This is a genomic window from Wenzhouxiangella sp. AB-CW3 (assembly GCF_014725735.1).
Taxonomy (GTDB): domain Bacteria; phylum Pseudomonadota; class Gammaproteobacteria; order Xanthomonadales; family Wenzhouxiangellaceae; genus Wenzhouxiangella.
This window is the reverse complement of sequence record NZ_CP061368.1, coordinates 1,526,808-1,757,493: the sequence shown is the minus strand read 5'-3', so window position 1 is coordinate 1,757,493 and position 230,686 is coordinate 1,526,808. Positions and strand designations below refer to the sequence as shown.

General features: G+C 61.9%; 185 protein-coding genes, 11 tRNA genes, 1 other RNA gene and 3 pseudogenes (2 of these 200 only partly in view). 97 read left to right on the top strand and 103 right to left on the bottom strand.

The features are described from left to right. The 10 genes from IC757_RS07620 to IC757_RS07575 all read right to left on the bottom strand — a co-directional run. Nucleotides 1-34: transfer RNA gene (locus IC757_RS07620), tRNA-Pro, on the bottom strand; it reaches 43 nt to the left of the window's first position. Nucleotides 35-149: 115 nt separating this feature from the next. Continuing rightward, entirely contained in the window at nucleotides 150-506 is a 357-nt protein-coding gene (locus tag IC757_RS07615) for a MerR family transcriptional regulator (protein ID WP_190976727.1), read from the bottom strand. After that, on the bottom strand, nucleotides 487-786 hold the full coding sequence (locus tag IC757_RS07610) for an integration host factor subunit alpha (protein ID WP_190976726.1): 300 nt from the start codon (nucleotides 784-786) through the stop codon (nucleotides 487-489). The genes IC757_RS07615 and IC757_RS07610 overlap by 20 nt, the downstream gene beginning before the upstream one ends. A 6-nt stretch (nucleotides 787-792) precedes the next feature. After that, complete coding sequence (gene pheT / locus IC757_RS07605) at nucleotides 793-3,171, bottom strand: phenylalanine--tRNA ligase subunit beta (RefSeq protein ID WP_190976725.1); 2,379 nt, start codon at nucleotides 3,169-3,171, stop codon at nucleotides 793-795. A gap of 24 nt (nucleotides 3,172-3,195) precedes the next feature. Next, nucleotides 3,196-4,200, bottom strand: a complete 1,005-nt coding sequence (pheS, locus tag IC757_RS07600) for a phenylalanine--tRNA ligase subunit alpha (protein ID WP_190976724.1) — start codon at nucleotides 4,198-4,200, stop codon at nucleotides 3,196-3,198. Between the two features lie 2 nt (nucleotides 4,201-4,202). Then, nucleotides 4,203-4,559 carry a 50S ribosomal protein L20 gene (rplT, locus tag IC757_RS07595; protein ID WP_190976723.1) on the bottom strand — a complete coding sequence of 119 codons (357 nt, stop codon included), beginning with the start codon at nucleotides 4,557-4,559 and terminating at the stop codon, nucleotides 4,203-4,205. A gap of 12 nt (nucleotides 4,560-4,571) precedes the next feature. Beyond that, nucleotides 4,572-4,769, bottom strand: coding sequence for a 50S ribosomal protein L35 (gene rpmI / locus IC757_RS07590; protein WP_190976722.1), 198 nt, complete (start codon nucleotides 4,767-4,769; stop codon nucleotides 4,572-4,574). Nucleotides 4,770-4,880: 111 nt separating this feature from the next. After that, nucleotides 4,881-5,399, bottom strand: coding sequence for a translation initiation factor IF-3 (gene infC, locus IC757_RS07585; protein WP_190976980.1), 519 nt, complete (start codon nucleotides 5,397-5,399; stop codon nucleotides 4,881-4,883). Between the two features lie 36 nt (nucleotides 5,400-5,435). Then, nucleotides 5,436-7,358: a threonine--tRNA ligase gene (gene thrS / locus IC757_RS07580; protein ID WP_190976721.1), complete on the bottom strand. Its 1,923-nt coding sequence runs from the start codon at nucleotides 7,356-7,358 to the stop codon at nucleotides 5,436-5,438. A 721-nt stretch (nucleotides 7,359-8,079) separates the two neighbouring features. Then, nucleotides 8,080-8,156 (bottom strand) — tRNA-Val (locus IC757_RS07575). Nucleotides 8,157-8,279: 123 nt separating this feature from the next. Between IC757_RS07575 and mfd the strand changes: the two genes are divergently transcribed. Further along, nucleotides 8,280-11,702, top strand: coding sequence for a transcription-repair coupling factor (gene mfd, locus IC757_RS07570; RefSeq protein WP_190976720.1), 3,423 nt, complete (start codon nucleotides 8,280-8,282; stop codon nucleotides 11,700-11,702). Between the two features lie 295 nt (nucleotides 11,703-11,997). On the opposite strand, the gene IC757_RS07565 is transcribed toward mfd, so the two are convergent. Together IC757_RS07565 and IC757_RS07560 are read right to left on the bottom strand one after the other, a co-directional pair. Then, complete coding sequence (locus IC757_RS07565; RefSeq protein ID WP_190976719.1) at nucleotides 11,998-12,969, bottom strand: DUF3080 family protein; 972 nt, start codon at nucleotides 12,967-12,969, stop codon at nucleotides 11,998-12,000. Nucleotides 12,970-13,165: 196 nt separating this feature from the next. Then, complete coding sequence (locus IC757_RS07560; protein WP_190976718.1) at nucleotides 13,166-13,894, bottom strand: DUF3108 domain-containing protein; 729 nt, start codon at nucleotides 13,892-13,894, stop codon at nucleotides 13,166-13,168. Between the two features lie 212 nt (nucleotides 13,895-14,106). Here IC757_RS07560 and katG point away from each other — a divergent pair, with 212 nt between their 5' ends. Further along, nucleotides 14,107-16,302 carry a catalase/peroxidase HPI gene (katG, locus tag IC757_RS07555; protein ID WP_190976717.1) on the top strand — a complete coding sequence of 732 codons (2,196 nt, stop codon included), beginning with the start codon at nucleotides 14,107-14,109 and terminating at the stop codon, nucleotides 16,300-16,302. Between the two features lie 140 nt (nucleotides 16,303-16,442). Then, nucleotides 16,443-16,871, top strand: a complete 429-nt coding sequence (locus tag IC757_RS07550) for an OsmC family protein (RefSeq protein WP_190976716.1) — start codon at nucleotides 16,443-16,445, stop codon at nucleotides 16,869-16,871. Here the strand turns inward: IC757_RS07550 and IC757_RS07545 are convergent. Beyond that, nucleotides 16,861-18,225, bottom strand: a complete 1,365-nt coding sequence (locus IC757_RS07545) for an FAD-binding oxidoreductase (protein WP_190976715.1) — start codon at nucleotides 18,223-18,225, stop codon at nucleotides 16,861-16,863. The genes IC757_RS07550 and IC757_RS07545 overlap by 11 nt on opposite strands. Nucleotides 18,226-18,307: 82 nt before the next feature. On the opposite strand from IC757_RS07545, the gene serA reads away from it, so the two are divergent. Together serA and IC757_RS07535 are read left to right on the top strand one after the other, a co-directional pair. Next, nucleotides 18,308-19,543 carry a phosphoglycerate dehydrogenase gene (gene serA / locus IC757_RS07540; protein ID WP_190976714.1) on the top strand — a complete coding sequence of 412 codons (1,236 nt, stop codon included), beginning with the start codon at nucleotides 18,308-18,310 and terminating at the stop codon, nucleotides 19,541-19,543. 215 nt (nucleotides 19,544-19,758) lie between these two features. Then, entirely contained in the window at nucleotides 19,759-20,037 is a 279-nt protein-coding gene (locus tag IC757_RS07535; RefSeq protein WP_190976713.1) for a GNAT family N-acetyltransferase, read from the top strand. Nucleotides 20,038-20,202: 165 nt separating this feature from the next. Here the strand turns inward: IC757_RS07535 and IC757_RS07530 are convergent, their stop codons facing one another. Both IC757_RS07530 and IC757_RS07525 read right to left on the bottom strand, forming a co-directional pair. Continuing rightward, nucleotides 20,203-21,330, bottom strand: coding sequence for an ATP-binding protein (locus IC757_RS07530; RefSeq protein ID WP_223846302.1), 1,128 nt, complete (start codon nucleotides 21,328-21,330; stop codon nucleotides 20,203-20,205). Then, nucleotides 21,327-23,549, bottom strand: a complete 2,223-nt coding sequence (locus IC757_RS07525) for an ATPase, T2SS/T4P/T4SS family (RefSeq protein ID WP_223846301.1) — start codon at nucleotides 23,547-23,549, stop codon at nucleotides 21,327-21,329. The genes IC757_RS07530 and IC757_RS07525 overlap by 4 nt, the downstream gene beginning before the upstream one ends. Nucleotides 23,550-23,732: 183 nt before the next feature. On the opposite strand from IC757_RS07525, the gene IC757_RS07520 reads away from it, so the two are divergent. Continuing rightward, on the top strand, nucleotides 23,733-24,269 hold the full coding sequence (locus tag IC757_RS07520) for a superoxide dismutase family protein (protein WP_190976712.1): 537 nt from the start codon (nucleotides 23,733-23,735) through the stop codon (nucleotides 24,267-24,269). A gap of 224 nt (nucleotides 24,270-24,493) precedes the next feature. Here IC757_RS07520 and IC757_RS07515 read toward each other — a convergent pair whose 3' ends face one another. Beyond that, nucleotides 24,494-24,658: a hypothetical protein gene (locus IC757_RS07515; RefSeq protein WP_190976711.1), complete on the bottom strand. Its 165-nt coding sequence runs from the start codon at nucleotides 24,656-24,658 to the stop codon at nucleotides 24,494-24,496. A gap of 222 nt (nucleotides 24,659-24,880) precedes the next feature. Here IC757_RS07515 and IC757_RS07510 point away from each other — a divergent pair, with 222 nt between their 5' ends. The 8 genes from IC757_RS07510 to IC757_RS07475 all read left to right on the top strand — a co-directional run bounded on the left by IC757_RS07510 (nucleotide 24,881) and on the right by IC757_RS07475 (nucleotide 35,793). Further along, a complete protein-coding gene (locus IC757_RS07510) occupies nucleotides 24,881-26,143 on the top strand; it encodes a TolC family protein (protein WP_190976710.1) in 1,263 nt (420 codons plus the stop codon). Beyond that, a complete protein-coding gene (locus IC757_RS07505; protein WP_190976709.1) occupies nucleotides 26,140-27,480 on the top strand; it encodes an efflux RND transporter periplasmic adaptor subunit in 1,341 nt (446 codons plus the stop codon). Before IC757_RS07510 ends, IC757_RS07505 begins: the two co-directional genes overlap by 4 nt. Before the next feature lie 131 nt (nucleotides 27,481-27,611). Continuing rightward, nucleotides 27,612-30,767: an efflux RND transporter permease subunit gene (locus tag IC757_RS07500; RefSeq protein ID WP_190976708.1), complete on the top strand. Its 3,156-nt coding sequence runs from the start codon at nucleotides 27,612-27,614 to the stop codon at nucleotides 30,765-30,767. Between the two features lie 215 nt (nucleotides 30,768-30,982). After that, nucleotides 30,983-31,762, top strand: a complete 780-nt coding sequence (locus IC757_RS16860) for a c-type cytochrome (RefSeq protein ID WP_190976707.1) — start codon at nucleotides 30,983-30,985, stop codon at nucleotides 31,760-31,762. An 11-nt stretch (nucleotides 31,763-31,773) separates the two neighbouring features. Beyond that, complete coding sequence (locus tag IC757_RS07490) at nucleotides 31,774-32,301, top strand: DUF411 domain-containing protein (RefSeq protein WP_223846339.1); 528 nt, start codon at nucleotides 31,774-31,776, stop codon at nucleotides 32,299-32,301. Nucleotides 32,302-32,346: 45 nt separating this feature from the next. Further along, complete coding sequence (locus IC757_RS07485; RefSeq protein ID WP_223846300.1) at nucleotides 32,347-32,769, top strand: MerR family transcriptional regulator; 423 nt, start codon at nucleotides 32,347-32,349, stop codon at nucleotides 32,767-32,769. Next, on the top strand, nucleotides 32,766-35,054 hold the full coding sequence (locus IC757_RS07480) for a heavy metal translocating P-type ATPase (protein WP_190976706.1): 2,289 nt from the start codon (nucleotides 32,766-32,768) through the stop codon (nucleotides 35,052-35,054). Before IC757_RS07485 ends, IC757_RS07480 begins: the two co-directional genes overlap by 4 nt. Nucleotides 35,055-35,205: 151 nt before the next feature. Beyond that, nucleotides 35,206-35,793, top strand: coding sequence for a class I SAM-dependent methyltransferase (locus tag IC757_RS07475; protein WP_190976705.1), 588 nt, complete (start codon nucleotides 35,206-35,208; stop codon nucleotides 35,791-35,793). A 68-nt stretch (nucleotides 35,794-35,861) separates the two neighbouring features. Here IC757_RS07475 and IC757_RS07470 read toward each other — a convergent pair whose 3' ends face one another. The 4 genes from IC757_RS07470 to IC757_RS07455 form a co-directional block, all read right to left on the bottom strand. Continuing rightward, entirely contained in the window at nucleotides 35,862-36,608 is a 747-nt protein-coding gene (locus IC757_RS07470) for a hypothetical protein (RefSeq protein WP_190976704.1), read from the bottom strand. 12 nt (nucleotides 36,609-36,620) lie between these two features. Further along, nucleotides 36,621-37,421 carry a M48 family metalloprotease gene (locus IC757_RS07465; protein ID WP_190976703.1) on the bottom strand — a complete coding sequence of 267 codons (801 nt, stop codon included), beginning with the start codon at nucleotides 37,419-37,421 and terminating at the stop codon, nucleotides 36,621-36,623. 148 nt (nucleotides 37,422-37,569) lie between these two features. Continuing rightward, the gene (locus IC757_RS07460; RefSeq protein ID WP_190976702.1) at nucleotides 37,570-40,689 is read right to left on the bottom strand and encodes a serine/threonine-protein kinase; all 3,120 of its coding nucleotides are present in this window, start codon (nucleotides 40,687-40,689) and stop codon (nucleotides 37,570-37,572) included. Continuing rightward, entirely contained in the window at nucleotides 40,686-41,234 is a 549-nt protein-coding gene (locus tag IC757_RS07455; protein WP_190976701.1) for an ECF-type sigma factor, read from the bottom strand. Before IC757_RS07455 ends, IC757_RS07460 begins: the two co-directional genes overlap by 4 nt. Nucleotides 41,235-41,266: 32 nt before the next feature. Here IC757_RS07455 and IC757_RS07450 point away from each other — a divergent pair, with 32 nt between their 5' ends. Next, the gene (locus IC757_RS07450) at nucleotides 41,267-41,746 is read left to right on the top strand and encodes a CBS domain-containing protein (RefSeq protein ID WP_223846299.1); all 480 of its coding nucleotides are present in this window, start codon (nucleotides 41,267-41,269) and stop codon (nucleotides 41,744-41,746) included. A 5-nt stretch (nucleotides 41,747-41,751) separates the two neighbouring features. Here IC757_RS07450 and nadC read toward each other — a convergent pair whose 3' ends face one another. Both nadC and nadA read right to left on the bottom strand, forming a co-directional pair. Beyond that, a complete protein-coding gene (nadC, locus tag IC757_RS07445; protein ID WP_190976700.1) occupies nucleotides 41,752-42,597 on the bottom strand; it encodes a carboxylating nicotinate-nucleotide diphosphorylase in 846 nt (281 codons plus the stop codon). Nucleotides 42,598-42,629: 32 nt separating this feature from the next. Continuing rightward, nucleotides 42,630-43,763, bottom strand: a complete 1,134-nt coding sequence (gene nadA, locus IC757_RS07440) for a quinolinate synthase NadA (RefSeq protein ID WP_223846298.1) — start codon at nucleotides 43,761-43,763, stop codon at nucleotides 42,630-42,632. 211 nt (nucleotides 43,764-43,974) lie between these two features. Here nadA and IC757_RS07435 point away from each other — a divergent pair, with 211 nt between their 5' ends. The 5 genes from IC757_RS07435 to IC757_RS07415 all read left to right on the top strand — a co-directional run bounded on the left by IC757_RS07435 (nucleotide 43,975) and on the right by IC757_RS07415 (nucleotide 49,127). Further along, nucleotides 43,975-45,447, top strand: coding sequence for an SLC13 family permease (locus IC757_RS07435; RefSeq protein WP_190976699.1), 1,473 nt, complete (start codon nucleotides 43,975-43,977; stop codon nucleotides 45,445-45,447). A gap of 81 nt (nucleotides 45,448-45,528) precedes the next feature. Then, on the top strand, nucleotides 45,529-46,128 hold the full coding sequence (locus IC757_RS07430; RefSeq protein ID WP_190976698.1) for a hypothetical protein: 600 nt from the start codon (nucleotides 45,529-45,531) through the stop codon (nucleotides 46,126-46,128). 147 nt (nucleotides 46,129-46,275) lie between these two features. After that, on the top strand, nucleotides 46,276-47,637 hold the full coding sequence (locus IC757_RS07425) for an NAD(P)/FAD-dependent oxidoreductase (protein WP_223846297.1): 1,362 nt from the start codon (nucleotides 46,276-46,278) through the stop codon (nucleotides 47,635-47,637). Between the two features lie 50 nt (nucleotides 47,638-47,687). After that, nucleotides 47,688-48,035 (top strand): DUF5368 family protein, encoded by a 348-nt coding sequence (locus IC757_RS07420; protein WP_190976697.1) that lies wholly within the window; start codon nucleotides 47,688-47,690, stop codon nucleotides 48,033-48,035. A 45-nt stretch (nucleotides 48,036-48,080) separates the two neighbouring features. Continuing rightward, nucleotides 48,081-49,127, top strand: coding sequence for a porin (locus IC757_RS07415; RefSeq protein ID WP_190976696.1), 1,047 nt, complete (start codon nucleotides 48,081-48,083; stop codon nucleotides 49,125-49,127). 27 nt (nucleotides 49,128-49,154) lie between these two features. On the opposite strand, the gene IC757_RS07410 is transcribed toward IC757_RS07415, so the two are convergent. Next, nucleotides 49,155-50,837, bottom strand: coding sequence for an ABC1 kinase family protein (locus tag IC757_RS07410; protein ID WP_190976695.1), 1,683 nt, complete (start codon nucleotides 50,835-50,837; stop codon nucleotides 49,155-49,157). Nucleotides 50,838-50,967: 130 nt separating this feature from the next. On the opposite strand from IC757_RS07410, the gene IC757_RS07405 reads away from it, so the two are divergent. Next, complete coding sequence (locus tag IC757_RS07405; RefSeq protein WP_190976694.1) at nucleotides 50,968-51,606, top strand: hypothetical protein; 639 nt, start codon at nucleotides 50,968-50,970, stop codon at nucleotides 51,604-51,606. Here IC757_RS07405 and IC757_RS07400 read toward each other — a convergent pair. Then, nucleotides 51,582-52,058, bottom strand: a complete 477-nt coding sequence (locus IC757_RS07400) for a hypothetical protein (RefSeq protein ID WP_190976693.1) — start codon at nucleotides 52,056-52,058, stop codon at nucleotides 51,582-51,584. The genes IC757_RS07405 and IC757_RS07400 overlap by 25 nt on opposite strands. A gap of 79 nt (nucleotides 52,059-52,137) precedes the next feature. Here IC757_RS07400 and IC757_RS07395 point away from each other — a divergent pair, with 79 nt between their 5' ends. Further along, on the top strand, nucleotides 52,138-53,262 hold the full coding sequence (locus tag IC757_RS07395) for a PQQ-dependent sugar dehydrogenase (protein WP_223846296.1): 1,125 nt from the start codon (nucleotides 52,138-52,140) through the stop codon (nucleotides 53,260-53,262). Between the two features lie 301 nt (nucleotides 53,263-53,563). Here the strand turns inward: IC757_RS07395 and IC757_RS07390 are convergent, their stop codons facing one another. From IC757_RS07390 to IC757_RS07380, 3 genes are read right to left on the bottom strand one after another with little or no spacing between them, the layout of a single operon-like run. After that, complete coding sequence (locus IC757_RS07390) at nucleotides 53,564-54,817, bottom strand: amidohydrolase family protein (RefSeq protein WP_190976692.1); 1,254 nt, start codon at nucleotides 54,815-54,817, stop codon at nucleotides 53,564-53,566. Between the two features lies 1 nt (nucleotide 54,818). Beyond that, complete coding sequence (locus IC757_RS07385; protein ID WP_190976691.1) at nucleotides 54,819-56,261, bottom strand: amidohydrolase family protein; 1,443 nt, start codon at nucleotides 56,259-56,261, stop codon at nucleotides 54,819-54,821. Then, a complete protein-coding gene (locus IC757_RS07380; RefSeq protein ID WP_190976690.1) occupies nucleotides 56,258-57,904 on the bottom strand; it encodes an amidohydrolase family protein in 1,647 nt (548 codons plus the stop codon). Before IC757_RS07380 ends, IC757_RS07385 begins: the two co-directional genes overlap by 4 nt. Nucleotides 57,905-58,070: 166 nt before the next feature. On the opposite strand from IC757_RS07380, the gene IC757_RS07375 reads away from it, so the two are divergent. The 4 genes from IC757_RS07375 to IC757_RS07360 all read left to right on the top strand — a co-directional run bounded on the left by IC757_RS07375 (nucleotide 58,071) and on the right by IC757_RS07360 (nucleotide 63,120). After that, nucleotides 58,071-59,381, top strand: coding sequence for a ferric reductase-like transmembrane domain-containing protein (locus tag IC757_RS07375; protein ID WP_190976689.1), 1,311 nt, complete (start codon nucleotides 58,071-58,073; stop codon nucleotides 59,379-59,381). Next, complete coding sequence (locus IC757_RS07370; RefSeq protein ID WP_190976688.1) at nucleotides 59,378-59,740, top strand: cytochrome b5 domain-containing protein; 363 nt, start codon at nucleotides 59,378-59,380, stop codon at nucleotides 59,738-59,740. Before IC757_RS07375 ends, IC757_RS07370 begins: the two co-directional genes overlap by 4 nt. Nucleotides 59,741-59,932: 192 nt before the next feature. After that, nucleotides 59,933-60,865 carry a DmsE family decaheme c-type cytochrome gene (locus IC757_RS07365; RefSeq protein WP_190976687.1) on the top strand — a complete coding sequence of 311 codons (933 nt, stop codon included), beginning with the start codon at nucleotides 59,933-59,935 and terminating at the stop codon, nucleotides 60,863-60,865. Between the two features lie 11 nt (nucleotides 60,866-60,876). Next, nucleotides 60,877-63,120 (top strand): MtrB/PioB family decaheme-associated outer membrane protein, encoded by a 2,244-nt coding sequence (locus IC757_RS07360; RefSeq protein ID WP_190976686.1) that lies wholly within the window; start codon nucleotides 60,877-60,879, stop codon nucleotides 63,118-63,120. Nucleotides 63,121-63,260: 140 nt separating this feature from the next. Here the strand turns inward: IC757_RS07360 and IC757_RS07355 are convergent. The 4 genes and pseudogenes from IC757_RS07355 to IC757_RS07340 form a co-directional block, all read right to left on the bottom strand. Further along, nucleotides 63,261-63,794, bottom strand: a pseudogene (locus tag IC757_RS07355) (IS4 family transposase); the annotation flags it as partial. Between the two features lie 62 nt (nucleotides 63,795-63,856). Further along, nucleotides 63,857-64,597: an IS21-like element helper ATPase IstB gene (gene istB, locus IC757_RS07350; RefSeq protein WP_190974040.1), complete on the bottom strand. Its 741-nt coding sequence runs from the start codon at nucleotides 64,595-64,597 to the stop codon at nucleotides 63,857-63,859. After that, nucleotides 64,584-66,110, bottom strand: coding sequence for an IS21 family transposase (istA, locus tag IC757_RS07345; protein WP_190976685.1), 1,527 nt, complete (start codon nucleotides 66,108-66,110; stop codon nucleotides 64,584-64,586). The genes istB and istA overlap by 14 nt, the downstream gene beginning before the upstream one ends. A 121-nt stretch (nucleotides 66,111-66,231) precedes the next feature. Further along, nucleotides 66,232-66,882 (bottom strand): annotated as a pseudogene (locus IC757_RS07340) (IS4 family transposase); the annotation flags it as partial. Nucleotides 66,883-67,097: 215 nt separating this feature from the next. Here IC757_RS07340 and IC757_RS07335 point away from each other — a divergent pair. From IC757_RS07335 to IC757_RS07320, 4 genes are all read left to right on the top strand, one after another. Then, the gene (locus tag IC757_RS07335; protein ID WP_190976684.1) at nucleotides 67,098-67,469 is read left to right on the top strand and encodes a hypothetical protein; all 372 of its coding nucleotides are present in this window, start codon (nucleotides 67,098-67,100) and stop codon (nucleotides 67,467-67,469) included. A 329-nt stretch (nucleotides 67,470-67,798) separates the two neighbouring features. After that, nucleotides 67,799-68,197 carry a type II toxin-antitoxin system RelE/ParE family toxin gene (locus IC757_RS16925; protein ID WP_317977107.1) on the top strand — a complete coding sequence of 133 codons (399 nt, stop codon included), beginning with the start codon at nucleotides 67,799-67,801 and terminating at the stop codon, nucleotides 68,195-68,197. Then, on the top strand, nucleotides 68,197-68,490 hold the full coding sequence (locus tag IC757_RS07325; protein WP_190976682.1) for a HigA family addiction module antitoxin: 294 nt from the start codon (nucleotides 68,197-68,199) through the stop codon (nucleotides 68,488-68,490). The genes IC757_RS16925 and IC757_RS07325 overlap by 1 nt, the downstream gene beginning before the upstream one ends. A 178-nt stretch (nucleotides 68,491-68,668) precedes the next feature. Beyond that, entirely contained in the window at nucleotides 68,669-69,142 is a 474-nt protein-coding gene (locus IC757_RS07320; protein ID WP_223846295.1) for a GNAT family N-acetyltransferase, read from the top strand. Nucleotides 69,143-69,325: 183 nt separating this feature from the next. Here IC757_RS07320 and IC757_RS07315 read toward each other — a convergent pair whose 3' ends face one another. From IC757_RS07315 to IC757_RS07300, 4 genes are all read right to left on the bottom strand, one after another. After that, entirely contained in the window at nucleotides 69,326-69,922 is a 597-nt protein-coding gene (locus tag IC757_RS07315) for an ECF-type sigma factor (RefSeq protein ID WP_190976681.1), read from the bottom strand. Nucleotides 69,923-69,961: 39 nt separating this feature from the next. Beyond that, nucleotides 69,962-72,646, bottom strand: a complete 2,685-nt coding sequence (locus IC757_RS07310; protein WP_190976680.1) for a serine/threonine-protein kinase — start codon at nucleotides 72,644-72,646, stop codon at nucleotides 69,962-69,964. Nucleotides 72,647-72,715: 69 nt separating this feature from the next. Beyond that, a complete protein-coding gene (locus tag IC757_RS07305; protein WP_190976679.1) occupies nucleotides 72,716-73,147 on the bottom strand; it encodes a hypothetical protein in 432 nt (143 codons plus the stop codon). 56 nt (nucleotides 73,148-73,203) lie between these two features. Next, nucleotides 73,204-75,564 (bottom strand): right-handed parallel beta-helix repeat-containing protein, encoded by a 2,361-nt coding sequence (locus IC757_RS07300; RefSeq protein ID WP_190976678.1) that lies wholly within the window; start codon nucleotides 75,562-75,564, stop codon nucleotides 73,204-73,206. A gap of 366 nt (nucleotides 75,565-75,930) precedes the next feature. Here IC757_RS07300 and IC757_RS07295 point away from each other — a divergent pair, with 366 nt between their 5' ends. Next, the gene (locus tag IC757_RS07295; RefSeq protein WP_190976677.1) at nucleotides 75,931-76,641 is read left to right on the top strand and encodes a DJ-1/PfpI family protein; all 711 of its coding nucleotides are present in this window, start codon (nucleotides 75,931-75,933) and stop codon (nucleotides 76,639-76,641) included. A gap of 68 nt (nucleotides 76,642-76,709) precedes the next feature. Here the strand turns inward: IC757_RS07295 and IC757_RS07290 are convergent, their stop codons facing one another. Then, complete coding sequence (locus IC757_RS07290; protein ID WP_190976676.1) at nucleotides 76,710-82,181, bottom strand: SdrD B-like domain-containing protein; 5,472 nt, start codon at nucleotides 82,179-82,181, stop codon at nucleotides 76,710-76,712. A gap of 206 nt (nucleotides 82,182-82,387) precedes the next feature. On the opposite strand from IC757_RS07290, the gene IC757_RS07285 reads away from it, so the two are divergent. The 3 genes from IC757_RS07285 (at nucleotide 82,388) to IC757_RS07275 (ending at nucleotide 87,547) form a co-directional block, all read left to right on the top strand. Next, nucleotides 82,388-86,329 (top strand): response regulator, encoded by a 3,942-nt coding sequence (locus tag IC757_RS07285; RefSeq protein WP_190976675.1) that lies wholly within the window; start codon nucleotides 82,388-82,390, stop codon nucleotides 86,327-86,329. Between the two features lie 74 nt (nucleotides 86,330-86,403). Next, nucleotides 86,404-86,808 carry a hypothetical protein gene (locus tag IC757_RS07280; RefSeq protein ID WP_190976674.1) on the top strand — a complete coding sequence of 135 codons (405 nt, stop codon included), beginning with the start codon at nucleotides 86,404-86,406 and terminating at the stop codon, nucleotides 86,806-86,808. Between the two features lie 40 nt (nucleotides 86,809-86,848). Continuing rightward, nucleotides 86,849-87,547, top strand: coding sequence for a hypothetical protein (locus IC757_RS07275; protein ID WP_190976673.1), 699 nt, complete (start codon nucleotides 86,849-86,851; stop codon nucleotides 87,545-87,547). Between the two features lie 27 nt (nucleotides 87,548-87,574). On the opposite strand, the gene IC757_RS07270 is transcribed toward IC757_RS07275, so the two are convergent. Together IC757_RS07270 and IC757_RS07265 are read right to left on the bottom strand one after the other, a co-directional pair. Next, nucleotides 87,575-90,010 carry a heavy metal translocating P-type ATPase gene (locus IC757_RS07270; protein WP_223846294.1) on the bottom strand — a complete coding sequence of 812 codons (2,436 nt, stop codon included), beginning with the start codon at nucleotides 90,008-90,010 and terminating at the stop codon, nucleotides 87,575-87,577. Nucleotides 90,011-90,175: 165 nt separating this feature from the next. Beyond that, nucleotides 90,176-91,420 carry an arginine deiminase family protein gene (locus tag IC757_RS07265; protein ID WP_190976672.1) on the bottom strand — a complete coding sequence of 415 codons (1,245 nt, stop codon included), beginning with the start codon at nucleotides 91,418-91,420 and terminating at the stop codon, nucleotides 90,176-90,178. Between the two features lie 152 nt (nucleotides 91,421-91,572). On the opposite strand from IC757_RS07265, the gene IC757_RS07260 reads away from it, so the two are divergent. Then, nucleotides 91,573-92,691: an AI-2E family transporter gene (locus tag IC757_RS07260; protein ID WP_223846293.1), complete on the top strand. Its 1,119-nt coding sequence runs from the start codon at nucleotides 91,573-91,575 to the stop codon at nucleotides 92,689-92,691. Nucleotides 92,692-92,762: 71 nt separating this feature from the next. Beyond that, complete coding sequence (locus tag IC757_RS07255) at nucleotides 92,763-93,059, top strand: hypothetical protein (protein WP_190976671.1); 297 nt, start codon at nucleotides 92,763-92,765, stop codon at nucleotides 93,057-93,059. 81 nt (nucleotides 93,060-93,140) lie between these two features. Here the strand turns inward: IC757_RS07255 and IC757_RS07250 are convergent. The 3 genes from IC757_RS07250 to IC757_RS07240 all read right to left on the bottom strand — a co-directional run bounded on the left by IC757_RS07250 (nucleotide 93,141) and on the right by IC757_RS07240 (nucleotide 93,586). Beyond that, nucleotides 93,141-93,227, bottom strand: a tRNA-Leu gene (locus IC757_RS07250). Between the two features lie 77 nt (nucleotides 93,228-93,304). After that, nucleotides 93,305-93,378: transfer RNA gene (locus tag IC757_RS07245), tRNA-Cys, on the bottom strand. A gap of 132 nt (nucleotides 93,379-93,510) precedes the next feature. Continuing rightward, a tRNA-Gly gene (locus tag IC757_RS07240) sits at nucleotides 93,511-93,586 on the bottom strand. 241 nt (nucleotides 93,587-93,827) lie between these two features. Here IC757_RS07240 and infA point away from each other — a divergent pair. After that, nucleotides 93,828-94,046, top strand: coding sequence for a translation initiation factor IF-1 (gene infA, locus IC757_RS07235; protein ID WP_190976670.1), 219 nt, complete (start codon nucleotides 93,828-93,830; stop codon nucleotides 94,044-94,046). Nucleotides 94,047-94,067: 21 nt separating this feature from the next. On the opposite strand, the gene clpA is transcribed toward infA, so the two are convergent. The 4 genes from clpA to aceB all read right to left on the bottom strand — a co-directional run bounded on the left by clpA (nucleotide 94,068) and on the right by aceB (nucleotide 99,796). Next, nucleotides 94,068-96,344 carry an ATP-dependent Clp protease ATP-binding subunit ClpA gene (clpA, locus tag IC757_RS07230; protein ID WP_190976669.1) on the bottom strand — a complete coding sequence of 759 codons (2,277 nt, stop codon included), beginning with the start codon at nucleotides 96,342-96,344 and terminating at the stop codon, nucleotides 94,068-94,070. 103 nt (nucleotides 96,345-96,447) lie between these two features. Continuing rightward, nucleotides 96,448-96,795 carry an ATP-dependent Clp protease adapter ClpS gene (gene clpS, locus IC757_RS07225; RefSeq protein WP_223846292.1) on the bottom strand — a complete coding sequence of 116 codons (348 nt, stop codon included), beginning with the start codon at nucleotides 96,793-96,795 and terminating at the stop codon, nucleotides 96,448-96,450. A gap of 55 nt (nucleotides 96,796-96,850) precedes the next feature. Next, entirely contained in the window at nucleotides 96,851-98,146 is a 1,296-nt protein-coding gene (gene aceA, locus IC757_RS07220) for an isocitrate lyase (protein ID WP_190976668.1), read from the bottom strand. Between the two features lie 21 nt (nucleotides 98,147-98,167). Next, nucleotides 98,168-99,796, bottom strand: coding sequence for a malate synthase A (gene aceB / locus IC757_RS07215; protein WP_190976667.1), 1,629 nt, complete (start codon nucleotides 99,794-99,796; stop codon nucleotides 98,168-98,170). Nucleotides 99,797-100,094: 298 nt separating this feature from the next. Between aceB and IC757_RS07210 the strand changes: the two genes are divergently transcribed. From IC757_RS07210 to acnA, 4 genes are all read left to right on the top strand, one after another. After that, nucleotides 100,095-100,997 (top strand): LysR family transcriptional regulator, encoded by a 903-nt coding sequence (locus IC757_RS07210; RefSeq protein ID WP_190976666.1) that lies wholly within the window; start codon nucleotides 100,095-100,097, stop codon nucleotides 100,995-100,997. Between the two features lie 67 nt (nucleotides 100,998-101,064). Then, nucleotides 101,065-102,201, top strand: coding sequence for a tRNA 2-thiouridine(34) synthase MnmA (mnmA, locus tag IC757_RS07205; RefSeq protein ID WP_190976665.1), 1,137 nt, complete (start codon nucleotides 101,065-101,067; stop codon nucleotides 102,199-102,201). Continuing rightward, nucleotides 102,198-102,809 carry a high frequency lysogenization protein HflD gene (hflD, locus tag IC757_RS07200; protein ID WP_190976664.1) on the top strand — a complete coding sequence of 204 codons (612 nt, stop codon included), beginning with the start codon at nucleotides 102,198-102,200 and terminating at the stop codon, nucleotides 102,807-102,809. Before mnmA ends, hflD begins: the two co-directional genes overlap by 4 nt. 116 nt (nucleotides 102,810-102,925) lie before the next feature. After that, nucleotides 102,926-105,694, top strand: coding sequence for an aconitate hydratase AcnA (gene acnA, locus IC757_RS07195; RefSeq protein ID WP_190976663.1), 2,769 nt, complete (start codon nucleotides 102,926-102,928; stop codon nucleotides 105,692-105,694). 332 nt (nucleotides 105,695-106,026) lie between these two features. Here acnA and IC757_RS07190 read toward each other — a convergent pair whose 3' ends face one another. Beyond that, complete coding sequence (locus IC757_RS07190; RefSeq protein WP_190976662.1) at nucleotides 106,027-106,167, bottom strand: hypothetical protein; 141 nt, start codon at nucleotides 106,165-106,167, stop codon at nucleotides 106,027-106,029. A 72-nt stretch (nucleotides 106,168-106,239) separates the two neighbouring features. Between IC757_RS07190 and IC757_RS07185 the strand changes: the two genes are divergently transcribed. Beyond that, complete coding sequence (locus IC757_RS07185) at nucleotides 106,240-106,488, top strand: ribbon-helix-helix domain-containing protein (protein WP_190976661.1); 249 nt, start codon at nucleotides 106,240-106,242, stop codon at nucleotides 106,486-106,488. Continuing rightward, nucleotides 106,485-106,907, top strand: coding sequence for a type II toxin-antitoxin system VapC family toxin (locus IC757_RS07180; protein ID WP_190976660.1), 423 nt, complete (start codon nucleotides 106,485-106,487; stop codon nucleotides 106,905-106,907). Before IC757_RS07185 ends, IC757_RS07180 begins: the two co-directional genes overlap by 4 nt. 149 nt (nucleotides 106,908-107,056) lie before the next feature. Here the strand turns inward: IC757_RS07180 and IC757_RS07175 are convergent, their stop codons facing one another. Further along, entirely contained in the window at nucleotides 107,057-107,545 is a 489-nt protein-coding gene (locus IC757_RS07175; protein ID WP_190976659.1) for an Lrp/AsnC family transcriptional regulator, read from the bottom strand. 87 nt (nucleotides 107,546-107,632) lie between these two features. On the opposite strand from IC757_RS07175, the gene IC757_RS07170 reads away from it, so the two are divergent. Then, a complete protein-coding gene (locus IC757_RS07170; protein WP_190976658.1) occupies nucleotides 107,633-108,826 on the top strand; it encodes a trans-sulfuration enzyme family protein in 1,194 nt (397 codons plus the stop codon). Nucleotides 108,827-108,856: 30 nt separating this feature from the next. Here the strand turns inward: IC757_RS07170 and IC757_RS07165 are convergent, their stop codons facing one another. Then, nucleotides 108,857-109,330: a Crp/Fnr family transcriptional regulator gene (locus IC757_RS07165; protein ID WP_190976657.1), complete on the bottom strand. Its 474-nt coding sequence runs from the start codon at nucleotides 109,328-109,330 to the stop codon at nucleotides 108,857-108,859. A 717-nt stretch (nucleotides 109,331-110,047) separates the two neighbouring features. Further along, nucleotides 110,048-111,463, bottom strand: coding sequence for a S8 family peptidase (locus IC757_RS07160; RefSeq protein WP_190976656.1), 1,416 nt, complete (start codon nucleotides 111,461-111,463; stop codon nucleotides 110,048-110,050). Between the two features lie 840 nt (nucleotides 111,464-112,303). Between IC757_RS07160 and IC757_RS07155 the strand changes: the two genes are divergently transcribed. Both IC757_RS07155 and IC757_RS07150 read left to right on the top strand, forming a co-directional pair. Next, complete coding sequence (locus tag IC757_RS07155; RefSeq protein WP_190976655.1) at nucleotides 112,304-114,091, top strand: acyl-CoA dehydrogenase C-terminal domain-containing protein; 1,788 nt, start codon at nucleotides 112,304-112,306, stop codon at nucleotides 114,089-114,091. A 120-nt stretch (nucleotides 114,092-114,211) separates the two neighbouring features. Further along, nucleotides 114,212-115,594, top strand: a complete 1,383-nt coding sequence (locus IC757_RS07150) for a YfcC family protein (protein WP_190976654.1) — start codon at nucleotides 114,212-114,214, stop codon at nucleotides 115,592-115,594. 207 nt (nucleotides 115,595-115,801) lie between these two features. On the opposite strand, the gene IC757_RS07145 is transcribed toward IC757_RS07150, so the two are convergent. The 4 genes from IC757_RS07145 to IC757_RS07130 form a co-directional block, all read right to left on the bottom strand. Further along, nucleotides 115,802-116,737, bottom strand: coding sequence for a ribose-phosphate diphosphokinase (locus IC757_RS07145; protein ID WP_190976967.1), 936 nt, complete (start codon nucleotides 116,735-116,737; stop codon nucleotides 115,802-115,804). 54 nt (nucleotides 116,738-116,791) lie between these two features. After that, nucleotides 116,792-116,868 (bottom strand) — tRNA-Gln (locus IC757_RS07140). Nucleotides 116,869-116,950: 82 nt separating this feature from the next. Next, nucleotides 116,951-117,595 (bottom strand): lipoprotein insertase outer membrane protein LolB, encoded by a 645-nt coding sequence (gene lolB / locus IC757_RS07135; RefSeq protein WP_190976653.1) that lies wholly within the window; start codon nucleotides 117,593-117,595, stop codon nucleotides 116,951-116,953. Further along, complete coding sequence (locus IC757_RS07130) at nucleotides 117,592-119,184, bottom strand: tetratricopeptide repeat protein (protein ID WP_190976652.1); 1,593 nt, start codon at nucleotides 119,182-119,184, stop codon at nucleotides 117,592-117,594. Before IC757_RS07130 ends, lolB begins: the two co-directional genes overlap by 4 nt. 181 nt (nucleotides 119,185-119,365) lie before the next feature. Here IC757_RS07130 and hemA point away from each other — a divergent pair, with 181 nt between their 5' ends. The 7 genes from hemA (at nucleotide 119,366) to cydC (ending at nucleotide 128,041) form a co-directional block, all read left to right on the top strand. Next, a complete protein-coding gene (gene hemA, locus IC757_RS07125) occupies nucleotides 119,366-120,622 on the top strand; it encodes a glutamyl-tRNA reductase (RefSeq protein WP_190976651.1) in 1,257 nt (418 codons plus the stop codon). Next, the gene (prfA, locus tag IC757_RS07120; protein ID WP_190976650.1) at nucleotides 120,619-121,710 is read left to right on the top strand and encodes a peptide chain release factor 1; all 1,092 of its coding nucleotides are present in this window, start codon (nucleotides 120,619-120,621) and stop codon (nucleotides 121,708-121,710) included. Before hemA ends, prfA begins: the two co-directional genes overlap by 4 nt. After that, complete coding sequence (locus IC757_RS07115; RefSeq protein ID WP_190976649.1) at nucleotides 121,710-122,120, top strand: secondary thiamine-phosphate synthase enzyme YjbQ; 411 nt, start codon at nucleotides 121,710-121,712, stop codon at nucleotides 122,118-122,120. The genes prfA and IC757_RS07115 overlap by 1 nt, the downstream gene beginning before the upstream one ends. Nucleotides 122,121-122,216: 96 nt before the next feature. Next, the gene (locus IC757_RS07110) at nucleotides 122,217-123,626 is read left to right on the top strand and encodes a cytochrome ubiquinol oxidase subunit I (protein ID WP_190976648.1); all 1,410 of its coding nucleotides are present in this window, start codon (nucleotides 122,217-122,219) and stop codon (nucleotides 123,624-123,626) included. Nucleotides 123,627-123,631: 5 nt separating this feature from the next. Continuing rightward, nucleotides 123,632-124,642 (top strand): cytochrome d ubiquinol oxidase subunit II, encoded by a 1,011-nt coding sequence (cydB, locus tag IC757_RS07105; protein WP_190976647.1) that lies wholly within the window; start codon nucleotides 123,632-123,634, stop codon nucleotides 124,640-124,642. A 31-nt stretch (nucleotides 124,643-124,673) separates the two neighbouring features. After that, nucleotides 124,674-126,395 carry a thiol reductant ABC exporter subunit CydD gene (gene cydD, locus IC757_RS07100; protein WP_190976646.1) on the top strand — a complete coding sequence of 574 codons (1,722 nt, stop codon included), beginning with the start codon at nucleotides 124,674-124,676 and terminating at the stop codon, nucleotides 126,393-126,395. After that, nucleotides 126,392-128,041 carry a thiol reductant ABC exporter subunit CydC gene (gene cydC, locus IC757_RS07095; RefSeq protein WP_190976645.1) on the top strand — a complete coding sequence of 550 codons (1,650 nt, stop codon included), beginning with the start codon at nucleotides 126,392-126,394 and terminating at the stop codon, nucleotides 128,039-128,041. Before cydD ends, cydC begins: the two co-directional genes overlap by 4 nt. Nucleotides 128,042-128,062: 21 nt before the next feature. Here the strand turns inward: cydC and IC757_RS07090 are convergent, their stop codons facing one another. Next, on the bottom strand, nucleotides 128,063-129,232 hold the full coding sequence (locus tag IC757_RS07090; RefSeq protein WP_190976644.1) for a DUF4105 domain-containing protein: 1,170 nt from the start codon (nucleotides 129,230-129,232) through the stop codon (nucleotides 128,063-128,065). Between the two features lie 93 nt (nucleotides 129,233-129,325). Here IC757_RS07090 and IC757_RS07085 point away from each other — a divergent pair, with 93 nt between their 5' ends. Beyond that, nucleotides 129,326-130,099 carry an alpha/beta hydrolase family protein gene (locus tag IC757_RS07085; RefSeq protein WP_190976643.1) on the top strand — a complete coding sequence of 258 codons (774 nt, stop codon included), beginning with the start codon at nucleotides 129,326-129,328 and terminating at the stop codon, nucleotides 130,097-130,099. On the opposite strand, the gene IC757_RS07080 is transcribed toward IC757_RS07085, so the two are convergent. The 9 genes from IC757_RS07080 to rpsF form a co-directional block, all read right to left on the bottom strand. After that, entirely contained in the window at nucleotides 130,087-130,926 is an 840-nt protein-coding gene (locus tag IC757_RS07080; protein WP_190976642.1) for an HlyC/CorC family transporter, read from the bottom strand. The genes IC757_RS07085 and IC757_RS07080 overlap by 13 nt on opposite strands. A 36-nt stretch (nucleotides 130,927-130,962) precedes the next feature. Continuing rightward, nucleotides 130,963-131,442 carry an rRNA maturation RNase YbeY gene (ybeY, locus tag IC757_RS07075; RefSeq protein WP_190976641.1) on the bottom strand — a complete coding sequence of 160 codons (480 nt, stop codon included), beginning with the start codon at nucleotides 131,440-131,442 and terminating at the stop codon, nucleotides 130,963-130,965. Continuing rightward, nucleotides 131,426-132,391 carry a PhoH family protein gene (locus tag IC757_RS07070; RefSeq protein WP_190976640.1) on the bottom strand — a complete coding sequence of 322 codons (966 nt, stop codon included), beginning with the start codon at nucleotides 132,389-132,391 and terminating at the stop codon, nucleotides 131,426-131,428. Before IC757_RS07070 ends, ybeY begins: the two co-directional genes overlap by 17 nt. Beyond that, a complete protein-coding gene (gene miaB, locus IC757_RS07065) occupies nucleotides 132,392-133,732 on the bottom strand; it encodes a tRNA (N6-isopentenyl adenosine(37)-C2)-methylthiotransferase MiaB (RefSeq protein ID WP_190976639.1) in 1,341 nt (446 codons plus the stop codon). A gap of 30 nt (nucleotides 133,733-133,762) precedes the next feature. Further along, a complete protein-coding gene (gene alr, locus IC757_RS07060; RefSeq protein ID WP_190976638.1) occupies nucleotides 133,763-134,860 on the bottom strand; it encodes an alanine racemase in 1,098 nt (365 codons plus the stop codon). A gap of 28 nt (nucleotides 134,861-134,888) precedes the next feature. Continuing rightward, a complete protein-coding gene (dnaB, locus tag IC757_RS07055) occupies nucleotides 134,889-136,262 on the bottom strand; it encodes a replicative DNA helicase (protein ID WP_190976637.1) in 1,374 nt (457 codons plus the stop codon). A 176-nt stretch (nucleotides 136,263-136,438) separates the two neighbouring features. Beyond that, entirely contained in the window at nucleotides 136,439-136,894 is a 456-nt protein-coding gene (gene rplI, locus IC757_RS07050; protein ID WP_190976636.1) for a 50S ribosomal protein L9, read from the bottom strand. A gap of 16 nt (nucleotides 136,895-136,910) precedes the next feature. Beyond that, nucleotides 136,911-137,135 (bottom strand): 30S ribosomal protein S18, encoded by a 225-nt coding sequence (gene rpsR / locus IC757_RS07045; protein ID WP_190976635.1) that lies wholly within the window; start codon nucleotides 137,133-137,135, stop codon nucleotides 136,911-136,913. A 4-nt stretch (nucleotides 137,136-137,139) separates the two neighbouring features. Then, nucleotides 137,140-137,619, bottom strand: coding sequence for a 30S ribosomal protein S6 (rpsF, locus tag IC757_RS07040; protein WP_190976634.1), 480 nt, complete (start codon nucleotides 137,617-137,619; stop codon nucleotides 137,140-137,142). A 494-nt stretch (nucleotides 137,620-138,113) separates the two neighbouring features. On the opposite strand from rpsF, the gene IC757_RS07035 reads away from it, so the two are divergent. Continuing rightward, nucleotides 138,114-138,794 (top strand): hypothetical protein, encoded by a 681-nt coding sequence (locus IC757_RS07035; protein WP_190976633.1) that lies wholly within the window; start codon nucleotides 138,114-138,116, stop codon nucleotides 138,792-138,794. Between the two features lie 128 nt (nucleotides 138,795-138,922). Continuing rightward, a complete protein-coding gene (mgtE, locus tag IC757_RS07030; protein ID WP_190976632.1) occupies nucleotides 138,923-140,284 on the top strand; it encodes a magnesium transporter in 1,362 nt (453 codons plus the stop codon). Between the two features lie 113 nt (nucleotides 140,285-140,397). Here the strand turns inward: mgtE and IC757_RS07025 are convergent, their stop codons facing one another. Further along, a complete protein-coding gene (locus tag IC757_RS07025) occupies nucleotides 140,398-140,988 on the bottom strand; it encodes a class I SAM-dependent methyltransferase (protein WP_190976631.1) in 591 nt (196 codons plus the stop codon). A 438-nt stretch (nucleotides 140,989-141,426) separates the two neighbouring features. On the opposite strand from IC757_RS07025, the gene IC757_RS07020 reads away from it, so the two are divergent. The 6 genes from IC757_RS07020 (at nucleotide 141,427) to IC757_RS06995 (ending at nucleotide 147,384) form a co-directional block, all read left to right on the top strand. Continuing rightward, nucleotides 141,427-141,509: transfer RNA gene (locus IC757_RS07020), tRNA-Ala, on the top strand. Nucleotides 141,510-141,663: 154 nt separating this feature from the next. Further along, a tRNA-Ser gene (locus IC757_RS07015) sits at nucleotides 141,664-141,756 on the top strand. A 305-nt stretch (nucleotides 141,757-142,061) separates the two neighbouring features. Continuing rightward, on the top strand, nucleotides 142,062-143,870 hold the full coding sequence (locus IC757_RS07010) for an FAD-dependent oxidoreductase (protein ID WP_190976630.1): 1,809 nt from the start codon (nucleotides 142,062-142,064) through the stop codon (nucleotides 143,868-143,870). Between the two features lie 57 nt (nucleotides 143,871-143,927). After that, entirely contained in the window at nucleotides 143,928-145,754 is a 1,827-nt protein-coding gene (locus IC757_RS07005; RefSeq protein ID WP_190976629.1) for a 2-oxoacid:acceptor oxidoreductase subunit alpha, read from the top strand. Further along, entirely contained in the window at nucleotides 145,751-146,806 is a 1,056-nt protein-coding gene (locus tag IC757_RS07000; RefSeq protein ID WP_190976628.1) for a 2-oxoacid:ferredoxin oxidoreductase subunit beta, read from the top strand. Before IC757_RS07005 ends, IC757_RS07000 begins: the two co-directional genes overlap by 4 nt. 8 nt (nucleotides 146,807-146,814) lie before the next feature. Further along, nucleotides 146,815-147,384, top strand: coding sequence for a GNAT family N-acetyltransferase (locus IC757_RS06995; protein ID WP_190976627.1), 570 nt, complete (start codon nucleotides 146,815-146,817; stop codon nucleotides 147,382-147,384). On the opposite strand, the gene IC757_RS06990 is transcribed toward IC757_RS06995, so the two are convergent. The 4 genes from IC757_RS06990 to IC757_RS06975 form a co-directional block, all read right to left on the bottom strand. Further along, complete coding sequence (locus IC757_RS06990; protein ID WP_190976626.1) at nucleotides 147,376-147,882, bottom strand: DUF2799 domain-containing protein; 507 nt, start codon at nucleotides 147,880-147,882, stop codon at nucleotides 147,376-147,378. The two genes, IC757_RS06995 and IC757_RS06990, sit on opposite strands and share 9 nt — an antisense overlap. 89 nt (nucleotides 147,883-147,971) lie before the next feature. After that, a complete protein-coding gene (locus tag IC757_RS06985) occupies nucleotides 147,972-150,134 on the bottom strand; it encodes a S9 family peptidase (RefSeq protein WP_190976625.1) in 2,163 nt (720 codons plus the stop codon). 141 nt (nucleotides 150,135-150,275) lie between these two features. Beyond that, entirely contained in the window at nucleotides 150,276-151,280 is a 1,005-nt protein-coding gene (gene lipA / locus IC757_RS06980) for a lipoyl synthase (protein ID WP_223846291.1), read from the bottom strand. Nucleotides 151,281-151,457: 177 nt separating this feature from the next. Beyond that, nucleotides 151,458-151,763, bottom strand: coding sequence for a hypothetical protein (locus IC757_RS06975; RefSeq protein ID WP_190976623.1), 306 nt, complete (start codon nucleotides 151,761-151,763; stop codon nucleotides 151,458-151,460). Nucleotides 151,764-151,908: 145 nt separating this feature from the next. Between IC757_RS06975 and pdsR the strand changes: the two genes are divergently transcribed. Continuing rightward, the gene (gene pdsR, locus IC757_RS06970; protein WP_190976622.1) at nucleotides 151,909-152,601 is read left to right on the top strand and encodes a proteobacterial dedicated sortase system response regulator; all 693 of its coding nucleotides are present in this window, start codon (nucleotides 151,909-151,911) and stop codon (nucleotides 152,599-152,601) included. Continuing rightward, complete coding sequence (locus IC757_RS06965) at nucleotides 152,598-154,565, top strand: ATP-binding protein (RefSeq protein WP_190976621.1); 1,968 nt, start codon at nucleotides 152,598-152,600, stop codon at nucleotides 154,563-154,565. Before pdsR ends, IC757_RS06965 begins: the two co-directional genes overlap by 4 nt. A gap of 17 nt (nucleotides 154,566-154,582) precedes the next feature. Here IC757_RS06965 and IC757_RS06960 read toward each other — a convergent pair whose 3' ends face one another. The 3 genes from IC757_RS06960 to IC757_RS06950 all read right to left on the bottom strand — a co-directional run bounded on the left by IC757_RS06960 (nucleotide 154,583) and on the right by IC757_RS06950 (nucleotide 156,693). Then, nucleotides 154,583-155,146, bottom strand: coding sequence for a lytic transglycosylase domain-containing protein (locus IC757_RS06960; protein WP_190976620.1), 564 nt, complete (start codon nucleotides 155,144-155,146; stop codon nucleotides 154,583-154,585). Nucleotides 155,147-155,207: 61 nt separating this feature from the next. Further along, complete coding sequence (locus IC757_RS06955) at nucleotides 155,208-155,966, bottom strand: SDR family NAD(P)-dependent oxidoreductase (RefSeq protein ID WP_223846290.1); 759 nt, start codon at nucleotides 155,964-155,966, stop codon at nucleotides 155,208-155,210. Nucleotides 155,967-155,997: 31 nt separating this feature from the next. Continuing rightward, nucleotides 155,998-156,693, bottom strand: coding sequence for a histidine phosphatase family protein (locus IC757_RS06950; RefSeq protein WP_190976619.1), 696 nt, complete (start codon nucleotides 156,691-156,693; stop codon nucleotides 155,998-156,000). 45 nt (nucleotides 156,694-156,738) lie between these two features. On the opposite strand from IC757_RS06950, the gene IC757_RS06945 reads away from it, so the two are divergent. Further along, entirely contained in the window at nucleotides 156,739-156,993 is a 255-nt protein-coding gene (locus tag IC757_RS06945; protein ID WP_190976618.1) for a GlsB/YeaQ/YmgE family stress response membrane protein, read from the top strand. Nucleotides 156,994-157,010: 17 nt separating this feature from the next. Here the strand turns inward: IC757_RS06945 and msrA are convergent, their stop codons facing one another. Beyond that, complete coding sequence (gene msrA / locus IC757_RS06940) at nucleotides 157,011-157,481, bottom strand: peptide-methionine (S)-S-oxide reductase MsrA (RefSeq protein WP_190976617.1); 471 nt, start codon at nucleotides 157,479-157,481, stop codon at nucleotides 157,011-157,013. A 100-nt stretch (nucleotides 157,482-157,581) separates the two neighbouring features. On the opposite strand from msrA, the gene sbcB reads away from it, so the two are divergent. After that, a complete protein-coding gene (sbcB, locus tag IC757_RS06935) occupies nucleotides 157,582-159,015 on the top strand; it encodes an exodeoxyribonuclease I (protein WP_190976616.1) in 1,434 nt (477 codons plus the stop codon). A 293-nt stretch (nucleotides 159,016-159,308) separates the two neighbouring features. Here the strand turns inward: sbcB and IC757_RS06930 are convergent, their stop codons facing one another. Next, entirely contained in the window at nucleotides 159,309-159,575 is a 267-nt protein-coding gene (locus IC757_RS06930) for a hypothetical protein (RefSeq protein ID WP_190976615.1), read from the bottom strand. 231 nt (nucleotides 159,576-159,806) lie between these two features. On the opposite strand from IC757_RS06930, the gene IC757_RS06925 reads away from it, so the two are divergent. Then, a complete protein-coding gene (locus tag IC757_RS06925) occupies nucleotides 159,807-160,097 on the top strand; it encodes a ComEA family DNA-binding protein (RefSeq protein WP_190976614.1) in 291 nt (96 codons plus the stop codon). Between the two features lie 56 nt (nucleotides 160,098-160,153). Here the strand turns inward: IC757_RS06925 and recR are convergent, their stop codons facing one another. From recR to dnaX, 3 genes are read right to left on the bottom strand one after another with little or no spacing between them, the layout of a single operon-like run. Next, nucleotides 160,154-160,753 (bottom strand): recombination mediator RecR, encoded by a 600-nt coding sequence (gene recR / locus IC757_RS06920; protein WP_190976613.1) that lies wholly within the window; start codon nucleotides 160,751-160,753, stop codon nucleotides 160,154-160,156. A gap of 15 nt (nucleotides 160,754-160,768) precedes the next feature. Continuing rightward, on the bottom strand, nucleotides 160,769-161,089 hold the full coding sequence (locus IC757_RS06915; protein ID WP_190976612.1) for a YbaB/EbfC family nucleoid-associated protein: 321 nt from the start codon (nucleotides 161,087-161,089) through the stop codon (nucleotides 160,769-160,771). 10 nt (nucleotides 161,090-161,099) lie between these two features. Beyond that, a complete protein-coding gene (dnaX, locus tag IC757_RS06910) occupies nucleotides 161,100-162,740 on the bottom strand; it encodes a DNA polymerase III subunit gamma/tau (protein ID WP_190976611.1) in 1,641 nt (546 codons plus the stop codon). Nucleotides 162,741-164,469: 1,729 nt separating this feature from the next. Between dnaX and IC757_RS06905 the strand changes: the two genes are divergently transcribed. Together IC757_RS06905 and IC757_RS06900 are read left to right on the top strand one after the other, a co-directional pair. Continuing rightward, nucleotides 164,470-164,560, top strand: a tRNA-Ser gene (locus IC757_RS06905). Between the two features lie 392 nt (nucleotides 164,561-164,952). Next, a tRNA-Ser gene (locus IC757_RS06900) sits at nucleotides 164,953-165,042 on the top strand. Nucleotides 165,043-165,125: 83 nt separating this feature from the next. Here the strand turns inward: IC757_RS06900 and ffs are convergent. Continuing rightward, an RNA gene (gene ffs, locus IC757_RS06895) (signal recognition particle sRNA small type) lies at nucleotides 165,126-165,222 on the bottom strand. A 464-nt stretch (nucleotides 165,223-165,686) separates the two neighbouring features. Here ffs and imuA point away from each other — a divergent pair. The 21 genes from imuA (at nucleotide 165,687) to IC757_RS06790 (ending at nucleotide 186,830) form a co-directional block, all read left to right on the top strand. Then, the gene (gene imuA, locus IC757_RS06890; protein ID WP_190976610.1) at nucleotides 165,687-166,334 is read left to right on the top strand and encodes a translesion DNA synthesis-associated protein ImuA; all 648 of its coding nucleotides are present in this window, start codon (nucleotides 165,687-165,689) and stop codon (nucleotides 166,332-166,334) included. Further along, nucleotides 166,331-167,752: a Y-family DNA polymerase gene (locus IC757_RS06885; RefSeq protein WP_190976609.1), complete on the top strand. Its 1,422-nt coding sequence runs from the start codon at nucleotides 166,331-166,333 to the stop codon at nucleotides 167,750-167,752. The genes imuA and IC757_RS06885 overlap by 4 nt, the downstream gene beginning before the upstream one ends. Before the next feature lie 277 nt (nucleotides 167,753-168,029). Continuing rightward, the gene (pilM, locus tag IC757_RS06880) at nucleotides 168,030-168,932 is read left to right on the top strand and encodes a pilus assembly protein PilM (RefSeq protein ID WP_190976608.1); all 903 of its coding nucleotides are present in this window, start codon (nucleotides 168,030-168,032) and stop codon (nucleotides 168,930-168,932) included. Beyond that, nucleotides 168,929-169,534, top strand: coding sequence for a PilN domain-containing protein (locus IC757_RS06875; RefSeq protein WP_190976607.1), 606 nt, complete (start codon nucleotides 168,929-168,931; stop codon nucleotides 169,532-169,534). The genes pilM and IC757_RS06875 overlap by 4 nt, the downstream gene beginning before the upstream one ends. Next, entirely contained in the window at nucleotides 169,531-170,181 is a 651-nt protein-coding gene (gene gspM / locus IC757_RS06870) for a type II secretion system protein GspM (protein WP_190976606.1), read from the top strand. The genes IC757_RS06875 and gspM overlap by 4 nt, the downstream gene beginning before the upstream one ends. Nucleotides 170,182-170,183: 2 nt before the next feature. Next, nucleotides 170,184-170,531: a hypothetical protein gene (locus IC757_RS06865; RefSeq protein WP_190976605.1), complete on the top strand. Its 348-nt coding sequence runs from the start codon at nucleotides 170,184-170,186 to the stop codon at nucleotides 170,529-170,531. A 5-nt stretch (nucleotides 170,532-170,536) separates the two neighbouring features. Beyond that, nucleotides 170,537-172,234, top strand: a complete 1,698-nt coding sequence (mshL, locus tag IC757_RS06860) for a pilus (MSHA type) biogenesis protein MshL (RefSeq protein ID WP_223846289.1) — start codon at nucleotides 170,537-170,539, stop codon at nucleotides 172,232-172,234. Between the two features lie 31 nt (nucleotides 172,235-172,265). Further along, on the top strand, nucleotides 172,266-173,183 hold the full coding sequence (locus tag IC757_RS06855; protein WP_190976604.1) for an ExeA family protein: 918 nt from the start codon (nucleotides 172,266-172,268) through the stop codon (nucleotides 173,181-173,183). Continuing rightward, nucleotides 173,180-174,358: a tetratricopeptide repeat protein gene (locus tag IC757_RS06850; protein WP_190976603.1), complete on the top strand. Its 1,179-nt coding sequence runs from the start codon at nucleotides 173,180-173,182 to the stop codon at nucleotides 174,356-174,358. The genes IC757_RS06855 and IC757_RS06850 overlap by 4 nt, the downstream gene beginning before the upstream one ends. A gap of 3 nt (nucleotides 174,359-174,361) precedes the next feature. Continuing rightward, complete coding sequence (locus tag IC757_RS06845) at nucleotides 174,362-176,128, top strand: GspE/PulE family protein (RefSeq protein ID WP_190976602.1); 1,767 nt, start codon at nucleotides 174,362-174,364, stop codon at nucleotides 176,126-176,128. Next, nucleotides 176,128-177,354 carry a type II secretion system F family protein gene (locus IC757_RS06840; RefSeq protein ID WP_190976601.1) on the top strand — a complete coding sequence of 409 codons (1,227 nt, stop codon included), beginning with the start codon at nucleotides 176,128-176,130 and terminating at the stop codon, nucleotides 177,352-177,354. Before IC757_RS06845 ends, IC757_RS06840 begins: the two co-directional genes overlap by 1 nt. Beyond that, entirely contained in the window at nucleotides 177,338-177,910 is a 573-nt protein-coding gene (locus tag IC757_RS06835) for a prepilin-type N-terminal cleavage/methylation domain-containing protein (protein ID WP_190976600.1), read from the top strand. The genes IC757_RS06840 and IC757_RS06835 overlap by 17 nt, the downstream gene beginning before the upstream one ends. Before the next feature lie 58 nt (nucleotides 177,911-177,968). After that, nucleotides 177,969-179,102, top strand: a complete 1,134-nt coding sequence (locus IC757_RS06830) for a GGDEF domain-containing protein (RefSeq protein ID WP_190976599.1) — start codon at nucleotides 177,969-177,971, stop codon at nucleotides 179,100-179,102. Continuing rightward, nucleotides 179,099-179,632 carry a hypothetical protein gene (locus IC757_RS06825; RefSeq protein WP_190976598.1) on the top strand — a complete coding sequence of 178 codons (534 nt, stop codon included), beginning with the start codon at nucleotides 179,099-179,101 and terminating at the stop codon, nucleotides 179,630-179,632. Before IC757_RS06830 ends, IC757_RS06825 begins: the two co-directional genes overlap by 4 nt. Nucleotides 179,633-179,887: 255 nt before the next feature. Further along, entirely contained in the window at nucleotides 179,888-180,286 is a 399-nt protein-coding gene (locus IC757_RS16920) for a type II secretion system protein (protein WP_317977077.1), read from the top strand. A gap of 168 nt (nucleotides 180,287-180,454) precedes the next feature. Next, nucleotides 180,455-180,880 carry a prepilin-type N-terminal cleavage/methylation domain-containing protein gene (locus IC757_RS06815; RefSeq protein WP_190976597.1) on the top strand — a complete coding sequence of 142 codons (426 nt, stop codon included), beginning with the start codon at nucleotides 180,455-180,457 and terminating at the stop codon, nucleotides 180,878-180,880. Between the two features lies 1 nt (nucleotide 180,881). Next, a complete protein-coding gene (locus IC757_RS06810; RefSeq protein ID WP_190976596.1) occupies nucleotides 180,882-181,313 on the top strand; it encodes a Tfp pilus assembly protein FimT/FimU in 432 nt (143 codons plus the stop codon). Then, entirely contained in the window at nucleotides 181,300-182,142 is an 843-nt protein-coding gene (locus IC757_RS06805) for a type II secretion system protein (protein ID WP_190976595.1), read from the top strand. Before IC757_RS06810 ends, IC757_RS06805 begins: the two co-directional genes overlap by 14 nt. Then, entirely contained in the window at nucleotides 182,139-182,534 is a 396-nt protein-coding gene (locus IC757_RS06800) for a hypothetical protein (protein ID WP_190976594.1), read from the top strand. The genes IC757_RS06805 and IC757_RS06800 overlap by 4 nt, the downstream gene beginning before the upstream one ends. A gap of 1 nt (nucleotide 182,535) precedes the next feature. After that, complete coding sequence (locus tag IC757_RS06795) at nucleotides 182,536-186,153, top strand: LamG domain-containing protein (RefSeq protein ID WP_190976593.1); 3,618 nt, start codon at nucleotides 182,536-182,538, stop codon at nucleotides 186,151-186,153. 2 nt (nucleotides 186,154-186,155) lie between these two features. Next, complete coding sequence (locus IC757_RS06790) at nucleotides 186,156-186,830, top strand: HAD family hydrolase (protein ID WP_190976592.1); 675 nt, start codon at nucleotides 186,156-186,158, stop codon at nucleotides 186,828-186,830. A gap of 1,835 nt (nucleotides 186,831-188,665) precedes the next feature. On the opposite strand, the gene IC757_RS06785 is transcribed toward IC757_RS06790, so the two are convergent. Then, complete coding sequence (locus IC757_RS06785; protein WP_190976591.1) at nucleotides 188,666-188,962, bottom strand: HigA family addiction module antitoxin; 297 nt, start codon at nucleotides 188,960-188,962, stop codon at nucleotides 188,666-188,668. A 54-nt stretch (nucleotides 188,963-189,016) separates the two neighbouring features. Beyond that, entirely contained in the window at nucleotides 189,017-189,298 is a 282-nt protein-coding gene (locus IC757_RS06780) for a type II toxin-antitoxin system RelE/ParE family toxin (protein WP_190976590.1), read from the bottom strand. A 1,029-nt stretch (nucleotides 189,299-190,327) separates the two neighbouring features. Here IC757_RS06780 and IC757_RS06775 point away from each other — a divergent pair. Beyond that, on the top strand, nucleotides 190,328-190,651 hold the full coding sequence (locus IC757_RS06775) for a GIY-YIG nuclease family protein (protein ID WP_190976589.1): 324 nt from the start codon (nucleotides 190,328-190,330) through the stop codon (nucleotides 190,649-190,651). 458 nt (nucleotides 190,652-191,109) lie between these two features. Here IC757_RS06775 and IC757_RS06770 read toward each other — a convergent pair whose 3' ends face one another. Further along, a complete protein-coding gene (locus tag IC757_RS06770) occupies nucleotides 191,110-191,853 on the bottom strand; it encodes an FFLEELY motif protein (protein ID WP_190976588.1) in 744 nt (247 codons plus the stop codon). After that, complete coding sequence (locus IC757_RS06765) at nucleotides 191,850-192,299, bottom strand: peroxiredoxin (protein ID WP_190976587.1); 450 nt, start codon at nucleotides 192,297-192,299, stop codon at nucleotides 191,850-191,852. Before IC757_RS06765 ends, IC757_RS06770 begins: the two co-directional genes overlap by 4 nt. Nucleotides 192,300-192,354: 55 nt before the next feature. On the opposite strand from IC757_RS06765, the gene IC757_RS06760 reads away from it, so the two are divergent. The 3 genes from IC757_RS06760 (at nucleotide 192,355) to IC757_RS06750 (ending at nucleotide 195,488) form a co-directional block, all read left to right on the top strand. Further along, nucleotides 192,355-193,584 (top strand): patatin-like phospholipase family protein, encoded by a 1,230-nt coding sequence (locus IC757_RS06760; protein WP_190976586.1) that lies wholly within the window; start codon nucleotides 192,355-192,357, stop codon nucleotides 193,582-193,584. Beyond that, the gene (gene rimO / locus IC757_RS06755; protein ID WP_190976585.1) at nucleotides 193,581-194,924 is read left to right on the top strand and encodes a 30S ribosomal protein S12 methylthiotransferase RimO; all 1,344 of its coding nucleotides are present in this window, start codon (nucleotides 193,581-193,583) and stop codon (nucleotides 194,922-194,924) included. The genes IC757_RS06760 and rimO overlap by 4 nt, the downstream gene beginning before the upstream one ends. 75 nt (nucleotides 194,925-194,999) lie before the next feature. Continuing rightward, nucleotides 195,000-195,488: a hypothetical protein gene (locus IC757_RS06750; protein WP_190976584.1), complete on the top strand. Its 489-nt coding sequence runs from the start codon at nucleotides 195,000-195,002 to the stop codon at nucleotides 195,486-195,488. A gap of 92 nt (nucleotides 195,489-195,580) precedes the next feature. On the opposite strand, the gene IC757_RS06745 is transcribed toward IC757_RS06750, so the two are convergent. The 4 genes from IC757_RS06745 to IC757_RS06730 are packed head-to-tail and all read right to left on the bottom strand — an operon-like array spanning nucleotide 195,581 to nucleotide 205,893. Then, nucleotides 195,581-198,886, bottom strand: a complete 3,306-nt coding sequence (locus IC757_RS06745) for an amidohydrolase family protein (RefSeq protein WP_190976583.1) — start codon at nucleotides 198,884-198,886, stop codon at nucleotides 195,581-195,583. A 56-nt stretch (nucleotides 198,887-198,942) separates the two neighbouring features. Beyond that, nucleotides 198,943-199,713, bottom strand: coding sequence for an NAD kinase (locus tag IC757_RS06740; protein WP_190976582.1), 771 nt, complete (start codon nucleotides 199,711-199,713; stop codon nucleotides 198,943-198,945). A gap of 4 nt (nucleotides 199,714-199,717) precedes the next feature. Continuing rightward, nucleotides 199,718-204,670 (bottom strand): NAD-glutamate dehydrogenase, encoded by a 4,953-nt coding sequence (locus tag IC757_RS06735; protein WP_190976581.1) that lies wholly within the window; start codon nucleotides 204,668-204,670, stop codon nucleotides 199,718-199,720. A gap of 59 nt (nucleotides 204,671-204,729) precedes the next feature. After that, nucleotides 204,730-205,893 carry an acyl-CoA dehydrogenase family protein gene (locus IC757_RS06730; RefSeq protein WP_190976580.1) on the bottom strand — a complete coding sequence of 388 codons (1,164 nt, stop codon included), beginning with the start codon at nucleotides 205,891-205,893 and terminating at the stop codon, nucleotides 204,730-204,732. 371 nt (nucleotides 205,894-206,264) lie between these two features. On the opposite strand from IC757_RS06730, the gene IC757_RS06725 reads away from it, so the two are divergent. After that, a tRNA-Leu gene (locus IC757_RS06725) sits at nucleotides 206,265-206,351 on the top strand. A 33-nt stretch (nucleotides 206,352-206,384) separates the two neighbouring features. On the opposite strand, the gene IC757_RS06720 is transcribed toward IC757_RS06725, so the two are convergent. From IC757_RS06720 to cysD, 6 genes are all read right to left on the bottom strand, one after another. Next, on the bottom strand, nucleotides 206,385-207,989 hold the full coding sequence (locus tag IC757_RS06720) for a hypothetical protein (RefSeq protein WP_190976579.1): 1,605 nt from the start codon (nucleotides 207,987-207,989) through the stop codon (nucleotides 206,385-206,387). Then, on the bottom strand, nucleotides 207,986-209,380 hold the full coding sequence (locus IC757_RS06715; RefSeq protein WP_190976578.1) for a hypothetical protein: 1,395 nt from the start codon (nucleotides 209,378-209,380) through the stop codon (nucleotides 207,986-207,988). Before IC757_RS06715 ends, IC757_RS06720 begins: the two co-directional genes overlap by 4 nt. A gap of 26 nt (nucleotides 209,381-209,406) precedes the next feature. Continuing rightward, nucleotides 209,407-210,492, bottom strand: a complete 1,086-nt coding sequence (locus tag IC757_RS06710; protein ID WP_190976577.1) for an MraY family glycosyltransferase — start codon at nucleotides 210,490-210,492, stop codon at nucleotides 209,407-209,409. Nucleotides 210,493-210,825: 333 nt separating this feature from the next. Next, nucleotides 210,826-212,700, bottom strand: coding sequence for a sulfate adenylyltransferase subunit CysN (gene cysN, locus IC757_RS06705; RefSeq protein ID WP_190976576.1), 1,875 nt, complete (start codon nucleotides 212,698-212,700; stop codon nucleotides 210,826-210,828). Next, entirely contained in the window at nucleotides 212,700-213,116 is a 417-nt protein-coding gene (locus tag IC757_RS06700; RefSeq protein ID WP_190976575.1) for a four helix bundle protein, read from the bottom strand. Before IC757_RS06700 ends, cysN begins: the two co-directional genes overlap by 1 nt. Nucleotides 213,117-213,230: 114 nt before the next feature. Beyond that, on the bottom strand, nucleotides 213,231-214,130 hold the full coding sequence (gene cysD, locus IC757_RS06695) for a sulfate adenylyltransferase subunit CysD (protein WP_223846288.1): 900 nt from the start codon (nucleotides 214,128-214,130) through the stop codon (nucleotides 213,231-213,233). A 772-nt stretch (nucleotides 214,131-214,902) separates the two neighbouring features. Between cysD and IC757_RS06690 the strand changes: the two genes are divergently transcribed. Together IC757_RS06690 and IC757_RS06685 are read left to right on the top strand one after the other, a co-directional pair. After that, complete coding sequence (locus IC757_RS06690) at nucleotides 214,903-215,145, top strand: hypothetical protein (protein WP_190976574.1); 243 nt, start codon at nucleotides 214,903-214,905, stop codon at nucleotides 215,143-215,145. Next, nucleotides 215,123-215,569 carry a PIN domain-containing protein gene (locus IC757_RS06685; protein WP_190976573.1) on the top strand — a complete coding sequence of 149 codons (447 nt, stop codon included), beginning with the start codon at nucleotides 215,123-215,125 and terminating at the stop codon, nucleotides 215,567-215,569. The genes IC757_RS06690 and IC757_RS06685 overlap by 23 nt, the downstream gene beginning before the upstream one ends. A gap of 500 nt (nucleotides 215,570-216,069) precedes the next feature. On the opposite strand, the gene IC757_RS06680 is transcribed toward IC757_RS06685, so the two are convergent. The 12 genes and pseudogenes from IC757_RS06680 to IC757_RS06625 form a co-directional block, all read right to left on the bottom strand. Then, nucleotides 216,070-216,852, bottom strand: coding sequence for a glycosyltransferase family 2 protein (locus IC757_RS06680; protein WP_190976572.1), 783 nt, complete (start codon nucleotides 216,850-216,852; stop codon nucleotides 216,070-216,072). Beyond that, the gene (locus IC757_RS06675; RefSeq protein WP_190976571.1) at nucleotides 216,852-217,910 is read right to left on the bottom strand and encodes a hypothetical protein; all 1,059 of its coding nucleotides are present in this window, start codon (nucleotides 217,908-217,910) and stop codon (nucleotides 216,852-216,854) included. Before IC757_RS06675 ends, IC757_RS06680 begins: the two co-directional genes overlap by 1 nt. Further along, complete coding sequence (locus tag IC757_RS06670; protein WP_190976570.1) at nucleotides 217,911-219,659, bottom strand: hypothetical protein; 1,749 nt, start codon at nucleotides 219,657-219,659, stop codon at nucleotides 217,911-217,913. Next, nucleotides 219,660-220,487: a sulfotransferase domain-containing protein gene (locus tag IC757_RS06665; protein WP_190976569.1), complete on the bottom strand. Its 828-nt coding sequence runs from the start codon at nucleotides 220,485-220,487 to the stop codon at nucleotides 219,660-219,662. It abuts the gene before it with no gap. Next, nucleotides 220,484-221,410: a glycosyltransferase gene (locus IC757_RS06660; RefSeq protein WP_190976568.1), complete on the bottom strand. Its 927-nt coding sequence runs from the start codon at nucleotides 221,408-221,410 to the stop codon at nucleotides 220,484-220,486. Before IC757_RS06660 ends, IC757_RS06665 begins: the two co-directional genes overlap by 4 nt. Nucleotides 221,411-221,479: 69 nt before the next feature. Continuing rightward, complete coding sequence (locus tag IC757_RS06655; RefSeq protein WP_190976567.1) at nucleotides 221,480-223,423, bottom strand: choice-of-anchor Q domain-containing protein; 1,944 nt, start codon at nucleotides 223,421-223,423, stop codon at nucleotides 221,480-221,482. Nucleotides 223,424-223,435: 12 nt separating this feature from the next. Further along, nucleotides 223,436-228,607 (bottom strand): glycosyltransferase, encoded by a 5,172-nt coding sequence (locus tag IC757_RS06650; protein WP_190976566.1) that lies wholly within the window; start codon nucleotides 228,605-228,607, stop codon nucleotides 223,436-223,438. Nucleotides 228,608-228,749: 142 nt separating this feature from the next. Further along, nucleotides 228,750-229,076: an addiction module antidote protein gene (locus IC757_RS06645; RefSeq protein ID WP_190976565.1), complete on the bottom strand. Its 327-nt coding sequence runs from the start codon at nucleotides 229,074-229,076 to the stop codon at nucleotides 228,750-228,752. A gap of 11 nt (nucleotides 229,077-229,087) precedes the next feature. After that, nucleotides 229,088-229,372: pseudogene (locus IC757_RS06640) on the bottom strand (type II toxin-antitoxin system RelE/ParE family toxin); the annotation flags it as partial. Nucleotides 229,373-229,393: 21 nt separating this feature from the next. Then, nucleotides 229,394-229,846, bottom strand: a complete 453-nt coding sequence (locus IC757_RS06635; protein WP_190976564.1) for a type II toxin-antitoxin system YhaV family toxin — start codon at nucleotides 229,844-229,846, stop codon at nucleotides 229,394-229,396. Next, nucleotides 229,846-230,166, bottom strand: coding sequence for a type II toxin-antitoxin system PrlF family antitoxin (locus IC757_RS06630; protein ID WP_190976563.1), 321 nt, complete (start codon nucleotides 230,164-230,166; stop codon nucleotides 229,846-229,848). The genes IC757_RS06635 and IC757_RS06630 overlap by 1 nt, the downstream gene beginning before the upstream one ends. 129 nt (nucleotides 230,167-230,295) lie before the next feature. Then, nucleotides 230,296-230,686 (bottom strand): IS3 family transposase gene (locus IC757_RS06625; RefSeq protein ID WP_411913475.1); it runs 1,162 nt beyond the window's last position. Within the gene, nucleotides 230,296-230,686 belong to an annotated coding region that runs on past the window's edge; the region does not span the whole gene.

The window sequence follows — 230,686 nt, the reverse complement described above, 5'->3', positions numbered from 1 at the left end:
ATTGTGGTGCGCTACCAGGCTGCGCTACGCTCCGACCGAAAAACTTGTGCGTGGGGTAAAAACGGTATTTTACAGCGAAATCGATCCGCGGGGTGGTTCGCTTCGTGCTCTGTGTCTCTGTGGTTCATTATCTTTATGGAGTATGCCACTCACCGGCGCAGGACCTGCAAAACCTCCTCGAGCTCAATGCGCATCTGGCGCACCAGTTGCTGGCTCATGGACACGTCGTTCTGGGCCTTGTCGCCCTCGAGGCGTTGCCGGGCTCCCTGAATGGTAAACCCCTGCTCATGCAGCAGACTGCGGATCTGTCGCACCATCAACACATCGTGGCGCTGGTAGTACCGGCGGTTACCTCGACGCTTGACCGGCTTGAGCTGCGGAAACTCCTGTTCCCAGTAGCGCAAGACGTGAGGCTTGACGGCACAAAGCTCGCTGACTTCACCGATGGTGAAGTATCGCTTGGCAGGAATCGGTGGCAGTTCCTGATTATTCCCTGGATCCAGCATACGCCTCTACTCGTGCTCGCAGTTTCTGCCCCGGCTTGAAAGTCACGACGCGACGAGCAGAAATGGGTATCTCCTCACCGGTCTTGGGATTACGTCCAGGCCGCTGGTTCTTGTCGCGCAACTGGAAATTGCCGAACCCCGACAGCTTCACGTTGTCCCCGTCTTCAAGCGCCTCACGAATGCACTCGAACCAGGCATCAACAAACTCTTTTGCTTCCCGCTTGTTGAGCCCGACCTCGTCAAACAACGAGGCCGCCAGATCGGCTTTTGTCAATGACATCCCCTATCATCCTCTCAATTTGGCAGCAAGGTGCTCTTCCAGACGAGCGACCACCCGCGAAATGACGCTGTCGATTTCGCGATCCTCAAGGGTGCGCGAAACATCGCGGAAAATCAAGCCAATAGCCAAGCTTCTGGAACCGCTTTCGATTCCCTCACCCCGATATTGATCGAAAATGACTGCCTTTTCAAGCCATTTGTCAGCTTCTTTCTTGATTATCGCCAGCACTTCGGCGGCCGAATGACGGTCCGGAACCACCAGAGCGAGGTCGCGGCGAACCGCGGGAAATCGACCGGTATCCTGGTGAAGCGGCAATTCGCGCTGCGAAATGGCCAGCAGATCCAGTTCAGCCACGAACGGTGGCTGACCGAGCTCAAGGTCGTCGAGCAGCGCCGGGTGCAGTTGCCCCATCCAGCCCGCCGACTGGCCGTTGAGCAGTACTTCGGCGGCCTGCCCCGGGTGCAGCCACGGCAGGCTGACCGGACGAAATTCGATCGTGGCTGCAACCGAGTTACGCTCCAAAAGGTGCTCTATCTCGCCCTTGAGGTCGTAAAAGTCGACTTCGCGACCACGTCCACTGAAATGCTCGCCCCGCTGGGCACCGAGCATCAGCAGCCCGAGCCGTTCACGCTCGACAAACGTGTCATTTTCCACGCGAAAGCAAGCACCGCATTCAAACAGCCGAAAATGATGGTGTTGCCGGCGCATGTTTCGGCCCGCCACATCGAGCATGCCGGGCAGCAGGCTGGTCCGCAGCACACCCATGTCACGACTCAAGGGGTTGGCCAGGGGCTGGGCACCTGCGGCCATTCCCAACGCATCCAGGGCATCCAGGCTCACGAAACTCCAGCTCATGATCTGCTGAAAGCCGCGAGCGGCCAGCTGCTCGCGCATCTGCCGCTCGGGCAACCGCGATTCAGGCGACATCCGCAGTGTCAGGCGCCCGCCGGGCCGTCGCACCGGCAGTTGGTCGTAGCCGTAAATCCGCGCCACCTCTTCGATCAGGTCGGCCTCGATTTCGATGTCGCGCCGGGCACTGGACGCCTGCACGTGGAATTCTTCGCCCTCCTGCCTGACCGCCATGCCCAGACGACCGAGAATGCTGCCGACTTCATCAGCCCTGAGCTCGGTTCCCAGCAGGCGATTGACCCGCTCAAGTCGCAGCCTGACCGCTGTATTGACCGGCACCCGCTCTTCCACGCATTCCTCGACCACCGGCCCTGGCGATCCGCCGGCTATGTCCAGGATCAGCGAGGTGGCCCGCTCAATCGCCCTGCGCTGCAAGGCCGGATCCACCCCGCGTTCAAAGCGGTGCGCCGATTCGGTGGACAACCCCATGCGCCGGGCACGACCACTGATCACGGCCGGATTGAACCAGGCCGACTCCAGCAGGATATCGCGGGTCGTATCCGAAACCGCCGAGTCCAGCCCACCCATGATGCCGCCGATGGCCAGGGGGCGGTCGTCATGGTCGGCAATCAGCAGCATGTCTTCGTCCGGACTGACCTCCTGCCCGTCCAGCAGGGTAATCTGATCGCCCGACCGGGCACGACGGACGCGGATGCCACCAGAAACCTGATCCAGGTCGAAGGCATGCATGGGCTGCCCCAGCTCCAGCAGCACGAAATTGGTGACATCGACTACCGGCCCCAGGCTGCGAATACCCGCCCGCCGCAGCTTCTCCCGAATCCACAGTGGGGTTTCAGCCGTCGGATCAATACCCTCGATCACACGACCGACATAGCAGGGACAGTCGGCTGGCGCTTGCAAGTCGATCGCGATGCGGCTCTGCGTTTCAGGCGAAACCTCGGGGATCTCGGGTTCGTTCAGCGGGCAATCAGCGATTGCGGCCAGCTCACGCGCCAGCCCCCGGACCGACAGACAATCGGCCCGGTTGGGAGTCAGGTCGATCTCGAACACAACGTCGTCCAGCTCGAGAAATTCCGACAACGCGGTGCCCACCGGAGCATCGGCAGGCAACTCCATCAGGCCACCGGCCTCCTCGCCCAGTCCCAGTTCCGGCTCCGAGCACAGCATTCCGGACGAGGCCACTCCGCGCAGCTTGGCAGGCTTGATCTTCATTCCACCCGGCAGGGTCGTACCCAGCGTGGCCAGGGGAGCCTTGAGACCCACCCGGGCATTGGGCGCCCCGCACACGATGGTGCGCTCCTCGGTATCGCCACGTACCCGGCACACGCTCAGACGGTCGGCGTCGGGATGTGCCTCGACCGCGGCAATCTCACCCACCACCACGCCGTCAAGGGAGGCAGCAGCCGGCTCGACCGAATCGACTTCCAGCCCGGCCAGGGTGAAACGTTCAGCCACCTCCTCGGCGGCCAGATCGGTGTCGACCCACTCGGTGAGCCAGCGATAACTGATCTTCAAGCCTTGCTCCTTGGTGTTGCCGGCTTAACGAAATTGACGCAGAAAACGCAGGTCGTTGTCGAAAAACAGCCTCAGGTCGTCGACCCGGTAACGCAGCATCGCAAAACGCTCCACGCCCAGCCCAAAGGCATATCCGGAATAGACTTCGGGGTCGACACCACAATTGCTCAGGACGTTGGGATGCACCATGCCGCAGCCCAGCACCTCGAGCCAGTCCCCGGGGCTGCCATCGGCGTTGCGCCAACGAACATCAACTTCTGCCGAAGGTTCGGTAAACGGAAAATACGACGGGCGCAACCGGACTTCAAGATCGTCTTCAAAAAAGGCGTTGACGAAGTCTGACAACAGCCCCTTGAGGTCGGCGAAGCTGACATCGCGATCAACCAGCAGACCCTCAACCTGGTGAAACTGGGGAGTATGGGTCTGATCGGAATCCGAGCGGAACACCCGGCCCGGCGCCACGATGCGAACCGGCGGCGACTGCTCCTTCATGACCCGGATCTGGACCGGCGAGGTGTGCGTCCTCAGCAGGTGCCCATCGGGCAGGTAAAAGGTATCGTGCATCGCCCGGGCCGGGTGATGCGGCGGGAAATTCAGGGCTTCGAAGTTGTGGTAGTCGTCCTCGACTTCAGGACCCGTGGCGACCTCGAACCCAAGCTGCCGGAATATGTCCAACAGGCGGTCAAGCGCCCTGCTGACCGGGTGCATTCCACCGGCTTCGTGGCGGCGTCCCGGCAGGGTCACATCCACGGACTCGGCTTCAAGTCGACGCTTCAGTTGTTCGCCGGCCAGGGCTTCGGCCCGGTCCTGGATGGCCTGTTCCAGTTGGCGCTTGGCCTGATTGACGGCCTGTCCGGCTTCACGCCGCTGCTCAGGCGGCAGCTTTCCGAGCTCCTTGAGCTGAGCCGTCAGCGCACCCTTTTTCCCGAGAAAGCGGACCCGGACATCGTCCAGGGTCCGCTCGTCAGGCGCCTCGGCCACGCGGCCGAGCGCTTCATCCAGCAAAGACTCAGCAGTTGCCTGGCTCATGCTCAGCCCAGGCTGGACTGAGCTTTCTCGGCCAGCGCCTTGAAGGCGGCCTTGTCGTTGACGGCCAGGTCGGCGAGCACCTTGCGGTCGATCTCGACCTCGGCACGCTTGAGACCGTTGATGAACCGGCTGTAGGACAGGCCGTGTTCACGGGCAGCCGCATTGATGCGCTGAATCCACAGGCTGCGGAAATCGCGCTTGCGCTGGCGGCGGTCACGATAGCTGTACTGACCCGCCTTGATGACGGCCTGCTTGGCTACGCGAAAGACCTTGCGACGGGCACCGTAGTAACCCTTGGCCCGGCTGAGCACCTTACGGTGACGGCGACGGGCGACTACTCCACGCTTGACTCTTGCCATGATCGCTCTCCCTTACAGCTTCGGCAGCATCTGGCGGACGGCTTTTTCGTCCGACTTCGACACCAGGACAGTCGAACGCAGGCGACGCTTGCGCTTGGTGTCCTTCTTGGTGAGGATATGGCTGTGAAAGGCGCGCTTGCGCTTGATGCGCCCGCTACCGGTGGCCCGGAAACGCTTGGCAGCGCCCCGGTTGCTCTTCATCTTCGGCATTGTAATGCTCCTTTGTTTTACCTTCGTGCAGCGTTCTCCGGCACATCCGGAGAAACTTTCAGTCGGCTGCATTCCAGCGAATTGTCATCCGAGCACACGGCCCGGGTTGGTTCACGTCTTCTTCGGTGACAACATCATCACCATCTGGCGGCCTTCCATACGCGGTCGCTGTTCAACGACCACATCTTCGACCATATCGTCTTCTACCCGCTTGAGCAGGTCGCGACCCAGATCCTGGTGGGCCATTTCCCGGCCCCGGAAGCGCAGGGTCACCTTGACCTTGTTGCCTTCCTCGATAAATCTTCGCAGATTGCGCATCTTGACATCGTAGTCATGTGCGTCGGTATTCGGTCGGAATTTGACTTCCTTGACCTGAATCTGCTTCTGCTTCTTGCGCGCCGCCTGCGATTTCTTGGACTCTTCGAAGCGAAACTTGCCCCAATCCATGATGCGACAGACCGGCGGATCGGCCTGCGGCGCGATCTCGACCAGATCGAGGCCCTCTGCCTCGGCCTGCGTCAATGCATCCCTGATCCCCATAATCCCGACTTGTTCGCCATCCGAACCCACCACGCGCACTTTGGGTGCATTGATGTCTTCGTTGCGACGGGTCTGTTTATCCGTTGCGATGTGTGCTGCTCCTTATCTGATATTCAAGCCGAATCGTCAATTATCCGCGATTGGGCCTCGCTGCGCCACCTCTTTCGACATTCGCTCGACCAGCGCGTCAATGCTCATCGCGCCAAGATCGGTGCCGTCTCTGAGGCGCACGGCGATTTCGCGGTTCTCGACCTCACGATCACCAACCACCAGAAGATAAGGGATCTTCTCGAGCGTGCGGGCGCGGATTTTATAGCCGATCTTCTCGTTACGCAAGTCCTTCTCGACCCTAAACCCATGATTCTCAAGCTCACCGGCCACCTCGCGCACGTAATCGGCCTGGGCGTCGGTGATATTCATCACCACCGCCTGAACCGGCGTGAGCCACAGCGGCAGGTTGCCCTCATAGTGCTCGAGCAGCACGCCGATGAAGCGTTCGATCGAGCCGAGAATGGCACGGTGCAGCATAACGGGCACGCGCTTCTCGCCATCTTCATCAATATAGGCCGCACCGAGACGCCCGGGCATGGAGAAATCCACCTGCATGGTGCCGCACTGCCAGACCCGACCAATGCAGTCGGTCAGCGAGAATTCGATCTTGGGACCGTAAAACGCGCCCTCGCCCGGCTGCAGCTCATATTCGATACCGGCCGTTTCGAGCGCCTCGGCCAGGGCGGCCTCGGCCTTGTCCCAGACTTCGTCTGAACCGACCCGCTTCTCCGGCCGGGTCGAAAGCTTGACCAGGATGTCGGTGAAGCCGAAGTCGTTGTAGACGTCGAACACCAGTTCGTTGAACGCGAGCACCTCGTCGCGGATCTGGTCCTCGGTACAGAAGATATGGGCATCATCCTGAACGAAGTTCCGCACTCGCATCAGTCCGTGCAGGGCTCCTGAAGGCTCGTTGCGGTGGCAGGAACCGAACTCGGCCATGCGCAGCGGCAGATCGCGGTAACTCTTCAGACCCTGGTTGAACACCTGCACATGGCAGGGGCAGTTCATCGGCTTGATCGCGTAGACGCGGTCTTCCGACGAGGTAACGAACATGTCATCACCGAAGTTTTCCCAGTGGCCGGACTTCTCCCACAAGCTGCGGTCGACGATCGAGGGGGTGTGAATCTCCTCGTAACCGGCCTTGCGCAGTCGTTCGCGAACATACTCCTGCACTGCCAGGTAGATGCGCCAGCCCTTGTCATGCCAGAACACCATGCCCGGTGCCTCGGCCTGGGTATGGAACAGGTTCAGGCGCGCGCCGAGCTTGCGGTGATCACGCTTCTCGGCCTCTTCCAGGCGCTTGAGATGCTGCTTGAGCTGCTTCTTGTCCGGCCAGGCCGTGCCATAGATGCGCTGCAGCATTTCGTTGTCGGAATCGCCACGCCAGTAGGCACCGGCCAACTTGGTCAGCTTGAAAGCGCCCAGCTTGCCGGTCGAGGGAATGTGCGGGCCGCGACACAGGTCGATGAAATCGCCCTGCCGGTACAGCGAAATGGTTTCGCCGGCAGGAATATCGGCAATGATCTTCGCCTTGTACTCCTCACCCTGCTTGCGGAAGAACTCGACGGCTTCGTCACGATCCATGACCTCGCGCTCGACAGCAATGTCCTCGGCCACGATCTTCGCCATTTCCTGCTCGATCTTCTCGAGGTCCTCAGGGCGAAATGCCTCGTCGCGGGCAAAGTCATAGTAGAAGCCGTACTCGACCGTCGGCCCGATAGTGACCTGGGTTTCGGGAAACAGCCGCTTGACCGCCTGCGCCATCAGGTGCGCGGTCGAGTGGCGGATAATCTCCACCCCCTCCTCGTCACGCCCGGTAATAATGCGCAAATCGGCGTCGCCATCAATGCGAAAACTGGTGTCCACCAACCGACCATCGACCTCACCGGCCAGCGCGGCTTTCGCCAACCCCGGCCCGATCGACTCGGCCACCTCATGAACCGTCACCGGAGCCTCAAACTCCTTGCGGCTACCGTCTGGAAGGGTAATCTGAACCATAACGGCCTATTTTAGCGTCACCAGACGTTGAGGGGGCGATTAAATGTGGGTTCCGGGAAAAGGTTTCAGCGTTCAGGTTTCAGGATGGACAAGGCGTTAGTCAGTGCCGCTGAGGGCGCTGATTTCGGTGACGGACGCAGCAGGGAATGCGGACTCGAATTTTTCCCAGCGCTTTCCGAGTGCGTCGATTTCGGTGGCGGACGCTGCGCAGGAACCAGAGCGCAGGCGAGAGCGATGGGGCGGCTTGCCCGCCCGCAGGGCAAGAAGCCCCTGAGCGAAGCCGTCGCGCGTGTACCTTAATGGTACATGAGGATTTCGAGCACGCGTTTAACGGCACTCCGGCCCGGCTTCTTTCCTACGGAAAACCGCCAAGCCTCCACGCCTACACGCGCAACGGCTCCATGCAAGCGCTTTTTTCGCTCCGCGAAAACCGCACTCGCCTTCCGCCTGCGCTACCCGGCGCTAGCCTTCGCTACTGGCGTGCCGCTTTTGTGAGGATAAGAGATGCGGAGTCGAATTTTTCCCAGCGCTTTCCGAGTGCGTCGATTTCGGGGACGCCCCATTCAGACATTGGGCCTGAATTTCTCCCAGTGCTGCTGAGAGTCTCCGGATCGGTGACGGACGGAGCGCAGGAACCGGAGTGTACTCAGATGTACATGAGGATTCCGAGCACCGCCCGGCGCCGATCCGGAGGCTCTCAGTAGTGCTGGGGGAATTCAGGTGGTGGGCGATGCTGGATTTGAACCAGCGACCTCTGCCATGTCAAGACAGCGCTCTAACCAACTGAGCTAATCGCCCTTCCGAATCAAGGCGCGAAAGATTACCAGAACATCCACCATCAGGCAACTGAAAATATTCGCGCAAACGCCGCTCTCTGCGGCGGGTTGGTAGAATGCCGCCCCACTCATAGCAGCCGTGCCCATGTCCACGCCATTCTCCGTCCTCAATCCGCCACGCTCCGCCAGTGAAACGGTCGACTGGCCCCTGCTCGACGGACTGGCGCTTGCCCTGGCCCTGTCCACCCATGCCGCGCGCAAGGGTGGTCCATTGCTGGTGGCGGCCCCCGACGGCTATGCCGCGCGCCGGCTGCGCGACGATCTCAACCAGTTCGGCGGCCCGAAAGCCGAGCTGTTCCCGGACTGGGAAATCCTGCCCTACGACCTGTATTCGCCGCACCCCGATCTGGTCTCGCGCCGGCTGGACCTGCTCGCGCGCCTGCCCGGCATGACAGACGGCATCGTCATCGCACCGATGACCGCGCTCATGCAGCGCCTGCCGCCGGTGGCCTGGGTGCAGGGCCAGAGCCTGAATCTCGCAGTAGGCGAACGCATCGACATGGCCTCTTTCCGCGATACCCTGCACGCGGCCGGCTATGCACCTTCCGAGCAGGTCTGGCAACCCGGGCAATTCGCCGTGCGCGGGGCGGTGCTCGACCTGTGGCCCATGGGCCGGCCCGATCCCTACCGGCTGGAATTGTTCGACGACGAGATCGAATCCATCCGCATCTTCGATGCCGAGAGCCAGCGCTCGACCGAGAAGCTGGAACGCATCGACATGCTGCCGGCACGCGAGTACCCGTTCGACGAGGACAGCCGCCAGGCCTTCCGGCGCGCCTTCCGCATGCGTTTCGATGTCGACCTCCGGCGGGCCCTGCCCTATATCGAGGTGGGCGAAGGACACCACAGCCAGGGGCTGGAACAGTACCTGCCGCTGTTTTTCGAACACACTGCCTCCCTGCCCGATTACCTGCCGGCCGAGCACCGTCTGGTCATGCTGGCCGGCGTCGAGGAATCGGCCAACGATTACGCCACCCGCATCCACCAGCGTCATGAACAGCGCCGCGGCGACCTCGAGCGCCCCTGCCTGAATCCCGACGAGCTGTTTCTGCCCGCCGCAGAACTGATGGGGGTGATGAAGGCCGATGCCGACGTGCGCATCATCCGCCGCCAGGCGGCGAAGGCCGCGATCGAGACTCCACCGACCGTGGACCTCGACCACGAGGCCGACCAGGCCGCGAAGAAACTCGCTGAACTGCCCGGACGCGTCCTGGTGGCCGCCGATACCGCCGGCCGCCGCGAGCTGATCCACGACAACCTGAAATCAGCCGGACTCAAACCGAAGCTGCTCGACTCCTGGTCGGCCTTTCTGAGTGGCGAAGACAGGTTGGCACTGACGGTCATGCCGGTATCCGGGGGTGTCAGCCTGCCCGACCGCGGCATCACCGTGCTGACCGAGGCCGAACTGTTTCCCGGCCACACCCGCACCATCCGGCGCGAACGACGCAGCGGCCAGGACCCGGAAAGCATGGTCAAGAGCCTGGCCGATCTCCAGCCCGGCGCCCTGGTGGTGCACCTGGAACATGGCATCGGCTGCTACCTCGGCCTGGAAGTGCTCGATTCGGGCGACACCACCGCCGAGTATCTGTGCCTGGAATATGCCGACGAGGACAAGCTCTACGTGCCGGTCACCGATCTGCACCTGGTCAGCCGCTACACCGGCGCCGATCCGGAGATGGTCGACCTGCACCGCCTGGGCTCGGAAAAGTGGCAGCGCACCCGCCGCAAGGCGGCCGAGAAAGTCCGCGACGCCGCCGCCGAACTGCTCAACCTGCAGGCCCGGCGCGCCGCCCGCCGGGGTCATGCCTTTCCCGTCGATCGCGGCCTGTATGCCCGCTTCGCCGCCGGCTTCGAATACGAGGAAACCGAGGACCAGCTCGACGCCATCGAGGCAGTCATCGCCGACCTGGCTTCCGAGGAACCCATGGACCGGGTCATCTGCGGCGATGTCGGCTTCGGCAAGACCGAGGTCGCCCTGCGCGCGGCCTTCGTTGTCGCCGAATCGGGCCGGCAGGTGGCCATGCTCGCCCCCACCACCCTGCTGGCCGAACAGCACTACCGCAACTTCGCCGACCGCTTCGCCGACTGGCCGGTGAATGTCAGACTGCTCTCGCGCACCGGCAAGCAGACCGCCAACATCGTTACCGGACTGACCGACGGCACGGTCGACATTGTCATTGGCACCCACAAGCTGTTGCAGAAGGACATCAAGTTCAGGGATCTGGGCCTGGTCATCGTCGACGAGGAACAGCGCTTCGGCGTGCGCCAGAAGGAACGACTCAAGGCGCTTCGGGCCGAGGTCGATTTGCTCACGCTTACCGCCACGCCCATTCCGCGCACACTCAACATGTCCATGGCCGGGCTGCGCGAGCTGTCCATCATCGCCACGCCGCCGGCCCGGCGCCTGGCCGTACGTACCTTTGTGTCGGAATGGGACAGCGGCACCATCCGCGATGCCGTCAGCCGCGAGTTCCAGCGCGGCGGCCAGGTCTACTACCTCCACAACGAAGTGCGCAGCATGGCTCGCCAGGTCGCCGACCTGCAGGAGATGTTCCCCGAGGCGCGCATCGGCATGGCCCACGGCCAGCTGCCACCGGGCGAAATGGAAAAGACCATGCGCGATTTCTACTCGCGCCGCATCAACCTGCTGGTGTGCTCGACCATCATCGAAAACGGCATCGACGTGCCCACCGCCAACACCATCATCATCAACCGCGCCGACAAGTTCGGCCTGGCGCAGCTCCACCAGCTCCGCGGCCGGGTCGGTCGCTCGCATCACCTGGCCTATGCCTACCTGGTCACCCCGCCGTGGAAAGTCATCACGCGCGATGCCCAGAAGCGCCTGGAAGCCATCCAGTCACTGGAAGAACTGGGCGCGGGTTTCACCCTGGCCAACCACGACCTGGAAATCCGCGGTGCCGGCGAACTGCTGGGCGAGGAACAGTCCGGGCAGATCGAGGCGATCGGCTTCTCGCTCTACTCCGACCTGCTCAACCGCGCCGTCGAAGCACTGAAGAACGGCGAGGAGCCCGACCTGGACGAACCGATGTCGATCACCAGCGAGGTCGATTTGCACCTGACCGCCATGATTCCGGACAGCTACCTGCCCGACGTGCACCAGCGCCTGGTGCTCTACAAGCGCATCACCCAGGCCGACAGCGACAAGAAGCTGCATGACCTGCAAGTCGAAATGATCGACCGCTTCGGCCTGCTGCCGCCCGAGGTCAAGAACCTCTTCGCCACCGCCGAGCTCAGGCTCCGGGCCAGGAAACTGGGCATGAAGCGCCTGGAAGTCGGACCGGCCGGCGGCCGCGTCGAGTTCCAGTCCAAGCCCGACATCGACATGGGCGAGCTGTTGAAAATGATCCAGAAGGAATCCCACACCTTCGAACTGCCCGACAACGACAAGCTGCGCGTCAAGGGCGAGTTCGAATCGCCCGAGGACCGCTTCCACATGGCCGAGGAGCTGCTGGAGCGACTGACGCCGGGGGAGCGGGCAGTGGCCTGAATGGTGGTCCATCCCGATCAGCTTCGCCTACGACTATTGAGGTCAGGCGCCCGAATTCCCTGCGTTGCCCCGCTTACTAATGCGGTCACTGATCAGCAGACACACAGAGCTTCGGAGCCGGTCACCGGCAAGGCGCGCGAGCGCAGGCATAGTGGACCTATGTCAAGCGAGCGGAACACGCGCAGCCGGCCCCGTGCCGAGTGCTTTTTGCCTTCGGCAAACCGCAATCGGCACGGGGCCTGCGCTGCGGGTGACCGGCTCCGAAGCTCTGTGTGTCTGCTGATCAGTGACCGCATTAGTAACCCCCAAGTCGCATGCCGCATTGATCGAGCAGGTCCTGCCACGCGCTGGTATGTCTTGCGATGGCCTGATCAAAAGCCTGCCAGTAGCCATGCTCGCTGCTATCGTCCAATACCGTCGCTACGTATTGTTCGAAGCTGTCACCGGGACTCCTGTTTTCCAGAGTGGCCAGCGCCAGAAGCGGTGGCAGCAGTTCGCGGCGTACCCGCTGCACATCGGCGAGGTAAGGCTGGACTTCGGCGGCATAGACCGTGGAAAACATGTTCTGCATGATCTCGGCCTCACGGTTGGGGCGACCGGACGGGCAAAGGGGTCGGTCTCCCAGGCGTTGTTCAATGAGATCGCTGGCGTCATTCAGTCGGGTCGTAACCAGAATGGCGCTGCGCAGTGCCTGGCCGGCTGACGGATCATTGCGCCAGCGTTGATAGACTCGATCAAGCGCTGGGATATCCTCCTCGAGATTGCCATCAAGCAGGGAATGGATACTTCGCTCTACCCGGCCTGCATTCTCGGCACTCCTTCCGAGTTGCTGAAGATCGGGCCGGACAGGCAGCGGACCACGCGAACGGGCGAAGTGGTTCTCGATCTCGCGACTGCCCCAGACGGCGTTCCAGGCGCTATCGGCAAGTGACTGTCGTTTCAGCGTGGCGGCTTCGACTAGTTGCTCACCCAATGCTTTGCGCTCGATGGTCTCTGCACACTCCTCGGCGGCGACGATGAAGCGACGATCGTAATCCAGCACAGTAAGCGGGTGGGCCACCCGGCCAAGCGTGGAATTGCGCTCGCCCACCACGTACTGCACCTCGCAGCCATACAGCCCGAGGAAATCAAGCATGCTGATGCTGATCGAATCGATATCGAGCACGCGCTCACGAGCCGAAGGCAACCTCGGTGCACTTGGCACCGGGGAGAGTTCCGAGTCGACATCGAGCACCCGGGAGAGGCGCTCGTTATACTCGTCAAGCATCGACTCGGGCTGCGAAAAGGGGTTGCAGCTCGCAAGCAGGATCGCAACGAAAACAAGGGCTAACGCACGCATGGCTGCCTCGCAGAACGTGACCGATACTCCAGGCCACCATACTGCCACGACCGCAAGCCCCGCGGCGTAAACGTCCGGACGGGGTTGTGCCAAGGGTGGTCCCGCATCACCCCCTGCCGATGAATCAATTGCCGATGCTGATCAATTCCGTGGTCAGTGATCCATCACCCAGATCGGCGGGCACCGGGGCCATGGCCTGAACAAAGATACGGGGGCTGTCATCGCTGATCCAGATGGTCTGCTCGTCTCGGTATTTATCCGTGGACTTCAAGTGTACCGGCCAGGCATCGAACCGGCCGGCGGGCACCTCGACGGACTCCAGATCTCCAACACGAATCCGGAACGTACGCACAACCGTCTCGACATCGATTTCAATAATGCGAAGCTTGTATTCCTCTCCACCCGACAGCGGCATGGCCGTCAGCAGGGCTTCCAGCCCGGATTCGCCGGCATAGGCCGGTTCGTCCAGCGCCAGGTCAACAGCGACTATCTGACCGGCGGCCTGAATGGTGCCGGTGACCTGATCCGGGCGGTAGTTGACCTGCATCCGCCCACCCTCCTGGCGCACCTTGCGTTCGATGGGCATCATGGTTTCGAAATCGAGTTCCAATCGGTCTTCGGTGGACCCCATTTCGGTCCGCGTCACCGTCCTGATCTTGAGTATCTGTGGTGAGGCGGCCCTGGCAACCCGGATATGACGAACCGAGTCGATATCCATGCGGGTGTCCCCAACTTTCAGGATGGTTCGATAGTCGAACTGCCCCGTGGCCACCACGGAGCTGTCCGGTTGCAGGTCGGCGGCTTGTCCGGCACCGCTCAGCAGCAGCCCCAAAATGATGATCAATCTGTTCATGGGTGCAAATACTACAGGATCCGTTTGCATCTCTGAGACCGTCGGCCACCCAAACCACCATAGCTCCGCCCTATTGCCGCCATGCAAACAATTCATTTTGCGGATTGCGCTGCAGTTCTTATAATCAGATGCACAGTGTTAGTGTGATGCATCGAACCGCACACTGGCGGGCTTGGCCCTGCCGGTTTTTCGCTTGACGGAGGAGTAGATCAATGGACGCAAAAACTCAATGCCCTTATGCACCGGCAAAGTACCGCCATACGGCTGCCGGAGGTCTGTCCAATTCGGACTGGTGGCCCAGCCAGCTCAAGCTGCAGATTCTCAATCAGAATTCACCGCTGGTCGATCCTCTGGGCGAGGATTTCAACTATGCTGAGGAGTTCGAGAAGCTCGACTATCAGGCCCTGAAGAAGGACCTGGAAGGCCTAATGACCGAGTCGCAGGAATGGTGGCCAGCCGACTACGGCCACTACGGCGGCCTGTTCATCCGCATGGCCTGGCACGCGGCCGGCACCTACCGTCTGCTTGACGGCCGTGGCGGTGCCGGCGCCGGCACGCTGCGCTTCGCGCCGCTCAACAGCTGGCCAGACAACGGCAACCTCGACAAGGCCGTGCGCTTGCTGTGGCCGATCAAGCAGAAGTACGGCAACCAGATTTCCTGGGCCGACCTGATCGTGCTGACCGGCAACGTCGCCCTGGAGTCCATGGGCTTCAAGACCTTTGGCTTCGCTGCCGGAAGAGAGGACGCCTGGGAGCCCGAAGGCGACATCTTCTGGGGTCCGGAATCGGAATGGCTGGGCAATGAGCGCCACGAATCCGACGGCACGCTCAAGGGGCCGCTGGCCGCCGACCACATGGGTCTGATCTACGTCAACCCGGAAGGTCCCGACGGCAACCCGGACCCGGCCGAAGCGGCGAAGTTCATTCGCCAGACCTTCAAGCGCATGGCGATGAACGACGAAGAGACGGTGGCGCTGATTGCCGGTGGTCATACCTTCGGCAAGGCCCACGGCGCGGTGCCCGACTCTGAACTGGAAGCGGAGCCCGAAGGCGCCCCGATCGAGCAGCAGGGTCTGGGCTGGAAGAACCCGCACGGCACCGGCAAGGGCCCCGATGCCACGACCAGTGGCCTGGAAGGCGCCTGGACCCAGGAGCCGACTCAGTGGGACAACAGCTTTTTCGACAACCTGTTCGGCTACGAGTGGGAACTGCACAAGGGGCCTGGCGGCAAGTCACAGTGGAAGCCCAAGGGCGAGCCGGCCGATGCCACCGTGCGCGATGCCCACGATGACTCGAAAAAGCATCCGCTGATGATGCTGACCACCGACCTTTCGCTGAAGGTCGACCCGGAATACCGCAAGATCTCCGAGCGTTTTCACAAGAACCCGGACGAGTTTGCCGACGCGTTTGCACGGGCCTGGTTCAAGCTCATCCATCGCGACCTCGGACCCAAGTCCCGCTACATCGGCCCCGAAGTGCCGGACGAGGACCTGATCTGGCAGGATCCGGTGCCGCCAGTCGATCATGAACTGATCGATGGCTCTGATATTGCCGAACTCAAGCGCAAGCTACTGGATTCCGGCCTGTCGCTGCGCGAGCTCGTGCTGACTGCCTGGGCATCGGCATCCACCTTCCGCAACACCGACAAGCGCGGAGGCGCCAACGGTGCTCGCATCCGCCTGGCTCCGCAGAACGAGTGGCCGGCCAACGAGCCCGAGCAGCTTGCCCGCGCCCTCAAGGTGTTCGAAGGCATTCAAAGCGACTTCAATGCCAGCGCGTCGGGCAACAAGAAGGTCTCGCTGGCCGATCTGATCGTGCTCGGCGGCACTGCCGCGGTCGAGAAAGCGGCCAAGGACGCCGGCCACGACATCGAGGTACCGTTCTCGCCAGGACGTACCGATGCTACTGCCGAGCAGACCGACGCCGAATCCTTCGAGTACCTCGAGCCGGTGGCAGATGGTTTCCGCAATTACATCGGCGAGGGCAAGGATCGTCCGCTCGAGGAGGTGCTGCTCGACCGCGCCCACATGCTCAGCCTCACTCCGCCGGAGATGACCGTACTGGTGGGCGGCATGAGAGCCCTGGGCGCCACGCACGGCGACAGCGGTCACGGTGTGCTGACCGGTCAACCTGGCAAGCTGACCAACGACTTCTTCGTCAACCTGCTCGACATGAGCACGGAGTGGAAGCCAATCGGCGACGACGCCGAGGTCTTCGAAGGCCAGGACCGTTCCAGCGGTGACAAGAAATGGACCGCCACGCGTGCCGATCTGATCTTCGGCGCCAACTCGCAACTGCGGGCGCTGGCCGAGGTCTATGCCACCGATGGCGCCCAGTCGAAGTTCGTCAACGACTTCGTGGCCGCCTGGACCAAGGTCATGAACGCGGATCGCTTCGATCTGGACTGATCGCAGACCTGAAACCGAGAAGAAGCACGAACCGGCGCCCCCTGGGCGCCGGTTTTCGTCTGACCCATGGTTTTACGTTTCTTTTGCGATCGATTGCGTAGGCTATCGGACTTGGCCAACAACTAAAAAGGATTGATGCAATGAGTGCCAGAAAATCAAGCGCACAGTGGCAGGGAGACCTCAAATCGGGCAAGGGCACCATGACCTTGGGGGATGGCGCCTGGAAAGGCCAGTACTCCTTCAGCTCCCGATTCGAGGAAGGCCAGGGCACCAACCCCGAAGAACTGATTGCCGCAGCGCATGCCGGCTGCTTTTCCATGGCATTGTCGAACATTCTGGCAGGCGCCGGCCATACCCCGGATTCCGTGCAAACCGAGGCGACGGTACACCTGGAAAAGGGTGACGAAGGGCCTTCCATCACGCGCATCGAGCTGGACTGCGAGGCCGTCGTGCCGGGAATCGGAGAAGACGAATTCAACCAGCATGCCGAAGCAGCAAGCAAGGGATGTCCGGTCTCCAGGGTGCTCGCCGGTGCCAGTATCAGCCTGAAGGCAAGACTCAAGTCCTGAACATCTTGCCCGGATTGAGAATGCCGTCCGGGTCGAAGTGCTGCTTGATCCAACGCATCAGTCCGATCTCGGCATCCGTGCGGCTGTAGTGCAGGTCATCACGCTTGAGCAGGCCCACGCCGTGCTCGGCCGACACGCTGCCTTCGAACTGACGCACCAGGTCGAACACCTTCGGGCTCAGCCGGCGAAGCGCATCATGAAAGTCTTCCACTGACCAATCGTGGGGCTTGAGTACATTCATGTGCAGGTTGCCATCGCCGATGTGCCCGAACCAGACCACCTCGAAGTCCGGATAGTGCCGGCCAAGCAGCCCGTCCAGGGCCTCCAGGAATGCAGGTACCCGCGAGACGCGAACGGACAGATCGTTCTTGTAGGGTGTGCATTCGCTGATCGATTCACTGATGGCCTCACGCCAGTGCCACAGTTCGCTGGCCTGTGCGCCTGACTGGCTGATCGTGCCATCGGCCACATGGCCGGCATCGAGCAGCTGTTCAAACAACGCCAGGGCCTGCTCCTGGCTGCCCTGCCCCGGGTCGTCGAACTCCACCACAGCATAGAAAGGGCAGCTCTCGTCGAGTGGAAAACGCTGCCCCGTGCGATCGGCCACATGGTCGACCGAACGCTGATCGAAGAACTCGAAAGCCGACAGATTCAGACCCGCGCGCAGATCAGCGAAAGCGCTCATGATCGCCTTCAGTCCGGTAAAGCCCAACAGCAGTACGGACTGTTCCGGGGGCGGACTGGTCAGGCCGACGGTCGCTTCGGTAATGATGCCCAGCACCCCTTCCGAGCCGATCATCAAGTGACGCAGATCCAGCCCCGTATTGTTCTTGACCAGGCCACGATTGAGCTCCAGCACTTCGCCCGACCCGGTCACCACCGTGACGCCGCGCACCCAGTCCCGGGTCATGCCATAGCGCAGCACACGAATGCCGCCGGCATTGGTGGCGATCGATCCACCGAGATGACTGGAACCGGCCGCGGCCCAGTCAACCGGGTAGCATAGCCCCTGCTCCGCGGCCAGCCGCTGCACCTCGCCCACCGGCATCCCGGCCTGGGCGCTAAGACTGGCATCGACCGTATCGATTTCGATCAACGCCCGCATTTTTTCAAGCGAGACCACCACCTCGCCATAGGGCGCGACCGCCCCTCCAGACAGCCCTGTACGACCGCCACTGGGGACCAGTCGACGCCCGGTCCGGCGCGCCCACTTGACCAGCTCGACCACGTCCGCGGTCGATTTCGGAAACGCAATCGCCTCGGGCCGTGGAGGCCAGAAACGGGTCCAGTCTCGCCCGAAATGGTCCAGGTTGTCCGGGTCGGTCAGTATTTCGATGCCATCAATCGCGTTCATGACTGGATTATCGCTTGATTGATTCGCAGATTGTGACCAAACTTGCAGACTTTACCAATGACCAGAGGACCGCGCTCGGACAATGAGCGAAAAGCCCTACTCCCTACCCAAGGACAAGATCAACTTTCTGCTGCTCGAAGGCATACACGAGCGTGCCGTGGACAGCCTGCGGCGGGCCGGATACAGCAATCTGCGGGTGGAATCCACCGCCCTGCCCCCCGACGAGCTGAAGGAGGCCCTGGCCGGCGTTCACTTTCTCGGCATTCGTTCACGCAGCCAGATCGATGCTGCCGCGCTTGAGCAGGCCGATCGGCTCACAGCCATCGGCTGCTTCTGCATCGGCACCGACCAGGTCGACCTGTCTGCTGCCTGTCGGAAAGGCATTCCCGTCTTCAACGCCCCCTATGCCAACACCCGCTCAGTGGCCGAGTTGGTGCTGGCCGAGATCATCATGCTGATGCGCGGCATTCCGGCCAAGAACGCCGCCGCCCACCGCGGGCAATGGCTGAAGACAGCAAAGGGCTCGCACGAAGTGCGCGGCAAGACGTTGGGCATTGTCGGTTTCGGTCATATCGGTTCGCAACTCGGCATCCTGGCCGAAGGGCTGGGCATGAACGTGATTTTTCACGACATTGCCGACAAGCTCACCCTGGGCAATGCCACACCGGTAGGCAGCCTGGTCGAGTTGCTGCACCAGGCAGACATTGTCAGCCTGCACGTCCCCGACACCGAGCTGACCCGGGGCATGATCGGGCGTACTCAACTGGCAGCCATGAAACCGGGCAGCCACCTGATTAACGCTTCGCGCGGCAAGGTCGTGGATATCCCCGCCCTGGTCGAGGCCATGCAATCCGGCCACCTCGGCGGTGCGGCCATCGACGTGTTCCCGGTCGAGCCTTCCGGGGGCGATGAAGAGTTCGTCAGCGAGTTGCGCGGGCTGGACAACGTGCTGCTGACCCCGCATATCGGCGGTTCAACGCGCGAAGCCCAGGAGAACATCGCCCTTGACGTCGCCACCAAGATGGTGCGCTACTCCGACAACGGCTCGACCATGGGTGCAGTCAACTTTCCGGAAGTCAGCCTGCCCGACCATGCCACCGCCCGTCGCATCCTGCATATCCACCACAACGAGCCGGGTGTGCTGCAGGCCATCAACACGGTGTTCTCCGAGGCCGAGATCAACATCGCCGCCCAGTACCTGCAGACCACACCCGATGTCGGCTACGTGGTCATGGACGTGGAAACGGATGACGCCACATCACTGGTGCGCGGCCTGGAAAAAATCCCCGCTACCATCCGCACCCGCTTCCTGCTCTGATGGAATGCCTGGAAGGTGGCCTGGAAATCATTTGGGAACCGCAGATGAACGCAGATAAACGCAGATTATGAAAGGCCTGATCCAGGCCTACCAGGCTTATGCCTGCGTAGTGCCAGACTTGTTTCGCTAGTAAATTGAAGGTGTACTCATCTGCGTTAATCCGCGTTCATCTGCGGTTAGCCAATATCAACAGACACGCTCAATACAGATACCCCATGAATCAACCCGACATTGAACTCAACATCGACAAGAACCGTTTCCAGACCATCGTTGACGGCCATCCATGCGAACTGGGTTTCGAACTGACCGATGGCGTGATCCACATCAACCATGTCCGGGTGCCAAAAGCCGTCGGCGGCCGCGGCATTGCCGGCGAACTCACCCGCCACGCCCTGGACCATGCCCGCGCCCAAGGCTGGAAAGTCGTGCCCAACTGCCCCTACGTGAAGACCTGGATCGATCGCCACCGAGAATATGCGGAACTTGTGGCGTGATACTTGTGTTGGAGTGGTAAAAGACTGAACACGAAGTCCACGAAGCAGGGCACGAAGTTCACGAAGAAAAATCCATATCTTCCATCCTTCGTGACCTTCGTGCCCTGCTTCGTGTTCTTCGTGTTATTAACGCGACAATCAAATAGTTTGCCGGGTTAATCTCGATCAAATGAGATGCCTCTGCGCATAAGCCTCGCGCCAGTAGGCGCCTTTCTTCTGCGCCACTTCGGTATCGAAGTAATGTCGAAAACGGCGGCGATCATCGGGCTGGTCTTTCAGGGCTGAACCGATGATGAAATGAATCAGGTGATCGACACGCAGCTCACCCGCACTGTAATACCAGGCATGGATACACAGGGCATGGGCCACACTGACCGCCTCGGCCGTCGACATGGTGGCGCCGGCCAATCGGTCGGTGGACCGACCGCTCAGGGACTGACCGTTTCTGAGCTCATGGAAGATGGTGACCAGCACTTCGATGACCTGCTCGTCAAGGTCAATATCAATACCTGAACCATGGTTCAGCCGCACGACCTCGCGCATAACGACCTCCAGCTCGTCATCGACTCTTCGAATAGGCGGTATGTTCTCGAAGTTCATACGCCGTTTGAGCGCCGCGCTCATGCGGTTCACGCCCTCGTCGATGCTGTTGGATGTGGCAATCACGTTGAATCCGGCACGTGAATACAGCACACTTTCTTCGTCGCTGAACTCCGGGATGGTAATCATGCGATCCGACAGAATGGACAACAGCGCATCCTGCAGCGGCTGGGGGCATCGTGCCACTTCCTCGAAGCGTACGATCTTACCATCGCGCATGCCACGGTAGATCGGACTGGGCACCAGCGCCTCCGGAGTGGGCCCGCCATGCTGCAGCAAAGCCTCGTTCCAGGTGTAGAGCAACTGGTCCACCTGGCTGACCGCACCACCCTGAATGGTCAGGGATGAGTCGCCGGAGATTGCAGCAGCCAGCAACTCCGACAACCATGACTTTGCCGTCCCTGGCTCCCCCACGAGCAAACAGCCACGGTCCGTGCACAACGCAATGACAATACGCGTGACCACACCGGGGTCAACCACGATTTTCGGCACAATGCCGACTTCTTCGTCCCCGAGCACGAACTTCTCGACTGCAATGGGCGACATCGCCCAGCCCGGCGGGACCGGATGGCTATCCCATTTCCTCAGTCGGGCAATTTCATCGGCATGGGCCTGCTCGGCGGGCAGCCGCTGCAGCTTCACCTTGCTGTCATCAACCGCCGGCTTCTTCGATGCTTTCTTCTTGGGACTCACGGGCTCCTCCGTCCGCCGCGAACTTCCGGCGCCATGCGTTCCTGCGGCAGAATACGTGGCAGTTCACTGAGTGGAATGACGCCGTTGATGACATGATCCAGCGCACTGTCTCGCATGGTGATCAGCCCGGAATCCAGTGCCCGCCAGCGCAGCTCACCCACCGGCGGCTGCAGGGAAATGGCCTGACGAATGTCATCGTTGATCTGCATGTATTCAACAACTGCCACCCTTCCGCGTGTGCCACGACCTCCACACTGCTTGCAGCCTGCTCCTTCAAAGCACTGAAATCCGTCTGGCACCTGGTCGGGAAACAGTTCGCGCAGGATGGCCGGATCGGCCTCGGCCGCCTGGCGGCAGTGATTGCAGATGCGCTTGGCCAGTCGCTGCGCGACGACCGCCAGCAGTTCGCCAGCGATCGAGTTGGGCATGACGTCCAGGTCATACAGACGCTGCAGGGCGTCGACAGCATCGTTGCTGTGCAGCGTGGACAGTACCAGGTGACCGGTCTGCGACGCGCGCATGGCCTCCAGCGCAGTCTCGGCATCACGAATTTCACCGACCAGAATGACGTCGGGATCCTGGCGTACAAACGAGCGCATCGCGTCGGCAAAGTTGAAACCGATCTCGGGACGAGCCCGGGTCTGCTGGATGTTGTCGATGGAGTACTCGATAGGATCCTCCACCGTGATGACCTTGCGACGACCATCATCAGCAAGTTCCTGCAGCGCTGCGTACAGCGTGGTTGACTTGCCCGAACCCGTCGGACCGACCACCAGGACCAGGCCGGCCGGATTGTCCAGAAGGCGCTGATAGAACCGTGCAACACGGTCGGACATGCCAAGCTCTTCAAGACCCAGTACGCGACCGGTCTGGGACAACAATCGAATGACAGCATGTTCACCATGGAGTGATGGCTGGATCTGCACACGAAGGTCATAGGTGGTCGAGCCAACCTTCATGTGTGACCGACCGCCCTGCGGCAGTCGCCGCTCTGCGATATTGATCTCGGCACGCACCTTGATGACGTTGATCAGACCGGCATGATCGCGCGGAGTCAGCTTGTAGTGGCTGAGATCCCGCATCTCGCCGTCGGCCCGAACGCGAATGCGAATCCGCTCGTGGTATCGCTCGACATGAACATCGGAAGCGTTGACACTGACCGCATCAAGCAGAATGGCTTCATATATGGAGACCAGATAGTGGCTGAGCTCCCGACTGGATGCGTCCAGCAGATCCTCACTGGCAGCCGGATCAACGTGTGTTTCATCCCAGCTCAGCAATGTATTGCTGCGACTGCTCAGGTCAATAGCCGACCAGATACGCCTGAAGTCGGTGGGCGTGACCAGGATCTTCTTGACCGCCTCATAATCATGCATGCGCAGCAAGTCATCGGTCTGCACATCCGGGTTGTCGGTGGCAGCCACCAGGGTCCGACCATCCTGGCGAATGGGCAGCAGTCGCTGGTTGTCGAGAAAAGTCTTGGGAAACTGCCTGAACAAGTCATGATCCAGCTGCTTGAGCAGATCTTCAGCTTCTCCCAGTTGAAGACCGTGCTGTTCTGCCAACGATTGATACAGGTCGGAGTCGGCTACCCTCATGTTCTTCCGGGCCACCGTGAGCACCGGCTTGCCTTCATGAATCGCCTGCGCCCGCGCCTCGGAGAGACTGGCCTCGTCGATGTAGCCCAGATCGATCAGGACCTCACCGCTATCCCTTGTGAAGTTCACCGTGCCCAGTGGGATCCGCTTGAGATCGGACCCGTCGACCTGCACACAGACCAGCTCAGGCATGAGCGAATCGCTGCCTTCCATGCAGATCAGGCTGCCGCCTGAAGCGAGCTGTTTGACAAGATGCTCCCTGTTTTCCAGAAAGCAGCTGCAGAAGATCAGGTCGAACGGCGAGTGATCCTGCGCACCAAGCTCACCATCCCCGAGAATGATCTCCACGTCATGGATGTCCGCGCGCTTGAGGTTCTGCCGTGCTATGTCGGCCAGGATACTGCTGCGCTCCACGACCACCACTGACCCGGCAAGTCGCGAAAACACTGCCGCCAGGTAACCGGCACCCACGCCAATCTGCAACACCCGCATCCCGGCATCAATCCTGGGCAAGCGCTGGAGAATCTGGCGTATGGCCGAACGGGTTGGAATGCTGCGACCAGAGATGACATCGTGCAGGTCTGGCGATGCAATGAACAGAGATCTCGAAAGCCCCTGCAAGGCCTCGTCAAAGCGGAAACTACTCGCGGTTCTGATGACAATTCCCCCTTTTCACCGAAAAATTGCTGCTGGTGTTGGCGTCTTGTCGACGCAAAGGCTGATCCTTGCATTTAGAATATCAGACATTGCGCAAACAAGTCCTGTGCAATACTGCTACGCCAATCAACCACGGGAGAACCCGATATGTTACGTCGTATCCTGCTTTCGACCCTGTTTCTTGCCACCGCCATGAGCTCTTCGGCATGGGCCGATCCCACGCCCGACGCCGTCGCCAACATGATCAACAATGCCGGCGAGCAGATCGGTACGGTCGAACTGTTTTCCGGACCGGCAGGCACCCTGCTGCGCCTGGATGTGCGCGACCTGGCACCGGGCCCGAAAGCCATTCATCTGCATGCCGTGGGCACCTGCGATGACCACGATCACGGTTTCACGGACTCGGGCGGACACATCAATCCCGACGGCAACGAGCACGGCCTGCTCAATCCGGATGGCCCGGGAGCCGGCGATCTGCCCAATTTCCGCGTCGACGAGTTCGGCTATGCCTGGGCGGAGTTCTTCACCAGCCTGGCCAGCCTGGACGGCAGCGTGGGCGCCCACATCCTGGACGAGGATGGAGCTGCCATCGTCATTCATGAAAACCCCGACGACCACATGAGCCAGCCCATCGGTGGTGCCGGCGACCGCATCGCCTGTGGCGTGATCGAGGCCAGCGACTGACCGGCAGCCACTCAATCAGCCGGCCGGTTGAACCTTGACCGGTCGGTCCGGTCACTATCTTCAGACCTCCTTGGAAAGTGATAAACTGAAAGCGTGTTTGGAATCGGTGCAACATTTCGAATGGTACTGGCAGCCGCCATCCTGGTGGCCGGGGTACCCGTGCACGGTTCCATGGCCACTTCCATCGCCGGGATTTCTTCCGACTCGAGTCCTGCGGCGGTAGATCATGACAGCAGCCACGACACGAACACGGACGGCAACTGCCCCCACCAGGAACAGCAGGCCAGCGAAGACCCTGACCTGACCTGCTCTTCCAGCGGCTGCTCTGATGCATCAGAGCGTTGCGCAAGCGACTGCGGCTGCAATTGCGCCGGATTGTCGCTGGTCATTCCAACACGATCCACCAACCCCCCGAAAGCCCCTCTACCGGCTCACCCGGCTGGACTGCTTCCGCTCCTGGAATCAGCACCCACCGCCCCCTTGCTGCGCCCCCCGCAGGCCTGAAACTCTCCTGATCGACGGCGGGCTCTGAGCCGCCGTCACACTTCGGAACGCGCCAATAAAGCGTGTTTATCAACACCTTATATGAAAGAGTTTAGAGAGGTTCTGCCATGCGGAATCATGCACCCGTACTTTACCGGGCCATGGGCGTTGCCGGCCTGCTGGTGCTGGCCCAGGCTGCACTGGCCTGGGATGCAAACACGGCCGTCAACCTGGCACTGGAGCAGGACGAGGGACTGAAGGCACTCGAACAACGCCAGTCCGGCCTGTCGGAACGTGCCGTGGCCGATGGTGCCCTGCCCGACCCGGAAATCATGATCGGCGTCGAGGGCGTACCGGTCACCGATCCATTCGATGCCGACATGATGACCATGTACAAGATCGGTGTGCGCCAGCGCATCCCCGCCGGCAATACCCTCGAGCTCAACCGGGATCGAACCCTGCAGCAAGCCGATGGCCTGGCCGCGGAGATCGCGGCTCGCCGCCTGGAAATCGCCCGCGAGACACGCCTGGCCTGGCTGGACTGGACCAGTGCCAATGAAGCGCTGGAAGTGGCTCGCGAAACCGCCGGGGCTTTCGAGGAACTCAAATCGCTGACCGAAGCGCGTTATCGTGCCGGCACCGGGCGACAGCGCGATGTCGACCAGGCACGACTTGAACTGTCCGTACTTGAGCGTCGCATCCTTGTCGAGCAGACCCGCCTGGACGAAGCCGCCAGCGACCTGGCTCGCTGGACCGGAACGAAACCGCCCGGCACACCACGGGGCTGGTTCGCATCCAGCCGCGCCAAGGAATCGACCGACCGGCTGCGCTCGAAGCTTCTGCAGCATCCAATGCTTGCCGCCAGCGACCAGCGCATCGAGGTCGGCATCACCGACACCCGGCTGGCCCGCCAGGCCTACCGCCCCTCCTGGATGCTCGAGGCCGGCTACGCCCACACCCGGGGCAACGATCCGATGACCATGCAACGCCAGTCCGACAAGCTGTTTGCCATGGTCAGTTTCAGCCTGCCGCTGTTCACCGGCAACCGCCAGGACCGCCGGATGGCGTCGGCCCGTGCCGAACTGGAGGCGCTGGGCCATGACCGTGGACTCCAGTTGCAGGAGCTGCGCGGCAGCCTCGAGCGCCAGCTCAGCCTGAGAGACAGCAACCTCGACCAGCTCGACTGGATGGAGTCGCGTGTGCTGGCCAATGCCGAGGCAACCGTGGAATCCACGCATTCGGCCTACCGCGCCGACCGCGCCAGCTTTGACGAACTGGTGCGTGCACGCATCGCCCTGCTCGACCAGCAACTGGAAATCATCGATATTCGCCAGGCACTCGCCCGTGCCGAGATTCAGCTAGCCTGGCTGACCGCGGAGGAACTGCAATGAACCACCCGAAACTTGCCGTCATTCTGTGCCTGTTCCTGGCCATGCCGGCTGGTGCCCATTCACCAGACGAGCACGATCATGATGATCACGCGCATCATCATCCGGAAGAGAACGACAGTGGTCACGATCATGAACACGACCACGATCATGAACTGGAGCAGGATCATGACCATGAACAGGATCATGATCACGACGCTCATGAACATGTCGCCGATTCGGTCACCGAGCGCATGGCGCCCTCGGACCGGGCAACCCAGTACACCTGTCCGATGCACCCCCAGATCGTGCGCGACGAGCCTGGCCGCTGCCCGATCTGCGGCATGGCACTGGTCGAACGCGAACGTCATGACGACGACGATCTCCAGATCCGCATCGGGCCGGGTATTCAACAGGCCATGAACGTGCGCACGGCCGAAGTCCAGCATGGCCGGCTGTGGCGGCGCATCAATACGGTGGGCCGCCTGCAGGCCGATGAATCCACCATCCACCACCTGCATCCCCGGGTCGAGGGCTGGATCGACGAGCTGACGGTGACCTCGGTGGGCGACCGGGTGGAAGCCGGGCAGTTACTGTTTACGCTGTATTCGCCCGACCTGGTCAATGTTCAGGACGAGTACCTGCGCGCGCTTCGCACCGGTCGCGAAGACAACATCCGCGCCGCCCGCCAGCGCCTGGAGGTGCTGGATGTGTCCGACGAGATCATCGACCGCATCCGCGAGCGCGGCGAACCCCTGCTCTACGTGCCCTGGCATGCCCGCCATGACGGCTACATCACCGAGCTCAACGTGCGCCACGGCATGTACGTCACGCCCGGCATGGAGATCATCGAGGTTGCCGACCCCGCCTCGGTCTGGCTGATCGCCGAGGTGTTTACCGGCCAGGTTGAATGGCTGAACGAGGGCCAGCGCGTCGACCTCAGCCTCAAGACCGATCCCGGCGAGACGCTGAGCGGACAGGTCGACTACATCTATCCCGAACTCGACGCCGTGACCCGGACGGCCAGGGTGCGCGTGGCGCTGGACAATGCAGATGGCAAGCTGCGCCCAGGCGACTGGGCCACCGTCGACATCTTTGCCGGCCCGCGCGACCACATCAACTACGTGCCCACCGAAGCCATCATCCGCACCGGGCAATCCCAACGCGTGGTACTGCGCGACGACGAACAGCACTTCTCCGTGCGCGAAGTCCACGCCGGCATGGAAAGCGGCGAGTTCACCGAAATCCGCCACGGCCTGGAAGCCGGCGAGGAAGTGGTGGTCTCGGGGCAGTTCCTGATCGATTCCGAAGCCAACATCCGCGCCGGCCACAACCGCATGGGAGGCCAACATGATCATTGAGGCGGTAAAAGGTAGAGAGGTAAAAGGTGAAAGGATAAAGATGAAAGGACGGAAAGAGAGGGGTCTCATGAACCCTTTTACCTTTCACCTTTCACCTTTAACCGTGCGCAGCGCAAAGCGCGGAGCACCCCATGATTGACGCCATCATCCGCTGGTCCATCGTCAATCGGCTGCTGGTGCTGGTACTGGCCATCTCCGCCGGGGCGGCGGGCTTGTATGCGGTCAGCAACACGCCGGTCGACGCCATTCCCGATCTCACCGACACCCAGGTCATCGTGCGGGCCTCTTTCCCCGGCCAGGCGCCGCAGGTGGTCGAGGACCAGGTCACCTATCCGCTGACCACGGCCCTGATGGCCGTGCCCGGTGCCCATACCGTGCGCGGCTTTTCCATGTTCGGGGATTCGTTCGTCTACGTGCTGTTCGACGACGACACCGACCCGTACTGGGCGCGCTCGCGGGTACTGGAATACTTAAGCCAGGTCGAGGGCCGCCTGCCCGACGAAGTGAGCGCCGAGCTTGGTCCGGATGCCACCGGCGTGGGCTGGGTCTACAAGTACAACCTCGTCGACCGCAGCGGCAATCACGATCTCGGCGAACTCCGCGCCCTGCAGGACTGGTTCCTCAAGTACGAACTGCAATCGGTGCCGGGCGTGTCGGAAGTCGCCACCATGGGTGGCATGGTGCGCCAGTTCCAGGTGGCACTGGACCCCAACGCCCTGCGCGCCTACGACCTCACCTTAAACGAGCTCAAGACGGCCGTCGAACGCGGCAGCGGCGAGGCCGGCGGTTCGCTGCTGGAACTGGCCGAGGCCGAGTACATGGTGCGTGCCACCGGCTATATCCAGACACTGGATGACCTGAAATCCCTTCCGGTCGGTCGCGAGGACAACGGCACCCCTGTACTGCTCAGACATGTCGCCGATATCCGCCGCGGCCCGGCGCCCAGGCGCGGCATCGCCGACATGGATGGGGAAGGCGAAGTCGTCGGCGGCATCGTCGTGATGCGTCACGGCGAGAACGCGCGCGAGGTCATCAACGCGGTCAAGCAGCGTCTCGAGGAACTCAAGCCCGGCCTGCCCGAAGGCGTGGAGATCGTCGAGGCCTACGACCGCTCGGCCCTGATCGACCGCTCCATCCGCACGCTGTGGGAAAAGCTGGCGCTGGAGTTCGCCATCGTGGTGCTGGTCATCGGCTTGTTTCTCTGGCACCTGAAGTCGTCGCTGGTCCTGCTGATCAGCCTGCCCATGGGCGTGCTGATCGCCTATACCGTGATGTATCTGCAGGGCATCAACGCCAACATCATGTCGCTGGGCGGCATCATCATCTCCATCGGCGTGATGGTCGATGCCGCCATCGTACTGATCGAAAACGTGCACCGACACTTCGAGCGCGACCCGCCGCGCACCATGGAGGAGCGCTGGCACAAGGTCACGGAAGCGACGCTGGAAGTGGGTCGACCGATCTTCTTCTCGCTGCTGATCGTGGCCCTGTCCTTCCTGCCGGTTTTTGCACTCGAGGCCCAGGAGGGCCGACTGTTCTCGCCGCTGGCGTTTACGAAGACGTATGCGATGGCTGCGGCGGCCGGGCTGGCGGTGACGCTGGTGCCGGTGTTGATGGGCTATTTTGTCGGGACTCGGGACTCGGGACTCGGGACTCGGAAAGGCCGCTCGAGTCCGGTGGCGCGGTGGCTGGAGGCGGGATATCGGCCGCTGGCGCGGTTTTCCGGGAATCATCCGTGGATCGTCACGGCGCTGGCGTTGGTGCTGGTGGTGTCCATGTTGTTTCCGTTTTCCCGGCTGGGCACGGAGTTCATGCCCGAGCTCGACGAGGGTGATCTGATGTACATGCCCACCACGCTGCCCGGCCTTTCGCCGGACAAGGCGCGTGAGCTGCTGCAGCAGACCAACGCCATCATCGCGCAACTGCCCGAGGTCGAACGCGTCACCGGCAAGGTGGGACGGGCCGAGACGGCCACCGATCCGGCGCCGCTGACGATGATCGAGACCTTCATCACCTTGAAGCCGCGCGATCAGTGGCGGCCGGGCAAGACCACCGACGACCTGAAGGCCGAACTCGACGCCATGGTCCAGTTTCCGGGACTGACCAATGCCTGGGTGTTTCCCATCCAGACCCGCATCGACATGCTGCAGACCGGGATTCGCACCGATATCGGCATCGAGATCACCGGGCCGGACCTGGGCACCATTCAGGAGATTGCCGAGGAAGTCGAGGCGCTGGTCGCCGACCTGCCGGGCACCACCAGTTCGTTCGCCGACCGGCCCGCTTCCGGACGCTACATCAACATCGCGCCTGAACGAGCGGCCGCCGCCCGCCACGCCATGAACATTGCCGACGTGCAGGACATCGTGCGTTTCGGCATCGGCGGGATGAACGTCATCGAAACCGTCGACGGACTGGAACGCTACCCGGTCAACCTGCGCTTTCATGCCGACTGGCGCGACTCACCCGACAAGCTGCGCGAACTGCCTATCGTCACACCGTCGGGCACGCATATTGCCCTGGGAGAGATCGCCACGGTGGAGATTGACGACGGTCCGGCCATGATCCGCTCGGAGAACACCCGCCCGGCCAGTTTCGTGTTCGTCGATATCGACGGGCGCGACCTGGGGGGATGGGTTGGCGAAGCCCGACAGGCCATCGCCGAACAGGTGGAGCTGCCGGCCGGCTACTCGATCGGCTTCGCCGGCCAGTACGAGTACCTGGAGCGTGCACGCGAGCGCCTTTCGGTGCTGATCCCGCTGGTGGTAGCGATTATTGTCGTGTTGCTGATGATGGTGTTTCGCACCTTTTTCGAAGTCGCGCTGGTCCTCATCACCATTCCCTTGTCGCTGGCCGGCGGCTTCTGGCTGATGTGGCTGCTCGACTTCCAGATGTCGGTCGGCGTGGCCGTCGGCTTCATCGCCCTGGGTGGACTGGCCGCGGAAACCGGCGTGATCATGCTGGTGTATCTCAACAACGCAATGCAGCGTTTTCGAGAAGACATCGGCGAGCGTGACTTCACCCGCGCCGACCTGCGCGATGCCATTGTCGAAGGCGCCTGCCAGCGCGTGCGTCCCATCACCATGACCGAAACCACGGTCTTTCTCGGCCTGCTACCGGTGATGTTTTCCACCGGCACCGGTGCGGAGGTGATGCAACGCATCGCCGCCCCCATGGTCGGCGGCGTATTCACCGTCTGGCTGGTCGCCCTGCTGGTCATGCCGGCGCTCTACTACCTGTGGCACCGGCGCGGACTGCCGCGCACCACGGATAGCGATTCGGAATAAAAGCATTCACCACGGAGACACGGAGGTCACAGAGAAAGGCGAGATGGAATATTGAACCGCAGATGAACGCAGATGAACACAGATTCAAAGATGTAAAACATCTGCGTTCATCAGCGTTCATCTGCGGTTCCAATAAAACTTCGGCCAAATAATCGTCTGTGTCATGTCTTTGCCCTCTGTGTCTCTGTGGTGATTAATTAAACAGGAGAAACATCATGAGTTTTATCAAACACGCCACGATCACCCTGCTGATCCTTTTTGTCGTCGCCTGCCTGGCGTACTGGACCATCGCACTTTCAGGACGCATGAATGTATCGGCCGATGGCACGCACTGGCCCATCACCGATCGGGTTCTGGAAACGGTTCGGGTCAACTCTGTGGCTCGCCATGCCGGTGACGTCAGTCCGGATCTGCCGGATCTGGCCGACACCGACCTGCTCCACGAGGCCGTGGTCGGGTTCGAGGACATGTGCGCGGCCTGCCACACCCCGCCGGGTGGTTCACCCACGGCCATGGCCCAGGGACTCAACCCGCCGGCCACCGATCTGGCCGAAGCCGCCCGTGAGCGCTCGCCAGCCGAACTGTTCTGGGTGACCAAGCACGGGATCCGCATGACCGGCATGCCGGCCTGGGGTCCGACCCATGCCGATGCAGAGCTGACACCTGTCGTCGCCCTGATCACCCGTTTCCCCGATTTTGCCGATGACGACTACGAAAACCTGCTGGCCGCGGCCCGCGAAGCCGGCATCGAGCACCATCACGACCATCATGACGATGACCATGACCACGACGAAGATCATGAGCACGAGCACCATCATGATCATGATGACGAACACGATGGACATAACGGGCAAAACGAGCACGACGAACACGACGAACACAACCAGCATGACGAGCACAATGGTCACGCTGGACATCAGGAACATCACGGACACGGACGGCACGACAGACACCACCACCGCCATGACCATCACCACCACGACGACAAGAGTTGAGGAGTTTTCCCATGACCAATTACAGCAACATCAGGACCACGGCAATTGTGCTCTTGATAGCACTGGTTACAGCCTGTTCACCTTCCAACAATGAAGCCCAGACATCCGCGCAAGAAGTCAATGAAAACGCAGGAAACGGGGGCGTGGAAACCATCGAGGAAACCATGGTGGTCTACATGACCCCCTGGTGTGGCTGCTGCAAGGTCTGGGCCGACCAGTCCGAGGAGGCAGGCTTCGAGGTGGAGATCCGCGAGGTCGAGGCGCTGCACCCGGTCAAGGAAGAACTGGGCGTGCCAACCGCCATGGGCTCGTGCCACACCGCGAAGATCGCCGACTACTTCGTCGAAGGCCACGTGCCGTTCGATGACATCAAGCGCCTGCTGGACGAACGCCCGGACGCCCGCGGCCTGACCGTTCCGGGCATGCCGATCGGCTCACCGGGTATGGAACAGGGTGACTACCGTCAGGCCTACAACGTCTATCTGGTTGGCCACGATGGCGAGACCGAGGTCTATAACCACTATCCGGAAATCCGTTAATGGGCACTTGACTCCGGACCATGGTCCAGGGTTCAGAATGAAGCCATGACAGCCAAATTGACCATTGGAAAGCTGGCCAGGGCGGCCGGTGTCGGCGTCGATACCGTTCGCTACTACGAGCGGATCGGACTGATGCCGTCCCCGGCCAGAAGCACGGGCGGTTACCGTCTGTATGGCAAGAAGGATCTTGATCATCTTCGGTTCATTCGCAATGCCCAGAAGCTGGGTTTCACGCTGGCGGAGATCAAGCGGTTGCTGACCTGGATGGCCGAGAACAGCGATCGGTCCAGGGTTCGCGAGCTGGCTGACCGGCGACTCGAAGAGATCGATCAGCAGTTGGCTGACCTGCAGACCCATCGCGATACCTTGACCCGCCTGTTCGAAGCCTGTTCCGGTAGCGGTCCACTTTCCGGTTGCCCGATCATCGAAGCCGTCATTCACCCACCCTCACGGGAGCAGACATCATGAGTCAGAATCAGGACACGAATCACACCGGCCCATACCGCCTGGTTGTTCCGGGCATGGGATCGGATCACTGCGCGGGCATCGTGCGTTCGTCCATCGAGCGGCTTGACGGCATCGAATCCATTCGCACCAATATCTCCAATCACCGCGTGCAGGTGAAGGTGGGCGATAACGGACCCGAGCTCGAAAGCATCCGCAAGGCAGTCGAGAACGCCGGCTACGAGGTCGACGAGGCCATCGACGAGTCACGCGACCAGGGCCGCGACAGCGCGGAAATGGAAGAGGCCTACCTCAAGCGTGCCTTGCGGCGCTTTGTCATTGCCGCCATACCAACCACCCTGATCATGATCCTGATGATGCCGCACATGTTCTGGCAGCCGATTCCCGGCTACCTGGCCATCATCGCGATCCTGGCCTTCCCCGTGGTGTTTCTCTTCGGTGGCTGGGCCACCCATGTCTCGTCTTGGAAGGCGATCAAGAACCGCACGGCCAACATGGACGTGCTCATATCCATGGGGTCGCTGCCGCCCTACCTCATCGGGCTGGCCGGCTTCATCTGGCCGATGACGTCATTCATGGAAATGGCCGCCACCATCATGACCTTCCATCTGCTTGGTCGCTACCTGGAAACCCGCGCCAAAGGTCGGGCTTCGCAGGCGATCAAGAAACTGCTCACGCTCAGCGCCAAGACCGCCCGGGTCGAACGCGACGGTGAGGAGGTCGAGGTGCCAGTTGAAGAGCTGGAAATCGGTGATGTGATGATCGTGCGCCCGGGCGACAAGATACCCACCGACGGCAAGATCGTCTCGGGTTCAAGCCATGTCGACGAATCCATCGCCACCGGCGAATCCATGCCGGTGGAGAAGAGTACCGACGACGAGGTGCTGGGTGCGACCATCAACAAGGAAGGCCGGCTCAAGGTCGAGGCCACCCGCATCGGCGGCGACACCTTCCTGTCGCAGGTCATCCGCATGGTCGAGGAAGCCCAGAGCTCGCATGTGCCCATCCAGGAGTTCGCCGACAAGGTCACGGCGCGCTTCGTGCCCGCAGTCATCGTGATCGCGCTGATATCGCTGGGCGGCTGGCTCCTGTTTGCCGACGAACTGCGCCCGATTCTCGACTGGGGTGCTGGCTTCCTGCCGTGGGTCAACCCTGAAGCCTCGGTGCCGGTACTGGCCATCCTGGCCGCCATCGCCGTGCTGGTCATCGCCTGCCCGTGCGCGCTGGGTCTGGCCACGCCCACCGCCCTGATGGTCGGATCCGGCATGGGCGCCGAGCGCGGCGTGCTGATCCGCTCCGGCGAGGCGATTCAGACCATGAAGGATCTGAAGGTCGTGGTGCTGGACAAGACCGGCACCATTACCCGCGGCGAGCCCGAACTGGTCGATGTCGTCGCCGCGGAAGGCGAAGACGAGAACACCGTGCTGGCCCTGGCCGCGGCGGTGGAGAATGCCTCGGAACATCCGCTGGCCCGAGCCGTGGTCGAAGGTGCCCGCGCCCGAGGAGTCGAGTTCGCTGACGTCGATGACTTCGAATCGGTCACCGCACGTGGCGTACGCGGCCGTGTCGATGACCACAGCATTCTCATCGGCAACCGGCGCCTGCTCGACGAGGAAGGTATCAGCGGGCTCGAAGCACTTGACGACGCCCTGGCCGACCAGGAAGCCCAGGGAAGAACCGCCGTCATCGTGTCGCGGGACGGAGCAGCCATCGGCATCGTGGCGGTGGCCGACGCCATCAAGAAGGATTCGAAAGCCGCTGTCGAAGCCATGCATGCACTGGATCTGCGCGTGGTCATGATTACCGGCGACAACGAACGGGCGGCAAAAGCCGTGGCCGAGGAAGTCGGCATCGACGAGGTCCATGCCGGCGTGCTGCCCGACGGCAAGGTCGACGAGATCAAGGCCCTGCAGGAACGCTTCGGCTCACATGTGGCCATGGTCGGCGACGGCATTAACGATGCCCCGGCACTCAAGCAGGCCGATGTCGGCATTGCCATCGGTGCCGGTGCCGATGTCGCCATCGAAGCCGCCGACATTACCCTGGTGTCCGGCGAACTGCCCAAGGTCGTCGAAGCCATCCGCCTGTCGCAGGCCACGTTCCGCAAGATCGTCCAGAACCTGTTCTGGGCCTTCGGCTACAACGTCGCCGCCATCCCGATCGCCGCCCTCGGCTTGCTGCACCCGATGATCGGGGTCATCGCCATGACCGCCAGCTCGCTGTCGGTGATCGGCAATTCGGTGCTGCTCAAGCGGGCAAGGCTGGATGTGTCGGCATCGTCGCGCTGAGCATGCAGCATTCAGGACTTCCAGGATGGATCGGAAGCGTGGCCAGAGCGGGTCAGGCGACCCGCCTGCCCATGCGAGAATGGTGTGAGATCAAGCCTCACTGCTAACCGTGGAAAGCCGAAAATACCATTCCCTAAAGCGGGAGTATCGCTTGCTTGCCAGTCGCTACGAGCAACGCTGGCACCACTACTTGCAGGTCTCGACTGAACGTACGCTCGATCAGCTTGGACTGGCCTCGGGCCAATGCCTGGTTGACCTGGGTTGTGGCACGGGTCTGATGCTGGCTCGGATTGAAGATAGTCGGTCCGATGCCCGGCTGACGGGTGTTGACCTCTCTGCCGACATGCTGGCCGTCGCCCGCGACCGGCTCGCTCCCTCAACCGGCCTGATCCAGGCCTCGATCGAGCGACTGCCCCTTGCCAGCCGAAGCGCGGATGTGCTGGTCTCGACCAGCGTCTTTCACTTCATCCGCAACCCCGAAAGTGCACTCGAGGAAATGTCGCGTGTACTGAGGCCAGGAGGGCAACTGGTTGTTACCGACTGGTGTCGAGACTTTATGAGCATGCGACTGCTGGACGCCTACCTGAAAGCCTTTCGGCGTCCGCATCATCACACCTGCACCAGCGAAGAATTTGCTGCCCTGCTCACCCGGCATGGGTTTGATTCAATCCGGCTGTCCACCGGGCGCATCGACTGGTTCTGGGGGCTGTTCACAGCTACGGCGCGCCGACCCGCATAGCAAGAGAACCGAAAATCCACGCCCGGGCCATCGAATGATGATGGCCCGGGCACAGATACCCCCTTCCCCTACCCCCTCGTGGTGGTTGTCAGGTGATGATGCTGGCGGATGCGTTCGATTCGGCGTCCGTTGCCGGGATCCACGGGCCATTGCTTCAGGGCAGTAGCCAGATCCATCGGATCAGCGTTTCGTTGCACGGCCCGTTCGTAGGCATAGCGATCGGCTGCACGAATCTGCCTGTGGGTGTAGTTGGTGGTCTTGAGGATGTCGACCAGCTCCTCTGCCGACTCCTCGGCAAGATAGGTCTCGCCGTTTTCATCCGTCACAAGCCGCTCAAGCCCTTGCATCTGCAACAGGTGCCGCAAGCGCACCTCGGCATGACCCTTGGCCAGGTGCGCGAACTGCTGTTCGAGCAACGCCGCCAACTCTGTCTCCGAAAGCGACTCCAGCAACGCCGAGGACAGACGCAGGCAACCGGTGGCCGTTGCAAACACGGCTGCCTCTTCATCTTCATAAGCTGCTACATCAAACTCGCGGAACGTGGCCGGGCCATCTTCTTGCGAGAGTGGCCACTGGACCGATTCGCTCGCGGCATCGAGCTTCTGCGCGAGCGCTGTCGTTGAACTCATGCTCGGAAAGACTCGATCATGATATTCACACAGCTGCTGTGAGTCCTGGCTTACCTGAACATCGCTGACCGCAATCGGCGGCTGCCAGTCTGAACCACGTCCCCCGTTCATGCTGGCGCAACCAATCAGGGAAGCGGCAACAAACAGCGTCAGTGTCAAGCGGATGGTGGAGTGGATATTCAACATGACGATTCTCCTTTAGTAAACACTGGCGCCAATGTGCGCTTCGGAAAGGCTCAGGTCGACGGGATCGACCAAGGGGTCCAGCGCCATGCTGCGCTGATGTTGGGGGACATCCATCTCGTTGATCAGTTGCTCGCAGCGGGCATGACGTCGCTCACCGGCCGGATGGGTGCTGAGAATGCTGGCACCACCCGAACTCAGCTCGGCAAGGTGCTCCTGCAGGCGCAGCATGCCCTCCGGGTTGTAACCGGCGGCGATAAGCCAGTGCACACTCAGCTCATCGGCTTCGTACTCCTGGGTTCGGCTGAAGCTCAGGGCAACGAGATCGCCCCCGATACTGAATGCAGCCTCAGCGGCACTTCCGGCCAGGTCACCATGCTCGTAGCCGACGGCAATACTGGCCAGCCCGCCGAGGAAGGAAGCCGTGCGCCGGGAACGCTGGGCACGTTCAAAGCCCTCGGTGACGTGGTTGGCCTTGTGGTGAGCCAGCTCGTGGCCGATCACGGCAGCAACCGCGTCGCGATCTTCCTTGAGGTACTCGATCAGGCCATCCATGACCACCAGAACCGGCTCGCCGTCGTTGGTCATTGTCGCAAAGGCATTGATGTCGTCATCCAGGGCGTAAAGCACCTTGACCTCGACACCGCTGACGGCCGAAAGGTCTTCATAGATCTCGATCAGGTTGATGGCCTGAGCGCGCCATTCGGCATGCCCGCTGGCCTCGACAATATCAGCCAGGCGATAGAGCTCTGCATTGGCCAGAGAACAGGCGAGCAGCCCGACCAGTGCGACCAGCACAGTGAGTTTCTTTTGCATGGTTCCCTTCCGCTAATTGATGAGTGACAGAGACGGTGAGCCTTTCAGGCCCACCTCAGTCACTCATATGCGCGGAAAGCATCGGAAATGCCTCACTGGATTTCAGGCCAGCGATCACGAAAGCCGACAGGGCCCGCTGCCAGGCCAGTCAGGTATCGACGCCCGATTCGCTCTTGCCCCATGTTTCGTTCAGCGTTTCCAGTCCCTTGTGGCAGGCCCTGAGCTGCCAGTGGGCCGTGACCCGGTGGTTCTCCAGCAGTTCGCAGCCGCGAATCAACACACGCTCTGCTTCCCGGAACTGCTCTGGCTCCCGACCCAGTCCCGTCAGCGCACGTCCGGCGACCGTCAGCTTCCAGCCCAGTATTCTTTCTTCAGCCTGTTCCGGGACATCCGACTCATGCGGCAGGGACGCACCCACTTTTTCAAGCGCCTGCTCGAACTGTCCCTGCTCGTTGAGCAAGGCGGCGAGACTGATACGGGCCATGCGCGCATTGGCATGCTCGCTGCCCAGCACCTCCGGCAAGCCATCCGCGGCGGTCCGCAGGTGTGCTTCCGCTTCCTCCAGCCGACCCAGCCTCATCAGTACGTTGCCAAGATTGTGCTTCAGTACCAGGGTTTCCGGGTGCATGCTGCCGCGGTTCTGGCGACTGGCCTCGACAATGGTGTGATAGTGCCCGTAGGCCGTATCCAGGTCGTCCCGGCGCGTGGCCAGCACGGCCAGTCCGAACATCGCAAAGTGGGTATCGGGATGGTCCTCGCCAAAGAGCTGGCTTCGAATCTCGTAGACGCTGTTGAGCATGGGCTCGGCCAGGCCCAGGTCCCCTCGCTGGAGATGCAGCATGCCCAGGCTTTGACGATGATGCAGGGTTTCGGGGTGCTCGGCACCCAGCACGGTTTCACTCTGCTCCAGTAACTGCTTGGCGTAGTATCCCGCCTCTTCCAGTCGCCCCTGGGTTCGCAACAGTGCTGTCAGGTTGCTGAGAAAGGTCATGCTGGTGCTGTGTTGATCGCCAAATGCTCCTGAAGACCGCTCAATGGCCTGTCGAAACCACTCTTCTGCAGCTCCCAGGTCGCCCATGCGCATGAAGATCAGGGCAACATTGTTCATCGATACCAGCGTGTCGGGGTGTTCTGCTCCGAGGATGTCCCGACGCCCATCGAGAGCCGCTTCGGTTTGCGACATGGCTTCTTCCAGTTCACCCAGATCATGCAATACCAGCCCCAGGTTGGCCTGGGTCAGCAAGGTCTTGGGATGGCGTTCGCCCATTCGCTTGCGCAGCTCCGGCAGCAGTGCTTCGAAGCGCCCTCTGGCTTCGCGGTAGTGCCCCTGCTCCCATAGCAGCAGCCCCTTGTTGTTGGCGATGGTCAGCGCCTCGGCATGCCCCTCGGGCCATGCCAGCCGAGCACTGCCCAATGCGGTTTCGTAGCTGGCCGCGGCTTCGTCGAGCATCCCCTGCGCCTGTTGCCAGAGCCCGAGGTTGTTGTGGGTGCTGGCCGTCACCTCGTGCTGAATGCCGAGCACCGCAAGGCTGCGTTCTGCCGCCGCCTCGAGTGAAGGGCGCGCCTGTTCAAGTTCTCCGCGACGCAGCAGCAGGAGGCCATGGTTGCTTTGCGAGAGCAAGGTATCGGGATGCGTCTCGCCCAGCAGCTCATTGCGAATCGCCAATGCCCTGGCCTGCGGGTCATCGGCGCTGTCGTAGCGTCCCAGCTCACGCAATGTATCGGCCACGGCCTGGAGCAGTCGGGCTCGCACCAGCGGCTGATCGCCGAATTCCTGACCAATCACCCCGAGTGCGCGGCCGAAAATGGTCTCGTCCAGGGACTGCAATGCAAGATCGGAGAAATTCACTCCTTCGAGCTGTTCTTCGAGTCGGGCCATCGCCGCATCCGTTTCCACCGGGCCCGGCTCGGATTGCTCCAGCACCGTTCTTCGCCGGTCCACGATCTGCTGGCGAATCTGCTGGCCAAGACTGTGCGGATCCAGCTCTGCCAACTGCCGTTCCTGGAACTTGACCACCTGTTCGAGCTCCTGCGCGCTGCGCTGCGCGGCGGCCTCGGCAATCTGGGCTGCCCGGGCCTGGCGACCGGCCTTGTCGGCCTGGATCACCGCCCAGATCGTCGTTCCGGCCAGGGCCATGGCCACCAGACTGCCGGCCGCGAAGAAATAACGGTGACGGCTGACGAACTTGACCGTTCGGTAACGCCAGCCGGCATGAACCGCCAGTACCGGGTGCCCTTCGATGAACCGCCGAAGATCGTCTCCGAACTCCGCACAGGTGCGGTAACGCTGTTCCGGCTCCCGGGCCATGGCCTTGAAGACCACGTGATCGAGTTCGCGCGGCAGGCGGCGCCGTGTCCGTCTGGCCGCGCGGCTGGGGCGCGGGGGCAGCGAGTCGATGCTGGCCCGCTGGTAAGCCCCGTGAGAATGGTCATTCTGCGGAAACGGGTGCTGCCCGGCCAGCAACTCGTAGAGCAACACACCCAGCGCATAGATGTCGCTGGCAGTGCTGACGGCTTCCCCCAGCAACTGCTCGGGACTGGCATAGTCAGGTGTGAGCGGCGACTGCCCGGTGCGGGTCAACTGCTCGTCCGTGCTCTCGTCCAGCAGCTTGGCGATGCCGAAATCCAGCAGCCGCGGGTGCCCATGCTCATCGATCAGGATATTGCCGGGCTTGAGATCGCGGTGAACTACAAGGTGCGAGTGGGCATATTGCACCGCGTCCAGTACTTTCAGAAAAAGCGTGATGATCCGTCGGCTATCCAGCTCCCGACCCAGGCAATAGTCCCGAATGCTTTGCCCGTCGATGTAGTCCATTGCCACATACGGCGCACCGTTTTCATCACGACCGGCATCGAGCAGTCCGGCGATGTTCGGGTGATTCAGGGCGGCGATGATCTTCTGTTCCTGCATCAGCCTTCGACGCAGGTCCGGGAAATCGAAGCGCAGCATCTTCAGGGCAACGGGTCGCCGGTGCTGGCCATCGGCCCGACAGGCCTGGTAGACGCTACCCATGCCACCATGGCCAATCAGACGTTCAAGCCGCCAGGGCCCCACCTGTTGCCCGCTGCGATCGGCATCCAGGTCGATGGCGCAATATGCGAGAAAGTGGACACTTTCCGCTTCCGTATCGGCGGCCAGCAGTGCCAGCAGCTCGTCGCGCAGGCCCGGACGCTGGGCGCAAATCCGCTCTAGCGCTTTCTCGCGCTCGACCTCGGGCAAGCCGATCAGTTCTTCGAAATGGCGCAGTGCCTCGGTCTGGGTACTCATGCCGACAGTTCTCTGTACAACCAGGCCCTGGCGGCCCGGAATTCCCGGTCAAGGGTTGCGCGCGATAGCTCCATGACCTCGCCGAGTTCGGCGAAATCAAGGCCGGCAAACAGGCGCAGCTCGACCAGTCTTGCCTTGCGCGGATCGACGGTGTTCAGGCGCTCGAGTGCCTGATCCAGATTCAATACATCCAGATTCTGTCGCGGGTCGTTCTCGGCCAGGTTGGCCAGGGTCACCGGCTGGCCGCCATCGCGCTTGGATGCCTGTCGGGCCCGGGCCCGATCCACCAGCACCTGGCGCATGACCCGGGCCGCGATGGCAAGAAAATGCGCCCGGTCGTTGACCTTGACAGCGGCGCCACCGGCCAGGCGGAGGTAAGCCTCGTGGACCAGCTCAGTTGGCTTGAGCCCGGTGGCGTGTGGCGCTTCCCTGTTCAGTCGCAGATCGGCGATGCGCCGCAGCTCGCCGTATATCAACGGCAGCAGCTCGTCGAGGGCATTCTGATCACCCGATCGCCAGCGCTGGAGGAGTTGCGTTACAGCCATAGCTTGAGAACCCGCATTTGATTTTCACCACCATGACATCAGATGCCTGCCCGGCCTATACTGACGACAACCATACATCACCCAAGGAGACCCGGACCATGCTGCGCTCGGTGGACATCAGCGACTACATGAATACCAACCCGCTCAGGGTGCACGTCGAAGACAGTCTGTTCAAAGCCATGGACGTCATCACCCGAACTCGCGCCTCTGGTGCCTGCGTGGTTGATGATAGCGACAATCTGGTCGGCGTGCTCTCGGAAATCGACTGTCTGCGAGCCGTGGTGTCGGCCACTTACAACAACGCCGCCGATGTCGGCAAGGTCAGAGATTTCATGACCGCCGAGGTCCAGACCTGTCAGCTTCACGACAATATCGTCGACGTGGCCATGGACATGATCGCCAAGGGCCACCGCCGCCGTCCCGTGCTGGACAACAACAAGCTTATCGGGCAACTGACCTGTCGACGTATCCTGCAGGTAGTGAGCAGCTTCAGCAGCCGCGGCGGCGCCTGAACCGATCAGGCATCCAGCCCCAGGTCCAGGCAGCGCGCTGAATGCGTCAGCGCGCCGACCGAGATGACATCCACGCCGGTCTGGGCGATCTCCCTGACCGTCTCCAGGCTGACCCCGCCGGATGCCTCCAGTACAACTGCCGTGTCCCTGGTCCTGCGCACGGCCGCGCTCAGGTCATCCAGAGTGAAATTATCAAGAAGGATGCTGTCGGCCCCGGCAGCCACTGCCTCGTCGAGCTGATCGAGTCGGTCGATCTCGACAGCAACCCGGATCATGTGGCCGGCATATCGGCGTGCCCGGCTGACCGCTTCGCCCACGCCGCCACATACGGCGACATGGTTGTCCTTGATCAGTATGGCGTCATCGAGGCCGAAGCGGTGGCGCGCCCCGCCTCCGGCCATTACCGCGGCCAACTCAAGAGCACGCAGGCCGGGAGTGGTCTTGCGGGTGTGGGCAATGGCCGCACCCGTGCCGGCCACGGCATCGACGTACCGGCGCGTGAGGGTGGCAACTCCACTCAGGCGGCCGAGAAAGTTCAGCGCCGTGCGCTCCGCGGTCAGAATCGATCCGGCCGGACCCTGGATTCGGGCAATGACACTGCCTGCGTCGAAACCATCGCCATCGGCCATCATCCACTCAACCGCCATGCGCTCGTCCACCTGGGCGAAGGTGGCATGGGCGGCGGCCTGGCCGGCCAGTATCCCCGATTCTCGTGCCGTCAGCTGGAAGGTTGCCCTTACCGAGTCGGGAATGGTTGCCTGGCTGGTGATGTCGCCGCGGCCGCCGAGATCTTCGGCCAGTGCCTGCTTGACGATCTGTTCGACGGCCTGCTGCAATGCCTGCTCGTTCACGATGGCTTATTCCTGTTGCCCGGCAAGGCGGCTCAGACCGTAACAAGTGCGGCCGGCTTTTCCGGGCGCGAGGTGTCAAACGCCGGTGGCGGCCCATCGGTGGGCAGGTCCAGCATGGCCCGCAGGCTCTTGCGTGCACGACGGGCGGTCTCCTCGTCGACCTGTACCTCGTGCTTAAATTCCCGCAAGGCGTTGTAAATACCCTCCAGCGTGATCCGCTTCATGTGCGGGCACAGGTTGCACGGCCGGATGAACCGAGTGGCCGGATTGAGCGCGGCCACGTTGTCGCTCATGGAGCACTCGGTAATCAGAATGGCCTTGGCCGGGCGATGCTGAGTGACGTAGGCGGCCATGGCACCCGTTGACCCGGAAAAGTCCGAGGCACGCAGCACTTCGGGCGGACACTCGGGGTGTGTAATGATCATGGCGTCGGGATGCTCGGCCCGGAGTTGTTCGATTTCCTCGGCCGTGAACTTCTCGTGGACCTCACACTCGCCCTTCCAGGTCAGGATGCGAACATTGGTCTGACTGGCCACGTTATGGGCCAGAAACTGATCGGGCACCATGATCACGGTATCGGTTCCGCGTTGCCTGGCGATCGCCTCGACCACGCCGACGGCATTCGAGGAAGTACAGCAGATATCGCATTCGGCCTTGACCTCTGCCGAGGTATTCACGTAGGTGACGATCGGATGGTCCGGATAGGCACGGCGAATGGCACGCACATCCTCGGCGGTGATCGACTCGGCCAGCGAACAGCCTGCCTCCAGGTCCGGAATCAGAACGGTTTTGGACGGCGAGAGGATCTTGGCGGTCTCGGCCATGAAATGCACCCCGGCCTGGACAATCACCGCTTCCTCGGCCTCGGCGGCGACCTGGGCGAGCTTGAGCGAATCGCCGGTGACATCACCCACGCAATGGAAAATCTCGGGCGTCATGTAATTGTGGGCGAGGATGATGGCGTTGCGCTCGCGCTTGAGCCGGTTGATGGCATCCACCAGGGGTGCATGCAGCGGCCATTCGATCTCCGGGATCACGTCGCGGACGCGATCATACAGGGCCTGGGTGCGTTCCCCGACCCCTGAATCCATGACCAGATTGGCAGCCGGGGGCCAGGCTCGTCCTGTGGCGTCGAGCATCTCAGTATCCACTTGTCGGGAAGTCATCGCTGGTTCCGTAATCAGATGATAGACAACTGTCTGGGTGTATGGAGGCTCTGCCATGCCAGTTCCAGCCTCACGACAACATGATACTCCAGCTGACCCGCGCAATACGGGCAGTTCGCTCACACTCCCCATGGTCCGGGCCCCACAAATTGCGGGCGTGCGATAATCCCGCGCTGATTGAATCATGCCGAAAGGCTGCGAACACCTTTCCATGAACGAAACGGTCGAAACGACGACATCGCTCAGGCCCCGGATCGGCCTGCTGGCCGGGCCGCTGCTGTTCGCCGTCATGCTGCTGTTGCCAGCGCCTGAAGGCTTGTCTGCCGAGGGCTGGCAGGTGGCGGCCGTTGCCACGCTGATGGTCTGCTGGTGGATTACCGAAGCCATACCCATACCGGCCACGGCCCTGCTGCCCATTGTCCTGTTCCCCATTCTGGGGGTCACGGATATCGCCGGCGCGACCACGCCGTTTGCCAACCCGCTGATCTACCTGTTCATGGGCGGGTTCATCATTGCACTGGGCATGGAGAAATCCGGTCTGCACCGGCGAATCGCCCTCAATATCGTCCATGTCGTCGGCACCCGGCCAACCTCGATCATTCTGGGCTTCATGATGGCCGCGGCTTTTCTCAGCATGTGGGTGAGCAATACCGCCACGACTTTGATGATGCTGCCCATCGCACTGTCCATCATCGCCCTGGTCGAGACCGACGAGGCCATGGAGGCCAGACACCTGGAAACCCACTTCGCCCTCGTCCTCCTGCTGGGCCTGGCTTATGCCTGCAACATCGGCGGCATCGCCACCCTCATCGGCACACCACCCAACGCCCTCATGGCCGGCTACCTGCTGGACAACCACGGCATCGAGATCGGGTTTGCCCAGTGGATGATGCTGGGGGTGCCGCTGGTAATCGTTTCCTTGCCGATCCTGTTTCTGGTGCTCACGCGCGTTTTGTTTCCTGTTCGTCTCAAACAGCTCCCCGGCGGCCGCGATATCATTCGCGAGGAATTGCGTCGGGCCGGGGCCATGACCCGGGCCGAGAAACAGGTAGCCGTCATCTTTTCCCTGACCGCCCTGCTCTGGGTCACGCGACCTGTGCTGCAATCCTGGATCCCGGGACTCTCGGATACCGGCATCGCCATTTTTGGTGCGCTGCTGCTGTTCCTGGTACCGCTGAACTGGCGCCGCTGGACTTTCGTGCTGGACTGGAACGATGCCAAGAGACTGCCCTGGGAGGTACTCATTCTGTTCGGTGGCGGCCTGAGTCTGGCTGCCGGCATCACCGACTCCGGCCTGGCCGACTGGATCGGCACAGCCTTTCATGTTCTCGACGGCATCGGTCTGCTCTGGCTGATCATGATTGCGCTGGCACTGACCATTCTACTGACCGAGGTGACCAGCAACACGGCCACGGCCGCCGCGTTCATCCCCATACTGGCCTCGGTGGCCATTGCAATGGGATTCGACCCCATGCTGCTGGCCGTTCCGTCCGCCATCGCCGCCAGTTGTGCCTTCATGCTGCCGGTGGCCACGCCACCCAATGCCATCGTCTATGGCAGTGGCTATGTCAGCATTCCCCGCATGGCGCGGGCGGGACTGGTATTCAACCTGCTCATGATCGGCGTCATCACCGTCATGCTCTACCTGCTCATGGGCCTGGCCTTCGGGGTGGTGATTGGCTGAACCCTGCCCGAGGTCCGTCGAGTGTCATGTAGTATATTGCGCTGCCGAAACCATCTCAGCCTCTAACCGGGACTTCAGCCAGTGTCACTCAGAAGCCTTCTCGCCGGCCTGCTCCTGTTGCCAGCCCTCGCCGTTCACGGCGCGGAAAGCCCGGACGGAGACTCATCCCGTAATCGGGTAACGGCTTACTATGCACACTTTTCACCCGAGCGAATGCTCGACATCCTGCAACTGAAGAACCCGCATATTTCCGGCCACTCGCAACTGGGGGCACTGGCCTGGTCGTATCGACTCAACGACAAGCCCCGCAACCTGGATTGGGAGCTCGAGGGTCAAGTGGTCCAGCACTTCGGCCGACAGGATCATCAGGAACTGAACCTGCTGCTCAACGCACGCTGGACCCGCTTCCCCTGGGACCATGTCATCGACACCAGTGCCGTCGTGGGCTGGGGCCAGTCTTTCGCCACCGAAGTCCCTCCACTGGAACCCCGTTCCGACGGCGACGAGCGCTCGACCCGCCTGCTCAACTACCTGCTCGTCGAGCTGGATTTCGCACCGCCTTCACATCCCGAATGGGGCCTGGTCCTGCGCCTTCATCACCGCTCCGGTGTTTTCGGCCTCTACAACGGCGTCAACGGCGGCTCGAACTACATTGGCGCCGGCATTCGCTACCGCTACTGAGTCCACCCCAACGAAAGTCAGTTACCAAGGTGCACGGTTATGCCCCGGCAGCAGAACGACGGGGATTGAACTTGCTAACATTCGCATTTTCTAATACTATGAGGGGAAGAGCTGCGCGATCCCGGTCTTGAAATAAGGAGCACCACCATGAAGCGCAAGGACCCCTGCCATCTACACACCGACAATGCGCCCATGGATCCGTCCCGTCGACGCCTGCTCAAGGCAGCCGGTCTCGGCATCGGATCGATGAGCCTGGCCGGTAGCGGTATTCTGGCCAGTCGCCCGGCACAAGCGCTCGAAACCAGTGCCCGGATCGTCATCGTGGGCGCGGGTGCGGCCGGGCTGGCCGCGGCCAATCGGCTGTCATCCGCACTGGATGGTGCCCGCATCACCCTCATCGATCGACGCGAACGTCATCTCTACCAGCCCGGCCTCACCCTGGTGGCCACGGGGCTGTGGAAACCCGGGCAGGTCATCGACCGGAACCAGCGCTACGTGCAGCGCGGCGTGGACTGGGTCCATGCGTCGGTCAGCGAATTCAATCCCGAGGCCAATCGGGTCGTCACCGACACCGGCGACACGATCGACTACGACTATCTCATCGTGACCACCGGCCTGCATGTCGATTTCGACGCCGTGGAAGGCATGAGCCCGGACCTCATAGGCCGCGAAGGTATCGGCTGTGTCTACGACACCCCGGAGCACGCCACCCGGACATGGGACATGATCGACCGCTTTATCGACCAGGGCGGTGTGGGGCTGTTCACCCGCGGCCCCGGCGGTATCAAGTGTGCCGGTGCACCGCTGAAAGTCACGATGCTGACGGAAGACCTGGCCACACGTCGCGGTCAACGCGAGCCCACGGCAATGATCTACAACTCACCCGGCCCCGGCCTGTTCTCGCAGCCCGACATCGACCAGTTCCTGAAGGAAGAATTTCCGCGCCGCGATATCGACATCAACTGGCATCATCGCCTCGTCGGAATCGAGCCGGAGCAACATCGCGCCACATTCGCCACCCCCGAAGGCGAGGTGCGTCTGGACTACGATTTCATTCATGTCGTACCGCCCATGCGGGCACCCGATGCCCTCGGCAACAGCCCGCTGGCCTGGCAGGATGGCGAGTTCGCTGCCGACGGCAACTGGATGGAAGTTGACCGGCACAGCATGCAGCATCCGCGTTTCCCGAATGTGTTCGGGGCCGGTGACTGTGTGGGTACGCCGATCGGCAAGACCGCCGCCAGCGTCAAGGCGCAAGTACCGGTCGCAGTCGACAACCTGCTCAGCCTGATTGCCGGCAGCGAACCGACAGCCCGCTACAACGGCTACACCTCCTGCCCATTGATCACCACCCGCGGCCAGGCCATCCTGGTCGAGTTCGACTACAACCTCGACATGGTGCCGTCTTTTCCCTTCATCAGCCCGTACCGTGAGCACTGGGTGCCCTGGATCATGAAAGACAAGTTCCTCAAGGCCGCCTACAACGCCATGCTGCGCGGTCGCGTTTAGTGCGCCATTCGTTGAATTGAGTAGCGCTCAGAGCCACTAGGAGAGATTTCATGGCATTTTCGTTTTTCGGCATCCTGGCCGTACTCCTCGAGTTCATCCGCCCGTTTCTGCCGCTGATCCTCGCGGTCATCATGATCGAGCTGGTACTGCTGGTCATCGCCCTGCGCAAGAACGGGCTTCTGAATTCACTGCGTGCCTTTCGTTCCGCACTACCCATTGGTGTCGTTGGATTCTTCGTCGGCATCTTGACCATCCCCTGGATTACCGGGGCGGAGCGCAGCAACCTGGCCGGTGTCATCGACTGGCTGTCGCTGTTCGGCGCTTCGTTCTTGCTGGGGCTGGTGGCCCTTCTTCTGGTATGGCCACCACTAGCGCTGTTCTCACGGTCTCAAGCCTGATAGCCTTTTGCACCCTCCGTCACTCCCGCAACCCAGAGGAATGGAATGACCCCCAGATACTCGCTGATCGCCGCCGGCTTCATGCTGGCCCTGCTCGCCCTGCCGCCAATCGCCGCAGCCTCGGACTCTCCCGAGAGCAGCTTCAGTCTGCTGCTGCGTCTGGAGACGGAACTGGTTCATGTTGATGGCAGCGCGGCCGAAGCACGCGACGCCGATGGCTGGCACCTGACCGACGGCTGGGCCGGGGGCAACAAGAATGCCGCCAACTTTGGCGCCCTGTTCATCGACGGTGAACACCAGGTCAGTCACGGACTCAGGGCCATCGGCCGCTTCGGGTTCAACATCAACTCCGAGGGCCTGGCCGATGGCAACGCCCAGCACCGGGAGATCTACCTGGGACTGGCCGGGGACTTCGGCCAGGTGATCGCGGGGCGCCTGGAAACCCCCTACAAGTTGTCGGCTCTGGGCTGGGATCCGCTCAATGCTACCGCCTTGCAGGCACGCGGCAATTTCGGGCGCAGTGGCGGAGCATTCGGTCATGCCAGCTATATCGACAGCGCCATCGAGTACTCCAACCGCTTCGGACCGGTCAGCCTGCGTGTCATGGGCGCCCTGGATGAGCGCTCCGAAACCACTTCGGATCATCCCATGTGGTCAGCATCGCTAGCCGTCCCGGCCGGACCGGTCGAGTTCACCCTGGCCCATATCGAGGCCAGTGAGTTCGACGACGGCCCCGACGAGCGGACCGGCACCAAGCTGGGCGCCCGCTACAGCGAGGGCCCATGGACGCTCGCCGCCACCTACGAGATACGCGACGAAGGCCTGGAGGACGGTGATTTCCTGTACCTGAGCACCTCTTATCGCTGGCGTGACTGGTCGTTCATGGCCAGCCACGGTCGCTTCAGCGATGACAACACCGGCAATAACGACGCTCGCTACAGTGCACTCGCCGCCCGGTTTCACCTGGCCGGAAACGTCACGATCCACGGCGGCCTCCGCCGACTCAATCGCGACGTCGAGGGCAGCGAAAACATTGCCGGCATCGGCATCCGCGCCATTTTCAATACCGGCAACCTGCTCTCCAGAAACTGATTTCGAACCAGTCATATGACCGGCGATTCAGTCGTCCTTGCCGCTGCGCCAGATCGAGAACAGTAGCCAGACACCACCCAGGGCGGCACCGATAAAGCCCATCAAGCCGAATAATGGCAAACTCGCAGCCCCATCGTCAGTCTGCACATTGAGAACGATGGCCGAGCCGATGATCAGCGCGGCTGTGACCACACCCAGGGTCAGGCGGCTGGCCGCGCGATCAAGGCGGTTGCCGACATCCTTGAGATCGGTGATATCCACGTGGACTTCGATGCGACCCTTTCTGGCCATTTTCAGCAGGCGGCTGAGGTCCTTCGGCAGCGAACCCAGCAGCTTGACCGAATCGCTGATGCCCCGCTGCAGGCGACGTGCCACGTTGACCGGTGAATAGTGATGACGCAGCACCTCCTCGATCACGGGAGCCGCCTCGCCGGCCATGTCGAAGTCCGGGTCCAGCGAGCGCCCCATGCCCTCCAGGGTAATAAAGGCCTTGAGCATCAGGACCAGGTCGGCCGGCAGCACCAGGTGATGATGACGCAGTACGGCCGTGATCTCGCCGATCATGGCCGAGACATCAAGCTGCCGCAGCGGCACGCCGTGATAGTGATCGATGAATTCGATGACATCATCACGCAGCCGTTCCTCATCCACCTGGCTGCCTTCGCTCCAGTCAATCAGGATGCGCGAGACCAGATCCGGATCGCGTGAGACCAGCCCCATCAACAGCTCGGCGACCTGGTGCCGTCGTTCATCCGACAGTCGTCCGACCATGCCGAAATCAAGCAGTCCGATCCGGTTGTTCTCCAGGTAGAGCACATTTCCAGGATGCGGGTCGGCATGGAAGAAGCCCTGATCCAGAATCATCCGCAGTACGGCCCGGGTGCCGCGCACCGCAATCTCGTGACAGTCCAGACCGGCCGCGCGCACGGCCTCGATATCGCGCCCGGGTATGCCTTCGAGAAAGTCCTGAACATTCAGCCGCTCGCCGCTGTAGTCCCAGTACACCCCCGGCACGACGATGCCCGAATCCTCTTCCAGCGCCTGGGCAATCCGTTCGGCATTGCGGCACTCGGCCACGAAGTCCAGCTCGCGGCGCAGCGACTGAGAGAACTGGCGGACCAGCAGGCGCGGTCGATAGTGCTGCAGATCGGGTGCCTCGGACTCGATGATCTCGGCCAGGCGCTTGAGCAGACGCAGGTCGGCCTCGATCACCGGCCGGATGCCGGGACGACGGATCTTGAGAATCACCTCCGAACCGTCATGCAGTCGCGCTCGATGCACCTGGGCCAGCGAAGCGGCTGCCAGCGGCTCACGATCGATCCCGGCAAAGACCTCGAAAGGATCGCCGCCCAGGTCCTCTCGCAACGGTGGCTCAAGCGCTTCCCAGTCAACAGCCGGGGCATGATCCTGGAGCTTCTCAAACTCGGCCAGCCATTCCGGTCCGAACAGATCGACACGCGTGGCCAGCACCTGGCCCAGTTTGACAAAGGTCGGCCCCAGTTCCTCCATGACACGACGCGCCCGAGCTGGCGGCTTCAGTCGAGCCAGCTCCTCGGCCTCTTTCCAGTGCAACACCTTGCCGGCTCGTTCCAGCGCGCCGGCCATGCCGATGCGTTGGACCACATCGCCAAACCCATAGCGGATGAGCACCGAGGCGATATCCTGCATGCGGCCGAGATCGCGCGCCGCGCTAAGTGCCTGCCAGAGCATCAATTCACAGCCTTGTATTCGGGTGACTGGTGCCAGAATAGCCGATCGCAGCGGTCGCGGTCAGCAATGAGCCAATGACGACACGGCCACCCCACTCTTGTCGGTGGAGAATGGTTTAGACTTGAATCCCATGAAGCGCAAGACGGCACCCCTGATCAGTTTCGGCATCCTGGCGACTGCCCTGCTGTTGCTGGCCGGCTGCGCAACCAGCCCACCACCGCGCCAGGACAACATCTGCGACATCCTCGATCACAACCCGCGCTGGTATGACCACGCGCGCGACTCCGAGCGACGCTGGGGTACGCCGATTCCGGTTCAGATGGCCTTTGTCCAGCAGGAGTCGTCGTTTCGGGCCCGGGCGCGCCCCGAACGCAATCGGATCCTCGGCTTCATCCCCGGCCGGCGACCGTCCAGCGCCCGCGGCTATGCCCAGGCCCAGGATCCGGCCTGGCAGGACTATCAGCAAGCCACCGGCAATCGACGCGCCCGTCGCAGCAACATGTCCGACGCGCTGGACTTTATCGGCTGGTACAACGACGTCAGCCATCGCCGCCTGGGCCTGAGCAAGAATGACGCCTACCACCTGTACCTGGCCTACCATGACGGTCATACCGGCTACCAGCGCGGCGGCTGGCGCAACAACGGAACGCTACAGGCCATCGCCAGCCGTGTCGACCAGCGTGCCCAGACCTACCGGCGGCAACTGCAACGCTGCGAAGATGATTTTCGCTGTCGGCGCTGGTATCAGTTCTGGCCGTTCTGTCGCTGAGATTCCTGGTCGCCTTGTTCGCGCCAAAAGAGTCTGGCGTGCACCAGACCGCCTATCGCGCCGGTAAAGGCCAGCAACAAAAAGCCCCAATGACTTCGTGCTGCGGCTACCGGCGTGACCGGCAGAAGAACCTGCATGGCAATCAGGGCCACCAGAACACCACCATAGCCACAAAGCAACGACCACGGCGGGCCGGGAATACGGGGGATGAGGCGCTTCAGCGCCACCGCCACGCCAAAAGCCGGCAACAGCGCCAGGGTGATCACCAGACCCCATAACGGTGCAAAGCTGCCCAGGTCGAACAACGTGGTCTGCAAACGTTCGGCAACCGACACTTCCGCACCCAGTTGTGCCAGTCGGGCCAGATTGAACTGGGTCTGGATGATGCTGCCCAGTATGGTCGTGACCACAATTGCGGCCATCGAGGCCAGCAGCCATCGAACAAATGCCATGCCTTTCTCCCGGATATGAGACCGGGCCTCATTATCTGCTATGTTGGCCACCTGTGCAGATTCCGACCCAGACAAGCCAATGAAATTGCCACGTCTTTCCCTTGCCCTTCTCTTCTTCCTGCTGTCGGCCGCGTCCACCGCCGACGACCTTCAGATCGAATCGATAGCCAGTGGCCTGGAGCACCCGTGGTCCATTGCCTTTCTACCCGACGGGCGCATGCTGGTCACCGAACGCGCCGGCCGCCTGCGCGTGATCGATGCAGACGGACAGCAACTGGACAACGCCATCTCGGGCGTGCCCGAAGCCCGGGTGGCCGACCAGGGCGGCCTGATGGAAGTCAAGCTGCATCCGAATTTCGAGCGCAACGGCTGGATCTATCTGAGTCTGGCATTCACTGAACCACAAGGCGATGGCAGCGCCGGCACCACCCGGGTTGTGAGAGGGCGCATCGACGGCAAGCACTGGGTCGACAACCAGATCATCTTCGACGCCGCCCCCTGGCGAACACAAACTGTTCATTACGGCGGACGCATGACCTTCCTGGATGATCACAGCCTGCTGATTTCCGTCGGTGACGGCTTCGACCACCGCGAACAGGCCCAGAAACTGGACAACCATATCGGCACGATCGTGCGGGTGCATGACGATGGCCGCGTCCCGTCCGACAACCCCTTTGTCGGAAAACACTGCCGGCAGCAGAACGAGGAGGCCTGGGGCGAAATATTCAGCTATGGCCACCGCAACCCGCAAGGCCTGGTCTTCGACGTCGAAACCGGCCTGATCTGGTCACACGAACACGGACCGAGCGGCGGCGACGAACTCAACCTGATCAAGCCGGGCAAGAACTACGGCTGGCCGCTGGCCACCCACGGCATCGACTACTCCGGCGCTCGCATCAGCCCATGGAAGACACGACCGGACATGGTCGATCCAATGATCGTCTGGACACCGGCCATCGCCCCGGCCGGCATGAGCCAGTACCGCGGCGAAATGTTTCCCGAATGGGAAGGCGACCTGCTGATCGCCGGCCTGGTCAGCCGCGCCATCCACCGCGTACGCATCGACGGCGAAACAGCCGAGGAAGTCGAGATCCTGCTAGACCACCTAGACCGCCGCCTGCGCGACGTGCAGGTCGGCCCGGACGGAGCGCTTTACGTACTGACGGATGAGAAAAAGGGGGAGGTTTTGAGGGTAATCCCCTGACGGGAATAGGTTTCAGCTTTCGGGGTTCAGGTTTCAGGCAAACCGGGCCGAAGCCCGCCCTGAACCCTGAACCCTGAAACCTGAACGCCTTCCCTACCGCCGCGGACGCTTCCGATACCTTGTCCAGGTCAGCCCGGACGGCGCAACGGATGAGAAAGACGGTGAGGTTCTGCGGTATTTCCCTGACGGGGAAAGGTTTCAGGCTACAGGGTTCAGGTTTCAGGAAGAACCGGGCCGAAGACCGCCCTGAACCCTGAACCCTGAACCCTGAACCCTGAACCCTGAACCCTGAAACCTTTTATTATCGTCTCGGACGCTCCCGATACCGTTCGTAAAGCTGGCGCTGGCGATCACGGCTCAGGTCATATTCCTCGCCATCGATCCAGGCGCGCTGGATCTGGGTGGTGACCTCCAATGCATCGCCGGTGGCGGCAAAGAAGGTGGCGCGTTTGCCGGTTTCCAGTGAGCCCAGCTCTTCGCCCATGCCGATGATCTCGGCCGGCCACAACGTCACAGTCTTCAAGGCCGTTTCAGAATCCAGGCCGAAAGCGGCGGCCATGCCTGCCTGGAAGGTGATGTGGCGGGCGTTTCCTGCATTGAAGGCCGAACCTCCGTCGGTGATGGCAAAACGAACGCCGGCCTCGGCCAGGTTACTGGCCGCCACGTACGCCTCGTCATAGGGCTCCCAGGCTCTCGGCGGCATGGTATACACGCTGTTGAGAATGGCCGGAATGTCTTCCAGCGCCAGGCGGTCGGCCAGGTGCTGCAGGTCGGGCCCGCCGACCAGCACGATCCGCTCGAAACCCTGACGATTCGCCCAGTCCAGCGCGGCATTCATGTCACGCTCGCCCTGGGTGTGCAGGAAGACCGGCACCTCGCCTTCCAGCACCGGCTCGAGCGCCGCGTACTGGTCGTTGTTGCGCGGACGCGATGCATTGCCGTCACGCCAGGCCGTCATGGCCCGTGACCAGGAGCGTGCCTGATCGAGCACCTCATCGATCAAAGACAGGTCGTCGTCATCCTCGTTCTCCGCCGCCGATCTCGGAAATGCCACGTGCATGCCCACCGGCGCGGCCAGGGTCATTTCCTCCCAGTTCCAGCCCGACAGGCTGATGGCCGCCGAGGTGCCTCGAATCAGGCCACCCTGCGGCACCACGTGGGCTGTCAGCAAGCCACCGGCCACATTGGGCGCAAACAGCATGGAGTCATGATTGACGGCTACCTCGGCACGGATGGCGGCATTGACCTGGCCCATCTCCGTGGTGTCCTGGGTACCGGGCACGGACGAGATCTCGGTCAGGCCCAGCACGGTGCCGGCATGAATCAGGCCGGGATACAGGTGCAGGCCGGACAGGTCTTCGGTCCGTGCGTCATCCGGAATCTCAACGTCCGCGCCAATGTCTTCAATACGACCGTCGCGAACCAGCAGGATGCCGTCCTCTATGGCATCACCGCTGACCGGGTGCACGGTGGCGCCCACGTAGGCCACGGTTTCAGCCTTGAGCGGGCCGGCCAGTCCCGATGCCAGCAACAGGGCAATAGCAATTCTCGACATGTCAGGCACCCCCCATGATCTGGCGGAAGACCTGCATGCCGGGCTCATCCTCGTCCGGCACTTCATCATCATCGGCTTGCTCTTCATCGTCATCCTCGCCGTTCTCGCTTTCGCGGACCAGTGCAATCAGTTCCTGACGCTCGGCCTCCCATGCCTCGCGCTGCTGCAGGTCGCGTTCGCGGTCGAAATAGGCACGACCATCAATCCAGGTCTGATCGGGACGGCTGTAGACCGACAGCGGGTGATCGCTCCAGATCACCAGGTCGGCATCCAGGCCTTCCCGCAGACGGCCGGTTCGGTGCCCGATGCCGAGCTGATCGGCGGCGTTGGCGGTCACCATCTTCAGCGCCTCATGCTCGTCCATATTGCCGTAGCGCACGGCCTTGGCCACTTCCAGGTTCATGCGACGGGCCAGCTCCGGGTTGTCGGAATTGATGCTCACCTGCACACCGCGATCGTGCATCAGTGCCGCGTTATAGGGAATGGCATCGCGTGCCTCGTACTTGAAGCCCCACCAGTCGGAAAAGGTCGACGCGCCGGCGCCATGCTCGGCGATCTCGTCGGCCACCTTGTAACCTTCCAGTACGTGATGGAACGCCTTGATGCGGAAGTCATGCGCCTCGGCGGTCCGCATCAGCGCCAGAAACTCGTCGGCGCGATAGCCATGAGAGTGCACCTCGATGTCACCTTCGAGAATGGCGACCAGGGCTTCCATTTCCAGATCGCGGCGCGGCGGCACACGATTGCGGGCGGCACGCCCGGTGTGCGCCTCGTGCTGCTCGGCATAATCACGCGCCATCTGGAACTTCTCGTCAATGACCTGGGCCACCCCGTGGCGGGTCTGCGGATAGCGCAGCGTGTCCGGCTGCCAGTTGCTCTGCTTCGGGTTCTCGCCCAGCGCGAACTTGATGGTACCCGGCGCGTCGTCGATGATCATGTCGGCCGGGTCGGCGCCCCAGCGCAGCTTGGCAATGACATTCTGACCACCAATGGCATTGGCCGAACCATGCATCAGGTGCATGGTGGTCAAGCCACCGGCCATCTGTCGGTAGATATTGATTGAGTCGGCATCGACGATGTCCCTGGCCTCGACCATGGCCGTGCTGATCAGCGACATCTCGTTGACGCCGCCGAGCATGGCGGCATGCGAGTGGGCGTCGATCAAGCCGGGCGTGACATGACGGCCCTCGGCATCGATCTCGACACTGCCGCGGGGAGCGCGCAGGTCCTCACCTATGCGTCGAATCTCACCACGACGGATCAGGATGTCAGTGTTCTCCAGTATGCCCGCCTCATCGGCGGTCCAGACCGTGGCATTGCGAATCAGCACATGATCGGGCTGCTCCGGCACAGGGCTGTTCCAGGCCTCGATGTCGTGAGCGCCGGCCAGTCCCGGCCCCATGGCCACGGCAAGAGTCAATACAAGCAACTTCATCTTTTTCATGCCGAGTCCTCCTGGTCCGGATCGCCGGTTCGGCGGCCGCGAACATTGAAATCACCTTGCGGACTGGAACCGGCACCCCGACCGCGATCGTCCTCGATATCCATGTACATGTTGAACGAACCGGGCATGCCCAGGCGCGAGCCATCAATGCGCAAATCCAGTCGGCTGCCCGATACCCGGGCTTCCGACAACGGCAGGTTGGTGCCCATGATCTCCATGCTGCCCGACAAGGTCGGCGCTTCGCCGCGCAGGGTCAGGGATGCGTCAATGCTCCCCATGCCCGCCACGATAAGCTCGATGTCCCACTGTCCGGCCGGCTCGACTTCGGGCGGTTCCATTTCGCGCAACAGGTGGCGACGGCCATCGACCCAGACTTCTCGAATCGTCGGCGATGCCACGAACAGGTCGTCCTCGACCAGCAGGAAGTTGGCCATGTATCCGGCTTCTAGCCGACCGGCACGGTCGGCAATGCCCAGCACCTCGGCCGGACCCGTGGTCAGGGCGGCCAATGCGCGGTCAGCGTCCAGTCCGCGCTCGATGGCTTTCTCCAGATGCTCGAACAGATTGCCGGGGCTGCTGTGCGGATGCGAGGTCAACAGCATGTCCAGGCCCGACTCCAGCACCCGTGAAGGGTTCTCCGGGGCGTTGTGCCAGTGCCTGAGCTCCTGCAGGCTGACCTCGCGCTCGGCATCCTCGTCCACGTCCGGGGCCGAGGGAAAGTCCAGCGGCAGGATCTGCCCCAGGCCAACTGCGGCCAGGCTGTCCAGACGCTGGTACTCGCTGCCATGGCCGACTATCCAGGCCGACAGGCCAAACTCTTCGACCAGACCGGCAACGCGCAGGCTGTCGAGCATGTCATCGGCATCGAATACCACCGGCACATCACCGGCCAGCACACTTTCCAGCGGCTCCACGCCTTCCAGAAACTCGGGCCGGCGCTGACCCGGATTGTCGCGCCAGACCGAGCGTGCCTCGGCCTGCCAGCGGGCATCCATGAACGCCTGACGTAGCAGGGCCATGCCCCCCATCAGCGAACTGGGGAAATGCCGGCCGGACATGCGAGCGTTGAGCGACACATGCTGGAACAGCTCGGGCTCGATGACATTGGCACCAAAACTGCCTTCGCCCAGGCTGACCAGGGCACTGCGGCCACGAACCAGCCCCTGCTCGGGTACGAGCACGGCCATGGTGAATCCGGCATTGCGCAGCGCCTCGACCTTGTCGGCCGGCCAGCGCTTCGAGGTCATCGTGCGGCCCGGTGTAATCAGCGGGTGCGGATATTGTCCGGGACGATACGTCTCGGCTTCCTCGTCATCATCGTTGTTGCCATCATCATCGTCGCTGGCGAAGGCAACGGGGACATATGCATCAATCAGGCCGGGATACAGCGTCAGCGCCGCTTCCTCGGGATCGTGCTCATGAACCGTGGCATCAGCCGGCACGTCGACATCCGAACCCACCGCTTCGATCACACCATCACGCACCACCACGGTGCCTGACTCGATGACTTGCCCGGGTGAGGTCACGATGCGAACGCCGGAGATGGCGAAGACATCCGTGGACGGCTGACGCAACACCGGCTCGGCCGCCAGCGCCTGGCCGACACCAGCGGCCATCAATATAAGAGTTATTGTTCTGTACAAGACACCGCTCCAGAATCAGGACGACCCCGGATTCTAACCGCCCGGGCTCATCGTTGCATGGGTCGAAGGTCATGGCTAGTGGGTCATGACATGGATCAAGCAATCGAATGCGGATTTTGCTAGATTAGAGACCGCTTGAATTCAACCTGAGGGACTCGGCCGCGTGATGACTGCTCGAACAGCAAGGACGACAGTCTGGCTACTGGTGCTTGTGCCGGTGCTGTTCGTGCTGATGGGGTTCGGGCTGTCCGACCTGGCCTCGCCAGCCGCCGTCCTGAATGCCCTGGGCAGGCTGACCGGTGTTGCCGGGCTGGCGCTCTTGCTGCTGGCCGCCGCGCTCAGCGCCAGGGTCCCGGGCTTCGATCAGCCCTTTGGCGGGCTGACCCGGCTGTGGCATACCCATCACCTGCTTGGCGCCTGGTCGCTGATCCTGCTACTGCTCCATCCCATTCTGCTGGCCTTTTCGGCGGCCGCCCATGGCACCGGCACCGCGTTCCAGACCCTGTTTCCGCCGCTGTCGGACATCGCCACCTGGTCGGGCTGGCTGGCGCTGGTCCTGATGATGGTCTTTCTGGCCCCGAGCTTTCACTTTTTTGGCCGGCCCGACTACGAACGCTGGAAGCTCGTCCACCGCCTGGCCGGGCCTGCCGTGATCCTGGCGCTGGTTCATACTTTCTACTTCTCGCGCACCATGCCCGGATGGGCCGATGTGGCCATCTGGTCGGCATTTGCCGCACTGGCGGTCGGTGCCGTGGTCTGGCGCTTCGTGTTCTCGCGCCGCATCGGTCGCCTGAGCTATCGGGTCAGCGCGCTCGACAAGCCGGCCAACAATGTGGTCGAACTGACGCTCGAGCCAGGCAAGCGCAGACTGGAGTACCAGGCGGGCAACTTCGTCTACCTCGCGCCTTTCGATCGGGAGCTCGACGACGGCTACGCCGAGGAGCACCCCTACACGCTGTCCTCCTCGCCCCGCGAGAAACAGCTGCGCATCGCCATCAAGGATCTGGGCGACGCCAGTCGCGCCATCCAGGACATCCGGGTCGGCTCGAAGGTGACTGTCGAGGGCCCCTACGGCCGATTCTTCAAGAGTCCGGATCGAATCAAGATCCCGGAGTTTTGGGTCGCCGGCGGCATCGGCATCACCCCGTTCCTGGCCCGTATGCGCCACCTCAAGGCCCTGGAGGAACCAGCCAACGCCCACCTGGTGTTCTGCGTTCAGGACGAGGCACGCGCCATCTTCCTGGAAGAACTGACCGAGCTGGCCGAATCCCTGCCCGACTTTCACCTGCACATGCACTACTTCTACCAGCAAGGGCCGATCAGCCAGCAATACCTTGAATCAGCCTGCCCCGACCTTGCTACTCGCGAGATCTACATTTGCGGCCCGACACCGCTCAATCACCTTATCCAGCGCCATGCCCGAGCTGCCGGCGTGCCGCTGGCAAGAATTCATACCGAGGAGTTTGAACTGCTATGAAAAAGCTGACCTATACCCTGTTCGTCGCCTTCTGGGCATCGGTGCTGACCGTTGCTGCCCTGCATGCCATGGACAAGAAGGACGCCGACAAGAGCAACGGCGATGAGTTACCCGCCTACACCTGGGAAGAGATCGAACAGCATGATTCTCTCGACAGTTGCTGGAAAGTCATCAAAGGCAAGGTCTACGACTTTACCGACTACATTCCCGACCACCCCACCCCGCCATCGGTCATGGAGCGATGGTGCGGCAAGGAATCCACCGACGCAATGCGCACCAAGGGTTATGGCCGCGATCACTCGGCGGCTGCCTGGGCGATGATCGACGACTACCTGATCGGAACGGTAGCAGAGGACTAGTCGGCCATGCCTGCGCCGCAACTCATCCATCGGCCAACGCCCCAAAGCCGTCGTCCCGGAAGCGACGAACGCCGATATCCGGGACCTCCCACGCAAACCATCTGCACGGCAAACGGCACCAAAAACCTCGTCACGCCGGGGATGCAACCCCGGCCCACGGGCCAGGGATGATTGATCAAAGGTAAAACGACCATGCGCAAGACACTCACGGTTCTGATGGCACTCGGCGCACTGACCGTCGGCATAAACACTCCGGCCGAAGACATCTACATCGACGTCCCCGGGCATGTCGCCAACTGCCTGCGCTGCCACGATGGCGGCGACGACCATCCAGTCCTCGAAATCTTCGCCTCACCACACGCCGTACTGGCCGACCCGCATACCCGATTCGCCAAGGATGGCTGCGCGGCCTGTCACGGCGAGAGCATCGATCACTCGCGCCTGCCCGCACCAGCCGGCGGTGAGCCGGCCGAGATTGCCTTTCGCGGCCCGCACCGCTCCGACACCGAGACCCTCAACAAGACCTGCATGAACTGCCATGCCGGCGCCGACATGATGCACTGGCATGGCAGCGATCACGACTTCAAGGACATGGCCTGCGTGGACTGCCACACCATCCACACCCGCTCCGACCCGGCCATGGATCATCGCGGTCAGATCAAGAACTGCACCAGTTGCCACACCGAGCAGCATGCAGAAATGCATCGCGCCTTCGCCCATCCGGTGCGCGAAGGCCAGGTCACCTGCACCGACTGTCATAACCCGCATGGCGGCAGCGGACCCTCCGACCTCAAGACCATGACAGTCAACGAAAACTGCTACAGCTGCCACGCCGAAAAGCGCGGACCTTTCCTGTGGGAGCATCAGCCGGTGCGCGAAGACTGTACCCAATGTCACCAGCCCCACGGCTCGGTACACCGCGACCTGCTCGTGCAGCGAACACCGTTTTTGTGTCAGCAGTGCCACATGGGCCAGTTCCACCCGTCCGCGGCGCTGAGCGGCACCGGCCTGCCCAGTGACGAGATTCCTTCCGGATCACGATCACTGATCGGTCGCGACTGCATGAGCTGCCACGTACAGGTCCACGGCTCCAACCACCCCTCCGGGGTAGGACAGACCCGCTAGGAGCACACAACATGAAACGGCGATACCTGCAGCTCTCCACTCTTCTCCCGGCCAGCCTTCCGCTCGCACTGCTGACCCCGTCACTGGCCGCCGAGCAAGTCACCGTCGAAGAACTCTCGCCTTTCATTGCCCGCTACAGCTCGGTCGAAGTCGGCCTGGGCCATGTCAGCGATTCCGGAACCCGGCTGGGACGTTTCAGCGGACTGGGAGATGATGGATTCTTCGCCGTGCTGGGCCTGGACTGGATACAGGCCGCCGAATTCGACAGCGACCGGCCGGTCACCATCCGCCTGCGCGCCGAAGACCTCGGCCTGGATGTGCGCACGGTGCGCCTGGACTATCGCCAGCATGGCGCCTTCGGCGTCTATGCCGAGTATGACGAGCGCAGCGCACGCTTCATTGATGATGCCGTCACCGTCTACCGCGAGCCGGCACAAGGCCAACGAAACCTGCCGGCCGACTGGGTAGCCGCCACATCCACCGCTGGAATGAACGTTCTGCTGCCTTCACTCGGTGAGTTCGACGTCAGCAGCGACCGCCGCAGCGTGGCCGCCGGTGGCGATGCCCGTTTCGCCGAACGCTGGCAGATCAGCACCGACTTTCGCCAGGAAGACCGCGACGGCCATCGCGCCATGGCCGCCATGTTCGGACCCACCGGCGGCACACCACGCGCGGCCTTCCTGCCCGTCCCCACCGACTACCGGACCCGCGAAGTCGATCTGGCCCTGAACTATGCCGACCGCCAGCGTCAATTTCGCGTGCGCTATCACGCCTCGCTGTTCGACAACAATCAGCCGAACCTGATCTTTGCCAACCCCTTTGCCGCCATCGGCGGCTGGCACCCGTCGGCCGGCTATCCCGACGGTGCCGGCCAGATGGCCCTGCCGCCGGACAACACCTTTCACCAGATCGGCATCGGCGGCAGTCACCTCTTCTCGCCCCGTCTCACGTTCAGTGGCGAAGCAGCCTTTGGGCAGATGCGCCAGGATGACGATTTCCTCAACTACACCATCAACCCGGCGCTGATCGAAAGCATCGTGCAGGGACTGCCCCGCGCCTCGCTGGACGGACGCATCGACACCACGGCCATCAACCTGCGCCTGGCCGGCAGACCAAACCAGCGCTTCAACTGGACGGCCAGCTACCGTCTCGACGACCGCGACAACCGCACCCCCATGGGCGAATTCGTCTACATCGGCTCCGACAGCCAGCTCCAGGACGCCGGCGAGACCTCATCGCGGCGGCGCTACAACCTGCCCTACGACTACCGCGACCAGCGCCTCAGGCTGGCCGGCAACTGGCGACTGGCCCAATCCACCCGCCTGCAAGGTGTCGCCGAACATCGCCGCATCGACCGCAGCTTCACCGCGCGCGAACGCACCGACGAAGACCGCCTTGAACTGGGCTTCAGACACGCCTTCGGCCAAAGACTGACAGCCGGCATCAACCTGGAATGGGCCGATCGCAGCGGCAGCACCTATGACGGCGCAGTGGGATTCAGGGCGGGGCATTCCGAAGCCTATGTCGACACCGTCCCCGGTGGCTGGGGCGAACTGCCCGCCCTGCGCCTGTATCACCTCGCCGACCGCCGTCGCCAGGGCGTGAACGTCAACGCCGCCATCACCCCCAATGACGACTGGTCCATCACCCTGCAAGGCGGCACCAGCAAGGATGATTTCCACCGTTCCGAAATCGGCCTGGTCGAGGCCGGCAACGACCTGTTCGCCGCCGATGTCAGTTACTCGCCGTCCCGGCACTGGTCAGCCCATGCCTTCATTACCCATGAGCGCATCCGCTCCGACCAGGACGGCTTCAGCTTCCGCGGCGGCGGCTTTCGTGCCGACGACCTGGCCAGCCCCGACCGCTGGTGGCAGGCCCGCCACCGCGACCGCGTCGACACCCTGGGACTGGGTATGAGCCGCCTGCTGATGAACGAACGCCTGGAACTGCGCGCCGACTACGTCCACGCCGACGCCCGCGCCGGCATCGACGTGCAATCCGGCCCGGCCCTGGACACCGAGCCCCTGCCCGACCTCACCAGCCGCCGCCACACGCTCAACCTGGCCGCGCGTTACCAAATCAACGAACAACTGTCGCTGCGAGCTCGCTGGTGGTTCGAACGCTACCAGAGCGCCGACTGGGCCCTGGACGACGTCGGCCCCAACCAGCTCGCCGACATCATCCTGCCCGGAGAGACCAGCTACAACGACCGCGTCAACGTCCTGATGCTATCGCTGATCCATCGCTGGCAGTAATCGTCTGGACTACTTGCGAACCCATATCCTTCGCTGTCGAAATCAGCCCCGCAAAGAGCTAACAAAAGCTAGCCACAGAGGCACAGAGGTCACAGAGATAAAGAATTTATCTTTATGAATCCTTCTCACTAGTGTCCGGTTTAAAAGCCGAATAGATTCAATTGGTTACCGTCTTTGATCTGATCCAGATCGCTTCGGTCGATCGTAACCGCCTGTTTCAACTGTGTTTTTTCAAATACAGTTATGGAGATAATCTGTAGCATTGCGTGCAGCGAAATATCGAGGTCCAAACGCTTTTTGATGATGGCGATCAGCACATAGGTCGACACAGCAATCCAAATTTGTGTCTTGACTGCGTTCTCCGATCGGCCGAAGAAGCACTTGATACGGAGATTTTGCTTGATCCACTTGAAGAACAGCTCGACCTGCCACCGGCTTTTGTACAACGCGCAGATCGTAAGAGCCGGGAGTTGGAACTGATTGGTGAGAAATACCAGGGTCTTTCCGGTTTCCGGGTCCTTGAAGCGAATGCGTCTCAAGTGTTGAGGATAGTACTTGCTTGGACGCTGGCCGCAGAGCGCAATAGTTTGGTCGCAGATCAGCCCAGCTTGCCGATCTGTAGCAGCAGAATAGACCCGCCGGAAGTCCAGGTTTGATTTGGCCCGGATTACAAAGTGTCAATGGCCATCTATTTTGACCCACTTTTGGCCATTTATTTTGACCCACCGTGTGTCGTCTAGCTCGTGGTTTTCTGTTTCAAGCGATAGCTCTCTCCTCCCAGCATGAAGATGTGTGAGTGGTGGATGACGCGGTCAATGATCGGTACCGCCACGGCGTCATCGTGGAAGAAGGCTCCCCAGTTGCTGAAGTCCTTGTTGGTGGTCAGGATGATTGAGCGGTACTCATACAGGCTATTGATCAGCTGGAACAGGTTGTAGCGGGCTTGCCGGGTCATGGGCAGGTAGCCCAGCTCATCGATCACCAGCACATCGTACTTACCCAACTGTCTCAGCCGTTTTTTCAGTTCACCTTTCATCTCGGCCAGCTCCAGGTCTTCGACCAGCGCCAGTGCCGTGCGGAACAGCACCTTGTAGCCGGCTTCAATGGCCTTCAGAGCAATGCCGATGGCCAAGTGCGTTTTGCCCACCCCGGGCGGACCGATGAACACCAGGTTTTGGCGCTCATCGATGAAGCCGAAGTCCAGCAGGGCGCTGACCTGACGCTTGGTGATGGTGGTCTGGTGGCGGTAGTCGAACGCTTCTAGCGGCTTGTGCGCCGGCAGCTGTGCCTGTTTCAGGTGCCGGTCGATGCGGCGGCGGGTGCGCTCGGCCAGCTCGTGCTCGGCGATCTGCCGGGCAAGCTCCAGATAGGACAGCTCGTTGGCTTCGGCTTGGGCCAGCAGCTCACCCAGGTGCCCGGCGGTGGCGCTCAGGCGCAGGCTGCGGTACTGGGACTGGGTCTGTTCAAGCCGACTCATGGGTCACCTCCTGGCCACTGGAGCGGCCAACCTGAGCATAGGCTTGCAGGGCCGAGACAGGCATTCGGTCCTCATGATCAGGCGTTGTGTTGGTATCGGGGGCTCGCCCGCGGTCTCGAGCTTGCTGCCACGCCTCCAGGTAGCGTTGCACGGTGCTGGCGGTCAACCGGGGCTGCTGAGTCAGTGTCTGCAGCAGTTCGGCGTCGACGGGTCCATGCCGGTTGAGCAGATCACGCAGGCCTGCCAGTTGGTCCTTGTAGATCCTCGGCGAGGTCACCTTGAGCAGGTGGCACAGCGTCTCGCCCTGACCGTCGGGCAGCTGTTGGCAGATGGCCGCTTCCAGATCCGCGATGCGCTGGGCCGGATCCCGGTAGTGGTGGTTGTTCTTGATCGTGCGGCCTTTCTCCAGACACAGAACATGCCCAGCAATGCGCTCGCCGCTCTCCAGGTCGTGGATATGCAGGTGACCCTCCTGTTCACAGACACCCACCTGGGCCCGCTGCCAGCGCAGGGGCACTGAGTACTGGTTGGCTTTCCACGAGATCAGCCCGGTTTTGTCGGCCCGGCGGGTCTCGTGGTCAGGGCGAGCCTGAAGCAGGCTTTGCGCCACAATGTAGGGACGCAGGTGTGCGCGCTCGTCGGCCTCGAAGTGGGCCCGCGGCTGGCGACCGGTGGCGCCGTGCTTGCGAACATTGGCCACGGCCTCCAACCAGCCTTGCAGGTGCTGGCACAGCGCCGTCTCGCTCTCGAAGCACTCCCCGTAAAGGGCGTCCTGCTTGACGTACTTGACCCCGGCCTCCACCTTGCCCTTGCTCTCGGGATCATAGCCCTCGCAGGCATGGATCCGGTAACCGGCAGTCGTGGCGTACTGGTGAAAGCGTTGATTGAGCGTCAGCTCTCGGTACCGCTCGTGGATCACCACGAGCTTGGTCTGATCGTATACACACTCCTCAGGCACACCACCAAAGTAGCGGAAGGCTTCGTCGTGAAGCTGGATGAACGCCTCGGTGTCCAGAGGCTGGAATCGCACCCCCACGTACATCAGCCGTGAACAGGCCAGAACGAAGACCACGAAGTAGACCACCCGCTCCACCCCTGCGATCATCACTCCGCGCAGCTCGCCGGGGTCAACCTGGCACTGAACGCCGGGTACGGCGTCAACCACCGGCTCGTAATAACGAGTCTGGCCGTTGGCGATTTGCTCCTTGAGCGCTCGCACGTAGCGGCGCAGGCTACGCTCAGAGGCTGGCAACTCGCCCACTTTCTCACGAAGTCGCCGAGCCAGCTTGATGGCGCTCAGCCGGGGATACGTCTTGAGCTGATGGATGAGGAAATCTCGATACTCGTCCAGACGCTTGCTACGCGAGGGATCCTCCTGGGCTTGGCTGATCGCCATCTCGTTCAGTCTCAGGTACTTGCGAACCGTGTTACGGGCAATGCCCAGTTCCCGGCTGATCGCCCGGACCGATAGGCCCCGCCCCTGATCGTGTAATGCTTTGATTTTGTGAATCACAACCCACTCCTTCAATGATCTGTCCCGGCTTATTTGTCTGGCACGGGACGCTACAGTGTTTTGTGGCCAAAGCCACCCGGGGTGGGTCAAAATTGTTGGCCAATAGTGGGTCAGTTTAGTTGGCCATTAACACAAAGAAGGCGCCGGCCTGGGCCAGATTGAATAGTCGAGCATAGTCCAGGTAGGCCCGATCCATCACGTAAAACGAACCTGCCTCCGGAATCAGCAAGTCTAGAACATTGACGTCGTGCAGCTTGCCGTCGGAGATATGAATGAAGCTGGGAATCGATCCGCGCAGATCCAGCAGGGTATGAAGTTTGACTGCCGCTTTTGCCGTGCGAAATGGTGCCCATGGGAACATCGACAGACATAGGTCGATGGTGGTTGAGTCGAGTGCGTAAACCGTATCGGGAAGACCCGAGCTTATGGATTCGTCGACATAGAGGCTTCTCGCTTGTGCAATCAGATGCTGGGCATAGTCGCCGTAAATTCTCCAATCTCGCGACTCGTTTGCATCGGCAAGAGTTGCTCGACGAATCGGCTGGCGAAAGCCCATGTGGTAAAGCTTTGCAGACTGAACCTGGAGACAGGCTTCGATGTCCCGCAGGCTCTCGCGGTAGGTCAGCTGGGCAAAGGCCATACAGCGGAACTGTTCGGCGCAGCTCAGAGTTCGCACTCGCCGGTTGCCGTCGTATCGGTCGACGGTGCGGTGGAAAGTCTTCCAGGGAAGGAAATCCATAATCTGAGCAAAAAGCGTCTTGCCGATGTTCATTTGCCACTCCGGAGGGCACGGTATCGGCTTGGTTATACACCGCGAACTCCGCGTTCAAATCGGGGACACCTTTTTCCGCTTGTAATGTGCTGTAAAACATGCGATTTTCGGGATTCAGAGCACTTTTAACCGGACACTAGTGAATCCTTCTCTGTAAACTCTGTGCCTCTGTGGTGAATTGATTTTCTAGCACTTACCCCATACACAGTATCCGGGTGGCCCGTCACGGCGAAGCCTACGCTGGTCTGCAACGCCCCGACCTGGCCTGGCGCGACGGCGAAACCACCGAATTCGCCGGCCGCGTTATCCGCCAGTCCCAAGACCACCGCTTCGAAGTCATGTCAGACCTCGTCTCATTCAGCTTCGGCCCCCGCCCGGAACCCGGCACCTACAGCCTCGATCGCCGCCGCGACGACGCCCGCCAAATCGTCGGCCTGGGCGCCGACGGTGCACGATTCGACTCAGTCGACGGCACAGTCGAAGTCAGCGAAAGCAACGGCTACTACACCATCAATTTCAACTTCACCACTCAGGGCCACGACGAGGTCTCGGCCGAAGGCCGCTTCGAGTGGATTGCCGCGCCCTAAGAACAACCTCAACAACACTCCCGCACCCACACCGGTGCGGGATACCCCCTTCCCAGCACAATCGCAGGCATCGATTTGCACCGCCTGCCGAATTTCGGCAATATGAACCTGTGTGGCATGTTTGGAAAGCGCAAAGGGACCCGCATTTCGACACGGTGAATCACCCGCTGGTGAAAAACCTAAGCGATGCTGGGTTTTGAAGTGGGGAGAAGCGTGGTGCGGGGCATGGAGAGGAAGCCTGATGACTAAACAGAAAAATGACGCTCCGTGTCCCAACCAAGACTTATTCCACCTAATTCCAAGAAAAATACTTTTCCGTTTAGCTCCTAGTGGGCCATGCGGTTAATAAGGTAACACTCAGCCGTCGCACAAGCGTCGTGGGCAAGGCGCGCGAGCGCAGGACTGGCCGTCGCCAATTCAAGCGAGCGGAACGTAGCCCACGGCGCTTGTGCGACGGCCCTTCGGGAGTCACTGTGCTGGCCAAGTTCTACGAAACCGGTTCAGTAGCAGGAGTTCAACCAAGCCATGCCAAACGTCTGCGAATGTTACTGGCAGCCTTGGATACCGCCGCGTCTATCCAAGATATGGATGTGCCAGGGTTCCGGTTGCACCGTCTCAAGGGAATGGACGCTGATCGGTGGTCAATCCGTGTGAGTGAAAATTGGAGGCTGACCTATGAGTTTAGAGATGGACAGGCCCACGTTGTTGACTACGAGGACTATCACTAATGTCTATGCATAATCCCCCTCATCCCGGAGAATTCATCCGTGAGGTTTACCTAGAGCCTCATTCAATGACCGGACGTCAGCTGGCTTCGAAGCTGTGTGTTTCGCCGTCCACTTTGAATCGTATCTTGCAGGAACGAAGTGGAATTAGTCCGGAAATGGCGCTTCGCCTATCCAAAGCTCTTGGTCGTTCGCCGGAAAGCTGGTTGCTGATGCAAGACAACTACGAGCTCTGGCATGCTCGACAAACTGTAGATCTAGAATCTGTCGAAAAAGTTGAGTTCCGTGCAGCCTAACCAAGGGTTCAAGCGATCGCCGGAAAGCACCGGACCGGCAAAGCCGGGAAAGCGTGGTGGCGGCGCCGGTTAACCCAAACGTTATGTGATTAACGACCTCATTGGTAAGTTGCCGAATGGATTTGAGCTGGGAACCAGCCTGGATCATGCGGTTGGACTTTAGAGAACAGGAAGCTCAGTGACCACGGCCTACTCCACGATCCGGCCTGCCAGGGCCAGTGATCTTTCTCAGATTGTCGCCATGCTGTCCGACGATCCGCTGGGTGCTCAGCGCGAAAGGTTCGAGACTCCCTTGCCTTCGTCCTACCATGCGGCGTTTGACGCCATTGTGCAGGATGAAAATAATGAACTGGTCGTTGCAGAGGGAGAGGAAGCTGCAATATTGGCTGTATTGCAAATCACTTTCACGCCCTATATCACACATCAGGGCGGGTGGCGTGCCACCATTGAAGGTGTTCGAGTGATTCGGGATTTTCGAGGCTCTGGCGTGGGCCGTGATCTGTTGTCGTGGGCAATCAATCGGGCGCGGGAACGCGGGTGTCAGCTTGTTCAGCTCACTACTGACAAGCAGCGGCCGGAAGCGTTACGGTTCTACGAGTCTCTTGGCTTTGTTGCCTCGCATGAAGGCATGAAGCTGAAACTTGAAGAATGACCTGGGAATGACATCTGACGCGGGGCCAGGAACCATGCGCTGCAGAAACTTGAGAAACTGGGCTCTGGGCTTGACTGCAGTCGTGGTCGGCGTTCCGGGTACCGTGTACTTTCTGCCAGCCTCCGTCTATTGGCGCGCAACGCGCGACTGTGCTTTTTTGCGGAACCGAGCGCCGCATGCTGTTCAATCGGCCGACTCAAGATGCGCCAGTTCCACCTGCAGCCAGGCGCGGGCGCGGCGCAGGTCGCGCACGACGGTGCGGCTGGATACGCCGAGCATTTCACCGATTTCCGTCACGCTGGATCCCCCGAACAGGTTGGAGGTCAGGCATTCGGCCATGCGCGGGTCGCTTGCGGCCATCTCATCGACGGCTTTTTCGACGGCCATGATTCGGTTCAGGTCTTCGGGCGGCAGTGCGTGCTCATTCTCGTTCCAGGTGGCACGGACCTGATCGCCGCCACGCTTGATGGTCAGTTGCTTGCGCGCGTAGTCGAAGATGAGTTGACGCATGACGCAGGCGACCAGGCGCTGAAGATGGAGGTTGCTGTCGATGCGTTCGCTTGCGTTCTGGCGGAGCTTGAGGAAGGCTTCGTGCACCAGCGCAGTGGTCTGCAGGGTATCGCTGGGGCCCAGGCGCCGGCGTTGTGCTCGGCCGATGCGCTTCATGTCATCGTAGACCAGCGGCATCAGCCGGTCGAACAACTCCGGCGAGCTCCGGATCTCGTCAAGCAGTTGGGTGACTTCTGACAGATTCGGTGGCTGATAAGAAACGTCGGACATAGGTGGAGAGCATAACCGGGATCGAACGCCAACGTAATTCTACGGCCCGCCCGATTCATCCTGAGCGCGGGCCTGCCACTCTGCCGACTTTTGTTGATAACCGCTGTCCGGGGACTTGCGGGCCCAGGAACGATAGAGCTCGGCCAGGTCGCTAGCCGTGCTCAAAGTACGTTCATGGCTGTCACCCAGTGCCTCTTTAAAGATGCCGTGGGCTTCCAGCCAGGCGTCTTCGGCGTCGGCGAAGCGCTCCAGCTCATGCAGGGCGCCGGCGTGACCGGCCAGAAAGGAAGCGGTATGCCAGTGTCTTTTTGGAAGTGCCGAGCGCGCGCCCTCAACAGCCTGGCGATAGAGACGCTCGGATTGGCTGGCCTGTCCGAGTTGCAGTTGAAGGCGACCGGCGTTGTTCAGGTAAATCAGGGTGTTGGGGTGTTGCTCTCCAAGAATGACCTGGGCGCGCTCCAGCACCTCCAGAATAAGCGGGCGGGCCTCGTCCAGCCGGTCCAGTCGGCTGAGCAGGTGACCCATGTTGTTGATCGACTGCAGGGTCACGCGATGTTCGTTGCCGAGCAGACGCCGGCGTCCATCCAGCGCCTGCTGGTAGTAGGGCAACGCATCGTCGGGTCGCCCCATCTCGATCAGCAGGCCGCCCAGGTTGTTCATGGCGGTCAGCGTGTCCGGGTGCTCGTCGCCGTACAGGTCCCGGCGGCCGGAAAGTGCGGCCTCGTAGTATGGCAATGCCTCTTCGTGGCGCCCCTGCAGGCTGAGCATGTAGCCCAGACCATGGGTGGTGATCAGGGTCTGATGATGCGCCGGGCCCAGAGCGTCCAGTTGCCCCGAAAGCGCCTGGCGAAAATAGGTCTCGGCCTGTTCGAGCTCGCCGCGGGCATTGTAGTTGGCCCCCAGGTTGCTCATGGCGTTCAGGGTGCGGGCGTCCTCGTCGCCGACCAATCGACGATAGCCGTTCAGCGCCTCCTGATAAAACTGGCGCTGATCATCTCGCCGCCCCACCCGGCCGTAAAGCAGCCCCATGTGGTCCATGGAATCCAGGGTATCAAGATGCTCCTCGCCCAGTTGCTCACGACGAATGGCCAGGGCCTGCTTTTGCGGCTCAAGCGCCTGTTCCAGCAGACCGACTGTGCGCATGCTGGTGGCTACGGTCTGCAGCAGTCGGGCACGTACCAGGGGCTGGTCGGCAAACTGGACGTCGATCGATTCCAGAGCGGTGGAAAAAATATTGTCTTCCAGTGAAGCACGGGCCAGATCAGTGAAATTGACCACGCGCAGCATGTTTTCAAGCTGGTCGGGTTCCGGCAACTCGAGCTGCCTGTGATCGTCTTCTGACACTGACGATTGTCGGTACCTCGCCAGGATATCCTCACGAAGATGGATGCCCATGTTCGAACTGTCGACCAGCGCGAACAGGCTGGTCTTAAACTCCACCACCTGCTGTAATTCATTGGCCAGGCGCAGACTGTCCTGCTCGGCAGTGAAGGCCCGGGCCGCCTCCAGGGCGGCCCGATCGCGCTCCTCGGTGGCCTGGTGCGCCTGCCAGAGCGCGCCGGCGGTGGCCAGGCAGAGCAGCAGCGACGCGGCCGCGCCGAAGCTCACCCCCAGCCAGTGACGCTGGACGAAACGCGTGGCCAGGTAGGTACGCGTGGCCGGGCAGGCCTTGACTGGAAGCCGCTGTCGGTAGCGCTGAACATCGTCGAGCAATTGCACGGCCCCGGCATAGCGGTCTTTCGGAGATTCCGCGCAGGCGCGCTCCAGGATGGCTGCAAGATCAGACCGGCGCGCGATCCCCTCGGTCGCGGCGGAGATGGCCGTCAGTCGGTCTGATTTCCCGGAGGTCCGACTGTCGATCAGCCACTGAAGAATCCTGCCGAGTGCCCACACGTCGGACTGGGTTGATGCCTCCTCCCCGGCTCGCTGTTCGGGTGCCGAATAGGCCGGCGTCAGTCCACGGACTGCATGCTCGGACTTCACACCGCCATCGACCAGCAGGCGCCCGACTCCGAAATCAACCAGCCGTGCCTGCCCGCTGGATGTGACCATGACATTGCCGGGTTTGAGATCGCCATGGACCACGCGCCGCTGGTGGGCATGGGCCACGGCGTCGGCAATCTGCTCGAACAGGTCCAGGCGTGCATCCAGGCTCGGTACGTCCGACTGCAGGTGTTGCGGCAGCGTGTTCCCTTCGACCCACTCCATGACCAGGTAGGCCTGATCATCCTGTGTGGCGCCACCGTCGATCAGCCGGGCGATGTGGCGATGGTCGAGCCGTGCAAGCAGTTCTCGTTCAAGCTTCAGCCGTTCGTCCAGGCCCCGGCGGTGCACACGGATCAGTTTGATGGCCGCGTGCATCTCGAAAACGCCATCAGCACGTTCGGCCCGATAGACCGTGCCCATGCCACCGCTACCGGCATCTTCGACAATTCGCCAGGGGCCCAGTCGGGTACCCCGCGGCAGTCGAAGTTCCTGTGCGACTTGCGAGTCACGAACAGCCTGACCGGCACGATCAAACAGGGTATTCAGAAACTCGCCCGGCTGGTCGCTTGCAGCGACCAGTTCGCTCACCCAGCAAGCAATACGGGGGTGACCGGTTTCAAGTTGTGAAAGCCGGACACGGCGTTCGGCCTCACCAAGCTCCAGCAGGTCGTCAAGCAGCCGATCAACCAGGCGTCGGCGTCGCGGCGTCAGCCGGGGACGAGCACGGCGAGTGGACATGAAACGGGGTCAGGTGTATGGAGTGGTTACCACATTACAGGGCTTGCTCCCCGGGATGCAAACCGGATCTCAATCAGGGTGGTACACCATCAGCGTCCCTGTCAGCGGGCCACTCTCCCCCAACGGTGCGGTCAGCGTGAAAGTCAGGTTCACGCCGTGACCTTCGGCATCCCAGCGCCCGCCCTGACGCGCCTCTTCGCTGGCCGAATGCTCGGTGGTCCAGCCGTGGCTCTCGAAGCCGGCGTTGAAGTACTCGATGCCCTCGGCATAGCTCATCGGAATGGAAAATATGGCTCGGGTGTCCTTTTCGTACTCGGTATTGGTTCTTACCGTCGCTTCAGCCGGCAAGGGGAACTTCGATGCGATGCCGTCGGGCAAAACAACCCCGTGGGCCTCGGCCGTGGCAGACCCGGCGCCGCCAATACCGCCGTCACCGGTACCGCAGCCGGTCAGCAGGCAAATTGCAACCGCAGCCAGTATTGCTGAAAAGATCTTGTTCATGCTTCTAAAGCCTCATGTTTTCGATGACAAATACACCGGTAGCGGTGCAACTATGTTTATTCGAAGCGATCATGAAACAGTTCGTCCGGGAGATCTTCGGGATGAGTGATGGGAATGATAGTGGTCGAGAACTGGCTGGTATTGCCTGCCGAGTCAGTCACCTTGGCGGTCAGGTAACCTTCGTACTGGATGTCATGGGGAATCTGCCCGGTAACCATCTGGCCCCAGTCGCCAACGTCGTAGACATCGCTGCCCAGGTAGATCGCGCCCTCGGCGTCCGGGTCCGCTGACAAGTGGAAGTCCACGATCAGCGGGTATGTGGCGTTGGCCGGGTTGGTGGCGATTCCGTAGCGAAAGTGGATGGCCTCGGTGCCGGCACTGTAGTAAGTCTGGTTCACATCGAATGTCGGAAAATTCTGCAACCGGTTGGGACCTTCTTCACTGCCACCGGCGCCGACATCGACCTCATTGCCGCCGGGGCCCAGGTTGATAGCCTGTCCCTGGTTCAGGATAAATCGATTGCCGCGAATGCTGTTCTCGATCTGTACCGCCGAACCATCTGCCGGACTGAGATCAATGCCATCTCCCGAGTTGTAGGCAATGATGTTGCCCTGGGCCGGCCAAATCGGTGTCATATGGGGTGGAAAGGTCACCGGTGCGCCGATTCGCACTCCTGATGTCTCCAGGTCATCGGCGCCGATGCGGATCCCGACTCCGTTCGGGATGGGAGCCGAGTCTGAGAAGATACCCACGAGGTTGGACTCGATACGAAAATCCGCCTGCAGTGCGCCGCTGACCGTGTTGACGATAAAGATCCCGTGCTCTGAGTTGTGTCCGATCACGTTACGCCCTTCAGGCTGACCGATCTGCACCCGTCCGCCCCCGGTGATCACGATGCCGGATTCGTTCCCCAGATCGTTGCCCTGGCTATCGGTGCCGATGTAATTATTGAGGATGTCGATGCCCTGAGGGTCGGGCTGATCCACCGCCACCATGACCCCTTGTGCGTTGTTGCCGATAGTATTGCGTTTGATCTGGTCATTGCTTGAGCCAAGCTGGCCGCCGGTCCGGAACCAGACCCCATAACTGCTGTAGCGAATCTCGTTCGATACGGCCTGGTTCCCCGGAGATCGAAACTCGACCCCGACGGTATTGAGAAAGACACGGGCGCCCGACAGCACGTTGCCCGACCCGTGCTCGAAGCGCACGCCCAGCAGTTGTGAGATATCACGGCTTTGCTGGTCGACACCGATCCAGTTGCCCTGAATCGCGTTATCCGTCGCCGGGGTCGCCACGTTACCCACTCGAATGCCCACCCCGCTTCCCGAATTGCCAATGGTATTGACTGCATCGTCGGTGCCGCCGATCACGTTGGCATCACCCGTCACAAGGATGCCTGAACCACCGTTGCCGTAGTTGCCGAGTTCTTCATTCGGATGGACCTGGCCGTTGACCGGTATGCCGATGTCATTGCCCACAATGGTCTGGTTGTTACCGGCCAGACGAATGCCGTCCCCTCCATTTGCGGAGAGGGTGTTTCCAGGTGTCGAGAACAGCCGGCCGATCCAGTTGCCCTCTCCCGCGTCACTTTCGATCCGGATGCCATCGCCACCATTGCCGTGGTCGGTATTGAAGCCCGCGCTGCCGTCACCGGGTGGCGGGCGCAAACCGATGATGTTGTTGGCAATCAGACCAGACTCAAAGCCGTTGCGGACCCGAATGCCGTGCTGACCGTTGTCGAAGATGATGTTGTTGATGATAATGCTTGGGTTGACCGCACTTGAGCCGCCATTGAGATCAATACCATGGCGATCATTGCCGGCCCATTCGATGATACTTGGTCGCCAGATGCCGCCAATGATGCACTTTTCAATGGTGAAGCCGCTTCCGCCGGCGATGCGAATGCCGCTGGCGGTGAATCGGGTGATCGCAATGGCCCTGATGGTGGATCCGGCCGATCCGGCATTGAGGCGGATACCACTGAACGGGGTGTCACTGCCGCCATCCCAGTTGACGGCAAGCCGGGGCTGCAGGTTGTCCGAGTCCGGATCCCAGCTCGGGTGGGTGGTGCCATCGAGGATGATCCTATCCGTGATCGCCGGCAGGCCGCTGTTGATATCGATCTGAGAAAAGTCCTGCGCGTTGACGGAAATATCGTCGGAGATCTCGATTCGAAAGAGCCCCGGGACCGCATTGGCTTCTTCCAGTGCTGCGCGCAACGTGCATTCATTCAGGAATCCCCCCGGCCCGAATGGATTGCCGGTGGCGCAGACGCCGTCTCCGGGGTTGTCCGCGCCGTCGTCGCCCAGCGAGTTGATGGTCAATACCGAACTACCCGCCAGTGCGGGCAGCGTCAGGAAGGACAGCAGGACCCCCAGCCAGGGTGCTATCCAGAAACTTCGTGATCCTGTTTTCACGGCGTGCATCAATATGGTACTCCCTTGGTAGCAAATCTGTGATCTCTGCTCAGGGATACGCGTTTGCTCCAGATTCGAGGACACGCGCCCAGCGAACATGTCCTCACAGGAGACCTGCACGCACGAAATATCGGGACAATTGGGATGACAGACGACAGGAGTAGACTCTGAAGTAGAAAGCCGGTGAGCACCCAGCCCCGCTACACTCTGACAACGCAGCCCCCGGCCAGGTCTACCGGGTGCAGTTTTCACGTACCATCAGTAGATGCGACAGCTTCCGGGCCGGAGCGCTCATGCCAGAGCGACTCCGGTGGAGCTGACGCGGGTCGATTGACTATCACAAAAGACACGGGTCCATAGAACACCATGCAGGTTGCCATTTTGCTTTACCCCGGGATGACCACGCTCGATGCGATCGGCCCCTACGAGGTGCTGCGCTTCATGCCGGAGTGTAAAATCAGGTTTGTCAGTGAACAGCCCGGGCCGATTGTCACCGACAGCGGTGTACTGGTGCTCGGTGCCACGCATTCCTACGAAGAAACGCAGACGCCGGACGTGATTGTCGTGCCGGGCTCCGAGGCCCATACGGCAACGGCAATGGCCGACCGGAAACTCATCTCCTGGCTGAAGCTCGCTCATCAAAGCAGCCAGTACACGTTGTCGGTCTGCTCCGGCGCGCTTGTTCTGGGTGCGGCAGGGATACTTGAGGGCCACCCAGCCACTACGCACTGGATCGCCCAGGACAAATTGCGTGCGTTCGGGGCCAGGTCGAGACCCGACGAGCGCATCGTCCAATCCGGCAAGGTGATGACTGCCGCGGGTGTTTCCGCCGGAATCGATCTGGCTCTTACCCTGGCCGCGGAAGTGCACGGGCGAGAACGCGCTGAGAGAATTCAGCTACTCATGGAGTATGATCCGCAGCCACCTTTTGATGCAGGACACCCTCGAAAGGCATCGGAAACCGTTCTTGCCAAAGCGCGTGAAGAAATGCTGGCCCGCTCAAGGAACCCCCGAAACCTGATCTCCGTGCCTCGGATACTGTGGCGGAGAACCCTGGACAGAATCCGCGGAAAGTAAGGCGCCTGTCTGGGGAGGTCCCCGGACAGGCGCGTGGTCAGATCAGCAGTCAGACCTTGTGGTGACGGTCAGGACGGGCGATGTGCCGATGGCATCACGAGCCGGCGACTTGCAGCACCCAGTCCGACCAGCAGCAACAGCAGGAACAGCGTAATCATTCCGGCGGTACCCGATACCGGCACCGGTATGGGCGGACGCGTGGACACGGTGGCATCATCGCCATCATCCACAACGCTGTCATCCGGACCCCGCCCGGTTGTGCTCGCGGTATTGACCAGGTCGGGCCCGATGTCGCCAGGCTGAACTTCGTAGCTGCCAGTACAGACCACACTGTCTTCCGGTGCCAGCTCGGAAGGCAGATCCGGAACGCAACTCAGATCGATCATGTCGTCTGTGACATCAACGTCGGTCAAAGTGACATTGCCGATATTGGTAACCGTAATGGTGTACTCGATCACGTCGTTGATGAATACGGGCCCTTCAGTATCAGCTTCCTTGATCAACTCAATGGCCGGACTTGCATCGACGACCGGAACCGCCACTTCATCGTCATCCTCGACCACTTCACTTTCCGGATCGACGCCCGTGGCAGTTGCCAGATTGACAATCTCTTCGCCGGCATCGATATCGGCCTGATTGACAGTGTAGCTGCCGGTGCAGATGGTCTGCTCTGTCGGTGCCAGTGTCAGTGGAGTTTCCGGGCTGCACTCGATGTCGATCAGGCTGTCTTCCACTTCCACTTCGGTCAGCGTCACGTTGCCGTTGTTGGTGACCGTGATGGTGTACTCAATGACATCGTCCAGAGCAATCGGGCCGCCTGTATTGGCCTGCTTGAGCACAACCAGCGACGGTCCGGCAACCGGTCCGGGTGCCGTGGCGTCATCCTGATCTCCAACCTCGCTGTCGTCCGGAGCAGTTCCGGTCACGCTGGCCAGGTTGATGAACTCACCATTGTCGATATCCTCCTGAGAGACGCTGTAGGTGGCGTCACAGATCAGGGTATCGCCCGGCTGCAGCGTGGCCGGTTGAGTCGGCACGCAATCACCCAGCTCGGCATCGGGATCGCTGATTTCGACGTTGGACAGTGTGACATTGCCCGTATTTGTCGCGGTCAGGCGGTACTCGATCACATCCTCGACTTCCAGGAAGGGTGATCCATCGGTGATTTCCTTGTTCAGGGCAATCGCCGGGCTTGCTGACTCCACCGGAACCGAAACATCATCCTGATCCTCAAGCTCGACTTCGTCGGGATCACGACCGGTAGCCGTGGCCGTGTTGAAGATGGGCTCACCCGCATCGACATCTTCCTGCGTGACCTGGTAGCTACCCGTGCACACGATCTGACCGCCCTGCACCAGGCTGGTCGGAGTGGCCGGAGAACAGTCCAGACTGATCAGGTCATCTAATACCTGCACATTGGTCAGCAGGAAGTTGCCGGTGTTGGTCGCGGTGATGGTGTATTCGATCACCTCATCGACACCGACCGGGCCGGCTGTGGATGCAACCTTGTCGATACTCAGGTCGGACTCGATATTGTCCTGCTCCAGGTACTCGCCGAAGTTGTACTCGGTACCGTCGATGTCGGCGCCCAGCGGAATGTCCGTGAATCGATTGGCTTCCGGGTTGTTGCCGCCCTCCGAACCGATGTTGTCCGGACCATCGAGCCAGCCGCTGGGCTGAGTCTGAATCAGCTCGTAAGTGCCAGGCGGCAAATTGTCGAAGAAGTACGTGCCGTCAGAGGCCGTGGTCGTGACCCGGTCGATCGAATCGCCCCAGGGAGTCTCACCTTCCAGCGTGATAGTGACATCGGCAATGGGCGGATTCGAGGGTGTGTAGACACCACTGAGATCATCATCATGGTAGACGCGCCCGGCGATGCTGGAGATCACCACATCGACCGGCTCGTCATCGAACACGACCGGATCAGGTTCGGTATCGAACTCAAGGTCGGTATCGAGATGCACATTGACCCGGTTGTCGAGCGTGGCCACTCCACCGGAAATCACTCGTACCGGCACTTCGATGGCCACTTCACCCAGCGGCGGCAGCCCCTCGTCCAGGTCACAGATAAAGCCGGTATCGCCTGCATCGCCAGAGCACACCGAGCCCAACGGTGCCCCGGAAACAAGTACCGGTGGACCGGTCAGCTCCATGCCTGACGGCAGATCATCGCGAACTTCAGGATGATGAGCCAGATCATTGGCGTTGTTGTTGGTGAATGTAATGGTGTAGTGGAACGGCTCAAGCAAGGCGACCGGATCAGTCGAGACGGTCTTGGCGACATCTACATCGGGAATACTGCGCACCGTGGTCCGTTCGCGTGTCACATCATTGCTGGGAACCGGGTCCGGTCCGTCAATGCCATTCTCGCGATGCTCCCTGGAACGGGAAATAGCATGGTGGAAGTACACGCCGCGAGCATCGGCCGTCATCACGTAACGAATGGCCCGGGCCTGACCTGATTCCAGAAAGCCCATATTGCAGATGATGTCGCTCTCGCCTTCCAGATCACCGGCCACCGGATCCCAGATTCCATCCAGGAAGTTCGGGTTATCCAATATGTCGTCCGGCCACAGGTATTCAAGTTGATTGGCCGGATAACCGGTGCCGAAGTCGTCGTCATCAGGCAGCTTGGTGCACTCGATGCCAAGCCCCGCGAGATCCGAGGGATCAATGGGGTTCAGGTCACCACCATCTACATCATAGAAAGTCACCGAGCCATCAATGAAACGGAAGCCCTCCGAAGGCAGGAAGTCGTAAATGGTGGCATCTTCGGCCACCGAAGGGCCGTTATTGGTCACACGCACCGTGTAGGTAACAGTATCGCCGACAAACACCGGATCCGGGATATCAGTCTTGACCGTGGCCAGATCGACCACGGCTTCCCCAACCTCTGCATCGGCGGTATCGTCATTGTTGCCCAGATCGGTTTCGTCGGTATCGGTGGTGACCGACGCGGTGTTGACCAGGGTTGTTCCAGCAGGAATGCCATGATTGGGCCGGGTCTGGATGTCGATTGTCCAAGTCGCGCCCCGTGCGAGGCTGGTACGTGTACAGATCACTTGATCGTTTCCGGGACCCGTGGTGCTGTCAGCTGTCGGCTGTGTGGGGCAGCTCGCACTGCCGCCAGGGTTGACACCCAGGTAGGTCACATCATGTGGCAGGGTATCGGTCAGTTCCAGGCTGCTGGCGCCGGAGGCTCCGATATTGCGTACTACAATCCGGTAGTTGAGCGATGTACCCAGATCTCCAGTCCAGGTGGTGACGGTCTTTTCCAGCTCAAGATCGGTTTCAGCCTCGACCTGAACGTCAACGCTGCCCTCGTTGTTGGTGTAGTCGGGGTCGGCGGTGACCGACGAGAATGCCGAAGCCGAGTTGGGCCGGGTGAACACCACCCCGCTGTTTGGCGCGCCATGCGGCAGAATGGTGACCTCAATCGTCGGACAGTTATCGCCCGGCGTACATTCCGGCACCTCGGTAAACTCGCAAATGAGTGTGCGACTGGAGGGGTTGCCCGGGTTGCCGCTGGTGCCACAATCACCGCCGCTGGCGGCATTGTCGGCGATCACCACACCCTGGAAACTGTTGCCGCCCGAACCGGTGAACAGGTTGCCCAGGGTATCGGTCAGCGTGACATCGAAAGCGGTAGCCGGGCCATCGTTGACGATCTCCAGCGTATAAGTCAGGGCGTTGCCGGCCGTGACCGGGTCCGGGTCGGCGGTCTTGATGACCCGCAGATCGGCACTGTCGGACAGCTCCTGCGCATCGATGGTTGCCGTATTGCAATTCTGGATACCTTCGTTGACCAGGAAGCCCAGATCATGGTCGACCGTGGTCAGACAACCCTCGTTGACCACATCGCCCACCTCATCGCCATTGGCATAGGCATTGACGGTAAAGAAAATATTGGAGCCCGTCCCGAATGCATCAGTGTCCGGATCGGTAAACGTGCGCGAACACTCAATGTCGTCCGGTCCGCTGACCGGGTAAGGAGCGCTGCAGTCCCAACCGCCTGGCGCATCAATGCTGGTCACGGCAAGACCCTCCGGTACCGTGTCGGTCCAGACCAGCTCACCCCAGAAATCGATATTGCCGTGGTTGCGAATGCGCACCTCATAGCTGAAGTCGTAATCGTCACCAATGGTGCGCAGGTGATGTTGCGGCCCGTCCTTGCGAATGCGCAAATCCAACTGCGCTTCCTCAATACTGACACTGGTCGAGTCGGTGTTATTGGACAGGTCGGGGTCCGGCTTGGCGGTGGTATCGGAGCTGATCTCGGCCACGTTACCGGAGTAGGTGCCCGCGTTGGCACCCACCACGCCCACGGTCAGTTGGCCCAGCACCTGGTTGGCACCTACGGCAAGGCCGCTGATGTCGGGGTAGGTACAACTGACCACCTGGCCGGAAATAGTGCAACCCCAACCGTTCTGGCTGAACGGGTCGGTGCTCTGGAAGGTCAGGCCCGGATCCAGGGTGATCTGCAGTTCAGGGGCATCCGGCACCTCACCGGTATAGAACGTATCGGCGATCAGCTCAAAAGGCTGGTTTTCCAGAATGGTACCACCGGTGTGACTCAGGCTAACCGACAGGTCACTGCCGGCGGTGACATCCACCTGCTGAATCGAAAAGTCGTTAGCCGCATTGCCGTCAACCTGGTCCAGACTCTGGATAAAAGCTTCGGCCTGCAGGTTACTGCCCCCTATCGCGGCCACCTGGGTTTCGATCGGCCCAAAGACATGCTGGTCGCCAAGCGCCAGGGAAGCCAGCTCGCAAACCACTCCGGGCCCACCGGCCGAACAGCCACTGGGCAAACTGCCAACCAGTACCACATCGCCAATCTGCAAGTCGAAGTGCACAACAATGGTGGTGGCCTCGATGGGGCCGAAGTTCTCCAGCGTAATGGTGTGGCTCCAGATGCCGCCGGAAGCCACCACCAGCGGCGAGCTGTCGAGCACGACCCCCAGGTCAGTGCCCGCCAGCACCGTGACGTTGCGCTCCTGCTGGTTATTGGTCAGATCGACATCGTTACTCGAGGTTGTGACCTCGGCATCGGTGGTCATGGTATAGGGAGGGATGACGCCAGTTCCGGTTCCACGTACCACGACATCCACCGTCACATTGGTCGTGCCATCGGACGACCACTCGATCGTCCCCAGCGAACAGGTAAAGATATTGCTGCCATCCGGAGCCCCGCAACTGCCCTGGCTGGGAGTGGCGGAAACCAGTGTATCGGTCGCGGAAATCTCGTAGGTCAGCACCACATCGCTGGCATCACCGGTGTGAGAAGGGTTGGTGTTGTCAATGGTGACCTCGAAGGTGGCAGTCTCGCTGGCATTAATCGTGGTGGGGCCGATGACATCATGATTAAGCACCAGGTCGACATTCTGAGCCAGCGCAAGGCCGGGCATGAGAGAAAGAACAACCAACCAGCCCAGACCGCGCCGCCGCGCCAGTCGCCAGCTTTGCCTGCTGCCAGTCGCCCCAGCAGCGCCCGTCGCCTCGACGCGGCTGCCTCGTATTCCGCTGCTTCTGAAATTCATGAGTATCCTCGATCAGTGAATGGGTGCGGAAGCAACCCCGCACCAACCGCAGCGGCCGCCCCCTCAGTTCAAGCTCGGCCATCATAAGGCATTTCATTTACCCTGGCTTCTCAAGCGCTTTCCCTCGTATCTCAAATGCGGTGCTAGAATGCAAATGGCACCAATTCCATCAGGCTCCAACACCGCACGTGACTCATTTCCGTATCATGAAGTGCGCTGCCTACATCGGCTGCCTGACCCTGCTCGGTCTGATATTGTCTGGCCCCGCCCCAGCCGAGCCGACATCAGCCCCCAGTCACATCGTATCCGGACACTGGACGGCGGCCGACGGCTTGCCCGTCGACACCATTTACTCCCTGGCCATCGACCCCGACGGGCAGCTGTGGATCGCCACTCATGATGGGCTGGCACGGTTCGATGGATCCGAATTCACCCATTTCAACGCCGATTCAACCCCGGCAATGCCCGGCAACCGCATTCGCAGAGCGGAAATTGCGGCGGGCAAGCTGATTGTTGCACTCGAGAATGGCGAGTTCGGACAGTTCAGCGACCAGGGTTACATCCGAATCGGCCAGGTCACCCTCGAGAATCTGCATACTGACAACGACGGTCTCTGGTATGCGGAAGGTGAGCAATTGATGCGGTGGGAGCCCGACTCCGGAGCCAGCGCCGTCGCCGCTTTCGACGGACTGGAACTCATCTATCCGGACCCGAATGGTGAACGTTTGTTTCTCAGCTCTGATGCACCAGCAGTACTCGAATTCAAACCTGGCGAGAACCGTACCCGCATCGTTTTCGATGCACTGGAAGATGCCGTACTGGCGCTGGCCACCTGTCCTCGAGGTCAGGTCGGTGTGATCACACGTTCAAGCCTCAAGGTCATTGCTCCGGAGGACAGCCGAGTGGTCGAAACTATCCCGCTTCCGGCTCCGCAGTGGGATAAGCGTTTCCTGACCTGGTCTCCAGAGGGCTGGCTGGCCACCATTGGTGGCCCTCCTCCTCTGGGACGGCTCATGCAGATCAGCTCTCAAGGTGTTGAACCGGTGACATCAGCTCCGCCCGACTTTCACCGCTTCGTTCTGAGTCGGACCGATGAACAGGGGCGAGATTGGCTGAACAAGGGCACACGGCTCTATCGCAACGGCAAACTGATGCACCAGGGCATGCCTGCAATCTTTGACTTTCAGTTTGACCGTTATGGCCAGGTCTGGCTGGGTACCCACGATGGCCTCAAGCGAATCAGCGAACCGGTGATGAAGCCAGCCTGTCCTCAGGGAGGTTGTCTTGGCGACCCGAACACCTACCTGGTCACGGAGCATGACAATGGATTGTTGATCGGCAACCAGTCCGCCTTGTACCACCATGTTCCAGAAGAACAGTCCTGGACCCGATTGCTTCACTTTCACCCCATGGGGGCGATTGCCGACGGTCCCGATCTACTGGTTGGCGGCAATGGCCTATGTCGGCTGCAGTCCGATGGCGAGTGCGCCGGTGGTCGACCGCCACCGGAACCCAACATCAAGATGCTGATGCGCGACCGCACCAATGCCATCTGGATGGGCTCCGACCAGGGACTGTTCAGACGATCGCCGGATGGCAAGTGGAGCGACGAGCCGCTCACGCCCGCCTACGTGCGCTCGGCAGCCGAAATGGATGACGGTCGCCTGGCGTTGGGGACCGTGCATCATGGTGTACTCATGACCAGCATTCACTCATCAGCCGGATCGATGAAAGTGATTGCCGATACGCAGCGCGGGCTTGCCAGTAACTCGGTCCGTAGCCTGCATGTACTGAATGATCAGCGTCTGCTGGTCGGACTGGAGGACCGGGGCATGTGCCTGGTCGATCCCGGCCACGAAGTTGAACGTTGTATTTCCGTCAACGAAGGCCTGCCCCATCACAGTGCCCACCGCATGATCGAAGATGAATTCGGGCGTCTCTGGGTCAATACCAACAACGGGATTTATCTGGTTGATATTCAACACCTGGTGGACTTCTTCGAAGGCCGGGAAAGCGAGTTGATCACCCGACGATTCGATACCCGTGATGGCATGCCCAGCAATGAAGGAAACGGCAATCTTCACCAGGCCGGCACGCGCACGACCGATGGCCGTATCTGGTTCCCCAACCAGCAAGGCGTCGTGGTCATTCACCCCGACCGGGCCCGCACGCTGGAGCATCGCCTGAATGCCTCGATCACTCCCATTGGCCATCCCACAGGCCAGGCGATCAGCCTGCCACCGGAAGCGCGACTGCTCAGGGTCCGACTGAACGCCACGGCCCTCAGAGGGGCGGAATCCGTGCATTATCGCTACCGCCTGGGCAATCAGAACGACTGGACCTTTATTGGCAGTCAACAGGAACTGACCTTTGAGTCACTGGCGCCGGGCATTTATCAGCTCCAGGTTCAGGCGCGCTATAGCGATGGTCAATGGCCCGAGCAGAGGGCTTCACTGACATTCGGTGTCCACCCTCGCCTGTCCGAACGACGTGGCTTCTGGTTGCTGATCACCCTGGCGGGCCTGCTCCTGCTGTGCGGCCTGCTGTGGCGCGAACGCGCCCAGGTCTTCAGATTGGAACGCCAGGTTGGCGAACGCACGGCCGAACTCAGCCATGCCCTGGCCACTGTCAAGGCTCAATCGGCCGACATTCGTCGCACTGCCAATCGACGGCATCAGTTCTTTCTCGCCATCGGCCACGAACTGCGTACTCCCCTGACCCTTGTACTGGGCCCGTTACGCGACCGCTCCGGACCGCCTGGCCAGCAACAGCTCGAACGTATGCGGCAGAGTGCCGAGCAGATGCAGACGCTGATCGATCAGGTTCTGGATCTCGAACAGGTAGAACATGCAAAAACGGGGGACTTTCAGCTTCATCGCCTGTCGGCACTGCTGGTCCGTGCCATGGAAGTCATTGCCCCCATGGCCGAAGCCCGCTCCATCGATGTGGCCGAACACATGGAATCCGTTGAGCCCGATCACTGGGTACGGGCCGACAGCGCAATGCTCGATCGTGCGCTGTTAATCCTGCTCGAAAATGCCATCAAGTACGCAGCAAAGGGCGGCACGGTTCAGCTGGCAGTCAGCATTCTCCCCGACGCTTCGCATGCCGCCATTCATATCGACGATAACGGCCCCGGCATTCCCGAGGACCAACGCGCGGATATCTTCGAACCCTTTATGCGAGGCGACTCCGAGCTTCCCGGCCTGGGCCTGGGCCCGGCGCTGTGCCGACGCATCATCGAACAGCACGAGGGCACCATAACTGTTACCGACAGCGCCCTCGGCGGCGCCCGCTTTACCCTGGAAATCCCCCTGACCACGGCGCCCGCCAAATCACCCGAGCGCAGCCTGCCTGCCGGCACCAGCATATTGGTCGTCGATGACAACCCCGGCATCCGCGCCCATGTCGCCGACATACTCGCCGAACACCATGAAGTGTGCCAGGCCGCCAGTGCCCACGAAGCCGAAAGAATGGCGCGCAGCAACCCGCCGGATGTCATGCTGATCGATGCCTCCATGCCCCAGCTCAACGGCCTTGAGCTACTTCAGAGGTTGCGCAAGGACGAACAGACCGCCGACATCCCCACCATTCTCTTTACCGCGCACGGAAACCGTGACATGGAAGTACGCGCCTTTCGAGCCGGCGCCGACCACTACCTGGAAAAACCCTTCACTGCCGATCAGCTACTGAGTCGCATCGAACGCGTTCTGAGCCGGCAACAAACCCGGCCACCCGCACAGGTTCAACCGGTCACGCGGGTCGAATCGCCGGACGATGCCCCACCGCCAGCGTCGCGGGTGTCCACCTTCATGTCACGCATGGAACAGGCCCTCCACGATCACATCGACGATCCCGAGCTCGACGTCGACCAGCTTGCGACCCTGTGCGGCACCAGCCGCGCCACCATGTACCGCAAGCTCAACGAGCATCGCCAGGCCACACCGGCCGATTTCATCCGCGATTTCCGGCTCAGACGCGCCGCCGAAATGCTCCGCCAGACCGACTCCAGCATATCCGAAATCGCCTTCGCAGTCGGCTTCCGCCGCCAATCCGCTTTTACACGCGCCTTCCGATCCCACTTCAACTGTACCCCCAGCGAGTACCGGAAGACCCACACCAATGCCCGGAAATCGGACAAGGCCTGATTGCCAAAAGAATTCTTTGCACTGAGTTTCCCGATTGGGCCACCATGTGAGCTGGTAAGTAAATGAGGGATTTGATGAGCCGTACTCCGAAGCTGTTGTGGGTGGACTGCACCGCCGCTGCACTCGCAGGGATAGCGGTCGTCGCGCTCAGTGGCTGGCTGAGTCGCCTGCACCTGCTCCCGCAAGAGCTCCTGGTGTTCATCGGCCTGGTCAACCTCCTCTACGGCACTTACTCATTCACACTTGTGAGGCTGGCACGCCGGCCGCTGTTTCTCATCAAGCTTCTGGCTTTTGCCAATGCAGCATGGGCCATCACCTGCCTGGGTCTGGCCACTGCGTTCTGGCACCAGGCCAGCGTATTCGGACTCGCGCATCTGGCAGGTGAGGCGATATTTGTCGGTTGGCTTGCTGCCATGGAATGGAATCAAAGGCACCAACTCGCCAGATCGCCTGACACAATCCCGACGACAATCACGTAGGCTGTAGGTGTATCCATCCATACAGGAAATCGCACCCGACATGCCACTTTCCGGATCTACTGCTTCAGCAACGCTTCGCTCTGCTTCTCTCACCGTCGCTGTCACCACCCTGTTGAGCCTGGGAGCCAGTCTCACGGCGCTTGCCGACCACTGCGCCTGCCTGGAGGCCCATACCGACGAGTCCGCAAGCCTGGTCAGCCATGAGGTCATGCACGCCATGGCAGAACGCTTCGGGCCGGATGACGCCACTTTCCAGCCCCAGTTCGACCCGGACCAGGATTTCGGTGGCCCCTACTCCTTCACCATCGGCCTGGGCCGCTACGAGGAGGACATGAACGGTGTCACCATGACCACCACCTCGATGCTTGCCGTGGCCCTGAACCACATCCGTTCACGCGAGCAGATCGAGTCCGATGAACAGGTGATGCGCGACCTCGACATGGAGCCCGGCGACGATGTCATCGGGGCCATTGCTCGCGCCCCCAGGGGGCCGTTCGGCGAGCCCTACGACTACGAAGAGATCGATGGCCCCGGCGATCTGACGATTCTGCACCAGTCACCCGAAGAATTGCTGATGGTTACCTGCGGCGATGCCCTCATCGAAGTGGCCGTCGGCCTGCACAACCTGCCCGAAGAAACCCCGGACGACGCCCCGGAAGGCCTGACGGCCAGCGAGCAGGACATCATGGTCGCTTTCGCGGAAAAGCTGATCGACCACTGCCCGGCAGACACGGAGTAGCCTTCGCATGCCTTCACCTGAATTGAGTCAGGCCAGCGCGACGCGCTTGAGCCGCAGCGCATTGCCCAGCACGAACAGGCTGGAGGCCGACATGGCCACGGCTGCGAGCATGGGGGAGAGCAGGATGCCGGCGGCAGGGTAGAGAATACCGGCGGCGACCGGGATGAGCGCGGTGTTGTAGGCGAAGGCCCAGAACAGGTTCTGGCGGATGTTTTTCAGCGTGGCCCGTGACAGCGCTATGGCGCGCGGGACGTTGGCCAGGTCGCCGGCCATGAGTACGACCTCGGCGCTTTCGATGGCCACATCCGTGCCGGTGCCGATGGCAATGCCGACATCGGCACGCGCCAGAGCCGGGGCGTCGTTGATGCCGTCGCCGACGAAGGCGACCGGCTGCCCTGCCCGCTCGCGCAAGTCTTGCACGGCACGATCCTTGTCTTCGGGGCTGACTTCGGCCAGTATCTGATCAATACCCAGTTCGGCAGCGACGGCATTGGCGGCGCGCTCATTGTCGCCGGTGATCATGACCACTTCGATACCCTGGCGATGCAGCCAGGTCACGGTATCCGCGGCTTCACTCTTCAATGCATCGCTGACCGCCAGCAAGCCGGCCAATTGGCCTTCGACGGCGATGTATACGGGGGTCCAGCCGCGATCGGCCAGTTCGCCGGCGCGCTCTTCAAGTGCCGCAACATCCACCGAGCGATCCCGCATCAGGCTCTTGCCGCCGATGGCTACTGCCCTGCCCTGCACGCTGGCCTGAACGCCGCGGCCGGTGAAGGTCTCGAAGTTCTCAGCCTCGCCGTACTCGACCTCGCGCTGACTAGCGGCATCGACGATGGCGCGAGCAATGGGATGTTCGGAGCGATGTTCGACGGCGGCGGCCAGGGTGAGCAGTCCCTGCTCGTCGAAATCCCCGGCCGGCACGATGTCTTTTAACTCCGGCTGGCCCTCGGTGAGCGTGCCGGTCTTGTCGAAGGCGACCACGCCGACATCACGAAGCCGCTGCAGGGCATCGCCACGGCGGAACAGGATGCCGGCTTCCGCTCCCTTGCCGGTGCCGACCATGATGGAGGTAGGCGTGGCCAGTCCCATGGCGCAGGGACAGGCGATGATAAGCACGGCCACGGCATTGACCAGGGCCATGGACAGCGCAGCCTCGCCGCCAAACAGCAGCCAGACGATCAATGTCACGAAGGCCACGGCCATGACCGCCGGTACGAAGTACCTCGTCACCCGGTCGACCAGGGCCTGGATGGGCAGCTTGTCGGCCTGGGCCTGTTCAACCAGCGAGATGATCTGCGACAACACCGTGTCGCCACCGGTACGCGTGACTTTGAAACGTATGCTGCCAGCCTGGTTGACCGTGCCGCCAACCACGGCATCGCCGACGCCGCGTCGCACTGGTAACGGCTCGCCGGTGAGCATGGATTCATCGATTTCGGAGGTGCCGTCGATGATCTCGCCATCGACCGGGATCTTCTCGCCCGGACGTACAACGACCACATCGCCGCGTTTGAGCGATTCGACCGGCACTTCTTCTTCCTGGCCGTCGCGCTCGACCCGCGCGGTGTGGGCCTTGAGGTCCAGAAGGCGCCGGATGGCGGCGTTGGTCCGCCCGCGTGCCAGCGCTTCCAGGTAACGCCCGACCAGAATCAGCGTGATGATCACCGCCGAGGCCTCGAAGTACACGTGCGCCGTGCCTTCGGGCAGGATGCCCGGCAGGAAGGTAGCCACCACCGAGTAAGCCCAGGCCGCGCTGGTGCCGAGCATGACCAGCGAGTTCATGTCGGGCGCGCCGCGCAGCAGTGTCGGCAAACCGTGGCGGTAGAACTGCAGCCCGGGCCCGAACTGGACGATGGAGGCCAGCACGAAGAACAGGTAGTACAGGTTCCGCTCGCCGATATTGGCGTGCAGCCAGTGGTGAAAAACGGGGATGAAGTGCGAGCCCATGTCGAGGATGAAGATGGGCAGCGTCAGGGCCGCGGCCAGCAGCATCCGCTTCAAAGCGCCGCGGCGTTCCCTGTCGGCTTCGTCTTCGTCGTCGTGATCGCTCGCCGGACGGGCGTCGTAGCCGGCTCGCTCGACCGCTTCGATCAATCGGGCTTCATCGATCTGCCCCAGGGCCGTGACCAGCGCCTGGTTGGAGGCCAGGTTGACGCTGACGCTCAGCACGCCTTCGATCCGGCCCAGCGCTTGCTCGATGCGATCCACGCAGCTGGCGCAGTGCATGCCGCCTATATCGAACCGGAAGCGGCGCGGCTGGATCGGGTAGCCGGCTTTCTTGAGCATGTCATCGAGGCGTTGAAAGGCTTCGGTCGAGCCGTCCAGGTCCACATGGGCCTGCCGGCTGGCCGGATTGGCCTTGATGTCGGTGATCCCCTCCACGCCATCAAGCGCCGACTCGATCCGGCGTACGCAACCGGCGCAATGCATATCGGGGATGTCGACAATCAGGCGGGTCATGTTATTTCCGGGGGGAGAAACGGGTTTACCACAGAGACACAGAGTTCACAGAGACTGATAAACGAACATCTTTTTTCATCACTCTCTATACTCTGTGCTCTCCGTGCCTCTGTGGTGCAATTCCTTGGATCCTTTCATCCCCGCATGCCGCAGTGCCGCGAGTTATCAGAGATCGCGGCGGGCTACCGGCATGGTCATGCAGCGGCAGCCACCGCCTCCCCTCGACAACTCGGCGCCGTCCATGGTCACGACCAGGCGTTCGCTGTCGCTGATTTCGCGCTCACCGCTCATGATGTCGCGGGCATGGGCGACGTTGAAGCCGGCCTGGCTCAATGCCTCGACGGTATAGCGATTGTGGTCGTAGCCGATGATGCGGCCGGGTCCGAAAGCGAAAAAGTTGGCACCGCTGGCCCACTGCTCGCGTTCCTGGTGAAACGACTCGTCGCCGCCGCAGTTGATCGGTGCCAGATCCAGGCCCAGCGAGGCCAGTGCGGCCAGCACATCGCGAAACTCGCTGATACTTGCTTCGGGGCCGCCATTGAACTTGCACACGAAGGCTCGTGAACGTTGCGCACCGGTGATCAGTGGCGGGTAAACCACGCACTTGTCATGGTCGACCATGGTGAAGATCATGTCCAGGTGGATGGTGGCACGCGTCTTGGGGATTTCCACGACCACGAAGTTGCGGATCGGGCCCCGGGCGGCAATCGAGCGCATCAGCCGGTCGATGCCGGCCGCGGAGGTGCGCTCGCTGTAGCCGATCACGGCCAGGTCCTCGCGCAGAATCAACAAATCCCCACCTTCCAGCGTGACGTCCGTATCGCGGTTGTCCGTACCGTCGAGGTAGAAGCCGGCCGAGTGAATATCCGGGTGGTACTTGAACACCGCCTTGAGCAACAGTGCCTCGGCCACGCGCGCCTGGTAGGCCATGGAACCGATGATGACCCGGTCATTGACGCACATGGCCGCATCGCGGGTAAAGAAGGCATTGGGCAGCGGCGGGATGGCATAGCGCGACGGGCTGAGATACTTTTCAAGGCTGACCGGCTTCTTGGGCGTGCCCTCGATGAGCTGCGCAGCCAGCGTCTTGGACGGCATGTCCACCAGTTGATCGTAGACCTCGGGGCAGTTGAACAGGTCGACCAGCGACTCGACCAGTGCACGCCGCACCTTGTCGTTGTCCAGCACCTCGGTGAGCAGGTCGGTAAACTCGACCACGTTGGCCACCTTGCCCAGCACCCCACGGAGCTGGCGGTGCTCGCGGTCGGCCAGGTCCAGCGTGAGGATATCGTCGTAGAGCACCTCGGCGGCCATGTCCGGGGTCATGTTCTCCATTTCCTGGCCGGGGGAGTGAATGACGACAGCCTCGAGCGGACCGATTTCGGAATTGACTCTGATATCGATAGACATGTTGAACCTGTTTTCTGGTTTGGTGTGCCGGACAGGCAGGGTGAAGCGAATGGGAGACGATTATACCTGCCGGGCCCTCGTGTGACCCTCCGGTGTTGCAGTCGATCTCCCATCCTGAGACTATTCAGCGTTCACATTCGTCTTGAGCCATCATGACCGACAACACGCACCCGACCGGTGAGGAACCCCTGCAGATCCCCGCGATCTCGCGCTCGCAAATGCTCTGGATTGCCGCCGCCCTGCTGGTCGCGGGCTGGTTGGTGTGGCTGCTCGCCCCCGTACTCACGCCTTTCTTCCTGAGTGCCCTGCTGGCCTACATGGCCGACCCCGTGGTCAACCGGCTGGAACGCTGGAAGATGCGGCGCGATGTCGCGGTATCGCTGGTGTTTCTCGTCGTGATCTCGATCCTTGTGGTGGCGATGCTGATCATCGTGCCGCTACTGGTGCGCGAAACCATCGACCTGTTCGAACGCCTGCCGGGTTACTTCCAGACCCTGCAGGAGACCGTACTGCCCTGGATCGAGGAACAGCTCGATGTCGAGCTGGGCATCGAGACATTCGATGCAGCCAGGGCGCGTGAGCTCATCCAGGAACACTTGCAGAACATTGCCGGGGCGGCCGGTACCCTGCTGACCTACATCACCGAGTCCGGTGGCCGATTCGTCATCTGGATCACCGGCATGGTGCTGGTGCCACTGGTCACTTTCTACCTGATGCGCGACTGGCACAAACTGCTCGACAGCCTGCGCGACATGCTGCCTCGCAACATTGAACCCGTCGCGGTCCGGCTCACTCGCGACTGCGACGAGGCCCTGGGCGGCTTCCTGCGCGGGCAACTCATGGTGATGATCAGCCTCGGCATCATTTACAGCATCGGACTGCTGATCGTCGGCCTCAATAACGCCATCGCCATCGGCATGATTGCCGGACTGGTCAGTTTCGTACCCTACCTGGGTGCCATCATCGGCATCCTGCTGGCCGGTGTCACCGCCGTCATACAGAATTTCGACTTCTGGTTCCTGCTGTCGGTCGCCGTCGTGTTTACCGTCGGCCAGCTCATCGAAAGCTTTCTGCTCACCCCCAAGCTGGTCGGCGATCGCATCGGCCTGCACCCGGTCCTGGTAATCTTTACCGTCATGGCCGGGGCGCATCTGTTCGGGTTCATCGGTATCTTGCTGGCCCTGCCGGTGGCGGCTGCCGGTACGGTGCTGGTGCGCTTCTTCTACCGCAACTACAAGCTCAGCTCGGTCTACGAACAACCTGAACGTTGATGCCGGTCAATACAATGCCTTCGAGCTGCACGGACAATGACAGCAATTGACCCCACCACAGGAAGAACCCGATGAACGATACCTCGGCACGTGAGCGATTCATCGCCAGCACCAAGGAACGTCTCGACCAGCTCAATGCGGAAATCGACAAGCTGGAAGCGCGCGCCGACGAGGTACGCGCCGAATCGCGCAGGAAGCTGGACGCACAACGCGAGGAAATGCAGCAGCGCCGCGACGAACTGGAAAAGAAGCTACGCGAAGTTCGCGCCGCCAGCGAGGCGCAATTCGACAAGCTCAAGCTGGAAGCCGAACATGCCTGGAAGGCCTTCAGGAACTCGGTGAACTACTTCCGCTCGCACTTCAAGTAGAGTGCAAAGTGCAAGGCTCGGGGGGCACCCGGGAGCCTGGGAGCATTTCCGGCAATACCTGCACCCGGCAGCAGGTCAAAGTGGTGCCCGGGGCCGGACTCGAACCGGCACGGAGTTTCCTCCGAGGGATTTTAAGTCCCTTGCGTCTACCCATTTCGCCACCCGGGCGCACCGCGCTCACATGATAAACGATCAGCCGCTGGCGCCTGCAGTAGGAAAACGATGCAAGAGTCCGGGAATTGAAATGGAGGCCAGGCCCGGAATCGAACCGAGGTAAACGGCTTTGCAGGCCGCTGCATAACCACTCTGCCACCTGGCCCCGAGGTACGGGGTTGCGACGCTACGGAAACCCGCAGGCCGTCGCCGGAGATTGTAACCGAATCGGCCCCATGTGTCGTGACCCGGAAACAAGAAGGGCCCGGAATCCGACCGGGCCCTCCTCAGGTATTCTTGGAGCGGGAAACCGGACTCGAACCGGCGACCCCAACCTTGGCAAGGTTGTGCTCTACCAACTGAGCTATTCCCGCTTAAGAAGGCGATCATTCTAATCGCGGATTCCGATCTGTCAAGCCCCGGCTGAACAATTATTCCGCTTCGCCGCAGCATCGCTCGGAACGACGGCCATTATACCCGAATCCGAAGCCCTTTCGCACCCGCCGCCCTCTCCCGTCTCCCGTCTTCCATCTAACCCTCTTCCGCAATTCGGGCTTTGCATCACGGGCCAGAAGTGTCAAAATAACGCGGTTTTAACCGAGCTCAAGGATATACATGGCCAAGGACGATCATATCGAGATGGAAGGCCGGGTGCTGGAAACCCTGCCCAATACCATGTTCCGGGTGGAACTGGACAATGGACACGTCATCACCGCGCACATTTCCGGGCGCATGCGCAAGCATTACATCCGGATCCTCACCGGCGACCGCGTGCGGGTGGAAATGACCCCTTACGACCTTACCAAGGGTCGGATTACCTACCGCATGAAATAGTTCGCTATGCGGCCGGGCCGCCTACTCGGCCAGCGGTGCGGTGCTGGCACTGCGGCAATCCAGTTCCAGCCCGGTTCCGTCATCCTTCAGCGTCACTCGCACGTCGCCACCTTCTGAGAGAGTTCCGAACAGGAGCTCGTCGGCCAGTGGGCGCTTGATGTGCTGCTGGATCACTCGCTTCATCGGGCGGGCTCCCATCTTCTCGTCGAAGCCATGCTCGGCCAGCCACTGGCGGGCCTCGGTCGAGACTTCCACGTTGACCCCCTTGTCGGCCAACTGGTTTTCCAGTTCCATCAGGAACTTGTCGACCACTCGCATGACCACGTCGAGCTCCAGCGGACGGAACTGTATGATGGCATCGAGGCGGTTGCGGAACTCCGGTGTGAACTGCTTGCGGATGGCTTCCATGCCATCGCTGGTGTTGTCGGCCTGAACGAAGCCGATGCCGCGCCGGCTCATGAGCTGGGCACCGGCATTGGTCGTCATGACCAGGATGACGTTGCGGAAATCCGCACTGCGACCATTAGCGTCGGTCAGCTTGCCATGGTCCATGATCTGCAGCAGCAGGTTGTAGACGTCCGGATGTGCCTTTTCGATTTCATCGAGCAGCAAAACGGCGTGAGGGTTCTGGGTGACTGCCTCGGTCAGCAGCCCGCCGCGGTCGAATCCCACGTATCCGGGCGGCGCGCCCACCAGGCGCGAGACGCTGTGAGATTCCATGTATTCGGACATGTCGAAGCGGGTCAGCTCGATGCCCATCGTCATGGCCAACTGCCGGGTCACTTCGGTCTTGCCCACCCCCGTGGGGCCGGCAAACAGGAAGCTGCCGATCGGGCGCTCGATATCGGCCAGGCCCGAGCGCGACATCTTGATGGCCGACGCCAGGGTGGAAATGGCTTCATCCTGCCCGAACACCACCATTTTCAGATCGCGCTCCAGGGTCTGGAGGGCATCGCGATCCGAGCGCGAGACCTGGCGCGGTGGGATCCGAGCCATCTTGGCGATGACTTCCTCGATCTCCACGATGCCGATCTCCTCGACACGCTCGTCCTGCGGCTTGAGCCGTTCGCGGGCTCCGGCCTCGTCGATCACGTCGATGGCCTTGTCGGGCAGGTGCCGATCGTTGATGTGCCGCGCCGACAGCGTGGCGGCCGCTTCCAGTGCATCGGCGGTGTAGCTCACGCCATGGTGATCCTCGAAGCGATGCTTGAGGCCGTTGAGGATCTCGATGGTTTCAGCCACCGACGGCTCGACGATGTCGATCTTCTGAAAACGCCGCGCCAAGGCCCGGTCCTTCTCGAAGACCCCGCGGTACTCCTCGAAGGTGGTCGAGCCAATGCAGCGCAGGTCACCGTTGGCCAGCACCGGCTTGATCAGATTGGAGGCATCCATGACACCGCCCGAAGCGGCCCCGGCGCCGATGATGGTGTGAATCTCGTCGATGAACAAAACGGCCTTGTTGCGGGCCTTGAGTTCGGCCAGCACGGCCTTGAGTCGTTTCTCGAAATCGCCCCGGTACTTCGTGCCGGCCAGCAGCGCGCCCAGGTCCAGGGCCCAGATTTCGGCATCGTCAAGCACTTCGGGTACTTCGCCGCGCACGATGCGCAGGGCCAGACCCTCGGCCAGGGCGGTCTTGCCGACGCCCGACTCCCCGACATACAGCGGGTTGTTCTTGCGCCGGCGGCACAGAATCTGGATGGTGCGCTCGACTTCCAGTGCACGCCCGATCAGCGGGTCGATGCGGTCGGCGCGGGCACGCTCATTGAGATTGGTGGCGTAGGCGGCCAGGGCCGATTTTTCTTCCTCGGCGCCCTGCCCGGCCTCGGCGGCGGCCTCGCTTCCGGCTACATCGGCCTCGCCCTGGTCAGACTTGGCAATGCCATGCGACAGGAAATTGACCACATCGAGTCGCGCCAGGTCCTGCTTGCCCAGCAGGTAGACGGCGTGCGAGTCTTTCTCCCCGAAAATGGCCACCAGCACGTTGGCACCCAGCACTTCCTTGCGCTCGGCCGATTGCACGTGATAGAGCGCGCGCTGCAATACGCGCTGAAAGCCGATCGTGGGCTGGGTGTCGCGCTGATCGCCTTCCGACAGCACCGGCACTGATTCCGAAAGCACCTGATCAAGCTCGTTGGCCAGATGCTGAACGTCGACACTACAAGCGGTCAGCACTTCGACGGCCGAGTCGTTGTCGAGCAGGGCCAGAAGCAGATGCTCGACAGTGAGAAATTCATGTCGCCGCGAGCGTGCCGTGTGGTAGGCCTGCGAGATGGAGAGTTCGAGTTCCTTGCTGAACATGGCGGCGATCCTGCTGGTGGTACTGACGGACGAGTTGCTAGCCTCTGAGACCAGAATACACCGTGATGATTCCGGTTTGCATCAAGATTGCCCCCGAAGACACTCAGGAATCGGCTTCCTCGAGCGTCGATTGCAGGGGGTGCTGGTGCTCACGGGCATATTCGTTGACCATGACCACCTTGGTTTCGGCGATTTCGAAAGTGTAGACGCCGGCCACACCGCGTCCACGAGTGTGAACATGCAGCATGACGCTGGTCGCCTTGTCGTGTGACAGACCGAAAAAGCGCTGGAGCACGTCGACTACGAACTCCATGGGGGTGTAATCGTCGTTAAGGATCACGACCTTGTACAGCGGCGGTTTGCGAACCCTGGGCCGCGCTTCCTGCAGCGCCAGACCATCGCCGGTGTGACCTGAATCGCTTTCTTTCTCGCTCATGGACTGCCGCAGCATGACTCAATTCAATCGATATCATACTGCGGCAGCCTCAAGCGGTTTTCAAGTCGGATCAGCCGCCCGCGGAACGTTCGAACTGCTCTTCCTCGGTCGAGCCTGACAGGGCTCCCAGCGAGGAGTCTCGGCCGCTGATGGCCTGGGTGAGTTCGTCGAAGTAGCCCGTTCCGACCTCGCGCTGGTGACGGGTCGCCGTGTAACCCTGCGACTCGGCAGCAAACTCCGCCTCCTGAAGCTCGACGTAGGCCGACATCTGCCGGTCACGATAGCCCCGGGCAAGCTGGAACATGGAATGATTGAGGGCATGAAAACCGGCCAGGGTGATGAACTGGAATTTGTAGCCCATGGCCCCCAGCTCGCGCTGGAAGCTGGCGATCTCCGCGTCCGACAGGTTTTTCTTCCAGTTGAAGCTTGGCGAACAGTTGTAGGCCAGCATCTTGCCCGGATACTCGGCCCGTATCGCCTCGGCGAAGCGCCGGGCCTCGTCGAGGCTGGGCGTCGAGGTCTCGCACCACAGCAGGTCGGCATACGGTGCATAGGCCAGCCCGCGGGCTATGGCCTGATCAAGACTGGCGTTGACCCGATAGAATCCTTCGGACGTGCGCTCACCATTCAGGAACGGCTCGTCGGCCGGGTCGATATCGGAGGTCAGCAGGTTGGCGCCCATGGCGTCGGTGCGGGCCACGATGATGGTTGGCACGTTGCAGATATCGGCGGCCAGGCGAGCAGCCACCAGTTTCTGGACGGCCTCGCGCGTCGGCACCAGGACCTTGCCCCCCATGTGACCACACTTCTTGGCCGAGGCCAGCTGGTCTTCGAAATGCACGCCGGCGGCACCGGCCTCGATCATGGCCTTCATCAGTTCATGCGCGTTGAGAACGCCACCGAATCCGGCCTCGGCGTCGGCCACAATGGGTGCGAACCAGTCAATCTCGCCCTTGCCTTCCGAGCTCTGGATCTGATCGGCGCGCAAGAAAGTGTTGTTGATGCGCTTGATCACCGCCGGCACCGAATCGGCCGGGTAAAGCGACTGGTCGGGGTACATCTGACCGGCCAGGTTGGCGTCGGCGGCCACCTGCCAGCCCGACAGGTAGATGGCCTTGAGCCCGGCACGAACCTGCTGCATGGCCTGGTTGCCGGTCAGCGCGCCAAGAGCATTGACGAAGTCATCTTCGTTGAGCCGCTTCCACAGCTTTTCGGCACCCATGCGCGCCAGGGTATGTTCGATGGTGATACTGCCGCGAAGGCGAACAACCTCGGCGGCATCGTAGGGCCGCTCCACTCCTTTCCAGCGCGGGTTCTCCAGCCAGTCGGTTTCCAGTTCGATAATCGGCTTGACGTCCTTGTTCATGATAATGCTCCGGTGGGGATTTCAGTCCAGGCGCTGGTAACCCGGCAGGGTGAGAAACTCGATGAATTGATCACTGGCAGTGACTTCCGAAAGCAGGTCGGCTGCCGCCTGGTAGTGACCGCCGTCAAATGCCTCGTCGCCGATATCGGCTCGGATGCGCTCGACTTCCTCGGATTGGCAACGCGCGATCAGCTCAAGGTCGATATTGCGCCCGTCTTCCAGCACGCCACGATCGTGACGCGCCCACTGCCAGAGTTGGGCACGGGCAATTTCGGCGGTGGCGGCGTCCTCCATCAGGTGGTTGATGGGCACACAGCCCTGCCCGGCCAGCCACGCGGCCATGTAGCGAATGGCGACGTTGATGTTTCCGCGCAGCCCGGCCTCGGTAATCGTGCCCTTGCACGGTGCAACCAGCTCGCTGGCCGTCACCGACACATCCTCTCTGAGGCGATGAAGCTGGTTGGGCCGATCGCCCAGGTGGCGATCGAAAATCTCCATGGCCACCGGAATCAGTCCCGGATGGGCCACCCAGGTGCCGTCATGCCCGTCACCGGCCTCTCGTTCCTTGTCTTCGCGCACCTTGGTCAATGCCGCCTGGTTGGCTTCATCGTCATTCTTGATCGGGATCTGTGCGGCCATGCCGCCCATGGCAAACGCGCCACGACGATGGCAGGTTTGAATGAGCAACTGAGAGTAGGCACGCAGGAAGGGTACGGTCATGCCCACCTGTGCACGGTCCGGAAGCACTTTGTCAGAATGTGCTTTGAAACGTTTGATATAGCTGAAAATATAGTCCCACCGCCCGCAATTCAGGCCGACGATTCGGCTCTTGAGTGCATGCAGGATCTCGTCCATCTCGAACACGGCGGTAATGGTCTCGATCAGCACGGTGACCTTGATCGTGCCAGGTGAGAGCTCGAGCGCACGCTCGACCCGGGTCAGCACGCGCTCCCACAACTCGGCCTCGTGACGATTCTCCAGCTTGGGCAGGTAGAGGTACGGCCCACTGCCCTGACTGATCAGCGCCCGGGCATTGTTGTAGAGGTAGACCACGGCATCGAACAGGCCGCCCGGGATGGGCCGCCCATCCACCTCCACGTGCTTTTCGTCCAGGTGCCAGCCGCGGGGGCGGACGATGAGCACGGCCGGATCCTTCTCCAGACGGTAGGACTTGCCGTTCGGGGCCGTGAAATCGATGCTGCGACGCACTGCATCGTGCAGATTGACCTGGCCGTCGATCATGTTGGCCCAGGTCGGCGTCGAGGAGTCTTCGAAATCGGCCATGAACACCTTGGCACCCGAATTGAGCGCGTTGATGATCATCTTGCGGTCCACCGGGCCGGTGATCTCGACTCGCCGATCGCGCAGATCCTCGGGAATGGGCGCGACCTTCCAGTTGCCCTCGCGAATCTCGCGTGTTTCCGATGGAAAATCCGGCAGCTCACCAGCATCAAAGCCGCGTTGCCGCGCTTCCCTGGCCACGAGCAGCCGATCAACCTCGCCACGGTAGCGCCGTGACAACGAGGCCAGCAGGCGCCGCAGCTCATTGGGAAAGAGATGACTCGCCCCTTCGGGCAGACCGGCGACAAACTCCGCCCGGTCGTCGCCGATCAGATTGTCGTTGGGATACTGCTGAGATGAATAGTTCATCGTCCATCCGCTTGGTGTTGGATGATCCAAGCCTAGGGGCGATGGCAGTATTTGGCAAATTAAATGTTTTGATCTAAAGTATTGGTTACGCCAATACTTTAGATGGTGAAAGGTGTAAAGGTAAAAGGTGAAAGGATGAAACCAGGCGGAGTTGCTCCTGTCACCTGTCACCTGTCACCTGTCACCTGTCACCTGTCACCTGTCACCTGTCACCTGTCACCTGTCACCTGTCACCTGTCACCTGTCACCTGTCACCTGTCACCTGTCACCTGTCACCTGTCACCGTTCACCTTTCAGAATGTACAAAGGCAACCTCCTCAAACACCTGCGCGCTTTCATCCAGACTGCTCGGACCGGCAGTGTTTCGGCGGCTGCGGAGAATCTGTATCTCAGTCAGCCGTCGGTCAGTCAGCAGATTCGCGCCCTGGAGGAAGAGCTTGGGCGTCCGCTGTTCGAGCGGCACGGCCCACGGGTGCAGCTCACGCCGGCGGGCAAGGCGCTGTTGGAAATGGCCCGCCCGCTGGTGGCCCGCATCGACGCCCTGCCCGATGAATTCCAGCGGCGCTACGGCTCGCTGGACAGTGGCGAGCTGAGAATCGCGGCCGGGGAATCCACGATTCTGCACCTGCTGCCTTCTCTGATGATGCGCTTCCGGCGCAAGCATCCGGGCATTTTCGTGCATCTTTACAATGTCACCGGCGCCGACGGGATGGGCATGCTGCGCTCCGACGAGGTCGATTTCGCGGTCGGCTCGATGCTGGATGTTCCCGCCGACATCGACTATGAGCCGATCTGGCATTTCAATCCCGCCCTGATCATGAGCCGCGATCACCCCCTGGCACGACGGCGCAAGGTCGGCCTGGCCGATATCAGTCCACACGGGCTGATTCTTCCACCACGACGCCTGAGTACCTATCAGTTGGTGGACATGGTCTTCCAGCAACACAATCTGCCCTTCCGGGTGGCGCTGGAGGTGGGCGGCTGGGAGGTCATCAAGAAATATGTCGCCATCGGCATGGGTGTTTCCATCGTCACCAGCATCTGCCTGACCGACACTGATCGACGCAACCTGGCGGTCAGGGACATGAGCGAGTTCTTCCCGCAGCGCTCCTATGGTGTGGTGATTCGTCGCGGCGCCTACCTGTCACCACAGGCGGAGCGATTTATCGACCTGATGAGCCCCGAACTGTTCGAGGGGTGATCTGAGCCGCCGGCCCCGCTTTCGGTTACCCTCGCAATCGGTCACGGCAAACCCCATATGCAGGCACATGAGTGATCTGATCATGGTAGCGATGTCCGGCGGCGTGGATTCCTCCACGGTCGCCTGGCTGCTCAAGCAGCAGGGCCGGCCGATTGCGGGCATGTTCATGAAAAACTGGGAAGAGGAGGATGCCGACTCCGGCTGTACCGCCGAGGACGATGCCGCGGATGCAAGGCGTGTCTGCGAGATCCTGGGGATTCCCTTTCATGGTCGCAATTTCGCCGTCGAGTACTGGGAAGAGGTGTTCGAACAGTTTCTGGCCGAGCTCAAGGCCGGGCGCACACCCAATCCGGACGTGCTTTGCAACCGCGAGATCAAGTTCCGGACCTTTGTCGAACATGCCCGCGACCTGGGTGCTGAACTGATTGCCACGGGGCACTACGCCCGTCGCCGCGACAATCCCGATGGCAGTGTTTCGCTGCTCAAGGGGGTGGATGGGGGCAAGGATCAGAGCTATTTCCTGTACGCGCTCGACCAGGAGCAGCTGGCCTGCGCCCTGTTTCCGCTCGGCGAGCTGGAGAAAAGCGAAGTGCGCCGGCTGGCGACCGAGGCCGACCTGCCGGTGGCCGACAAAAAGGATTCCACCGGCATCTGCTTTATCGGCGAACGCAATTTCGATGCCTTCATCGACCGCTACCTCGATGCCGAGCCCGGCGAGATCCGCACGCCGGACGGCGAGCTCATCGGCACCCATCAGGGATTGATTCATTACACGCTGGGTCAGCGCAAGGGTCTCAATATCGGCGGGTTGAAGAATCATCCCGAGGCGCCCTGGTATGTGGCACACAAGGATCTGGCCAACAATGTACTCTACGCCGTGCAACAGACCGATCACCCATTGCTGATGGCCACCGAGCTTGCGGCCGGCTCGCTGACCTGGATTCGGCGAACTCCCGAGGCTGGCGAAAGAATGGCCGCCAAGATACGATACCGCCAGCCCGACCAGGGCTGCCGCATTGCACGAATTGACGAACACCGGCTGCTACTGGAATTCGACCGTCCCCAGCGCGCGGTCACGCCCGGTCAGGCCGTGGTGCTTTATGACGGTGATGAATGCCTTGGAGGCGGCACCATCGAGTCGTCCAATGCGCCGCTGCCGCCAGCCATGCAGAGCCATCAAAACGAGGAACCCGTTTCGGCATGAGAGACAAGACCATTGCCTTTGCCGGCATGATGCAGGCCAGTGAGCTGGTCCACCAGATCGCCACTTCCGGACAGTGCAGCCAACAAGCCGCGCGCGCCAGCATTGGCAGTATCTTCAGCCGCAACCCGGAAAGCACCGAGGCCGTGTACGGCGGCCTGGGCGGTGTTCGCATGGGCCTGCGGGTGATGATCGAAATTTTCAGCGCCGGTCATGGCCAGGATGGCCTGCAGGCGCTCAATTACAGCCTTGGACTGGCCAAGCTGGGTACCAAGATCGAGCGCGACAGCAAGCGCCTGAACGCACTGGGCGAGGATCTGGACCTGGTCGAACGGGCCTGGAACGATGCCGACGACGAGCTCGACGACAGCCTGATCTCGCAGCTCGCTGACATCTATCAGCGCCACGTCTCCACCATGGACTTCCGACTCTCGATCAGTGGTCGGCCGGAGTACCTGAAGCAGACCGACAAGGTATCGCGGGTTCGAGCGCTGCTGCTGGCCGGTCTGCGCTCCGCCTTTCTCTGGCGACAGGTGGGCGGCCGGTCGTGGCGGTTGGTTTTTCACCGCCGCGGCATGCTGGAACAAGCGCAGGCTTTGCTGACCAACTGAGCCACCGCTTCCAAAAACCGGATTGCGGACCCTTCGTGCATGGTAAAATAAAGGGCTGGCCGCCGGGCAGCCCGTTCTGCCCGCGCAACTCAATTCTGCAAACGAAGGAGATCCCCATGCGTGACGAGCTTGGTTGCCGTGACAACCTGGAAGCCGGTGGCAAGACGTTCGGCTTTTACAGCCTGAAGAAGCTGGCCGAGAAGCACAACTCGGTCGAACGCCTGCCTTATTCGCTCAAGATTCTGCTGGAGAACCTGCTTCGGCACGAGGACGGCAGCAACATCACCGAAAAAGACATTGCCGGCCTGGCCAACTGGGATCCCAAGGCCGAACCCGACACCGAGATCTCCTTCACCCCGGCCCGGGTCGTCCTGCAGGACTTCACCGGCGTCCCCGCCATCGTCGACCTGGCCGCCATGCGCGATGCCATGAAGGAACTCGGTGGCAACCCCAACCGCATCAATCCGCTGTCACCGGCCGAACTGGTGATCGACCACTCGGTTCAGGTCGACAACTACGGCCGCGCCGATGCGCTGGATCTCAACAACCGCATCGAGTTCGAACGCAACAAGGAACGCTATGCCTTCCTGCGCTGGGGCCAGGGTGCGTTCGACAACTTCAAGGTCGTGCCGCCGAATACCGGTATCGTCCACCAGGTCAACCTCGAGCATCTTTCGCGCGTGGTATTCGGCGAGGACGTCGACGGTGAAGCGATGGCCTGGCCCGACACCGTGGTCGGCACCGATTCGCACACCACCATGATCAACGGCCTGGGCATCCTCGGCTGGGGCGTGGGCGGCATCGAGGCCGAAGCCGCCATGCTCGGTCAGCCCATTTCCATGCTGATCCCGCAGGTCATCGGATTCAAGCTCAACGGCAAGCTGCCCGAAGGCACTACCGCCACCGACCTGGTGCTGACCATCACCGAGATACTGCGCAAGAAGGGAGTGGTCGGAAAGTTCGTCGAGTTCTACGGCGATGGCCTCTCGCACCTGCCGCTGGCCGACCGCGCCACCATCGGCAACATGTCCCCCGAATTCGGTTCCACCTGCGCGATCTTCCCGATCGATTCGGAAACCATTCGCTACCTGAAGCTGTCCGGTCGTTCCGAGGAACGCCTGGCCCTGGTTGAGGAATATGCCAGGGCCCAGGGCATGTGGCGCGATGACGGCGATGCCGATCCGGTCTATACCGACGTACTGGAGCTTGATCTGGACGAGGTCGTACCCAGCCTGGCCGGACCCAAGCGCCCGCAGGACCGCGTCCTGCTCAGTGAGGCCAAGAACGAGTTCCTGGCACAGTGCGCCAAGATGACCGCCGATCGCGACAGCGGGAAGAACGGCGAGATCGCTCGCTTCAAGAGCGAGGGTGGCAGTACCGCCGTGGGTGCAACCGAGGCAGCCGGTGCGGCGGAAGTCGAGTACAAGGACCAGACCTTCGTACTGCAAGACGGTGCCGTGGTCATCGCGGCCATCACCTCATGCACGAATACATCCAACCCGGCCGTTATGCTGGGTGCGGCGCTGCTGGCCCGCAATGCCCGCAAAAAGGGCCTGAACGTCAAGCCCTGGGTCAAGACATCGCTGGCACCGGGCTCCAAGGTCGTCACCGACTACCTCGAGTCGGCCGGCTTGGTCGACGATCTTGAAGCCCTGGGCTTCTACACCGTCGGCTACGGCTGCACGACCTGCATCGGCAACTCCGGCCCGCTGCCCGAACCCATCGACGAGGCCATTCGTCATCACGAACTGGTTGCCTGCTCGGTACTCTCGGGTAACCGCAACTTCGAGGGTCGCATCCACCCCGAGGTCAAGATGAACTACCTGGCCTCGCCGCCGCTGGTGGTGGCTTATGCCATTGCCGGGCGCATGGATGCCGACCTGGTCAACGACCCGCTGGGCGAGGATCCGGACGGCAATCCGGTGTATCTCAAGGACATCTGGCCCGACGAGCACGAGCTGCACGACTTCATCCGAGACAATATCTCCTCGGAGATGTTCGCCAAGAACTACAAGAGCGTGTTCGAGGGCGACGAGCGCTGGAAGCAGATGGACACGCCCACCGGCGAAATGTTTGCCTGGGACGATGGCTCCACTTACGTGCAGAACCCGCCCTACTTCGAGGGCATGAGTATGGATCTGCCCGAGATTGGCGATATCGAGGGCGCCCGCGTGCTGGCGAAGCTGGGCGATTCGGTGACCACCGACCACATCTCGCCGGCCGGCGCCATCAAGGCAGATTCGCCAGCCGGCCAGTACCTGCAGGAGCACGGCGTCAAGCCAACGGAATTCAATTCCTACGGATCGCGTCGTGGCAACCACGAGGTAATGATGCGCGGCACTTTCGCAAACGTGCGCATTCGCAACGAGATCGCACCGGGTACCGAAGGTGGTTTCACGACCTACTTCGGCAACGGCGAGGTCATGCCGATCTACGATGCGGCCATGAAGTACCGTGACGACAACACCCCGCTGGTAGTGATCGCCGGCAAGGAATACGGTTCGGGTTCGTCGCGCGACTGGGCGGCCAAGGGCACGCGCCTGCTCGGCATCAAGGCCGTGATCACCGAAAGCTTCGAGCGCATTCACCGCTCCAACTTGGTTGGCATGGGGGTCCTGCCGCTGAACTTCATGAACGGCGACACGCCGGAAAGCCTTGGGCTTGACGGCACCGAGACCTTCGATATCAAGGGTCTGGGCGACGGCACGGCGAAGGAAGTCAGCGTCACTGCCACCAAGGAAGACGGCAGCAAGGTGGAATTCACCGCCCGCGTGCGCCTGGATACCCCCAAGGAAGTCGAGTACTACCGTCACGGCGGCATCCTGCACTACGTGCTGCGCCAGATGGCCGGCGGCGACCCGGGCGAATCAGCCAAGGCTGCCTGATCCCGTAGCACCGCGGGCACTCACTGCCCGACACTTGCGAAAAAGGCCCGCTACTGGCGGGCCTTTTTCATTGCCTGGCCTGCATTTGACACTCGGGCTTCAAGTGATTGCGACTTCGTAGCCGTCCTCAAGGCGGGGAGGCTGATACTTATGGTGGCTTTGAAGCCAGTCTCAAGATGGGACCTGGCGGGTTAGGTGGCTTCGAGGCCGGCCTCCGGCGGGAGGATTCGCTTCAGTTCGACGCGGTGGCGAGGCCTTCAGCGAATCCTCCCGCCGGAGGCCGGCAATGCGCAGTGGTTCTTCGAGCTCTCGGGGCTTGCGGCTGGGGCTGCTCATTGTTCTTCCAGGTTCAGATACACCGGGAGCTCGTAATTGCGGCGGCGGCGGAAGATGAGCTGGGTTTCGATATGGGCGACCTTGGGGCGCTCCGGTGTCGAAACGAGCCAGCCGCTGGTCCAGCGCCAACGCTTCACCGATCAGCGCCTGAATTGACTACTTGCGACCACCAAAGTAATATTGACTGACATTCGTTACTACCGCTATTCGTGAACAATATTTCAGTCAAAGTATCTGCGGACCTGCAAAGAAAGCTGGCGCTGACAGCCCGCAAGACCCAACTCAGCCAATCCGAGTTGATTCGGCGTGCGTTGACGCAGTATCTGGATGAGCAGACTCAGGGGAGCGACCACCATTCCGCCGGTGATCTGGCCGGTGATCTAGCCGGTTGCATACATGGCGGCCCTCCCGACCTGTCCTGCAACCCCGAATACCTCGACGACTTCGGCCACCAGTGAAACCCCGCATCCTGCTTGACACCGGCCCATTGGTGGCTTTTCTGCACGCTGGCGATACATATCATGAATGGGCACGCGAACAGTTCAGCCAGCTTGAAGCACCGCTACTCACCTGCGAGGCGGTGATTGCAGAGAGTTGCCACCTGTTGCGCAGGATTCCGAATGCACCCCATCGGGTGCTGGAGCTGATTCAACGAGGCAGCATAGAAATCGCCCTGTCGCTTCAGCAAGAGAATGCGGCGATCACAAGCCTGCTACGCCGTTATGACGATCGACCTGCTTCTTTGGCCGATATCTGCCTGGTTCGGCTGAGCGAAATCCACGACCCATCGATCGTCCTTACCCTGGATTCGGATTTCTACGTCTACAGAAGACTCGGACGGAAGACCATCCCGGTGCTGCACCCTGACCAGACCTAGGGAGATGAGTGCGGTGGCTTCGAGGCCGGCCTCCATCGGGAGAATTTGCTTCAGTTCAACGCGGTGGCGAGGCCTTCAGCGAATCCTCCCGATGGAGGCCGGCAGGGTGCGGCATTGTTTTGGATCTTGGGGCTTGCGGCAGGGGCGGCCTATTGCTCCTCCACGTCCAGGTACACCGGCAGTTCGTAATTTCGCCGGTGGCGGAAGATGAGCTGGGTTTCGATGTGGGCGACCTCGGGGCGCTCGGTGAATGCCGATAGCGCCAGTTCGCGCAGGTGGGCCGAATCGCTCACCGCCACGTGCACCAGGTAGTCGTTGGCACCGGCGACGTGGAATATAGTCACCACCTCGCTCAGAGACTCGAGATGGCGCTCGAAGGATTCCACCTCGCCCCGCGCATGGCGGGCCAGGCGCACCGCCACCATGGCCTGTAAGCCGATACCCAGGGCATCCGGATTGATATCGGCGTGATACCCGGTCAGCACCCTGGACATGCGCAACCGCCGCACCCGCTCCAGGCAACTCGACGGCGCCAGGCCGACCTGGGCCGCCAGTTCCTTGTTCGATAACCGAGCATTCTTCCGTAGCAGGCGAATGATCTCTATATCTTTTGAATCTAGTTCCCTAAAGTTTGGCATCACTAAAATATTATTCGGCCATACACCTTATGGCCTAATATGATTCTAAAATGGCCCTCAAGTCAACCCTTGGGAGAGGAGTCACTCATGGATAAACTGAACCACACGATGGGCGTACACGCCGGGCGCGAGGACCTGCGCGAGCTGGGCGTCCACGCGCTGCCGCTTGACATGTCCACCACCTACCCGGTAGCCAGCCTGGAACAAGGGACGCAAAGCCTGGATGAGCTGGTCGCCGGCAAGAGCGAGGCCGACAATCCGGTTTATGCGCGCCTGTTCAATCCGGGTGTGGCCCGCTACGAGAAGGCCCTGGCCGCGGCCGAGGGCGCGCAAGCCGCCGTGGCTTTCAGTTCGGGCATGGCCGCGCTGACTGCCGCGGTTCTGGCCACGCGCGAGCGCGGCAATCACATCGTGGCGGTGCGCCCCATTTACGGCACCACCGATCACCTGCTCACCAGCGGCCTGCTGGGCAACGACATCAGTTGGGTGGAGCCGCACGCGATTGCCGATGCGGTTCGCGATGACACAGCATTCGTCCTGATCGAAACGCCGGGCAACCCCACGCTGGAGCTGATCGACATCGCCGATGTCGTCGCCCAGTCGGGAGATGTTCCGGTCATCGTGGATTCGACATTCGCCACGCCGGTGCTGCAGCGCCCGATCGAACACGGCGCGGCCATGGTGATGCACAGCGCGACCAAGTTTCTAGGCGGCCACGGGGATGTCATCGCCGGCATCATGGCCTGTTCCGAGGAATGGGCGGCAAAACTCCGCCAAGTGCGCGTTGCCACCGGCGCCCTGCTCCACCCCTGGGCGGCCTACCTGCTGCACCGCAGCCTGCCCACGCTCAAGCTGCGCATCGAGCGCGCCCAGGCCGTGGCCGGCGAACTGGTCAGGCGTCTGGCCGACGACCCCCGTGTCGAGCGGGTGTATTACCCAGGTCTGGACGACCAAGATGGCAAGGACCTGCTTGAACGCCAGATGGACGGGCCGGGTTGTGTCCTGTCGTTCGACGTGGTCGGGGGCTACGCCAATGCCGCCGAGGTCATTTCACGCGTCAGGCTGATGACGCCGGCGGTCAGCCTCGGATCGGTCGACACGCTGATTCAGCACCCGGCGGGGCTGACCCACCGGGTGGTTGACGAGAATGATCGTGCCGATTGTGGTATTCGGGAAGGGTTGCTACGTCTGTCGGTCGGCCTGGAAGAAGTCGAGGACCTGTGGGCCGACCTCGACCAGGCGCTTTCGGCTGCCGGGCAGAACCGCTCACAGGCGGCCTGATCGAACGCGAACCAGAACAGAGGCGCCGGATCAGGGCAATCCGTCCGGCGCCCACTGGTCCATCATCTTGCGCTGCGCCGACTCCAGGCGGGTCGCCATCAGGTAGGAAAACAGCTTCAGCAGCGCATACCCGAATTCCGGGTCTTCCTCGCAGTGTTCGAGAATGGCCTTCCCGTCGAAATCCAGCACTCGCGTGGGCTCGAGCGCACGGGCGTTGAAGTGCCACTTGTAGGGCCGGATCAACCATGACCAGCCAAAGATCTGGCCGGACCCCAGTTGCGTGATCTCCAGCTTCGGCCCGGCAATCGCCGGAATTTCCACGCCCAGCGCTCCTTCGAGCAGCAGGTAGAAGCGATCGGCCCGATCGCCCTGGCGAGCAACCAGCTGATCGACATCGAACCGGGTTTCAACGGCATGCCGGGCCAGCCAGTTGAGATGATCTTCGGACAGACCTGTGAAAAACGGCTGCTCCGACAGGTGTTTGGCGATTTCTGAATGATGCATGCTCGACTCCGTGCTCCGGTTGCGATCCAGTATTCAAGACTGCGAACAGGATAGCATTGACCGCGGTCAAATCCGATAGCCGACGAAGTTCGGCCGAGTCAAGCCGCTCCGATCAATCCGGTAGCGCATACTGAAGCCCAAAGCACTGGAGCCACCGATGCGAAGATAAGTTGTTCACAAAGTCGAAGAATAGAAGCCCAAACAGGTTGATAAGTTCGGCTTGGGATGACTCCAAACAGAACTATTCCCATGTGCAACTTGTCCAGCCCGCACCAAGACCAATCATGAAAGCTGCCTCAAGATAAATCCAGCACCGGCTCTAACGCAACTCCAGGAAAACATTTCGTAGTGCACGCTTAAGTGGATACAACCCTATCTCGATCATTGAGCCGTTCATTAACCCGGCACGAATGAAGATCACATTCGTACCGGGCTAATAGCACTAGCTATGGCTATTGACATTCCCACATCACAACACAGGATCGGCGCTCACCACACCCCACCTACGGAACGGGCGGGCGTTGTCGTCCGCCCGTTCCTATTCAGCATGGACTCCATTGAACTATCGTCGGACTGTCCGTATATCCTGAGCCAGAAAATTTGCGCCCGAATCTACAGCAGCATCCTTTCAGCAAACACGACACTGAAGATCTGCGCTGATGTCCGTTGCGGGACACCCGGAGTCTGCAGACACCAGGATATGAGGGCGCACTTTCCTTAACACGAAATCTCACCAGTAGCCACACTCTCGTAGCCCTTTGAATCGATGACCTCGACCATCGCCCAACCGCATGCGGCATTCAGGATAAGAGTGGTGTCATTATTCAAAAGGAAGTAGCTGTACGACGCATCCCAATCGAAGGAGTACTGGCCTATGCCGCCCAGAACCGTTGCATCGCACTGAGATCGACCGCGGCCAATGTAGAAGCAATCGAGAGACACGTGGGGTGGATTCAGGGAATATAGGAGATGATTCGGAGAACCACTACGAATGCCGGTCAACTTACCCTTGGTCGCATTCAAATCGAGTAATTCAGCAACTTCGAAAGGCATCAGGGTCGGATCTTCTTCGAGATACAGCGCCGCAACTCCGGCAACATGAGGCGCTGCCATTGATGTCCCGCTGATCGAATTAACCGCAGTGTTGCCGGTATGCCATGCAGAAGCGATATTCACTCCTGGAGCAAAAATATCAACACATGAACCCCAATTCGAAAAAGATGCTCGAACATCATTGACTGCGCTGGCACCAACAGCATAGGAATGCTGAGCCCGTGCCGGCGACCGGTTGCAAGCAGACTGATTTGTGTTGCCGGCCGAAACGGCGTAGAACACGCCCGAGAATACCGAGTCATTCACAGCGTTGTCTAACGAACTATTTGTGGAAAGCCCCAAACTCATATTTGCTACCGCACGTCCCGAGTGATCGCTGGTCACGAAATCTACGCCGGCCAAAACATCTGAAAGCGAGCCATCACCGTCGCAGTCAAGTACGCGTACTGAATGCAGCGTTGCATTCTTCGCCACCCCGTATGTCGTGCCGCCTGCAGTACCTGCTACGTGGGTGCCGTGACCATTGCAGTCTTCAGTTCCGAGGCCATCATTGAATGTAGTGAAGGCCGACACAACTCGTCCGGCTATATCCTGGTGCGTGGAGCGAATACCGGTATCCAGAATGTAGATATCAACTCCTGAGCCATCGGAGTAGTACCTGTATTGATTATCCAAGGGGAGCGAACGTTGATCGATCCGGTCAAGTCCTGAGGTTGTCGGCGTTTGCACCGATTGATCGATTGAGACCACTTGGTCAGCTTCAATGAAAGCCACGCGCGGATTACTCAACAGCTTTTGCGCCGCACGCTCGGGTGCCCTTATCGCAAAACCATTAAGCGCATATTGATACCTATGCAGGATCTCACCTCCCACATTGCGAGCCATTTCTTGCACTTCTTGGCTAGCAACAAAATCATCCCACTCCAAGACGACTATGAACTGGTCACTTATTCGCTTGGAACTATCCAGCCCACGAATCTCCGGCATACCGTCAGGCGTAGTCGGCATCCCTGAGCTTGCACCGCCAGCCAAAACAACAGCGAAAACCACAAGCAACAGAACAGAAGTTGACTTATTCATCGGTTTCTCCCAAATTCGCATGAAGGCGAGAGACCAAATAGGCCCCGTGCCGGAAGTCCCAAGTCAAAGTCAATTTGGACAGCATAACCCCACCGCATCGGGATACAGGGTGAGACCGAAATGATCGCCGCTCCACATTGGCTGGGCAGGTGCCTTTTGTCCACGGGACTGTACCAAGCAATGTTGGTTCATAAATTTGGCCCATACCACGCCACATAGGGACCGAATATCTGAGCGGTATCGCAACCTCATGGTTGGAGCTCCAACTGCCTAGACTGGTTGTTAACTTTCGCCCCTTGTCTTGTAGACTACTTTTCTTCTTTTGCCGTGTCAATTGTCTGCGCTAATGGCATCTCCCCATCATTCATGCCGCTACCGGTGCCATCCTGTGCGAGTCGACATATAGATCAGTGACCAGTGGTGGAACCGCATTCGATTGCCTTGCTTGTTGTCGCTAACAGAGATGGCGAACCGGTCGCCCCCGGCAAACAAGCAGCCCAACCCTATCCATTTACTGCCCTGAACAAGAAGCGCGGCAGTTTTCATTACGCACTTCTATGGAAAACCGCGCACCTGTTCACTCCTGCCCCGTAGAATTGACTGCCACGATCCTCGCTCTTTGGAGCATCATCCCAGTTCAGGTCACAGAGGTCAGGTGCCAAAGTGCTCTCCAAGCGCAGATTCGGTCTCGGGCAATGAAACTGCACCGGGTTTCGCAACTGCCGACGTTGACTGTCAGCTGAGGAAACGTGGTACGCTGCACCACATACGCACCCGTATGTTAGCTTCGAAACACCGGATCCTCAGAATGCCGTTTCAACCTTTGCCAGGGGCGCCACAATGACCCGCTACACCCCGCCGATCGAGGACTTCAATTTTCTGCTCAGGCGTTTCCTGCCGCTTGAGGGCTGCGACCTACCCTCGCTCCAGGCACTGGATGCAGAAACCATGGAAGCGGTGCTGGAGGAAGGAGCGCGCTTCTGCGAAACCGTGCTGCATCCCCTCAACGGGCCGGGTGACCTGGAGGGCTGTCGCTTCGCCGACGGCCAGGTCAGCACGCCCGCCGGGTTCCGGGAGGCCTACCAGACCTACTGCGAAGCCGGCTGGCCCGGCCTGACCTCCAGCCCCGACTATGGTGGCCAGGGCCTGCCCTACGTGCTAGGCCTGGCCATGGCCGAGATGATCACCGCGTCCAATACCTCCTGGGGCATGTATCCGGCTCTTTCACACGGCGCCTGGGAGGCTCTGAATCGTCATGGCAGCCAGGAACAGAAGGACCTCTACCTGCCGAAGATGATTTCCGGCGAGTGGACCGGCACCATGAACCTGACCGAATCGCACTGCGGGACCGACCTGGGGCTGATTCGCACGCGCGCCGAACCGGTCGACGACGGCAGCTACCGGATCTCTGGCACCAAGATCTGGATATCGGCCGGCGAGCACGACATGGCCGACAACATCATCCACATGGTGCTCGCCCGCCTGCCCGACGCGCCCGAGGGCACGCGCGGCATCAGTCTGTTCATCGTGCCCAAGTTTCTGGTCAACGAGGACAGCAGCCTGGGCGACCGCAACGGTGTACGCTGTGGCGGCATCGACCACAAGATGGGCATCAAGGCATCGGCCACCTGCGAAATGATCTACGACAACGCCACCGGCTACCTGGTGGGCGAGGCGCATCGCGGCCTGGCCTACATGTTCACCATGATGAATGCCGCCCGCCTCGAAACGGGAATCCAGGGGCTGGGGCTGGCCTCGGTGGCCTACCAGAACGCGGCCGAGTTCGCCCGCGAAAGACTGCAGGGTCGCAGTCTGGACGGAGCGAAGCAGCCGGACAAGCCGGCCGACCCCATCATCGTCCACCCGGATGTTCGGCGGATGCTGATGACCTCGCGCGCCTTCATCGAGGGGGCTCGTGCCATCGGTCTGTATACGGCCCTGCAACTGGAAACACAGCTTTCGCATCCCGACGAGGCGGCCCGGGAGAAGGCAGGCCACTGGGTGGCCTTGATGACCCCCATCATCAAGGCCTGGTTCACCGACATGGGGTTCGAGGTCACCAGTCTGGGCGTGCAGGTACACGGGGGTGCCGGCTACATTGTCGACACCGGAGTCGAGCAGTTCATGCGTGATGCCCGCATCACCCGCATTTACGAAGGCACCAATGGCATCCAGGCGCTGGACCTGGTCGGGCGCAAGCTGGTCGCCGACAGCGGCAAGACCATCCAGTCGTTCTTCGAAACCGCCGGAGCGCTGGTGGCCGAGGCATCGGGCGAAGAAGCCATGAACGAGTTCATTGAGCCGCTGAGCCAGGCCCTGGAACGACTGAAGAACACCACGGCCTGGGTCTATCAGCAAATGGCCTCCAATCCACTGGAAGCCGGCGCTGCATCGGTCGACTACCTGAACCAGTTTGCCCTGACCGCCATGGCCTGGTCGTGGGCCGGTCAGGCGCGCATCGCGCTGAGCGGGATCGAGGACGGAACCGGCAATGAGCGTTTCCTGAGAACCAAGCTCGATACCGCACGCTTCTTCATGCAGCGCATGCTGCCCGACACGGTGTCTCTGGACCAGAAAATCCGTGCCGGCGCCGCTCCGATCATGGCCCTGGACGCCGAGACTTTCTGAGTCCCGACCCTGATTGCCGTCGGCCGCTGGCCGACGGCATGCATTTCGACTCGCCTTCTGCCACAATCTCGCCTTCTGCCAGACTCCAACACAATCGGGTTTCGAGGGAGATCAAGCCACATGTCAAAGCCTTTCAGGGTTCCGCATACGCTGGTGCTGATGTTTGCCATGATGATCGTGGCGTTGGTGCTGACCTGGATCCTGCCAGCCGGCAGCTTCGATACTGAAGTCAACGAGGCGGGTCACGAAGTGGTTGTTCCGGGCACGTTCGAAACCATGGAAGAAGACGCGCCCACCTTGTCGCCCTGGTCTCTTTTCACGGTGGTGCCGCGGGCACTGGCCGATGCCCAGGGCATCATCTTCTTTGTGCTCATCATTGGTGGTGCGCTGGCCGTGGTTCGCCAGACCGGCGCCATCGACGCCCTACTCGCCCGCATCATCAAGCGTTTCGGCAACCTACCCGCTGCACTCATCCTGGTCGGCATGCTCGCCTTCGGCATCGCCTCGGCCACGCTGGGCATGGCGGAGGAATACATCCCCTTCGCTGCCATATTGATTGCCCTTTGCGTCGCCATGCGCATGGACACGGTGACTGCCATCGGCATCATGGTGGTCGGCTATGGCATCGGCTATGGCGTAGCCGTGATCAACCCGTTCACCCTGCTGGTGGCCCAGGAGGTGGCCGAGCTGCAGCCCGGTTCAGGCATGTGGTACCGGTTCCTGTTATGGGTGCCCTTCTTCGCCGTCGGCTTTCACCATGTCTGGCGCTACGCGCGCCGGGTGCAAACCGACCCGTCCAGCAGCCTGGTCGCCGACGTACCATCCGCCCAGCCGCCGCAACCGACCGAACAGCCGCCACTCGACGGCCGCCGCCAACTGGTGCTGCTGGCCACGCTGGGTGCTCTGGTGGCCCTGGTCATCGGTATTGCCATGCACGGTTGGTACCTAAGGGAACTGGGGGCCGTATTCCTGGTCCTGGCCATCGTCGCCGGACTACTGGGCGGCCTCCGGCTCGACGGCATCGCGGACTCATTCACCCGAGGTGCGGCCGAACTGGCCGGCACGGCCATCCTGATCGGCTTTGCCCGCTCCATTGCCCTGCTACTCGAAGACGGCCTGGTGCTGCACACCATCGTCAATGCCCTGGCCACCCCCCTGTCCATGGTGCCGGCGGAGTTGTCGGCCGTGGGCATGCTGTTCATTCAGAGCGTGCTCAACCTGTTCATACCCTCTGGCAGCGGCCAGGCCTTCGTGACCATGCCGCTGATGGCGCCGATCGGCGACCTGGTGGGTGTGACTCGCCAGGTCTCGGTGCTGGCCTTCCAGTTCGGCGACGGCTTCATGAACATGATCGTGCCGACCAACCCGGTGCTGATGGGCATCATCGGCCTGGCCGGCATCCCCTACGATCGCTGGTTCCGCTTCATGTTTCCGTTGATCGTGAAACTGTTCGCGGTGGGTGCGCTGGCGTTGATAGTGGCGGTTTGGGTGGGGTACGCCTGAGCGGGTAGTGTGAAGTGGGAAGTGGGAAGTGTTAGGTGTTAGGTGTTAAGTGGCAAGGGTGTGCATCAATGGGCGTTGCCTTTCTCATAACACATAACACCCATTTCCCAACCTGACCCGGATGGCAACTGGCTTCGTGTCCCCCCACGACGCCCCGTTACGCCCGCCCCTTCACACTTAACACTTAACACTTAACACTCACCCTCTTCAGTCGACGTAGAGCGAACTCACCGACTCCCCTTCCGCCATGCGGCGGATGGTTTCGGCCAGCATCTGGGCGACCGACAGTTGACGGATGCGGCCGCAGTCGCGGGCTTCGGGGCTTAGCGGGATGGTGTCGGTGACCACGATCTCGTCGATGCGCGAGTTGGTGATGTTGTCGATGGCCCGTCCGGAGAGAATCGGGTGGACGCAGTAGGCCACGACCTTGCGGGCACCCTTTTCTTTCAGTGCACCGGCAGCCGAACACAAGGTGCCGGCCGTGTCGATCATGTCGTCGACCAGTACGCAGATCTTGTCATCCACATCACCGATCAGGTTCATGACTGTCGCCTCGTTGGCGCGCGGACGGCGCTTGTCGATGATGGCCAGTTCGGCATCGAGCCGCTTGGCAATGGCCCGGGCACGAACCACGCCGCCGACATCGGGTGAGACCACGACAATCTCGTCGGAGGTGTAGTGTTTCCAGATATCGGCCAGGGTCAGGGGCGAGGCATAGACATTGTCGACCGGCACATCGAAAAAGCCCTGGATCTGGTCGGCATGCAGGTCCACGGTGACGACACGGTCGGTTCCGGCCACACTGATCATGCGGGCGGCGACCTTGGCAGTGATCGGTACGCGCGAGGAGCGCGGACGACGGTCCTGACGGGCATAGCCGAAATACGGGATGATGGCCGTGATGCGGGCCGCGGAGGCGCGTGCCAGGGCGTCGATCATCACCAGCAGTTCCATGAAGTTCTCAGACGCTGGCTGACAGGTGGGCTGGATCAGGTAGACGTCGCGACCGCGGACATTCTCCATGATCTCGACCATGACTTCGCCGTCGCTGAAGCGACCGACGTTGGCTCGGCCCATGGGTACACCGAGATTTTCGGCAATGGACTGGGCAAGATCCGGGTTGGCATTCCCGGTAAAAACCATCAGCGAGGAATGAGACAAGAGCGCACCCGTTGTGATCTGGACGTGGCAAGAAAATGGCAGGGACGGCAGGACTCGAACCTGCGAATGCGGGGATCAAAACCCCGTGCCTTAACCAACTTGGCGACGTCCCTGCAGTAAATCGGTCGGGCCTGAGTTGCGTCAGTGCGTCCGGCACCGGCGCGCCCGGGGCGGTAATTATAACGATTTTGGGCTTCAGTGCCAGACCGAAGCGGAAAACCCCGGCTCAATGTCCTCGCGCGACTTCAGTTTCCAGTCTCGCAGTACCAGCCGCACCCGGTAGGGCGGGCTTTCGGCCTCGAGTCGAGCCGGCATCAGGCGGCCTTCGATCTCCACGAAGTGCTGGTAGGACAGATCCCAGGGCTCGAATCGCACCCGCTCCAGGGTGCCATCGTGAGCAAAGCGAACCTCGCCCAGCTCCTCACTGACCAGTCCGCGGATCCAGTCCGACAGTTCAACCACCGGAATCCTCCAGCCCACGGCCGACTCGACCAGGGCGTTGGGATCGGGGCCGACCAGATACCTCACATCGGTTCCTTCCAGCTCGGCATGCCCGGGTTCGAATTGCAGCAGCCACTGTCGGCCACCGGTAACGGTTCGCAGATGCACGCGATGGCGCTCACCCTCGGCCTGCCATTCAAAGGAAATCTGTCCGCCACGCTGACCGTCCCGGATCGCGGCACGTCCGCTGACCGACCAGACCGGATGCTCGTCGAACCAGGCGGCGCGCTCTTCCATCCAGGTGCCGGCCGGTCGCTGCTCGCGTACGGCACAGGCCGACACCAGAGCGGCAACGGCCAGCAGCAGCAACATTCGTTGGCCCCAGCGACCTGCTGTCACGGCATCAGCTCCAGCCGCTTGAGCGTATCGACCAGATAATTGTCATCGGGCCATTCATCGATGGCCCGGTCGCGCAGCTCGAGTGCTTCGTCGGTGCGATCAAGCGTCCACAGCACCTCGATCAGGTGGGCCGCGATTTCAGGGTTGTCTTCCCCCTCGAAGGCGCGCTCCAGGTAGGGCAAAGCGCGTTGGGGCTGATCCAGTCGGAAATACACCCACCCCATTGAATCTAGGATAGCCGGCTCATCAGGCTCGAGCTCCAGCGCCCGGCGGATCAGGCGCAACGCTTCCTGGTGACGGTCGGTGCGGTCGGTGAGTGTGTAACCCAGCGCATTGAGCGCCATGGCATTGTCACCATCGATCTGAATGATGCGCCGAAAATCCTGCTCGGCCAATTCGAGATCGTCGGCATAAACCGCCATCAGGCCGCGCGCGTACAGCATCTCGATATGGTTGGGAGTTTCGCGCAATGCCTGGCCCAGCACATTGATGGCTTCCTCGTAGTCTTCGGCCTTGCGCAGAAACTCGGCCTCGACCAGCCAGGCCTGTTCGGCCATGTCATGGTCATCGGACTGACGAACCTCGGCAAACAACGCCCGGGCGGCTGGCAAGTCACCAACTCGCGCCTTGACCACGCCCCGACGCAGACGGGCACGCTCTTGAGCCGGGCCGCCATCAACCCTGCCGTACCACTCCAGCGCTTCCTCATCGAGCTCCAGCATCTCGGCGAGTCGACCGGTCAGAAAGGCATGCCGATAGGGTTCGGCCGGATCGTCGATGGCGGCCAGCCGCTGCCACTCGGCCTTGGCCGCGTCATTCTTGTCCAGGTAGGCCAGGTACAGGCCGCGGGTGTAGAGAATCTCTCCGTCGGCCGGCATGTCTTCGAGCATCACGAGCGCTTCCTCGCTGCGTTCGAGCTGACGCAGGACTTCGGCCTCGGCCAGGGCAAGAGACACATCGTCGGGTGCACCCTCTCTGGCCTCGCGGTAAGACTGCAACGCCAGCTCCAGGTCCTCCAGCTCGGCGGCCAGCTGCGCCACCCAGACGTGATGCCGGCGCTCGCCATTGCCCTCGGTGGCCTTCTGTGCCAATTCCAGCGCGCGCTCGGTATCCCCCAGCTGCCACAACAGAACACTCTGGCTGTGCAGGACATCGACCGACTCCGCATCGTCGCTGTCGGCAATCAGCCGGTCCATGACATCGAGTGCCAACGCCTCGCTTTCAGTGGCCGAGAGCAGCACGGTGGCCCTGCGCCAGCCCTCACGCCTGTCTTCATGGTCGCTCAGCAAGGTTCTCAGGCCGGCTTCGGCCTCTTCGACATGCCCGGTGTTGAGCCAGGCCAGAATGCGGATCTGACGGGCATCGAGGCTGTCGGGGTCAAGCTCCAGCCAGCGCTCGCTGCCGGCCAGGGCCATTTCCCACTCACCCATGCGGGCGGCCAGCCGGGCCACCTGCTGTGCCATTTCCTCGTCCTCGGTCAGCCTGGCCGCTTCCAGGTACTGCTCCAGGGCATCCCGGTACTCACCGATGCGAGCCAGGCGCTCGGCGGCCATGACATGAAACTGCACCTCCGGATCGGCTTCCTCCAAGTCAGATTCGGGTGCGATTGGGGCCGGTTCTCGGTGCGCCTCATCGGTCGGCGGCTCATCATTGTCTTGAGGCACGGTGGCGCAGCCCGCACATAGGAATATCAGGGCGGTCGCCGCCAATAGCTTGCACTGAAGCGCGGCCGGTAGGAAAATGGAACGTTTGTCCATCAGCTAGTCTCGCATGTCTTTATTTGCGCTGGGAATCAGCCATCAAACCGCCCCGATCAGCATTCGGGAACAGCTGGCGTTTGCCGCCGAATCGCTGCCCGAGTCGCTGGCGTCACTGGCTGCGGTTCCCGGCATCGACGGCTGCAGTATTCTCAGTACCTGCAACCGGACGGAATTGTACATTTCGGCGCAACAGCCTATCACGCGGCCAGTCAGCGAATGGTTGCATGACTGGCATCGGCTCAGACCCGGCCAGGTCCAGGAACACCTGTACTCCCTGGAGCATTCGGCCTGCACCTACCACCTGATCAAGGTAATCTCCGGAATGGACTCCATGGTCATCGGTGAGCCGCAGGTCGCCGGACAGGCCAAGCAGGCCTGGCAAGGCGCCCACGAAGCCGGCACGCTGGACTCGCGCCTGGACCGCATGTTCCAGCACGCCTTCTCCGCGGCCAAGCGGGTACGCTCCGAAACCGGCATCGGACGCAACCCGGTCACCCTGCCCTTTGCCTCACTTCGACTGGCACGGCAGATCTTTGGTTCGCTGGACAAACTCAATGCCCTGCTGATCGGCGCCGGCGAAATGATCGAGGACTGCGCCACCCACTACCATGATTCGGGTATCGGCCAGCTCACGATCGCCAATCGCAGTGAAGAGCGGGCCCAGGCACTGGCCGGGCGATTCAATGCCCACGCAAGAACACTGGACGCCCTGCCCGAACTGCTCGTCGAGCACGACCTGGTCATCGCCTGCACCGCCAGCCCCACCGCCATCCTGACCCACTCGATGTTCAAGGATGCGCTGACGCGACGCCGCCACCGCCCCGTCTTTGCCCTGGACCTGTCGGTGCCGCGCAACATCGAGCCGACCAGTGGCAAACTCGACGACCTGTTTCTCTACACCATCGATGATCTTCGCGCCATCGTCGAATCTGCCCAGCAGGAACGACTCAAGGCCCTGCAACAGGCCACCGCCATTGTCGAGGCCGAGGTCACCGCATTCGAACGCTGGTTGCGGCTGCAGAACACCAACCAGACGCTCAAGAGCCTGCGCCAGCGCGCCCAGTTGCAGCGTGATGAACTGTTGCACCAGGCCCGAGCCGACCTGGAGCATGGTCGAGATCCCGAGGCGGTGCTGCAACGCTTTGGTCATCGACTGGTCAACCGGCTGTTGCACGAACCCAGCATCCGCCTGCGTCAGGCCGCCGAAAGTGCCGACGAGGATCTGCTCAACGCCGCCCGCTACTACTTTCTGGACGACGAATCATGAATCCCGGCATTCGAGAGCGACTTCAACAGGCCCGCGAACGCTTCGAGGAGCTGGAGCAATTGCTGGCCTCACCGGATATCATCAACGACCGTCGGAAATTTGAGCAACTATCACGCGAGTATGGGGAGCTCGACCCCGTCATCCGTCTCTGGCAGCAGTATCAGGACACCGAGCAGGCCGCCACGGAGGCCGGCCAGCTTCTGGATGAGTCCGACCGCGACATGCGGCAGATGGCCGAAGAGGAAATTCGTGTGGCAGAAGAGCAGCAGGAAGACATGTCACGACGCCTGCAAACGCTGCTACTGCCCCGAGACCCCAACGACGAACGCAACATCTTCCTGGAAGTCCGGGCCGGCACCGGAGGCCAGGAAGCAGGCCTGTTTGCCGGAGACTTGCTGAGAATGTACAGCCGCTATGCCGAGCGACGCGGCTGGAAAGTGGAGATCATGTCGGCTCAGGACAGCGAGGCCGGTGGCTACCGCGAGGTCATCGCGCGCATCATCGGACAAGGTGCCTACTCCCGCCTCAAGTTCGAATCCGGCACGCACCGCGTGCAGCGCATTCCGGCCACGGAATCCCAGGGCAGAATCCATACCTCGGCGTGTACCGTGGCGATTCTTCCCGAGATCGACGAGGTCGATCATGTCGACATCGATGCCAATGACCTGCGCATCGACACCTACCGCTCGTCAGGCGCGGGCGGGCAGCACGTGAATACAACCGATTCGGCCATACGTATCACTCATCTGCCGACCGGCATCGTGGTCGAATGCCAAGACGAACGCTCGCAACACAAGAACAAGGCCCGGGCGATGAGCCTGCTCAGTGCCCGGCTGCTGGAGGCGCAGGTCGAACAACAGCGCTCCGAGCGTGCCGCCGAACGAAAGCTGCAGGTCGGATCGGGTGATCGCTCAGAGCGCATCCGGACCTATAATTTCCCCCAGGGCCGGGTCACCGATCACCGTATCGGCCTGACCCTCTACGATCTGGACAATATCCTGCAAGGCTCGCTCGACGAGGTCATCGACCCGCTGATCGAGGCCCACCAGGCCGAACTTCTCGATGAAATGACCCGCCAGGCTCACTGATGAAACAAACCACGCTGAGCATCTCCACCCCTGGTCGCAACCTGACCGAGATTACCGGTCAGGTAGCCGCTTTCGTCGCCGAAAGTCACGTGCAACAGGGCCTTTGCCATCTCTTCATCCGTCACACCTCGGCCTCGCTGATGATCAACGAGAACGCCGACCCGGACGTGCAGCGCGACCTGGAAACCTTTCTCGGCGACCTGGTGCCCGACGGCGATCCGCGCTACGTGCACACGGCCGAGGGCCCCGACGACATGCCGGCCCACGTACGCGCCCTGCTCACCCACACCGACCTGACCATCCCGATCAGCGACGGCCGCCTGGCACTGGGTACCTGGCAGGGCATTTTTCTATGGGAACACCGCCATCGCCCGCATCATCGGAAGGTTGTCATTACATTGCAGGGGTAATCAATCCGATAGACAACTTCGATGACGATCACACTTTATAGGCAAATTAGACTGATATGATATAACCTCCACTTCGCCCCCCGGAGGTTGCCGAACATGGAACTGGACCCACTCCTGCTGTCGCGCATCCAGTTTGCCTTTGTCGTTTCCTTTCACGCCATCTTTCCGGTCTTCACCATTGGCCTTGCGGCCTACATCGCTGTCCTCGAAGCCCTTTACTACCGCACCGACAACCCGGTCTGGGAAAAGCTGTCGAAGTTCTGGACCAAGGTGTTCGCGCTGGTGTTCGGCATGGGCGTGGTCTCGGGCATTGTCATGGCCTTTCAGTTCGGCACCAACTGGAGCACTTTCTCCTATTCATCGGCCAATTTCCTGGGGCCCATCCTCAGTTACGAGGTGGTCACGGCCTTCTTCCTGGAAGCCACCTTCCTCGGCGTCCTGCTATTCGGGCGTGACAAGGTACCCAGAGGCGCCCACCTGTTCTCGGCCTGCATGGTCGCGCTGGGGACGTTCATTTCCTCGTTCTGGATCCTTTCGGCCAACAGCTGGATGCACACCCCGGCCGGCGTGGAGTTCAATGATGGCATCATCCAGGTCACTTCCTGGACACAGGCCATCTTCAATTCGTCACTGCCCTATCGCTTTGCTCACATGGCACTGGCGTCGTTCATTACCGGCGGTTTCGTGGTCGCCGGGGTCAGCGCCTGGTATCTGCTGAAAGAGCGCAACCCCGAGACCAGCCGCAAGGCGCTGAAAATGAGCATCGTGATGCTCGCCATCGCCACGCCGCTGCAACTTGTGGTCGGCGACCTGCATGGACTCAATACCTTCGAGGAACAGCCCATCAAGGTCGCGGCGATGGAAGGGCACTGGGAGACCCAGGAAGGCGCCCCGCTGATCCTGTTTGCCATTCCCGACTCACGCAACGAGACCAATCACCTCGAAATTGCCATTCCGAAGCTGGGCAGCCTGATCCTGACCCACAGTCTCGATGGTGAAGTCACGGGGCTGACTTCCGTGCCCGCCGAAGATCGCCCGCCGGTCGGCATCGTCTTCTGGAGCTTCCGCATCATGGTCGGCATCGGCCTCATCTTCATTGTCATCTCACTGGCCTCGGCCTGGCAGCTCTGGCGCGGCAAACTGGAAGCATCACCCAGGCTGCTCAAGGCACTGACCTGGATGATCCCCCTGCCGTTCGTGGCCGTGCTCGCAGGCTGGTTCGTGACCGAGGTCGGCCGGCAACCCTGGTTGATTCAGGACATGATGCGTCTGAGCGAAGGCATTACTCCTTCGATTACCGGTGGCATGGTGCTTGTGACCCTGATCGGCTACATCGCCGTCTATGCCGTGGTTTTCGCCGCCGGGCTGTACTATCTCAGACGCGTGATCCTAGCCGGGCCGGATCCGGTTGAAGATGCATCAAGTGACGAATCTGCCCGACCCAAGCGGCCCTGGTCGGCCGTTTCGTCCGGGCTGGAAGACGAAGCTGCCAAGGCAAGGAGCTGATAGCCATGGAACTGATTGATCTGACCCTGATCTGGATTGTCATCATCGGCATCGGCGTGTTCATGTACGTCCTCATGGACGGCTTCGATCTCGGTGTCGGCATCCTCTTTCCGTTCGCACCCGACGATCGCGCCCGCGACGAGATGATGCAATCGGTCGCGCCGGTCTGGGACGGCAACGAGACCTGGCTGATCCTGGGCGGGGCCGGCCTGCTGGCCGCCTTCCCGATGGTCTATGCCGTGTTCCTGCCCGCGCTCTACATCGGCGTGTTCCTGTTGCTGGCCGGACTGATCTTTCGCGGCGTGGCCTTCGAGTTTCGCTTCAAGTCCGGATCGGAAAGCCGCCACTGGTGGGATCGCTCTTTCTTTGGCGGCTCAACGGTCGCCGCCTTCGCCCAGGGCGCGGTCGCCGGCACCTACATCCAGGGCTTCGAAGTCGAAGGATTTTCCTATGTCGGTGGCCCGCTGGACTGGCTGACACCATTCACCCTGATGACCGGCCTGGGCGTCGTCGCCGGCTATGCCCTGCTCGGCATTACCTGGACGATCCTGAAAACCGAAGGCAGCACGCGCGACTGGGCCTATCGCATTGCACCGAAGCTGCTGGCCGCGGTGATGGCGTTCTTTGTCATCGTCAGCATCTGGACGCCGCTGGCCAGTGAGCATGTCCGGGAACGTTGGTTCGATCATGTCACCGCGCTGTGGATCTTCCCGCTGCTGACCGTACTGACGGCAGCCTGGATCTTCAACAAGCTCAGGAAGCGCTCGGATGCCGCGCCGTTCATCGGCTCGATGACGCTGTTCGCCCTGTTCTACATCGGCCTGCTGATTTCGATGTGGCCCTACGCGGTGCCGCCCGAGCACACTTTCTGGGACGCCGCCTCCGATCCCGGCAGCCAGTTGTTCCTGCTGCTGGGCGTGTTGTTCCTGATTCCGATCATTCTCGGCTACACCGCCTGGACCTACTGGGTGTTCCGCGGCAAGGTCAACGCCGACGAGGGCTACGCAGGTCACTGAACCGCTCCCCGTGCCAAACGATCAGCATGCCGTGAGCAGCGGCGCGAGCGAGCGCGAGCGCCGCAATGCCGGCGCCGGAGGCTGGCTGAAACAGCAGGCGCCGGCCTGGTTGCAGCCCGCCATGACGGTGCTGGCGATTGTTCAGGCCGCCATCGTCATTGCCCAGGCCTGGTGGCTGGCCGATATCGTCCACCGTGTCGCCCTCGACGGTGCAACGCCGGCCTCGTTATGGCCATCGCTGTGGTTGCTGGCCGGCATCCTGGTGCTGCGAGCCGTGGCCGAAACACTGCGCGGGCTGGTTGCGGCGGGCGCTTCGGCCAGGGTGCGCTCTCAGATGGTGCCGCGGCTGTTCGCCCACATGATCGAAGCCGGCCCCGTGCTGCGCAGCCGGCACGGCACCGGCGCCCTGGCCACGACGCTGATCGAGCGGGTCGACGCACTCGACCCCTACTACGCCCGCTACCTGCCCCAGTTGATGCTGGTCGTCGTGCTCATCCCGGCCATCCTGGCCGCAGTTGTCCTGCAGGACTGGCTGGCCGGACTGTTCCTGGCTCTGGCCGCGCCTCTCATTCCACTGTTCATGGTCCTGATCGGCATGGGCACCGAGGCGCTCAGTCGCCGACAGCATGACGCGCTGGCACGCCTGGGCGGCGTCTTTCTCGATCGACTCAGGGGGATGGACCTGATCCGCCGGCTGGGCGCCGAGCGCCGGGAAAGCGCGCGAATCGGTGCGCTGATCGAGGATTTCAGGGGTCGCACCATGTCGGTACTGCGCGTGGCGTTTCTGTCGACCGCGGTACTGGAATTCTTTTCGGCGGTGGCCATCGCGGCAGTGGCCATCTACATCGGCCTCGGCCTGCTCGGATACATCGAGTTCGGGCCGGCACCGGCCCTGGACCTCAAGGCCGGGCTGTTCATTCTTCTGCTGGCGCCCGAGTTCTTTCTGCCCCTGCGGCAGTTGTCCCAGTTCTGGCATGACCGCGCCGGGGCCCTGGCCGCGGCCGATGCCATCCGTGAGGTGCTGGCCACCTCCCCGGCGCGCACGGAACCGGCCGACCCGGTGACCGTCGATACCGGAAGGGCCATCGGTGTCGACATCCGCGGGCTTGGCATGACATGGCCGGGACGTGGCCCGGTGCTCGAGGGAATCGACGTGACGATCGACGCCGGCCAGCGCGTGGTGATCGCCGGGCCCAGCGGTTGCGGCAAGTCCACCCTGCTCAAGTTGATGGCCGGCTTCGTCGAGCCCGGCCAGGGCCGCATTCGACTCGGGGACATGCCCCTGCAACGCATCGCCGGCAGCGACCTGGCCTGCCTGCGCGGCTGGATGGGCCAGCAAAACGGCCTGCTCAACGCCAGTCTGGCCGACAACCTGCGCCTGGGCGATCCCGACGCCGACAGCGACCAGTTGTGGCAGGCACTCGAACTGGCCGGCCTGGCCGACCTCTGCGGCCGCCTCCCGCTCGGGCTGGACACGCCGATCACCCAGGACGGAGAAGGACTGTCGGGAGGCCAGGCGCGACGGCTGGCACTGGCACGCACGTTGACCCGCCATCGCCCGCTGCTGCTGCTCGACGAACCCACGGCCAGTCTTGACCGGGAAAGTGCCAGCGGCATCTGGCACACGCTCAAACGCATCAACGAATTGACCGGCGCTACCCTGGTCTGTGCCAGTCATGATCCGGATGCAGTCGACTGGGCGGACCGCACCCTGCGCCTGGCGGACGGTCGGATCGCGGAGCAAGGCACATGAGTCTGCTGCAGCTACTGGGGCCGGGCTTGAGGCGGCAGTGGCGCTGGCTGTTGCTGGGTGTCGTGCTCATGCTCCTGAGCCTGATCGCCGCCGCGATCCTGCTCGGGCTGTCGGGCTGGTTCATCACGGCCAGTGCGCTGGCCGGTGCGGGCCTGATTGTAGGGCTGGATATCTTCACCCCCGGAGCCGGCATCCGGCTGGCCGCCCTGACCCGCACACTGGCACGCTACGGCGAGCGCCTGGCCAGCCACGAGGCGACTTTTCGCCTGCTCGCCGAGCTGCGCCTCAGGCTGTTCGGGCATCTGCTGACCCGGAGCGAATATGCCCTGCGGCAAATGCGGCGAGGCGATACGCTCGAACGGCTCACAAGAGATGTCGACACGCTCGACCACCTGTTTACCGGGGTGCTGGGCCCGGTTGCCGCCGCCCTGGCGCTGAGTCTGGCCGTGGCTGGCGGATTCGCGCTCATGGGCGCCACGCCAGCCGCCCTGGTCGTCGTCGGCGTGCTGGTGCTGAACCTGCTCGCGGTCGCGTTGATTGCCCGTGCCGGACGCGCCGCCACCCGGAAGCACTCGGCCATGGAACCCGACCAGCGCATGCTCGCCACCGAGGGACTGGAAGGGATGGAAGTCCTCAAGGCCTTTGACCGCGCCGGCGACTGGGGCCGGCAACTGGGCGAACACCACTCGCGCATGGTCGCGCTCGGACGCAAGCTGGCCCGTCTGGATGCCATCGGCCAGGGACTGACCACTTTGGTCGGGCTTGGTGGTCTGTGGGTCGTTCTGGTCGCCGGCCTCGCTCTGGCTGCAAGCGGTGTGATCACCACACCGGTGCTGGTCCTTCTGGTGCTGGTCATGTTTGCGCTCACCGAGGCCTGGCAGCCCCTGCCGGCCGCCTGGCGCCGACTCGCCGCATGCCGCAGTGCCGCGAAGCGTGCCGGTGATTTGCTGGAACCGGCCGCGGCCCGGCCGGCGCCAGCCGGCACTCGCCCGCTGCCCGCCGAGCACGGGATAGCGGCGATCAACCTGGGTTTTCGGTATCACGATTCATTGCCGCCCGTTTTCGAGGAACTGGACCTGCACATCGAGCCCGGTGAAAGAATACTAGTGACCGGCCCCAGCGGCGGCGGCAAGACCACCCTGGCCCTCTTGCTGATGGGGCAACTGCCTCCCACTGCCGGCCAGGTGCGCTACGGTGGCTGCGATATCGAACGAATCGAGCCCGACGCACTGCGGCGCGCGATGGGTTACCTGCCGCAGCACCCGGTCGTGTTTCGCGACACGCTGGCAAGCAATCTTCGCCTGGCAGCCCCAGACGCCAGTGACGATCAGCTCGTCGGGGTCCTGAAACAGGCCGGGCTGCTCGCCTTGCTGAACAATCTACCCGATGGCCTGGACAGCTGGATCGGCGAAGGGGGCGCCGATATCTCCGGTGGAGAATTGCGCCGCATCGCCCTGGCCCGCCTGCTGCTCACCGACCCGCGTGTCGTCATCCTGGACGAACCGACCACCGGACTCGATCCGGACAGCGCCCGGGCCATGCGCGGCGGGTTGGAAGACTGGCTGGCCGGTCGCACCACCATCATGATCAGTCACGAACCGGCGAATCTGCCTCGTTTCGACCAACGCGTGGTGCTTGGCTATTAACCCGGCACGAATGTAGATCGCTTAGCCGGCAGCATCACGTGCTTCCCGGGTGATCTGGCCGGTTCTTCTCCCGGTCCACAGCATCGCCACCGTCATGGGTACCAGCCACAGCAGCAGATCGGCACGATACTGTGGACCGTCCGGCAAGGCCAGCAATACGGCACCGGCCGCCGTTGCCGCGGCCAGCAGCCACCAGACAGTCATCTTCACGTTGCGACCGACAGGCAGCAGAAACAGCAACCACAGGGGATGCAGGAAGAACAGCACCAGGTTGCCGGCAACCGGATAATGGGCGGTTGCCAGCCACATGAGAACAATCAGCCCACCGGCCAGTCCGTAACCCGTCACCGCGATTCGCCACGGCAGCAGGGTCCAGGCACTGGTTGACCGCCACAGCGGCAACGTGACCAGCACAACGCCAAGCAGACCCAGCAGCAGGTAGAACCACCAAAGAATGGTGTCGGATTCGGGTGGCTGATGGACCTGCGGGTCATGAATCACACGGGTTTCGGTGACCAGTGATTGTCCGCCCGGCGCAAGCTGCTCGATCCAGTACGCCAGCGCCTCGGGCAGAAAGGCTTCTTCCCAGGCCGTGCGCTCACGATCGATTTCCGGACCGAGCAGCGTCATCAGTCCGGCATGCAGCCAGGGGCGCTGCATATTGAGCCGACTGGTGTGCTCGCGAAAGTTCTGCCGAGCCGGCTGCTTATGCATGAACTCGGCCAGTGAACCGGCGGTGACCTTGTCAATGAGATCCCTCAGCCAGGTCGAGCAGTTGGCAAAGTAGTAGTCGTAGTCGTAGTACTGGGGAACCGGAAAGATCGCATCGTCAAGCAGGCGATGCAGCCAGCGCACCTGCGATGGTGTCAAGTCCAGGCGCTGGGCCGTAATGGAGCGGTCACGCCCGCGGTAGAACTCGAACTCCCGTGTCGAAGTGGCGGACGAACCGTAGTAGCGCATGATGCCGCGGGCAAAGTCGAAGTAGAAGCCCGCGCGGTCGAGCTCAAAGTAGCCGAAGCTGAAGGTATGGTCCAGGCCGCTTTCCTCGTCGACCAGCCACAGGGCATTGTGTCCGAAGCGCTCCCAGACCTCCTCGCCCGGCCCATAGGTCACCAGCCAGGCTTCCTGTGCATTGCCGTCGGTGGGTGCAAGCGCAAACAGCGCCAGCACCGTGGCCCAAAGGGCTCTCATTCATGGATCTCCGGAAGAATACTTAGCGCATGTTACCCAATTCAGAGTCATACTGGACGCTGGCACCACCAACACGCAAGGTTCCGCCACACCATGTCACGAATCCAGTTCGAAAATCGCACCGGGACCCGATTGACCGGAAATCTTCACCAACCCGACGGAAATCGCATAAAGTCCTGTGCCCTGTTTGCACACTGTTTTACCTGTGGGCGCGACATCCGTGCTGCACGCGAGATCACGGCCCGTCTGGCCGAAGCCGGCTACGCCGTGCTGCGCTTCGATTTCACCGGCCTGGGCGAAAGCGACGGCGATTTCTCCGACACGCATTTTTCCAGCAACCTGGATGACCTCGAAGACGCCGCCCGGTGGCTGGGCAGCGAACTGGCACCGCCGCAACTGCTGGTGGGCCACTCCCTGGGCGGGGCGGCCTGCCTGGCCGTGGCCGAGCGCCTGGATTCGGTTCGTGCCGTCGCCACGATCGGCGCCCCGTCGACTCCCGACAACGTGATCGGGCATTTCGACGAGCGCCTCGACGAGATCATGACCGAAGGCTCGGCCGAGGTCACGCTCGCCGGGCGTCGCTTCCGCATTAGGCGGGATTTCATCGAAGATGCGCGCGAACACGACCTCGACGAACGCATCCGCCGACTAGAACGCTCCCTGCTGGTGATGCACTCGCCGGTCGACGAGGTAGTCTCCATCGACCATGCCCAACGGATTTTCACCGCCGCCAGACATCCCAGGAGTTTTGTCAGCCTGGACAATGCCGATCATCTGCTCACCAGACCGGCCGATGCGCACTGGGTTGCCGCGATGATTGCCGCCTGGGCCGAACGCTTCGTCGACGACGGTTCTCAGGAGGTCTGAAAGACTTCCACCGCATGCAGGCGACGATCGTCAGCACTGGTGATGACGAACGTCCAGTTGCCGATATCGACGGATTCCCCGGCTTCGGGCAGGCGACCGAACTCGGCCACGACCAGACCGCCGATGGTGTCGTACTCGCCATCGCTGAAGTCGGTGCCCATGGCATCGTTGAAGTCGTCGATGGGGGTCAGGGCCTGGACCAGGTACTTGTTTTCTTCCAGACGCTGGATATCGGCGATGGCATCGGGATCGTGTTCATCATCGATATCGCCAACGATTTCCTCCAGAACGTCTTCGATGGTCACCAGCCCGGAGACCCCGCCATATTCGTCGACCACAATAGCCATGTGATTCTTGCTGATGCGAAACTCGCGCAGCAGCACGTTGAGGCGCTTGGACTCGGGAATGATGACAGGCGGGCGCACCAGATCGCTCAGTACCACGTCATCGCCATTGGCCACCAGCTTGAGCAGATCCTTGGCCAGCAGTGTGCCCTGCACCTCGTCGCGGTCCTCGCCGACAACGGGAAAACGGGAGTGGCCAGACTCGATGATGATGGGCAGGATATCGGTCAGTTCGGCACCGGCGGGAATGACCACCATGTGCGAGCGTGGAATCATGACATCGCGAACCTGCAGCTCGTCGACCTCCAGCGCGCCTTCCAGCATGGCCAGCGTATCGGTGTCGATCAAACCCTGCCGGCTCAGGTCACGCAGCAACTCGACCAGGTCGTCGCGACTGCGTGGATCACTGCCAAAGGCGCGTCCAATGCGCTCCAGCCAGCCTCGCGAGGAGGCGTTGCTACTGTCGGAAGTATCGTCGTTCATGAGCTCATGAATGGTTGTCGGCTGTCAGGACCGGCATCAGTCGTCAATGCTGATGTAGGGATCGCTGATATCGAGTGTACGCAGCAATTCGACCTCGCGCGACTCCATTTCTCCGGCCTGATCAGGTGTCATATGGTCAAACCCGAGCAGATGCAAGATACCGTGGATCACCAGGTGGGCCCAGTGCCACAGAAGCGGCTTGCCCTGCGCTTCGGCCTCGCGCGCAATCACCGGGGCACACAGCACGATATCGCCAAGAAATCGCCAGGGCGTGCCAGGCGGCAGATCGGCGGGAAAGCTGAGCACATTGGTCGCATGGTCACGATCACGCCACTGTCGATTGAGTTCACGCCCTTCGTCCTCGCCAACCACTCTCAGGACCAGCCCGACATCATCAAGGTCAGCCAGCGCCACATCCACCCAGCGGCTGAACAGTTCGTCGGCGGGCACCTCGGGTCCGTCATGTACGCGCTGGATGACCAGGCGCTCCGGGGTGCTTTCAGGACTTGCGCGCATCGGCCTGTTCATATGCCTCGACGATGCGCCGCACGATGGGATGGCGAACCACATCACGGGCGTCGAAGAAGGTCTGGCTCACGCCCTCCACGTCCTTGAGCAGTGCAATGGCCTGGCGCAGGCCCGAGGTGGTTCCCGCAGGCAGATCGATTTGCGTCATGTCGCCGGTAATCACCGCCTTGGAACCGAAACCGATGCGGGTCAGGAACATCTTCATCTGTTCCGACGTGGTGTTCTGCGCCTCATCGAGAATGACAAAGGCATCGTTGAGGGTGCGCCCGCGCATGTAGGCCAGCGGAGCCACCTCGATGACATTGCGTTCGGTCAGCCGGGCGGCGCGCTCGAAACCGAGCATTTCGTAAAGGGCATCGTGCAAGGGGCGCAGGTAGGGATCGACCTTCTGTGCCAGGTCACCGGGCAGAAAACCCAGGCGCTCGCCGGCCTCGACGGCAGGACGCACCAGCACGATACGCTGCACCCGGTCGGACTCCAGGGCATCGACAGCACAGGCCACGGCCAGGAACGTCTTGCCGGTACCGGCCGGCCCCACCCCGAAATTGACATCGCAATCGCTGATGCGCTTGAGATAGTGGCGTTGGTTGGGACCGCGACCCCGGATCATGCCGCGGCGGGTCCGGATGCCGGCATCGACCTCCTCGGGTTCGGGTTCATCCAGACCTGATTCCTGCAGGTGCAGGTTCACCGTGGCCGGTGTCAGCACCTCGGACTCGGCCTGGCGGTAGAGCTGCCGCAGCACGCGCCGCGCCGCACGCGTGGCATCGGGCTGACCTTCCAGGCTGAACAGGTTGCCGCGCGCGGCAATCGACACGCCCAGCCGGTGCTCGATCAGGCGCAGGTGATCGTCTAGATGACCACAGAGATTGGCCAGTCGCTCGTTATCGACCGGTTCCAGTTCCAGCGTCAGATTGTCTTCCAGGGATGTGCTCATTCAGGCCACTGCCGTATCAGGGCTGGCCAGGCGACCACGCAGCGAGTTGGCCATGGCCGCGGTGATGGTGACCTCGGTCATGCGCCCGATGAGTTCCGGCGGACCCGGAAAGTTGACCACCCGGTTGTTCTCGGTGCGGCCGGCCAGTTCTCCGCTGTCCTTCTTGCTCGCGCCTTCAACGACCACACGTTGCGTCGTACCCACCATGGCTTCGGCATAAGCCTTCGCCTGGCGGTTGAGTTGATCCTGAAGTCGTTTGAGCCGGCCCTTCTTCTCGTCCAGTGACACGTTGTCGGGAAACGATGCAGCCGGCGTGCCGGGCCGCGCCGAGTAGATGAAGCTGAAGCTCTGATCGAACTCCAGTTCACGCACCAGATCCAGGGTCTGCTGAAAATCGTGTTCGGTCTCACCCGGAAAGCCGACGATGAAATCCGAGCTCAGCGCGATATCCGGCCTCACCTTGCGCAGGCGGCGGATTTTCTGCTTGTACTCGAGAATCGTATGCCCGCGCTTCATCAGGGCCAGCAACCGGTCCGAGCCCGACTGCACCGGAAGATGCAGGTAATTGGCCAGTTGCGGCACCTCGCCGAATGCCTCGATCAGACTGTCGGTGAACTCGACCGGATGCGAGGTGGTGAAGCGGATACGCTCAACACCCTCGATATGAGAGATATAGCGGATCAACAGCGCCAGGTCGGCCGTGCCGCCGTCATGCATGGGGCCGCGATAGGCGTTGACGTTCTGACCCAGCAGATTGATCTCGCAGACGCCCTGCCCGGCCAGTTCGGCCACTTCGGCGACCACATCATCCAGCGGCCGGCTCACTTCCTCACCGCGCGTGTACGGCACGACACAGAACGAGCAGTACTTCGAGCAACCTTCCATGATCGACACAAAGGCGGTTGCACCCTTGGCGCCCGGAGTGGGCAGGTGGTCGAACTTTTCGATTTCGGGGAAGCTGGTGTCGATGGCCGCCGCGCCGGACCTGGCCTGGTTGAGCAGGCCCGGCAGACGGTGAATGGTCTGCGGCCCGAACACCATGTCGACAAACGGCGCGCGCTGGACAATGCCCTCACCTTCCTGGCTGGCCACACATCCGGCCACGCCGATAACCAGGTCCGGGCGCTTTTCCTTCAGCGGCCGCCAGCGACCCAGCTGCGAAAACACCTTTTCCTGTGCCTTCTCGCGAATGGAACAGGTGTTGACGAGAATGACATCGGCCTCCTCGGCCCGTTCGGTCAGCTCCAGACCATGGGATGCCGCGAGGACGTCGGCCATTTTCTCCGAGTCGTACTCGTTCATCTGGCAACCGTGAGTCTGGATGTAGAGCTTGCCCGCCATAAATTGACCAGAAATCGCTGATAAGACCGGCTATTTTACCGCACGCACCGGTCGCGGCGCAGCCAGGTAGCGCACCCGGCGGGTAATCCGGCAGACCAGCTCGTAGGGAATGGTATCGGCAGCGCGTGCGACCTCCTCGACCGGCAGTCCCTCACCCCAGAGCAAGACCGGGTCACCGATCCCGGCCTCGGGGCAGTTGGCCAGATCAATGGTGATCATGTCCATCGACACCCGCCCTGCCAGCCGGCAACGACGTCCATTGACCAGCACATGCGCGCCGTCCCGGATCGAACGCGGATAGCCGTCGCCGTAACCGATCGCGGCCACGCCCACGCGCATGTCACGCGAGGCCACATAACGGCCGCCGTAACCGATGGATTCACCGGCCGCCACGTGGTTGACCGCCAGCAACTCGGAGCTCAACGTCATCGCGGGCGCCAGCCCCAGGTCAGCGCCGCTGCCCTCGCTCATGGGCGAAATGCCATAGAGCACGATACCGGCCCGGACCCAGTCCCGGTGCACCGCCGGCCAGTTGAAGATCGCCGCGGAGTTGGCCAGGCAGTGCTCGCCTTCAAGCCCGGCCACGGTGCGGTCAAAGCGCTCTAGCTGACGACTATTGAGCGGGTGATCGGACTCTTCGGCACAGGCCAGGTGGGTCATCAGGTTGACCTGCTCGACACCGGGCAAATCCAGCATTCGTTGATGGAGCACCGCCGCCTGACCGCCATCGACGCCGAGACGATGCATGCCCGAATCAATCTTCAGCCACAGTCGACGGCTGATCGCTCGCCCGAAACGCTCCAGAGCCTGGACCTGACGGGGATGATGAACGGTCAGCTCCAGCCCCAACTCGGCGGCGATGGCCAGATCGCCCGGATCATTCACCCCTTCCAGAAGCAGCACCGGCAATCCATTGCCCAGGCGTCGGATCGCACGGGCCTCCTCGATGGTGGCCACGGCCAGCATGTCGGCGTTCCTGAGTGCGGACAGGCAGAGGTCGATGCGATGGCCGTAGGCATCCGCCTTGACCACGGCCATGACCCGACTATCGGGCGCGCAGGCGCGTACCCGCGCCAGATTGGCGGCAATGGCATCCGTGGAGATGCGGGCCAGGGTGTTTCGTGCCATGGGCGATCAGGCTCGGTGGAGGCCGGACTCAACCATCCTGGTGGTAATGGTCGTAGACGAAGTCACGGAAGCGGACATACTCGCCCTGGAAAGTCAGATCGACCTTGCCGGTAGCCCCGTTTCGGTGCTTGCCGATGATGATCTCGGCCTTGCCCTTGTCGGTTGAATCCTCGTTGTAGACCTCGTCCCGATAGATGAACAGGATCAGGTCGGCATCCTGCTCGATGGCGCCCGATTCGCGCAGATCGGCCATTTTCGGGCGCTTGTCCGGACGCTGTTCCAGCGCGCGGTTGAGCTGCGAGAGTGCGACCACCGGCAGATCCAGTTCCTTGGCCAGCGCCTTGAGACTGCGCGAGATCTCGCTGATCTCGTTGGTTCGGTTCTCGGACAGTCCGGGCGCTTTCATCAGCTGCAGGTAATCGACCACGATCAGGCCGATATCGTGCTCACGCTTCATCCGCCGGGCCCGGGCCCGCAGGTCGGTTGTCGACAAGGAAGGGGTCTGGTCGATGAAGATGCCCGCTCCCTTGAGCATGCTCATGGCAGAACGCAGGTTGACCCAGTCATGGCCTTCCAGCTTGCCGGTACGCAGGCGGTTCTGGTCGATCTGGCCCAAGGAGGAAAACAGGCGCATGACCAGCTGCACGTCGGACATCTCCATGGAAAAGATCGCCACCGGCACCTTGTGCCGGATTGCGGCCCGCTCGGCAATGTTCATGGCAAAACTGGTCTTGCCCATCGACGGGCGCGCCGCAACGATGACCAGGTCGGTCTTCTGCAATCCGGAGGTATGTCCGTCGAGGTCGGTAAAGCCGGTGGGTACACCGGTCAGTTCACCCTCGTTTTCCTGCAGGTCATTGAGCAGATTCATGGCTTCGGCCATGACCTGCTGCACGCTGACATACCCGGAAGAGCGGTGCGCGCCCTGGTCGGCGATGGCGTAAATGCGCTGCTCGGCCTCTTCGAGCACCTCCTTGCTGCTGCGCCCGGCCGTATTCAGTGCCGTATCGGCAATATCGGTACCAATCTCGATGAGCTGGCGCAGAATCGACTTTTCGCGAATGATCTGGGCATAGCCGGCCACGTTGGCCGGGCCCGGCGTTTCGTTGGCCAGCATCGTCAGGTAGGCACCGGCATCGACGCGGTCGAGCAGGTCGTGGCGCGAAAACCACTCGGTGACGGTAATGGCATCGCAGGGCTGACCCTGCTGGCTGAGCTCGGACACGGACCGGTAGATCAACCGGTGGGTTTCTCGGTAGAAATCGCTCTCGTCGACCTGGTCGGCGATCTTGTCCCAGGCAGTGGCCGAGAGCATCAGGGCACCCAGCAGGGACTGCTCCGCCTCGTTGGAATGAGGCGGCGCCTTGACGTTGGTCAGCGACGAGATTCTCGGTTCAGCCACGGTGTTACGCCAGGTGGATTCTGCGGTGAAGGCCGATCAGTTTAGCTTACTACAGGGCCAGTGACCATGGCTCTTCCCGCCAGGTACGACAGCCGGAACGACAAGCGGCCCGGGCAAAACCCGGGCCGCTTGAAAGCGCTTCCAGCCCGCGCCGGAAGCGAATCATGCACTTGCGATCAGCTCTCGGCGGCAATAACCTTGATCTGAACTTCGGTCTGAACGTCTGCGTGCAGAATCAGGCCCACCGTAAACTCACCCGGTTCGCGAATCGGACCTTCGGGCATGTCGACCTCGGCCTTTTCGACCGTAAAGCCCATTTCGGTCAGCTTGCCGGCAATCTCGTTCGGATTGATGGAACCGTACAAACGCCCCTCGGGGCTGACCGGCACGGCGAACACCACCTCGTCCAGACCATCGATGGCCTCGCGCCGGGCTTCGGCGGCCGACAGCTTGTCCTGCGCCTGGCGCTGCAGTTCCTCGCGACGGGCCTCGAAGGCTTCGACATTGGCCTTCGTGGCCGGCACGGCCTTGCCGCGCGGCAGGAGGAAATTGCGGCCATAGCCCGGACGAACCGTGACCGTGTCGCCCAGCTCGCCGAGGTTGTAAATACTTTCCAGAAGAATCAGCTTCATCTCGTCACCCCGGTACTCAGTGGTTGTCGCTGTATGGCAGCAGCGCCAGGTAGCGGGCGCGCTTGATGGCCGTGGCCAGCTGCCGCTGATACTTGGCCTTGGTGCCGGTGATACGGCTCGGCACCACCTTGCCGGTTTCGCCGACGAAATCCTTGAGCAGATCGATGTCCTTGTAATCGACCTCTTCGATTCCTTCCGCGGTAAAACGGCAATACTTGCGTCGTCTCATGAATCGCGCCATTGCTTCAAGCCTCCGCCTGCTTTTCTTCGTTGGAGTCGGCATCCGACTCGGCATCGTCACCGGAATCGTCACCGTCCGAATTCGAATCATCCTGATCGTCGGAATCGCCACTGGATTCACTGGAATCACGCGTTTCCCGCTTGCCTTCGCGCTCATCCTTGTTTTCCTTGCGCTTGAGCATGACCGAAGGCTCGGTCTCGGCCTTGTCCTTGCGCACGATGAGGTGACGCAGAATGGCGTCGTTGAAACGGAAGATACCTTCGAGCTCGTCAAGCGTGTCCTTGCCGCACTCGATATTGATCATCAGGTAGTGCGCCTTGTGCAGCTTGGCGATGGTGTAGGCCAGCTGCAGTCGACCCCAGTCTTCGCTACGGTGGACCTTGCCACCCTTTTCCTCGACCAGGCTCTGGTAGCGCTCGAGCATGCTGGGCACCTGCTCACTCTGGTCCGGATGAACCAGAAGAACAATTTCGTAATGTCTCATTGTTACTCCTTACGGTTTTGTAAAGCCCGCTCAAGCGGGCCTCCAAAGCCCCCGGCCCGACAACAGCGTCGGCCGTGGAGCAAGGCGGCTCCCGGCACTAATGCCCGAAAACCAAGCCAGCTAGTATACCCCACGCCATTAAATGCGCGCAACTTTGCCCGGCGCTTCCTTGACAGTACAGGCTCGACCGCTATACTTGAACCCGTTTTCAGCAAGCATGGGAGGCAGGTTTTGAGTCGTCACCGAATCAGCGACGGTTGTTCGCGAGTGCGTCTTCACTAGCCTGTCTGTTTCCCCGGGCAGCCTGGCGAAGACTCATGCCGGACTGCCGCCCCCACCCGAGCACCCTGACTCGTTTACCGCCCCGCGCCGGCGCGCCAGCCTGCGCGTTCGCCGTGGAGCCTGCGGGGTATGCAACGGGTACATGCTGCTGACGGCGTCGACCTTGCCTGGCTGTCATTGTCGCCATGAACAGCACCAACGAGGTTAAGGCAATGAGAATATCCAGACTGATTCCTGTTCTGTTGCTGTGTCTGCCGGTCACCGCCTGGTCGGTGGGCGGGCATTACCCCGTCGACGATGCCGACCTTCCCGACCCACGGGAATTCGGCGCCGAGCTCTGGCATACAGTGCTCGACAGCGACAACTCCGAGTCGGCCTTTTCGGCATTCTGGCGCCCCGGGAGCCTTCCGGTGGAACTGATTGCTGAGTTTCAGCATCTGGATGAAGACGGCGTCAGCAGCAATCGTTTCGAGCCGCAGATCAAGTACCAGCTCGAACCCCTGGCCAGCGGTCAGATGGGCGCCGCAATCATGGTTCATGCCGGCTACGAAGGCGGCGAAGTCGCAGACTGGCTTGTCAACGTGCCATTCAGCTACGTGCTGTCCGATACCCCGATCACCCTGCACGGCAACCTGGGCTGGATCCACGAGCGCGGCGAAACCAGCCGGGATCGCGGATACCTCGGGGGCGCCGTCGAATGGGACGCATTCGAGCGCCTGACCGTCATCGGCCAGGTCTATCGAGAAGGCGCCGACGCCGAAACCGAGGCCCAGCTTGGCCTGCGCACGCCACTGGGCGGCCCGGTGGAACACCTTGATATTGCAGTTGGCCAGGAGCTGACCGGTGACGACAACGACTGGTTTGTCACCGTCGGACTGGCTTTTGCCTTCTGAGGCCAGGCACACAGGGGCCGACTCGGTGCCTGGCGCAGGGTCGGACGACCCGCCTGATACAGATCGATCCATCCCGCCAGTTCGGCGGGGGACAAGAACACTACGGAAATACCTGAGGAGTAGCCATCATGGCTGAAAAAGGTGCAATCATCGAACTCATCGCCCTGCTGCGCCTGGACAAGCAGAAGGAAGTGGCCGAAACCCTCGACGGCATGCCCGTACAGGACATCGCCGAGGCCATGGGGCAGCTTGATGTTGACGAGCAAGCCCGGCTACTGCGCATCCTTCCGGAAGAACGGCAGACCGACACCTTCTCATACCTCGGCAAAGGGCAGCAGCGCGACCTGCTCGAAGCTCTGTCAACCGGTGAATCGCGGCGAATCCTGCACGAGCTGCTGCCCGATGACCGGACCGCGTTCCTTGAGAGCCTGTCCAAGGAAGAGCTCGAGAACCAGCTCAAGCTGCTCGCTCCCGAGGATCTCAAGCAGTCGCTGAAACTCCTGGGCTATCCAGAGGAATCGATCGGTCGACTGATGACCCCACGCTTCGTGTCGATCCGGCCGGACTGGACGGTGGCACGCTCACTTGACCATATCCGTCACGAGGCCGACCGCGGCGAGACGGTGAACTTCGTGTTCGTGACCGATGAACGCGGCCACCTGGTTGATGCCATTCGCCTCAAAGAACTGATTCTGGCTCGGCAGGATGCGAAGGTCGAAAAACTGATGGACGGCGAGTTTTACTCGGTTCAGGCCTCTGCCGACCGCGAGGAAGCCGTGCAGGTCATCCAGCACTACGACATCAATACCCTGGCAGTCACCGACCGCAACGGCGTGATGCTGGGCATTGTCACCGTCGACGACATCATGGACGTGGCCGAGGCGGAGATCACCGAGGACTTCCATAAGATCGGTGGTGCCGGCGCACTCAACATCTCTCTGAAAGACGCCAGCCCTTCACTGCTCTACCGCAAGCGCGTCGGCTGGCTACTGATCCTGGTCTTCATGAATCTGTTCGGCGGGGAGGCCATCGCGCACTTCGAGGAAACCATCGAGGCGGTGATTGTTCTCGTGTTCTTCCTGCCTCTGATCGTGGACTCCGGGGGTAATGCCGGCTCGCAGTCGGCCACCCTGATGGTGCGCGCCCTGGCCACCGGCGATGTTCATCTGCGCGACTGGTTCAGGCTATGGGCCAAGGAGTTCGGCGTGGCCGTCGCCCTGGGTGTGAGCATGGGCCTGGCCGTCTCGCTGATCGGCTTCTACCGGGGCGGCTACGAAATTGCCCTGGTCACCTCACTGGCCATGGTCTGCGTGGTGACGTTCGGCTCGATGGTGGGCATGCTGCTGCCGTTCCTGCTGACCCGCTTCAAGCTCGACCCGGCCACAGCGAGTGCGCCCCTGATCACATCGATCGCGGATATCGGCGGCATCATCATCTACTTCTCGATTGCGACGGTAGTGCTCAGCGACGTCCTGGCGGCCGCGGCCTGACCGGGAATCCGGTGTCATGAAAAAACGGCCGGTCGTCATCACACGACCGGCCGTTTACTTTTCCGGATCCGGCCACCGCATCGGCTGCCGGCAGCCCGCAACACAGAGAGGTTCTACTGGCGCGACCAGCGATAAAAGCGCATCGGCGGTACGTTGAGCAGCTCCAGCTCGACTTCCGGGTCGCCCAGGATGGGGCGCCCCATGCGACCGACATGACCGCGAAACTGGTAGGCCACGAATCGCCCGCCGGGTGTCAGGCTGTCGCGCACGGCTTCGAGCACGGCATTGCCGACCTCGCGCGGCATGGTCGAGAAGGGAATGCCGGAAATCACCACGTCGGGTGCCGGCAGATCATACGATTTCAGAATATCCGGCAGGTCGGCCGCGCTGCCGGTATGCGGCAGCAGGCGCGGGTCACCAATACTCTCAAGGATGCTGGAAAACTGTGGATCGAGCTCGATGGTCAGCAATTTCGCGTCCGGTCGCATCGCATCGAGAATAGCCCGGGTGGTCCCGCCGGTCCCCGGGCCCAGCTCGACCACCGTGATGGCGTCGGCCAGCCCGGAAACATTGACAATCCGTCGCTCCAGGAAGCGTGAACTGGGAATGATGGAGCCGACCTGCTCCGGGCTTCTGAGAAAGCCACGAAAAAAATCGAGGCCGCGTGTCCCGCGTCGCGCACTGCCCTTGCCCGTCTCTTCCAACTGATGCTCCTTGGAATTCCTGCTCCGAATCGTCTCGTGACATTCTATCAGCCGGGGCCTTTACCCGAAACCAATTCGGGGTTATCCTTGCGCGCCTTGATGACAGGGGCATGAAGGCGCGCAAGTGCCGCCCGGGTCGAAAGGGACAAACAAACCGCCAGCGTTTGGCGGCTACAATACGGTTTAGACGGAGAGGTGGCCGAGTGGCTGAAGGCTCTCCCTTGGCTCAAGGGAGTATACGGCTTATACCCGTATCGAGGGTTCGAACCGAGCCGCAGGCGAGCTCGCTGAAGTGCGAAGCACTTCAGTCCGAAGGACAAGCCCGCTGAAAGCGGGCGCAGCAATCCCTCCCTCTCGCGGCGCGCAAGTGCCGCCCGGGTCGAAAGGGACAAACAAACCGCCAGCGTTTGGCGGCTACAATACGGTTTAGACGGAGAGGTGGCCGAGTGGCTGAAGGCGCTCCCTTGGCTCAAGGGAGTATACGGCTTATACCCGTATCGAGGGTTCGAACCGAGCCGCAGGCGAGCTCGCTGAAGTGCGAAGCACTTCAGTCCGAAGGACAAGCCCGCTGAAAGCGGGCGCAGCAATCCCTCCCTCTCGCGGCGCGCAAGTGCCGCCCGGGTCGAAAGGGACAAACAAACCGCCAGCGTTTGGCGGCTACAATACGGTTTAGACGGAGAGGTGGCCGAGTGGCTGAAGGCGCTCCCCTGCTAAGGGAGTATACGGCTTATACCCGTATCGAGGGTTCGAATCCCTCCCTCTCCGCCATCATTAAAAGACCCGCCCTCGTGGCGGGTTTTTTAATGATCGTGGTGAGGGGGATCACGGATGAGAACCCCGGTTCGAACCGAACCGCGCGTAGCGCGGTGAGCTCGCTGAAGTGCGCAGCACTTCAGCCCGAAGGGCAAGCCCGCCTTAGCGGGCGCAGCAATCCCTCCCTCTCCGCCATCATTGAAAAGCCCCGCTTCAAGCGGGGTTTTTTCTTTCCCGCATCCCCCCATTTTCTAGCCCCCCGCCCACGATTTCGGTATGCTTGAGCGAAAAGGTCTTTTCGCTCACCAGGAGCCGTATAGATGAAGCCGACCGAGACCGGCGACAGTGAGTACTTCCACCGCGTGGTGGACTGCCAGTGGGCCTGCCCCGCCCACACCGACATTCCCGAATACATCCGCCTGATCGCACAGGGGCGTTTCACCGACGCCTACATGGTCAATCGCGAATCCAATATCTTCCCGGGCATTCTCGGCCGGGTCTGTGATCGTCCCTGCGAACCGGCCTGTCGGCGCGGGCGCGTGGATGAAAAGCCGGTCGCCATCTGCCGGCTCAAGCGTGTGGCGGCCGACCACAAGGAAGATATCCGCTCGCGCCTGCCGACCATCCCGGAGAAGAAGAACGGCAAGCGCATCGCCCTGATCGGGGCCGGTTGCGCCAGCCTGGCCGTGTGCAACGATCTCATGCCCCTGGGGTACGAGTGCACCATATTCGAGCGGCTGGACGTGCCCGGCGGCCTGATGCGCTACAACATTCCGGCTTTCCGCCTGCCGGCGGAAGTGCTCGACGAGGAAATCGGCTACATCGTCGACATGGGCGTGGACCTGCGTCTGAACTCACCCGTCGACAGCATGAAGGCGCTGCTGGCGGAGGGATACGATGCGGTCTTTGTCGGCTCTGGCGCACCGAAGGGCAAGGAACTGAACCTGCCCGGCCGCGAAGAAGGTGATGCCAACATCCACATCGGCATCGAATGGCTTGAGTCGGTGGCGTTCGGCCACACAAAAGAAATCGGCCGGAAGGTGCTGATCATCGGCGTGGGCAACACGGCCATGGACTGCTGCCGCACCAGCCTGCGCGTGGGCGCGAACGACGTCAAGGTCATGGCGCGCAAGCCACGCCAGTTCTTCAAGGCATCCGACTGGGAGCTGGAGGATGCCGAGGAAGAGCAGGTCGAGATCATGATCAACCACTCGCCCAAGGAATTCGTGGTCGAAAATGGACAGCTGAAAGGCATGCGCTTCGAGGTGATGGAGTACGACATCGAGGACGGGCACATCACTGACAGTCGGGTGGTCGAGGAAACCTTCATCGAAGCCGACGATGTCATTCTTGCCATTGGCCAAGAAACGGCATTTCCCTGGATCGAGCGCGACATCGGCATCGAGTTCAACGAGTGGGACGAACCGGTGGTCGATCGCGAGACCTATCAGTCCACCCTGCCCGGCGTGTTTTTCGGCGGTGATGCCGCCTTCGGCCCGGAGAACATCATCTGGGCCGTGGAGCACGGTCACCAGGCCGCTATCTCGATTCACAACTACGTGCATGACAAGCCGGTGACCGAACGCCTGCCGCGCACGGTCAAGCTGTCGACTCGCAAGATGGGCATTCACGAGTGGAGCTACTCCAACGACTTCGAACCGGCTGCCCGGCGCCAGATGGAGCACGTGCCGCTGACCGAGCGCTTCCGCCAAATCGATACCGAAGTCGAGCTGGGCTTTACCTCCGAGCAGACCGCCTGCGAGGTGGAGCGTTGCCTCAATTGCGACATCCAGACCGTGTTCTTCGACAAGCTGTGCATCGAATGCGATGCCTGTATCGACATCTGTCCAACCCAGTGCCTGACCATCACGCCCGGAGCCGACGACGAAGACAACCTGCGGCAGAAGCTGACGGCCCCGGCGGACAACACCGAGCAGCCGATCTTTATCTCCGAGCAGCTCGAGCAGACCGGTCGCCTGATGGTCAAGGACGAGAACGTCTGCCTGCATTGTGGATTGTGCGCCGAACGTTGCCCGACGGCGGCCTGGGATATGCAGAAATCCTTTGTCGACATCCCCTATGCCCGCGATCACGACGTCATGCCATGCCGCCAGCAGAAAACAGGCTGATGTTCGTGAACACAACCGTTTGCACTACCCGATACTCCAGAGGAAGAGATCATCATCGTGCCCGGAGCTGATTCAACCCCCCACCACATCAACGACTTCGTCATCAAGATCGGCACTGTCAACGGCACCGGTTCGGCCTCGGCCAACACCCTGCTGATGAAGGCCCTGTTTCGCATGGGCATCCCGGTGACCGGCAAGAACCTGTTTCCATCCAACATCCAGGGATTGCCCACCTGGTACGAGATCCGTGCCAATCATTCCGGATACAACGCTCGTACCGGACGCGTTGACATGATGGTGGCCATGAATGCCCAGACCTACCAGCAGGACCTGGCCGAGGTCAGCCCGGGCGGCTACCTGATCTATGACTCAAGCTGGCCGCGCGACGGGCAACTGGCACGCGAGGATGTGCACCTGATCGGCATTCCGCTGGCCGACATGGTCAATCGCCACTTCGCCCCGGCCCGCGTGCGCATCCTGATGAAGAACATCGCCTATGTCGGCGCCCTGTGTGCACTGATGGATATTGACGGCGATGTGGTCCGCGGGCTCATCGAAGAAACCTTTGCCGCCAAGAAGAAGCTCATCGAACCCAATATGCAGGCCATTGCCCTGGGCCATGACTACGCGCGCGAGCACTTCGAGTGCCCGCTGCCGGTCAGGGCCGAAGCGATGAACGGCACCAACGATCACATTCTGATTGACGGCAACCAGGCCGCGGCCCTGGGCTGCCTCTACGCCGGGGCCACCGTGGGCGCATGGTATCCGATCACGCCCTCGACCTCGCTGATGGATGCCTTCGAATCGCTATGCAAGCGTTACCGGACCGATCCGGACAGCGGAGAAAAACGCTATTGCGTCATCCAGGCCGAGGACGAACTGGCTGCCGCCGGCATGGTCGTCGGCGCCAGCTGGGCAGGGGCCCGGGCCTTCACGCCGACATCCGGACCCGGCATTTCGCTGATGGGCGAGTTCATCGGTTTTGCCTACTACACCGAGATACCGGCGGTGTTTTTCGACGTGCAGCGTGTCGGCCCCTCGACCGGCATGCCCACGCGCACCCAGCAATGCGACCTGATGGCCACGGCCTACTGCTCGCACGGCGATACCCGCCACCCGGTGCTGCTACCGGCCGATCCACGCGAGTGCTTTGAATTGTCGGTCGCCGCCTTCGACCTGGCCGACCAACTGCAAACCCCGGTATTCGTGCTCTCGGACCTGGATATCGGTATGAACGACTGGATGGTCCCGAAACTGACCTGGGACGACGACTACCGCCCCGAGCGCGGCAAGATCCTCAGTGCCGAGGAGCTCGAGGAACTGGAAGCCTTCCATCGCTTCGATGATGTCGACGGCGACGGCATACCCTACCGAACCCTGCCCGGTTCTCATCGCAAGGGGGCTTACTTCGTGCGCGGCTCGGGCCATAACCGGCTGGGCGGCTATACCGAGGACGCCAGCGAGTACCAGGAGGTGGTCGACCGCCTGCTGACCAAGTGGGAAACCGCGCGCGGCATGGTACCGGCCCCGGTCAGCATCGACAGTGGACATCACACGGATATCGGCATCATCGCCTACGGTTCTTCGCACGGCGCCGTGGTCGAGGCGCTGGATCAGCTGGCCGGGAATGGCATCCACGCCAACTATCTCCGCTTGCGGGCGTTTCCCTTCAGCGACGAGGTCCACGAGTTTCTCGACAACCACGCCACGGTGTTCGTGGTTGAACAGAATCGTGACGGACAGATGCGCTCCCTGCTGAAACTGGAAACGGATGTCGATCCCGGGAAACTGGTGTCCATCCTGCACTACAACGGGCTGCCCATCCCGTCCGATGCCGTCAGCAAGCGCATACGAAACCATATTCGCAAGGAGGCCGTGGCATGAGCTTCATCAGGAAGCCGAAAGTTGAGTGGGCCGGTCAGCGACGCAACCCGCTGGGCCTGACGATACGCGACTACGAAGGGGGCATGTCGACACTGTGTGCCGGCTGCGGTCACGACTCGGTCACTGCCGCACTGGTGCAGGCCTTCTGGGAGCTGTCCATCAAGCCCGAGCAGGTCATCAAGATGTCGGGCATCGGCTGTTCGTCCAAAACTCCGGCCTATTTCCTCAGTGGCGCCCACGGCTTCAACTCCGTGCACGGGCGCATGCCCTCGGTGGCCACCGGTGCGCTGGCGGCGCACCGCGATCTGATTGCCGTGGGCATATCCGGCGATGGCGACTCGCTGTCGATCGGCATGGGACAGTTTGCCCATGCCGTTCGCCGCAACCTCAACCTGCTCTACATCATCGAAAACAATGGTGTCTACGGACTGACCAAGGGGCAGTTTTCGGCCTCGGCCGATCCCGGCAGCAAGAGCAAGGCCGGCATCGAGAACCGCCAGCAGGCCATCGACCCGGTGGCCGCGGCCATTTCGCTGGGGGGCAGCTTTGCCGCCCGCAGTTTTTCCGGCGACAAGCAGCAACTGGTGCCGTTGATCAAGGCCGGCCTGGCACATCCCGGCTGCGCGGTGCTCGATGTCATCAGCCCCTGCGTGACCTTCAACGATCACGAGGGCTCGACCAAGAGCTATGCCTGGACACGCGAAAACCACGAGTCGGTTACTAGCGCCGACCTGGTCGAGCCCGCCGAGGCCATTGAGGCCAACTACGAGGAAGGCGAAGAGCTGCCGGTGAGGCTGCACGATGACTCGGTCATCCGCTTCCGCAAGCTGGAAGCCGACTACGACCCGGGCGACCGGGCGCATGCGCTGGAGTACCTGGAAAGGCATCGCGCCGAAGGCAAGGTCGTCACCGGCCTGCTCTACCTGGATCAGGACCTGCCCGAGTTTCATCAGCTCTCCGGCACGGCGCGGCAACCACTGCGCGATACCGGCTTCGAGCACCTCAATCCTGGAGCCGACGCGCTGGAGACGCTGCAGGAAAAAATGAGATAGTGCGGCGGGTGACTGCTCGCGGCACACGCAAGTACCCCTTCACCCGACTACCGCTGGGACGCCCATGGTGCGAGGCCATCGAACTGCCTGACGGACGTCGCTTCATACTGCGTCCCATGCAGCCGTCCGATGCCCCGATGCTGCGACGCAGCTTCCTGCGCCTGACCCCGGATGAGGTACGCATGCGCTTCATGCACCCGATCAAGGAACTGACCCCGCAGTATGCCTCGAGACTGGCCAGCATCGATCATGAACACGAATTCGCCCTGGTCTTGGTCGAGGCCCGCTCGCCGGAAGAAGCCCTGATCGGGGCGGTGGTCCGGGTGGCCATGGACGCGGACGGCCGACAGGCCGAGTTCGCCATCATCGTTGGCGGCGAACTCAAACGCCAGCGCCTGGGCCGCTACCTGTTGACCCGAGCCATTGAATGGGCGAGAAAGAAGGGCATCAAGGTCCTCTACGGCCTGGTGCTGGAAGACAACGAGCCCATGCTGTCACTGGCCAGGTCACTGGGTTTCTCCCGTCATCGCTCGCACGACAACAGCGGCGTGGTCGAGGTCCGCAAACTGCTACAGTGAAAGCGGAAAACCCTGGCCCTGGGCCAGGCCTTCCAGGCGGGCCAGTTCCAGCTCCTGGTCACGCAGGCGGTCGCGCAGAACCGCGAGACGCTCCCGCGTTTCGGCAATCGCTTCGCGGTCTCGCGGCCGTTCTTCACGCAACTGGGCAAGCTGGTCCTCGGCGCGCCGGATCTCGTCAACACTCCGATCAACACGACTGCGGGCCTGGTACACCGCCTGGCCGGTGTCGTAACCGTCCAGAAACTCGGGTTCCAGCTCACCGGGGCAAATCGAATCATAGCGCTGGCCGTTGATCCCCTGGCGGAAGCCGTTGTTGCGCGTGCAGAACCAGACGATGCCGGTATCCCAGCCGTGCGTCCAGGCCTCGCGGTCGGCCGGATAACCGGCTTCCGCGCAATCGTCGGCACGTCGCGCAAAGTAACTCATGCCCTGCCCCGCGCGGGCATCCATCTCGCCGATCCGCTCCCAGTCGGCCACGGCACATTCCTCGGGCGACATGGTCGCGCACCCCGAAAGAACCAGGATTGCCACCACACTCCCTTTTGCAGCCCATTGCCTGATCATCATCACACCCTCCCAGGTCGCTTTCAGTTTTCCGGATACAGACCGGCCAGGTCCAGTATGAAGGCATACTCGGCCGCTGTCTGTTCCAAACGTCGAAAACGTCCGGACGCGCCACCGTGCCCGGCCGACATATTGGTATGCAGCAGCAACGGGTTGTCATCGGTCTTGTAGGCGCGCAGCTTCGCAACCCACTTGGCCGGCTCCCAGTACTGTACCTGGGAGTCCCACAGGCCGGTGGTGACCAGCATGGCCGGGTAGTCCTGCTCGCGCACGTTGTCGTAGGGCGAATACGACAGCATGTACTCATAGTATTCCGGGTCGACCGGATTGCCCCACTCGTCGAACTCATTGGTGGTCAGGGGAATGGACTCGTCGAGCATGGTGGTAACCACGTCGACAAACGGGACGTGGGCCACCACGCCGCGGTAATGCTCGGGCGCCATGTTGACCACCGCACCCATCAGCAAGCCACCGGCCGAACCGCCCATGGCAAATACGCGGTCGCCATCGACCAGCTCCTCGTCGACAAGGTGCTCTGTTACATCAATAAAGTCCGTGAAGGTATTGATCTTGTTAAGCATTCTTCCGTCGTCGTACCACCGGCGACCCATCTCCTGCCCGCCACGGACATGGGCAATGGCAAACACGAAGCCACGATCGACCAGGCTCAGACGGCCGGTGGCGAAACTGGGGTCGCTGCTGTGTCCGTAGGATCCGTAAGCGTACTGGTACAGCGGGGCCGTCCCGTCCAGCGGAGTATCGCGGTGGTGGAGAATGGACACCGGGATGCGCGTTCCATCACGCGCCTCCACCCACTCCCGACGGGTGAGGTAATGGTCGGAATCGAAATCGCCGGGCACCTTGTCACGCTTGAGCAATTCACGGTCTCCGCTGGCCACATCCAGCTCCCAGGTCGAGTTGGGGGTGGTCATCGAGGTATAGACATAGCGCAGAGCCGCGGCCCCCTGATCCGGGTTGGCCGCCAGAAAGGCGGCATAGGCGGGCTCGTCAAACTCCAGCACTTCCGACTCACTCGACTCCCAGTCATGAATGCGAATGCGGCGCAGTCCTCCGGAGCGCTCACCCACGGCCAGAAATCCTTCCATGGCATCGAATTCGTGAATGAAGACGTCTTCGTCGTGGGCAATGACATCTTCCCAGGCATCGCGATCGTCATGCTCGTCGAGGGCCACCCGCATGATGCGGAAGTTGGGTGCCTGGTGGTTGGTACGGATGATCCAGTGATCGCCCAGATGATCTGCCGCGTACTCGTGTCCACGCTCGCGCGGATAGAACAGCTCGAAATCCGCCTCGGTGTCGGCGGCCTCCACCACGTGCATCTCGCTGGCCACCGTGGAGCGCAGATAGATGAAGTTGAATGCATTCGACTTGGTGCGCGAGACATAGGTGTAGAAGGCCGTATCGTCTTCCTGGTAGACCAGCTCACCGGCACCGCCACCACCGACCCGGTAGCGTCGCACGCGCCAGGAACGCAGCGTTTCGGGTTCGTTTTCCACGTAATACAGCACATCGTTGTCGGCCGACCACGACAGGCTGGACACGCCGGTAGTGCCGGTATCGATGACCTCGCCAGTGTCGAACTCCTTGATCATCAAGCGATGCTGACGACGGCCGACGGTATCTTCCAGCCAGGCGAAGCGCTGCCCGTCCATGCTCACGTCCCAGCCGCCAACCTGGTAGAAATCCTCGCTCTCCGCCTTTTCATTGACGTTGAGCAGGATCTCCTCCTCGGCATCCAGATCGCCCTTGCGGCGGGCGTATATCGGGTACTCATGCCCCTTCTCGAAGCGGGTGTAGTACCAGTAGCCACGGTCATACCAGGGCACGGTGGAATCGTCTTCGGCGATGCGCCCGCGGAGTTCTTCGGACAAGTCCTTGCGCAAGTCCGACAGATGGGCCTGCATGGCCTTTTCGTAAGCGTTTTCGGCTTCCAGGTAGGCCAGGATATCGGCATCGGCACGCTCGTCATCACGCAGCCAGTACCACGGATCGACCCGCTCGCCGGCCGGTGCCTCGACCACGTGGTCCCGGCGCTCGGCCACGGGCGGTCGCGGGTATTCGTCGATGGCTTCGGGCTCGGTAGTGGTCATGGTCTCGGTCTGGTTCCGGTCACAGGCTGCCAGGCTCACGATGGCCAGCAGGAGTAGTAGCAGGGTCTTTTTCATGTGGATTCATGCAGTAGCCAAGAGGGTGCGCCAACGGCGCGAGACGAGTCTACACCGATTCCCGACGACCGGCATGGCCAAACAATTCAGCGAGCTATTCGAGCAGACGTTCGCGGGTCTCGGCATCCAGCCCACGCGCCATCAGGCCGCGCTGTCGTCGATACCGCAGTTGTTCTTCTCGAAGACCCGGTCGGCCCGGTAGCTGGAACGCACCAGTGGCCCCGAAACCACCTCGAGGAATCCCTTTTCCAGACCGATCTCGCGCAATTCGCGAAACTCGTCCGGTGTCACGTAGCGTTCGACCGGCAAGTGGTTGATGGTCGGGCGCAGGTATTGCCCGAAAGTCACGATATCCACGCCGATGGTGCGCAGATCGTCCATGGTTTCGATCACTTCCTCGGTGGTCTCGCCCAGGCCCAGCATCAGGCTGGTCTTGGTCAACACTCCGGGACGGTACTGCTTGGCGTGCTCGAGCACCTTGAGGGTCTGCTCGTAACCCGCTCGCGGGTCGCGCACGGGATGCGTGAGACGACGAACGGTCTCGACGTTCTGGGCAAACACTTCCAGGCCGGAATCGACCACGGTCTCGACATCATGCAGGCGGCCCTGGAAGTCCGGCGTCAGCGCCTCGACCGCCGTTTGCGGGTTGACCTTCTTGATCTCGCGGATGCAGGCGGCGTAGTGGCCTGCGCCACCATCGTCGAGGTCATCACGATCGACCGAGGTCAGCACCACGTATTTCAGGTCCATGATGCGCACCGATTCGGCCGAATTGGCCGGCTCTTCAGGATCCAGCCAGCCACGCGGATTGCCGGTATCAACCGAGCAGAAGCGACAAGCGCGGGTACAGACATCGCCCATCAGCATGATGGTGGCCACACCATTGGTCCAGCATTCGCCGATGTTCGGGCACTTGGACTCCTGGCAGACCGTGGCCAGCCGATGCTTGTTGACGTTGTCACGCACCTGCTCGTACTTGCCGCCCTGCGGCAGGCGTGCCCTTAGCCACTTGGGCTTGCGTCCGATCGGCGCCGGCTCGGCGCCGGCCCTGGCCTTGATGCCATCACGAATGGCTGTAAAGCCCTGCGGCTTGAGAACTTTCTCGCCGCTCTTCACGGCGATGGGAATGCGTCTGGCTTCGCTCACTTGCTCGAGACTCCGGACATTGGCGATTCTTCGACCTGTCATTATCCCATTGTTCGATCACCGGCGTGAGAAAACCCGCTCCATCGACCGGCCAGCCCGGTGGCAGGTGCGTCATTCCTGGCGACAGTCCCATCTGGCGACGACGCTGGCGACTCAGTTCATCGATCGTCAAGGTGGTCATTGCTGTACCTCCTCCAGGTCCTGCCTGGGACCCAGAAACAGCAGCGCAACCAGCAACAGGGACACGGCCGAGCGCACCAGTGTCTCGAAGCCGTCCATCCCGTCTTCCGATGGACTCTTAAGAGCCTGTCCGGGCGTCGCGAAATCACCGGAAGAGTCGTGAACCGAAGCCGTCGCCGGCGATTGCAGCGCAAACTCCGGTATGCCCAGGGCCATATCGGCACTCCTGGCCGGCACGGCCCATGTGTTGACGCTAACCGATCCCAGAATCATCAGCAGAATGATGACCGCACAGCTTTTCATTTCAGTGACTCCTATACGTTGTTGTGTTGGGTGTCATTGAAACGGTCCGGCCGGGCATCACGCCGTCACGACGATGGCAATTCGGGGAGAGGATGTGGCAAACTTGTGGCAGCCCGTTCCTGCCTGTTTCCATCCAGCCACTTTCATGACCGCGCGCGTCATTGCCATCGTCGAGGATGAAGCCACGCTTCGCGACAACTACCGCGAGGCGCTGGAACGCTATGGATTCACCACGCGCGGATATGCTGATCGCCCGCAGGCCGAGGAAGCCTTTGCCGGCCCCCTGCCCGACCTGGTGATCATCGACATAGGCCTGGGCGACGAACCGGAAGGCGGGTTCGAGCTCTGCCGCCAGTTGCGATCGCGCTCGAAGACGCTGCCGATCATCTTTCTGACCGCCCGAGACTCCGACCTGGATGCCGTCTCCGGCCTGCGCCTGGGTGCCGATGACTACCTGACCAAGGACATCTCCACCCAGCACCTGCTGGCCCGCATCGTGGCCCTGTTCCGACGAATCGATGCGGCCGATGACGACAGTCGGCGCCCCCAGATCATTCGGCACGGCGCGCTGGAGCTCGACGGCGAGGCCCTGCGTGCGAGCTGGAACGGGCAAGCGGTCCCGCTGACCGTGACCGAGTTCTGGATGGTCTACGCGCTGGCCTCGCGCAGCGGACACGTGCGCAGCCGCGGCCAGTTGATGGAGGCGGCCAGCCTGGTCGTCGACGACACCACCGTTACCTCCCACATCAAGCGAATACGGCGCAAGTTCCAGGCCCTGGACGGTCAGTTCGAGGCACTCGAAACCGTTCACGGCGCCGGCTATCGCTGGACTTCATGAAACTGCGCGGACAGCTGATGCTGGTCACGGCGCTGGTTGTCGTGATTCCCATCGCCGGCTGGCAGTTCGTCAAGACCCTGGAGCAGTCACTCCGACAGGCCCATGAACAGGCCCTGCTCGACAATGCCACGGCCATGGCACGACGCCTGGCCAGCGAGCCCGAGCAGCCCTGGAGCGACCCGGACGACGGGCTTTACGTGCATCCACTGGATCACCCCATTCATCTCGATGGCCACGGCGCCGAATGGGAGCGCTGGCTGGACCAGGCACGCCCCCTGGCCACGGATGCGGCAGGGCCCGAAGCCCGGCTGCTCCTGGCTGCTCGCCCCCGTGGCCGCCTGCACCTGCTGCTGACAGTCGATGGCACGACACTGGTACTGGCCGATCCCGATCAGGGACCGGGGGATCGGGTCGAGATCGTGATCGGCCAGGGCGCCGAAGAGTACAATCTGACCCTGGCACCACTGGCACCGGGGTGGGTGGAGGCCAGCGATGCCGATAGCGGCTTCAGCGTGCAGGGCAACTGGCAACCGCGAAGCCGCGGATGGACGCTGGAGCTGGAAGTCGCGAATCCGGTTCAACCGGACCGGCTGGGGCTGGTCGTGCATGATGTCGACGACCCCATCGAACGCCGGGTGCGGTCGAAGGCCGGCACATTCGGCACCCTGCCCCTGATCCGTTCCAGCGAGACACTGGACTCGCGCCTGGAACGGCTGCTGCCCGACAACACTCGCGCCTGGGCCACCACCGCCAGCGGTTGGGTGCTGGGTTACCACGATGCCCTGACCCGTTCGGGCAACACCACCCAAGCGGCACCGGTACTGTTCGAACGGCTGCTGGGCGATCGGCTGCCCGAGCGTCCGTCCGTCGGCGCGCACAGCGCCCGCCTGAAACTGGCCGGCGAGCCCGACGAGACCCAGGTGGAATGGATGAGCACCAACCGTGGCGCCAGTGTTGTCGTCATGGCGCGAGCCCCGGTCATGGCCGAGGGCGAATTGCTGGGACAGGTGGTACTGGAACGTCGTGCCGACGAGCTGCTGGTCCTGGCCAATCAGGCAGTGCTCAGGCTGTTCGGCAGCAGCCTTGTCGGGCTTCTTCTCATCGCGGCCCTGCTGGTCGGTTTTGCCGTCGTGCTTTCCGAGCGCATTCGTCGCCTGCGCAACCGGGCCGAGACTGCCGTACTGCCCGACGGGCGGGTACGCGCACCCATGGACCCACCGGGCAGCAATGACGAGATCGGCGACCTGGGCCGAAGCCTTTCAGGGCTGATCGAACGCCAGTTCAGCCACCAGAACTACCTGCGGACCCTGGCCGACAAGCTGGCCCACGAACTGCGCACCCCGCTGGCGGCCATACGCTCCTCGCTCGACAACCTGTCGCAGGTCGACAGCCCGGTCGAACGCGAACGCTACCGGGCACGTGCCGAACAGGGTTGCCGCCGTCTGGGCGCCATTCTGCAGTCCATGAGTCAGGCCAGCCGCATCGAGGAAGCACTGGCCACCGAAGGGTTCGAAATCCTGGACCTTTCACATCTGCTCAAGGATTACCGGGAAGGTTGCGAAATGACCTATCCCGATCGCCAGTTCGTCCTCGACAACAGCTCTGCACGGGCAGTCAGCGTCAACGGCTCCCCTGATCTCCTCACCCAGATGCTCGACAAGCTGGTCGACAACGCGGTCGACTTCTCCCGGCCCGGCGACCGCATCCGCATCGGCCTGACCGAGAAGCGACGCAAGGTCATCGTTCAGATCGACAACCCGGGGCCACGCATTCCCGATCACGTGGCCGACCGGATCTTCGATTCCATGGTCTCGGCCCGCGGCGGCGAGAAGCCGGGTGTACACCTGGGGTTGGGACTCTACGTGGCCCGCCTGATCGTGCAGCACCACGGCGGCAGCATCCGCGCCCTGGCGTTGCCAGACGGCACCCGGTTCGAGCTGACACTGCCCACCGTGGCGGACTGAACAGTGTCCCGGGCTACTCAGGGCCCGTGGCGGTACCGTCGGTACATGATATTGACGCGCCGAACGTACTCGCGGGTTTCGGAATAAGGGGGGACGCCGTTGTGGCGGCGCACCGCGTTCTCGCCGGCATTGTAGGCGGCAACCGCACGGGTGAGATCACCATCGAATTCATCGAGCAGCCAGGCCAGGTAGGCAGTGCCCGCCGTGATGTTGTCGACCGGATCAAAAGGATCCCTGACGCCAAAACGACGCTGAGTGCCCGGCATCAACTGCATCAGCCCCTGGGCCCCGGCGCTGGAGACCGCGTCGGCCTGGAACCAGGACTCGACATGCATCACGGCACGGATCAGGGCCTTGTCGACACCGAAGGCATCGGATACGGCCCGGACCTCATCGGCAAACTGACCGTTCTTCAGTGGCGTGCGATCCCAGTCCACGCCGGTCCGGCAGGTCCCGAAACAGCCCAGATTCTCCACCTGGTAGCGCGATGAATCGGGTTTGCGGTCGGTATATACGGTGATGCCATTCTCATCGACATAGGTATAGACCTGGGCCTGCACGATCGACGTGGCCGCCAGCATGACACCCGCCACCAGGACGAATGAAAGGAAAGAAAGGCTAATCCGGCAAGCCACCGTCAACTCAGAACCCTCCAGTCACCGACAGGCCGCCATCGGCGGTCAGCACCTGCCCCGACAGCCAGCGCGAATCCGGACCGACCAGGAACGCGATCACGCCGGCAATGTCTTCCGGCTCGGCCAGTCGACGCAGCGGCGTGGTCTTCTCGAAGTACTTCACCGTGCGCTCGTCATCCAGCAAGGCCTGGGCGAAATCCGTCTTGACCAGCCCCGGGGCAACCGCATTGACCCGAATGCCATGCGGGCCGAGCTCCAGGGCCAGGTTGCGCACCAACTGGTTCTCGGCGGCTTTGGACATGCCATAGACGCCAATGGCCTGGTTGCCGAAACTACCGGCGATCGACGACACCAGTGCGATCGAACCGTTGTCGGAGCGGGCCAAGTGCGGTCGGGCCAGGTGGGCCAGCCGCATGGCACTGAACACGTTGTTGCGCATAATCACATCGAAAGCGTCGCGGTCGACCTGGTCGGAGGGTCCATAGACCGGATTGCTGGCCGCATTGAGCACTAGCCCGTCAAGCCGACCGTAACGGTCCACCGCGGCCTCGACCAGCGCCGCAAGCTGGTCCTCGCGCCCGATGTGGCAGGCCTGGGCCATGGCTTCTCCCCCCTGGGCACGAATCTCTTCGGCAACCGCCTCGCAACTGTCCTGGTTGCGACTGGAGATGACCACGGCATATCCACGCCCGGCCAGCAGGGTGGCTGCCGAACGGCCGATGCCACGGCTCGAACCAGTAATGACTACAACCTGCCTGTCTGTCACTTGAACTCCCCAATTGATTTCGCGCAGTCGGTCATGCCAGCGTCACCAGGTCATCGGCAGCGAGATGATCGGTACAGTTGATCACGTCAGCCTGCCAGTTCCCGACGCCTGGATACAACTGACTGACAGACGCATTGTACATTGACACGGCCAGCTGGCGCTGAAAGCCCAGTCCCCGGCCGGTCAGCTCGGCCACCAGCGTACTGATGACGCCGGCCGAACTGACCACCACCACCGATCGTCCCGCCATCAACTCCTGCTGCCAGTCATCCACCGGAGAGAGCACCCGCTCGCGGAAAACCGGCCAGGGATCCAGCGCGTCGTCTTCGAAGTCTCCGCTCTGCCAGGCATCCAGCACCTCGGGAAACCATTCAAGCAAGCGCGGCAGATGAGTTTGCGGATCGGCCAGCAGCGTATTGGCCGGACGCCGTATGCCGAGCCGATCCGCGCGCTCTATCGCCACACGCACCAGCCGGTAGGTGCTGAACTCGTCAAGCGCGGGCAGCACCCGGGCCGACCCGGCCACCGGTAAACCATCCACGGTCTGGCGGTGACGACGGTGGGTGCCGGACCACAGTGGAGGTCGGGATTCCAGGATCGACGCCAAGCGCTGACCGGTCAGCATCGCCTGGCGTTGACCCAGCGGCGAGAGTCGGTCATAGTCCTGCTCTCCCAGGCTGGCCTGTCCATGGCGAACCAGGATCAGGCTGGGTACAACCGGACTCACGGCCCCTTCCCGGGCCCGGCAAACATTTCAACCGAGAATCTGTACATGACCCTGGAATCCTTGCTGATCTTTCTGCTCGTTGGCGGCATCGCCGGCTGGGTGGCCGGCATTCTCGTCCGTGGTCGCGGCCACGGCATCGTCACCAACATCGTAGTCGGCGTCATCGGCGCGTTCATTGGTGGCTTCCTGTTTACCGAGCTGGGCATCACCACCGGTGGGCTGCTCGGCAGCCTGATCATGGCGACCGTGGGCGCCATCATCCTGCTACTGATTCTGAGGGCCCTGAAAAAGGCCACCTGAGCATCTGTCAGCGGCGCTCAGATCGCGCAGCTGCCCCCGCGCCGGGCCAGGTACTGCTGGTGGTAGTCCTCGGCCGGCCAGAAAGTGGCCGCCGGCTCGATCGAGGTGGCAATCGGGCTGCCAAAGCGGCCGGCACTGTCCAGCTCGTCGCGCACTTCCCGGGCCGTGCGTTCCTGGTCGGGATCATGGGTGAAGATCACTGAACGATACTGCCGGCCCACGTCCGGCCCCTGACGGTTGACCTGGGTCGGATCGTGCAGTTCGAAAAAGGCCCGCACCAGCGCCTCGTAGCTGATCCCGGACGGATCGAAACGCACCTCACAGACCTCGGCGTGACCGGTGCGATCGGTGCAGACCTGCTCGTATGTCGGATTCTCAACGCTTCCCCCCATGTAGCCGACACGGGCATCAACCACGCCGTCAAGCTCGCGAAACCGCATTTCAACGCCCCAGAAGCATCCGGCGCCAAAGGTTGCCTTGTCAGTCATCAGCTCTTGTTCCTGCCCAAATTGGCCACAGGGCGCAATGATAGCCCACTGAAGGTCAATTTCGCACCCACGCGCCATCCGCTTGTGGAATCATGCCCGGATGAACAGTGAAACCTTTCTGTGGTACGACTTCGAAACCTTCGGCGCCGACCCCCGCCGGGACCGGCCCGCCCAATTCGCGGCCATCCGCACCGATGCCGAGCTGCAACCGGTGGGTGAACCCGAAGTTTTCTATTGTCAGCCCGCAAGTGACATGCTGCCGCACCCGGCCGCCTGCCTGATTACCGGCATCACGCCGCAAATGGCGCGCGATCGGGGGCTGCCCGAAAACGAGTTTGCCCGGCGAATCTTCGAGCTGATGAGCGTGCCCGGAACCTGCACGGTCGGCTACAACAACTTTCGATTCGACGACGAGGTCACCCGCCACCTGTTCTGGCGCAATTTCTTCGACCCCTACGTGCGCGAATACGCCAATGGCAACAGCCGCTTCGACCTGATCGATCTGTTGCGCATGACCCGCGCCCTGCGGCCGGCCGGAATCCAGTGGCCGGACTACGAGGACGGACGTCCCAGCTTCCGGCTCGAAGACGTGGCCGCGGCCAACGGCATCGACACCACGCGCGCCCATGACGCCCTGGCCGACGTCGAAGCCACCATCGAAATGGCCAGGCTGGTGCGCCATCACAACCCGAAGCTGTGGGACTGGGCCCTGAAGCTGCGCCAGAAGAGCCACGTGGTCGACCTGCTGCATCGTGCTCAGCCCCTGCTGCACAGCTCCTCGCGCTACCCGGCTCAGCCAGGCTGCAACACCGCGGCCGTGCTGCCGCTGCGTCAGCATCCGCGCATTGCCAGCCAGTGGCTGGTGTGGAATCTGGAAGTGGACCCCATCCCCTTCCTGGACCGGGACGAAGAGACGCTGGCCGATCTGTACTGGACCCCCGAAGCCGATCTGCCCGACGACCTGCAGCGTGTTCCGGTCAAGTTGCTGAGGACCAATCGCTGCCCCATGATCTCGCCGCTGGGAGTGCTCGACCGGGCCTCGTCGGAACGGCTGCAGATCGTGCCCGGCCGCATCGAGTCCCATGCCGAGAAGCTCAGGCAGCACCCGGCGTTTCTCGACCGGCTGACCGGCATCTTCAACCAGCCCCTGGCCGCGACCGACATCGATCCCGAACTCGACCTGTACGGCGGATTTCCCCCGCCGGGCGATCAGCGTCTGTATCCGCGCATTCGCGACACCGCACCCGAAGACCTGGCCCGGCTGCAGACACCTTTTAGCGACGAACGCCTCAATGAGCTGCTGTTTCGATACCGGGCCCGCCTGTGGCCGGACACGCTGGATGCCGACGAGACCGAGCGCTGGGAGACATACCGCAGAAAACGGCTGATCGACAACCCCGACCTGGCCACCATCCGCCGGGACGAGTACCGCCTGCTACTCGAACAATTGCGCACCGAACAGCCACAAAGGCAAGCATTATTCGATGAACTGGCAGCGTGGCCTGGGCAACTGGGGCTAGTCCAGGAGCCCTGAACGAACTATCAATAACTTACAGCCGCTTCATGAAGCACTGTATTCGAATGTTATGCACAAACGCTTGATTCGAAGTTTGACAGTCCCTTCACACGCCCGCTAATTCACAGACATGCCCAATCAAGATATAACCTGTTGTTTTTTATGTTATTTTCAAATTGGTTAAATTTTGTACAATGTGCTCGATGGTTGCTGTGACGGTTTGATGACGACTGTTGCCCACAAACTTATCCACAGCTTGTGTGGATAAGCCACGCTACCCCACGCCAGCAGGGCAAAACGTGACGCACTCCTCATGCTGCAAGCCCGCTGAGCGGCAGTTGCATCGCTTCCCCGGCCTCCTTCAGATCCGCCTCACCGCACCGCCGGGTTTCATTCAGGGCCTGCTTGAGCAGGCGGTCACTTCGGGGAGAAACGAACTCCACCACGCTGCCGTCCTCGAAACGCAGCATCAGCACCATGGGGGGCTCACCGTCACGACCCGGGCGGGCAATCACGCCGCTGATCCGCTGGCCGACGATGGACTGCCGGAATTCACGGTGACTGTTCATTGCTTTCATGCTCCGATCTCCTCTACTTCGATTTCCACGGTGCCTATTCCAGCACGGCGTTTTCTCAAAACCTGAGAAGAAATTTCGGATCGATCGGCAAGTCGATGGCTGACACCTGCCAGCTGCAGATTGCCAATGCGCACCTCGGGCTGCGGTTTCTAGACTGTTTCCAACGTCGGGCCGGCGCCCGGCGGATCCGGAATCAAGTTCTGTATCATCCAACGCCCAAGGAGAAACATCATGAATCAGTTCAAACTCGTCATCGTCGCACTGCTGCTGTCGCTGGCCGTTGTTCAGACCGGCCTGGCCGACGAGGCCCGCATCGACGTCAACACCGCAACCGTCGAAGAGCTGGCCGAAACCCTGCACGGGGTCGGCATGGCCAAGGCCCAGGCCATCGTGGAGCATCGCGAGACCAACGGTCCGTTCGAGCACATTGACGAACTGATCGAGGTTCAGGGAATCGGGCTGCGCACGGTCGACAACAATCGCGAGCGCATCGAGCTACCCGGCGCATCAACGGGAGAGTAAACGGCAACCAGCCGCGATCAAGCCTCCCTGCCTTCAGGCAGGGAGGCCTTTCTCATTCAGTTGCGCATCGGCAAGCGCGAGCTGAAGGCGTGGGCCAGCGTGGAGCGGTCGGTATGCTCAAGTTCACCGCCCAGCGGAACACCCTGGGCCAGGCGAGAGGTGCGAATGCCGCGATGCCCGGCCATTTCCCGCAGATAGTGAGCCGTCGCCTCACCTTCCACCGTGGTGTTGGTGGCAATGATGATTTCCTCGACCCCCTCCTCATCAAGCCGCCGCGCCAGCAGGTCCAGGCCCAGGTCCTGCGGGCCGATCCCATCAAGCGGAGACAGGCGCCCCAGCAGAACAAAGTAGCGGCCGTCAAACACAGTGGCCGCCTCGATGGCCAGCACGTCAGCCGGACTCTCGACCACGCACAGGATTTCGCTGGAGCGCTTGTCGCTGCGGCAGATCCGGCAGAGCTCATCGGCCGTGAAGTTGCGGCAGCGGCTGCAGCGACGAACATCGCGCATCGCCCGGCTCAGACTCTCGGCCAGGTGCCGCCCACCCTCGCGGTCACGTTCAAGCAGGTGCAGCGCCATGCGCTGGGCCGAACGCGCACCCACCCCCGGCAGACAACGCAGGGCGTCGAGCAGATCATCAAAGGGGTCGTGACTCACGCCACCGGCCGCGGGTCAGGGCAGATTGAACCCGGGTGGCATGGGCATGCCGCCGGTCAACCCGCTCATCTTCTCCTGCATCATCTCCTGGACCCGGTTGACGGCATCATTGACCGCCGCGGCCACCAGATCCTCGATCATCTCGCGGTCATCGCCGACATCCGGGTCGATCATGACCCTGCGCACCTCGTGTCGCCCATTCATGACCACCTTGACCAGGCCTCCGCCGGCTTCACCCGTGACCTCCTCGCCAGCCATTTCTTCCTGGGCCTTCTTCAGGTTTTCCTGCATCTTCTGGGCCTGCTGCATCAGCTGCCCGATATTGCCTTTGATCACAAACTGTTCCTCAGTGACTGCGTGTATTGAGTGGACGAATCGACTCGCGCACGATCTCGGCATCGAAACGCTCAACCAGGCGCTTGACCAGCGGATCGTTCTCGATCGCCGCCTCGGCCTCGGCCTGGCTGCGCTCGACCGCACTGCGCTCGAGCTCGGCCGGCGTGGCCAGTTCATCGCTGTCGGCCGGCCGGATCACCACCCGCACCGACATCGCCAGCCACTCACCCAGCGCCCGCTCCATGGCACCCCGGAAGCGGTCGGTCATCATCACCAGGTCATCCGGTGCGGCCGTAAATTCAATCTGGGGGCCGTCGACTCGGTGGACAAGCATCATGCCTGCCACCGTCCTGAAAGAATCACTGATGGGCAGACGCTTCAGCACCTCCGGCCAGTTTTCCGGGGTCAGCCGCCGCTGCGGGGCCGACGCACCGGCCGGTTCATCCGTGGCCGCATCAGCCACCTCCGCCGGCTGAGCCGATGCACCGGCCGGCGGCTTTGGTGCCATCGCGGCCGGGACCGTGTCACGACCCGCCGACGCATCGCCGCCGCCCGCACTGCCCTGCCCCGGGTCCGGACGAAAGGCAAACATGCGCAGCACCGTCATCTCGCAGCCACTGCGATCACTCGGCGCCAGCGGCAGATCACGACGGCCGGTCACGGCAATCTGGTAATAAAGTTGCAGGTCCTCGGCATCAAGCTGCCCGGCCAGTTCGACCAGCTCGTCCCAGTCAGCACGACTGTCGTCCCGATAGTCAGGCAACTGCTGAATCAGGGCAATACGATGCAGGGTTTCGGCCAGATCGGTCAGCAACTGGCCCAGGTCCCGGGCCTGGGAAAACACTTCGCCCACCGCGCCAATGGCCGCGGCCACATCGGCATCGGCCAGCGCCTTGACAATAGTGTGTACATGGCGCTGCTCGACGCTGCCGAGCATGTCACGCACCTCGGCCTCCTCCAGGCGCTGCCCGCCTGCCAGCGCCTGGTCCAGCAGACTCAGGCCGTCGCGCATACTGCCGTCGGCGGCCCGGGCCAGCAGATCCACGGCCGCATCCTCGGCCTCGATGCCCTCATCGGCCAGAATCCTGCGCACCTGCCCGCCAATCTCCCGCGTCGAGAGCCGACGGAGGTTGAACTGCAGGCAGCGCGAGAGAATCGTGACCGGAATCTGCTGCGGATCGGTTGTTGCCAGCACGAATTTGACATGCTCGGGCGGTTCCTCGAGCGTCTTGAGCAGTGCATTGAAACTGTGCCGGGAAAGCATGTGCACCTCGTCAATGAGATACACCTTGTAGCGCCCCTGGGTCGGCGCATACTGCACGTTATCGAGAATCTCGCGCGTGTCATCCACCTTGGTGCGCGAAGCGGCATCAATCTCGAGCAGATCAACAAACCGCCCCTCGTCGATGGCCACGCAGTTCTCGCACTCACCGCAGGGCTGGGCCGTCACCCCTTCAGCGCAGTTAAGCGACTTGGCCAGAATGCGCGCAATCGTGGTCTTGCCCACCCCGCGCGTGCCAGTAAAAAGAAATGCGTGGTGCACCCGCCCCTCGGCCAGGCCATTGCACAACACCTTGACCACATGCGACTGCCCCACCAGTTCGGAAAACTGCCGGGGGCGCCACTTTCTCGCAAGAACCTGATAACTCACTAAAAAAACCTGCTTCAAAGGTGGGCCAGAAAAGCCAAGAACCAGCACCGGGCATCACGCCTCCGGCACCCGTCGGAGTTTACACGATACCACCGCCCCGACCACCGTCATCCCGGAATCGCCGCAGGCGATATCCGGGATCTCGCACATGAAAGCCTTACTCTGAAGCCGTGCCAACACCTACCGTGCGAGGCCCCGGATCAAGTCCGGGGCGACGTGGGATGGGCGCAACGAAGCAGTAGCGACTCTGGGGCAACACGGGGGCGAGACGAAGCGGCAACGTTCCCGGGTCGACGCGAGGGGGGCGAACCGCCACCCCAATCGCCGCCTCCCAGGAGACGAGAGGGGAAGCCACCGCCCCCCGGCCACCGTCATCCCGGAATCGCCGCAGGCGATATCCGGGATCTCGCACGCGAAGGGCCTGCTCTGAAGCCGTGCCAACACCTACCGTGCGAGGCCCCGGATCAAGTCCGGGGCGACGTGGGATGGGCGCAACGAAGCAGTAGCGACTCTGGGGCAACACGGGGGCGAGACGAAGCGGCAACGTTCCCGGGTCGACGCGAGGGGAGCGAACCGCCACCCCAATCGCCGCCTCCCAGGAGACGAGAGGGGAAGCCACCGCCCCCCGGCCACCGTCATCCCGGAATCGCCGCAGGCGATATCCGGGATCTCGCACATGAAAGCCTTACTCTGAAGCCGTGCCAACACCTACCGTGCGAGGCCCCGGATCAAGTCCGGGGCGACGTGGGATGGGCGCAACGAAGCAGTAGCGACTCTGGGGCAACACGGGGGCGAGACGAAGCGGCAACGTTCCCGGGTCGACGCGAGGGGAGCGAACCGCCACCCCAATCGCCGCCTCCCAGGAGACGAGAGGGGAAGCCACCGCCCCGACCACCGTCATCCCGGAATCGCCGCAGGCGATATCCGGGATCTCGCACATGAAAGCCTTACTCTGAAGCCGTGCCAACACCTACCGTGCGAGGCCCCGGATCAAGTCCGGGGCGACGTGGGATGGGCGCAACGAAGCAGTAGCGACTCTGGGGCAACACGGGGGCGAGACGAAGCGGCAACGTTCCCGGGTCGACGCGAGGGGAGCGAACCGCCACCCCAATCGCCGCCTCCCAGGAGACGAGAGGGGAAGCCACCGCCCCCCGGCCACCGTCATCCCGGAATCGCCGCAGGCGATATCCGGGATCTCGCACGCGAAGGGCCTGCTCTGAAGCCGTGCCAACACCTACCGTGCGAGGCCCCGGATCAAGTCCGGGGCGACGTGGGAATGACATGGGGCAACGTCGTCGGCCTATCGCGGGGTACAACAACACCACAACACACGTTACAATAGCCGGCTTGCAACATTTGACCATGCCAGAGCGGTCGAATGGGCTAGGCTGAAGAATGCGACCGGAGAGGCTCGCCCTTAGAGTAGATTCATGGGCTGGAGCCGATAGATAATGAGATGCCAAGTTTACGGAGAGGTGCCAGAGCGGTCGAATGGGCTCGCCTGGAAAGCGAGTGTACGGTAACCCCGTACCGAGGGTTCGAACCGAGCCGCGCACAGCGCGGCGAGCTCGATGCGCAGCTCGCAACAGCGAGCGGAGCGACCCGGAGCGAAGCGGAGGGCAAGCACCCGAAGGGTGCGCAGTCAATCCCTCCCTCTCGCGGTCCGAAAAGGACCGCCCGCCGCAAGGCGGCTGAAGTTGACTAAAGACAATATGTAGCCAGGTTTTACGGAGAGGTGCCAGAGCGGTCGAATGGGCTCGCCTGGAAAGCGAGTGTACGGTAACCCCGTACCGAGGGTTCGAATCCCTCCCTCTCCGCCATATCGACAAGCCCCGCCAAGCGCGGGGTTTTGTCCCTCAGCGGGACATAAGTACTCTCGCGGTCCGACAGGACCGCCCGATCGACAGGATCCAAAAAACCTCCGACAATTGGAGGCAACAACCAGAACACGGAGAGGTGGCAGAGCGGTTGAATGCACCGGTCTTGAAAACCGGCAAGGGCTGACGCCCTTCGAGGGTTTGAACCGAGCCGCGCAAAATGCGCGGCGAGCTCGATGCGCAGCTCGCGACAGCGAGCGGAGCGACCCGGAGCGAAGCGGAGGGCAAGCACCCGAAGGGTGCGCAGTCAATCCCTCCCTCTCGCGGTCCGACAGGACCGCCCGATCGACAGGATCCGAAAAACCTCCGACAATTGGAGGCAACAACCAGAACACGGAGAGGTGGCAGAGCGGTTGAATGCACCGGTCTTGAAAACCGGCAAGGGCTGACGCCCTTCGAGGGTTCGAATCCCTCCCTCTCCGCCATCATTAAAAAAACCCGTCCCCGTGGCGGGTTTTTTAATGATCGGGGAGCGGGGACCACCGATTGGAACCCCCCAAAAGAAGGCCCCCGCCAGCCCGACCCCAGCACCTGTTCGTCCCGCTGCCGCTGCTCCCTTCCGGGCCTGACGGGGTTGACGGTAGAACAGTGTGGGAAGACCGACGGAGGCCAACGCGCATTATCCCATCGACGACGCGTTATTGGCAACCGGCTGTGCACTTTATATCGATGTAGATCGCACAGCCTGGTGGACCAAGGGCCCTTTCTCAGAGCCGTGCCAGCGCCTACCGTGCGAGGCCCCGGATCAAGTCCGGGGCGACGAAAGGAGGCTGGAGCGAAGCGGCAACGCCTCCCGGGCGACGAAAGGGGGCCGAAACGAAGCGGCAGCGCTTCCGAAGCGACGAAAGGGGCTGGGCAGCGCTTCCCGGGCGACGAGGAGGAGGCAGAGCAAAACGGCCACATTTCCCGTCAAGGGGGGCGCGCCACCACCCCAACCAACCGTCATCCCGGAATCGCCGCAGGCGATATCCGGGATCTCGCACGCGAAAGCCTTCTTCTCACTTTCTGAGAAACTGTATTTTAATATAGTAACTCACCCAGACATCAACCTGCACCCACGGAGCCGTCCATGTCTGCCGCATCCCCTGCAAGCGATCCGCTCGATACCCTGCTGGCAGGTCGCCGCGATCTGTGGCGAGGCCGGCGGCCGTCCCGTCTTCCGGCCCTGTCTACCGGCCACCGGGTGCTCGATGAACAACTGCCCGATGGCGGCTGGCCCTGCGCACGCCTGATCGAGCTGATGATTGATCGCCCCGGCGGCGGTGAAATGAGCCTGCTGCTGCCCATGCTGGCCGAGCTGACCTGTCGGGAACAACCGGTGATTCTCGTGACACCGCCGCTGGTGCCCTGCCCCCAGGCCCTGCTGACTGCCGGACTGAACCTGTCGGCCCTGACCATTATCCGCCACCGGGCTCACGCCCTGTGGGCCGCCGAACAATGCCTGAAAAGCGGCCTGTGCGGTGCCGTTGTGCTCTGGCCACAAAAGCCGCTACAGCCACGTCAACTGCGCCGGCTGCAACTGGCTGCCGAAAACGGCACGGCTCCCGCGTTCATTGTTCACGGCCACGACGGCGCCCCCCAGCCTGCCTCGATGACCGCGCTGCGCCTGGCGATTCGCCCCGGCCCGAGCGTTGAACTGCTGCGCGCCCGCGGAGGATGCGGCAGAAACCGCATCAGGCTGACAGCAGAGCCACCCGGCTCCATCGCCCGGCCATGAAAGGAAACAAGCCACTATGGCTGGGACTGTACTGCCCGGCACTGCCGCTTCATGCGGCATGGCCCTCATACCCCGGAGATGCGCTACTGGCAGTGCATGACACCAGGGGGCGCGCACGTATCGTCCAGGCCAGCCGCGCCGCCCTGGCGGCCGGCGTGCGACCCGGCCAGACACTGACCGATGCGCTGGCCCTGGCGCCGGCCCTGCACAGCCGACCGAGAAACCCTGCCCTTGAGAACCGCATGCTGGAAGTGCTGGCCATGCTGGCCTACGGCTTCAGCCACCAGGTTGCACTGGTCGATGATCAGACCGTGATACTGGAAATCGCCGGCAGCCAACGCCTGTATGGCGGCACGGAGCGATTGCTCGAAAACCTGTCCGGCAAGGCCCGCGAGCAGGGCCTGCCCATACAGGCCGGTTCGGCCCCCAACCCGACTGCGGCCCGACTGCTGGCCCGCACCGGGCAGCACTGCAGCGATTCGCACGGCCTGGAACAGATTCTCCGGCCATTGCCGCTGGAAAGGCTGGCATTGCCTGTCGATCAGGCCCGGGCCCTGGCCGGCTGCGGCCTGCGCAGGATTGGCGAGCTCGCACGACTGCCCGCCGCCGAAAGAGCCCGGCGCTTCGGCCCCGGCCTCAACAACAGCCTGGCCGAGCTGTTCGGTCAGCGCCCCACTCCCGTGGCAGCCTGGACGTCGCCCGAGCATTACCAGCTCAGACTCGAGCTGCCTGCCGCCACCGCCGACAGCAATGCCCTGCTGTTTGTCTTTCGCCGCGCGACCACTCACCTCGGGCAATGGCTGCAGGTCCGCGACCAGGCACTGGTGCAATTGCACATCCAGCTACTCTGCCAGGAACATGCCGAAGCGGTCTCCCTGAGTGTCGGCCTGTCACAGCCAGGCCAGGCCTGTGACCGGCTGCTTGAGCTGATCGGACTGAAGCTAGATGCGCTCACGCTGCCCGCACCGGTCAATGTCATCGTTCTGAGCGCAGAAACCACCGCCGGACACCAGCCCCCACAAGCAGACCTGTTCTCAGGCCGGCATCGCGGCGATGCCTGGTCGGCACTGCTCGATCGTCTCCAGGCCCGGCTGGGAACAGACGGCCTGGCCGGATTGACCCCGGTGGCCGACCACCGGCCGGAGAAAGCCTGGTCCTGGACCCGTCCCGGCCATGCCAGCGAAAGCCCCACCGCCACTCCGCGTCCCCAGTGGCTGCTGCCACGGCCCCGTCCCTGCCAGCGGGAGTCGCTGCGGCTGGAACAGGGCCCTGAGCGCATCGAAAGCGGCTGGTGGGATGGCGGGGACTGCCGCCGAGACTACTGGATTGCCCGTGATCGTCACGGTCGTCGCCTGTGGGTCTTTTACGAGCAGGCACCAAAACGCGGATGGTTTCTCCATGGCGTCTTCGATTCATGATGCCATTCTCTGATTCAGGCATCCGGCACTAATCTTGCTGCAACATGGCAAAATGCAATAGGATGCCCATGCCTGAATTGACCGCGACAGACAATCACATTAAATTGCCAATAGAGTTCAGGTGTTTCTCACAAGCACATGAATTATCTGAACTTGAAGAAGTAATCCACGGCTTGACTGAGCCACGGACCGGCTGGCGCCCGAGACAAGCTCGCAGCGTGAACCGGCCCAACCAGCGAGGGGAAGCAGGGTCTTGAAGCTATTTCGCCGATCACGCATGCGACAGCACGCCACCAGTGGCGTACACCTGTCGCCGGGCGTGATGTCCATTGCCACTGTTGCGCATGATGCCGGCCGCAAGCCCCGCCTGGTCAAGGCCGGTGCATACGCGCTCGACAGCGACAGCGAGCGCAACCGGCTGTTGCGCGAGGACATCGCCTCCAACCGCACACCGGTACACCTGGTGCTCGACAACGACCGGTACGAACTGCTCCTGGTCGAGGCGCCGCGAGTGGATGCGTCGGAATTGCGCGCTGCCGTACGCTGGAAAATCAAGAGCCTGATCGACTTTCACATCGACGATGCCGTCATCGATGTCTTCGAGATTCCCGGCCAGGAGAACCGCCCCCAGGGCCAGCGCATGATGTATGCCATTGCCGCGCGTGCCCGCGACATCCGCAAGCTGATCGACCTGTTCGAGAGCGCCGACCTCAATCTCCAGGTCATCGACGTGGCCGACCTGGCCATGCGCAACCTGGCCGCCCAGCTCGACGATGACGTCCGCGGCGTGGCAATGCTTTACCTGAACGAGCACCACGGCCTCATCACCGTAACCCGTCAGGGCAGCCTGTACCTGAGCCGGCGCCTGGATACCGGCTACGGGGTGCTGCAGGAGCGCGGCTCGCAGGGCCTGGACCAGGCCATGCTGGAAGTACAGCGATCGCTGGATTACTACGACCGGCATTTCGCCCAGCCCCCGGTCGCCAGCCTGCAGGTCCTGCCCGGTTACGAGGCCACGGGAGAACTGGTCGCGGCCCTCGACGACGGCCTGGCGATTCCGACCCGGGTGTATGACAGTGAAGAGATATTCGACTGCGAGGTGCCACTTCCCCAGTCCCATACCGCATCTGTTCTGCTGGCCATTGGCGGCGCGCTCAGGCGCGAGGAGATCAGCCTGTGAACCAGCAGATCAATCTCTATCAACCGATTTTCCGCAAGCAGAAGGTCGTGTTCTCGGCCCAGACCGTCCTCATGATCAGTATCGGGTTCCTGGTCATTCTGCTGCTGTGGTCGACCCTGGTCGGTCAGCGCGTTACCCGGCTGGAAGCCGAACAGGAGCGCCAGGAAGCCGCCGAGCAACGGGCCGTCGAACAACTGACCCAGCTGCGCGAGACCATGCCGCCGACCGAGCCCGACCCGGAACTGGTCGCCAGCGTCGAGCGCCTGGAACAGCGCCGGCGCAACCTGCGTGAAAGCCTGACCGCCATGGAACAGCGCATGCCGGCGGCCCAGGTCGAGCTGCCGGGGCGCGTCGACGCACTGGCCCGACAGACCCCACGGGGGCTCTGGCTGACCGAAATCAAGCTGGGCGATGACGGCCAGCACATGATCCTGCGTGGCCGGGCCCTGGCCGCACGGCTGGTGCCGGCCTACCTCGAAGGACTGTCCGAGGAACCGCTGCTGTCGGGGCTAGGTTTCCGCCAGGTTCGCCTGCATGCCGCCGAAGACGACATGCCGGGTATCTCCTTCGTGATTGCCAGCCACGCGGAGGATGACACATGACTCTGAAAGTGCGCTTGAAACAGCTGGCCGAACGCATCAATGCGCTAAGCCTGCGCGAACGGGCCCTGCTCATGCTGACTGCCCTGGCCGTCGTCTTCCTGCTCTGGGATACCTTTCTGATGCGACCGGTATCCGAGCGGCACGAACGCGCCCAAGAGCAGCTCTCCACGATCCGCGAACGAGTCGACTCGCTGACCGACAGCATCCAGGAACTGGCCGGCGAGCGCCGCCGTGATCCGGATGCGGAGCTGCGCCAGCGTCATGAGCAGCTCACCACCGAAATCGAGGCACTGGAATCGCGCCTGAGTCGCATGCATGGGGGTGTGGCCACGGCACGCCAGTCGGTTACGGTGCTGGCCAGCCTGCTCGGTGAACGGGCGGGGGTCGACATCGTGACGCTGGAAAACCTGCCGGCAGAACCCCTGCGGGCCGGCGACAATGAACTGTCCGGCATTTATGTCCACCGGGTTCGGCTGGTCATCGAAAGCGACTTCGACGGAGTGCGCGACTACCTGGCCATGGTTGACACCCTGCCGGCCGGCGTGTTCTGGGATTCGATGCGGCTGACCGTGGACGAATGGCCGACCAACCACACCGAGATCATTCTCTACAGCCTGGCGCTGGATGAAGAATGGCTGGGAATCTGATCATGAAAGGCTTTCGACTCAGTGTACTGACCACGGCCCTGCTGGTGACCCTGCCGGCACTGGCCGACCCCACGCGCCCACCCAGTCCGGCCGAAATCCGGGCCTGGCTGGGCACCGAAACACGAACACCGGCCGAGCCGCGCTGGCAACTACAATCGGTCATGCTGGCCGATGAACGCCGTATCGCCGTCATCAATGGCCAGCGTGTGCGCATCGGTGAAAGCATCGACCAGGCCCGGGTCATCGACATCAGCCCCGGCCAGGTCAAGCTAGAAGACAGCGACGGCCAGCCCGTCACCCTCAAAATCGGCACCCGATTCACTGCCCAACCGGACCGGTCCGGAGACTGATTATCATGCCTATACGTTCTGCCAGCATCCTGACGACTGTATTCCTGACCGCCATCCTGGCCGGCTGCACCACGCCCGGCGAACGGGCCGAGGAGCTTGACCAGCGCATTCTGGCCGAGCTGGAAGCCGCTGCCCAGCAGCAGCCGCCCAGCCCCGCCGAAACCCGAGACCTCTTGCTGCCGCCGGATTCGGCGCCGGTTGACGAGGCGCCCGAAGAGCGCTTTCATGTCACGGTCGAGGACGCGCCCGCCCGGCAGTTCCTGATGAGCCTGGTGGCCGACACCGACATCAACATGGTCGTCCATCCCGATGTCGATCTGGCGCTTTCTCTGGAGCTGCGCAACGTCACCATCGACGAGGTCATGGAGATCGTTCGCGAAGTCTACGGGCTGGAGTATCGGCGCACCGACACCGGCTACATCGTGCGGCCGCCCAGCCTGGAACACCGGGTCTACGAGGTCAGCTACCTCGACATCAACCGCGAAGGCTCCTCGCGCACCCGGGTGTCATCGGGCCAGTCCACCGAAAACCCCGCCGCCATGCAGGATCAGGTTGGCGGCGGCCTGGGGCGCGGCGCCATGCCGACTGGCGGCGGCGACTCCGACGGCATGAGCGGCACGCGAATCGAAACCGAATCGCGTTCCAACTTCTGGGAGAACCTGGAAGACGCCGTCACCGCCATCCTCGACGATGAGGAGGGGCGCAACGTCATGGTCAACCCCATGTCCGGCGTGGTGGCCGTCCGGGCCATGCCGCATGAGCAACGCGCCGTCGCCGAGCTGCTCGAAGCCATTCAGGGCAGCGTGCAGCGCCAGGTCGTGCTGGAAGCCAAGATCATCGAAGTCGAACTGCGCGACGGCTTCCGCTCCGGCATCAACTGGACCGCCCTGCAGGACATTCAGGGCCGCCTGTTCAGCTTCGGCCAGGTCGGCGGGCCCGATATCTTCGAAGACGGCATTTCCTCGATCCACGGACGCGAACTGGATGTACGGCCAGGAGAAGTCTTTTCCGGCTTCGAAAGTTCGGCCTTCGGTGGCAGCACGGTCCTGGCCGCCGACACCGGCGACTTCAACGCCTTTATCGAACTGCTCGAAACACAGGGCATGGCGCGCGTGCTGTCGAGCCCGCGCGTATCGACCATCAACAACCAGAAAGCGGTCATCAAGGTCGGCACCGACGAATTCTTCGTCACCGGCGTGACCGGCCGCACAACGGCCGGTGCGGCCAGTGCCACGGCGGCCAGCAGCGTTCAGCTCACACCCTTCTTTTCCGGAATCGCGCTCGACGTCACGCCGCAGATCAGTCGCGATGGCGACATCATCCTGCACATCCACCCCACGGTCAGCGAAGTGCAGGACCAGACCAAGAGTTTCACCGTCGCCGGTCAGGAAGAAACCCTGCCGCTGGCCTTTTCCAGCGTGCGCCAGTCCGACAGCGTGATCCGCGCCCGCAACGGTCAGGTGGTCGTGATTGGCGGCCTGATGCGCGAATCGTCCGAGCAGCAGCGTTTCGGCACGCCGTTTCTCAGCCGCATCCCCCTGATTGGGCATGCCTTTGGTGGCCGCCAGGAACAGACCGTCAAGACCGAACTGGTCATTCTGCTACGCCCGGTGGTGGTCGATGACGAGGCCGGCTGGGGCGATCATGCCTCCGACAGCCTGGATCGAATGCGAGGCATGTCCTCGGACCAGTGGCCACGCTAGCCGGCACGCCAGGGAGTTGCCACCCGAGCCCATGTACCTGTCCCACTTCCAGCTTGCCGAACGCCCCTTCCGGCTGACGCCGAACCTGGCCTATCGCTTCCAGGAGCAGTCCCAGGCCGAGGCGCTGACCACGCTGCGGGTGGCGCTGGCCGAAGGCGAGGGATTCATCAAGGTCACCGGCGAGGTCGGACTGGGCAAGACGCTGATTTGCCGGGCGCTGCTCGAAGCGCTCCGGCCACCCTATATCACCGCCTGGCTGCCGGACCCGCACCTTTCGCCGGGCACCCTGCGCACGGCCCTGGCACGGGAACTGGGCCTGGACCTGCCGGCACGCCCCACGCAGCAGAAAGTGCATGAATTGCTGCAGGAAGGCCTGACACGACTGGTGGCCGAAGGCAGAAAGCCCGTGCTGCTGATCGACGAAGCCCAGGCATTGCCGGCCTCGACCCTGGAAACGGTCCGCCTGCTGACCAACCTGGAAACCGAGCAGCGCAAGCTGTTGCAGGTCGCGCTGTTCGGTCAGCCCGAACTCGACCATCGTCTCGCACGGCCGGACTTCCGGCAGCTCAGGCAGCGCATCACCTATTCCTGCCGGCTGCAGGCGCTGGATCGCCAGGCCGTCGGTGAATACATCGAACATCGCCTGGCCCGGGCCGGCGCCGAACAGCCACTGTTCACGACGGCGGCTCGCGCGCGAATCGCACGGGCCAGCGACGGGGTGCCCCGGCTGATCAACATCCTGGCCGACAAGGCATTGCTCTCGGCCTACGGCCGGGGCAAGACGCGGGCCGACTGGTTTGACGTACGCCGTGCCATTGCCGACACCGACGCCACCGAAGATCGTCTGTGGTGGCCGCGACTGCAACCGGCCGTGCGCGTGACCGCCTTCGGACTGGTCGCACTGGGTGCCTACCTGGTGCTGGAAGTGGTCCGTGGAGGCGCCGTATGAGCCTGATCAACGAAGTCCTGAAGGACCTGGAAAAACGCCGCGAACCGGCGCCCGAAACCGATTCCAGCCCACTGCCACGTACCACGCGCAAGCCGCATCCGGCCCGCCACCTGTGGTGGATCGGGGCCGCTGCACTCGGCGGACTGGCACTGCATTGGGTCATGAACAGCACATCGCCACCGCTGCCCGATCAGCAGCAGCCGGTGCTGGCCCAGATCGCGTCCGCCGAGAACCTGTCGGCACCAACGGAATCGTCCCCTCGGCCCGATGCAGCGCCGATTGAGGTCATCGACTCAATCGAGCCCATTGAACGAATCGAACCCGTATCAGCGCCGCAGGTCAGTCCGGCAGCAGACACCTCCGGCGACGATTCGTCAGCACGCGCTGACCAACCGAAACCCGAGACGAACGAAACCAGGACTGCCACAGAGCCCGAGCCACCGGCATCCCCGGCCGTCGCCACGACCGAGGAAACGGCTCCCGACGACATGGTCATGCCCGACAGCCCTGAAGACAGCTCTGCCGAAGCCGACGCCCACGTCGGGGATGAACCGGAACCGGAATCCGAAGGCGCCATCGTCATACAGCGCGCCGAGGGTGAAGTCGAGCATTTCGAGTCGGCCAGACGCGCTCTCGCGCGCGGCCAGCAGCAACTCGGGATGCGTCGGCTGCAGGAACTGCTCGACAACGATCCCGGCCACGGCGAAGCGCGTCTGCTGCTGGCCAGCACCCTGATTCGGCGCGGCGAGACGCCCCGTGCCATCAACCTGCTCGATGAGGGCCTGGAGTCGGCCCGCGACCCGGCCGCGCTGGCCGAACGCCTGGGACGATTGCTGATCGAAGGCGAGGAACCCGCCCGAGCCCGCCAGGTGCTGGAAGCACACGCCCCCGCGCTGGTCGACGCACCGGACTATCATCAACTGCTGGCCGTTGCCCTGCGCCAGCTCGGTGACCACCAGGCGGCCGTCGCGGCCTACCGGCAATTGAGCGAGGTCGTGCCGGGCCGTGGTGCCGTCTGGGTCGGACTGGGCACCTCTCACGAATCACTGGGCCAGACCGAGCAGGCCCGCGAGGCCTACCAGCAGGCACTGGCCGGCAACGATCCCCGGGCCACGCGCTTTGCCCGACAGCGCCTGCACGCCATCGAACGGGACAATGAAGATGATGGAGATTAAGCCATGAACAGCGCCCGCAAACCCAATCAGAAAATTCGCCTGGGGGACTTGCTGGTCAAGCACAAGGCCATCTCCGAGCACCAGTTGCAGGATGCCCTGGCCGAACAGAAGCGCTCCGGCCACAAGCTCGGGCGGGTGCTGGTGCAGCTCGGCTACGTGACCGAAGACGATCTGCTCGACCTGCTGGGGCGCCAGCTCGATATTCCGGTCATCGACCTCAAGCATTACCAGTTCCGGCCACAGACGGTTCGCCTGCTGCCCGAAACCCACGCCCGTCGCTACCGCGCCATCGCGCTTTCCGAAAAAGGCGAGGAACTGACCGTGGGCATGGCCGACCCGACCGACATCTTTGCCTACGATGCGCTCAGCCGGCTGCTCAAGCGGCCGATCAACATCGTCCTGGTACGTGAATCGGACCTGTTGCAGGCCATCGACGTGGTCTACCGGCGCACCGAGGAGATCTCGTCGCTGGCCGAGGAACTGGGCGAAGAGCTCTCCGAAAGCGACTACGACATTGCCCAGCTCGAGGATGACGAAGGCCAGTCGGATGCGCCGGTCATCAAACTGCTGCAGTCGATGTTCGAAGACGCCGTGCAGATCGGCGCTTCCGACATTCACATCGAACCGGACGAGAACGTATTGCGGATCCGCCAGCGTGTGGACGGCGAGTTGCAGGAACAGATCATCGAGGGCCGGCGCGTGGCCTCGGCACTGGTCACCCGCCTCAAGCTCATGGCATCGCTCAACATCAGTGAAAAGCGGCTGCCGCAGGACGGCCGTTTCAGCGTGCGGGTCAAGGAACGCAACATCGATGTGCGCCTGTCGACCATGCCCATCCAGTACGGCGAATCCATGGTCATGCGCCTGCTCGACCAGTCGGCCGGACTGCTGGAGCTCGGCAAGCTGGGCATCCCCGATCACATCATGGAGCGAGTCAAGCGTCTGATCAGCCGGCCTTCCGGCATGGTGCTGGTCACCGGCCCCACCGGCTCGGGCAAGACCACGACGCTGTATGCCGCGCTCAACTACATCAACAAGGCCCGCACCAAGATCATCACCGTCGAGGACCCGGTGGAATACCGGCTGCCGCGCATCAACCAGGTGCAGGTCAATCCCAAGATCGACCTCGATTTCGCCCGCGTGCTGCGCACCGCCCTGCGCCAGGATCCCGACGTCATCATGGTCGGCGAAATGCGCGACCGGGAGACCGCCGAGATCGGGCTGCGTGCCGCCATGACCGGTCACCTGGTGCTGTCGACACTGCACACCAACTCGGCACCGGCCACCGTCATGCGCCTGCTCGACATGGGGGCACAGGGCTTCATGGTGGCCGCAGCACTCGACGGCGTCATCGCCCAGCGCCTGGTGCGCCGGGTCTGCGACTCCTGCGGCGAGGACGTGGAACCACCGGCCAGCCAGATGGCCTGGGTACGCGGTCAGCTCGGCGAAGACGCCGTGACTGGTGTTCGCTTCCGCGCCGGCTCGGGCTGTGCCTACTGCTCCAATACCGGGTATCGCGGTCGCATCGGCGTCTACGAACTGCTGGAAATGGACCAGGAACTGACCGATGCGCTGCGTCGCATGGACACCGACACCTTCAGCAAGCTGGCGCGCAATCAGAAGGACTACCGCCCCCTGATCCTCTGCGCACTGGACTATGCCGCGGCCGGTATCACCTCGCTCGACGAGGTCATGCGCCTGGGCGGCGAACTCGACACGCTCCGCGATGCCAATATCGAGACCGCTGAACTGACCGGGGAGGAAGTCTGATGTCGGGATTCCAGTGGCGGGGGCGCAATGCCCGCGGGCAACTGGTCAACGGTCATGTCGAAGCCGACAGCAGCGACGCCGTGGCCGAGCAGCTCATGCGCCTGGACATCACGCCCATCGAGATCCAGGAAGCCGAGGCCGGCAGCCAGTCGGCCGGCAACTCCCTGCGCACCCGGCTGGGCCTGGACCGGCCGGGCGTCAACGATCTCATTCTCTTCACCCGGCAGATGTACACCCTGACCAAGGCCGGGGTGCCCCTGATCCGCGGACTCAACAACGTCGCCGAGTCCACCCGCAACCCGGTTCTCAGACAGGCGATCGAAGACCTGGTCGACGCCCTGGAGTCCGGCCGCGAGCTGGCCGACGGCCTGGCCCAGAACCCGCGCGTCTTTCCCAACATGTTCGTCAGCATCGTGCGCGTCGGTGAAGGTTCGGGCAACCTTGAGCAGTCCTTTCTACAGCTCAACGGCTACCTGGAACTCGAACGCGACTTCCGCGCACGCCTCAAACAAGCCCTGCGCTACCCCGCCATGGTCATCGTCGCCATGGTCATTGCCGTGGCCATTCTCATGGTCTGGGTCATTCCCGTGTTTGCCAACTTCTTTGCCCGACATGATGCCGAGCTGCCCCTGCCCACGCGCATCATTGTCGCCACGTCCGAGTTCACCAGCGAATGGTGGTGGCTGGTGCTGCTGGCCATTGGCGCATTGCTGTTCGCTTTCCGCTACTGGATCGGCACCGAAAACGGCCGCTACCGCTGGGACCGGATCAAGCTCAGACTGCCGGTCATCGGCAAGATCCTGTTCGAAGGCACCATGGCCCGCTTCGCACGCTCGTTTTCCATGACCTACCGCTCCGGGGTGCCGTTGATTCAGGGCCTGACCCTGGTTTCAAAAGCCGTCGAAAACGAGTACATCGGCCAGGCCGTCAACGACATGCGTACCGGCATCGAACGCGGCGAGTCGCTCTCGCGCACGGCCGCGGCCACCGGCCTGTTTTCCTCGCTGGTGCTGCAGATGATCAGCATCGGCGAGGAAACCGGCGATGTCGATACCATGCTGACCGAAACCGCCGAATACTACGAGCGCGAAGTCGACTACGACCTCGACAACCTCAGTGCGCTTATCGAGCCCATCCTGCTCGTCTTCCTGGCCGTTCTGGTACTGATCATGGCCCTGGGCGTATTTCTGCCGATGTGGGACGTGGGACGTGCCGCACTGGGCTGAACGCAGCAGATGCACGAAACGGCGCCAGCAGGGCTTCACGCTGCTGGAGCTGATCATCGTGATTATCCTGGTCGTCGCGCTGTTCCTGGTGGCCATGCAGCGCCTGTTTCCACTGCGCGGCGACGCCGAAGCAGCGCACGTGACCAGCGTGACCGGCACACTGCGCTCGGCGCTGGGCATGGAAGCGGCCGCCCGGGTGGTGCGCGAGGGCCTGCCGGCCATTATCGAACTCGAGGCCGGCAACCCCATGCAACTGCTGGCCGAGCGGCCCGACAACTACTTGGGCGAGCTGTCGACGCCCGACGATGTGCCACCCGGCTACTGGTATTTTGACAACTCGGCCAATGTGCTGGGCTACCGAGTTCGCTTTCCCCAGTACCTGGAAGGTGCACCCGACGACCCGGTCCACCTGCACTGGCAGGTCCAGGTCGAATACGGCAGCGAATCGCGCGACGACAGAACACCCACCCCGCGCGGACTGCACCTGGTGGCGCTGCATCAGTACCACTGGCCCGATCAGCCGCGACCGGAAGAAAGACTGGGAACGATACATTAGACTGGTATCAAAGCAGCCACCACTTTGCGCCATGGGCGTGAGCGAGGACCACAGGGCAATGCAAGCGGCTACCGACCAACGCAGAATCGATGCCCACCAGGCACTCAGGCTGCGCCGCCTGCGCATGGCCATGCTGGCCTGGCTGGTGTCCATCGTCGTGGTCTTCATCGGCTGGTCGCTGGGCCTGATCGACTTCACCCCGCTGGGTTTCAGCGCGCTGCTGCTGCTGATTCTCATGGTCCACCTGATGTTCCATGTCCTCATCCGCTCGGGCTGGAACCTCCGACTCGAAGACCCGAGCATGACCCTGCCCCAGATCATCGTCGCCACCCTGGTGGCCCTGGTGGTCATCAGCCGGGCCGACGAGGCACGAACCATCCTGCTCATGCTGTTCATCATGGCCATGTTCTTCGGCGTGTTTCAGTTGCGAACGCCCCAGTTCGTGTTCGTTGCCCTGGTGGCCGTGGTCGGCTATGCCCTGATCGTGCTCGGCGAATTCGTCCTGGGCGACTACCAGCGTTCCGGTCAGGTTATGCTGCTGGAGCTGGCCGCTTTCAGCATCGTCATGTTCTGGCTGGCCTTCGTCGGCTCACATGTCGCACGCCTGCGACGCAAGCTGGCACAGCGCAATCGCGAACTGCGCGAGGCCACCGATCGGCTCAAGCACCTGGCCGAACACGACGAACTGACCGGCCTGCCCAACCGCCGCAGGCTGATTTCCCAGCTCGAAACCCTGGCACGCGAGTCGGCCGAAACCGGCTCGACCTTCTGCGTGGCCGTGCTCGACCTGGACCATTTCAAACACGTCAACGACGAGCATGGACACCAGGTCGGTGACGACGTACTGACCGAGTTCGCGCGACGCGGCTCACAACTGCTGCGAGACGGCGACCAGGTCGTTCGTGTCGACGACACCGTCGACAGCATCGGACGTTTCGGCGGCGAAGAATTCCTGCTGATCCTGCCCGGCACCGACCTCGAAGGCGCCGTACTGGCCGCCGAAAGACTGCGCAGGCAGACCGCCGATGAGCCGTTCGAAACCCGAAACAAGCGCATCTCCTGCACCGTTTCAATCGGCGTGGCCCAGTACCGCGCCGAGGAACCCGTCCGTCTGACCATCGCCCGGGCCGACAAGGCGCTCTACCGCGCCAAGGAAGAAGGCCGCAACCGAACCGTGGCCGCCGAAGCATGACCACCGCCGACATCCTGCTGATCACCACGCTGCTGGCCCTGGCCGTGATCGGCCTTGGCCTGCTCATCACCGGCGCCGCACTGACCCTGAGGGCAACTGCCGACAGCAACAGCGATACCAACGGGCCTTGGCGAACGCCAGACCGCCAGTGGCATATCGAGCGCCTGATCTACCGTCATCACCGAATCAGCGGCGGCCTGATCATACTGGCCAGCCTGTTCTTCCTGTGGCAGTTCGTGATCGGCGGCATCCTGTTCAACGACCTGCCGCACGATGGCTGGCAACTGGCAGCCTGGCTGCTGCTCGCCGGCAATCTCATCAATCTGTTCATCGGGCTGGTCATTCTGGTTCGGCCGAGTCGACTCAAACACATCGAAGCGACAGCCAATCGCTGGATGAGCCTCGATGCCGCAGGACTCAGCCGATTCCTCGCCCGCTATCCACGCATCAGAGGGCTCATGATCCTGCTGACCGCCATAATCGTCCTGACCGGCACACTCCTGGTGATGGGCGAACTTCTGAAGAAATGATCGTCAGTGCACGGGCCAGACCATGGGGCAATACATGACGGAATCTGTCAGTCATCCCCTTGAGTACACCACAGTTATGTGACAGACCTCTCGATAATGAGGGAAGTTGCCCACATGGCACGTTGATTGCATTATCCTCTTCAAGGTTGTCGAACAACCGGCCCCGTGCGCTGACTGCGGTCTGCCCGGGGCAAATCACCAAACCATAACCCGGCCGGGCCGCGGCCCGCGACCGAAAAGCACAGGAGAACTGCAATGAACATGAACATCCGTCAATCCCAGGGTGGTTTCACCCTCATCGAACTGGTCATCGTCATCGTCCTGCTCGGCATCCTTGCCGCCGTAGCCGTGCCCCGCTTCATCGACCTCAGCGACGAAGCCGCCCAGGCAGCCGTCGACGGCGTCGCCGGCGGCCTGGCCTCAGCCAGCGCCATCAATTACGCCGCCGTCGTGGCCGGCAGCCCAGAAGGCGATGACTCCGTTGAAAGTTGTGATGACATCGTCGACCTGATGGTCGGCTTTGACACAGATCGTTTCTCCGTCACCGGCGGATCACTCGGCACCAACCCGGGCGACAGCGCAGAATGCACCGTCACCGACGACGACACCGATGCACAGGCCACTTTCCAAGGCATCCGAAGCGCAGATGCCTAGCACCTGATTGCGTAGACCACGCTACGCTCACCCCAGAAGACCCCGCCCCGAGCGGGGTCTTCTTCCCCCCTAACACCTAACACCCAGCTTCTTAACACTTAACACTCCCCCTCCCCGGCACAATTCCTGCATTACACTAATCAGGTTTTCACCGACTCAGGCCCTGCCATGCCCCACTCCCGAGTCCAACGCGGTTTCACACTCATCGAGTTCATCGTCTCGCTGGTGGTCATCGGCATCGGGGCTGCCATCCTGACCGGTTTCGTGACCCCGGTCGCGCGCAGCGCCGACCCGATGATCCAGGCTCAGGCGCGGGCGATTGCCACGGCGTATATGGATGAGATTCTGTTGCGGGAGCATGGCGCGTGCTCAAACCCGGGCTCTGGTAACCGGGGTGGCTGGGAAGAGGTCTTTTGCTACGACGGCCTGGACGAGGCCCCGCACGACCAGTTCGGCAATCCGATCGCGTCGCTGTCGGATTACACCGTCTTGGTCAGCGTTGCCGGCAACGCCCCGGCCACCATCGGGGTGAACGTGGCCCACGCTGGCGGGGGGATCAATTATTCGCTGCAGAGCCAGCGCGGCGACTACTGACATGCGCGGGCCGAGCACATCCACAGGATTCTCCCTGACCGAACTGGTCATGATCCTCGTGCTGCTGGGCATTCTGGCCGTGTTTGCCGTACCCCGTCTCGACATTCAGGGCTTCGAACGACAATCCTTCGCCAGGGAGTTGATCGCCGCGCTCAATCACGCCCAGCGTATCGCCCTGGGTTCGGGCTGCCACGTCGCAGTCGAAATCAGCTCAGGCGGCTATTCGGTCAACTACACCGGAGCGGGCAATGACTGCAGCAGTGTGCCGGTTCCTCACCCGTCCCGAAGCGGTAATTTCACCGGCTCGGGCGATGTCATTTCAAACGTAACAGTCGTATTCGACGCCTTCGGCCGCAGCGATGGAGCGACCATCAACCTGGCCGACGGCACCACCATCACGGTCGAAGCGGAGACGGGCCATGTGCATCGCTAGACCAACCCGGGGTAGACCCGGACAGGGTGGCTTTACCCTGATCGAGCTGATCCTGGTCATGGTGCTGGTCGGCATCCTGGCCGCCGTCAGCGTGACCTTTATCCTCCCACCCTTCCAGGCCGCCGCCGATCTCGAGCGCCGCGCCGCCCTGGTCGACAGCGCCGATCTGGCGCTCAACCGCATGACCCGTGAAGCGCGCAGCGCGCTGCCCAACAGCGTGCGAGTGTCACCAGACAACCAGCAAGTCGAATTCGTTACCACACTCACCGGTGGACGCTATCGTCGCCTGCCAACCCCGGGCGATAACAGCGACCCGTTCGTTCCCGCCCAGTCCAGCGGATCGTTCGATGTGCTCGGCGGACTGATCGATGCCGACGAGGTGCAAGAACGCGACGCCGGGCGCAGTTGTGGCTATGGCAATGGTCATTGCCTGTCGGTCTACAACACCGGCCAGCCGGGGTTCGATGTCTACAGCGGTCAGAATATTGCCGCGATCACGAACGCCAGTTCGGGCTCCATCTCATATGACAGTGGCGGCAGCGATCCCGCGTTTGCCACGCATTCGCCCAATCAGCGCTTCTACGTGGTCGATACGGTGGTCAGCTATGTCTGTGAAGGCAACCAGCTACTGCGCTTCAGCGACTACGGCATCGACAGCAGCCCGAGCGGTTCACCCGCACTGGTCACCGGCAATATCGAAAGCTGTCAATTCAGCTATGCTGAAGGCACCAGCGCCCGGCGCGGCCTGCTTACCCTGCGGCTGGATCTGGCCGATGGTGGCGAGCAGATTTTTCTGGTGGCCCAGGCACAGGTTCTCAACAGTCCATGATGTCGATGCACCAACAACGCGGCGCAGCACTGTTTGCCGCCATCTTCCTGATCACCGTCATCACGGTGGCGGCCGCGGCCATCGCGCTGACCTCAGCCACCCAGCATACCGGCCAGGCCCGGGCCCTGCTGGCCGAACAGGCCTGGTATGCCGCCATGGCCCGCCTGGAAAGCGAAATCCCGAGCATTCTCGGCAGCAACAGCTGTACTCCCGGTGGACAGGAGAGCCTGTTCGGCTTTCAGACCACATTTTTTTGTGACGCAGATGATGAGACCGAGGGCGACACCTCATACCGCGTTTACACCCTGGAAGCCGGTGCCCGCCAGGGCAGCATCGGCCAGACCATCTTCGTGCGCCGCACCGTGCGGGCGCAGATTGCCGACGAGGGCTGACATGACACAGGACCGCCACCATACCCACCCGGCCCCTCGGAACGTGGTACGACAGCCGCGATGGCAATGGCTTGTGGTTTTCCTCATCCTGATGCTGCCGGCACTGGCCCAGGCCGTCCCCCAGTGCTCCGACGTCTTTCCCCAGGCTATCCGCAGCAACGCCCAGCCGCCGGATGTGCTGACCCTGCCGCCGTTTCCCTCGCCCAATGACGGCGCCCTGAATGTTCCCAACGGCGGCACGGTGAACCTGGGCCCGGGCGACTACTACTTCACCTCGGTCAACGTGGAGAATAATGCCACGGTCAATATCAACGGGCCGGTGCGGATTTTCGTGCAGGGCAACACAGTCATCGAGAACAACATCAATTTCAACAATCCGGGCAACCCGGCCAACCTGGTCGTACTCGCCTATTCCAATGCCACCATAGGCAACAACACGACTTTCAACGGCATTCTTTATGCAGAGGGGGCCGTACAGCTAAGCAACGGTACGCGCATCACCGGCGCCGTCACCGCACGAGGCGCGGTTGGGACACACCCGAACACCGTTGCCACCTACGACCCGGATGCCGTGGAGAACGCCGACTTCGGCGGCCTATGCCAGAATGAAGCCGGCGGACCGGTCGAAGTCTCGGCCAACGGCGAGTTCGATTCCCCGGTCATCGTCGAAGCCGGCGAGCCGGTGCTGTTCGAGGCCTGGGTGCAGGGCTGCCCGTCGGCCAATCACTGGCGCGATACCTGGCAGGTTGACGGTGCAACCGAGCAGGGCCCGGATACCTCAGGCACCACTGCCTGCGACCGCTCCCCCATTCCATGGACCACTTCGTTCTCCGACCCGGGCAGCTATGAGGTGACGTTTATCAGCGATTACTGCACCGGTTTTTCTGTACCCGTTTGCAATTTTTTCAATCAATGGCAGGAACATGGTCGTGGTTCCATCATCATCGAGGTGCTTGAGCCCGAGATCGATGTGGTTATCGACTACCGCATGGAAAGCACGGAGTGGACCGGCGACGCCGGCGAGGTCATCGATTCATCCGGGTTCGACAACCACGGCACCGCAATCAATGATCCGCAGACCAGCCTGACCGACCCCATTCGTCCCGGGGACCCCGGCACCTGCCGCTACGCCACCGTGCCCACCGACGGCCGCATCAACACCTCCGCACCCGGCGCCCTCAGCACCCCCAACAACATGAGCGTGGCCTTCTGGTTCCGCGCCGTCGACGTGGGGCCGGAGGGTTCGATTCTCGCACTGGGCGATCTGTCCGGTCTTTACGCTCGGCCGCTGGAGATTCTCAGGCGCTCGGAAGGCAATCTGCGCGCGGTATTCACTGACCAGAATGACAACGAGAGCTTCCTCGACCACGATACTAGCGCCTTCTCCGGCGACTGGGTGCATATCGCGGTCACCCGCCGGCAGCAGGCCGTATCGGGAGGCCAGCAGCAGATCACGGAGCGACTTTACCTGGATGGCAACCTGATCACCGAGAACCAGCGCACCCAGTCCAACCCACCCGACCTGATTTCCCCGGCCAACATCCATATCGGCGGCCTGCCGGGCGTGTTCGGCAGCACGGCCGACTACGATGATGTCATCTTCGCCAATGGCGCCCTCGATCCCGATGAGCTTGACGCCTTCCGGCTGCGCGACCTGCCCTGCGATCTGATATCGAATCCGGATCATATCCGCCTGATTCACCCGGGCAGTGGACTGACCTGCGCACCCTTCGATGTGCAGGTTCAGGCCTGTGACGACCCCGACTGCACCGAACTTTTCTCCGAAGAAACCGAGGTCGGATTCGTCTCGCCCGCCGGCAACTGGAGTCAGAACCCGGTCAGTTTCACCGGCCAGACCACCGTGTCACTGCAGGTCACCACCCCGGGCCCGGCCACGCTGGATGCCGTGTCCGACCCCGAGGCCGACAATCCCACGCGCTGCTTCGACGGCGCCGGCGCCGAAACCTGCGTGCTCGATATCGCCGACTCGGGCTTTCTGATCGATGTGGAAGATCACATCGCCGGCGTCACGGTCACCGGCACGCTGTCTGCGGTGAGAACCGACGAGGAAACCCTGGAATGCGTGGCCGGCTTCGGCAACGACGAAAAGGAAGTCCGGTTCTGGTCGGACTACGCCAACCCCGGCAGTGGCACGGCCCCGATCAGCATAGAAGGATCCCCCGTCGACACGGCCGCCCCCGGAAGCACCCGCAACCTGTTCTTCGATGCCGACGGCCAGGCCGGCTTCAGCCTGTCCTACCCCGATGTCGGCCGCATGACCCTCAACGCCGAATATACCGGCGAGCCGGGCACGGAAGAGGAAGGCCTGGAGATGACAGGCTCCGGACAGTTCATCGCCCGGCCCAGCCATTTCGAACTCGAAATCGACAACAATCCGGCCGCTGAAGGTCCAGCCGGTCCGGTCTTTGCCACGGCCGGCGTCGATTTCGATATCGAGGTATCGGCCCGCAATGCCAATAACAGCATCACCCCCAACTTCGGCAACGAATCACCGGCAGAAGCAGTCGACTTCGACCTGGAACTGGTCGAGCCGGCCGGCGGCAGCGACCCCAACCTGGTCGGCAGCTTCGGCGCCTTCGACAGCGACTGTGACGGCAACACCGCACCCGGAGTGGCCTGCGGCACCTTTTACTGGCCGGAAGTGGGTATCATTTCGCTGACGCCACGCCTGACCAGCGGCGCCTACCTGGGGTCCGAGGATGTGGTTGGGCAATCAGAGGAATCCATCGGCCGGTTCATTCCGGATCACTTTACCGTCTCATCCAGGCCGGTACGCAACCGAGTGGACCTGAACAACTGCGAAGCCGCGAGCTTCACCTACATCGGCGAACCCTTCGCGGTGGATTTCACCCTGCAGGCCCGCAACGCACTGGGTGCGCCGACCAACAACTACCATGATGAATTCGCAAGGCTCGATGCTGATGAGCTCGATATCGACGCCTCCCCTGAGCCACCCGAGGTTTTGGACGCAGACCTTCAGTGGGAGCGGGGCCTGGGACTGGCTGACGTGCAGCTCAAACTGCCTCGTGATGCACCCAAAGGCCCCTACCCGGACTACACCGTAAGCATCGATCCGACCGACAGCGATGGCGTCGGCCTGGGCAGCGAAGAGGATGACGAAGTCGGCACCACCGAACTTCGCTTCGGCCGTATCGTGGTCGATAATGCCATCGGTTCCGAACTGGCGCCGCTGGACCTGCCCTGGCGGGCCGAGCACTGGAATGGTGACACCTGGCAGGTCAACCAGGACGATGACTGCACCGTGATGGCATTGGCCGATGACGTCGTACTGATAGACGCCAGCGGTACCGAGAGCGACGGAGAAACTTCCGTGTCAGTAGGAGAAGGTTCAACCTCCGTTGAAACAGAAGACAGTCGACTTGAACTGGTAGACGGCGCTGGCTGGTTCCGATTCACCGCTCCCGACCAGCCCGGCTGGGTCGATCTGCGACTTAACCTGGAAGACAACTGGCCCTTCCTGCGTGATGATCTAAGCGATGACGACAATTACGACGACGATCCCCAGGGCCGCGCTTCATTCGGACTGTTCGATGGCAGCCCGCGCCGGATCTTCATCCAGGAAACCGCCCCGCGCTAGCCATGCCTGCCGACATCCAAGCCGCGATCTTCGACATGGACGGGCTGCTGATCGACTCCGAGCCGCTTTGGCAGGAAGCCGAGATCGCCTGTTTCCGTCCACTCGGTGTTCCTATCGACCGCGACCTGTGCCGCCAGTCGGCGGGCAAGCGGCTCGATGAAGTCATCAACGACTGGCACCAGCGCTTCGGCTGGCAGGGCCCCAGCCCGGACGACATGCACGATGCCGTGCTGGCCGAAGTCACACGCCTGATCATGCAACGCGGCCAGGCACTACCCGGCGTACACGACACCATGACCTGCCTGGCCAAAGCCGGCCTGCGCATGGCCATCGCCTCCTCCTCCCCACCGGCCCTGATCGATGCCGTGGTCGGCAAGCTGAGCCTGGAAGAATTCATGGACCTCACCCACTCCGGCGCGCTGGAAGCCCGCGGCAAACCGGACCCGGCCGCGTTCCTGACCACCGCCCGCAAACTCGGCGTGAACCCCGGCCATTGCGTGGTATTTGAAGACGCCCCCGCGGGCATCGAAGCCGCCCAACGCGCAGGCATGCAGGTCATCGCCGTGCCCTCGGTCTTCACACCCGACGACCCCGGCATCCGCCGCGCCAACCGAGTACTCACCACCCTAGAAGACTTCCACCCCGAAATGCTCAACACCCTCATCACCGCGGAGTAGCCCACCCCGTCACTCCGGATGCGCCCACTCCGTCCCCCGAAACACCCTGAACCGCCCCGGATGCGCCCACTCCATCCCCCGGAACACCAAACCCGTCGCCCCGGAATCGCCGCAGGCGATATCCGGGGCCTCCCACACAAAACAACTGCACAGCCAGGAACAAAGGCACTGACTCAGCGCCGTGCAGAACCGAGCGTGCGAGGTCCCGGCTCTACGCTCCGCTCCGGCCGGGACGACGGTGGGTGGGGCCGGGACGACGTTGAGTGTGGGGCCGGGACGACAGGCCATCTTCTCGCCCCGGAACCCCCACCCCGTTGCCCCGGAATCACACCCACCCCGTCGCCCCGGAATCACACCCACCCCGTCGCCCCGGAATCATACCCACCCCGTCGCCCCGGAATCATACCCACCCCGTCGCCCCGGAATCACACCCAACTCCGTCGCCCCGGAATCGCCGCAGGCGATATCCGGGGCCTCCCACACAAAACAACTGCAAAGCCAGGAACAAAGACACTGACTCAGTGCCGTGCAGAACCGAGCGTGCGAGGTCCCGGCTCTACGCTCCGCTCCGGCCGGGACGACGGTGGGTGGGGCCGGGACGACGTTGAGTGTGGGGCCGGGACGACAGGCCATCTTCTCGCCCCGGAACCCCCACCCCGTCGCCCCGGAATCACACCCACCCCGTCGCCCCGGAATCGCCGCAGGCGATATCCGGGGCCTCCCACACAAAACAACTGCACAGCCAGGAACAAAGACACTGACTCAGTGCCGTGCAGAACCGAGCGTGCGAGGTCCCGGCTCTACGCTCCGCTCCGGCCGGGACGACGGTGGGTGGGGCCGGGACGACGTTGAGTGTGGGGCCGGGACGACAGGCCATCTTCTCGCCCCGGAACCCCACCCCCGTCGCCCCGGAATCACACCCACCCCGTCGCCCCGGAATCGCCACCCACTCCGTCGCCCCGGAATCATACCCACCCCGTCGCCCCGGAATCGCCGCAGGCGATATCCGGGGCCTCCCACACAAAACAACAGCACAGCCAGGAACAAAGACACTGACTCAGTGCCGTGCAGAACCGAGCGTGCGAGGTCCCGGCTCTACGCTCCGCTCCGGCCGGGACGACGGTGGGTGGGGCCGGGACGACGTTGAGTGTGGGGCCGGGACGACAGGCCATCTTCTCGCCCCGGAACCCCACCCCCGTCGCCCCGGAATCACACCCACCCCGTCGCCCCGGAATCGCCACCCACTCCGTCGCCCCGGAATCATACCCACCCCGTCGCCCCGGAATCGCCGCAGGCGATATCCGGGGCCTCCCACACAAAACAACAGCACAGCCAGGAACAAAGACACTGACTCAGTGCCGTGCAGAACCGAGCGTGCGAGGTCCCGGCTCTACGCTCCGCTCCGGCCGGGACGACGGTGGGTGGGGCCGGGACGACGTTGAGTGTGGGGCCGGGACGACAGGCCATCTTCTCGCCCCGGAACCCCCACCCCGTCGCCCCGGAATCACACCCACCCCGTCGCCCCGGAATCGCCACCCACTCCGTCGCCCCGGAATCATACCCACCCCGTCGCCCCGGAATCGCCGCAGGCGATATCCGGGGCCTCCCACACAAAACAACAGCACAGCCAGGAACAAAGACACTGACTCAGTGCCGTGCAGAACCGAGCGTGCGAGGTCCCGGCTCTACGCTCCGCTCCGGCCGGGACGACGGTGGGTGGGGCCGGGACGACAGGGGCGTTGCCCCGGGAGCCGGGACGACAGAGGCGCTGGCCAGCGTCATGCGTGGAAGACGCGATTCTGGTCACTCTGGAAAATGCTGAACTCAGGCTTTGGTCACGCGGCAATGTTGGGAATTCGACGAACTTCCTCGCCATGATCGAAGTGCGCTTGCTCAAGGTCGTAGTCAGCTTGCAACCCCAGCCAAAAGCGTTCCGAGGTTCCAAACGCTCGTGCCAGGCGCATTGCCGTATCGGCGGTAACCCGTCGCTTTCCAAGCACGATTTCATTGATCCGTCTCGGTGGGACCTCTATGGTTCGCGCAAGCCGATTCTGACTGATCCCCATAGGCTTGAGAAACTCTTCCAGTAGAATCTCTCCGGGGTGAACATTGGGCAAACGGTCGGTAGTCATTTCGAATATCTTCAGTTGACGTTGCTAGCCCGAATAGTTCATGAATTATTCAGGCTAATGATAGTCCACGATTTCAACCTCGGCAGCTGCATTGTCTTGCCATTTGAAGCAAATGCGCCACTGGTCATTGATTCTGATACTGTATTGACCGACACGGTTCCCTTTCAGAGCCTCCAGCCGGTTTCCCGGCGGAACCCGCAAATCAGTCAGGTCACGTGCATTATTCAACATTCGCAGCTTTCGCCGGGCGGTTGCCTGAATGTTAGCAGGCAGCTTTCGCGACTGCCGACCTTCCCAGATCACTCGGGTTTCGCGGTCGGCAAAGCTGCGAATCATATCGCGATTATAACGTTGCGCGTTATAGTTTGCAACAAGCCACAGGCACAAGGTACCGAGAGCACCTATTACCGCGCCATCGCTTCAACCCCGTCGCCCCGGAATCGCCACCCACCCGTCGCCCCGGAATCGCCGCAGGCGATATCCGGGGCCTCCCACACAAAACAACAGCACAGCCAGGAACAAAGGCACTGACTCAGCGCCGTGCAGAACCGAGCGTGCGAGGTCCCGGCTCTACGCTCCGCTCCGGCCGGGACGACAGGGCTGTCGCCTCGGAATCACCCAACCCCGTCGTCCCGTCACCCCAGAATCACCCACCCCCGTCGCCCCGTCACCCCAGAATCACCCACCCCCGTCGCCCCGGAATCGCCGCAGGCGATATCCGGGGCCTCCCACACAAAACAACTGCACAGCCAGGAACAAACGCACTTGTTAAACGCCGTGCAGAACCGAGCGTGCGAGGTCCCGGCTCTGCGCTCCGCTCCGGCCGGGACGACAGGGCTGTCGCCTCGGAATCACCCAACCCCGTCGTCCCGTCACCCCAGAATCACCCACCCGTCGCCCCGGAATCGCCGCAGGCGATATCCGGGGCCTCCCACACAAAACAACAGCACAGCCAGGAACAAACGCACTTGTTAAACGCCGTGCAGAACCGAGCGTGCGAGGTCCCGGCTCTGCGCTCCGCTCCGGCCGGGACGACAGGGCTGTCGCCTCGGAATCACCCAACCCCGTCGTCCCGTCACCCCAGAATCACCCACCCGTCGCCCCGGAATCGCCGCAGGCGATATCCGGGGCCTCCCACACAAAACAACAGCACAGCCAGGAACAAAGGCACTTGTTAAACGCCGTGCAGAACCGAGCGTGCGAGGTCCCGGCTCTGCGCTCCGCTCCGGCCGGGACGACGTTGAGTGTGGGGCCGGGACGACAGGGGCGTTGCACGTACAACACGAACCAATAGCCGTTTTCCTACAAACACTATCGCCGGCCTGCCATCGCCTGACTCCAGGCTTTGCGGGCAAACTGCCAAGCATGGAACGCGATTGCTTTGTCTACATAGTGACCAACCGCCTGCGCGGCACGTTGTATGTGGGTGTCACCAACAATCTGATACGCAGAGTCTGGGAGCATCGCCTGGGGCTGGTTCCAGGATTCACCCAAAAATACCGCTTGCGCCGATTGGTGTACTTCGAACACTTCAGCGATTTCGGTCATGCCATTGAGCGGGAGAAGCGCCTGAAGCGCTGGCGTCGGGACTGGAAGCTGACCTTGATCGAAAAAGACAACCCGCAATGGCAGGACCTGTACCCGCGGATTGCCCACTCCGAGGGTGTGGATACCCATGTGCCGTATTGACGACGGCATCCGGTGCTATTAACCCGGCACGAATGGTAGGTCACATTCGTGCCGGGTTAACAAGAGCGGACAACAGAGCGCTGGGGGAAGCCCCGGTCTCCATACAATGTGGACTTGAAACATGCCCCCCGGCTCGGAGCCTGTCCCGGGCTTGATCCGGGAGCCGGGAAAACGTTGGATGGAGCGGGGACGACAGAAGCATTAGGCCGTGCGAAACTGCAGCGTGCGGGGTCCCGGCTCTGCGCTTCGCTCCGGCCGGGACGACAGCGAGGTGTCACCCCGAAAATCACCCCAACCCGTCGCCCCGGAATCGCCGCAGGCGATATCCGGGGCCTCGCACGCGAACCCTCTGCACGGCCCAGAACAAAGCCAACCAATTGACGCCGTGCAAAACTGATACGTGCGAGGTCCCGGCTCTCCGGCCGGGACGACAGTGATTCGTCGCCCTGGAAATCGCGTCAGCGATTATCCGGGGCCTCGCGTGCTGGCCAGTGGCCTATCCAGGGTTCGAACGGCCAGTCTTCTCCGCTCTGGAGGCGTCGGAGTGCGTCGGTTTCGCGTTCTTCGATGGTCGACAGGAAGCGTGGGTCGCCGTCCATGTGAGCGAAGGCGTCCAGGCCGCGTTGCAGGAAGTCCTGCAGCAGGCCCACGCCGGCCAGTTCGGCCGGCAGGCGCATCATGCGGATCAGGCGGTGCACCATGGGCTTGCGCACCGTCTCGACCAGCAGGTCGCCGAGTTCGCGGATCAGGCGCAGTTGCTCTTCCCGGCCTTCCCAGTCACCGTCTGCGCGGTAGGCGTGGGCATAGACCGGCTGGGTAATCTCTTCGATGTCGATCAGGTGCTCGGCCAGGCGAAAATCGAATTCCAGGCTGATGGCCTGCAGGTGCATGGCTTCGCCGATGGCAAACAGCAGGTGCCCGGGCAGGAAGCGGCGCATGATGGGCACCACGCGCTTGAGTTGGCGGTCGCGGGCATGCACCTCGCGACCACCGTAGAGTTCATCGAGAAAGAAGTCGCATGCCGGCCTGAACCGGTCGGTGGCGCGCAGATCGGCATAGGTCTCGTCCAGGCGCGCCACCTGCCAGGCCTGCAGACGGTCCAGCGATTCCCGCCACGGCCCCTCCTCGGGAATGCGCTCGGCAATGGCCAGGTTGCGGTCGATCTGCTCGACCAGGTGAGCGACCGCGGCCGATTCCTTCATTCCAGCGACCCGATCGCCTCGACCAGCTCCTCGCGTCGACGGCGAAAAGCAGCAACCGCCTCGACATGGGCATAACGCACGATGCCAGACTCATCCACCAGAAACACCCCGCGCTTCATCCCCAGAAGCCCGCGGCAACCATATTGGTCCGCCACGCTCATGTCCGGATCGCTGAGCAGGGTGAAGGGCAGCTGGTGACGTTCGCGAAAGCGCCGGTGAGACTCGGCATCGTCACGGCTGATGCCGACGACTTCCACGCCAAGGTCGGCGAAACTGTCCAGACCGTCGCGGTAGTCGCAAAGCTGCCGGGTGCAGACCGGGGTCTCGTCTCCCGGGTAAAACACCAGCAGGAGGCGCTTCCCGGCCGAATCGGACAAGCGGAAGGGCTGCTCGTCCTGGTCCGGCAGGGTAAAGTCGGGGGCGCTGTGGCCAATCGGGATGGTCATGGCTTTGCATTATAATGATTTGATTGTTTCCGTACCGTCGAGATCTTCACCGCTCATGCTCACACTGACACCGGCCAGCCAACCTCGGGACCAGGACCGCAGACCGACCATCGGCCTCGCCATTGCCGGCGGCGGCCCGCTGGGCGCCATCTACGAACTGGGCGTCCTGCAGGCCATTGACGAAGCCATCGACGGGGTCCACGTCCACGACCTCGATGTTTATGTAGGCGTCAGCTCGGGGGCTTTCCTGTCGGCCAGCCTGGCCAACCGGATTACCGCCAGTCAGATGGCACGGGTTTTCATGACCTCGCCGGATGCGGAATACGATTTCCACCCCGAAACCTTTCTGCGACCGGCTTTCCGGGAGTACCTCAGTCGGGCCGCCAGCGTGCCCGGTGTACTGTTCGACATGCTCACCGAGCTTATTCGCCACCCCGAGCGGCTGACCAGCCTGGAGAGCGTGGAAGGGCTGAGCCGCCTGATCCCGACGGGCATCTTCGACAACGTCAATATCGAGCGTTTTGTCGCCCAGGCGCTGGAAAAGCCGGGGCGCAGCAATGATTTCCGTGAACTGCAGGCGCGCCTGCGCATTATTGCCGTGGAACTCGACACCGGGCAGGCCGTACGCTTCGGCGAACCCGGTCATGATCATGTGCCCATTTCAACGGCAGTGCAGGCCTCGGCCGCCCTGCCCGGCCTGTACCCCCCGGTCGAAATCGACGGGCGCTATTACGTCGATGGCGCGCTGCGTCGCACCCTGCATGCCTCGGTTGCACTCGAACAGGGCACAGACCTGTTGCTGGCCATCAACCCGCTGGTGCCTTTCGATGCCGAAGGTGAACACACGGACCACACCCAACCCCGCGACCGCATGGTTCGGGGCGGGCTGCCGATCGTACTGTCGCAGACCTTCCGCTCGCTGATTCAGTCGCGCATGCAGATCGGCATGCGCAAGTACGAATCGGACTATCCCGGTGCCTCGGTGATGCTGGTCGAGCCCAATCGCGACGACGAGAAGATCTTCTACACCAACGTGTTCAGCTACCGCTCGCGCAGCGATCTGGCCGAACACGCCTATCAGACCACGCGCCGCGAACTGCTGGAACACGCCGATCAGCTCGAAGCCTTTCTGGAACCCTACCGGCTGGGCGTCAACCGCACGCTGCTCGAGCGCGAACAGACGCTCAGCGACAGCCTGCAACACGAACCGGTGCACTTCGCGCCGGTGGGCAACACCCTGGACCGGACACTGGACAGCCTGGAACGCACCCTGAGGCAGCCATGAGTCAGCATTCAGAAAGGCAGGACGGACCGACACCGTCCGTCGGCATGGTGTCGCTGGGTTGTCCCAAGGCGCTGGTTGATTCCGAGGACATTCTCAGCCGCCTGCGTGCCGAGGGCTACCGCATCGCCCCGGATTACCAGGGCGCCGACCTGGTGGTAGTCAATACCTGCGGGTTCATCGACGAGGCCAAGGCCGAGTCCCTGGAAACCATCGGCGAGGCACTGTCGGCCAACGGCAAGGTACTGGTCACCGGCTGCATGGGCGCCCGCCCGGAAGACATTCGCAGCATCCATCCGAAAGTGCTGGACGTGACCGGACCGCATCAGAGCGAGGCGGTGGTCCAGTCCATCAACAGCCACCTGCCGCGCCCGCACGACCCGCGCGTCGACCTGGTGCCTCCCGGTGGTCTGAAGCTCACGCCCGGTCATTACGCCTACCTCAAGATCTCGGAAGGCTGCAATCACAAGTGCAGCTTCTGCATCATTCCCTCGATGCGCGGCCGCCTGGTCAGTCGACCGCTGGGGCTGGTGATGAAAGAGGCCGAAGCGCTGGTGGATCGAGGCGTGCGCGAACTGCTGGTCATTTCGCAGGATACCGGCGCCTACGGCGTCGATCAGCGCTACCAGACCGACTACTGGCGCGACCGCGAATGGGAAACCCGACTGTTAGACCTGGCACGCGCGCTGGGCGAACTGGACGCCTGGGTGAGACTGCACTACGTCTACCCCTACCCGCATGTCGACCGCCTGATGCCGCTGATGGCCGAGAGCCGCATCCTGCCCTACCTGGATATCCCGTTCCAGCACGCCAGCCCGCGCATTCTCAAGGCCATGCGGCGCCCCGCGGCGGCCGATAACACCCTGGAGCGAATCCAGGCCTGGCGCCGGGGCTGCCCGTCGCTGGTGGTCCGCTCGACCTTTATCGTCGGCTTCCCCGGCGAAACCGAACAGGACTTCGAGCAACTGCTGGAATGGCTTACAGAAGCACAACTGGACCGGGTCGGGTGCTTCCAGTACTCGCCGGTTGAAGGGGCCGCGGCCAACGACCTGCCCGGTGCGGTACCGGACGCAGTGCGGGAAGAGCGCTGGCATCGCTTCATGCAGCACCAGGCCGCCATCAGTGCCGAACGTCTGGCCCAGCGGATCGGCTCGGTCGAAACCGTGCTGGTTGACCATGTCGAGAACGATCAGGTGATTGCCCGCAGCTACGGCGACGCCCCAGAAATCGATGGGCTGGTCATTATCCAGGGAGCGAGCGGCGTGTCGCCCGGGCAATTTGTGCGCGTGCGCATCACCGATGCCGACGACTACGATCTCTACGCCAGGCCGCACGAAGACTGAGGAACCGTCCCGGCCCGAATGCGTCTAAGGCGACGTCATTCACATTCTTCAAACCCAATCAAGATGGAGTCCAACGTGAAAAAGTTGATTGTTCCAATTGCCGCCACCTTCTTCCTGGTCGGCTGCGGATCCGACGACCAAGACGAAGCCGCCAACGAAGTCGAAACGGCACCGGCCGCGGAGCAAACCGAACAACAGCCCCGCCGCGAGGTTCGCCGAAGAAGCGAACAGGAACCACAAGAACCCACCAGGACAACCGACGCGGACCCGAGGCGACTGCCACATTTGCAGGGAGCCGCCGAAGTGGACGGGCATGGGCTGACCATGATCGTCGATGGCAGTTCTCCTGAGGCTTTCCAACAGAGCCTAGAGCTGATTGCCTCGGACTCGACAGATGAACAGTATCAGCAACTCGATTCTGCCATCCGTGACCTGCAAATGAACTCTCCCGAAGGATGGGGCGGGGCCGAAGCGCTGTTCCGGTCACTGGACGGCATGACCGGCGAGGAGATCATCGAGAGAGCTGCTGAGAGGCGCCGGCAGTCTCGTTCTCGCCAGCGCTAACCGCTCTGCTCCTCAGCCCCCCCTGAACGAAAAAGGCCCTGCCAGACGGCAGGGCCTTTTTGCTTTTTGCCCATCGTGATGGTCTACCCAGCTCAGTGCCGGCACTTCCAGCCATGGTCGACGCCGAGCTGGTGGATATGCTTCATGGTCTCGGGGATCCAGGCGTCTCCACCCTCCTGCTCGAAGAAGAACGGCGCCCGCTCGACCTGCTCGGGTGCGACCTGGTTCATGTTCGAGGCATCGTAGAGACGGCCATTGAGCATGGTCCAGACCACGTTCTGGCTCTGCTCGATATCATCGAGCACGTCGCCATCGATCACCACCAGGTCGGCCAGCTTGCCTTCCTCGATGGAGCCGATGTCGGCATCCATGCCGAAGTAGCGCGCTCCATCGATGGTCGCGCCGCGCAGGGCTTCCCAGGGCGTGAATCCGCCCTGCACCATGATCCACATCTCCCAGTGCGCGGCCAGGCCGGCCAACTGACCGTGAGCACCGATCACCACCGGCACACCCAGCTCGTTGAGCACCTTCGCTCCCTCGGCCACGGCGACGTGGTTGTACAACTCGTCCGGGGCAGTCGGCCGGCGAATGGAACGCGGATAGACCAGGAACTTCGGCACGAAGTTGAGCAGGCGCTCGTTCTTCCAGACTTCGTGGCGGTCATAGAAGTACTCCTCGCCCATCATGCCGCCATAGGCCACCACGAAGGTGGGTGAATAGACCACATCGGTCTGACTCCACAACTGGCGCATGTCGTCATAGGTCCGCTTGACCGACAGGCTGTGCTCGATGCCCGTGTGGCCATCGATGATCTGGTTGAGGTTCTGTTCCAGGCGCATGCCGCCTTCGGGCACCACCATGATGTCGAGATTGTGGCCCGCCTCGATGACCTGCTGGCGCTGATCGCGACGCAGGTAGTTGTAGCTCTTGACCGAGATCGCGCCCAGCTCCTTGTGACGGCGCACATGGAACTCGGCATCGTCATAGGAATCGATCTTGGCCGTGGCACCGGGAGACAGCGCACCGTACAGAATGCGCCCGGTCGACCAGATGCGCGGTGCCAGCACCTTGCCGGCGCGCTGCAGCTCGGCCATGGAGAAGATCGCTGCATTGTCGTTGGACGGGTCGTGAATACTCGTCACCCCGTAGGCCAGGTTGGCGATCTGCGACCAGTTCTGCTGCGGTGTCAACTGCTGGGCGCTCATTGGGCCGTGAGCATGGGCGTCGAACAGGCCCGGGACAATGGTCTTGCCACCCATCTCGAAGACCTCGTAGCCACGCGGAATCTCGACCTCGTCGCGGCTGCCGACCGCGGCAATGCGATGCCCGTCGACCAGCACCACGCCGTCTTCGATCACCTCGCGAGTCTCCTGGGCATCGCGCATGGTCACGACGCGGGCGCCGACCAGGGCAATGCGGCCGTCATGACGGTCGCTTTCAACCTCGAAGCCCAGACGCACCCCTTCGGTTTCAGGCTCGGGCAGTTCATCGGGCGCGCCTTCGAGAAAGGCAAAGGCATCGTGCAGGTCGCGCTGGTACAGCGTGGCCCCGTGCGACCAGGCCAGCGTGGTGCTGTCATTGACGAAATGCACGTGTTCACCGCCGCGTGCCGAGACCTGGCGGACCGGGAAGGCGCGCTGGTTGGCGTTGAGGTTGACCGTGCGGCCGGCCGGGAAAAACGGCGCGATGTAGACGTTGTAGTGCTCGGTAAACGCCACCCAGCGACCATCGGGTGACACCTGGTAACCGGTGACCCAGTCGCCCCGGAGGTGCTCGCGATGGTCATGGCCGTCGAGATTGACACTGTTGAGCACCAGGGCCAGATCGGAGCGGGTGGAAAACAGGATGCGCTCGCTGTCGGCCGAAAACTGCGGGTTCGCGCCGGAATCATGCACACGCACCATCTCGCCGCCATCGGCTGGTACGCGATACAGGCCGGTGCGCTCCGACCAGGCCGGTGAAGTCAGGTAGCCACCGCCGGTGCGACGGAATACCACCTGCTTTCCATCGGGCGAAAACGCCGGCTCGACATAGTGCCCCGGCTCGGTGGTCAGCGTGCGGCCACGGCCACGGCCCACCGGTTCGATGCGTACCGAACCCAGTTCCTCGTCATCCCAGGTGGTGTAGACCACGTGGCGCGAATCCGGCGAGAACGAAGGGTAGAACTCCCAGTGATCGGTCTGCGAAGTCAGGCGCGAACGACGATCGCGTTCCAGGTCGTGCAGCCACAAATACCCCATGGCCTGGTAGATGGCATATCGACCATCGGGGCTGACCTGCGTCCAGCGGGCCATCTTGATATCGAAGGTATCGGGCGACACCTCGACATCGCGCTGCAAGGCCGGCCTGACCTGCTTCTCGGCCTGTACGTGTACCTCGATCTCGCTGTGCGAGCCGTCGGTACCGATACGATGGAACTTGCCACCGGTCCAGGCAATGATGGACTGACCATCCGGGTGCCAGGAAAAGGCCGGGAAATTGCCCATGTCGCCGGAGGTTTCCTGCTTGTCACGCTCCAGGCCGGTAAACAGGGTGCGCTCGATGCCGGACTCCAGGTCCTTGACCATCAGGCGCGAAGACAACTCGGTCGGGTTGCGACGCACAAAGGCCAGTTGCGTGCCATCGGGCGAGAGCACCGGCCGCACGGCCCCGCCGGGGCCGGAGACCACGTTCTCGGTCTCTCCGGTTTCCCGATCCAGGCGCCGAATCGCGAAAATGCCTTCGTTGGCATCGCGATTGTATTCCCACACCCGACCCGGGGTGATGTCCTGGCTGAAATAGACATAGCGTCCAGCGCGGGAAAAATACGGCTCGGCGATGTTCTTCTGCGACTGCTCACCATGCGGAAGGTCGACCAGCATCACGCCACTGCCGCCGCCGCGGTGGTACATCCAGATCGAGCCGGCCGGAATGGAGCGTTGCGAAACGTACCCTTTGCGCGCCGCGATATAGTCTCCATCGGGCGACCACGCCGGGTTGTGCAGCAGGTGATCGCGCTCCTCGCTGACCTGTTCAAGATTGCCGCCATCGGCATCCATGATCCAGATGTTCTCGGCGCCGTCACGATCGGAAATGAAGGCGATCGAACGCCCGTCAGGGCTGTAGCGCGGCTGGAAATTCCAGGCCAGATCGTCGGTCAGGGCCTCGGCCTCGCCGCCATCGATGCTGACCCGGTAAATGTCGCCCAGCATGTGGAAAATCAGGGAATCGCCATCCGGGCTGACATCCACGTCAGACCACGTCACTTCACGGGTGTCGATGGTGATGGTTTCCCAGTTACCGGGGGGGTCGGTGACCGACCAGTCCGCGTAGGGGTCGTCATTGCCGTTGCCCGACTCCTCGGCCATCAGCGGCTGAGCGAGGAAGGCCAGCAAAATCAGAAACAGTGGGGCTCGCATAGGTGAGCGTCTCCTGAGGGTAGGTTGGAAATCCGAGCCATTATACGGAGGCCCGATCACTGGAAAAACTGTTCAGACAAAATGCGCTCTTCCAGGGAATGCTCGGGGTCGAACAGCAGGCGATGAGTGGCAGTAGTGTTCTGGCGCACATCGACCTGCACCACGTTGCGCACCTCGTCATAGTCGGCAGTGGCACTGACCGGACGGCGCTCGGGCTGGAGCACCTCGAAACGAACTTCGGCCGAAGCCGGCAGAATGGCGCCCTGCCAGCGCCGCGGACGGAACGGGCTGATGGGGGTCAGCACGACCGCATCGGTACCCAGCGGCAGAATCGGACCATGGGCCGACAGGTTGTAGGCCGTGGACCCGGCCGCCGTGGCCACCAGCACGCCATCCGAAACCAGCCGGGCAATCCGCTCCCTGCCGTTGATGAGGATGCGGATGTGAGCGGCCTGATTGGTCTGGCGCAGCAGCGCGACCTCGTTGATGGCCACCGCCCTATGCTGCTGGCCGCTGGCCGTGGTTGCAATCATTTCGAGCGGATGCAGCGTCACCTCGCGCGCCGCTGCAACCCGCTCCGGCAAGTCGTCGGGCGAATAGCGGTTCATCAGGAACCCCACTTCGCCCAGGCGCATGCCAAAAACCGGCACATCTCGATCGACATTCTCATGCAGGGTGTGCAGCATGAAACCATCACCTCCCAGCACCACGACCACCTCGGACTCGTCGATGCCGACCTCGCCGTAACGTCGGCACAACTCGGCGGCCGCCTCGCGCGAGCCGGGGTGCTCGCTGGCCACGACGGCCATCGCCAGGCGGTCATTCATGCGTTCAGTCCGAAGTCGAGTGCATCAACTGGCCCAGTGCATTGATGGCCACCTGCAACACGGCAAAATCGTGCGAACTCGATGTATTGCGCATCTCTTCGAGCATGATCGAGACTCGCTCGGATTCGTTCTCGTGGCGTTGGAACCAGGCCTCCACCGGCTCCTCCTGATCGCCGGTTTCGTTGAGGATACGACGGGTCAACTCGCGGTGATGACGGTACAGGTCGTCGCGCAGGTGCCCGCGGGCATGGGCATGCCACTGACGCTCCACCGGCAGGCTTTCGACCTGGCCTCGCAGCCATTTCAGGCACAAGCGGTCGAACAGCAGGAAGTAGATACGAGACACATCCTCGACCTTCATCTCCTGGAGACGCGCCTCGTCGACGATATCCAGCGCCGAATACACGTAGCGCAGCGTGGCCACTTCCAGGGCCAGCTCACGCGGGAAGCCATCGGTCACCAGCTCCTCGCAGCGCTCCTCCAGCGACTCACGCAGATCGCCCATCAGCAGTTTCGGCAGCACCTTGCGGTATTCCCGAATACCCGGCGCGAAGCGCTCGACACGGCTGGAAATATCGATACCGTATCCACCCGGCAGGGTAATCAGGCGACGGGTGACCTGGCGCAGCAGGTTCCACATCTCCTGCAATGCCTCGACCTGCCGGGCAGCCGGCACCTGGTTGTCCAGCGATTCGATCTGCTTCCAGAAAACCCGTGCTTCGAAAATCTCACGGGCCACCGTGTAGGCCTTGGCCACCGTGGCCGAACTGGCGCCGGTATCTTCCTTGATCCGCATGGCAAAGGGAGCACTCATGCGGTTGACGATGCTGTTGGTCACGCGGGTGGCGATGATCTCGCGCCACAGCCGGTGTTCAGGCATCAACTCCGCGAAGCGTTCACGCAGAGGCCCGGGGAAGTAGTCCTTGAGTTCGCGCGAAAGATACGGATCCTCGGGCACATCCGAATCAAGCAGTTCTTCGTAGAGCCGGATCTTGGCATAGGACAGCAGCAGGGACAGCTCCGGTCGGGTCAGACCCTGTCCGCGGGCCACTCGCTCGCGCAACTCTTCTTCATCGGGCAGTTGCTCCAGGTCGCGGTCGAGCACTCCCTGGCGCTCCAGCATGGCCACAAAGTGCGCTTCGGCACCCAGTCGATCCCGGGTCAGCGCCTCCATCATGCTCAACGCCTGGTTCTGCAGGTAATTGGAACGGAGCACCAGGCCGCTGACTTCCTCGGTCATCGACTCCAGCAGTCGGTTGCGCTCGGTCAGATCAAGCTGGCCGCGCTCGACGGCCAGGTTCAGCAGGATCTTGATATTGACCTCGTGATCGGAGCAGTCGACACCGGCCGAGTTGTCGATAAAGTCGGTGTTGATGCGCCCGCCGTTCATGGCGTACTCGATCCGCCCGAGCTGAGTCAGACCCAGGTTGCCGCCCTCGCCCACGACACGGCATTGCAGGTCATTGCCGTTGACGCGCACCAGGTTGTTGGCCAGGTCGCCCACATCGGCATGGGCTTCATGCTCGCCCTTCACGTAAGTGCCGATACCGCCATTCCACAACAGGTCGACCGGGGCCTTGAGCAACTCGCGAATCAATTCATGCGGTGCCAGCGACTCCGCCTCCAGCCCCAGCCATTCGCGGACCTCGTCGGACAACTCAATCGACTTGGCCTGACGCGAGAACACCCCGCCGCCTTTCGAAATCAGTTGCTCGTCGTAGTCCGCCCAGGTCGAGCGGTCCTTTTCGAACAGGCGCCGTCGTTCGGCAAAACTGGCTTCCGGGTCCGGATCGGGGTCGAGAAAGATATGCATGTGATTGAACGCGGCCTTGAGACGAATGTGCCTGGACAGCAACATCCCGTTGCCGAACACATCCCCGCCCATGTCGCCGATTCCGACCACGCTGAAATCCTCTTCCTGCGTGTTCAGCCCCAGCTCACGGAAATGCCGCTTGACCGACTCCCAGGCACCCCGGGCGGTAATGCCCATCTTCTTGTGGTCGTAGCCATTGGACCCGCCCGATGCGAAGGCATCACCCAGCCAGAAGTCGTGCTCGGCCGACACCGCGTTGGCAATATCGGAAAACGTGGCCGTGCCCTTGTCGGCGGCCACGACCAGGTACGGGTCGTCATCGTCCTTGCGAACCACCTGCGAAGGCGGCAGTACCCTTTCACCGTCGAGGTTGTCGGTAATATCGAGCATGCCGTTGATGAACGAGCGGTAGCAGTGCACCACCTCGGCCATCATGGCATCGCGGTCCTCACCCTCGGGTAGCTGCTTGGCCACGAAGCCACCCTTGGCGCCCACCGGCACGATCATGGTGTTCTTTACGTTCTGGGCCCGCAGCAGGCCCAGCACCTCGGTACGGAAGTCCTCGCGCCGGTCCGACCAGCGCAAGCCGCCGCGAGCGACCTTTCCGCCACGCAGGTGAATACCCTCCATGCGCGGCGAATACACCCAGATCTCGCGATACGGGCGCGGCTGCGGCAAGTCGGGCACACGTCCGGAATCCAGCTTGAAACTGAGATACTCGGCATGCCCGCCACGGCGATTGGACTGATAGGCATTGGTGCGCAGCATGGCGCGCACCAGATCGCAGAAACCGCGCAGGATTCGATCCTGATCGGCCGAACTCACGGCGTTCAGTGCCCTGAGAATGGCCTTGCGCAGCACCTCGCCCTCGGTCTCGTCGCCATCGCTCTCACGCGCCTGGCAGACTTCGCCGAGAAACTCCCGGAGCACTTCATCCTCGATCCCCTCGGCCAGGACCTGGCATTGCTGCTCCAGGTCACGACGGGCCGCCGCCTTCTGCTGCTTGCTCTCCTCGGCACGAGCTGGGTCGAAGCGGGCCTCGAAATACTCCACCAGCAACCGTGCGATCAGCGGCCAGGCCGAAAGCGTCTGCTCCATGTAGGTCTGGGAAAACGGCATGCCGGTCTGCAGAAGGTACTTGCAACAGGCTCTCAACACGTTGACCTGGCGCCAGTCAATCCGGGCCAGCATCACCAGGCGGTTGAAGCCGTCATTCTCGCAGCGACGACGCCAAGTCTGCTCGAACGCCTCCTGGAACTTGTCGCGCACCCGGTCCAGATCCACCTCGGCCTCTCCCGGCGGCTTCATGTCGAAATCCTGGATCCAGACACTGTGGCCACTACCCATGCGCAACTCGTAGGGGCGCTCGGACACGATGCGCATCCCCAGGTTCTCCAGCATGGGCAACACGTCGCTCAGCGGCAATGGTGAGCCGTGGCGGAACAGCTTGAAGCGCAGGATCCCGGTATGACGCTTGCGTGGCCGGTACAGACTCATGCGCAAGTCGTCAAGGTCGCGCAAGCGTGCGATATTGGCCACGTCGAAACTGGCCACGTGCGGCGAAATGTCTTCCATGTAGGAGGCCGGAAAGGCGCGGGCATAACGCCGAGCCAGTTCCACGCCCTGATCCTCGCCGTGCTCACGCACAAGGCAATCGGTCAGCTCATCGCTCCACGACCGGATGGCCTGCTTGATCTTGCGCTCGATGTCGTCGATATCGAAATCAACCGACTCCCCGCTGCGCGGCCGGACAATCAACTGCACCCGGGCCAGCTTGGATTCTCCTACCTGCACGGCGAAATCCAGCCGCTCGCCTTTCAGAGACCGCTTGATGATCTGCTGGATCTTCTCGCGATTCTCGGTATTGAATCGATCGCGCGGGATGAACACCATGCACGAAAAGAAGCGGCCGAATCGCTCACGGCGAATGAACAGCCGCGTCTGCGCGCGCTCCTGCAGGTCCAGCACACCGCTACCCAGTTCAAGCAGCTCCTCGCTGGAGGCCTGGAACAGCTCGTCTCGCGGCAGGGTCTCGAGGATGTGCAGCAAGGCCTTGCCGGCATGACTGTTGGCCTGCAGCCCGGAAAGCTTCAACACCTTCTGGACTTTGCGCCTGACCAGCGGCGTATCCTGGCAACGACGGATATAGGCGCCAGAGGTAAACAGGCCGATCAGGCGCTTCTCGCCCGACACGTTGCCGTCGTCGTCAAAGTACAGCACCGAGATGTAGTCCATGTAGCCGGCCCGGTGAACCGTGGAGCTGGCGTTGGTCTTGGTGATGATGATCGGATCGTCCGGCGAAGTCGACTCGCTGCCATGCGACAGGTCCTTGAGCGAACGCACCGGCGCCTCGCGATGCGAGGTATGCATGATGCCCAGCCCGCTTTCGGGAATCGCCCGCAGCACGCGCCCGTCCTGGCCGTCCTCAATGACGTACTCGCGATAGCCCAGAAACGTAAAGTGATCGCTGGCCAGCCACTCGAAGAAGTCGCGGGTTTCCTCCAGCGCTCCCTCGCTCATCTGCGGATGCGTACGCTCCAGTTCCTCGGCAATCTCCCGGGCCTGCGCCAGCATCGGCTGCCAGTCATTCACCGCCCGGCGCACATCGGCCAGGGCCAGCCGCACCCGCTCCTCGATCCGCGCCAGGATCTCAGGAAACCGCTGGTGCTCGACCTGCAAATGCATCAGCGATTCCTGCTGGCCGGTACTCTCGTCGCCTTCGGGCACGAGCCGCATCAAGTGCCCGCCCGGATCGCGCTCGATGCGCATGACCGGATGGATCACCAATCGAACCGAGATCCCCAGCTCCGAAAGCGCCAGCACCACCGAATCGACCAGGAAGGGCATGTCGTCGTTGACGATTTCGATAATCGTCCGCGAGGAATGCCAGCCATGCTGCTCGGGGTCGGGGTTGTAGACACGAAGGTTGATGTCGCCAGGCACCCGCCGGCGGGCAAACTCCAGGTACTCGCCGGCCATCACCGCCAGGTTGTCGGCTCCGATCTCCTCGAGCTCATCCAGGGGGATCCGCCGCAACATGCGACGGGCAAACTCCGCTGCCACCTCGTCACGCCCGGTCGATTCGAATACCCGGTCGTGAATCCCCTCAAGCAACTCCTGCTTGCGACTGTCCTTGTGACTCATCTCACCTCAACTCCGGCCAATCCGGCCCTGATGCAGCACCCGACGAAAGGAACGACCTACTAGCGCAAGCCGGTTTCGGTACGGGCAATGACCATGCGCTGAATTTCGCTGGTCCCCTCGTAGATCTCGGTGATCTTGGCATCGCGGAAATAACGCTCGACCGGCATCTCCTTGCTGTAACCCATGCCGCCATGAATCTGCACCGCCTGGTGCGCAATCCACATCGCCGCCTCGGAGGAAAACAGCTTGGCCATGGAACCCTCCTGGGTAAAGCGCGCACCGGTGGCCGTCGCCTCCATCTTGGCCCAGGCCGCGCGAAGTGTCAGCAGCCGGGCCGCCTCCAACCGGGTTCGCATATCGGCCAGCTTGGCCTGGATCATCTGGAAAGTGCCGATCTCCTTGCCAAACGCCTTGCGCTCGCGGGCATAGTCCACACTGGCCTCGTAGGCCGCCTGGGCAATCCCCACGGCCTGGGCGGCAATACCGATGCGGCCGGCATCCAGCACGCCCATGGCAATCTTGAATCCCTGTCCTTCCTCGCCCAGGCGGTCCTCCACCGGGCAATGATAATCGGTCAGCTCGATCTCGCAGGTCGCCGAGGCCCGGATGCCCAGCTTCGGCTCGGACTTGCCACGGTGGAACCCATCACGCTCGGCGTCAATCAGAAAAGCCGTCACACCCTTGGCCCCGGCATCGGGGTCAGTGACGGCAAACAGCACCAGGTAACGCGCCACCGGGCCGGACGTGATCCACGACTTGCGGGCGTTGATCACGTAGTGCTTGCCGTCCTCGCTCAACTCGGCCCGCGACTTCATGTTGGCCGCATCCGAACCCGACTGCGGCTCGGTCAGCGCATAGGCACCGATCTCGGCACCGGTGGCCACCGCACGCACATACTTCTGCTTTTGCTCCTCGGTGCCATGCTTGAGAATACCATTGCAAAACAGGGAGTTATTGACCGACATGATCGTCCCATGCGCCGCATCGGCCGCCGAAACCTCCATCATGGCCAGGGCATAGCCAATCGTGTCGAGACCGGCACCACCGTATTCCTCGGGCACCTCTATACCCATCAGGCCCAGCTCACCCATTCGCTGAATGGTGGTCAGGGGAAACTCGCCGGAAGCATCGAACTCCGATGCCACGGGAGCAATCTCGTCACGTGCAAAATCGCGGGCAGCAGCCTGAATCATCTGCTGCTCGTCAGTCAGTTTGAAATCCATGAGAAACGCTTTCCTCGGGTTGTTTTTGGGGCTGCCGCGATTATACCGTCAGCAACCGCAAAGGGGGTGTCAGCCCCCGTCAGCCGGACTGACCAACCAATACTGTGACGCCCTTCACGTTCCTGAATATCGGGGTTGACACGCCCCGGCCACCCCGTAAAATTGAAGATTCCGGAGCGGGGTTCCCCCCTTCCCCATCCGGATTGTGGCCGAGGTTCCCCCCTTGCCTCGGCCACACCTAACACCAAACGGCCGGAGCCCATCGCTCCGGCCGTTTTTTTCCGGGGTGCTGACAACAGCCGCAAGCTGGTCTATAATGCGCCGCTTGTTGGCCACACATGCAACAACCGCAAGGGCAACAGCCCACACCTGCCCAGGTGGCGGAATTGGTAGACGCGCTAGCTTCAGGTGCTAGTGTCCATTAGGACGTGGGAGTTCGAGTCTCCCCCTGGGCACCATCTTGTATTAGAGAATCTGGGCACCATCTTGTATTAGAGAATCTCGTAGGCAGTGCCGATTGCGCCGCGCTTGATCGGCCGCACCACCAGCAACGGCCCATCCTGCCCCGATGACTGCAAGTAGACCAACCCCGGCTCCTCCACCAGGTCTACAGCGGCCGAACGAACCTGCAACCCCTCCCCTTGCACACCATTGACCGTCAATTCATACAGCGCGCCCTGCTCTGCGGCAAAAACCAGGTCGCGAACACCACCATACGCTTCGACCCGCAACTGACGTTCGCTGGTGGTCATCCATGGGCCGTCGGCATATCGGCGCCGAACGGCAACACTCAGGTCGGCCGGCTGACCGGCAGTGGCCAGCTCCAGCCGTACCCGATACGCCGCGGGCCGACCCGACAACGGGAATCGGGTACGCAACAGCTCCCCGGTGCCGTCCGGAAGCGACAGCACCGCACGGCCATCAACCAACTCGACCCTGGCGTCCTTGCCCGCAGCTCGCTTCAGGGCGATGTCGCCCGGTCCTGCGTCGCCTTCAGGCGAATCGCTGCCTGGCAGTTGCTCATCGCGCACATGCGGGGCATCAAGCACCAGCAAGAGGTCGCCGCCGGCCAGATGGCTCACCCAGGCTTTCTCCAGCGGCCGGTCAGTGGTCCGAATCGACAGGGGCAAACCGTGATAGCGCGCCCTTAGTCGCCAGAACTCGCCGAAACCCAGCGCGAAGACCCGAGGCGACTCTTGTCCCAGGCTCTTCTCGAGTTCGCGCATGAAGTCGAACAACTCACCATCAAAATGGTCCGAACCCTTCTCCTGCCACGACAATCCGCCGAAAGAATCAAAAGCATCCACGGCGCGCACCACCATATTGGCCTGCCAGCGCAGATCCAGCACCAGCCAGCCGACAGCCAATGGCACCAGCAAAACCGGCCATTGCCAATGCATTCTGTTTCCTCGCAGCCTCGACCAGGCTGCCAGCAGCAACAGGCTCAGCCCCAGCCACGCGGCAACGGCCAGCGATGGGGACAGTACTTCCTCGTGCGCGGCCACCATGGTGAAATGCGCGCTACGCTGAGTCCAGGGCGGAAAGGAAAACCACTCGCCAAACAGACGCCGCTGGAATGCCAGGATGTCCGGACGTGCCGGCACCAGCTCGACGCGCCTGAGTACCAGCGGCTCGCGCGTTCCGCCAACTAGCTCTACCGACAGGTAGCGAATCTCGTCTTCCCAGCGCGGGTACCAGTCGGTACGAACCGTTCCGTTGACGCCGTCAACCATCTCGATCGAAGCCTGCCGGGTTGTCGTGAAGGTCCCATCCCTGCTCCAACCCAGATCCATCCGACGGTGCTGCGCGCCCGGACCAAACTGCAGATTGACCCGCTCCACGCTTTCGGCCACCAGCGGTTGCGGCAGCCGAATCCCAAGGCGCAAGAGGCGCGTGCGCTCCTCGCCGCTGACCAGCCAGTAGCCTGCGGCATCCAGTCCTCCATCGCCAATAAGCACCTGCCAGTCCAGAATATCCGGCTCCAGCTCAATACCCGGAATGACCTGCTGGTAGCGGTCACCGGTCAGCGCATAGAGGCTGAAGCCGCCCCACAGCAACAACGCCGAGACCACCATGGACGACAGCAGGCGGATCATGGCTGACTACCCGGCTGCCAATCGCGCAGGAACTGCCACAGCACCAGAACGCCCAGCAGCACCAGCACTGGATAGAGCTGCAGGACGATGCGGCTGAACAAGGTGCCATCGGCGGCGTAAACGGCGGCCCGGGTCAACACGAATCCGGCCAGAGCATAAGCCGTGGCCAATACGGAAAGGACCAGCAACCCCCGCAACTCCGGCGCTGCACCAGCGCGCCAGATGGCCAGAGCAAACACCAGCGGCAGCAGATACCAGGCCAGGTGCCAGTCCTGGCGCACGAACAGGTGGTGGGCAATGCCCATCACACCCTCGGCCGAAATCCGGGCTTCAAGCGAATAGCGGTCCGAGCTGAGCCACAGCAGCGGGTCAACCCCGACAAGCCACAGCAAGCCGGCCAGCCCGCCGGCAACCGCCAGAACCAGAATGAGCTGCCTGTTTGACATCAGAGTGGCCAGCCAGGCCAGCAGCAGGACGGGCACCCAGTACACACCCGTATCCTTTGCCAACGACATCATCACCCCGGCAAACAGCATCACCAGCAGCGACTGCCAGCCACGATGCCGCACCCACAGCATCAACCCCAACCCGAAAACCAGCATATACAGCATGACCCACAGGTCGGCATATCCAAAAAGGGCAATATGCGTGGCAAAAAGTGGGGCCGAAACCAGCAGATAGATACCCAGCCACGAAATCCACTGTGCCACCCCCAGGTGCCGCAGCAGACCATGCACGATCATCACCGACGACAGCCCGGCAACCAGCCAGGCAACACCGATCAGACTGTCGTCCCACGCGCCGACCACCACGGCCGGATACAGCATCAGCAAGGGAACAAACGTCGGGTGATGCACGCCATCGCGAACATACTCATCGCCCGCGGCATGCAACCAGTCCGATTGCGGCAGCAGCAATACCAGCTCACCAGTCTCGAACCACACCCGGGCAATCCAGGCCCACAACTTCCAGGCATCCCACGGGAACACCGGACGCATCAGGGCGTCGGGCAGCACGGAAATGAAGCGCAACACAACCAGGACCGCCAGGCCCCAGACCAGCCATCGCGCCCAGGGCGGGTTGCCCGCTTGCGCGCTGGAGGCATCCGTTGCCGCCGGCCAGGCGCCCTTTCCCCTCAGAAAACGAACGCTCAAGTACACCAGCAGCAAGACCGCCAGCCCCAACATGGCCAGCATTCCGGCCAGCGCTGTCCTTGCAAACGGCCAGCCTAGAAGATCCAGCAGCCATATACTGCCGGCAGCGAGCGCCATCCCGAACGCCAGCCCCAGGCCCAACCACAATGTCCACCGTCCGGGGCCCGACAGCGGCACGAGCCGCCAGGCCAGTACCGTGCCAAGAAGCGTCGGCAGCAGGAAATACACAAGCAGCATGAGGAACGTCACCGCCCCGCTGCCAGTCACTGCCGGTCGCCTCCGGGGCCGCATCGCTTGACCCACTTCATCAAAGTCCAGGCCCTCATGGACAGCAGGTAATGGGCTAGAAACACGCCACCCACGCCAACGGCCAGCCAAAGCTCAGACCAACCCTGCCACCAACCCAGAATGCCAACCCCGGCAAACAACACCTGCAGAGTCAGCATGCCGGCCACGATACCGCCCACCGGCACCCCGGCGCGCAACAACGCATGGTGCAGGTGTTCGCTGTCGGCAGAAAACGGGCTCTGTCCACGAACCAGGCGGCGGAAGAAACTGGAGACCAGATCAGTAACCGGCAACACCAGCAGCCAGGCAATGGCAACCGGGTACACCGTCGCACCATCACGCTGACTGACAAACACCGCCAGCCAGGCAATCGCGAAGCCCAGCATCATTGAACCGGCATCGCCCATGAATACGCTCGCCTTGCTGCGCCAGGGCGTTCTCATGTTGAACAACAGGAAACCCAGGGTGACGGCAGCCAGCACGGCGGTCAACACGACAAAGGCCTCGCGCGCGCCGTTCATCCAGCCCAGCAGGGCCAGGGCCACCAGAATCAGCACCGCCAGGCCACCGGCCAGCCCATCGGTTCCGTCGGCCATATTGATGGCGTTGATCATGAACACCGTGCACAAGACGGTAAACGGAATGGCCCACTCACCCAGCTCGACCTCGCCCTCTCCCAGCAGATTACCGAGAGAGTGGATCTGCACCTCGCCCCACGCCACCATCAGCGTTGCGGCGACCAGTTGCATGATGAGCTTGGAAGCCGGCGTGATATCCAGGGCATCGTCGACCAGACCGGTAGCCAGCAGCACCCCCATCCCGATCACCAGGCTGGCATAGGGCCGCAGCGGATCATCGACAATCAGAATCGCGGCACAGAACGCGATAAACATCGCGATGCCGCCAATCATCGGCACCGGCTCACCATGCAGCTTGCGATCGTCGGGCAGGTCCAGCAACCCCAGACGCTCCGCCGGCCGGCAAAGCATCGGAATCAAAATCGAAACAAACACAAACCCGGCGACAATCGCCAGCAAACCCTGAACAGAAACGCCCTCCATCCCCCCATCCTAACCGAAAACCCCCAGGAAACAACCACCCCAAATCACCGGGGACGCAGCCCCGGTCTACCCACCCTTCGAACGTCACCCCACCCCACCGGCACCCCCAGGCTGCCCCCACCAGCACCCCCAGGCTGCCCCCACCAGCACCCCCAGGCTGCCCCCACCGGCGCCCCGCGGTGCCCCCACCGGCGCCCCGCGGTGCCCCCCCACCGTCGTCCCGGAAAATGCGCAGCATTTATCCGGGACCTCGCACCATGCAACCCGCACGGCCCCAGAGAAAAGCCGGGGACGCAGCCCCGGCCTACAGATCTTCACACTTAACACTTTCCTCTACTCCCCCAACGCCCGCCGAATCACCTCATCAGCCAACTCATCCGCACTACGCCCCACCGTATCCAGCACCAACTCCGCATTCTCCGGCTCCTCATAAGGCGAACTGATGCCCGTGAAATTGGGAATCTCGCCGGCGCGCGCCTTGGCATACAAACCCTTTACGTCGCGTTCTTCGCACACCTCCAGCGGCGTATCCACGAACACCTCGATGAACTCACCCTTGTCGAAACGCTCGCGCACCATGCGCCGCTCGGCCCGGAAAGGCGAAATGAAGCTCACCAGCACGATCAGGCCGGCATCGGTCATCAAGCGGGCCACTTCACCCACCCGACGAATATTTTCCACCCGGTCGGCTTCGGTAAAGCCGAGGTCGCGGTTCAGGCCATGGCGCACATTGTCGCCGTCGAGCAGATACGTATGATGGCCACGCGCCAGCAGCTTGCGCTCCACCGCATTGGCAATCGTCGACTTGCCCGAACCCGAAAGCCCGGTCAGCCAGATGCACACCGGCTCCTGCGCCTTGATCCGCGAGCGCGCCGCCTTGTCGACCTCCAGCGATTGCCAGTGCACGTTCTGCGCGCGGCGCAACGCATAGTCGATCACCCCCGCACCCACCGTGGCGTTGGTCTGGCGATCGATCAGCACAAAACTGCCCAGCTCGCGATCATCCTCATAACGCGAAAAAGCCACATGCCGGTCAATATCCAGATCGACCCGGGCCACGGCATTGAGCTCAAGCTGGCGCGCGGCGATATGCTCCTGGCTGTTTACATCCACCTGGTGCTTGATCTCGCTGACCTGCCCCCCGCACTCCACGGTGCCGATACGCACCCGGTAGGCACGATGCGCCATCAACGGATGCTCATCCATCCACAACAGGTGGGCACTGAACTGATCGGCCACCTCCAGCGGGGCATGGGCGGCCACCAGTACATCACCGCGACTGACATCGACCTCGTCTTCAAACGCCAGCACCACCGCCTGCCCGGCCTCAGCCCGCTCGACCTCATCCGGGCCCACATGCAGCGAAGCCACCCGCGACCGCGTGCCGGAAGGCAACACCGTCACCTCATCACCCACGGCCACCGGCCCGCCAATCAACTGACCGGCAAACCCGCGGAAGTTCTGATTCGGGCGGCAAACCCACTGCACCGGCAAGCGAAACGCCTCGCCACGGACCTGATCAACCGATTCAGCCGCCTGCTCCAGCGCATCGAGCAGCACCGGGCCGTCATACCAGGGCATGCGATCCGATTGACGACTCACGTTATCGCCCTCCAGCGCCGAAATCGGAATGCAACTGACCTGATCAATCCCCAGCTCACCGGCCAGCGCACGATACTCCGAGGCAATGTCTTCATACACCGACTGGCTGTAGTCGACCAGATCCATCTTGTTGATGGCCAGCAACACCCGGTCAATTCCCATCAGGCGGCAGATCCAGGAATGCCGGCGCGTCTGCGTCAACACCCCCTTGCGGGCATCAACCAGCACCACCGCCAACCGCGCAGTCGACGCCCCGGTCGCCATATTGCGCGTGTACTGCTCATGACCCGGGCAATCGGCCACAATGAACTTGGCCCGGTCGGTATCAAAGAACCGATAAGCCACATCAATCGTAATCCCCTGCTCCCGCTCAGCCGACAAGCCATCGACCAACAACGCAAAATCAATCTTCTCCCCCTGCGTACCATGCTTCCGACTATCCGCCTGCAACGCCGCAAGCTGATCATCAAACAAACGCTTGGAATCATGCAACAAACGCCCAATCATCGTCGACTTCCCATCATCCACCGAACCGCAAGTGATGAAGCGAAGCAAAGGCTTTGTCTCATGGGTAGCCAGGTAGGCCTTGATGTCTGCTGTGGCCATCACGAGTGCTCCGCGGGCAAGTGTGAAGTGTGAAGTGTGAAGTGTGAAGAATCTTCTTCCTTCACCTTCTGCGTTTGCTGATTGGCCAGCGTGTATAGCATGGATGACACTTCCTTCAGTTCCTTGATCAACTCAGATGCCCGTTCGCTGGACACCACACCTGTCTGTGACGCGATATAAAGCTGCGTGCGCAACTCCGCCGCCGAACCGCGAGCAATGTTCAAAAACCGCGCAAAATCTCTCGGCGCACTACGCTCAGCACCCTCGGCAATATTCGACGGCACCGAAACCGCCGCCCGCATCATCTGATCCCGAAGCCCCCACTCCCGCGAATCGCGCAGCAAGGAGCAAACCTCCACTGCCACCCGACACCCGCGCTTCCAAACCTCCAAATCCTCAAACGAAAAGTAAGCCACAAAAACCTCCCGCAACGCCACACTTAACACTTAACACTTAACACTTAACACTTAACACTTCACACTTCACACTTCACACTTCACACTTAACCCTTCACCCTTCACCCTTCCCACTTAGAAATACCCCTCAATCTTCTTCTTCTCCATAGAATCCGCCGGATCCTTGTCGATCACCCGTCCTTGGCGTTCGGAGGTGGTTGCGACCAGCATTTCGCTGATGATGGCTTCCAGGGAATCGGCTTCGGATTCGATGGCGCCGGTCAGTGGGTAGCAGCCCAGGGTGCGGAAGCGTACAGTGCGGGTCTGTACTTCCCCCGGTTCGATCGGCAGACGGTCATCGTCGACCATGATCAGAATTCCCTCGCGCTCGACCACCGGGCGGGGCTTGGCGAAATACAGCGAAGGCACTTCGATGTTCTCGCGGTAGATATAGAGCCAGATATCCAGCTCCGTCCAGTTCGAAAGCGGAAACACCCTCACGCTCTCACCGCGGTTGATACGGCCGTTGTAGTGCTGCCACAGTTCCGGCCGCTGGTTCTTCGGATCCCACTGATGGCGATGATTGCGGAACGAGAACACCCGCTCCTTGGCGCGTGACTTCTCCTCGTCGCGGCGGGCGCCACCAATGGCCGCGTCCACCTGGTACTTGTCCAGCGCCTGCTTCAAAGCCTGCGTCTTCATCACATCGGTATGCACCGACGCACCATGCGACACCGGCCCGACGCCCTGCTCAACCCCCTCGGGATTGGTATAGGCGAACAACTGGCAACCGGTTTCCCGCGCACGCCGGTCCCGAAACTCGATCATCTCGCGAAACTTCCAGCCGGTATCCACATGCAACAGCGGAATCGGTGGCGGCGAGGGGCAAAACGCCTTGACCAGCAAGTGCAGAAGCACCGACGAGTCCTTGCCCACCGAATACAACATCACTGGATGCTGAAACTGGGCAGCCACCTCGCGAATGATATGAATCGCCTCGGCCTCTAGGGCATCGAGATGCGTCAATGTCGTCACTCCGTGAATCTCCAAAACCAGGCATGAACCGTCAGTACCGACACGGACCCAAGACCCGCCCCGGCGCGAATGCAGAATGTATCACCGAAATCCCCCCGCAATCAGATGCTCCGGTAATGACCATACGACCAACCGGAATGAACACCCCCAATCGTCGTGTTCGCCGGGGATGCAGCCCCGGCCTACCCAACATCCGTAGACCGGCGTTGCATCGCCGGCAATCCCCCACCCCCAAAAAAACCATCGGCCCGGAAAACGCCCCCTCAGCTCCACGCCGGGGACACATCCCCGACCCACCCAACACCCGTAGACCGGCGTTGCATCGCCGGTAATCCCCCACCCCCAAAAAAACCATCGGCCCGGAAAACGCCCTCCACCCAAGCCGTCGTCCCGGAAAATGCGCAGCATTTATCCGGGACCTCCCACACAAATACCCAGCAAAGCCTGCACCAAAAGCCCCAGCGCCAGCCCGTGCCAACACCCACCGTGCGAGATCCCGGATATCGCCGACGGCGATTCCGGGACGACAGATAGAGATCACCACCGCGCCGAACCCATGTGCGAGCCCCCCTAACACCTAACACCTAACACCTAACACCTAACACCTAACACCTAACACCTAACACCTAACACCTAACACCTAACACCTAACACCTAACACCCCCCGGACGAAAGGCACCCACCCCAACTACCCACCAAACTTCCCGAACCCCCCCTTCACACTTCACACTTCAATCTGTACACTATCTTCGTGCCCCACGAACTTCGTGCCATGAAAAACGTCACCATCACACTCGATCCCGAAACCGCCCGCTGGGCCCGTATGGAAGCAGCCCGCCGCAACACCAGCGTTTCTCGCCTGGTCGGCGAAATGCTGCGCGAACACCGTGAAAGAGAACAAGCAATCAAGAATGCCGCCGACCGATTCTTTGGCCGCACCCCCGTGAAAATGAGAAAAACCGACGAACCCTACCCCACCCGCGAGAACCTGTATGACCGAGACATACTTCGTTGACACCAACGTCCTCGTCTACGCCCGCGACACCACCGAGCCAGAAAAGCATAGCCAGGCCCGGACCTGGCTGAAGCACCTGTGGGCCAACCGCGCCGGACGAATCAGCACACAGGTCCTAAAAGAGTACTACCAGGTCGTCACCCACCGCCTCGATCCGGGCCTGCCCCAGGACCAGGCCCGGTCAGACATCCGCGACCTGCTGACTTGGCGGCCGCTCGATATCAATGCGCAAACCCTAGAACAAGCCTGGTTCATCGAAGACCGCTATAAGACCTCATGGTGGGACGCCCTCATCATCGCCAGCGCACAACAAGCCGGCTGCAACTGGCTGCTCTCAGAAGACCTGCAACCCGGCCAGCAAATCGAAAACCTGACCATCCTCAACCCCCTGACCACAACAATCAACGAAGCCACCTCCCCATAAGCGTCGCTTCCGCCCCCCGTCGCCCCGGCCCATAAACCCCGTCGTCCCGGCCCATAAACCCCGTCGTCCCGGCCGGAGTGAAACGGAGAGCCGGGACCTCGCACCGATCAACCAGCACGGCCTGCACCAAAAACCCCAACTCCAACCCGTGCCAACAACCACCGTGCGAGATCCCGGATATCGCCTACGGCGATTCCGGGACGACAGATAGAGATCACCACCGCGCCGATGCCCATGTGCGAGATCCCGGATATCGCCTACGGCGATTCCGGGACGACAGATAGAGATCACCACCGCGCCGATGCCCATGTGCGAGATCCCGGATATCGCCTACGGCGATTCCGGGACGACAGATAGAGATCACCACCGCGCCGAACCCATGTGCGAGCCCCCCTAACACCTAACACCTAACACCTAACACCTAACACCTAACACCTAACACCTCAGTCCCCAACCAACACCCCACCGAGCCAACCGCCGAAGCCCGCCCCTTCACACGTTCAAAAAACCGACCTCCAACTATGCTCCGCCAGATGCCTCAGGCTGCTCGGAATCCCAATTCCCTCCTGCTCCCGGTAAATCCGGTAAATGTCACATGCCTTTCCCAGCTTGTTGCGCGACAGTGAGCGGGACTGCATGTGATAGATTGCCGCCACGCCCGGAAAGCGCCTTGCCGGCTCGCCGTCGCGTGTCAGCTTCAGCCACAGGCCCCAATCGTGGCCGCGCGGCACCTCGGGCATGTACATCTTGCCCATGGCTTGCTGGTTGTAGGCCACCGTCAGGCAGCCGATCGGGCAGCCCCTGAGCAAGTCGGCATAGGTCAGCGCCGCCGGCCCTGTCACAAGCTTCCGCCTGTCCTTGCTTGCACCGCGACAGCGCCAGTAGTCGCCGTAACTGAACAGCGTGCCGGTTTCCTCCATGAAGCCGATCTGCCGCGCCAGCTTGTCCGGCAGCCACTCGTCGTCGGCATCCAGAAAGGCGATATAGCGGCCTCGGGCCACCTCGATACCGGCATTGCGCGCCTGTGCCGCTCCCCTTTTCGGCTGGGAGATCACCTGTAACGCACCAAACCGGGCCTGGAGTGAACGCAGCATTTCCAGCGTATCGTCGGCAGACCCGTCATCGATCACGATATGCTCCAGCGCCGCGAAAGACTGTCGCGCCACCGACTCGACCACCCGCTCGACCACATCGGCCGCGTTGTGCGCCGGCGTGATCACCGACACCCCGGCTTCGAGTGACTGTTTCTCGCCCTGCCCGATCGCTTGTTCTTCACTCATCATCAAACCCGCAATATCCCTTCCACCGCCGCCTTGCCCAGGACCGCCTGCAAACTCCGGCGCCCGGCCCGCACGACACGCCGAACCGCCGCCAACTGTTCCTCCGCGCTGCAAGCGCCACTGTCATGCCACGCTCCAGCCAGCGGAGGAAACAGACTACCACTGTGCCCCAGAAACTCTTCTGCAATGCGCTGATTTTCATCGTCGAACCGGGCCAGAAAATCCTGGCGCATGCGCCCATCGGGCCAAAGCGAGGTGCATGCGCCCAGCTCCCTTTCGATCGCCTGCCTGATTCGCTGCTGCCCCAACCACCACAACAGCGCCCGATTCTGCATCGGGCGCCTCAGCCATGGATTGAGATGCCGCTTGACCAGGGTTTCCCCAACCGTCAGGCTCTCGCGCACCGTTCCTGAACCGTCATCCTCGAGACCGGAAACGCCAAACGCCTCGAAAAATGACCTCGGCAAGTCCCCTTGGGCCAGCTCCTCGTAGACCAGCACCCGTACCCGGCCAAACACACGCCGAAAGAGTTCGAGCCGCTCCAGAAACCGGATCTTGCCGGCACCCAGCGCTTCGATGAACTCGGGAAACGTCCGCCGCGCGCTGTCACTGAGCCCGGCGGCAACGTGTTCCTGGTACAGCGAGCGGGCAAAATCGTCCTGGCGACGCACCACCAGCACGGGCTCCACCTCGAACCCCTCGAGCAGGCCCGCCAACCGTTCCAGGTAGGCACGCTGCCGTTCAATGGGGTCGGCAGCATCGCCGAGCTGATGCCGACAGATGGCCTCTGAGCTCAGCACCACCCGCCCGCCGCTCCGCGCGGCCCAGCGTTGCCAGCGAGAGATCAGCAAGCGAGCCTGCTTATGAGTCACGAAACGCTCGTTGCCTGCCACCGCATGGGCCAGGAAATGATGAGCCGACGCGGGCCGGAAGGTGGCCGGCCACAACCGCGGATACAGAAAGCCGCCTGTTTTGAGGCGGCGGCGGTTACGAGCAGCAAGCTGCTGAATGGCTGTCGTCCCGGTCTTGTGAAAGCCGGCATGCAGAAACAGCTTGCTCATTCACCCATGCTCAAGCACCGGATTCTTCAGAACATCCGCCATGAGGCCTATGGCCTTGTTGAAGGCATCACATTTGATCGACTGCTCGATTTCATGACAATCCCGAGCCAGCAACACATACTCGGGTGTCAATGCGTTGTCAGGCCATTTTCGCTCTTTTGCCGCAGCCCCGATCATTCCGACAATCTCATCTCTGGAAGTGGAAGGCGGCAAGCCGCACCCGACATACTGCAGGCTCCATCGATGCCAAATCATTGCAGACCATCTACCGCCACTTTCAAGCTCCACGTGAGATGCACTCAGATCAGGATTCCACACAAAAACTGGAAGTTCCTTGAGAACCTCAGCAATCCGCTTCTTCTGGCCCAGGAAACGCTCAAAGCAATTAACCAACTGAGTGGAATCAAGCGCCACCGTCAATCGTTCCAGAAGATCATACGACAACCGATCTTCAAGCATCATATGGGAGCTTTTGAATGCACGGACCAAAGAGGCCGGCGGCGAGATCGACCAGTAAAAAGACATGATCTCCGGCTGCATTGATTTAAAGCTGACGCCTTTAGGTCTTTTCTGATGGGGCCAATCGACAACCTGACATTCAAAAGGGCCGACAGAATAGCGAGCCCGAACCGACGGGGCGCGAAAATCACTTCTCGATACATACTGAAACAGGAAATCCTCATGCTCCAGACGCGGCACTGATTTCTTCGCAAAAACCTGCTGCTGCAAGACCGTCGGCGACTCAGGGTCCTTAGTGTTCAACTCCACCCTGAACAGATAAATCTTTGAAAGCGAGCAATCGACATAACTTGATGATACGGAATCTTGTCCGCCGCCTCCCAAACTCAAGGCTTGAGCGAGATCACTTATTCTGCTCTCGGGTGCGAACAATAGTCGTAGATTACGGCTGGCCTTGTTCTGCTCGCTTTGTATCTTGCGCTCAGGAAAAACCAGCGGCTCAATCTGGTGCCGGGAAGGCCAAAGTGTCGACAGCAGCATGGCGTTGCTCGACAGTCCGGCCAGAACCTGGCGCAACAGCAGCAAAGATAGAATCGCAATCAGAATATTGCCTTCGCCATTGCCTATAAAACTTGAGAGGATGGCAAAAAACCCCCCGAGAAAAGTGACAGCCAGGGCGATCTGGAGATAGACGGATGTCTGATTCAGAATGAAGCTCATCACCCGGGTGGGGTTGAGCACATCCCCTCGGCTCAGCACCACCAAAGGTATCAGGTAAAATAGAAAAATCAGTGACCCGACTGTTAGAAACAGCACGAAATCCAGCCAGAAGATCAGCGCCAGACCCAGAACAAGCACCAGGGTATCTGCATTGACTCTGCTTAGCTTTCTGTAGTACCCCTGCATTTCTCGCAGGTTTTCACTGGTGACTGAATATTGGCTGGCGGAAGTCGCTATATCCCGCGTTCCGCTTTCGGATATGCGAGTGGCCGCATACTCGAACAGTAAAGAAAGCAGATAGAAGGCAACGGCCCCAACCGATAGACCGACAATCCATGGGTCCTTCTGTGCCGGATCAATAAAGAACTGGAAGTATCTCGGAACCCCATCAGATCCGGCAAGGAGAATAACTTTCAGAGGTAGAAAAAAGGCAAGGAGCAACGCGAGCTTCTTGCCGGCGATGGTCAAAATAAGCGTAAAGGTCCGCAACCAGCAGACCTGCATTATCCGCCAGGTCACTCGGGCGACCCAGAACGAAGAGCGCCAGGTTTCCGCCAGAAGATTCATCACTCAATAATATTCCAGCTCCGACAGGTCCACCCCGGTCAACCCGGTGAACCGTCGGTTGGACTCGGCAAAATGCGCCAAAACATCTGCTGATACCTCTTCACGCAACTGCACCTTTAAATCATCCCAGTTCTTCATTTTCCACACATTCGGCCTGACGTGGAGGCGATTTACACGCTTCTTTTTCAAGCCAGGCTTCTCTGAAAACGAAACATCCAGAAAGGCTGCCAGACGTTCCATACAGCTATCTGGATCTTCTGCGAGCTCTTCCTGGGTCAGGAAAATCATCTGCTCTTCATTCAGGAAACCGGAAAATGCCCAGAAAACCTGATCAAAATATAGCCAGCTCTTGCTTCTTGAATTCCTTTCCAGCACCCGACTGACAAGCCTTTCAAAATCCTCCTGCCCCGGCTCTTCGAAATGCTTGGCCGACTCTGCATATCTAGAAGCCAGCCAGGTATCCTGACGCCGCAGGGTCATCATCAGCCGAATCTCGCATCCACCCAGCTCAGTCGCCAGCAACTGTGCATTATGAGCCACCCGATCAGGGCGACACCCCTTCCCCGTCCAGATCCCCTGCATGGGAATCGAGACATTCTCATCCGTGAAAATGGTTCGCTCCGCGTTCACGAGCTCAGCAAGCTGACTCACATCGATGCGATCTCGCCATTCACCATGGATAAGAAACCTGTGGATGGCATAAGAGAACTCCGGCTGAAACTTCTTGTAGATGACATTCAGCCCCACGGCCGAGGGAAGCACTTTCTCCTGGAGCCAGGTCGTTCCCGTTTTCGGCAAGCCCAGATGAAGAGTCAGCACACCGCTACTCATGCAAAGCCATTCTCTGCTTCATCGCGTATGCGATTCTTTTCATATTCGTGCCACACGAACTCCGGCAGCGTGCGCGGGGCAGAAAGAGTCCAGGGATTGTCGATCGCACCGGCAAAATGCAACAGCTTGATTCGCCCCAGCGCCTTGACCTGGAATGGTGCAGACATCCTGTCCACATAGAAGTGATTGAAATTGTAGACAGGTGAAATGAGCTCGAGCGTTGCCTGCTGTGTTTCTGTCACATACGAGCGCACCGCCACCTGCTCCACCGAGAACTGATGTTGCTCAGCATACGCAATAAGTTCGTTTCGGAATGTCGGTGTTAACAGCTTCTTTGAAACTGACAAAACCCCCGTATTAAGTCTGGTGCCGCCAGGCGACTTTTTGAATCCGAAGCGCCAGATTTTCTGATCTACCTGGCGGGGCGGCAACGGCCCATCCTTATCTTGCCGCAACCCCTTACCGAACACTGGTCCACCCGCGAGATCGGCCTCCGAAATGTCCAGAAGTTCATCAATTGGCTTCATGCAGACAATGTCGGCATCGATAAACAAATGCCGATCGTAACCATATTCGTCGAACATGAACCATTTCAGGTAGGTGTACTTGGGGATCCAGCGCAGGCGCAGCCGCTTCTCCACCTTCTTCGCTGATATTCCCCGGAACTCCGCGATCTCCTCATTGCTGATCAACCTGACCCGATCTGCAATGAGGTTCACAAAAGCATCCTCCACCACGGCCGGATCATTACTGATGACCACGACCGGGAGGTCAAGCAATGTCTTGTGTACGCACAGGCTATAGCACAAAGTCCGCAATCCAGGAAGATACGCGGAATCGAGCACAAAAACGAGAGCTGTCGTGGCCGGCTCAGAGAAATCATGGCTGATTCCCAGTGCATCAGCATACTTGGCGAGAGACATAGTTAGCCAGTCAAATCCATCGATCTAACGGAAGCGCTGTCTGGCATTTCATACCAATATTGTTACAGATCACCAGGCATTACCAGATTCAAACCGATCGGAAAATATCGTGAAATCAATGAAAAATTCCCAGGCACCGATATCACAATTTTCACCAAATGGTCGTTCTGTACCTTGTCGGTCCCGGAATACCGCACTGAAGCACTCGACGGCATCAACGAGCGGAGAGGTTTCCTCAAGGCTAAAGTCCTGGCCTGCTGAAGACACGAAGCCAGAATCTACCGAGATATTTCCCTCGGCCTCATTCTGAGAGTTCAGGTTAGACACGCTATTGAACTGGGCAATACTATCATCGGGCTGCTTGATCCGCGCAACCCCGCTGCTTGTGTTGAAAATATTGTTGTTGCGAATGATATTGGTGCTGCCCACATCAAAGTCGTCAATCCGAACGGCCCTGAACCCCTCCTGGAAAGTATTGGACTGGATCAGCCCGTTCCCACGTATATAGACAATCCCGAAGTTGGGGCTGACCGCATCATTATCGAAGAATGTATTGTGTACGACGCTGGTGCTTGCCCCGGCAATATCTTCATGCCGAATAAAAATCAAGGCAAAATGACCAACATTGTCATAAATCTCATTATTATAGATCTCAGCGCTGTTACGTCTTACATTGATGACGCCAGCATTATTCAAAGTCGGGGTGCTACTACTGACATAACCGTTACCATGGAAGGTATTCGCCTCAATCAGGCAACTAGTCACCGTTCCAGGGGAATCTGTCACGCACCCGATCCCGGGATGATTGAAGTTGGCACGATTGTCACGGATGATATTCTCCCTAAAATCCAGCCAGACCTTGTCGAAATTGGCAGCTGCATAGGTATCAGCCAAATTGTCCTCGAAGACATTTCCGCGCACCTCCTGCTCAAAGTTTCGGCCCCGCAGAAACTCCATTCCACCGCCGACTCCACAGTCATCGCTGGATCCCCCACCCTGCGAGCAACGACTATCCAGAGCGGAATTGCCGATAAACTCATTGCCGATAATTCGGGCAACCGAGTCGGTAAACGAGTTCGACGATCCGCCAATGAAATTGATATGGGCCGCACCGCCAGAGACCTGCTCGAAATCGGTCGTCAGTTCTGGATCATCACGATCCACCGCATAGTTGCCTGAAAATAAATTGTTGTGCAACTCAAGGATTCGAGCCACAGGACCTGTCTCGAAATGTAGTGCCCCACCAAACCGGGCATTACCGTTGTTCAGTAATTCGTTGGAGACTATTTCGGCATCTCCGTCGAAAATACTGATTGCGCCTCCAGCGAAACTCGCCTCATTATCCGTAAACGTGTTGCCGCGCACTTCAATGGGTGAGCCTGCAAGATTTGTCACCTTGAGGCCACCGCCTCCAGACACTTCGCCTCCCTGGCTCACATTGCTGACAAAAGTGTTATCGATCACCTCACCTGTCGAATTCAGGTAATGCACCGCCCCGCCCTGTGAATAGCTGCGGTTATCTTCGAAATGGTTACCTTCCAGCCGTGCAGTGCTGCCATTGCTGATCTTGATGGCCCCACCGGAATTGCTCTGATTGAGAGGGTCAGTCTCACAACCTTCGAACCGGCTATCTTTAACCTCAGCAGTGGAGTTCAAGATGACCATACAGCCACCTTCCCGCGTCTGCACAGCCTGGCCGTTTTGAAATGTAATGCCCTCTATGGTTACGCCGGGTGCGGGCACATGAAGTATTTCCAGCAGGGAATTCTGCCCTCCTCCATCCAGAATAACCGCCGAGGATCCGCCATCACCTCGCAGCGTAATCGATTTCCCATTGACCTCCAGCAGTCCCGGGGTGTACGACCCCGCGGCAATCAGCACTGTATCTCCGTCAGATGCTGCATCAATCCCAGCCTGAATCGTGGGCTGTTGAGAAGGCACAAGAATCGTATTGCCCAGAGCGGCAGCAGCCGGACTCAACAAAGCCGCAAACAGAATTATCCGAATTTTCATGCCCCTGACTCCTTAAGTATTTACCCGGCAATGATTTGATTGAAGGCGAGAACGATCCGGATCGATGTACTCTGCTTCCAGCACCGCCAGCCTTTCGGCCTCAGCCAGGCCGTCAAACGCCCTGGAGAACCGTTGACGGAACAGGCGTCGATCGGCCGCGTGCGACTGCTCCACACCCTGGTCCAACACCAGCTTTCCGGGATCGTTCTCCAGAAGCAAGGCCTGAGGACAGTATACAAACTCGTCGGTAGCCCGGGCGATAACAGTCAGTTCATTATCGGCCCTGTGCGCACGATAGCCACCATGAAATACTTGATTTCCATAGCATTTTCTTACCCATTCCGTGCGCACCATTCCAAAGGCAGCAATGCGCCCGTGCCACTTTCCGCAATTGAAGGCCAGCAGGCCTTTTCCGCTGCCCTCAAGCTCATCATGGGAAATCTTCAGCCAATCCTGCCCGGCCACGGCATCCTCGGCCAGGTAAACCAGGTAGCGCGCGGTAATCCTTCTGGCAGTACGATTCAGGGTATCGACAAAACCACGGCGCCGGTTGTCGAGCACCACCACGATGCGCACCGGCATGCCGGCGCGCTGGGCCAGGTGGCGGGCCGTGGCGATGGCGCGGCGGCGGTTAATCGACGGCATGATCACCACCACGTCGTCGGCGCTGCCGCGCTCAAGCCGGCGCAACTGTTCAGCGTCGATCACCTCAATGCCGTCTCGCAATCGCCCCCCGCCGGCACCCGAAACCTCCGATTCACTCCCGCCGTCCCGGAACCGGTGCGCGCCATCACCCGCCGGCTCCGATTGATTCCTGTCGTCCCGGAACCGACGCAAACCGGCATCCGACGCCTCCGATTCAGTCATGTCGCCCCGAAAGCGACGCGGCCCGGTAGCCAGCGCCTCCGACTGAGTCATGTCGTCCCGGAATCGGCGCAAGCCGATATCCGGGACCTCGGATCCGCGCTCCAACCCCAACAAGCGCCACACAGCGGCCCGCAATCGCTCAAACCAACCCACCGCCGGCGAATAATCGGTCTGTTCGGGCTCGAAACGGGCAAGCTCCTGCTCGGCAGCGGCCAGGTCATAAACCACCGCCTCGGGCACCTGCGCCAACACCCCGTCTTCGGCACCACGCTGCTGCACACCCGAAATCCACCCAGCCAGATTCTCGGCTTGCGAAATGCTTTCCTCCAGCTGCTCCAGCCAGGCACGCCCAAGCATCACACACGATGAACACTCCCCCGGCGCCTGCCCACCATTGAGCGCCAGCACCTGCCCATCACCGCCCTCGCCCACCGCCAGCGCCTTTTTCAGCCAGTCGACGCCCGTGAAACCCCCCTCCCCCACGACCAGCAAATAGTGAAACGGCAGAATCGAGACGGCTTTATCGACAACCTCAACCGCTTCACTTTCCGATGCCACCGGCACCATCAAGACCTTGAGCCGATGCCCGGCGCGGGCGACCAGCCGCCGCGCGGTGGCCAGACCGCGCCCGCGATGCACGGCGGGGAGAACGGCCACCACACCGTCTTCGGGCAAATTGGCCAGGGTCTCCGGTTCATCCAGCTCGTCCAGGCTCGGCGTTGCGATCGCTTCGGCCAGTTCGCCGGCGACATTCCCCGGCAACGCGAAGTCCTCATCAACCAGGCATCGTTGGCGATAGAAGTTAGCAAAGAAGTCGTAGAACGCCTCAGATACTTCCTCCTGTTCGGGGTTTTCGTGCAATGCCCGGCGCGCGGCCAGCTCGAAACCGGAGCGCATGGCGGCATAGGAAAACTGCCGCCTGAACAGTCGCTGCCCGGCTTCCTGCATGGCCCGGCGCTGCCTGCGGTCGGCAAAAACGCGACGAATGGCCTGCTCGATGGCCGCCCAGTCGCCAAACGGCGCCAAGTGCAGATAACCCTGCCGGGCCAGCTCGCCCAGGTCGGAAATATCGTTGGCAACGATGCTCGCCCCCATGGCCAGGGCATCGGTGGCTTTGTAGGGCATCTGGTAGTGGCTGGCCGGCACGTCGGGATTGAGCCAAAGCACCACCAGGTCGGCGGCCAGGTTGATGCGCGCCATCGCCTCACGGTCCTGCGGCGGCAGCACGGTTATGCGATCACCATGCTCGGCCACCAGCCGCTTCTGATCCGGCGAAATGCGCGAGCCGACAAACAACAGCTTGTAGCGCGCATCACCCAGGCGCTTGACCAGTTCGACCAGTTCGTAAATGCCCTTGTGCTTGCGAATCAGCCCGCCGAACAGAATCACCCGATCGGACCGGGAAAACCCCAGGTCGCGCCGAATGGCGTCGCGATCCCAGCGGGCCGGATCGTACACGCGCTCGTCCTTGGGGTTGCGCATGTACAGGCAGCGATGACCGAAATGCGCGTCGATATTGCGATTGTGCGTAGTCAATACCGGCAACTGCTTGCCCGCCCACTCCATCAACAGCGACCAGCGATGGCTGTAGGGGTTGTCCAGTTGCGGATCATCGGCCCGGGCCTGATCCAGCGGCATGGCCTCCTCGGCGCGATCCCGGCCCGGCGCCTGCACCACCGATTCGAGATCATTGATCTCCAGCACAATCGGCGTGCCATACACATGCCGGGCCAGCAGCGCCAGGCCAAGACTGGGCAGGCGCGGCTTGACCACGTAGATTACATCGCCGCTGATCCGAGCCAGCGCACGGCGCATGGCATCGAAAAAGTCCGGAAACTCGCGCCCGGGCAGATACACCGTCTCGAACGGCGGCTTGACGCCTGCCAGCGGCGGAAAGATCTCTTCCTCGAAAAACCGGAACGACACCAGTTGCACGTCATAGTCGCGCGACAGCGCCTCGGCCACGGCGAAGGCCTTGGAAAAGTGGTTGCGCGACATGTCCCAGGAAATCACCGTCACCCGCTGCACGGCAGGATCACCGGCCGGTGGCAGGCCGTCGGCCAGGTAGCCGGCCACATTGGCATCGACAATGCGCTCGACCAGCGGATTCTGATGCTTGGCGGTCACCGTCAGTTGTTCGAGGTTCTCGTTGCGCTGATACAGCGTGACGATATCGGTCACATGCAGCGGATCGCGCAGCCAGGTGTACTTGATGATCAGGTCATAGTCCTGCCGGCGCGGCAGCGACTCGGTAAACCCGCCGAAGCAGTCATAGAGCTCGCGCCGGTGCATGAACGAATTGAGATCGATGTAGTTCTTGTCGAGCAATCGTTCATGATCAAATGCCGGCCGTCGAAAAGACTTGATTCGAATGCCGCCGTGTCGATCCACCCGGTAATCAAGAAAATCGGCATAGGCACAGCTACGCCCCGGCTGCTCGATCAGCGCCCACAGCATGCGCGCCAGGTACCCCGGCCGCCACATGTTGTCGCTGTCGAGATAGGCAATGAACTCGCCGCGGGCCAGTTCCAGCCCGCGGTTGCGCGCCGCCGCCGCACCCTGTTTTTCCAGCTTGAGATACTGAATGCGCGGGTCGTCGAACTGCGCCACCACTTCAGCCGTGGCATCCGTGCTGGCATCATCACAGACCAACAGCTCCCAGTGCGCCCAGGACTGCTCAAGCACGCTCTGAATGGCCTCGGCAATCATCGCCGCCCGGTTGTGGGTGGGCATGATGATCGATACCAGCGGCTTCACGCCACTTTCGGCCAGATGCTGCTCGGCCTCGGCAATACTGCGGTCACTGTCTTCGAGCGCCTGCGCCAGCCCCTCGCGGCTGTCCTGGTCCAGGATCTCATCCAGTCGGCCCGCGGCAATCCCTTCGCCTTCGGGCTGGCGCCTGGGCGCGGCCTGCGGCCCCAGCAGGCCCTCTGGAAAATGCGGGAAATGCGGCAGGATGCGACGTGCGTAATTCTGAAGCCGCGGATCGTCCTCGTCCGGCAAGGACGCCACCACCTGGCGCAGCCGCCGGGTATTGACCGAGATGGAAAACTCGTCCAGAAACACCTGGCGAATCCGCGCCCGCCGCTCATCGTTCTGCCACTCATCCGACAAGGCCCGATCCAGCACCTGGTCGAGATCGGAAAGGTCAGTAAACAAGGCAACCTCATCCAGCGGCAAATCCGCAAACGCCGGATTGCGCACCACCAGCGCCGGACGGCCCATGGCCAGCGCATCGCTCAGCTTGGCCGGCACCTGCGCGTTGGTCACGTCACTGTCGGGATGCTGTAGCGCCAAGCAGACATCGGCACAAGCGACCAGTTCCGGCGCGGCCGAGAGCGGCTGGTCATCCAGAAATCGAATCTCGACCCCGGACACACCGTTCAACTGCCGCTGAACCGTCCGGGCATCGGCATCAAAGCTGCCCACCACCAGCATCATTACATCATCACGTCCCAGGCGAGCCAATGCCTGGGCGGTTTCCACCAACCCCTTGTGCGGCCGCGGCGTGCCCAGAAACAGCACGATCCGCTGCCCGTCCGGCAAACCGTATTTCTTGCGAACGGCCAAACGATCAACCCGCGCAGGATCAAACTCCCGCTCGCAACGCGCATGCCGAATCACCGTGCCGCCATACCAGCCCTCAAGCACCGGGTTGGACACCGTCACGCCATCAAACAGGGAGACGAGCCTGACCGCCACATCCGTCCACTTCGGACCGGCAAGCCGATCCGGATAAGGCAGGGCCGCGATTGTGGCCGGGTCCAGATCCATCTCCCCTTTCAAGCCACCACGCCGAAACGCCAGTTCATTGTCGTCCACATCGACAATCACCCGAGCGCCCCAGATCAGCTTGTAGAGCAGGCCAAACAGCATATTGGGCATGCGCGGCTTGGAAAGATGCACCACCTGGCAGGGATGCTCGGCCACCAGCGCCATGGCCTGTTCCACAAACCGGCGCTGATCATCGGCCCGAAACACGAACGGCTCGATATCCCCCTCGGCAATCGGCGGCCAGACCCCGTCGCCATACTTGGGAAACAGCGCCCCGACCAGTTCCACCTCGGCAAACTCCCCATAGAGCCTGGCCAGCAAGTGCGCCCGTCCAGCCGCATTGTGCGTCAGGCTCCAGCCGCATACCACCACTCGCAATGGCCCATCGGCCACGCTGGCCAGGTATTTGCGCCGGGTCATCTGGATATTCTGGCGCAGCACACTGGCCAGCCCGGGGCTAGCGACCAGCGCCTCCAGGTAGGAGCGCATGGCCGCGCCGTACTGGCTGGCGCGGTAGGCCTGGTTGGCTTCCTTCAAGTTCACGAGTGCTGCTTGCCTGTACCGCGGCTCATCCAAACTGCCAGGGATCAACCACCGGCACAGTCAAGTCTGGTCTTCGATGTGAGGTACGTTTGGAGTGGCATATGTCCTGATCGAGATTCCGGACGACAAACTGCACCACGGCTCACTCCAATCGGCCCGGACTACGCTCGCACACCGCGGTCGATCCGTGTGGCCGTGCTGTCAAGTCGACACCCAACGCGCGGGTAACAGCCAAGAGCGTTTTCAGTGTAGGGTTGCCTCGCTCGCTGAAAGAGCGATACAACTGTTCACGAGACAGTCCGGTTTCCCGGGCCAGTTCCGACATGCCCTTCGCGCGTGCGACAATGCCCAATGCCTTGGCGACATACGCAGAGTCACCGGTTTCCAGCGCATCTGCCAGAAAAACAGAAATTGCCTCTTCACTATCGAGTGCAGCAGCCGGATCGTAATCATATATTCTTTCACCCATGACACATCCCAATCTGCTGCAAGCCGCCGAGCGGTCTCAATATCGCGCTGCTGCGTGCTCTTGTCACCACCGCACAAGAGAATGACGATCTCCATGCCAATTTCTTTGAAATAGACTCTGTAGCCAGGACCATAGTGGATACGCAGCTCACTGCCCCCCTCGCCAACAGGCCCTACGTCGCCGCGCAACCCATTGGCTAATCGGAAAATACGTGCCGCAATCAGTGCTTTGGCCCGTTGATCGCGAAGCTTGCGTTCCCACTTTCGAAACGTGGCTGTTTGCTTGATTTCAAGCATAACACAACTGTAGTTTTAACACTACATTTTCCAATCGGCCCGACTCGCTTCCACAAGCGTTTTCCAATCATCAGGGGGATTGCCGCGCATGAGCATCTTCCGGAATACCGCATACGGATCGGACTTGCTGCCAACCGCGCGCAGGGACTGCTGGTCATTGACCCAGGCGAACACGATTGTTCTGGACCTGGAATCGTATCGGTAGAATAGCCGGAAACGCCTTCCAACCTTGGCTCGTCGCCAGTGACGAAATGCCGGGCCCAACGTGTTGCCCTGGCGATATTCATCACGCCCCGGTTCAGAAGGAATAGCCTCCAGCATCAGGTGCGTCAGCGCCCGGAACAGCCGGACGTTGGCATTGCCCTGGTAGCCCTCCGGATCCTTGCGCCGTGCCCGCTCGCTGGCCTCATACACTTTCTGCAACTGCTTCACGATGCAGTCGTGAAACAAGAGTATCCAGCCGTGGCGCCGCATTAAAGACTGACCGCGCCCTTAATGTCCTCATCCAGGTCTACTTCGTGCCCCAAATTGGCCAGCATGGCCTGGGCGAGATCCTCCGGCAGGGCGCCAACATGCGAGCCCTGGCGAATATCAGCCTCCAGCACTGCAAGAAAAGCCCCTATGGCCGGGTCCTCGTGTTCTGCATGAGTACCACGGGTGACGATCACTTTATCGCCCCGCAGCTCGAAGGAGATCTTGGCGCCCGCGGTCACGCCCAAAGCCTGCCGGATCGACTTCGGCAAGGTAATCTGCCCCTTTGAAGTGAGGGTGGCTTCTTCACGAATGCTTGGCATGGCGGCACCTGTTTTCAGTTAGCACAGGCCATCATTGTAAGGATTATTCCTTACCATGTCAAAAACAAACCGCAGATTTCCGGACGCAGCACGCGGTGGTTGTCAAGATAGAAGTCGCCTTTTCCATACTCATGCAGCCTGACTTTCCGGCTGCTTTTCCTTTTCCGGGTTCAACCACACGGCTCCTGCCGGAGACCAGTTGCGGGTATCCCCACTCCAGCGCTGTGGATGCTTGTCCCGCGCCGCTTGATAGACGGCATGGCGTTTGGCCAGGATCTCAATGTCCTGTCCAGTGTGGCGCTGGTGCGGGGTGACGTAGTTGATCCCGCGATGCTTGTGCTGATGGTTGTACCACTCGACAAAGCGCGCGACCCACTCGCGTGCCGCTTCCAGCGAGGCAAAGCCAGTCTTCGGGAAGTCCGGCACATACTTGCAGGTTCGGAACAACGATTCGACGAAGGCATTGTCATCACTGACCCGCGGTCGGCTGAACGAGGCCGTGATACCCAGCTTGCCGAGC

What these genes read in the sequence shown, in the direction of transcription:
- IC757_RS07615 (WP_190976727.1), bottom strand. Translation starts at nt 506, where the DNA reads ATGCTGGATCCAGGGAATAATCAGGAACTGCCACCGATTCCTGCCAAG.
- IC757_RS07610 (WP_190976726.1), bottom strand. Translation starts at nt 786, where the DNA reads ATGTCATTGACAAAAGCCGATCTGGCGGCCTCGTTGTTTGACGAGGTC.
- pheS (WP_190976724.1), bottom strand. Translation starts at nt 4,200, where the DNA reads ATGAGCCAGGCAACTGCTGAGTCTTTGCTGGATGAAGCGCTCGGCCGC.
- rplT (WP_190976723.1), bottom strand. Translation starts at nt 4,559, where the DNA reads ATGGCAAGAGTCAAGCGTGGAGTAGTCGCCCGTCGCCGTCACCGTAAG.
- rpmI (WP_190976722.1), bottom strand. Translation starts at nt 4,769, where the DNA reads ATGCCGAAGATGAAGAGCAACCGGGGCGCTGCCAAGCGTTTCCGGGCC.
- thrS (WP_190976721.1), bottom strand. Translation starts at nt 7,358, where the DNA reads ATGGTTCAGATTACCCTTCCAGACGGTAGCCGCAAGGAGTTTGAGGCT.
- mfd (WP_190976720.1), top strand. Translation starts at nt 8,280, where the DNA reads ATGTCCACGCCATTCTCCGTCCTCAATCCGCCACGCTCCGCCAGTGAA.
- IC757_RS07565 (WP_190976719.1), bottom strand. Translation starts at nt 12,969, where the DNA reads ATGCTTGACGAGTATAACGAGCGCCTCTCCCGGGTGCTCGATGTCGAC.
- IC757_RS07560 (WP_190976718.1), bottom strand. Translation starts at nt 13,894, where the DNA reads ATGAACAGATTGATCATCATTTTGGGGCTGCTGCTGAGCGGTGCCGGA.
- katG (WP_190976717.1), top strand. Translation starts at nt 14,107, where the DNA reads ATGGACGCAAAAACTCAATGCCCTTATGCACCGGCAAAGTACCGCCAT.
- IC757_RS07550 (WP_190976716.1), top strand. Translation starts at nt 16,443, where the DNA reads ATGAGTGCCAGAAAATCAAGCGCACAGTGGCAGGGAGACCTCAAATCG.
- IC757_RS07545 (WP_190976715.1), bottom strand. Translation starts at nt 18,225, where the DNA reads ATGAACGCGATTGATGGCATCGAAATACTGACCGACCCGGACAACCTG.
- serA (WP_190976714.1), top strand. Translation starts at nt 18,308, where the DNA reads ATGAGCGAAAAGCCCTACTCCCTACCCAAGGACAAGATCAACTTTCTG.
- IC757_RS07535 (WP_190976713.1), top strand. Translation starts at nt 19,759, where the DNA reads ATGAATCAACCCGACATTGAACTCAACATCGACAAGAACCGTTTCCAG.
- IC757_RS07520 (WP_190976712.1), top strand. Translation starts at nt 23,733, where the DNA reads ATGTTACGTCGTATCCTGCTTTCGACCCTGTTTCTTGCCACCGCCATG.
- IC757_RS07515 (WP_190976711.1), bottom strand. Translation starts at nt 24,658, where the DNA reads ATGACCAGCGACAATCCGGCGCAATTGCAGCCGCAGTCGCTTGCGCAA.
- IC757_RS07510 (WP_190976710.1), top strand. Translation starts at nt 24,881, where the DNA reads ATGCGGAATCATGCACCCGTACTTTACCGGGCCATGGGCGTTGCCGGC.
- IC757_RS07505 (WP_190976709.1), top strand. Translation starts at nt 26,140, where the DNA reads ATGAACCACCCGAAACTTGCCGTCATTCTGTGCCTGTTCCTGGCCATG.
- IC757_RS07500 (WP_190976708.1), top strand. Translation starts at nt 27,612, where the DNA reads ATGATTGACGCCATCATCCGCTGGTCCATCGTCAATCGGCTGCTGGTG.
- IC757_RS16860 (WP_190976707.1), top strand. Translation starts at nt 30,983, where the DNA reads ATGAGTTTTATCAAACACGCCACGATCACCCTGCTGATCCTTTTTGTC.
- IC757_RS07490 (WP_223846339.1), top strand. Translation starts at nt 31,774, where the DNA reads ATGACCAATTACAGCAACATCAGGACCACGGCAATTGTGCTCTTGATA.
- IC757_RS07485 (WP_223846300.1), top strand. Translation starts at nt 32,347, where the DNA reads ATGACAGCCAAATTGACCATTGGAAAGCTGGCCAGGGCGGCCGGTGTC.
- IC757_RS07480 (WP_190976706.1), top strand. Translation starts at nt 32,766, where the DNA reads ATGAGTCAGAATCAGGACACGAATCACACCGGCCCATACCGCCTGGTT.
- IC757_RS07470 (WP_190976704.1), bottom strand. Translation starts at nt 36,608, where the DNA reads ATGTTGAATATCCACTCCACCATCCGCTTGACACTGACGCTGTTTGTT.
- IC757_RS07465 (WP_190976703.1), bottom strand. Translation starts at nt 37,421, where the DNA reads ATGCAAAAGAAACTCACTGTGCTGGTCGCACTGGTCGGGCTGCTCGCC.
- IC757_RS07460 (WP_190976702.1), bottom strand. Translation starts at nt 40,689, where the DNA reads ATGAGTACCCAGACCGAGGCACTGCGCCATTTCGAAGAACTGATCGGC.
- IC757_RS07455 (WP_190976701.1), bottom strand. Translation starts at nt 41,234, where the DNA reads ATGGCTGTAACGCAACTCCTCCAGCGCTGGCGATCGGGTGATCAGAAT.
- IC757_RS07450 (WP_223846299.1), top strand. Translation starts at nt 41,267, where the DNA reads ATGACATCAGATGCCTGCCCGGCCTATACTGACGACAACCATACATCA.
- nadA (WP_223846298.1), bottom strand. Translation starts at nt 43,763, where the DNA reads ATGACTTCCCGACAAGTGGATACTGAGATGCTCGACGCCACAGGACGA.
- IC757_RS07435 (WP_190976699.1), top strand. Translation starts at nt 43,975, where the DNA reads ATGAACGAAACGGTCGAAACGACGACATCGCTCAGGCCCCGGATCGGC.
- IC757_RS07425 (WP_223846297.1), top strand. Translation starts at nt 46,276, where the DNA reads ATGAAGCGCAAGGACCCCTGCCATCTACACACCGACAATGCGCCCATG.
- IC757_RS07420 (WP_190976697.1), top strand. Translation starts at nt 47,688, where the DNA reads ATGGCATTTTCGTTTTTCGGCATCCTGGCCGTACTCCTCGAGTTCATC.
- IC757_RS07415 (WP_190976696.1), top strand. Translation starts at nt 48,081, where the DNA reads ATGACCCCCAGATACTCGCTGATCGCCGCCGGCTTCATGCTGGCCCTG.
- IC757_RS07410 (WP_190976695.1), bottom strand. Translation starts at nt 50,837, where the DNA reads ATGCTCTGGCAGGCACTTAGCGCGGCGCGCGATCTCGGCCGCATGCAG.
- IC757_RS07405 (WP_190976694.1), top strand. Translation starts at nt 50,968, where the DNA reads ATGAAGCGCAAGACGGCACCCCTGATCAGTTTCGGCATCCTGGCGACT.
- IC757_RS07400 (WP_190976693.1), bottom strand. Translation starts at nt 52,058, where the DNA reads ATGGCATTTGTTCGATGGCTGCTGGCCTCGATGGCCGCAATTGTGGTC.
- IC757_RS07395 (WP_223846296.1), top strand. Translation starts at nt 52,138, where the DNA reads ATGAAATTGCCACGTCTTTCCCTTGCCCTTCTCTTCTTCCTGCTGTCG.
- IC757_RS07390 (WP_190976692.1), bottom strand. Translation starts at nt 54,817, where the DNA reads ATGTCGAGAATTGCTATTGCCCTGTTGCTGGCATCGGGACTGGCCGGC.
- IC757_RS07385 (WP_190976691.1), bottom strand. Translation starts at nt 56,261, where the DNA reads ATGAAAAAGATGAAGTTGCTTGTATTGACTCTTGCCGTGGCCATGGGG.
- IC757_RS07375 (WP_190976689.1), top strand. Translation starts at nt 58,071, where the DNA reads ATGACTGCTCGAACAGCAAGGACGACAGTCTGGCTACTGGTGCTTGTG.
- IC757_RS07370 (WP_190976688.1), top strand. Translation starts at nt 59,378, where the DNA reads ATGAAAAAGCTGACCTATACCCTGTTCGTCGCCTTCTGGGCATCGGTG.
- IC757_RS07365 (WP_190976687.1), top strand. Translation starts at nt 59,933, where the DNA reads ATGCGCAAGACACTCACGGTTCTGATGGCACTCGGCGCACTGACCGTC.
- IC757_RS07360 (WP_190976686.1), top strand. Translation starts at nt 60,877, where the DNA reads ATGAAACGGCGATACCTGCAGCTCTCCACTCTTCTCCCGGCCAGCCTT.
- istB (WP_190974040.1), bottom strand. Translation starts at nt 64,597, where the DNA reads ATGAGTCGGCTTGAACAGACCCAGTCCCAGTACCGCAGCCTGCGCCTG.
- IC757_RS07325 (WP_190976682.1), top strand. Translation starts at nt 68,197, where the DNA reads ATGTCTATGCATAATCCCCCTCATCCCGGAGAATTCATCCGTGAGGTT.
- IC757_RS07315 (WP_190976681.1), bottom strand. Translation starts at nt 69,922, where the DNA reads ATGTCCGACGTTTCTTATCAGCCACCGAATCTGTCAGAAGTCACCCAA.
- IC757_RS07310 (WP_190976680.1), bottom strand. Translation starts at nt 72,646, where the DNA reads ATGTCCACTCGCCGTGCTCGTCCCCGGCTGACGCCGCGACGCCGACGC.
- IC757_RS07305 (WP_190976679.1), bottom strand. Translation starts at nt 73,147, where the DNA reads ATGAACAAGATCTTTTCAGCAATACTGGCTGCGGTTGCAATTTGCCTG.
- IC757_RS07295 (WP_190976677.1), top strand. Translation starts at nt 75,931, where the DNA reads ATGCAGGTTGCCATTTTGCTTTACCCCGGGATGACCACGCTCGATGCG.
- IC757_RS07290 (WP_190976676.1), bottom strand. Translation starts at nt 82,181, where the DNA reads ATGAATTTCAGAAGCAGCGGAATACGAGGCAGCCGCGTCGAGGCGACG.
- IC757_RS07285 (WP_190976675.1), top strand. Translation starts at nt 82,388, where the DNA reads ATGAAGTGCGCTGCCTACATCGGCTGCCTGACCCTGCTCGGTCTGATA.
- IC757_RS07280 (WP_190976674.1), top strand. Translation starts at nt 86,404, where the DNA reads ATGAGCCGTACTCCGAAGCTGTTGTGGGTGGACTGCACCGCCGCTGCA.
- IC757_RS07275 (WP_190976673.1), top strand. Translation starts at nt 86,849, where the DNA reads ATGCCACTTTCCGGATCTACTGCTTCAGCAACGCTTCGCTCTGCTTCT.
- IC757_RS07270 (WP_223846294.1), bottom strand. Translation starts at nt 90,010, where the DNA reads ATGACCCGCCTGATTGTCGACATCCCCGATATGCATTGCGCCGGTTGC.
- IC757_RS07265 (WP_190976672.1), bottom strand. Translation starts at nt 91,420, where the DNA reads ATGTCTATCGATATCAGAGTCAATTCCGAAATCGGTCCGCTCGAGGCT.
- IC757_RS07260 (WP_223846293.1), top strand. Translation starts at nt 91,573, where the DNA reads ATGACCGACAACACGCACCCGACCGGTGAGGAACCCCTGCAGATCCCC.
- IC757_RS07255 (WP_190976671.1), top strand. Translation starts at nt 92,763, where the DNA reads ATGAACGATACCTCGGCACGTGAGCGATTCATCGCCAGCACCAAGGAA.
- infA (WP_190976670.1), top strand. Translation starts at nt 93,828, where the DNA reads ATGGCCAAGGACGATCATATCGAGATGGAAGGCCGGGTGCTGGAAACC.
- clpA (WP_190976669.1), bottom strand. Translation starts at nt 96,344, where the DNA reads ATGTTCAGCAAGGAACTCGAACTCTCCATCTCGCAGGCCTACCACACG.
- clpS (WP_223846292.1), bottom strand. Translation starts at nt 96,795, where the DNA reads ATGCTGCGGCAGTCCATGAGCGAGAAAGAAAGCGATTCAGGTCACACC.
- aceA (WP_190976668.1), bottom strand. Translation starts at nt 98,146, where the DNA reads ATGAACAAGGACGTCAAGCCGATTATCGAACTGGAAACCGACTGGCTG.
- aceB (WP_190976667.1), bottom strand. Translation starts at nt 99,796, where the DNA reads ATGAACTATTCATCTCAGCAGTATCCCAACGACAATCTGATCGGCGAC.
- IC757_RS07210 (WP_190976666.1), top strand. Translation starts at nt 100,095, where the DNA reads ATGTACAAAGGCAACCTCCTCAAACACCTGCGCGCTTTCATCCAGACT.
- mnmA (WP_190976665.1), top strand. Translation starts at nt 101,065, where the DNA reads ATGAGTGATCTGATCATGGTAGCGATGTCCGGCGGCGTGGATTCCTCC.
- hflD (WP_190976664.1), top strand. Translation starts at nt 102,198, where the DNA reads ATGAGAGACAAGACCATTGCCTTTGCCGGCATGATGCAGGCCAGTGAG.
- acnA (WP_190976663.1), top strand. Translation starts at nt 102,926, where the DNA reads ATGCGTGACGAGCTTGGTTGCCGTGACAACCTGGAAGCCGGTGGCAAG.
- IC757_RS07175 (WP_190976659.1), bottom strand. Translation starts at nt 107,545, where the DNA reads ATGCCAAACTTTAGGGAACTAGATTCAAAAGATATAGAGATCATTCGC.
- IC757_RS07170 (WP_190976658.1), top strand. Translation starts at nt 107,633, where the DNA reads ATGGATAAACTGAACCACACGATGGGCGTACACGCCGGGCGCGAGGAC.
- IC757_RS07165 (WP_190976657.1), bottom strand. Translation starts at nt 109,330, where the DNA reads ATGCATCATTCAGAAATCGCCAAACACCTGTCGGAGCAGCCGTTTTTC.
- IC757_RS07160 (WP_190976656.1), bottom strand. Translation starts at nt 111,463, where the DNA reads ATGAATAAGTCAACTTCTGTTCTGTTGCTTGTGGTTTTCGCTGTTGTT.
- IC757_RS07155 (WP_190976655.1), top strand. Translation starts at nt 112,304, where the DNA reads ATGACCCGCTACACCCCGCCGATCGAGGACTTCAATTTTCTGCTCAGG.
- IC757_RS07150 (WP_190976654.1), top strand. Translation starts at nt 114,212, where the DNA reads ATGTCAAAGCCTTTCAGGGTTCCGCATACGCTGGTGCTGATGTTTGCC.
- IC757_RS07145 (WP_190976967.1), bottom strand. Translation starts at nt 116,737, where the DNA reads ATGGTTTTTACCGGGAATGCCAACCCGGATCTTGCCCAGTCCATTGCC.
- hemA (WP_190976651.1), top strand. Translation starts at nt 119,366, where the DNA reads ATGTCTTTATTTGCGCTGGGAATCAGCCATCAAACCGCCCCGATCAGC.
- prfA (WP_190976650.1), top strand. Translation starts at nt 120,619, where the DNA reads ATGAATCCCGGCATTCGAGAGCGACTTCAACAGGCCCGCGAACGCTTC.
- IC757_RS07115 (WP_190976649.1), top strand. Translation starts at nt 121,710, where the DNA reads ATGAAACAAACCACGCTGAGCATCTCCACCCCTGGTCGCAACCTGACC.
- IC757_RS07110 (WP_190976648.1), top strand. Translation starts at nt 122,217, where the DNA reads ATGGAACTGGACCCACTCCTGCTGTCGCGCATCCAGTTTGCCTTTGTC.
- cydB (WP_190976647.1), top strand. Translation starts at nt 123,632, where the DNA reads ATGGAACTGATTGATCTGACCCTGATCTGGATTGTCATCATCGGCATC.
- cydC (WP_190976645.1), top strand. Translation starts at nt 126,392, where the DNA reads ATGAGTCTGCTGCAGCTACTGGGGCCGGGCTTGAGGCGGCAGTGGCGC.
- IC757_RS07090 (WP_190976644.1), bottom strand. Translation starts at nt 129,232, where the DNA reads ATGAGAGCCCTTTGGGCCACGGTGCTGGCGCTGTTTGCGCTTGCACCC.
- IC757_RS07085 (WP_190976643.1), top strand. Translation starts at nt 129,326, where the DNA reads ATGTCACGAATCCAGTTCGAAAATCGCACCGGGACCCGATTGACCGGA.
- IC757_RS07080 (WP_190976642.1), bottom strand. Translation starts at nt 130,926, where the DNA reads ATGAACGACGATACTTCCGACAGTAGCAACGCCTCCTCGCGAGGCTGG.
- ybeY (WP_190976641.1), bottom strand. Translation starts at nt 131,442, where the DNA reads ATGCGCGCAAGTCCTGAAAGCACCCCGGAGCGCCTGGTCATCCAGCGC.
- IC757_RS07070 (WP_190976640.1), bottom strand. Translation starts at nt 132,391, where the DNA reads ATGAGCACATCCCTGGAAGACAATCTGACGCTGGAACTGGAACCGGTC.
- miaB (WP_190976639.1), bottom strand. Translation starts at nt 133,732, where the DNA reads ATGGCGGGCAAGCTCTACATCCAGACTCACGGTTGCCAGATGAACGAG.
- alr (WP_190976638.1), bottom strand. Translation starts at nt 134,860, where the DNA reads ATGGCACGAAACACCCTGGCCCGCATCTCCACGGATGCCATTGCCGCC.
- rplI (WP_190976636.1), bottom strand. Translation starts at nt 136,894, where the DNA reads ATGAAGCTGATTCTTCTGGAAAGTATTTACAACCTCGGCGAGCTGGGC.
- rpsR (WP_190976635.1), bottom strand. Translation starts at nt 137,135, where the DNA reads ATGGCGCGATTCATGAGACGACGCAAGTATTGCCGTTTTACCGCGGAA.
- rpsF (WP_190976634.1), bottom strand. Translation starts at nt 137,619, where the DNA reads ATGAGACATTACGAAATTGTTCTTCTGGTTCATCCGGACCAGAGTGAG.
- IC757_RS07035 (WP_190976633.1), top strand. Translation starts at nt 138,114, where the DNA reads ATGAGAATATCCAGACTGATTCCTGTTCTGTTGCTGTGTCTGCCGGTC.
- mgtE (WP_190976632.1), top strand. Translation starts at nt 138,923, where the DNA reads ATGGCTGAAAAAGGTGCAATCATCGAACTCATCGCCCTGCTGCGCCTG.
- IC757_RS07010 (WP_190976630.1), top strand. Translation starts at nt 142,062, where the DNA reads ATGAAGCCGACCGAGACCGGCGACAGTGAGTACTTCCACCGCGTGGTG.
- IC757_RS07000 (WP_190976628.1), top strand. Translation starts at nt 145,751, where the DNA reads ATGAGCTTCATCAGGAAGCCGAAAGTTGAGTGGGCCGGTCAGCGACGC.
- IC757_RS06990 (WP_190976626.1), bottom strand. Translation starts at nt 147,882, where the DNA reads ATGTCGCCCGAGGAATGTGCCGTGGCCGACTGGGAGCGGATCGGCGAG.
- IC757_RS06985 (WP_190976625.1), bottom strand. Translation starts at nt 150,134, where the DNA reads ATGAAAAAGACCCTGCTACTACTCCTGCTGGCCATCGTGAGCCTGGCA.
- IC757_RS06975 (WP_190976623.1), bottom strand. Translation starts at nt 151,763, where the DNA reads ATGAAAAGCTGTGCGGTCATCATTCTGCTGATGATTCTGGGATCGGTT.
- pdsR (WP_190976622.1), top strand. Translation starts at nt 151,909, where the DNA reads ATGACCGCGCGCGTCATTGCCATCGTCGAGGATGAAGCCACGCTTCGC.
- IC757_RS06965 (WP_190976621.1), top strand. Translation starts at nt 152,598, where the DNA reads ATGAAACTGCGCGGACAGCTGATGCTGGTCACGGCGCTGGTTGTCGTG.
- IC757_RS06960 (WP_190976620.1), bottom strand. Translation starts at nt 155,146, where the DNA reads ATGCTGGCGGCCACGTCGATCGTGCAGGCCCAGGTCTATACCTATGTC.
- IC757_RS06945 (WP_190976618.1), top strand. Translation starts at nt 156,739, where the DNA reads ATGACCCTGGAATCCTTGCTGATCTTTCTGCTCGTTGGCGGCATCGCC.
- msrA (WP_190976617.1), bottom strand. Translation starts at nt 157,481, where the DNA reads ATGACTGACAAGGCAACCTTTGGCGCCGGATGCTTCTGGGGCGTTGAA.
- sbcB (WP_190976616.1), top strand. Translation starts at nt 157,582, where the DNA reads ATGAACAGTGAAACCTTTCTGTGGTACGACTTCGAAACCTTCGGCGCC.
- IC757_RS06930 (WP_190976615.1), bottom strand. Translation starts at nt 159,575, where the DNA reads ATGAAAGCAATGAACAGTCACCGTGAATTCCGGCAGTCCATCGTCGGC.
- IC757_RS06925 (WP_190976614.1), top strand. Translation starts at nt 159,807, where the DNA reads ATGAATCAGTTCAAACTCGTCATCGTCGCACTGCTGCTGTCGCTGGCC.
- imuA (WP_190976610.1), top strand. Translation starts at nt 165,687, where the DNA reads ATGTCTGCCGCATCCCCTGCAAGCGATCCGCTCGATACCCTGCTGGCA.
- IC757_RS06885 (WP_190976609.1), top strand. Translation starts at nt 166,331, where the DNA reads ATGAAAGGAAACAAGCCACTATGGCTGGGACTGTACTGCCCGGCACTG.
- pilM (WP_190976608.1), top strand. Translation starts at nt 168,030, where the DNA reads ATGCGACAGCACGCCACCAGTGGCGTACACCTGTCGCCGGGCGTGATG.
- gspM (WP_190976606.1), top strand. Translation starts at nt 169,531, where the DNA reads ATGACTCTGAAAGTGCGCTTGAAACAGCTGGCCGAACGCATCAATGCG.
- IC757_RS06865 (WP_190976605.1), top strand. Translation starts at nt 170,184, where the DNA reads ATGAAAGGCTTTCGACTCAGTGTACTGACCACGGCCCTGCTGGTGACC.
- mshL (WP_223846289.1), top strand. Translation starts at nt 170,537, where the DNA reads ATGCCTATACGTTCTGCCAGCATCCTGACGACTGTATTCCTGACCGCC.
- IC757_RS06855 (WP_190976604.1), top strand. Translation starts at nt 172,266, where the DNA reads ATGTACCTGTCCCACTTCCAGCTTGCCGAACGCCCCTTCCGGCTGACG.
- IC757_RS06850 (WP_190976603.1), top strand. Translation starts at nt 173,180, where the DNA reads ATGAGCCTGATCAACGAAGTCCTGAAGGACCTGGAAAAACGCCGCGAA.
- IC757_RS06845 (WP_190976602.1), top strand. Translation starts at nt 174,362, where the DNA reads ATGAACAGCGCCCGCAAACCCAATCAGAAAATTCGCCTGGGGGACTTG.
- IC757_RS06840 (WP_190976601.1), top strand. Translation starts at nt 176,128, where the DNA reads ATGTCGGGATTCCAGTGGCGGGGGCGCAATGCCCGCGGGCAACTGGTC.
- IC757_RS06830 (WP_190976599.1), top strand. Translation starts at nt 177,969, where the DNA reads ATGCAAGCGGCTACCGACCAACGCAGAATCGATGCCCACCAGGCACTC.
- IC757_RS06825 (WP_190976598.1), top strand. Translation starts at nt 179,099, where the DNA reads ATGACCACCGCCGACATCCTGCTGATCACCACGCTGCTGGCCCTGGCC.
- IC757_RS16920 (WP_317977077.1), top strand. Translation starts at nt 179,888, where the DNA reads ATGAACATGAACATCCGTCAATCCCAGGGTGGTTTCACCCTCATCGAA.
- IC757_RS06815 (WP_190976597.1), top strand. Translation starts at nt 180,455, where the DNA reads ATGCCCCACTCCCGAGTCCAACGCGGTTTCACACTCATCGAGTTCATC.
- IC757_RS06810 (WP_190976596.1), top strand. Translation starts at nt 180,882, where the DNA reads ATGCGCGGGCCGAGCACATCCACAGGATTCTCCCTGACCGAACTGGTC.
- IC757_RS06805 (WP_190976595.1), top strand. Translation starts at nt 181,300, where the DNA reads ATGTGCATCGCTAGACCAACCCGGGGTAGACCCGGACAGGGTGGCTTT.
- IC757_RS06800 (WP_190976594.1), top strand. Translation starts at nt 182,139, where the DNA reads ATGATGTCGATGCACCAACAACGCGGCGCAGCACTGTTTGCCGCCATC.
- IC757_RS06795 (WP_190976593.1), top strand. Translation starts at nt 182,536, where the DNA reads ATGACACAGGACCGCCACCATACCCACCCGGCCCCTCGGAACGTGGTA.
- IC757_RS06790 (WP_190976592.1), top strand. Translation starts at nt 186,156, where the DNA reads ATGCCTGCCGACATCCAAGCCGCGATCTTCGACATGGACGGGCTGCTG.
- IC757_RS06785 (WP_190976591.1), bottom strand. Translation starts at nt 188,962, where the DNA reads ATGACTACCGACCGTTTGCCCAATGTTCACCCCGGAGAGATTCTACTG.
- IC757_RS06780 (WP_190976590.1), bottom strand. Translation starts at nt 189,298, where the DNA reads ATGATTCGCAGCTTTGCCGACCGCGAAACCCGAGTGATCTGGGAAGGT.
- IC757_RS06775 (WP_190976589.1), top strand. Translation starts at nt 190,328, where the DNA reads ATGGAACGCGATTGCTTTGTCTACATAGTGACCAACCGCCTGCGCGGC.
- IC757_RS06770 (WP_190976588.1), bottom strand. Translation starts at nt 191,853, where the DNA reads ATGAAGGAATCGGCCGCGGTCGCTCACCTGGTCGAGCAGATCGACCGC.
- IC757_RS06765 (WP_190976587.1), bottom strand. Translation starts at nt 192,299, where the DNA reads ATGACCATCCCGATTGGCCACAGCGCCCCCGACTTTACCCTGCCGGAC.
- IC757_RS06760 (WP_190976586.1), top strand. Translation starts at nt 192,355, where the DNA reads ATGCTCACACTGACACCGGCCAGCCAACCTCGGGACCAGGACCGCAGA.
- rimO (WP_190976585.1), top strand. Translation starts at nt 193,581, where the DNA reads ATGAGTCAGCATTCAGAAAGGCAGGACGGACCGACACCGTCCGTCGGC.
- IC757_RS06745 (WP_190976583.1), bottom strand. Translation starts at nt 198,886, where the DNA reads ATGCGAGCCCCACTGTTTCTGATTTTGCTGGCCTTCCTCGCTCAGCCG.
- IC757_RS06740 (WP_190976582.1), bottom strand. Translation starts at nt 199,713, where the DNA reads ATGAATGACCGCCTGGCGATGGCCGTCGTGGCCAGCGAGCACCCCGGC.
- IC757_RS06735 (WP_190976581.1), bottom strand. Translation starts at nt 204,670, where the DNA reads ATGAGTCACAAGGACAGTCGCAAGCAGGAGTTGCTTGAGGGGATTCAC.
- IC757_RS06730 (WP_190976580.1), bottom strand. Translation starts at nt 205,893, where the DNA reads ATGGATTTCAAACTGACTGACGAGCAGCAGATGATTCAGGCTGCTGCC.
- IC757_RS06720 (WP_190976579.1), bottom strand. Translation starts at nt 207,989, where the DNA reads ATGATCCGCCTGCTGTCGTCCATGGTGGTCTCGGCGTTGTTGCTGTGG.
- IC757_RS06715 (WP_190976578.1), bottom strand. Translation starts at nt 209,380, where the DNA reads ATGCTGCTTGTGTATTTCCTGCTGCCGACGCTTCTTGGCACGGTACTG.
- IC757_RS06710 (WP_190976577.1), bottom strand. Translation starts at nt 210,492, where the DNA reads ATGGAGGGCGTTTCTGTTCAGGGTTTGCTGGCGATTGTCGCCGGGTTT.
- cysN (WP_190976576.1), bottom strand. Translation starts at nt 212,700, where the DNA reads ATGGCCACAGCAGACATCAAGGCCTACCTGGCTACCCATGAGACAAAG.
- IC757_RS06690 (WP_190976574.1), top strand. Translation starts at nt 214,903, where the DNA reads ATGAAAAACGTCACCATCACACTCGATCCCGAAACCGCCCGCTGGGCC.
- IC757_RS06685 (WP_190976573.1), top strand. Translation starts at nt 215,123, where the DNA reads ATGACCGAGACATACTTCGTTGACACCAACGTCCTCGTCTACGCCCGC.
- IC757_RS06680 (WP_190976572.1), bottom strand. Translation starts at nt 216,852, where the DNA reads ATGATGAGTGAAGAACAAGCGATCGGGCAGGGCGAGAAACAGTCACTC.
- IC757_RS06675 (WP_190976571.1), bottom strand. Translation starts at nt 217,910, where the DNA reads ATGAGCAAGCTGTTTCTGCATGCCGGCTTTCACAAGACCGGGACGACA.
- IC757_RS06665 (WP_190976569.1), bottom strand. Translation starts at nt 220,487, where the DNA reads ATGAGTAGCGGTGTGCTGACTCTTCATCTGGGCTTGCCGAAAACGGGA.
- IC757_RS06660 (WP_190976568.1), bottom strand. Translation starts at nt 221,410, where the DNA reads ATGTCTCTCGCCAAGTATGCTGATGCACTGGGAATCAGCCATGATTTC.
- IC757_RS06655 (WP_190976567.1), bottom strand. Translation starts at nt 223,423, where the DNA reads ATGAAAATTCGGATAATTCTGTTTGCGGCTTTGTTGAGTCCGGCTGCT.
- IC757_RS06645 (WP_190976565.1), bottom strand. Translation starts at nt 229,076, where the DNA reads ATGGGTGAAAGAATATATGATTACGATCCGGCTGCTGCACTCGATAGT.
- IC757_RS06635 (WP_190976564.1), bottom strand. Translation starts at nt 229,846, where the DNA reads ATGCGGCGCCACGGCTGGATACTCTTGTTTCACGACTGCATCGTGAAG.
- IC757_RS06630 (WP_190976563.1), bottom strand. Translation starts at nt 230,166, where the DNA reads ATGCCAAGCATTCGTGAAGAAGCCACCCTCACTTCAAAGGGGCAGATT.